The organism is Massilia sp. 01N410, assembly GCF_056399665.1.
In genome coordinates this window covers 112002-333219 of record NZ_JBFTRV010000003.1, presented here as the reverse complement: position 1 = coordinate 333219, position 221218 = coordinate 112002, and the positions used below count along the sequence as shown (strand labels likewise).

The following is a 221218-nucleotide window of genomic DNA, read 5'->3' as shown; positions in this document are numbered from 1 at the left end:
ACCTGGCGACCCACTGAGCAGCTACTGCGGGGCGGCCGATGTGCATCCAGACCCTGCTGCTGGCGCTGTTCGTCCCGCTGTTGGCCCTGATCCTGCTCGGTGCCGCCGCGAGCTGGCTGGCCGGGTCCTCGCTGATCGCGGTGCGGCGCCAGCAGGTCGGTCCGGCGCCATGGCCGCAGGCGCAGCCGGCCGCGCCGCGGTCCTGCTGCTGCACGGGATCGGGAGCGACCGCCGTTCGATGCTCGCGCGGGCGCGCTTCCTGCACGCGCAGGGTTATGCGGTGCTGCTTGTCGACCTGCCCGGCCAGGGCGCGGCCTCGCTGGTCCTGTGCCGCGATTGCCCGCCGGTCGATGCGGTGGTGCGCGAATCGATGTATCCGACCATCGAGGAAGCGATCGAGGACAGGCTGCGCATGCGCCTCGGCCCGTTCGGCAGGCCGCTCGCGAACCTCCTGCTGTGGCAACTGCCGCTGCGGCTGGACATCGCTCCGGCCCAGCTGCATCCGATCGCGCGCTTGCCCGGGCTGAAGGCGCCGGTGCTGATCGCCGCCGGCAGCGCCGACCGCCATACGACCCTGCCCGAAACCATGCGCCTGTTCGCCGCCGCGCGCGAGCCGAAATCGCTGTGGGTGGTGGAGGGTGCGGAACACGTCGACCTGCATGAATACGCGCCGGCCGAGTACGAGCGACGCATCGATGGCTTCCTTGCCCACCATCTGGCGGGGCAGGCGCTGGCCAGTCCCTGAACGCCACAACGCAAAACGCCGCAATCCTTTTGCAAAGATTGCGGCGTTTTGCGCCGGTATTCCGGGAGCCTTCTTGAAGGCCGGGTAGCATTTGGTGCCCACGGAGGGACTCGAACCCCCACACCTCGCGGCACATGGACCTGAACCATGCGCGTCTACCAATTCCGCCACGTGGGCATRTCAAACAACMGGTACAACAGTACAGCCAACAACAAGGTAGCTTTTGGTGCCCACGGAGGGACTCGAACCCCCACACCTCGCGGCACATGGACCTGAACCATGCGCGTCTACCAATTCCGCCACGTGGGCATAACAACCACCATGAATCCTGCAAGACCGGCTTTGGTGCCCACGGAGGGACTCGAACCCCCACACCTCGCGGCACATGGACCTGAACCATGCGCGTCTACCAATTCCGCCACGTGGGCCGGGTCTTGCAATCATCGCTCGACGTTGCCGTCGAATTCCGCTACGATATCAGGCTTTGCCGATTTGCGCTAGACCAACTTTCGTTTGGCTTTCGCGCCGACCGCATCCTTCGCAGCAGCTTCGCTTTCGGCTGTGCCGTTTGCGAAGAGAGCGAAAGTATAGCGGATGAATGGCAAAAGTCAAAGTCCCCTCGGCAGGATTCCGCAGCACGCTTGGAAGGGCGGCGTTAGGCGAATCCCCCGGTCCTCCGTTACACTACGCCTGTCAAGGTGTCAATCCAACCAATATTGCGCCGCTTGCAATGCAAGCGGCGCGTTACACAGGCTCAACAAGAATAGAAGACGATTTGAAGCACCCAACCTATACCATTCCAAGCCGCGAGGAGATTCTCGGCGTTTTCCGCGATGCCAAGGGGCCGCTCGACAGCGGCGCACTGGCACGTGCCCTGCAAGTCGATCCCGAAGCGGAAGGCGTGCTCACGCGCCGCTTGAATGCGATGGAGCGTGACGGCCAGATCCGCGCCAATCCCGCCGGCCAGTACGCACTGACGGACCATTCGAGCTTCATCTCCGGCCGCATCAGCGCCCACCGCGATGGCTTCGGCTTCGTGATCCCCGATGAACCCGGCGACGACCTCTTCCTGCCCGATAAGGAAATGCAGAAGGTCCTGCACGGCGACAAGGTGCTGGCGCGCGTGGTCGGCACCGACCGCCGCGGCCGCCCCGAAGGCACGATCGTCGAAGTCACCGAGCGCGCGAATACCCACATCATCGGCCGCCTGCTGCAGGAAAACGGTGTGTGGATCGTCGCCCCCGAAGACAAGCGCATCTCCCAGGATATCCTGGTGGACGGCTCGCCGGGCAAGGCGAAATCGGGACAGGTGGTCAGCGTCGAACTGGTCGAGCAGCCTTCGCGCTTCCGCCAGCCGATCGGCCGCGTGGTCGAGGTGCTGGGCGAGCTCGACGACCCCGGCATGGAGATCGAGATCGCGGTCCGCAAGTTCGGCGTGCCGCACGTGTTTTCGCCGGCCGCGCTGAAGCAGGCCAACAAGCTGCCGAACGAAGTGCGCGACAGCGACCTTCTAGAGCGGGTCGACCTGCGCGACGTGCCGCTGGTGACCATCGACGGCGAAGACGCGCGCGACTTCGACGACGCCGTCTACTGCGAACCGGTCAAGATCGGCGCTATCCGCGGCTACCGCCTGCTGGTGGCGATCGCCGACGTCAGCCACTACGTGCGGCCGGGCGACGGCCTCGACGGCGATGCGATCGAGCGCTCGACCTCGGTCTACTTCCCGCGCCGCGTGATCCCGATGCTCCCGGAGAAGCTGTCGAACGGCCTGTGCTCGCTGAATCCGGCCGTCGACCGCCTCTGCCTGGTGTGCGACATGGTCGTGACAAGCCAAGGCGAAGTCACGGCCTACCAGTTCTACCCGGCCGTGATGCACTCGGCGGCGCGCCTGACCTATAACGAGGTCGCCGCCATCCTCGGCAACACGAAAGGGCCGGAAGCCGGCCGCCGTCCCGGCATCGTGCCGCACCTGTTGAATTTGAACGAGGTGTTCCGCGCGCTGCTGCAGCAACGCCAGGCGCGCGGCGCGATCGACTTCGAGACCACCGAGACCTATATCGTCTGCAATGCGATGGGCAAGATCGAAAAGATCATCCCGCGCACCCGCAACGACGCGCACCGCCTCATCGAAGAGTGCATGCTGGCGGCAAACGTCTGCGCGGCCGACTTCCTGATCCGCCACGACCAGCCGAGCACCTTCCGCATCCACGCGGTGCCGACCGAGGAAAAGCTGAACCAGCTGCGCACCTTCCTGAAGCAGGTCGGCCTGAACCTGGGTGGCGGCAACAAGCCGGAAGCCCGCGACTACGCCGAGCTGATGCAGAAGATCAAGGAGCGTCCGGACGCGACCCTGCTGCAGACCATGCTGCTGCGCTCGATGCAGCAGGCGGTCTACAGCCCGGACAACGTCGGCCACTTCGGCCTGGCGTATGAGCACTATGCCCACTTTACCAGCCCGATCCGCCGCTATCCCGACCTGTTGACCCACCGCGCGATCAAGGCTGTCCTGCAGGGCAAGAGGTACGAGCCGACCGGCATCGACCTGTCCAAGCTGAACACCACGGTGTCGAACGCGACCCGCAAGCAGCAGGCCAAGGACAAGGCCGCCGGCACGCAGAAGGATCCGAAGGACCTGACGGTCTGGGACGCGCTGGGCGTGCACTGCTCGGCCAACGAGCGCCGTGCCGACGAAGCTTCGCGCGACGTCGAAAACTGGCTCAAGTGCTACTACATGAAGGACCGCCTGGGCGAGGAATTCACCGGTGTGATCTCGGGCGTGACCCCGTTCGGCATCTTCGTGCAGCTCGACGAGCTGTTCGTCGAGGGCTTGGTGCACGTGAGCGGCCTGGGCCAGGATTATTTCGAGTACGACGAAGCCCGCCACGAGCTGCGCGGCAAGAACAGCGGCCAGGTGTTCGCGCTGACCGGCCAGGTGACCGTGCAGGTGGCGCGCGTCGACCTCGAGGCGCGCAAGATCGACCTGGTGCTGGCCGAGACCAAGGCCGGAAAAGAGGTGCCGGCGCCGCTGGAGCGGGCCCGCAGCGCCGCGCTGGAAGCCCTGGAGCCGAAGCCGCCGCGCCGCAGGAAGGCAAAGCAAGCCGCGACCTCGGCAAGCGCAGGCGCGGTGCCGGCGTCACCGCAGCAGGTGCACGGCATGAAGGGCGATCCGCCGGTGCCGCCGGATTTCAGCGCCAGCGACGAGAGTGAGGACGACATCGTCTTCGTGCCGCCGACGCGCCGGAACGCCAGCCGCGCGCCGAAGAAAGCGGCTGACAAGCCGGTTGCGAAGCCGACTGCAAAGCCGGCCCCAAAGAAGGCCGCAGCAAAACAGAGCGCTCCCCGCAAGAGCGCCGCCAAGGCCCCCAAGGCCACGTCCAAAACCAGTAAAAAGAAGTAAGCATCAATGAAAAATAAAATGATTTTCGGCTTCCACGCGGTCACTTCGCGGCTGCGCCACGAAGCCCAATCGGTGGAAGAGATCTTCGTCGACGCCGGCCGCAACGACCGCCGCATGACCGACCTGATCGCCCACGCCAAGCAGCACGGTGTGCGCGTGATGCCGGTCGATGCCGAGCGCCTCGACAAGATCGTCGGTACCCGCCGCCACCAGGGCGTGATCGCCTTCGCCAGCCAGCTCTCGCTGGCGCGCAACCTGGACGAGCTGCTGGATGCGGTGGAAGGCCCGCCGCTGCTGCTGATCCTGGACGGCATCACCGACCCGCACAACCTGGGCGCCTGCCTGCGCGTGGCCGACGGCGTCGGTGCGCATGCCGTGATCGCGCCGAAGGACCGCTCGGTGGGCCTGAACGCCACCGCGGCCAAGGTCGCCAGCGGCGCTGCCGAAACCGTGCCCTACATCACCGTGACCAACCTGGCGCGCACCATGCGCGACCTGAAGGACCGCGGCGTCTGGCTGATCGGTACCTCGGACGACGCCGACAAGGGCCTGTACGAAGGCGACTTCACCGGCCCGACCGCGCTGGTCATGGGGTCGGAAGGCGAGGGCATGCGCCGCCTGACCCGCGAAACCTGCGACGTGCTGGTCAGCATCCCGATGTTCGGCTCGGTCGAGAGCCTGAACGTCTCGGTCGCCTCGGGCGTCTGCCTGTACGAGGCGCGCCGCCAGCGCCTGGCACTGGAAGCCAAGCAATAAGCGCACCCGTCGTTCCCGTTTCGCGGGAAGTCGTTTCCGGCAATGCCGGGAAGTCGTTTCCGGCAATGCCGGGAACGACGAGGCGGCTGGAATCACCCCGCCATCAGCAAACACCGCCTGGATAGGCTACCATTCGGCCTATGTTTTTTTCCAAGCTGCGCGAAGACATCCAGAGCATCATCGAACGTGACCCGGCCGCCCGCAACGGCTGGGAGGTGCTCACCTGCTACCCCGGCCTGCATGCGGTCGTCATGCACCGCTGGGCGCATGCCTGCTGGCAGGCCGGCCTGAAGTGGCTCGGCCGTTTCATCTCCTACATCGCCCGCATCATTACCGGTATCGAGATCCACCCCGGCGCCACCATCGGCCGCCGGGTCTTCATCGACCACGGCTTCGGCGTGGTGATCGGCGAAACCGCCGTGGTCGGCGACGACTGCACCATCTACCAGGGCGTCACGCTCGGCGGCACCACCCTGGTGGCCGGCACCAAGCGCCACCCGACGCTCGAGCGCGGGGTGATCGTCGGCGCCGGCGCCCAGGTGCTGGGTGCCTTCACGGTGGGCGAGTACGCGAAGATCGGCTCGAACGCGGTGGTGGTCAAGCCGGTGCCCGGCGGCGCCACCGCGGTCGGCAACCCGGCCCACATCGTGCGCAAGGAAGACCAGGTAAGGAGCGCGCAGATGTTCGCGGCCTATGGCGTCACCCCGAACGGCGACGATCCGCTGTCGAAGGCCCTGCGCAACCTGATCAACCACGTGGCCCAGCAGGACGAACAGATCGAGCGCCTGTGCTCGACCATCAAGGCGGCCGGCATTTCCTGCGCCGGCATTGCAGAGAACGACAAGCTCGACCAGGCGCAGTTGAATCGCCTGGTCGAATGAGCAACTGAAACTACTCAAATGAGCAGATGAGCAGATGAGCGAAAACAGCGACATCCCCGGCAGCTTCGACCCCGCATCCGATCTGGACCCCAACGAAATCCGCGTACTGGCCGTGCTTGCCGAGAAAGAAGCGCTCACGCCCGACAACTACCCGATGTCGCTGAACGCGGTGATGAACGGCTGTAACCAGCTGTCCAGCCGCGATCCGGTCATGCAGCTGTCCGAGGACGTGGTCCACGACACCCTGCAGCGCCTCATGCAGCGCAAGCTGGTGGGCAGCATGTCCCAGGCCGGCGCGCGCGTGGTCAAGTACGAGCACCGCATGCGCGTCAAGTGGTCGCTGGAGCAGGACAAGCTGGCCGTGCTGACCGTGCTGATGCTGCGCGGCCTGCAGACCGCCGGCGAAATCCGCACCCGCAGCGGCCGCCTGCACGAGTTCAAGTCGGTGGCCGAGGCGGAGAGCGCGCTGCAGTTCCTGATCGATAAATACCCGCCGCTGGTGGCGCGCCTGGAGCGTGCGCCCGGGACCAAGGAACCGCGCTACGGCCAGCTGCTGGGCGGCGAGATCGACGTCGCGCAAGCGGATGCGGGCGGCGCCCCGGCCTCATCCAGCGCGGCGTCCGGCGGCCGCATCGGCCAGCTGGAGCAGGAAGTGGCGGCGCTGCGCGGCGAGATCGACGAACTCAAGGCGCAGTTCGCCGCCTTCCGCCAGCAGTTCGAGTAAGGCCGGACCTTACGGCGCCGTTTCCTTCGCGGCCGGCGCCGGCTCCGCCGCCTGGGCCAGCTGCGCGGGTTCCGCCGGCGGCGCGAATTCCAGCTCGACGAGCGCGTCATTGCTCCAGCTGGTGTCGCCGATCGGCAGCTTGAAGCGCTTGCCTTCGATCTTCAGCGCCATGCTGCGCTCGCCGTCGCGCAGGGTGGCCGCGCTCAGCTTTGCCGGCGCGTCGTGCGACCAGGTGCGGTCGCCGCCCTTCGGCGTTTCGCCCTTGAACCACGAGCACCAGTCGGTGGTCAGCATGAAGCCGTTGATCAAGCCGTTCACCCAGAACGGAATCTCTTCCTTGGCGATCGCGATCTTGACCTGGCAATCGAGGCGGACGTCGCCCATCCGGTACCGGTTGTCGGCCAGTCCCGGGCTGCGCACCCAGGTCTGGAAGCGGGCCTGGCGCTTCTTGCGGTTGAGGACCATCTCGGCCTTGGCGTCATACGCCGCCTCGCTGCGCGGCACCGTAAAGCGCAGGTCCTGGTCGAGGCTCAGCGGAATCGAGAACTCGTCGGCGGCGATGCGCGCCACCAGCGGCTCGTCGCCCAGCACCTTGCCGCTGCGCGCCTCGACCTGGAAGCGCAGCTGCGGCACGTTCGGCGCCAGCGCGTGCAGTTCGTCGAACTTGTCCAGTCCGGCCACCACGGCGCGGTAGCTGTGCAGCTCGGGGTTCCTGATGGCGTTGACGTGGACGGTGCGCGTTTCGTCCTTGTCCGGTTCCGCCGCCCCGGCGGGGACGGCGGGGACGGCGGCGCAGGCCAGCATGGCGGGCAGCAGGAGGATGGCGGAACGCATCATCGCCTCAGCCCTCGTCGCGCCAGCGGCGCAGGCGGATCGCACCGAAGATCATGACCGCGCCGCACAGCGCACCGATCCAGGCCTGGGCGGTGGCGAGGGTCATCCACGAGGCTTCGAACAGGACCTGCACGTCCGGACCCTGGGCGTTCTGGTGCATGCCGGGCGGGATGCCGCCGGTGAAGCTGAACCAGATGCCGGGCACGATGCCGGTCAGCAGGCGGGCGACGATCTCCTGGGCCAGCGGCATGATGTTCAGCGGCGAGCCCGAGAAGTTCTCCAGCGTATAGCTGATCCACTTCACCAGCAGCAGGGCGATCAGCGGTACGCCCACGGCCCACAGGAAGGGCTTGGTCCTGGCCCAGCACGACACCAGCAGCAGCCAGCCGATGGTCGGCAGTGCCCACACCACGTAGACCGGCAGCAGGGCGGCCAGGCGCAGCGGCTGCAGGTAGAGGTCCGGCTGGGTGAGGATGGTGCCGCCCAGGTGGACGCCGCCGATCGCCATGGCGACGCAGCCGATCAGCAGCAGGGCCAGCGAGGCGACCACGGCGAAGGCGATCGAGATCACCGGCGCCACGCACAGTGCGGTGATGGCCTTCGACAGCACCGTCATGCCGTCCGATACCGGCAGCGACTTCCAGAACAGGATGCTGCGGTCGCGGCGCTCGTCGTACAGCGCGCCCAGGCAGTAGAAGAACACGACGAAGGTCAGGATCAGGAACAGCGGCGAGCCGGCGGCGATGTACATGCCGCTCGCGACTTTCGCGACCATCGCGCGCGACTCGGCCGGCATTGCCGCGGCGAAGGCGCCGCTGCTCACGGCCTGGCCGTTGACGTGGACGATGCCGGGCGCGCCGTGCACGGCCATCCCGTAGACCATGGTGCCGCCGACCAGCAGCACCAGCAGCGCGGAGACGATTGCAGGCGCCCAGAACATCGAGCCCTTGTGCTCCCAGAACTCGCGGCGGAGCAGCCATTTCATGGTCATGGTGTTCATGCGTAGCTTCCTTTCATGGTCGCGACGAACAGGTCGGCGACGCTGGGATTGCGGGTTTCGCCGAGGGCGGCGAGCTGCTGGCGCGAGGCGCTGCCCGGCGCGGCCGAATCGAACAGCATCACGGCCTTGCCGAACACGGTGCGGCGGTCGATCGGCGACAGGGCGTTGGCGGCGCTGATCTTGTCGTGCGAGACCATCACCTCGACATAGCGCTCGCCGATCTCTTCCATCGAGGCGGCCAGCACGATCCTGCCTTCGCGGATGAACATCAGGTCGGTCAGGATGTGCTCGACTTCCTCGACCTGGTGGGTGGTGATGACGATGGTCTTGTGCTCGTCAAAATAATCTTCCAGCAGGTTCTGGTAGAACTGCTTGCGGTAGAGAATGTCCAGGCCCAGGGTCGGTTCGTCCAGCACCAGCAGCTTGGCCTCGATCGCCATCACCAGGGCCAGGTGCAGTTGCACGATCATGCCCTTCGACATCTCCTTGACCTTCATCGACGGCTTCAGGGAAGTCGCGGCGATGTAGCGCTCGGCCTTGGCGCGGTTGAAGCGCGGGTGCACGCCTTGCACGAAGTCGATCGCATCCTTCACGCGCATCCAGCGCGGCAGGATGGCGACGTCGGCGATGAAGCAGACGTCCTGCATCAGGTCGTCGCGCTGGGTGCGTGGGTCGAAGCCCAGTACCGACAGCTCGCCGTCGAAGGGGATCAGGCCAAGGGCGGCCTTGAGGGTGGTGGTCTTGCCCGAACCGTTCGGGCCGATCAGGCCGACGATGCGGCCGGCGGGGATCTCGAAGTCGATGCCGTCGACGGCGACGCGCTTGCCGTAGCGCTTGGAGAGGCCGCGGGCGGAGAGGACGGCGTTCATGCCTGGCCTCCGTGCCCGCTGTTCAGCGGCTGGGCGCGCATCAAAAGCTCGACGTCCAGGCCGAGCAGGCGGATGCGCTCCAGCATCGCCGGCCATTCCTCGCGCAGGAAGCGCTCCCTTTCGCTTGCCAGCAGTTTTTCGCTGGCGCCTTCAGTGACATACATGCCGATCCCCCTTCTTTTTTCTACTAAGTTATCGTCGACCAGTTCCTGGTAAGCCTTCGAGACCGTGATCGGGTTCAGCTGGTACTCGGCGGCGATCTGCCGTACCGAGGGCAGCGGATCGCCGGCCTTGAGCACGCCGTCGAGCATCATCCCGATCACCCGGTCCTTCAATTGCCGATAAATCGGCGCATTGTCATTCCAGCCGATTGTCATTGCCGGCTCCTTGTTCTTGCGATGCAGCCTGGACATCCATGTCTGCCTCCTCGTTAATGGGGCACTACTTCGGTGAGGTATTGAAGTGGTGTTGTAGTGAAGTATAACACCTGTTCGCAACGCGTCAAGACAGAATTTGAACGATGTCGTTCAGTCCGGATCGGGGGGTTAGAGGGGCTGGCCGTCGAGGCCGTAGCGGGTGATGCGGCCGTGCGCATCGATCGCGATCCAGCCGCCGCGCGCCGGTTCGGCATCCAGTTCCCAGTCGGGCAGCACGTAGCGGCGCCGGCTGGTCGCCGGGTCTGTATGCAGGGCGGGGCGGTGGGTATGGCCGTGGATGATGATGTCGGCGCCGGTGGCGTCGTGCAGGGCGGACACCGCATCCGGCGTGACGTCCATGGTCTCGTAGGACTTCTCGCCATGGGCCTGGCGGCTGCCTTCACGCAGGCCGGCGATGATGGCCTTGCGCTGCGCCAGCGGCATGGCCAGGAACTGCTGCTGCCAGGCCGGGTCGCGCACCTGGGCGCGAAAAGCCATGTATTCGAGGTCGCCGGTGCACTGCGCATCGCCGTGGACCAGGGCAACTTTCTCGCCCTTGAAGCTGGCCACATGGGGTTCGGCCAGCAGGCTCAGGCCGGCGGCGCGGGCGAAGTCCCGGCCGACCAGGAAGTCGCGGTTGCCGGCCATCCAGTAAATCGCCACGCCGGCGTCGGACAGGGCGCGCAGCGCGTCGGCGACGCGCTGGTGGAAGGGCGAGGCGATGTCGTCGTCGCCGGCCCAGTATTCGAAAATGTCGCCGAGCAGGTAAAGCGATTCGGCGTGGGAGGCGTGCTCGGCCAGGAAGCGGAAAAAGGCTTCGGCCGTGTGCGGATGCGATTCCTGCAGGTGCAGGTCGGAAATGAAGAGCGCAAGCGTGCGCGCGGGACTGTTCATCGGATTAACGGTGGACGTGCCCCACGCGCCTTGCTTGAATAGACTACTTGATTAAACGATTTCGGCTTTCTCGATGATCACGGCTTCGGCCGGCACGTCCGAGTGCATGCCCGAGCGGCCGGTCTTGACGGTGTTGATCTGGTCAACCACGTCCTGGCCTTCGACGACCTTGCCGAACACGGCATAGCCCCAGCCGTCCTGGCCCGGGTAGTTCAGGAAGTCGTTGTTCTTGGTGTTGATGAAGAACTGGGCCGAGGCCGAGTGCGGGGCCATGGTGCGGGCCATCGCGATGGTGTACTTGTCGTTCTTCAGGCCGTTCTTGGCTTCGTTCTCGACGGTCTTGTCGGCCGGCTTCTGGCTCATGTTCGGCTCGAAACCGCCGCCCTGGATCATGAAGTCCTTGATCACGCGGTGGAAGATCGTGTTGGTGAAGTGACCCTGGTTGACGTATTCGACGAAGTTGGCAACGGTCTTCGGCGCTTTGGCGTCGTCGAGTTCGATCTTGATGTTGCCCTTGTTGGTGGTCATGAGTACGGTGGTCATGGTTTGTCCTGTGCCTTATTGTTAAGAGTTCCGTATTTTACTGCGCTTTGAGGATGGTCGCGGACTTGATCACGACCGGTGTCACCGGCACGTTCTCCATGCCGCGCACGTCGTCGACCAGCACGCCCTTGATCTTGTCGACGACTTCCTGTCCCTTCACGACCTTGCCGAACACCGTATAGCCGGAGCCGTTCATGTTCGGATAGTCAAGGCCGGGGTTGTCGACCACGTTGATGAAGAACTGCGAGGTGGCGGTGTCCGGGTTCGATTCGCGCGCCATCGCGACGGTATAGGCAGCGTTCGACAAGCCATTGTCCGATTCGTTCTTGACCGGCGGACGGGTCTTGCGGCCGTTCAGCTTGGCGTCCATGCCGCCGGTCTGGATCATGAAGCCGTCGATCACGCGGTGGAAGATCAGGTCCTTGTAGAATCCCGCCTTGACGTACTTGAGGAAGTTGTCGACCGTCTTCGGCGCTTTTTCCTGGTTCAGCTCCAGCACGATCTCGCCCATCGTGGTTTTCAGCGAGACCTGCGGGTCGGCCGCCCAGGCCGCCGTCGACAGCAGCAGGGCGCCGGCAGCGGCGGCCGCCATGCGGGCCAGCAAGCGGGTAGGGGACGGTTTCATGATGTGCATCGTGGCTTCCTCTCTGTGGGCAAACGCAAAGTGATGTCAAGACTTTTGCAGAAAAATAAACCTGTGGCATATGCGGCCAGACAGGATTTTATCAATGCTATACTTTGCGATGGACTGTTGATTTTATCAAAGTAACAGCGAAATCAAGTCCTGACGGTCGCGACTTGGGTCATCCCCGGCACGTTGCCTAGCTGCAAGTGCGTCCGAGCGTCAAGCTCCAACCATCCAGAACACCATCCGATGAGCCAACTAAAGATTTACAACACGCTCGCGCGTGACAAGCAGATATTCGTTCCCAAGCAACCCGGCAAGATCAACATGTACGTGTGCGGGATGACGGTCTACGATTACTGCCACGTCGGTCACGCCCGGATGATGATGGCTTTCGACGTCATCTACCGCTGGTTCAAGGCCTCGGGCTACGAGGTCAGGTATGTCCGCAACATCACCGACATCGACGACAAGATCATCAGGCGCGCCGTCGACAACGGCGAAACCATGTCCCAGCTGACCACCCGCTTCATCAAGGCGATGGACGAGGACACCGCCGCCCTCGGCATCCTGCCGCCGGACTTCGCGCCGCGCGCCACCGAGCACGTGCCGCACATGCTGGCGATTATCGAGAAGCTGGAAGAAAAGGGCCTGGCCTACCAGGGCGAGGACGGCGACGTCAACTACGCCGTGCGCGAATTCCCCGGCTACGGCAAGCTGTCCGGCAAGTCGCTGGACGACCTGCGCGCCGGCGAGCGCGTCGACGTCAATACCGGCAAGCGCGATCCGCTCGACTTCGTGCTGTGGAAGGCCGGTAAGGAATCCGAACCGGCGGAAGCCAAGTGGGATTCGAAATGGGGCATCGGCCGCCCGGGCTGGCACATCGAATGCTCGGCCATGTCCTGCGCGCTGCTGGGCGAACATTTCGACATCCACGGCGGCGGCGCCGACCTGCAGTTCCCGCACCACGAGAACGAGATCGCCCAGTCGGAAGGCGCTTTTGGCCCGCCGATGGCGAACTACTGGGTCCACAACGGCTTCGTGCGCGTCGATAACGAGAAGATGTCCAAGTCGCTGGGCAATTTCTTCACGATCCGCGACGTGCTCAAGAAATACGATGCCGAAGTGATCCGCTTCTTCATCCTGCGCGCCCACTACCGCAGCCCGCTGAATTACTCGGACGTCCACATCGACGACGCCAGGGGCGCGCTGACCCGCCTGTACACGGCCCTGGCGGACGTGGACCTCGGCGGCGAGAAGGTCGAGGTCGACTGGGAAGAGGCGCATGCGCTCCGTTTCCGCGAAGCGATGGACGACGATTTCAATACCCCGCTGGCGGTAGCCGAGCTGTTCGACCTGGCTTCGGAAGTGAATCGCAGCAAATCGGTCAAGGATGCGCGCCAGCTGAAGGCACTGGCCTCCGTGCTCGGTCTGCTCGAACGCTCGCCCCAGGAATTCCTGCGCGCCGGCACCCCGGGCGAAGGCGGCATGGATGAAGCCGTGATCATGGAGGCCATCGCCCGCCGCGCCGCCGCCAAGAAGGCGCGCAACTTCCTTGATGCCGACGCCATCCGCGCCGAGCTGACGGCCGCCGGCATCGTGCTCGAAGACAAGCCCGACGGCACGACCAACTGGCGCCGCGCCTGAGCGGCACGATCCGGAATGGCACTTTCCAAGGACCTCATGGGCTCGGCATCGACATTGCCCGACGTCCCGCCTTACTGGGCGGAGGCGAAGGCCGAGCTCATGCAGCGGGACCGCATCATGAACAAGCTGATCCCGCAGTTCGGCGACATGCACCTGCGCGGCCATCCGGACCCGTTCACGACCCTGGCCCGCTCGATCGTCGGCCAGCAGGTCACGGTCAAGGCCGCGGAAGGCGCCTGGCTCAAGCTGCGCGAACTGTGTCCGAAGATGACGCCCGCCCAGGTGATCAAGGCCGGCTTTGATCCCTTGTCCGCCTGCGGACTCTCGAAACGCAAGACCGAATACATCCTCGACCTGGCCGACCATTTCAAGGCCAAGCGGGTCCATGCCGACCTGTGGTCGCAGATGGATGACGAGGCGGTGATCGCCGAGCTGGTCCGTATCCGCGGCATCACCCGCTGGACAGCGGAGATGTTTTTGATATTTAATCTGCTCAGGCCGAACGTCCTACCGCTCGACGACGCCGGCCTGATCCAGGGCATCAGCCAGAATTATTTTTCGGGCGAACCCGTATCGCGCAGCGATGCGCGCGAAGTGGCGGCCAACTGGGAACCCTGGCGGACCGTTGCCACTTGGTATTTATGGCGCAGTTTGGACCCGATTTCCGGATAATTTCCGGTTAGAATAGCGCCCTTGCCGCCGCAGCACCGGTCGATCCCGGTCGCGGCCACGAACAACCCGGAGGTACAATGAGTAAAACAACTTTCCTCAGTTTTGAACAGCCGATCGCCGAGCTCGATTCCAAAATTGAAGAGCTGCGTTTCGTGCAGGACGATTCGGCTGTCGACATCTCGGAAGAGATCGACCGCCTGGCCAAGAAGAGCCAGCAACTGACGAAAGACATCTACGCCAAGCTGACGCCATGGCAGGTTTCCCAGATCGCGCGCCACCCGCAGCGTCCGTATACGATGGACTACGTGAACGCGATCTTCACCGATTTCCATGAGCTGCACGGCGACCGTACCTTCGCGGACGACCAGTCCATCATCGGCGGCCTGGCCCGTTTCAACGGCCAGGCCTGCATGGTGATCGGCCACCAGAAGGGCCGCGACACCAAGGAACGCGCGATGCGCAACTTCGGCATGCCGCGTCCGGAAGGCTATCGCAAGGCGATGCGCCTGATGAAGCTGGCCGAGAAATTCAACCTGCCGATCTTCACCTTCGTCGACACGCCGGGCGCCTTCCCGGGCATCGACGCCGAAGAGCGCGGCCAGTCCGAAGCGATCGGCCATAACCTGTACGTCATGGCCGAGCTGAAAGTGCCGCTGATCGCCACCATCATCGGCGAAGGCGGTTCGGGCGGCGCGCTGGCGATCGCCGTCGGCGACGCCGTGCTGATGCTGCAGTACGCGACCTATTCGGTGATCTCGCCGGAAGGCTGCGCCTCGATCCTGTGGAAAACCTCCGAGCGCGCGGCCGACGCCGCCGACGCCCTCGGCCTGACCGCCCACCGCCTGAAGGCCATCGGCCTGATCGACAAAATCGTCAGCGAACCGCTGGGCGGCGCCCATCGCGACCCGGCCGCCATGGCCCAGGGCCTGAAGCGCGCGCTGGCCGACACCCTGCGCCAGTTCCAGGGCATGAAGACCAAGGATCTGCTGGAAGCCCGTCACGCGAAGCTGATGGCTTACGGTAAATTCAAGGAAACCCTGCCGCGCGAAGAGTGAGCTCCCGTAAGAACGGACCGGACGACGACGCCGGTCCGGCCGCCCTTGCCGCGGCATCCTTTGCGCAGGCTTTCGCTCAGTTACGCGATGAGCTGCGTGCAGAACATTCCCCATCCTCCATCGCGGTCGCCCTCAGCGGCGGCCTCGATTCCATGGTCCTGCTGCATCTGGCGCACCAAGCCGCCAGTGCCGCCGGCCTGCCGCTGTTCGCCTTCCACGTCCACCACGGCCTGAGCCCGAACGCCGATGCCTGGCGCGCGCATTGCGCGGACGCGGCGGCAGCGCTGGGCGTGCCTTTCGACCATCGCGACGTCATGGTAGAGAAGGGCAGGAGCGGGCTGGAAGCAGCGGCCCGCAAACGGCGCTACGCGGCGCTGGGCGAGATGTGCCGCGCCCATGGCGTCGACCTGCTGCTGACCGCCCACCATCTCGACGACCAGGCCGAGACCGTGCTGCTGCAATTGATGCGCGGCTCCGGCCCGGCCGGCCTGTCCGGCATGGATGCATCCAACCGCGCACCAGGCCTGCTCGGCGACGAGCGCCTGGTGATGGCGCGTCCGCTGCTGGCGGTGGCGCGCGCCGAACTGGAAGCGTTTGCCGCGGCGCAGCAGATCGCCTGGGTCGAGGACGAATCCAACAGCGATCCGCGCTACGCCCGCAACGCGCTGCGCCACCAGGTGATGCCGGTGCTGGCCCAGGCCTTCCCGGGCTTCCAGCGCCGCATCGCCCGCAGCGGCGCCCATGCGCAGTCCGCCCAGCGCCTGCTGGACGAGCTGGCCGGGCAGGACCTGGCGGCCTGCCTGGTGGGCGAGGGCCTCGACCTGGCGCGCCTGCGCAACTTCAGCCGCGACCGCGTCAACAACCTGCTGCGCCACTGGTTCTCGGTGCGCCGCCTGGGCATGCCCTCGACCGCCTGGCTGGAGCAGATGGTGGGGCAGCTGCTGTCGGCGCGCGAGGATGCCCAACCGCTGGTGTCGCATCCGGAAGTCGATGCGCGCCGCTACCGCGACCGTCTCTACCTGGTGCCGAAGCAGAAGGATCTGGCCGGCCTGCGCGATCCCGACGACGAAGGCATCATCGTCAAGCATGCCCAGGCCTTCCGCTGGAACGGCGAGCCCAGCATCGCCTTCCCGGACTACGGCGGGGTGCTGCATTTCGATGTGGCCGATACTGGGCTCCAGCCGGACTGGCTGCGCGGCCGCCCGCTGGAGATCGACTTCCGCAAGGGCGGCGAGCGCCTGAAGCTGGCGCCGAACCGTCCGACCCGCGGCCTGAAGCAACTGTTCCAGGCGGCCAATGTGCCGGTGTGGGAGCGTTCGCGCCTGCCGATCGTCAGCACCGGCTTCGACCTGCTGTTCGCCGCCGGGCTGGGGATGGATTGCCGGCACGTCGAACAAGGGGAAGGGCGCATCGCCCTGCGCTGGCAAGCCCTGTGAAGGTGGGCGGAAAGCGCTAATATGCACTTTCTGCATTACCTTATTCCAATAAGGTATAGATTTCGCATTACCACGTATTGTGATTCTGCACCGCAGCATGTAGAGTTTAAGACCCCTTCTATTTTTACAAGCGGAAATCCCCACTGTCATGGCTTTAATAGTCCACAAATACGGCGGCACGTCGATGGGATCGACGGACCGCATCAAGAACGTCGCTGCGCGCGTCGCCAAATGGCACGACGCCGGCCACCAGATCGTCGTCGTCCCCTCCGCCATGTCGGGCGAAACCAATCGCCTGATCGGCCTGGCAAAAGAGATCATGGCGCAGCCGGATCCGCGCGAGCTAGACATGATCGCCTCGACCGGCGAGCAAGTGTCCGTCGGCCTGCTGGCGATGGCGCTGCTGGCACGCGGCAAGGATGCGGTCTCGTACACCGGCTGGCAGGTGGGCATCAAGACCGATTCCGCCTTCACCAAGGCGCGCATCCAGTCGATCGACGACTCGCGCGTGCGCGGCGACCTCGAGGCCGGCAAGATCGTGATCATCACCGGCTTCCAGGGTGTGGACGACGAAGGCAATATCTCGACCCTGGGCCGCGGCGGCTCGGACACCTCGGCGGTGGCGATCGCGGCCGCGATGAAGGCCGACGAGTGCCTGATCTACACCGACGTCGACGGCGTCTACACCACCGACCCGCGCGTGGTGGACGAGGCGCGCCGCCTGCACAAGATCACCTTCGAGGAGATGCTGGAACTGGCCTCGCTGGGCTCGAAAGTGCTGCAGACCCGCTCCGTGGAATTCGCCGGCAACTACCGCGTCCCGACCCGCGTGCTGTCGTCGCTGACCGATCCCCTGATGCCGCTCGAAGAAGAAGCCAGCTCGGGCACCCTGATTTCGTTTGAGGAAGAAAACAACATGGAACAAGCCGTCATCTCCGGCATCGCCTTCCACCGCGATGAAGCCAAAATCACCGTCCTGGGCGTCCCGGACAAGCCGGGCGTCGCTTACCACATCCTCGGCCCCGTCTCGGACGCGAACATCGAGGTCGACATGATCATACAGAACGTGTCGGTAGACGGTAAAACGGACTTCACCTTCACGGTCTCGCGCAACGACTACCAGCGCGCCCTGGGCGTCCTCGAAGCGAACAAGGAAGAACTGGGCTTCACCCGCCTGCTGGGCGATGCGAAAGTGTCGAAGGTCTCGGCGGTCGGCGTCGGCATGCGCAGCCACGTCGGCGTCGCCTCGCAGATGTTCCGCACCCTGGCGGAAGAGGGCATCAACATCATGATGATCTCGACCTCCGAGATCAAGATTTCGGTCCTGATCGACGAGAAATACATGGAGCTGGCGGTACGCGCCCTGCATAAAGCGTTTGACTTGGAGAAAGCTTAACTTTTTCAAAAAAATTGGCCGTGCTTCCTTGACCAAATGAAGTGTGGCCATTAATATGCGTGCACTCAGCGACAACGAGCAACACTGTTAAGAGCTGACTGGAGGCGTGGCCGAGTGGCCGAAGGCACTTCCCTGCTAAGGAAGCATACGGGCTTAAACCTGTATCGTGGGTTCGAATCCCACCGCCTCCGCCAGAGATTCAAACAAAAAAGCGACCGCCAGGTCGCTTTTTTGTTTTCCGCGGCAGAACAGGCGAGCAGGGCGCCTGCGCGCCCTGCGGGTGGGATTCGAAGCCGCGCGCATGCTTGCGCGCGGGCGGCCTGCGGAATGTAGGCGAATCCCACCGYCTCCGCCAGAGATTCAAACAAAAAAGCGACCGCCAGGTCGCTTTTTCGTTTTCCGCGGCATACACGCCGCCCTGCACACCGACTCATGCAGCCGCGCGGCCCCGTGACGCCGGCCGCATGCAACCATGGACAAGCAGGCCGGCCGCGGCGGCCGTCACGGCGGCAAGCATGAAGGCGTGCGCAAATCCGGCGCCGAAGCCGGCGCGGACCAGGGATTCGAGGGCGGGAGCCGGCAGGCCCTTGGCGGCGCCGACAGCGTGCCCGAGGTCGCCGGCCACCAGCCGTTCGACCATGGCGGGCGCCACAGGCAGGCCGAGCCGCGGCAGGCCTTCCAGCAGCAGGCCGCGTACGCCGCTGGCCAGCACCGATCCGAGGCTTGCGAAGCCGAGGAGGATGCCGCAGAAGCGCGAGGTCGTGCTGATTCCCGATGCCATGCCGGCGCGCTCGGCCGGCACCGCACCCATGATGGCCTTCTGCGTTTCGCCGTTGAGCAGGCCGCCGCCGGCCCCCAGTATCGCCATCCCGACGGCGTCGAGGACGCCCGCGCCGGTCGTGCGTGCCGAGTACGCCATGACCAGGTTGCCGGCGCCGACGACCAGCAGTCCGAGCGTCAGGATCCGGTAAGCGGGCATGGACGCCGCGAGCCAGCGCCCCACCTGGGGAAACACCAGCATCGACAGTGCGAACGGCAGCATGCGTACGGCCGCCGCGAGCGGCAGCGCGCCGCGCGCGTTCTGCAGATAGAGGGGCAAAAGGGAGGCCATGACCTGTGCCGACGCCGCATACGCCAGCATCGCGACGATGCCCCCGATGAAGCGGCGGTTGCGGAACAGCGCCAGATCCAGCATCGGCGCCGACGTCCGGCGTTCGACGCCGACGAACAGCGCGAACAGGCTGGCGCCGGCCAGGCAGCGCAGCAGCACCGGGGCGCTGGTCCAGCCTTCCGCCGGGCCGCCGATCAAGGCCCAGGTAAACGCAAACATCGCTGCCGAGAACAGCAGGACGCCCGGGAAGTCGACGCTGCGCCGTTCCGGGTTGCGCGATTCGGGCACCCAGCGCAGCACGGCGAGCGCCAGCCCCGCGCACACCGGCAGGTTGATCAGGAAGGCCCAGCGCCAGCCCAGCGCATGGCTGATGACGCCGCCGACGAGAGGCGACAGCACCATCGTCAATCCCATGATGGCGCCCCACACCGCCCATACCCGGGCGCGGTCCGCCTCGCCGTGGAAGGCGTGGCCGATCACCGCCAGGGAAGGGGCGAGCAAGAATGCCGCACCCACGCCCTGCGCCGCGCGCGCGAGGTAGAGGCCCTGCGCGGTGGAGACCACGGCGCAGGCCAGCGAAGCAATCGCGAACCCCGTCAGGCCTGTAAGCAGCACGAGCTTGCGTCCGCAACGGTCGGCAATCGCACCGGCCGGCAGGAGCAGGGCTGCAAAGCACAGCAGGTAGGTGCTGACGACCCATTCGATGTCGGCAAAGGTGGCGTTCAGGTCCCTTGCGATGGCTGGGAGGACCATGCCGACCAGGTTGGTGTCGAGGACAGTCACGGCGCAGCCCAGCGATGCGGTCAACAGCAGTGCCGTGGAAGAAGCACGGGCGCGGCTCACCGGTAGATCGAGGGCGAGTTGTCGAGAGGGCATAGCGATGGGCTCCGTTTGCTTGGGTCAATCGCCATTACAACCGAGGATTCAATTAGCTTCAATCACGCAAAAAGATGAAATAATTCGCTAATACCGAATACTGAAAGCTGGAAGCGCATATGGACCTGCGACACCTCCGATATTTCGTGGTCGTGGCTGAGGAGCTGCATTTCGCGCGCGCCGCCGAGCGGCTTGGCATCGCGCCGTCGACGCTGACGGTACAGATCCAGGAGGTCGAAAGGGTGCTCGACGCAAGGCTGCTGCTGCGGACCAAGCGCAGCGTGAGCCTGACGGCGGCCGGCCAGCTGTTTCTCGAGCAAGCGCGCGCCAGCCTTGCGCAATTCGACCGGGCGCTGAACGTCGGGCGGCGCGCCGGCCGCGGCGAGCTCGGCTGGATAAAACTGGGTTATGTCGGCTCGGCCGTGTTTGCCGGCATCCTGCAGCAGCAAATGCTGCGCTTTTGCGCGGCATGGCCGGAAGTCCAGCTGGAAGCGAAAGAAGTGCCGATGGGGCGGCTGCCCGACCTGGTCGCGGGCGGGCAGGTCGACATCGGCTTCGTGCGCCTGCCGATCGCGCTGCCGGACGAACTCGGCGTCCATGTCCTGCAGCGTAACCGGTTCTGCGTGGCCCTGCCTGCTGATCACCGGCTTGCCGCGGCGGTGTCGCCGATCCTGCCGCAGCAGCTGGCCGACGAGAGCTTCGTCGTGCCCGAACAGGAGCTGGGCACGCGCGAGGTGGGACGGCGCGGCGGATTCAGCCCCAGGATCGTCGCCACGCCCGGCAGCCTGGTGGCGGTGCTGGCCGAAGTCTCGATGCGCACCGGTGTCGCGGTGGTGCCGGACGTGCTGGTCACGACCGTCCTGTTGCCCGACGTCGTGTTCAAGCCGCTCGCCGGAGACGCGATTACCTCCGATCTGGCGGCCGTGTTCCGCCGCAATGAGCGCGCTCCGGCCGTGAAGAACATGATCCGGCAGCTCGCGCAAGCCGCATTGCCGGACGGTTGATTCCGGCATGCGTCTCCGAGCCGCCCACCGCGCGCACGCTCGTGCGCGGGCGGTCTGCAATCGGGAGGATGATTCGTCATATCCCATCAAGTCCTGAAATCAGCCGCCATGCAAACGAAACCAAGGACCAGACGAAACAATGCCTCGACCTCCCAACTGGACCTGCCCTTCGTCCAGCCCGAAACCCTGCGCAACCTGGGCTATTACCTCGGCATCTGCAAGGCCTTCGCCGCCTACCACAAGCGCTGGCCGACGCCCGGGTCGACCCGCGAGGAATTCCGCGCCGCGCGCGTGCCGGAGTACGACGGCACGCGGCTCGAGCGCGAGCTGCGTTTTCCCGGCCCGGCACTCGAAGCCGACCCCGCCTACCAGGCGCTGCGCGAGCGCTGCCTGGCCGACGATCCCCACGCTGAAGTAAGCATATCGGCGCTGCATCCAGGCTACCGCGAAACCCTGCAGGACGAAGATGTCGCCACACTCTTCGACACCATCACACTGCCAGGCAACGCCGGCCCGGGCGCGGTCCGCTACGCCACCGGACTACCGGCGCATGCTCACGACGAACTGAGCTTGCGCCTCGGCGCGGCAGTGCGCGCGCAGGCGCTTGCCCTTGCCGCACTCGATCCCGACGATCCCATGGTGCGCGCAAAAGCCTTCTCCGTGCGCGTGCGGGCGACGGGCGAGCTGACGAGCTTCATGGAGCGCATCGGCATGCCGCTTCCGCCGCCGCCCGAAGGGCTGGCCGACCATTACCTTCTCGAGGCCGACGACCAGGGGCGCCTCACCATCCGCTACCAGCTGCGGGAGGGCAGCCGCTACGCGGGCCGCTTCGACGTCCAGCGGCTGACCGGACAACTCGCATCGGCCTACGCCGCCAGCCCGGAGCTCGCCCGCCTGCGCAATACCTGAGCGAATGGGCCGGCGCCATCCGCCTATCGACGTTTCCTGGTCCGGCCCGCGGACGGCGTCACATCCGCGCCGCCGAACAGGTCGGGCTGGACCGGCGTCGCGGACGGTACGGGCGCGGCGGGCGCCGGCGGAGCAGGGGACGGAGGCTCGGCCGGGCCGGCGGTATCGAAAGGATCGATCGCGGCCGCCAGGCCGTTCGCATACGCCAGCACCTGGTCGAGGATGTCAACTTTGGCGGCATCGAGGGGCTCGCCCGCCTGGCCCAGCCTGCGCCGGCAATCGGCGACCGCGGCCCGGACCATCGAGACCGTGCGGCTGCCGGGATAGCCCGAGATCAGCTTGTCGAAGCGGTGCTCTTCCCACTTGTCCTGCTCCCGCTGGGACAGGAAGGCCGGATAGTGGCGCGCCTTGTAGCGCAGGAAGAGGGCGGTCAGCCTGGGATCGCTGAACTCCGGCCTGACCGACGCCAGGTTGGCCGGATCCAGGGTCAACAGCTGGTCGAGGGTGCGGCGGTCGTTGCCGATGAAGCCCGCGTACAGGGCCTCTTCGGGATCGCCGTCGAAGGATGGCGGCGTAAACGCCACCTGCAGCAGCCGGGGCAGGTCGACCGCCTGCAGCACCTCCCGCATGTCGGGGACGTTCGCCAGCGCCGCATCGAGATCGATGCTCAGCTCGGCCGCCCGCTCCGGCGACAGGAGATCCAGCTTCCTGAACACGGCCGGCGACTTGTTCGCGGCGATGCAGTGGATGGGCATGCGGCTGAAGCCCGCGGGCTGGTCTTCCTGCCTGGTGAACAGGCGCCTGCGCAGGGTCTCGGCGTCGATGTCGAGCAGCTGGCGCGGATCCCCGGCCAGGTCCCAGGCGATGACTTCGTTCCTGTTGGTGGGGTGGGCCGCGACCGGCATCATGATCCTGACCCCGGCGGTTTCCGGCGAGCCGCGTCCGACATGGAGGAAGGGCGCCTGCCGTTCCGGGTCCATTTCCTGTAGCGCCAAGGCCTTGTCGCGCATCGAGAAGCAATGCGCGTACAGCGCCGGCTGCCGCTGCCGGATCAGCCGTGCGAGCCCGATGGTGGCGCCGACGTCGGACAGCGCATCGTGCGCCAGTTCGTGCGGCAGGCCGTTCGCCTTGCTGAGGCGCGCCAGCTTGAACGACGGCTTGCCCTGGTCGTCGCGCGGCCACTCCAGCGTGTCGGGGCGCAGGGCGTGGACGGCGCGCACCAGCCCGATCAGGTCCCACCTGCCGCATCCATCCTTCCATTCGCGGGCATAAGGATCGATGAGGTTCCGCCAGAACATGAAGCGCGTGATCTCGTCGTCGAAGGCGATCGAGTTGTAGCCGAAAGAAATCGTTCCCGGCATCGTCATCTGGCGGCGGACTTCCGCCACGAACTGCAGTTCCGGGAGGCCCGCTTCCTCGCACAACTGCGGCGTGATGCCGGTGATGACGCAGGCATCGGGGTCGGGCAGCAGGTCCGGATAAGGCTTGCAGTACAGGGTCATCGGCTTGCCGATGAGCTTCAGTTCCATATCGGTGCGAACGCAGGCGAACTGCATCGGCCGGTCACGGCTCGGATCCAGGCCCGTCGTTTCGTAATCGAAGACCAGCAAACTGTTCATTGGGCCTCTCATGGAAGTGGACACCATGCCAACATGATACGCGCGATGCAAAAATGTGAGCATCATGACAAATCCGCGCGTATCGGCAGCGGGGCAAGTGTTGCATTTTGTCCCGAACTGCTTCACCTCAAGAAAGACCCTATGCTTTCGAATTTCCGTATCGGTTCGCGCCTGGCGATCGGCTTCAGCATCACGATCGCCATCATGTTGCTGATGTCGCTGATCGGCATTAACCGCATCCGTCACACCAGCGCGCTCACCGACCAGATCGTCAAGCAGCGCTATGTGGCGGTTGAGCAGACCAACGTCATGCGCAGCTACGCCAACCGCGGCGCGCAGGCCTTGCGCAATGCCATGCTGGCAACCGACCCGGCGCAATCGGCCAAGTTCTTCGACGCCGTGCTCGATGCCGACCGCGTCGGCAGCGAAGCCGCCGGCAAGCTCGGCCAGCTGATGAGTTCGGACGAAGAAAGGAAGCTGCTCGGCGACCAGGGCAGTGCCTTCGCGGCCTTCACCGCCAAGCGCGCGCTAGCCATCGACCAGTTCAACAAGGGCGATCGCGCAGCCGCCATCGACTTCCTGTTCGCCACCGTGATCCCGCTGCAAAACGCCTATTTCGGCCGTCTCGACGCCTTGCTCAAGCACGAAACCGAACGCGTGGACCGGCTGGGCCAGGAGGCCTCCGAAGCGTCGCACGACGCCACCGTTCTCATGCTGGCGCTGCTGGCCCTGGCGACGGTCGTCTCGGCCCTTGCCGGCTACCTGATCACGAAGTCGGTCACCAGGCCGATCGGCGAAGCGGTGGCGCTCGCCGAAACCGTCGCCCAGGGCGACCTGACGATGAGGATCGAGGTCACGCGCGGCGACGAAACCGGACGCCTGATGGAGGCGCTCAAGACCATGGTGGCCAGCCTCACGCACACCGTGAGCGCGGTCCGTTCGAGCACCGACACCATCGCGACGGCTTCGGCGCAGATCGCCGCCGGCAACCTGAACCTGTCCTCGCGTACCGAAGCGCAGGCCGGCAGCCTCGAAGAAACCGCCTCGTCGATGGAAGGATTGACCTCGATCGTCAAGACCAACGCCGACAACGCGCGCCAGGCAAGACAGTTCGTCGTGTCGGCCGCCGACCACGCCAGCCGGGGCGGCGAGGTGGTCACCGAGGTGGTCTCGACCATGGGGGCGATCAAGCAAAGCTCGGCCAAGATCGTCGAGATCATCGGCGTGATCGACAGCATCGCCTTCCAGACCAATATCCTCGCGCTCAACGCCGCGGTGGAAGCGGCGCGTGCCGGCGAACAGGGCCGCGGCTTCGCCGTAGTGGCGGCCGAGGTGCGCAACCTGGCGCAGCGCTCGGCCGGCGCGGCCAAGGAGATCAAGGCGCTGATCGAGGACTCGGTCGCCAAGGTCGACGCCGGCGGCCGCCTGGTCGACCAGGCCGGCAGCACGATGAGCGACATCGTCGGCTCGGTGAACAAGGTGGCCGCGCTGATGAACGAATTCGCCGCCGCCAGCGCGGAGCAGAGCACGGGCATCGAGCAGGTCAACATTGCCATCGTCGAGATGGATCAATCCACCCAGCAGAACGCCGCGCTGGTCGAGGAGGCCGCGGCGGCGGCGGCGAGCCTGGAAGAGGAGGCGCATCACCTGTCGGACGCCGTCGGCGTGTTCAAACTGCACGCGGGGTCGTTGGATCGCCTGCCGCCGCGCCGGCCAGCCTTAAGCATGTGAAGCCGGCCACGCCGGATACCAGCGAGGCGACCAGGATCGCCATCTTCGACCCGTTGACGATGCCGGCCTCGCCCGTGAAGGCGAGATTGGTGATGAAGATCGACATGGTGAAGCCGATCCCGCCCAGCAGGCCGGCGCCGAGCACGTGGCGCCAGGCCAGGCCGGGCGGCAGGCGGCACAGCCCGAGCGACACGGCGGCGAAGCTCGCCAGCACGATCCCGACCGGTTTTCCGGCGCCCAGGCCGAGGACGATGCCCAGGCTGTTGGACGTCATCAGTCCCTGCACCCAGTCCGCGCCGATCGTCACGCCCGTGTTTGCCAGGGCGAAGACCGGCAGGATCAGGAAGGCCACCGGCTTGTGCAGCAGGTGTTCGAGCCGGTGCGATGGCGAAGTCTCGTCGTCGCTCCTGGCGGAATACGGGATCGCAAAGGCCAGCAGGACGCCGGCGATGGTCGCGTGCACGCCGGACTTCAGCATGCAGAACCACATCAGGACACCGCCCAGCAGATAGGGCGCCAGGGCCATCACGCGTCCCATCCGGTTCAGCAGCACCAGCAGGACGAACACCGCCAGCGCCGCGGCCAGCCAGCCGAGCGAGACTTCCGCCGTATAGAAGAGAGCGATCACGACGATGGCCCCGAGGTCGTCCATGACCGCCAGGGCCGTAAGGAAGATCTTCAGCGAGGCCGGCACGCGGCTGCCCAGCAGGGCCAGCACGCCGAGGGCGAAGGCGATGTCGGTGGCCATCGGGATGCCGAGCCCCGCCTGCGTCGGCGTGCCGTGGTTCAGGCCGAAATGGATGAGCGCCGGGACGACGATCCCGCCGGCCGCCGCCACGATGGGGAGCAGGGCGTTCTTCAGCTCGGACAGTTCGCCGTTGTACAGCTCGCGTTCCAGTTCGAGCCCGATCAGCAGGAAGAACACCGCCATCAAGGCGTCGTTGACCCAGTTTTCCACCGTCAGGCCGGCCAAGGGCTGCTGCCAGAAATGCAGGTATTGCCCGCCCAGCGGCGAGTTCGCAAGCAGGAGGGAGACGAGGGTGCAGAGGATCAGGACGGTGCCGCCGGCTTTTCCGGATGCGGCAAATTCTTGGAAAGTATTCGAGAGGAAGCGGGTCATATGGGCGTGATTTGACCGCGTGGCGGCCCGACCAGCGCGAATCCTGTCGTACCGGGCGGTACGATCACCCAGCCGCTATTATAGCCGGGTGTGGAATGTGCGACGCCGCCTTTCCCATTTTGCATGTCGGGATGATATGATGCTCAGAATCATTATTTTGTTTTTTTGCATCTGTCCCCCGTAATGGAATCACAGCAATTTCTCTTTGGCGAATGGGTGGTCGACCCCTCGACCAACAGCATTCACCAATCGGGGGAACGCCGGCAGATGGAGCCGCGGGCCATGGAAGTGCTCGTGGTGCTGTGCAAGGCGGCCGGCAAGATCGTCAGCGCCGATGAACTGCTGGCGCAATGCTGGCGCACCGACGTCTACGGCGACAATCCCGTCCACAAGATCCTCGCCCAGCTGCGGCGCCTGCTCGGCGACACCGCCAGTGCGCCCAGCTACATCGAAACCGTGCGCAAGCGCGGCTACCGCACCCTGGCCCCGGTCAGCTTCGGCAAATCGGGGCAGGGGACGGCCGGCAGGTGGGCGGACCGGACCCCGTTCCGCGGGCTGGCCGCCTTCGATGAAACGCATGCCCAGGTCTTCTTCGGCCGCGACGAGGCCATCCGCCGGCTCCTGAAGTCGGTGGACGCCCAGATCGGGGCGGGGCTGGCGCTGCAGCTGGTGCTCGGGCCCAGCGGCTCGGGCAAGTCCTCGCTGGTCCGCGCCGGCCTGTTCCCGGCGCTGGCGCCGGCGCTGCGCGGCGGCGAAGCGGCCCTGCTGTCCACCACCGTCTTCGATCTCGCCGAGCAGGGCGAGCAGAGCCTGCTGGTCGCCCTGGCCGGCGCCATGCTCGACCTGCAGGCCGGCGATGACGGCGTGTTCCCCGGCGACAGCGCGATGTCCCTCGCGGCGCGCCTCGAACACGACCGTGAAGGCGTGCTGCGCCAGATGACGCAAGCCCTGGCCGCGGGGCAGAGAGACTACGGCCAGCTGCGCTTCGGCATCTTCATCGACCATGCCGAGGCCCTGTTCGCGCCGGGCCGCTGTACGGACGCGGAACGCGACGCGCTGCTGGGCACCATCGAAGCCGTGGCCCGCAGCGGCGCGGCCCTGCTGGTGATCGGCTGCCGCAACGATTTTTATCCGCACATCGCCCGCCATCCTTTGCTGATGGACGGGAAGCCGCATGGCGCCCACTTCGACCTGGCGCCGCCGACGTTCGCCGAGATCGCCCAGATCATCCGCCTGCCGGTGGCCGCCGCCGGACTCTCCTTCGGCACCGATCCGCAGAGCCAGGCGCGCCTGGACGACGTGCTGTGCGAAAGCGCCGCCGCCAGCCCGGACGCCTTGCCGCTGCTGCAGTACTGCCTGCAGGAGCTGTATGCCCTGCGCAGCGACAGCGGCGAGCTGGGTTTCGACGCCTTCCGCCAGCTCGGCGGCGTCGAGGGCGCGATCGCCCAGCGCGCCGAGCAGGTGGTCGCCCGCTTCGACGAGGCGCAAAAGGCCGCGCTGGAGCGCGTCATGTCGCTGGTGGTGGTCATCGCCGCCAACGAGGAGACCGTGACCAGCCGCCGGGCGCCGTGGTCGGCGCTGCGCGGCGAGGCCGAGCGCCGGGTGGTCGACGCCCTGGTCGAATCGCGCCTGTTCGTCAGCGAGCTGCTGGGCGAGGTGCCCGGTTTCGGCATCGCCCACGAAGCCATCCTGCGGCGCTGGCCGCGCATGCGCGAATGGATCGAGGTCCACAAGAGCGCCTTGCTGGAGCATGCGCGGCTGGCCAACCAGGCCGCGCGCTGGGTGCGCGAAGGGCGCAGCGCCGAGCTGCTGCTGCCGCGCGGTAAACAACTGGAAGCGGCGCGGACGTTGCAGGAGTCCGGCCAGTTCGCGCTGAGCGAAGACCAGGCGCAGTTGATCCGCCTGTCGCTGCACCGCGCACGCAGGGGCGAGCGCCTGCGGCTGATGGCCATGGGCAGCATCGTCGTGCTTGCGCTGCTGGCGCTGGCGCTGGGCATCAGCGCCACCGCCTCGCGCAAGCTGGCCGAGCAGCGCCGCCTCGAGGCCGAAGGCCTGATGGGCTATATGCTGGGCGACTTCGCGGACAAGCTGCGCCCTCTCGGCCGCCTCGACCTGCTCGACGGCGTCAGCACCAAGGCCCTCGACTACCTCGGCGCCAGGGGCGAACAGGAGTCGAGCATGACCGCGCTGGCGCAGCGCGCGCAGGCGCTGCAGGTCATCGCCGAAGTGCGCCGCGCGCGCGGCGATTCCAAAGGCGCGGTGCAGGCGCTGGACGCGGGCCAGCGCATTCTCATGGAACAGCATGGCCGCGCGCCGGCGAACGTCGAGGTGCTCAAGAACCTGGGTGTGAATGCGTATTGGCTTGGGCAGGTGGCGAAGGACCGCAGCGACTTCGACAAGGCTGCCGCGCACTGGCAGGACTACCGCCGCTTCAGCGACGACCTGAGCCGCCTCGAGCCCGGCAACGTGACGTGGTGGATGGAGCAGTCCTACGCCCACAACAATCTCGGCTCGCTGGCGGTTTCGGGTGGCGATCCCCAGACCGCGGCGCGTGAATTCGAACAGTCGATCGCCCTCAAGCGCCGTGTGCTCGAGCGCCAGCCGAACGACCGGCCGCTGTTGAAAGAGCTGGCGGGAAGCGTTTCGTGGCTGGGCGCCGCCAGACAGGCGCTGGGCGAGTTGAGTGCCGCGGGCGCACTGTATGAAGAGGAGATGGCGATCGTCCAGCGGCTGCGGGCAATGGCGCCGGGCGAGGCGCTGTGGGCCAGGAGCGAGGCCTGGGCGCTCCAGCACCGGGCCGCCAACCGCCTGGCACAGGGTCAGGACGAGGCGGCGCTGCACGACTACCGGGCCGCGCGCCTGCTGATGGCAGGACTTGCGAAGGCGGACGAGAAGAATCTCGGCTGGCAGGCCGAAGCCGGTGGGCTGGAATTGCAGGAGCTGGTCATCATGGCGCGCACCGAAGGCAGCGCCCGCGCCGTCGCCGCGATGCGGGATCTGCATGCGCGCATGGCCGGCCTGGCGGCAAGGGATCCGAAAAACGCCACCTGGGCGCGAACGGCGGGCCTGACCCAGGCCTGGCTGGCGGAACTGCTGCTGCAGGACGGCCGGGCCGGGCCCGCACGCGAAGAAATCCAGGCTGCGTTGGCGCGGCTGCGTGAACTCCACGCCGCCAACAAGGCAAACAAGACCCTGGGCCAGGCCCTGATCCGGGCCTTGCTGGTGTCGGCCGACGTCGACAATGCCGCGGGCGACGGCGCCGCGGCGCGCACGGCCTGCCGTGGCGTCGTCGACATGCTGGGGCCGGACGCGCCGTCCTCGCGCGACTACTATGTGCTCGAGCCCTGGGTCAGGGCCAACTACTGTCTCGGCCAGGACGGTCCCGCCGGGCAGGCGGCCGGGCGCCTCAAGAGCTTCGGCTTCGCCGACCGCGGCTATCTGCAATTCCTGTCTTTACAAAGCAAAACGAAAGGGAAGTCATGAAGACGGCTACACCACAACGCAGCGTCACGATCGCGATCTGCGGCCGCAGCGCGGACGACGCCCAAGTCAGGTACAGCTACTGGTCGCCGGTCGACGGCGTCACGCGCACCGCCACGTCGAGGTGCCACCTGGACCAGACGCGCGCGACCAACACGCTGTTCCTGCTGGATTACCAGTCCAGCCTGAACGGCTGGACGATCACCGGCGTCGAGCCGAATCCGGCCGGCGCACCGGCGCTGGAAACCATCCCCGGCCCGGCCGGGCAGTCGGTGATGACGCTGTTCCCGAGCCTGCCCGTCGCCGAGACCTTCAAGTTCTTCATCGTGTACACGAACACCCTGACGGGCGCGGTGGTCCGTTTCGATCCGCAGGAAGACAACACCCCGGTCCCGCCATGATGCACTGAGCTTCGCTCTTCCAGCATGAAATACGGGCCGCGCATTGTCGTGGCCCGTGTCTTTTTTAATCTTTGAAATCAAACGCTTAGCATCCGGAAGGAAACCGGAAGGTATCTGCACGGCGATTCCCCTACAGTTCGTCCGCCGTCAATCAAGCAAGGGGAAACAGCATGACATCGACCACCGACCGGCCGCCGCACAGCGGGGACGAGCGCAAGCGCCAGCGCCAGGCCTGGAGCCTGAAATCCGCCGAGGGCGGCTGGCCTTACTTCGCTTCCACCGCATTGGTCGCGGTCCCGGGCGGCAACCGGCCGATGGACGAGATCGTGATCGGCAACCAGGTGCTGACCGCCGTCCGGCATGGCGTGGAATGGGAATGGTCGGCCCGCGAAGTGCAGTTCAGCGCCGGCTCGCCGCCGAATACCACCGGCGTCGGCAACGTGATGTTCTACATCGAGTACGGCGGCCAGCAGCCGGGCCAGCGCCGCCAGGCCATGGTGGCGTCGCCCAACCAGCTGTTCCTGCTGGCTGGCGGCGGCATCCTGAAGCGGGCCGACCAGCTGGTGCCGGGGACCGACTGCCTGGTCGATCCGCAAGGGCGGGCGGTGCCGGTCGCGCGCATTCACAGCGGCAGCTATTTCGGCGCCGTGCACCATATCGCGACCGAGGTGCCGGACTATGGGGAATTCCGCGGCAGCCTGGACAAGCACTTCATCATCGTCAACGGCGTCGTCTGCGGCGACTTCGCGCTCCAGCGCTACCAGCATGCCGAGTCGATGCAGCCTCACCTGGCGTCCAGCGCCGACCATCCGGCGGTCGGCACCGCGGCCTACCGATCCCGCCACGCCACGGTGTGCCGCTCGGCTTTCGGCGCCGCCGTCGACCTGGACGCCGGTCCGGTCGTGCATCCGGAGTTCGTGCCCGACATCGAGTCGGCCACCGTCATCCCGCCGCGCGCGGCGACGCTGTTCACGCCCAGGCAGGAGGCGCGGCTGCTCGAGCCGGACGTGCCGGCGCGGCCGATGTCGGACGCCACCAACCGCTGGATGGCGGCCTACTACTCGCGTCTTTACGCGACCTTCTGTCCCGGCATCCGCTTTCACGTCGACTGGACCAGCCAGCGTCCGAACGTGTTCGCGTTCACCGAATACGGCCAGAAGACCGTCGTCATTGGCGGTGGACTCCTGCGCCTGGAAGCCCTGTACGACGGCGCGATGGCGGTGGCGCTGGCCTTCGGCGCCGCCTGTCTGGCGGACCAGGGCGGCTCGCGGCCGCTCGATAAACCGCCGGGAACCGGGCGCGCACTGTACGAAGGCATCGCCGTGGTCGCCGGCAGTGCGCTCCAGGGCGGCAACGCCTGGCGCGAGACCATGCAGGCCGGGACGCGCCAGCTGGGCGAACTGGTCGCGGCGCTGATTGGCAAGCAGGACCGGCCGGCCGACGTCGAGTCACTGGAATGCCTGCTGGAGGCGATGCGCGCCGCCGTCGAGGGCGAGGAACTGCCGCGCTGCGTCGGCGGGCCGACGCCCGGCGGCCTGCAGGTGGTGTCGGCCAGCTACGACGGCGCTAGCGGACAGCTGAACATCTCCTTCAGCGACGCGGTGCATCCGCACGGTGCCGGCAATCCGCACAACTACCGCATCCATCCGGCGGCGGCGGTGCGGGCGGTGCAGGTCCATCCGCGGCGCCCGGCGGCGGTCGCCCTCGTGGTCGACCTCGCGCCCGGCGAGTACACGCTCGAGGTGAGCAACGTGCGGGCGGCGGACGGTTCCACGCTCGATCCACTGGCCGCTTCGGCGCCGGTGGAGGCGGGCTGAATCAGCTTGCGGCCGGGCGCTTCAGCAGCGCTTCGGACAGCATCTCGAACAGGGTGCGCGCCGCCGGCGCCATGCTGTGATTGCGCTTGCTGATCAGGCCCAGGGTGCGCTTGATTTCCGGATTCACCAGCGGCACGCCGACGATGCCCTCCAGCCGCTCCGGCAGCACGGACAGGCCGGGCACCGCGGCCACGCCCATGCCCGCTTCGACCAGGGCCAGCACGCCGGACACGTGGTTGACCTCGCAGAAGATGAGGGGGTGCTTTTCCACGCCGGCCAGCGCGGCGTCGATCACGCTGCGGTTGCCGCTCGACTTGGCGACCGAGATATAGCGTTCGTCGACGGTCTCCTTCCAGCTCAGCACCTTGCGCGTCGCCAGCGGATGGTCGCGCCGCATCGCCAGCACATAGCTCTCCACGTAGATCGGGTCGAACACGATCTCCGGGTTCTCGGCGCCGGCGAAGTTGATGCCGAAGTCGGCCTCACCGTTCAGCACCAGGTTCAGCACGTCCTGCGCGCTCTCGTCGTGCACGCGCACGCGGATGCGCGGGAAGCGCGCGCTGAAGCGTTTCAGTACCTCCGGCAGGAAATGCCAGACGGCGGTCGGCACGCAGGCGAGGGTAACGGTGCCGGTGCGGTGGGCCGCGAGGTCGGCGACGCCCAGCACCGCGTCTTCGAGGTCGTCGAGCGCGGTGCGCACGTTCACCAGGAAGGTCTGGCCCACATTGGTCAGGCGCACGCGGCGGGTGGTGCGCTCGAACAGCTTCACGCCCAGGCTGTCCTCCAGCTTGTCGATGCGGCGGCTGAGCGCCGATTGCGACAGGAACAGGTCGTCCGCGGCCTGGCGAAAGCTGCCGCGCTCGGCCACGGCAACGAAGGCCTGCAAGTCGTGGAGTTCGTAATTGATGCGCATGGCGCAAGAATACGCTGGAAAATTGCAATTATCAAATGAACCCGTATGAAGCATGATTGGCGCAATAAGCAATAAGCAATAAGCAATAAGCAACCAGCCTCGCCAAGAAGGCTTTTCATACGGAGACAAAGTGCGTCAATCATGCATCCTTGCGGCCCTGCTCGTGTCGAGCGGCGCCTGCCTGGCCCAGAGCAGCGTCGAGCTGTACGGCATCGCCGACCTCGGCCTGCGCGCCACCAGCGGCCTGAGCGCCAAGAACACGCCCGCCACGCCGGGCACGGCGACCGCCGTCAGCAGCGGCGTCGACAACACCAGCCGCTGGGGCTTCAAGGGCCAGGAATCGCTGGGCGGCGGCTGGAAAGCCCTGTTCCGGCTCGAAGGCGGCATCAATGCCGATACCGGCACCTCGGCCAAGAGCGACCGCATGTTCGACCGCCTGGCCTGGGCCGGCCTCGATTCCCCCTACGGCACGCTGGCACTGGGACGCCAGACCAACCTCCTGTCCGATGCGCTCATTCCCGTCGACCCGCTCGGCAAGCGCGACGCTTCCTTCAACCCGAACATCAACATCGCGGGCCTGAGCAATACCGCCTTCGGTACCCACGCCTTCGGGCGCCAGTATGGTCCCAGCGGCTACGCGGACAACTTCTACCGCCTCGACAACACGGTCAAGTACACCGGCAACCTCGGCCCCTGGCAGGCACGCGCCGCATATTCCTTCGGCGAGGTGCCGGGCGACGCGGCGGCATCGTCGAGCCACGGCGTGGCCCTGGCCTACCAGCGCCCGGACTGGGTCGTCTCCGGCGCGACGACGCAATTCCGCAGCCGCGAGGGCATGCCGCTCGACGCCTGGAGCGTTGGCGCGGCGCTCAAGCAGGGCGCCTGGCAGTTCAAGGCCAACGCCGCCCGCAACGAGGCCGTGACGGGCCCGGACAAGAGCGTGCACCAGCGCGTGCTGTCCGCGGGCCTGAGCCGCGCCATGGGACAGCACCTGCTCGTCACCACCGCCTGGTACGCCGTGCGGCGCGAAGCCAGCGGCCTGCCCGACGACGGCTTCGACCGCGGCTTCCTGTTCGTCGAAGAGACCCTGGCGCCGCGCACCACCGCCTACCTCGAAGCCGATTACACGGTCTGGCGCGGCGACGCCGCGGGCCTGACCGCTTCCCGTCCCAACGACCGCCACGGCACCGGCCTGACGCTGGGCCTCATGCAGAAGTTTTAACCAATAACCGATACAAGGAGACCGCCATGCGATCACATCACCTGAAAAACACCGCGATGACGGCACTGGCCGCGCTTGCACTGGTCGCCACTTCCACCAACGCCGCCCACGCCACCGATCTCCACGTCGTCAGCTCGGGCGGTTTCGCCCAGGCCTACAAGGACCTGGCCGCGCCTTACGAGCGCGCCAGCGGCGACCACCTGGTCTCGGCATGGGGCCCTTCGATGGGCGCGACGAAGAACGCGATCCCGGCGCGGCTGGAGCGCGGCGAGCCGATCGACGTCGTCATCATGGTCGGCGACGCCCTCGACAAGCTGATGGCCGAAGGCCGCCTCGAACCGGGCAGCAAGGTCGTCCTCGCCAACTCGCCGATCGCCTGCGCGGTCCGCCACGGCGCCGCCAGGCCGGACATCGGCAGCGTCGACGCCCTGCGCGCCGCCTTCCTGGCCGCGCCCCGGGTGGCCTATTCGGACAGCGCGAGCGGCGAATACATCCGGCGCCAGCTGCTCGACAAGCTCGGCATCCGCAAGCAGATGGAGGGCAGGGCGGCCCAGATTCCGGCGACCCCGGTCGGCGAGATCATCGCCCACGGCGAGGCCGATTTCGGCTGCCAGCAGCGCAGCGAACTGAAACCCGTGCAGGGCATCGACATCGTCGGCCTGCTGCCGCAGGAAGTGCAGCTGAAGACGGAATTCTCCGGCGCCGTGGTGCGCGGCAGCCGCCATCCGGACGCCGCCCGGGCCCTGCTGCGCTTCCTCGCCGCGCCGTCGAACGCCGGCGCCATCGAGGCGACCGGGCTGGAACCGGCCGCCGCGGCCCACTGATCAACCTTCTGCGGAGCTCATCATGTCCATCGATTCCACCGTCAACGCGCACCATGCGGCGCCGGCCGCATCCCCGCCGGCGCGCGCCCCGTCCAGGCTCGGCGCCGTCATCCGGGTCACGAGCGGGAATTTCATCGAGATGTACGATTTCTTCCTGTTCGGCTTCTACGCGCACCAGATCGCCAAGGCCTTCTTCCCGAGCACCAGCGAGTACGCCGCGCTGATGATGACCTTCGCCACCTTCGGCGCCGGCTTCTTCATGCGTCCGCTGGGCGCCATCGTCCTGGGCAGCTATATCGACCGCATCGGCCGCCGCAAGGGCCTGGTGCTGACGCTCGGGATCATGGCGTCCGGCACGGCGCTGATCGCCTTCGTGCCCGGCTATGCCACCATCGGCCTGCTGGCGCCGCTGCTGGTGCTGATCGGCCGCCTGCTGCAGGGCTTCTCCGCGGGCGTCGAACTGGGCGGCGTGTCGGTCTACCTGTCCGAGATGGCGACGCCCGGCAACAAGGGCTTCTACGTCAGCTGGCAGTCGGCCAGCCAGCAGGTGGCCGTGATCTTCGCCGCCGCGCTGGGCTATGGCCTCAACAACGCCATGCCGAAGGACGTCATCGCCGACTGGGGCTGGCGCATTCCCTTCTTCATCGGCTGCTCGATCATCCCGGTGGTCTTCTATATCCGCCGCTCGCTGCAGGAGACCGAAGCCTACCTGGCGCAAAAGTCGCACCCGACCTTCCGCCAGATGATGCGCACCATCGCCTGGAACTGGCCGCTGGTCGCCGCCGGCACCATGCTGGTGGTGATGACGACGGTCGCCTTCTACCTGATCACCGTGTACACGCCGACCTTCGGCAAGAGCGTGCTCCACCTGAGCACCGCGGACAGCCTGCTGGTGACCCTGTGCGTCGGCCTGTCGAATTTCATCTGGCTGCCGGTCATGGGCGCGCTCTCCGACCGTATCGGCCGCTGGCCGGTGATGGCGGTCTGCTCGGCGCTGGCGGCACTGACGGCCTATCCGGCGCTGTCCTGGCTGATCGCCCATCCGAGCTTCGGCAACATGGTGATGGTCGAGCTGTGGCTGTCCTTCCTGTACGGCAGCTATAACGGCGCCACCATCGCCGCGCTCACCGAGATCATCCCGGTCCAGGTGCGCACCACCGGCTTTTCGCTGGCCTACAGCCTGGCGACGGCGCTGTTCGGCGGCCTGACGCCGCTGGTGTCGACCTGGCTGATCGAAGCCACCGGCGACAAGGCGGCACCCGGCTACTGGATGGCGCTCGCCGGCGCGATCAGCCTGGTCGCCACCTTCCTCGTGTACCGCGGCATCATCAAGGAGCGGGCCCTGCCTCGCTCCTGATCCGCGCCTGACTCCTTGCTGGCGGCGCTGTCGGACCCGCGCAGCCCTGAAGCGATCACACCCCCAGATAGCGCGCCAGCGTGTCCGGTTCGGCCAGCAGCCCGGCCGAGCCGCCGCGCGCCACCACCTGGCCCTTTTCCAGCACCACCGCGGAATCGGTATGCGAGAGCACCGCATGGTAGTTGCGGTCGACGATCAGGGTGCTGATGCCGGTCTTGCCGATCTCCGCGATCACGCGCCAGATCTCCGCCACGATCAGCGGGGCCAGGCCTTCGGTCGCCTCGTCGAGGATCATCAGGTCCGGATTCGTCATCAGCGCGCGGCCGATCGACAGCATCTGCTGCTCGCCGCCGGACAGCTGGTGGCCGCCGTGGCCGAGACGCTCGGCCAGGCGCGGGAAGATGTCCAGCACGCGCTCGTAAGTCCAGTCATTGCGCCCGCCGGGGCCGCGGCGCGCCGTCATCACCAGGTTCTCGCGCACCGACAGGTTGGGGAAGATGCCGCGCCCTTCGGGCACGTAGCCGATGCCGAGCCGCGCCATGCGTTCCGGCGCGTTGCCCGTTACCTCGCGCCCGCGCCAGCTCACCGTGCCGGACGCCGCCGGCACATAGCCCATCAGCGAGCGGATCAGGGTGGTCTTGCCCATGCCGTTACGGCCGAGCAGGCCGACCGCGGTGCCCGGCGCGATCTCGAGGTCGACCCCCTGCAGGATGTGGCTGTCGCCGTAATAGGTGTTCAGTGCGCTAATCTGGAGCAAGGCAAACCTCTCGGTGTCGGGGCGTGGACGTTTCAGGCATGGGCGTCGCCCAGGTAGGCGCGCTGCACCTCGGGGCTGGAGCGCACGTCGGCGGGCGAGCCGCTGGCGATCACGGCGCCGTTGACCATCACCGTGATGCGGTCGGCCACGCGGAATACCGCATCCATGTCGTGCTCGACCAGCAGGATGGCGTGGCCGGGGCGCAGGCGCTCCAGCATGGCCAGCATGCGTTCGCTCTCCTCGGCGCCCATGCCGGCCAGCGGCTCGTCGAGCAGCAGCACCTGGGGCGCGGTGGCGAGGCACATGGCGATTTCGAGCTGGCGCTTCTTCCCGTGGCTCATGCTGCCGGCGTTCAGGTGGAGGGCGTCGGACAGGCCGGTGGCGTCCAGCGCGGCGCGCGCCTCCTCGAGGCTGGCGCGGCAGGACTGGGCACCCTGCCACAGGCTCCAGGGCTTCTGGCGCGCGGCCTGGGCCGCGAGCCGGCAGTTCTCCAGCACCGACAGGGCCGGGAAGATCGTGGTGCGCTGGTAGCTGCGGCCCACGCCCGAGCGCGCGCGGCGCGGCTGCGACAGCCCGGTGATGTCCCTGCCGTCGAGGCGGATCTGGCCGGAGGACAGCGGGATTTCGCCGGACAGCAGGTTGATCAGGGTCGACTTGCCGGCGCCGTTGGTGCCGATCACCGCGTGCACCTGGCCGCAGTGCAGGTCGATCGAGACGCCGTCGACGGCGACCAGGCCGCCGAAGCGGCGCGTCAGGCCGCTGGCCTGCATCAGGGGAGTGGCGCTCATGCTCTGGTCGCTCATGGGCGGCCCCGCTTGAGGGAGAAGCGCCGGCCGATGCCGACCAGCCCCTTCGGCAACAGGGCGACGAAGGCGATCATGGTCAGGCCGAGGGTCAGTTGCCAGCGTCCGGCGATGGCCGGGCCGAGCAGCGCTTCGGACGAATAGAATTCCTTGAGCAGCACGAAGGCGGCGGCGCCGATCACGGCCCCGCGCAGCGAGCCCAGGCCGCCGAGGATGATCATCATCAGCACCGCGCCAGACTCGTGCCAGGACAGCAGTTCCGGGTTGACCACGCCGTTCTTCGAGACGTAGAGGAAGCCCGCCACGCCCGCCAGCGCGCCCGCCAGCACGAAGGCGGCCAGCTTGTAGCGGTAGGTCTGGAAGCCGGCCGCGCGCATGCGCTGCTCGTTGATGCGGATGCCCGCCAGCGCATGCCCGAAGCGCGAGCGCAGCACCAGCGCGAGGAAGGCGTAGCACAGCACCAGCAGGCCGAGGGCGGCGAAGTAGAGGTGGAGCGGCTGTTCGAAGTCGGCCAGCACCGTGTCGCCGGCCTTGAGCACCGGGCGCATCATCAGGTACATGCCGTCGCTGCCGCCGCCGATCGGGGTGTCGTGGAACACGAAGTAGGCCATCTGGGCGAAGGCCAGGGTCACCATGATGAAATAGACTTCGCGCGTGCGCAGGCTGAGCGCGCCGACCAGCAGCGCATACGCGGCCGCGGCCAGCATCGACAGTCCGAGCAGCAGCAGCGGCGAACCAGCCTCGTACTGGGGCGCGGCCAGCGCGGTGGCGTAGGCGCCGATGCCGAAGAAGGCCGCGTGCCCGAGGCTGACCAGGCCGGTGGTGCCGGCCAGCAGTTCGAGGCTGAGGGCGAAGATCGCGTAGATGACGATCTTCATCACCAGTTCCTGGTAATAGGTCTCGAGCACCAGCGGCGCGAAGGCCAGGACGACGGCGACGGCGGCCGGCGCCAGCCAGTCGCCGCGCCAGCGCGCACGCGGTGCGACGGCGCCTGCCGCGAGGGGGACGGAAGAATGCATCTCAAAATCCTTTGTTTCTCAGGCCCTGGGGGCGCCAGATCAGGATGACCGCCATCAGCACATAGACGCCGATGCCCGACAGTTGCGCGAAGAAGACCTTGCCGAAGGTGTCGACGAAGCCGACCAGCAGCGCCGCCAGCAGGGCGCCGGAAATCGAGCCGATGCCGCCGATGACCACCACCACGAAGCACATGATCAGCACGCCGCCGCCCATGCCCGGATAGACCGAGGCGGCGGGCGCCGCGATCATGCCGGCCAGGGCGGCCAGCGCCACGCCGCCGGCGAACACCGCGCGGTACAGCAGGCGGATATTGATCCCGAGGCCGCGGGTCATGTCGCGGTTGCTGGCGCCGGCGCGCACCATCATGCCCAGGCGCGTGCGGTTGACCACCCAGTACAGCGCGAAGGCGACCGCCAGGCAGGCCGCCGAGGCGAACAGGTTATAGGCCGGATACGTCATCATGCCGCCCAGCGAGACGCCGCCGGCCAGCCAGGATGGCGCCTGCACCCCGTGCACCTCGTTGCCGACCAGGATGCTGCGCAGCTCTTCGAACACCAGGATGAGCGCATAGGTCATCAGCACCTGCTGCAGGTGGTCGCGCCCGTACAGGAAGCTGAAGAAGACCCATTCGAGCACGAAGCCGAAGGCGGCCGCCATCAGCATGCCCGCCACCAGCATGGTGATGAAATGGTCGCCGAACATCGGCGCCAGCAGGTAGGCCAGGTAGGCCCCGATCATGTAGAAGCTGCCATGGGCGAGATTGATCACGCCCATGATGCCGAAGATCAGGGTCAGCCCGCTCGCGACCAGGAACAGCAGCAAGCCGTACTGGATCGCGTTCAGGCACTGGACCAGGAAGGTCGGGAAATCCATCAGAACGGACGGCAGCCGCGCGCCGGATCGGCCAGCGCCTTGATGGCCACGCCCTTGACCACGTTGTCGCCGCCGACCACCTGGCGCAGGTAGATGTCCTGGACCGGGTTGTTGGCCGCCGACAGCGTGAACTTGCCGCGCGGGCTGTCGATCGTGGCGGTGTGCATGGCCTTCAGCAGGGCATCGCGCTTGCCGTCGATGTCGCCGCCGACGCTCTTCAGGCCCGTCGCCAGCAGCTGGGCGGCGTCGTAGCCCTGCACAGCGTAGACGTCGGCGTCGAGGTTATAGGCCTTGGTGAAGGCGGCGCGGAAGGCGTTGTCGCGCGGCGTGTTCAGCTTGTCCGCATAGTGCAGGGTCGTGTACAGGCCCTGGGCGGCGGCGCCCTGGGCTTCGAGGGTGCCGTCGGTCAGGAAGCCGGCGCCGTACAGCGGAATGGTCTTGTTCAGGCCCGCGGCCACGTAGTCCTTGACGAATTTCACGGCACCGCCGCCGGCGAAGAACACATAGACGGCGTCCGGCTTGTCGGCGGCGATCTGGGTCAGCAGGGCCTGGAACTCGACGTTCGGGAAGGGCAGGGTCAGGTTACCGGTTACCTTGCCGCCGCCTTTTTCGAAGGCTTCGGTGAAGCCCTTCACGGATTCCTGGCCCGCCGCATAGTTCCAGGTGACCGTCACGACCTTCTTGTGCCCGCGCTCGGCCGCCACCTTGCCCATCGCGAAAGCCGGCTGCCAGTTGCTGAACGAGGTGCGGAAGATGTTCGGACCGCACATCGGCCCGGTGATCACGTCGGCGCCGGCGTTCGGCACGATCAGGATGGTCTTGCTTTCCTTGGCCGCCTTGGCCATCGTCGCCGCCACGCCCGAGTGCACGGTGCCGACCAGCACGTCGACCTTGTCGCGCTTGATCAGCTTGTTGACGTTGTCGCTGGCCTTGGCCGGATCCGACTCGTCGTCGACCTTGAAGTACTGGACTTCGCGGCCTCCCAGCTTGCCGCCCTGTTCGGCGACGTGCAGCTTGAATCCGTTCTCGATCATGGTGCCGAGATTGGCGTAGGTGCCGGTGGCCGGCAGCATGAAGCCGACCTTGATCGGGGCATTGTTCTGGGCGCCGGCAAGACCGGCGGCGAACAGGGCGACCGCGGCGGCGGTGGTGCGCAGAGTGGCTGGAAGGTGCATGAAGTGTCTCCTGGTTGTTATGGGGCGATCAGGCGGTGCCGATCATGAACCGGGTGGCTTCGTCGATGAGCTTCCCGGGTTGGTCACGATGAGGCGAGTGACCGCAATCCGGCAGCACGAGCAGGCGCGTCTGCGGCGCCAGTCTCGCGATGCCGTGGATCTGTTCCAGCGTGCCGTATTCGTCGTCCTCGCCCTGGACCGCAAGGATGGGCGCGTCGATGGCAGCCAGGTGTTCGCGGATGTCCCAGGCGCGGAAGGCCGGGTCCAGCCAGATGTCGTTCCAGCCCCAGAAGGCCGAGTCGATGTCGTCGTGGTAGCGCGCCAGGCGCTCGCGCAGGCCGCCCTGCAGGTAGGCCGCGCGGGCCTCGGCGATGGATGCCACCGACAGCTCCTCGACCATGATGTGGGGCGCGGCCACCACCAGGCCGCTGACCGGGAAGCGCGCCGCATGCAGCAGGGCGATCGAGCCGCCGTCGCTGTGGCCGAACAGCCATGGGCGCTCGATGCCCAGTTCGGCCAGCAGCGCGGGCAATACCTGCCAGGCCTGGCGGTGCATGAAGTCGACAGTCCAGCGCTCCTCGTGCGGGCGCGGCGTCGAGCGGCCGTAGCCCTTGCGCGAGTACACCAGGCCGCGCAGGCCGCAGGCAGCACAGAAGCGCTCCGGAAAATCCTTCCACAGCGCGATCGAGCCAAGGCCCTCGTGCAGGAACACGACCGTCGGGTGCGCCGATTCGGCCGCGCCGACCCACTGGTATTCGAGGCTCAGCGGGATGCCGTCCAGGTCCAGCCTGGCGAAAGCGGACATGGCAGCCTCAGACCGCGCTGCGCAGGCGGTAGCGCTGGATCTTGCCGGTCGCCGTCTTCGGCAGGTCGGCCACGAACACCAGCTCGCGCGGATACTTGTGCGGCGCCAGCCGTCCCTTGACGAAGGCCTTCAGCTCGTCGGCCAGCAGATCGTCGGGCTGGCGGTCCTTGCCCAGCACGACGTAGGCGGCGGTCTTGGTCAGGCCGTCGGCATCCTGCTTGCCGACCACGGCGCACTCGAGCACCGCCGGGTGGGCCGTGAGCGCGGCCTCGACCTCGATCGGCGACACGTACTGGCCGCTGACCTTCAGCATGTCGTCGCTGCGGCCCGCATACACCAGGCGGCCGTCGGACTCCATGATGTACTTGTCGCCGCTCTTGAGCCATTCGCCCTGGAAGGTGGCGCGGCTCTTTTCGCGGTTCGACCAGTAGAGCAGGGCGGCGCTGGGGCCGCGCACGTACAGGTCGCCGATCTCGCCCGACGCCACCGGGCGGTCGTCGTCGCCGCGCAGCTCGACCTCGTAGCCGGGCACCGGGAATCCGGAGCTGCCGTAGCGGACGTCGCCGGCGCGGTTCGAGACGAAGATGTGCAGCATCTCGGTCGATCCCAGGCCATCCAGGATGTCGCAGCCGAAGTGGTCGCGGAAAGCCTGGCCGACTTCGCGCGGCAGCGCCTCGCCGGCCGAGGTGCAGACCCGCAGCGCCACCTGTTCGCGCGGCGGCGGGTCGGCCGAAGCCAGCATCGCCACGTACAGGGTCGGCACGCCGCCGAAGATGGTCGCGCGGTGACGGGTCAGGCGCGCGAACACGGCCTGCGGGGTCGGGCGCTCCGCCATCAGCACCACGGTGGCGCCGACGCTGAGCGGGAAGGTCAGGGCGTTGCCGAGGCCATAGGCGAAGAACAGCTTGGCGGCGGAAAAGACGATGTCCTCGCTGTTGATGCCGAGGATGGGCTTGGCGTACAGCTCCGCGGTCCAGAACAGGTTGGCGTGCGAATGCACCGCGCCTTTCGGGCGGCCGGTCGAGCCGGACGAGTACAGCCAGAAGGCGAAGTCGTCGGCGCAGGTGTCGGCGTGGGCGTCGGCGGCCAGCGGGGCAATGTCGAGCAGGGCGTCCATGTGCGGCAGGGAGGCGTCGACGACGTCGCCGGCGGCGATCAGTTCGGGCTTGCCGCGGGCCGCGGCGAGGGCTTCGCGCACGCAGGGCAGCAGGGCCGCGCTGGCGACGATGGCCTTGGCGCGGCTGTGGTCGATCATATAGGCATAGTCGGCGGCCGGCAGCAGGGTGTTGACCGGCACCGGGATCACGCCGGCGAACATGGCGCCCAGCAGCGCCACCGGCAGGTCCACCGTGTCCTGCATCACCAGCAGCACGCGCTGCTCCGGCTGGATGCCGCGCGCCAGCAGGCTTGCTGCGAAGCTGCGCACGCGGCGGTCGAGTTCGCCGTAACTGAGGCTGCCGCGGTCGTCGATGAAGGCGGTCTTTTCGGCGCGGTCGGCGTTGAGGGCCAGGATGTGCCGTGCGAAGTTGAACTGCTGCGGCAAGGTGATGCTGTGATGGTCCATCATGTCTCCTTTGCCGGGATCGCGCCGTCCACGCGTCCCGTTTTATATATGCGCCGCCTAGTCCAGACGAAGCTGGACCGCCTCGCGCGTCGTCAAGGCCAGGGCCGAGGGCGAACCCTGCACGGCGCTGCGGCGGTGGTAGAAGGCCAGGCCGCGCAGGCCGCCCAGTTCCTCGCCGCCGCCGGCCCGGCCGGGACCGCCGTGGATCGAGGCCGGCATCACGTTGCCGTGGCCGGTCTGGGTCTTGCCCACGTCCGGCGTCACCAGGTGCACCCGGCCGTGGGAAGCCGCCAGCAGCGGCGCGGCCGCGGCCAGCCAGGATTCGTCCTCGCCGAACACGGAGGTCACCAGCGAACCCAGGCCGCGGTGGCTGAGCGCCAGCGCATGCGCGGCGTCGCGGTAGCCCAGCAGGGTCGAGACCGGGCCGAAGACTTCGTGTTCGTGCACCAGGCGCGCGGCATCGCCGTCCGGCAGGCCGAGCAGGGTCGGCGCCACGCAGGCGGCCACCGCCGGGTCGGCGTCGACCAGGACTCGATTGCGGCCGTCGTGCAGAACCCGCGCCTCGCCGGCGAGGGTGGCGATCCCGTTCCGGACGCTGTCGAACTGTTCGCGGCTGACCAGGGAGCCCATCCTTACTTCGGGATTGCGCGGATTGCCCACGCTGACCTGGGCCAGGCGCGCGCCCACCGCCTCGGCCACGGCGTCGAACAGGCGGGCCGGCACCAGCGCGCGGCGGATCGCGGTGCAGCGCTGGCCGCTCTTGGTCGTCATCTCGCGCACCAGTTCCTTGACGTAGAGTTCGAAGGCGGGCGAGCCTGGCTGGGCGCTCTCGGCCAGGATGGAGGAATTCAGGCTGTCGGCCTCGATGTTCAGGCGTATCGAGTGGCGCACCACGCCGGCGTGGGAACGGATCAAGGCGGCGGTGTCGGCGGAGCCCGTGAAGGACAGCACGTCGAAGGCTTCGAGGGCGTCCAGCAGGCCGCTTGATGAACCGCACACGATCGACAGCGCGCCCGGCGGCAGCACGCCGGCCTCGATCACGTCCGCCACCATGCGCTGGGTCAGCCAGGCGGTGACGGTGGCCGGCTTGATCACCACCGGCACGCCGGACAGCAAGGCCGGCGCCGCCTTTTCCCACAAGCCCCAGGCCGGGAAATTGAAGGCATTGATGAACAGGGCCAGGCCGCGCACGGGCGCCAGGATGTGCTGGGACTGGAAGGAGCCGTCGCTGGCGAGGGCGGCGGCCGAGCCGTCGAGCAGCAGGCGGGCATCGCCCAGCGAGGTGCCCAGCTTGGCGTAGTAGTTCAGGGTGAAGGCCGCGCCTTCGATGTCGACCGCCGAATCGGCCTGGGTGGTGCCGGAATTGGCCTGGGCGATCGCATAATACTCGTCGCGGTTCGCCTGCAGCACCTTGAGCACCTCGCCCAGCATGGCGGCGCGCTGGCCGTAGCTCATCGCCTGCAGCGCCGCGCGTCCGCTGTCGCGGGCGAAGGCGAAGCCCTGTTCGAGTCCTTCGGCGCGGCCGCCGGTGGCGGCCAGCGCTTCGCCGGTGACCGGATCGCGGAGCAGGTGGACGGCGTCGGCCGCATCCTGGCGTACGCCGCCCAGGTAGTTGTGCAGGAAGATCGTCATATCGTCTTTTTAAGCAGTGGCAGTGGCGGGCGTGAATTCGATCGCGCCCTGCGGCAGCAGGTAAAGGACGAGGGCGCGGCCTTGCGTGACCGTCGGCGCGTGCGCGCTGCCGGCTTCGTACACGCACCAGCCGGCGGGGCGGCCGTCGAAGCAGGCGTCCGGAGTGAGCGGCATGATCAGGTCGATCTCGCCGTTCGGATGCACGTGATGCGGGCCGGCGATGTCCTGCATGTCGACCACGTCGACGCTGAAGCCGTGGGTGGCCGGCGTCGCCTTCAGCACGCGGCCGTAGCGGATGCCGCCGCCTTCGCGCTTGCACAGCCAGCCTTCGCGCACGCCGGTCATGCAGGCGTCGGCGATCTTTTCATAGAGCTCGCTGCCGGCGCCGTGCTGGGCGTTGAGATGGGATTCGAGTGCGGAACCGAGCGGGATACCGTCGATTTCCTCGGTCACCCGGGTGATCAATTGCTGGAAAGCGGAAACGTCCATTCAAAACCCCTGAGCTGATATGGCGAATCAAGCGGGAAAGATCGGAGATATAGTGCGTTCGAAAAGAGTGTAGGTGTATTATGTTGCATGAGTCAAGCCTTGTTTGAGGTATATTTCATGTGCCGTCTTGCCGCATGCAGTGGTGAGATAATTGGCGGATAGTCCCGAAGGGGCAGTACTTTTGATGGAATTCAGAATGACAGCACCGCAGCTCAGCACAGACGGTTTATCCCAAGAAGAAAAAGACCCATTCCTGATCGCGCTCGGCGAGCGGGTGCGCGCCCTGCGTTCGCGCCGCGGCCTCACGCGCAAGGCGCTGGCCCGGCTGGCCGACGTGTCCGAGCGCCACCTGGCGAACGTCGAGTCGGGCGTCGGCAATGCCTCGATCCAGTTCCTGCGCCAGATCACCTCCGTCCTCAATTGCACGCTGGCCGAAATGATCGGCGACGAGACCGCGACCTCGCCCGAATGGCTGATGATCCGCGAGATCCTGCGTGGCCGCACCGACGAGGAGCTGGCCAGGGCGCGCGCCGCGCTGGCCGGCCTGTTCGATGCTCCCACCAGCGAAACGGTGCGCCGGCAGCGGATCGCCCTGATCGGCCTGCGCGGGGCGGGCAAGTCCAGCCTGGGCCGCATGCTGGCCGACTACTGGATGGTGCCCTTCGTGGAACTGGGGCGCGAAGTCGAGGTGCTGGCCGGCTGCGGCATCGCCGAGATCCATGCGCTGTACGGCCCCAGCGCCTACCGCCGCTACGAGCGCCGGGCCCTCGAAGACATCATCCAGCGCCACCCGCGCGCCGTGATCGCCACCCCGGGCGGCATCGTGTCCGATCCGGCCACCTACAAGCTGCTGCTGTCGCACTGCTATACGGTGTGGGTGCAGGCGGCGCCGAAGGACCACATGGCGCGCGTGCTGGCCCAGGGCGACACCCGCCCGATGAGCGGCAACCGCGAAGCCATGGAGGACCTCAAAAGCATCCTCGAGAGCCGCGCCGCCTTCTATTCCAAGGCCGACTTCAGCTTCGACACCAGCGACATGACCCTCGAGACCGCCTACGTGGGCCTGCTGGAGCAGCTGCGCGACAACGTGGCGCTGTAGGGCGCTTCTCTTCTGAAAACGGGCGCCGGCACGATGCCGGCGCTTTTTTTTGCGCGGTCGGATGCAGGTTTTTTCTTGACGCCCCAATTGACATGCAATATAGTGCTTTAAACGGAAGATGAATGCACCATATTTCACCAGGGGACCATCTCATGAGCACCGCACCGCAGATCGATTATTCAACCTCGCCGGACCGTTACAAGCACTGGAGCCTGGCAGTCGATGGCGAGATCGCCACGCTGACCATGCTCATCGACGAGGACGGCGGCCTGAAGGAAGGCTATAAACTGAAGCTCAATTCTTATGACCTCGGGGTCGACATCGAATTGCACGACGCGGTGCAGCGGATCCGCTTCGAACACCCGACGGTGCGCACGGTGGTGGTGACGAGCGGCCGCGACCGCATCTTCTGCTCGGGCGCCAACATCTTCATGCTCGGCAAATCGAGCCACCCCTGGAAGGTCAACTTCTGCAAATTCACCAACGAGACCCGCAACGGCCTCGAAGACTCCAGCCGCCACGACGGCCTGAAGTTCGTGGCGGCCGTGAACGGCGCCTGCGCGGGCGGGGGCTACGAACTGGCGGCGGCATGCGACGAGATCATCCTGGTGGACGACCGCTCGTCCTCGGTGAGCCTGCCGGAAGTGCCGCTGCTCGGCGTGCTGCCCGGTACCGGCGGCCTGACCCGTCTGACCGACAAGCGCAAGGTGAGGCACGACCTGGCCGACATCTTCTGCACCACCTCGGAAGGCGTGCGCGGCCAGAAGGCCAAGGACTGGAAGCTGGTCGACGAAGTGGCCAAGCCGGCGCAGTTCGCCGACACCGTGCGCCGCCGCGCGCTGGCGCTGGCCGAGGGCAGCCTGCGTCCGGCCCAGGCCACCGGCGTCAAGCTGGTCCCGCTCGAGAAGACGGCCGGCCCGGACACGATCGACTACGCCTACGTGAGCATCAACATCGACCGCGCGGCCCGCAACGCCACCTTGACGGTACGCGCGCCCCAGGCCGCCCAGCCCCAGGATGCCGCCGGCATCGAGGCCGCGGGTGTCAACTGGTGGCCGCTGCGCATGGCGCGCGAACTCGACGACGCCATCCTGCACCTGCGCATCAATGAACTGGAGGTCGGCACCTGGATCCTCAAGACCGCCGGCGACGCCCGGACGATGCTGTCGATCGACGCCACCCTGGCCGCGCATGCCGGCCACTGGCTGGTGCGCGAGACGGTCGGCCTGATGCGCCGCACCTTCGCCCGCCTGGACGTGTCCTCGCGTTCCCTGTTCGCCTTCATCGAGGAAGGCTCCTGCTTTGCCGGCTCGCTGCTGGAGCTGGCGCTGGCGGCCGACCGCATCTACATGCTGGCGCTGCCGGACGATCCCGAACGCGCGCCGAAGATCGCCGTCAGCGAAATGAATTTCGGCCGCCTGCCGATGGTCACGGCGCAATCGCGCGTCGCCCGCCGTTTCTATGAAGATGCGGCCGCTATCGACGCCGTGCGCGCCACCGCCGGCCGCCTGCTGGATGCCGGCGAGGCCGCGGCACTCGGCCTGGTGACCTTCGACACCGACGATATCGACTGGCCGGACGAGACCCGCCTGGCGCTGGAAGAGCGCGCCAGCATGTCGCCGGATGCCCTGACCGGCATGGAAGCCAACCTGCGCTTCAACGGCCGCGAGACCATGGAGACCCGCGTGTTCGGGCGCCTGAGCGCGTGGCAGAACTGGATCTTCATCCGTCCCAACGCCGTCGGCGAGCTGGGCGCCCTCAAGGTCTACGGCACGGGCAACAAGGCCCAGTTCGATTTCAAGCGCGTCTGACGCAGTTCTCCACACTATCAAGGAAACCACCGTGAGCTCGATTAACTACAACGACAAGATCCCGAACAACGTCAACCTCTCCGAAGACAAGACGCTGCAGCGCGCGCTCGAACACTGGCAACCCAACTACCTGCAGTGGTGGAACGACATGGGCCCGGACGGCTCGACCAATATGGACGTCTACCTGCGCACCGCGGTCAGCACCACGCCGGACGGCTGGGCCCATTTCGGCCACGTCAAGATGCCGGACTACCGCTGGGGCATCTTCCTGGCCCAGGCCGAGAACGACCGCAAGATCAACTTCGGCGAAGAGAAGGGCCGCGCCGCCTGGCAGGACGTGCCGGGCGAGCACCGTGCCAACCTGCGCCGCATCATCGTCACCCAGGGCGACACCGAGCCGGCCTCGGTCGAGCAGCAGCGCCACCTGGGCCTGACCGCGCCCTCGCAGTACGACATGCGCAACCTGTTCCAGATTAACGTGGAAGAGGGCCGCCACCTGTGGGCCATGGTCTACCTGCTGCACAAGTACTTCGGCCGCGACGGCCGCGAGGAGGCCGAAGCCCTCCTGCAGCGCAACTCCGGCGACCAGGACAACCCGCGCATCCTCGAAGCCTTCAACGAGGAGACCCCGGACTGGCTGGCCTTCTACATGTTCACCTACTTCACCGACCGCGACGGCAAGTTCCAGCTGAACGCGCTGGCCGAATCGGGCTTCGATCCGCTGTCGCGCACCTGCCGCTTCATGCTGACGGAAGAGGCCCACCACATGTTCGTGGGTGAATCCGGGGTGGCCCGCGTGATCCAGCGCACCGTGGACCTGATGCGCCAGCACGGCGTGGAAGACCCGGAGCAGGTGCGCGCTCTGGGCGTGATCGACCTGCAGACCATCCAGCGCTACCTGAACTTCCACTTCAGCGTGACGGTCGACCTGTTCGGCGCCGACCAGTCCTCGAACGCCGCGACCTTCTACAGCTCGGGCCTGAAGGGCCGCTACGAAGAGACCAGGCGCGACGACGACCACCTGCTGAAGAACCGGCAGTACCGCATCCTCGAAGTGGCGAACGGCGCGCTGGCGGAACGCGAGGTCCCGATGCTGAATTCCCTCAACGAAGTGCTGCGCGACGACTTCATCCGCGATTCGATCGCCGGCATCGGCCGCTGGAACCGCATCATCGAGAAGGCCGGCCTGCCGTTCCGCCTGAGCGCGCCGAACAAGGCCTTCAACCGCCACATCGGCGGCTTCGCCGGCCACCGCATCTCGCCGGACGGGCGCGTGCTGTCGGACGTCGAATGGGCCGCCAACGAACGCAACTGGCTGCCGAGCGAGGAAGACCGTGCCTATGTGGCCTCGTTGATGGGCCGCGTGATCGAACCCGGCAAGATGGCCAACTGGATCGCGCCGCCGCCGGTCGGCATCAACAAGCAGCCGATCGACTTCGAGTACGTGCGTTTCAACTAAGTGAATCAAGCCGCCGCCATGAATGCTCCAGAACCGATCTTCCTGGTGCGCCAGCACCTGATCGACCCCGAAGTCTGCATTCGCTGCAATACCTGCGAAGAGACCTGTCCGATCGACGCCATCACCCACGACAGCCGCAACTACGTGGTCGATGCCGACATCTGCAACCATTGCGGCAACTGCGTCTCGCCATGCCCGACCGGCGCGATCGACCACTGGCATATGGTGCCGCGCGGCGCCGCTTATCCGCTGAGCGAGCAGCTCGGCTGGGACGAGCTGCCGCCGCAGCAGGAGCATGCCGAGGCCGTGATCGAGGAGACGGTCGCGTCGCCGGAAGCCGGCGGCGACACGGTGCAGACCAATGCGGCGCTGTCGGTGTCGTCGCCGATGCCGCCGTGGTCGGCAGCCCATCCCTACGCCCACCTGTACACGGCGAAGAACCCGGCGCAGGCGACGGTGGCCGGCAACTACCGGCTGACGGCGCCGGACGCGGCCAGCGACGTGCACCATATCGTGCTCGACTTCGGCACCGAGGCCTTCCCCATCCTCGAGGGCCAGTCGATCGGCATCATCCCGCCGGGCCTCGACGAGAACGGCAAGCCGCACTACATGCGCATGTATTCGGTGGCCAGCCCGCGCGGCGGCGAGCGTGACGGCTACAACAACCTGGCGCTGACGGTGAAGCGGGTGGTGGAAGACCACGCCGGCCAGCCGGTGCGCGGGGTCGCCTCCAATTACCTGTGCGACCTGCCGAAGGGCGCCACGGTGCAGGTGGCCGGTCCCTTCGGGGTGAACTACCTGATGCCGAACCATGCGGGTTCGAACGTGCTGATGATCTGCACCGGCACCGGCTCCGCGCCGATGCGGGCGATGACCGAGCACCGGCGCCGGATGGTTGCCGCCGGCAAGCCGCACGACGGCAAGCTGATGCTATTCTTCGGCGCCCGCAATCCGGCCGAACTGCCATATTTTGGCCCGCTCCTGAAACTGCCGGCCGACTTCATCGACATGCACCTGGCCTTCTCGCGCCTGCCGGACCAGCCGAAAGCCTATGTGCAGGACAAGATCCGCGCGGCTGGGTCCTCGGTGGCCGAACTGCTGGCCGGCGACACCTATCTCTACATCTGCGGCCTGAAAGGCATGGAGACCGGGGTGCTGGAAGCCCTGGGCGAAGTCTGCACGGCGGCCGGCATGGATTGGCCGGGCCTGCAGGCGCGCATGGTCAACGAAGGGCGTTTCCATGTCGAGACCTATTGAGGCAGGGCAGCCGGTTGGCGTGATCGGCGCCGGCACCATGGGCGCCGGCATCGCCCAGGTGGCGGCAAGCGCCGGCCACCCGGTGCGCCTGCTGGACCTGCGCGCCGGCGCGGCCGCCGAGGCGGTGGCGCGGATCGGCGCCTCTCTCGCAGGCCAGGTGGCGAAGGGCCGCATGGCCGAAGCCGAACGCACGATGCTACTGGCGCGCATCGTGCCGGTGGCCGGCAGCGCCGAGCTGGATGGGGCAGCGCTGGTGATCGAAGCGATCGCCGAAGACCTGGGCGCGAAACGGGCGCTGTTGCGCGAGCTGGAGCAGCGGGTCTCTCCCGATGCGATCCTGGCGTCGAACACGTCCTCGCTGTCGATCACCGCGCTCGCCAACGGCATGCGCCATCCCGGGCGGCTGGTCGGCATGCATTTCTTCAATCCGGTGCCGGCCATGAAGCTGGTGGAAGTCGTCTCCGGCGCGGAAACCGCCGCCGGCGTGGCCGCCAGCGTGTTCGAGACCGCCCGGCGCTGGGGCAAGACGCCGGTGCACGCGAAGTCCACGCCCGGCTTCATCGTCAACCGCATCGCGCGTCCCTACTATGCGGAAGCGCTGGCACTGCTGCAGGAGCATGCGGCGACGCCGGCCGAGATCGACCTGCTGGCGCGCGGCGCCGGCTTCCGGATGGGGCCCTGCGAGCTGATGGACCTGATCGGTCACGACATCAACTATGCGGTCACGCTGTCGGTGTTCGACGCGAACTACGGCGACCGGCGCTATCTGCCTTCGCTGGTGCAGAAGGCGCTGGTCGACGGCGGGAGGCTTGGACGCAAGAGCGGCAAGGGCTTCTACGATGGCGTGCCGGATCACGCCCCGCCCGCGCCTCGCGAGACCGTCGCGCTGGCGCAAGCGGTGGAGCTGGCGGGCCGGGGCGGGCAGGTCGGGAGCCTGGCGGCGCGGCTGGACCGGGCCGGCATCGCTTTCACGCGCACCCCGGACAGCGGCTGGAACGGCCTGCGCATCGGCGGCGTCGCCATGCACATTACCGACGGTCGCAGCGCCGCCCAGGTGGCGGCCGGGCGCGGCGAGCGGCACACCGGCGTGCTCGACTGGATGCCTGGAGAAGGCGAGGGCGCGCTGGCGCTGGCCTTCGCACCCGGCGTCGGGCCGGCGGCGCGCGCCGATGTCGCCCGCGTGCTGGGCGCCTGCGGCTGGCAGGCGATCGCCATGCGCGACGTGCCCGGCCTGCTGGTGGCGCGCACCGTCGCCATGCTGGTCAACGAGGGCGCGGACGCGGTCTGGCAGGGCGTCTGCGATGCCGCCTCCGCCGACCTGGCCATGAAGCTGGGCACCAACTACCCGGCCGGACCTTTCGAATGGCTGGAGCGCCTTGGCGTCGATCAGGTCGTGACCCTGCTCGACCATCTGTTCGAGGCCTATCGCAGCGAGCGTTACCGGGTGAGTCCCCTGCTGCGGCAGCGCTACTGGACGCAAAGGATTCCCGCATGAACCACGACATCGGCACCCACAACTTCCGCGTCACCCTCGACCCCGACGGCGTCGCCCACCTCGTTTTCGGTCCCGAAGGCGCGATGCCGGTCGTGGATGCGGCCGGCCACGCGGCCCTGGCCACGATCTGGGCCGAGCTCGATGCCGATCCCGCCGTGAAGGCCATCCTGGTGCGCAGCGAAGGCAAGGGCTTCTGCGCCGGCGGCGAGCTGGCGATGGTGGAAGAGATGCTGGCATCGGAAGCGGTGCGTGCGCGCGTGATGCACGAGGCGCGCGAGCTGGTGCGCGGCATGATCGCCTGCGGCAAGCCGATCGTCTCGGCGATCAACGGCGCGGCGGTCGGCGCCGGCCTGGCGGTGGCGCTGCTGGCCGATGTTTCGGTCGCCTCGCGCAAGGCCAGGCTGATCGACGGCCACACCAGGCTGGGCGTCGCCGCCGGCGACCACGCCGTGCTGATCTGGCCCCTGCTGTGCGGCCTGGCGAAGGCCAAGTACTACCTGCTGCTGTGCGAAACCCTGAGCGGCGAGGAAGCCGAGCGGATCGGCCTGGTCAGCCGCGCAACCGACCCGGAACTGGTCGACGAAGAAGCGCTCGCGATCGCGCGCAAGCTGGCGGCGGGCAGCCCGTCGGCGCTGGCCGGCACCAAGCGCGCGCTGAACGGCTGGCTGCACGCGGCCTGGCCGGCCTTCGAAGCTTCGCTGGCGGCGGAATTCATGGGCTTTGCCGGCGCCGACGCGCGCGAGGGCGTGGCCGCCATCAAGGAAAAGCGTGCGCCGCTGTTCGGCGGGGAGCCGGCATGAAGTTCGCCGAACTCGCCGCCGCCGGGCGCTTCGTTCTCGGCCCGGTCACGCTGGACAGCTGCGAGGTCGTGGACTTCGCGTCCAGCTTCGACGACCAGTGGTTTCATACCGACCCGGAGGCTGCGGCCCATGGTCCCTTCGGCGGCCTGATCGCCAGCGGCTGGCATACCTGCGGGCTGGCGATGCGTTTGGTGTCGCGCGAGCTGCTGGCCGGTTCCGAGTCCTTCGCTTCTCCCGGGCTGAACTATCTGCGCTGGCCGCATCCGGTGCGGCCTGGCGACCGGCTGATGCTGGAAGTGAATGTCATCGAGGCGCGGCGATCGGCTTCGCGGCCGCAGTTGGGGATCCTGCGCTGGCAGTGGGTGATGCGCAATGGCGATGGCGATGGCGATGTGGTGCTGGACCTGGAGGCCACCAGCATGTTCAAGCTTGACGATTGAGTAGCGGCTTGAGCAGCTCGAAGTCGATCGGCTTTGTCAGGTGATGGTCGAAACCGGCCTCGAAGGCCCGGTCGCGGTCTTTCTGCTGTCCCCAGCCGGTGGTGGCGATGAGCGTGCGCGATCTACCGCCCGGAAGTTGCCGCAAGCGCCGCGCCAGCTCATAGCCGGTCATGTCGGGCAGGCCGATGTCGAGCAGGGCCAGCACCGGATCGGCGGTGCCGACCAGGTCGAGGGCCTGCGCGCCCGAATGCGCGACCACGACTTCGCAGGCGAACAGCTCGAGTGCCATGGCCAGCGTCTCGGCGGCGTCCTGATTGTCGTCGACCACCATGACGCGCACCCGCGTGGGTAGCACATCGGCGGAAGGCGCCTCGTCCGGGCAGGCGACGCCGGCCGCCAGCGGCAGGGACACGATGAAGGTGCTGCCTTGATGGGGGCCGTCGCTCTCGGCGCGGATGCGCCCGCCGTGAAGCTCCACGATGCCGCGCACCAGGGCCAGGCCGATACCCAGGCCGCCCTTGGCCCTTTCCAGGGCCGGCTCGAGCTGCGAGAACATGTCGAACACGGTGTCGAGCGCCGGGGAGGGAATGCCGATGCCATTGTCGCGCACGCGTATCTCCGCCGTTTCGCCGGCGCAGCGCAGGTGCAGTTCGATATCGCCGCCGTCCGGCGTATACTTCGCTGCATTCGTCAACAGGTTCACGACCACCTGGGCGAGCCTGGTCGCATCGCCGTCGACCATGACCGGCCCCTCATCGACGAACAGACGCAGGGTGTGGCGCGCGGCCCGCATGGTCTCGTTCATGTCCTGCGCAGCACTGCGCACCAGCGCGGACACCTCGACCGGCGCGCGGCGAAGCTGCATACGGCCTTGCGTGATCCGCGAGATTTCCATCAGATCGTCGACGAGCCGCGTCAGATGGCGCAGCTGCCGGTCGAAGACCTGCAGCAGCCGGTCGTCGGCAGCCTGGCCGAACTTCAGCTTGAGCACATCGAGGGCGCTGCGCATCGGCGCCAGCGGATTGCGCAACTCATGCGACAGGGTCGCGAGGAATTCGTCCTTGCGGCGATCCGCCGCGGACAGTTGCACGTTCAACTTCTTCAATTCAGCTTCGGCGGCCTCGGCGGCCTTGCGCGCCAATAAAAGCTCGCGCTCATAGGCGCGCCGGTCGGATGCCTTGAACAAGGCCCAATGATCGACGATCCGGCCGCCGTCCTGCTGCCTCACGATGTTGAGCAGCATGGGCATACGCACCTGATTCCGATTGCGCAGGTCGACCTGTATCTCGGCAACCGAACCCTGCGCCTGCAGGATGGGTTGGCAATGCGTGTTGAAGAACAGGCGCGCCCCGACGGGTAACAGGTCCCGCATGCGGACTTTTCCGACCAGCTCGTCCCGCTCGTAGCCCAGCCATGCGCAGGCGGCGCCGTTCGCCTTCAGGATCAGTCCGTCTGCCGCCGTCACCAGCAATGCGCAGGCAGCGTGCTCGAACGAGGTTTCGCTGCCGGGAGACTGGTCGTCCACGCTGTCAGCGCAGGACGTGCGCGAGGAAGTTGTCAATCGCCCGCGAACTTTCGGTCGGGGCGCTCATGTGCGGACAATGGCCGACGTTGTCGATGATGTGCAGGGTGCTCGAAGGCAGGTTCCGGTGCAGGAACTCGCCCACCGAGCGTGGCGCCACCATGTCGTCGGTGCACTGCAGGATCAGGGCCGGCACGGTCGACAGGGGCACATCCTTGCGGTGATCGGACAGGAAGGTCACGCCGGCGAAATGCCTGGCGATCTCGGGGTCGTTGCGGCAGAAGCTGTTGGTCAGCTCTTCGCGCAGCTCCGGCCGATCGGGCACGCCCATGATCGCCGGCGCCAGGTTGCTCGACCAGCCGAGGAAGTTGGCTTCCATCGTTTCCAGGAGTTCGTCGATGTCCTCACGGCTGAACCCGCCCACGTAGTCGCCGTCGTCGATATAGCAAGGCGACGGTCCGACCATGACCTGGGCGCTGAATTTATGCGGCGCCTTGATCGTGGCGAGCAGCCCGATCATCGTGCTGACCGAATGGCCGACGAACACCACCGGGCCAGTGGCGAATTCGTCGATGATTTCGAGCAGGTCGTCGGCATAGCCGTGCAGGGTGCCGTACTTGTCGCGGCAGTAGGCCGCCAGATCGGAGCCCCCGCTGCCCACGAGGTCGAACGAGATAGTGCGGAAACGTTCGCCATAGGCGGGAGCGAGGAAACGCCACATGGTCTGGTCGCAGCCAAAACCGTGGGCGAACACCATGGTGGTCGAGCCGCTGCCAGAGATACGAACGTTGTTGCGTACCTGCACCGAGGACATTGTCTACTTTCCTTTCGTAAAATTAACAATTAGCATTGTACTCTTTTAATGCACCGCCACCCGTTCACGTGTCCAGGGAACGGTTATGCCAGTTGGCTCCCGCGACCAGGCTATACCAGCCCGACCCCTTGGTCGACCGACAACTCCGCAATCACCCCCCGCAACCACTGGTTCCCCGGCTCCTTGTGATACTTCGCATGCCAGAACAGGTTGACGTCGAAGTTGGGAAAGGGCACCGGATGCGGCAAATAGCGCAGCTTGAAAGGCGCCATTCCTTCGCGGACGTAACGCTCGGGCACGGTGGCGATCAGGTCGGTGTTCGACAGGATGTGGCCCAGTGCGACGAAGTGCGGCACGCTCAGCCGGACATTGCGTTTCACGCCGCGCTTCTCGATCACTTCGTCGACGATCGCGTGGCCGGTCCCGCCGGCCACCACGACGATGTGCTGGGCCTCTTCGAAGTCCTGCAGGGTCAGCGCTTCCTTGTCCAGCGCATGCCCCTCGCGGAAGATGCACACGTAACGCTGGCGGAACAGGTGGCGGGTGAAGAAGCCGGCCTTCAGCTGCGGCAGCAGGCCGATGGCAATGTCGACCCGGCCCGATTCCAGTTCGTCGCTCAGGTTGACGGCGGCGTTGCGCACGGTGCTGATGGTCACGCCGGGCGCGATCCCGGCCAGCTTGCGCATCAGGCGCGGCAGGAAGTGGATCTCGCCCAGATCCGTCATGGCGATCGTGAACTTGCGCACGCTGGCCATCGGGTCGAATTCCAGCTGGCGCTCCAGCGTGTCGCGGATCGTCGTCAGGGCGAAATCGATCGGCTCGGCCAGCTGCACCGCATACGGCGTCGGCTCCATGCCGCGCGCGGTCCGCAGGAATAGTTCGTCTCCCATCATCTTGCGCAGCCGGCTCAGCGCGTTGCTGACCGCCGGCTGGGTCAGGCCGAGGTTCTCGGCCACCGCCGACACCCGCCTTTCCTTGTAGAGCTGCTGGAAAACCACCAGCAGGTTGAGATCGACATCATGAAGATTGAGCATGCGATATTCACCAAATCTATTTTGCGCATTCACGGGATTTTGTATTTTTATTTTACTGGCATTCCTATAATCAAACCCAAGAACGAGATATAAGTTTTTGGAGACTGCATGAAGCTGCATATCAGGCCGCTCGACCAGACCATCGACGTCGCCCCGGGAACCAACCTGCTGGCGGCCCTGCGCGAGCACGGCGTACCGATTTCCTACAGCTGCACCGCCGGCCGTTGCGGCACCTGCCGCTGCAAGGTGATCGACGGCCGCATCGACGGCGCCAATGCCGATGGCGGGCAGACCGTCCTGGCCTGCACCAGCGTCGTCAACGGCGACTGCAGCATCGAGATTCCCGAGCCGGACGAGATCATCCTGCATCCGGCCAGGGTCCTGAAAGCGACCGTGACGGCGCTGGACCGCCTGACCCACGACATCGTGCGCCTGCGCCTGCGCGCTGCGAAGCCGCTCGAGTACTCGCCGGGCCAGTACGCGACCCTGCAGTTCACGCCCGAACACGTGCGCCCCTATTCGATGGCCGGCCTGCCGGGCGACGGCGAACTGGAATTCCACATCCGCCTGGTCAAGGACGGCATGGTGAGCGGTTACGTCGACCGCGAGCTGAAGCTCGGCGACGCCGTCCGCGTCAGCGGTCCGCTCGGCACCTCCTACCTGCGCAGGAAGCACGAAGGACCGATGCTGTGCGTGGCCGGCGGTACCGGCCTGGCGCCGGTGCTGGCCATCGTGCGCGGCGCCCTCGAAGCGGGCATGCGCAACGACATCCACGTGTATTTCGGCGTGCGCAGCGCCCGCGACGTCTACTGCACCGAGCTGCTGTCCGGCCTCGCCGAGCGCCATCGCAACCTGAAGGTGCACGTGGTGGTCACGGAAGGCCAGGCCGGCGCCGGCCGGCGCAGCGGCATCGTTACCGAGGCCGTGGCCCGCGACTGGACTTCGCTGTCCGGCTGGCGCGCCTACCTGTGCGGCGCGCCGCCGATGGTGGACGCGGCGACCCTGGTGGCGCGCGAACGCGGCATCGACACCGATCACATCTACGCCGACGCGTTCTACGCGAAAGCAGCCTGAATCCGAGGAGACCATATGGACATGCAAGCCAAGGCCGGCGTGAAGCAGGAACGCGCCGACTTCTACCGCCGCATCAGCGGCCATAACCTGACCCCCTTGTGGGAAGTGCTCGGCGCCCTGGTGCCGAAGTCGCCCAGGACCCCGGTGGCGCCTGCGCTGTGGCGCTATGCCGAGGTGCGCGAGCAGGTCATGGAAGCCGGCCGCCTGATCACGGCCGAAGAGGCGGAACGGCGCGTGCTGATCCTCGAGAATCCGGCGATGCGCGGCAATTCCTCGATCACGCAATCGCTGTACGCCGGCCTGCAGCTGATCATGCCGGGCGAAGTGGCGCCGGCCCACCGCCACACCCAGTCCGCCCTGCGCCTGGTGCTGGACGGCGAGGGCGCCTACACGGCGGTCGACGGCGAGCGCACCACCATGCGCCGCGGCGACTTCATCATCACCCCGTCCTGGACCTGGCACGACCATGGCAACCTGGGTACGGAGCCAGTGGTGTGGCTGGACGGCCTCGACATCCCGACCCTGCGCTTCTTCGACGCCGGCTTCGCCGAGCATGGCAGCGAGGCCACCCAGCAGACTTCGCGTCCGGAAGGCGATGCGCTGGCGCGCTACGGCCACAACATGCTGCCGGTGGACCTGAAGCAGGAAGCGGCCGATCCGACCAAGGTCTTCGTCTATCCCTTCTCCCAGACGAAGGAGGCGCTGGAAGGCATCGCCCGCACCGCGCCGGACCCCCACTTCGGCCACAAGCTTCGCTACGTGAACCCGGCCACCGGCGCATCGCCGATGCCGACCATCGGCGCCTTTGCCCAGCTGCTGCCGGCCGGCTTCGAGACCGCGCCCTACCGCAGCACCGACGCCACCGTCTACGTCTGCCTGGAAGGCGAGGCCAGCGCGCAGGTTGGCGACGAGACCTATACCTTCGGTCCGAACGACGTGTTCGTGGTGCCGTCCTGGCACACGCTGACATTGAAAGCCGGCGAACAGACCATCCTGTTCAGCTTCTCGGACCGACCGATGCAGCAGGCGATCGGCCTGTGGCGCGAAGAAAAAATGCAGTAACCCTCATCAGGAGAACCCCATGAAATACGCAGTAGCCCCGGCCCCCGTCTACACCCTGCCGATCGCCGGCAGCGACGAGCAGTTCCCGATCAACCGCATCTTCTGCGTCGGCCGCAACTACGCGGCGCATGCGCGCGAGATGGGCCGCGATCCGGACCGCGAACCGCCGTTCTTCTTCATGAAGCCGGCCAACGCCACCGTGGTTGCCGGCAGCGAGGAAGTGACGATTCCGTATCCGCCGAAGACCGCCAACTTCCACCACGAGATCGAGCTGGTGGTCGCCATCGCCAAGGGCGGCGCCAACATCCCGGTCGAGCGGGCACTGGAGCACGTCTACGGTTACGCGGTCGGCCTCGACATGACCCGCCGCGACGTCCAGCTGGAAGCGCGCGACAAGGGCCGTCCCTGGGAATTCGGCAAATCCTTCGCGCAGTCGGCGCCGATCGGCACCATCCACAAGGCCAGCGAAGTCGGCCACGTGCGCGAAGGCGAGATCGCGCTGACCGTGAACGGCGAATCGCGCCAGCGTTCGGACGTCTCCAAGCTGATCTGGTCGGTGGCGGAATCGATCGCCTACCTGTCGGAGTACGAAACCCTGGAGCCGGGCGACATCATCATGACCGGCACCCCGGAAGGCGTGAACGCGGTCAAGCCGGGCGACCTGATGGTCGGCAGCGTGGCCGGCCTGGGCGAGATCCGCGTGCGCGTGGCAGGCTGAAACAGGAGGCGGTCATGGCAGTGTGGGAGTCGAAGGAAAGCAGCAGCCGGATCCCGTTCGCGGTGTACACCGACGAGCAGCTCCACCAGCGCGAGCTGGAAAGGCTGTTCTACCGCGGCCACTGGTGCTACGTGGGACTCGAAGCCGAGATCCCCAAGGTGGGCGATTTCAAGCGCACCGTGATCGGCGAGCGTTCGGTGATCATGGTGCGTGGCGAGGACGGCGTCCACGTGGTCGAGAACGTGTGCGCCCACCGCGGCATGCAGTTCTGCCGCGAGCGCCACGGCAACAGGAAGGAGTTCGTCTGTCCTTACCACCAGTGGAACTACCGGCTGAACGGCGACCTGCAGGGCGTGCCCTTCCGCCGCGGCGTCAAGCAGGAAGGCAAGATCCAGGGCGGCATGCCCAAGGAATTCAAGCCCGAGGAACACGGCCTGACCCGGTTGAAGGTCGCCACCCGTGGCGGCGTGGTGTTCGCCTCCTTCGACCACGAGGTGGAATCGCTGGAAGACTTCCTCGGCCCCGAGATCACGCGCTACTTCGACCGCCTGTTCAACGGCCGCCAGCTGAAGATCCTCGGCTACAACCGCCAGCGCATCCCGGGCAACTGGAAGCTGATGCAGGAGAACATCAAGGACCCCTACCATCCGGGCCTGCTGCACACCTGGTTCGTCACCTACGGCCTGTGGCGCGCGGATAACAAGTCCCAGCTGGTGATGGACGAGCGCCACCGCCACGCGGCGATGATCTCGACCCGCGGCAGCGGCACCGGCAGCAAGGCCGATGTCACCTCCGGCATCACCAGCTTCAAGGAGAGCATGCAGATCGAGGACAAGCGCCTGCTCGACATCGTCCCCGAGGAATGGTGGGGAGGTCCGACGGCGGTGATGATGACGGTATTCCCGAGCGTGATCTTCCAGCAGCAGGTGAACAGCGTCTCCACCCGCCACATCCAGCCGGACGGCAAGGGCTCCTTCGACTTCGTCTGGACCCACTTCGGCTTCGAGGACGACAGCGAGGAGATGACCGAGCGCCGCCTGATCCAGGCCAACCTGTTCGGACCGGCCGGCTTCGTCTCGGCCGACGACGGTGAGGTCATCGAGCTGTCGCAGTACGGCTTCGAGCAGAAGCCCTTCCACCGCGCAGTGGCGGAACTCGGCGGCTACGGCGTCGAGAACACCGACCACATGGTCACCGAGACCCTGATCCGCGGGATGTACGAGTACTGGCGCACGGTGATGGAGGATTGAACGATGAACAGCAACGATGAGCTGCAGATCTACCTGGCGCTGGCCCGGCTGAACGCCGATTACGCGGCCGCCGTCGACGCCGCCGACTGGGAGCGCTGGGTGGACTTCTTCGTCGACGACTGCGAGTACAAGGTGCAGCCGCGCGAGAACTTCGAACGCGGCTTCCCGCTGTGCACCCTGGCCCTGCTGAGCAAGGGGATGCTGAGGGACCGCGTCTACGGCATCCGCGAGACCCTGTTCCACGACCCGTACTACCAGCGCCACACGGTCGGCCTGCCGCGCATCCTGCGTGTGGACGGCGACCTGGTCGAGGCGGAGGCGAACTACGCTGTCTTCCGCACCAAGCTGAGCCAGGAGACCACGGTATTCAACGTCGGCCGCTATATCGACCGCGTGCGCGTCACCCCGCATGGGCTGAAGTTCGAGTCCCGCGTGTGCGTCTACGACACCGAGATGATCCCGAACTCCTTGATCTATCCAATCTAAGCAAAAGGCAGCAAACATGGCAAACAACTGGCTTGACATCAGTGCCCTCGACGAGGTGCCCGAAGACGACGTGCTGGGCGTCGACACCGGCGGCAAGGACGTCGCCCTGTACAAGGTCGAAGGGCAGGTCTACGCGACCGACAACCTCTGCACCCACGGACACGCCCGCCTGTGCGACGGCTTCCTCGACGGCTTCGAGATCGAATGCCCGCTCCACCAGGGCAAGTTCGACATCCGCAACGGCAGCCCGACCTGCCAGCCGGTCACCGAGGCGGTGCGCACCTACCCGGTGAGGATCGAGAACGGCAGGGTGTTCGTCGACCTCGGCTGACCCGCCGCACACAACACGGACCGCGGCCAAGACCGCGGCCATCCACGACAATCAACAGGAGACACCATGTCCAGTACCGCGCAAGTCGACGTACAGCAGCTGATCGATACGGGGCGCTTCACGCGCTACCAGTTCCTGATCGCCTTCCTCTGTTTCATCATCATCGCCATCGACGGTTTCGATACGGCGATCATCGGCTTCATCGCCCCGTCGCTGCGCGGCGAGTGGCACCTCACCCCGCAGCACCTGGCGCCGCTGCTGTCCGCCGGCCTGGTCGGCCTGGCCTTCGGCTCCTTCCTGGCCGGCCCGCTGGGCGACCGCATCGGCCGCAAGACCATCCTGGTGCTGTCGGTGCTGTTCTTCGGTATCTGGAGCCTGGCCTCGGCCTATACCGACTCCCTGATGACGCTGACCATCTTCCGCTTCCTGACCGGACTGGGACTGGGCGGCGCCATGCCGAACGCGATCACCCTGACCTCCGAATACTCGCCGCAGCGCAGCAAGTCGACCGTGGTCACCATCATGTTCTGCGGTTTCACCCTCGGCTCCGGCCTGGGCGGCGTGCTGGCCGCCCACCTGATTCCGGAATACGGCTGGCGCAGCGTGCTGCTGGTGGGCGGCTACCTGCCGATCGCCTGCGCGGTACTGTTCTATTTCCTGCTGCCGGAATCGGTGCGCTTCCTGGTGCTGCGCAAACCCGGCAGCCCGCAGATCGCCGCTACCCTGCGCCGCATCGCGCCGGGCGCAAGGCTAGCCGGCGCACGCTTCTTCATTCCGGAAGCGCCGGCCGCCAAGGGACGTTCGCCGGTCGCCCAGCTGTTCGCATCGCCGCTGGCCTTCGGCACGCTGGCGCTGTGGGCCGCCTTCTTCATGAGCCTCCTGATCGTCTACCTGCTGACCAACTGGCTGCCGACCCTGTTCAAGGACGCCGGCTTCCCGATCGCCAAGGCGGCCCTGGTGTCGGCCATGTACCAGGTGGGCGGCACCGTCGGCGCCATCGTCATCGGCCGCCTGATGGACCGCTTCAATCCCTACCGCGTGCTGGCTCTGTCCTACCTGTGCGCGATCGCCTTCATCGCCCTGATCGGCTTCCAGTACACCGACCTGGTGCTGCTGAACATCGGCGTGGCCGGCGTGGGCTTCTGCATCAGCGGTTCGCAGATCGGCGCCAACGCCCTGGCCGCGGCCTTCTACCCGACCAGCAACCGCGTCACCGGCGTCAGCTGGGCGCTGGGCGTGGGCCGCTGCGGCGCCATCCTCGGATCGTTGATGGGCGGCGCGCTGCTCGGCGCGGGCCTGGGCTTCTCGGCCATCATCCTGCTGCTCGCCATTCCGGCGCTGCTGGCATCGCTGTCGGTGTTCGCGATGTTCGTCCGCTATCCGCTGGGCGGTGCCGGCGGCGCGGCGGCAGGCAGCAAGGGCGCCGCTGCGGCATCCACGCCGGCATCGACCTGATCTTTCGTACTTTTCGCAGCAAAGGCTTCGCATGAAACTCTACAGCTTCTTCAACAGTTCCACCTCCTTCCGCGTGCGCATCGCGCTGGCGCTGAAGGGCTTGAGCTACGACTACGCCGGCGTCAACTTGCGCGGCGGCGAGCAGGGCCAGCCGGCCTACCGCGAGCTGAGCCCGGCCGGCATCGTGCCGGTGCTGGTCGACGGCGAGCTCACGCTGACCCAGTCGCTGGCGATCATCGACTACCTCGACCACCGCTATCCCGAGCCGCGCCTGCTGCCCGAGGAGCCGGTGCTGCGCGCCCGCGTGCTGGAAGTCGCCCAGACCATCGCCTGCGAGATCCACCCGATCGACAACATCCGCGTGCTGAAGTACCTGACCGGCACGCTGGGCGTGAGCGAGGAGGCCAAGTCGGCCTGGTACGCGCACTGGGTCGACGAGGGCCTGGGCGCGGTGGAGCGCCTGCTGGCCAAGCTTCCGGCGACGGCCTACTGCTTCGGCGACACGCCGACCCTGGCCGACTGCTGCCTGGTGCCCCAGGTGGCGAATGCCATGCGCATGGGCTGCGACCTGTCGCGCTTCACGCGCGTGCTGGCCGTCTACGAGCACTGCATGCGGCAGCCGGCCTTCATCGCGGCGGCGCCGCAGAACCAGCCGGACTACGTGGGTTGAGCCAGGAGACACAATGAAGAACCATGCAGCCCTCCGGCGCGGCGCCCTCACGTCCGTCGCTTTTGCGGCCGCCCTGTGCGCAGGCGCGGCATCCGCCCAGACCAATATCACCGTCTACGGCATCGTCGATGCCGCCTTCGCCCGCACCGACAACGTCGACGCGGCCGGCCATTCGATGACCAAGATGGCTTCCCTGACCGGCAGCGTGCCCTCGCGCCTGGGCTTTCGCGGTGCGGAAGACCTGGGCAACGGCCTGTCGGCCATCTTCACCCTCGAGAACGGGCTGAATCCCGACGCCGGCACGGCCAGCCAGGGCGGCCGCCTGTTCGGGCGCCAGGCCTGGGTCGGCCTCAAGGGGAGCTGGGGCACGCTGCAGCTGGGACGGGTGCCGAACATGACTTTCTATTCGATGCTGAAGACCGATGTGCTGGGCCCGAACCTGTTCTCGATCAGCAGTATCGACGCCTATATCCCGAACGCCCGCAGCGACAACGCCATCGCCTACATGGGCACCTTCAAGCGGGTGACGCTGGGCGCCACCTACAGCACCGGGCGCGACGCCTCGTCCGCGGGCGGCCCGGCGGCGACCAATTGCGCGGGCGAAGTCGCCGGCGATGCGCGCGCCTGCCGCCAGTACACCGGCCTGCTGGGCTATGACGCCGACACCTGGGGCGCGACCGCCTCCTACGACAAGCTGTACGGGAACAAGGGCGCGGCCTTCGGCCTCACCAGCAGCGCCAACTACGACCGCCGCACGACCCTCAACGGCTACGTCATGCTGGGCAAGACCAAGGTGGGCGGCGGCGTCCTGGACCGCAAGACCTTCGCCGCTACCGGCGTCATCGAATCGGATCTCTACTACCTCGGCCTCAGCCAGCCGGTCGGCCCCCAGCTGACCCTCGACGCCCAGGTGGCGAGGAAGAACGTCAAGGGTTCGCCGGACGACACCACGATGGTGGTGGCGCGCCTGAGCTATGCGCTGTCCAGGCGCAGCGCGGTGTATGCGGCAGCCGGCCGCATGGACAATCACGGGCAGGCGGCGCTGGCCCTCGACTCCGGCGGCACGGTGGCGCCGGGCAGGGCGCAGAACGGCCTGATGGCCGGGATCCGTCACGCCTTCTGAGGTCTGCAATCTGCGCTTGACCTCGACTTTGCTTGAGGTTCTACACTCCGTTCGTCGTCGTATAGGATGGAGTGGAAACATGGCAAAGCAGGGTCGGGGAAAAGTCGTCGTGATCACCGAGGCGGACGGGGAGGCCGGCGCGGCATGCGCACGCGGCCTGGCGGAGGAGGGCGCGCTGCTGGTGCTCGGGGCGCGCGACCGCGAGCGCCTCGAAGAACTGGCGGGTGAACTGCGCTGGGACGGCGCATCGGTCTTGGCATTACAGGCGGACGGCGCCGACTACGTTCAAGTGAAAAACCTGGTCGCCCATGCGGTGCGCGGGCATGGCCGGGTCGACGTGGTCATCAACAGCCCGCGCGCGACGGCCATCGGCGATGGTTTTGGCGTCGACTGGACCCGGGTCGCGGACGAGCAGATCCAAGCCTACCTGCACGCCGTGGTGGCGGCGAATGCGCAGATGGCGCGGCAGGGCGCCGGCCACATCGTCAACGTCGCGCCGCTCTTCGTGCCGCGGCTCGACGGCCTGCATGGCGTGGCCCATGGCACCGTGTTCCGTTCGCTGGCGCAGGCGCTGGCGGAAATCAGCGAGGGCCTGCAGAAGGGGAGCGATGGCTATCCCTTGCGGGCCACGCTGGTGAGCACGGAAGCGCCCCTGCTGCCCGCGCCGGGCGACCCGGCGAACGCGGAGCATTCCCTGGCGCAGTCGGTTGCCCGCGCCGTATGCTTCGCGGTCGGCCAGTCCGCAGAGGGCCACGTCGAGCGGCTGTGCATCCGCCACACCATGGCGGTCAATCGGGCGGCGGGGTCTCGACCACCGGATCGGCGCGTCCCTGCATCGTCGTCGCGGTGGGAGGCTCGGTGCTGAAGACCAGCACCTCGTTGGCGCCCGCTTTCAGCCAGGAGGCCGGCAGGTAGAGGGTCTGCTGCGGACCGATGTGCCAGTAGCGGCCCAGGTGGTGGCCGTTGACCCAGACCTGGCCCTTGCCCCAGCCGCGGGTGTCGAGGAAGCTGTCCACCGGCTGGTCGAGCTTTAAGGTGCCCCTCCAGAAGCCCGGTCCCGCCGGATCTCCGCCCGCCTGGCCCGGCGCGCTTGCGGCCAGGCGTTTCAGCGCCGCGGCGTCCAGCGGCAGCGGATAGACCGTCCAGTCTTCGAGCTCCTGCTTGTCCAGTTTCACACCGCGGACGATGCCCTTGCTGTCCTCCACCAGTTTCGCGCCGAAGCCGATGCGGCCCATGGCCTCGACCAGCAGGTCGAGCCGGGTACCGGCGGGCAGGTCCACCGCCAGCGCCTTGTCGCCGCGTCGGCGGTCGAGCCGGCCGATGACACGGCCGTCGGCCAGCACGGTGGCCTGGTCGCGCAGCTCGTCCAGCACCAGCTGTCCCTTGATCGGCGCCGCCAGGCGCTTGCGGTAGAGGATGTAGCCGTAGTTCTGGCCGAATTCCTCCATCGCCCGCACCCAGCGTGCGGGCTGGCCCTTCGAGAGGGTGTCCAGGCTGTCCAGCAGGCTGCCGGCGGACGCCAGCGGAAAGGCGGCCAGGGCCTGCGGTGCCGGTGCCGCCGGTACCGGCGGCAGCGTCTCCTTCACATGCCTGGCGATGACTTCGCGCAGGGCCTGGTACTTGGGCGTCGGGCGGCCGGCTTCGTCCAGCGCGGCGTCGTAGTCGTAGCTGGTGGTGTCGGGCTGGTAGGGCTCGGTGCTTGAATAGTTGGCGCCGGCCAGCCAGCCGAAGCTGGTGCCGCCGTGGAACATGTAGAGGTTGAAGGACACCCCCTGCGACAGCATCCAGTCCACCGTGCGCGCGGCTTCTTCCAGGCTCTGGCTGTGGTGCGGTCCGCCCCAGTGGTCGAACCAGCCGGCCCAGTATTCGCCGGCCATGCGCGGCCCGGCCGGTCGCCATGCCGACAGCGCTTCGATCGAGCCCTTGGCATCGTCCAGCCCACCGCCGAAGTTGACGACGGCCGCCGCCCCGGGCAGGGTGCCGCCCTCGAACAGGCGGGCGGCGCCGCCGTCCGAGGTGAACAGCGGGGCGTCGAATCCGGCCGCGCGCATCTGTTCCCGGGTGGCGCGCAGGTAGTCGTGGTCGCGGCCGAAGGAACCGTATTCGTTTTCCAGTTGCAGCATCAGGATGGGGCCGCCGCGGCTGCTCTGCAGGTCGGCCACTTCCCGGGCGAGGCGCTTGAAGTAGCGGGCGCTGGCGGCCAGGTAGCGCGCATCCATGGAACGCACGCGCAGGCCCGGCGTGCGCAGGAGCCAGGCCGGGAAGCCGCCGAAGTCCACCTCGGCGCACACGTAAGGCCCCGGCCGCAGCACCACGTTCAGGCCTTCCTCGGCCGCCGTCTTGATGAAGGTGCGCAGGTCGTTCTGGCCGGAGAAGTCCCATTGCCCCGGCTCCGGCTCGTGCTGCGACCAGAAGGCGTAAGTCGTCACGGTGTTCAGCCCCATCGCGCGCGCCATGCGCAGCCGCTCGCGCCAGGCGGCGCGCGGGATGCGCGGGTAATGCATCTCGCCGGAGCGGATGACATAGGGCTTGCCGTCGAGTTTGAACTGGGCGCCGTCGATGGCGAAGTGGGGTGGGCGCGCCGGGGCGGCGCTCGCGGCGGCCGCCAGGGTGCTCGTCATGGCCAGGGCCAGCAGGGCTGCCTGTAGTGTCTTCGAAAGTGTCAAGCCGAGGTCTCCGGTATTTTTCTGTTCGTAAGTTATGGCGCGTTAAATGTATGGTGAAAAAACTTACGCGTCAACAAAACGAAAGAAAAATCCGTACCGGCTGCCTATATTTGGCTGAAATGCCTTTCGATATGGGCGAAATCTCGGCGAGATACTTTCGATTCATCAATCCCGTTCGAGGATGCGCGGCCCCGGACCTTCGCGCCCCAGCACGTCTTCCGGATTGCGCAGCGGGCAATCCTTCAGCGACAGGCAGCCGCAGCCGATACACCCGTTCAATTCGCTGCGCAGGCGCTGCAGCCGCGTGATGCGCTCGTCGAGCGCCGCCCGCCACTTCGAGCCGACGCTCTTCCATTGCGCGGCAGTGATCTTCTGGCCCGGCTGGTAGGGCCCCAGCGCCTGCTGGATCTCGTCCAGCGGAATGCCGGCGCGCTGGGCCACCTTGATGATGGCGATGTAGCGCAGGACGTCGGGCGTGTAGCGGCGCTGGTTGCCGGAACTGCGCACGCTGCTGATCAGGCCCTTGGCTTCGTAGAAGTGCAGGGTGGAGACGGCGACGCCGCTGCGCTCGGCGACTTCGCCGACGCTCAGCCGGCGGACGGTGGCGGGAATGGCTTTGTTCATGGCGCTTGACCTCAAGGTAACTTGAGGAATTATAAAGCGAATACGAACAACAGAAGCCGTGACTGGCGGGAGAAGAAGGTATGAAACGTGAAGAAGAATGGATGGCCGGGGCGATCGACGCCGATGCCGTGATCGTCGGCGCGGGCCCGGTCGGCCTGTTCCAGGTGTTCGAGCTCGGGCTGCTGGAGGTGAAGGCGCATGTGATCGATTCCCTGCCTTATCCGGGCGGCCAGTGCATGGAGCTGTACCCGGACAAGCCGATCTACGACATCCCGGCCGCGCCCGTGCTCACCGGCCGCGAGCTGACCGACAATCTGTTGAAGCAGATCGCACCCTTCGAGCCGGCCTTCCACCTCGGCCAGGAGGTGCGCCTGGTCCGCAAGCGCGAGGATGGTCGCTTCGACCTCGAGACCTCGGCCGGCACCCGCTTCGTCACCAAAACGATCTTCATCGCCGCCGGCGTCGGTGCCTTCCAGCCGAGGAAGCTCAAGGTGGGCGGCATCGACAAATTCGAGGACAGCCAGCTGTTCTACCGCGTCCGCGAGCCGGCCCGTTTCCACGGCAGGCAACTGGTGGTCTGCGGCGGCGGGGATTCGGCGCTGGACTGGGCCCTGGACCTGGTCGGCAAGGCCGGGTCGGTGGTGCTGGTGCACCGCCGCGACAGCTTCCGCGCCGCGCCGGCCTCGATCGCGAAGATGAAGGCGCTGTGCGAGGCCCACGAGATGCAGTTCGTCTCGGGCCAGGTGGCGGGCTTCGGCGAAGAAGATGGCAGGCTGACCGAGCTGAAGGTGCTGGGCAGCGACGGCGTCACGCGCCGCCTGCCGGCCGAGATGGTGCTGGTGTTCTTCGGCCTGCTGCCCATGCTGGGACCGATCGCCGAATGGGGGCTGGACATGGAGATGCGCCAGCTGAAGGTGACGACAACCGAGACCTTCGAGACCAGCGTGCCGGGCATCTTCGCGGTCGGCGACATCAATACCTATCCGGGCAAGAAGAAGCTGATCCTGTCGGGCTTTCATGAGGCCGCGCTGGCGGCCTTCGGCGCGGCGCCCTACATCTTCCCGGACAAGAAGGTGCACATGCTGTACACGACCACCTCGCCGAAGATTCACAAGCTGCTGGGTGTCGAGAGTCCGGTCATGGATTAAGACCGCCGTTTCGACCGTCCGCTAGCGGACCTGAAAGCAGCCATATGCAATCCTAAGGAGAACACATGTTCGTAGTACTCTATCGGTGGCGAATCCATGAGGGACGTGAAGACGAATTCGTCGACGCCTGGTCACGTAAGTCTGAAATCTATCTGAAGGAGCTGGGCTCGCTCGGATCGCGCTTACACCGGGGCAGCGATGGCTTATGGTATAGCTACGCTCAATGGCCTTCCGAACACGCCCGTAAAGAAGCATTCGCGAATGGTGCCGCCGACGTCGACGCAGACGCGCGCATGGAACGAGCGATCGCGGAGCGCTTCCCGCCGGTCATTCTGGAGGTGCGGGCGGATTTCCTGCAAATCCATCCATGGAAAACGGCGTGATTCACGCCAAAGGCTCGGCCGATGGTCTTGGGTTGCTGAGTGTACTCTTGGGTGGTTTCGCCATGTTCGCAGACTGCGCATCCGTCATGAGCGGCGCCAAGCTGCGCAGGCGCAGCGAGATCAGCAGCGCCGCCGCCAGCAGGCTCCCGAGCAGCATGACGACGCCGCCCCAGCCGCCGTGCTCCCAGAGGAAGCCGCACAGCCAGCCGACCACGCTGGAGCCGAGGTAGTAGAAGCACAGGTAGAGCGCCGAGGCCAGTGCCTGCTGGGTGCGGGCGCGGCGGCCCACCCAGCTGCTGGCGATCGAGTGCGAGGCGAAGAAGCCGAAGGTGAAGATGGCCATGCCGGCGACGATCAGCACCAGGTTGTGCGCCATGGTCAGCAGCAGGCCGGCGAACATGGTCCCCATCACGGACCACAGCACGTGGCGGCGGCCCAGGCGGTCGGCGCGGCGGCCGGCCCAGACCGAGCTGAAGATGCCGAGCAGGTAGAGCAGGGAGATCGCGCCGACCACGCTCTGGCGCAGGCCGTAGGGCGCGCCCAGCAGGCGGAAGCCGATGAAGTTGTAGGCGCTCACGAAGCAGCCCATCAGCAGGAAGGACAGGGCGAACAGCCAGGGCAGGCCGTCGTCGCCGAAGTGGCGGCGCAGGCCGTGCAGGGTCATCGCCAGGCCGCCCGAGGAGGGCTTGAAATTGCGCGAGGCGGGCAGGCTGCGCCAGAATTCCCAGGCCGCCAGCAGGCCGGCCACGCCCATCGTCGCCAGCGCCACGCGCCAGGACAGGAAGTCGGACAGGGTCGAGGCCAGCATCCGGCCCAGCATGCCGCCGAAGGCATTGCCGCTGATGAGGAGGCCCATCGAGACGCCCAGCGAGGCCGGTTCGATCTCTTCGCTGAGGTAGGCCATCGCCACCGCCGGCATGCCGCCCAGCGCCAGGCCGAGCAGGGTGCGCGCCACCAGCAGCTCGGCATAGCTGCGCGCGAATGCCGACAGCACCGTCATCGCGGCGGCCACCACCAGCGCCACCACCATCAGGTTCTTGCGGCCGACGCGGTCGGAGATGACGGAAGAGCACAGCAGCGAGAAGGCCAGCGCCGCGGTCGCCATCGACAGCGACAGGCTGCTCTGCGCCGGCGTGAGCGCGAAATCGTGGGCCAGCAGCGGCATCAGCGGCTGCACGCAGTAGAGCAGGGCGAAGCAGGAGAAGCCGCCGAAGAACAGGGCGCGGTTGGTGCGGCGGTAGGCGGGGACGGCGGTGGGGCTGGACATGGGGCTAGGCGTGAGGCTTTGATACTCCATCCTAGGATTGTGCGAGCCATCTGTCCAATATATATTTGTGGCTCTACTTATCGCTTAAACAGATAACATGGAACTTCGGCATCTGCGTTACTTCGTCGCCGTGGCGGAAGAACTGAGCTTTACGCGCGCCGCCGAGCGCCTGCACATCGGCCAGCCGCCGCTGAGCCAGCAGATCCAGGCGCTGGAAGCCGAGATCGGCGCCAGGCTGCTGGAGCGGAACAAACGGCGCGTGCTGCTGACCGAAGCCGGCCGGCTGTTCCTGGCGGACGCGCGGCGCATGCTGGCGCTGGCCGAGCAGGCCAAGGAAACCGCCCATCGCGCCCACATGGGCGAAGCGGGCGAGCTGCGGGTCGGCTTCACCTTCTCGACGCCGTTCACGCCGCTGTTCGCCAAGGTCGTGCGGCGCTACCGCCAGGCCTATCCGCGCGTGCTGCTGAGCTTCCAGGAGATGACGACGCTGCACCAGCTGGCCAGGATCGAGGCGCGCGAACTGGACGTCGGCTTCGTGCGCCCGGCCTCGATGCAGCTGCCGCACAAGGTGGCGCTGACCAAGCTGCGCAGCGATCCGCTGCGGCTGGTGCTGCCGACCGATTCGCCGCTGGCGCGGCAGGAAAGCATCGCCGTGAAGGACCTGGCCGGCCAGGCCTTCGTCGTGTTCCCCAAGGATGCCGGCACCGGCATCTACCACCAGATCTTCGAGCTGTGCCGCGCCGCCGGCTTCACGCCCCACATCGCGATGGAGGCGGGCGAGCCCTCGACCATCATCGGCCTGGTGGCGGCCGGCTGCGGCATCTCGGTGCTGCCCGGTTCCTTCGAAGGCATCCACATGGAGGGCGTGGTCTACCGCCCGCTGGCCGATCCGGAAGCCACCACCTCGATGCTGCTGGCCCGCCACACCGAGGGCGGCGGACCGCTGGCGGAAGCCTTCGTGGCGCTGGCCCGGGCGGCGGCCGAAGAACACTAACGCCCGGCGCGGTCCGCGAACAGCTTGGCCACCACCGTGCGGATCCACACGTTCGGCTCGTCCTTGTGGAATTTGCGGTGCCAGTACTGCTTCAGGTCGAACTGCGGGATTTCCAGCGGCGGCTGGATCAGGCGGATGCTGGCGATGCGCGCGAAGGATTCGCCGACCGCATACGGCACCGTCACCAGGAGGTCGGTGGAGGCGATGATGAAGGGGATCGACATGAAGTGCGGCGTCGACAGGACCACCCGCCGTTCGATCTTGTGCTTGGCCAGCAGCTGCTCGAAGATCTCCTGGCTGCGCCCCTCCGCGCGAATGACCGCATGGCCGATGCGCAGGAAGTCCGCCATCGAGATCCGCTCGCCCTTGATCCGGTGCCGCGCGTTGAGCAGGCTGATGAAGTTGTGGGTGAACAGGCGCTGCTGGAAGAAGTTGCGCGCCTTCAGGTCCGGAAAATAGCCGAGCGCGAGGTCGATCTCGCCGGATTCCAGACCCGCCGCGATCTCTTCCGGCGGCAGGGTGACCGAGCGCACCGTGGCATGCGGCGCGTGGGCCTGCAGGTAGGCCAGCAGTTTCGGCAGGAAGGTCATCTCGCCGATGTCCGACAATGCAAAGTTGAAGCGGCGCGTGGTTTCGGCCGGCTCGAAGCGGGTGCTGGCCAGCACCTCGGTCTTCACCCTGCCCAGGATCTCGCGCGTCGGCCCCAGCAGGGCGGTGGCGCGCGGTGTCGGCGACATGCCGTGCGAGCCGCGCACGAACAGCGGATCGCCGAGCGCCACGCGCAGCTTGTTGAGGGCGATGCTGACCTTGGGCTGGCTCCAGCCGAGGCGCTGCGCGGCGCGGCTGACGCTGCGCTCCTCGGCGATGGCCAGCACCACCGGCAGCAGGTTGAGGTCGAATCCGGCGTCCGTGCTCATATCTAAATATCGAATAAACGTTATTCTCTGAATTGTCTTGAGATATAACACAAGCGGCCTATGATTGCATGCACTACAACGACAGGAGACATGCATGAACAGGTTCACGCCAGGGTTTTGCTTGATCGTGGCATTGCTTGCCGGCGGCGCCGCCCACGCCCAGGACGACACGATCCGGATCGGCGTCATCACCTCGCTCAGCGGTCCGGCCGCCGAGAGCGGCGCGCAGATGAAGGCCGGGATCGACACCTGGCTGCGCCTGAACGGCGACAAGGTGGCCGGCAAGCGCATCGAAGTCATCTACAAGGACGATACCGGCACCCAGCCGGACATCGCCAAGCGCCTGGCGAACGAGCTGGTCACGCGCGACCACGTGGACGTGCTGGCCGGCTTCGTGTTCACGCCGAATGCGATGGCCGCCGCCGGCGTCGCCGACCAGAGCAAGACGCCGATGGTGGTGATGAACGCGGCGGCATCGAGCCTGACCGCGCGCTCGCCCTACGTGACGCGGGTCTCCTACACGATCGCGCAGTCGGCCAAGCCGCTGGCGGAATGGGCCTACCGCACCGGCGCGCGCCGCGTGTTCACCGTGGTGGCCGACTACGCGCCGGGCATCGATGCCGAGACCTGGTTCAACAAGACCTTCACTGCCCTGGGCGGCAAGATCGTCGGCTCGGTGCGCATGCCGCTGGGCAGCGTCGACTACGGCGCCTTCGTCCAGCGCGTCAAGGACGAGAAGCCGGACGCCATCCACGTCTTCCTGCCGAACGGCCAGCCGATGGTGGCCTTCACCAAGGCCTACCGCGAGAAGGGCCTGGACAAGGCGAACATCCGCTTCCTGGGCGGCGAGGGCTGGGGTGACGAGGACGTGCTGAAGGCGGGCGGCGATTCCCTGGTCGGCATCTATTCGTCCGGCTTCTATTCCTATACCCGGCCGGGCGCCGACAATGCCAGCTTCGTCGACGCCTTCGGCAAGACCGTGGGCGGGCGCATGCAGCCGAGCTTCCTGGCGGCGTCTTCCTACGACGGCATGGCGTTGATCGCCAAGACGCTCGCCAGGACCGGCGGCAAAGCGGGCGGCGCGGCCTTCATGCAGGCGCTCAAGGGCTATACCAGCAGCAGCCCGCGCGGCACGGTGACCATCGATCCGGCCACCCGCGACATCGTCCAGACCATCTATATCCGCCGCATCGACAAGCGCGACGGCAGGCTGGTGGCCACCGAGATCGACCGCTTCGACGCGGTCAAGGACCCGGCCAAGTAAGCCGCGCATTCATAAGGAGATTATCCATGTTCCCGCTCGATCAATGGTATGTCGCCGGGTTTTCCTGGGAATTGAAGGACCGGCCGGTGGCCAGGACCCTGCTGAACCGGAACGTCGTGATGTTCCGTACCGGCGAAGGCGTGGCCGCCGCGCTGGAAGACCGCTGCTGCCACAAGTCGCTGCCGCTGTCCTGCGGCACGGTCGAGAAGCGCGGCGTGCGCTGCGGCTACCACGGCCTGCTGTTCGCGCCGGACGGCGCCTGCCTGGAGGTGCCCGGCCAGGAGCGCATCCCGACCAAGGCGAAGGTGAAGTCGTATGTGCTGAGCGAGAAGGACAGCATCTTGTGGATCTGGATGCCGCGCGAAGAAGGCGGCCAGCCGACCCACGAGGCACCGGACTACTGGGTGCACCGCGATCCGCGCTACACCTTCAAGGGCGACGTCTTCCACTACGACGCGCCCTACCAGCTGATCCACGATAACCTGCTGGACCTCAGCCACCTCGGCTACGTGCACTTGAAGACCATCGGCGGCAACGCGGCGGTCCACATGAACGCCGAGCTGAAGGTGGAGGCCAGCGGCGACCAGGTCAGGGTGCTGCGCTACATGCCGGAGTCGGCGCCGCCGCCGACCTACCTCGACGCCTGGCCCTTCAAGGGCAAGATCGACCGCTGGCAGGAAGTGGAGTTCAACGTGAGCCACCTGAACATCTGGACCGGCGGCGCCGACGCCGGCACCGAGGACATGCGGGACCCGCAGCGCGGCGGCTTCCACATGCGCGGCTTTCATGCGATCACGCCGGAAACCGACACCACTGCCCACTATATGTGGACCATGGCGTCCAACAGCCACCCGGAACGGCCGGACGTCAGCGGCGTCGTGTTCGACCAGACCGCGCTGACTTTCGAGGAGGACAAGGTGGTGATCGAAGCCCAGTACCGCAACATGCTGCGCCATCCCGGCGCGCCGCAGGTCGACATCCACGTCGACGTTGGCCCGAACCGCGCGCGGCGGGTGATCGAACGGCTGGCAAGGGCCTGACTGGCAAACTGCTCAGGCTTTTGCGTCGAGGTTGCGCAGCACGCGCGCATTGAGGCTGGCCAGCGTTTCCAGCTCGGCCGGCGTGAAGCCGGCGAAGGCGGCGGTGGTGGCGGCGGAGACCTCGGGCAGAAGGCGCTCGATCATCGCGCGGCCTTCCTCGCTCAGCGTAATCATCACCGCGCGGCGGTCGCCCGGCTTGGGGCCGCGCCGGACCAGGGACTTGGCCGCCAGCTCGTCGCAGACGCGCGTCAGGTTGGCGGGCTTCTCGTTGCAGGCTTCGCTCAGCTCCGAGGCGGTCGAGGTTTCGTCGACGCTGCCGTAGAGGATGGCCAGCACCATATAGTGCGTGTCGCCCAGCTCGTACTGCCGCAGCGCCGCGTTGCTCCTGTCGCGCAGGTTCTTCTGCAGATGGTAGGCCATCCGGACCAACAGCATCTTCTCGAACGGGAATCCCGGGACGCGGGCCTGGACTCGCCGCAGCCGCTGTTCGGTCGGGCCAAAATCGCTCATTGCATTCCTTGCAGCTTTTGAAAGTGCCGATTATCGCACTGACGCGGCCGAAAGAGTGCGTTCAGGCAGGCTTCAGGGCGCCTTGTGCAGTTCGGGCCAGTTCGGGTAGACGTATTGCGCTTCGGTCAGCGGGTAAGTGCCGTCGGCCCTGGCTTGTGCCAGCTCGGCCTGCACGCGGGCGCGGACCGGATCGTTGGCGGCGACATTGCTGGTGGACGCGCAGCCGGTCAGGGCGGCGAGGAGGACGACAGGGATCAGGGGTTTCAGGTTCATGATGTTCACCTTATTGAAGGAGGACCAGTGGAAAAGCTTCGGTACAGGATATATTTTAGTACTGGATAGTTCATTTGTGAAGTAAATCGACGTAAGTATAAATACGGATGCGTCCGCATGAGCACGAATGCTCATGCGGAGCGGGTAGATGGTCTGAATGAGGACGCTACGCCGAGGCGGGCAGCCTGGCAAGCGCAGAAGGGCATGGCCGCATGCCAAGATTGACATGCGGCCATGAGAGAGGGAGGAAGAATTACTGGCAGCTGAAGTTGGCGGCGTCGTCGACGCTGCCGCTGCCCTTGTAGCGCGCGACCTTCGGATAGGCGCACAGCGGACGGGTGCGCGAGGCCGACCAGTTGGCGGGCAGGTCGGCATTCGCGCCGCCGGCATTCCCGCTGCCGCGGGCCGCTGCCGCCACCGTGTCCGGCGCCTGGCCTTTCTCGACCCAGGCGACGAGCGGCGTCAGCATGTCGAACTGGTCGGTGGCCGGGCCGCCGGAACAGTGGTTCATGCCGGGCACCCGGAAGAAGCGCGCGAAGTTCGCGGCGTCGCCGCCGTTGGCCGTGCGCAGCGCCTCATACCAGGACGTGGTGTCGTCGCTCGAGAAGATCGGGTCGCTGGTGCCGTGGTAGACCAGCATCTTGGCGCCGCGGTTCTTCAGGGCGGCCAGGTTGGATGGATTCGGCGGCGTCATGAAGGACAGCGCGTTCTCCGTGTAGATGCCATTGGTCGCGTTGATCTTCGCCAGCATCGTGTCCAGGCTGCCGTTCAGCACGAAGCTGCGGCCGTCGAAGGTGGCGGGGTCTTCCGGCGGCACCTGCCAGATCAGGCCGACCGCGCCGGCATCGCGGTCGATCGGGGAGCTGAACTTCCAGCTCGCCCAGCCGTTGGTCGCCAGCCCGGCATCCCAGGGGAAGCTGGTGTAGATCTGCTTGCCGCTCTCGGTCTTGGCGCCGGCGAACAGGGCGGCGATGCCGCTCTTCTGGGCCGTGGTCAGGCAGGTGCCGTCGCGCGCGCCGGCGCAGGTCGGCACGTCGCGGTTGATGTCGAAGGCGGCCTGGCAGGCCTTGGTATCCTGCACCAGGCCGTCGGCGGCACCATCGAGGGCGTCGCACTTGCCCAGCACCGCATTCGACACCAGCGCCCGTTCGGCCTGGGTGAAGCCGGTGCCGAGGTCGCCCGGCGTGGAGGCCAGCGCGGCATAGGTCTTGGCGCCGGCGATGTTGGCGATCGCCGCCAGCGGCAGGCGGAAGCCGGGGTCGCCGACCAGGAAGCCGTCGTACTGGTCGGCATAGCGCGCCGCCGCCACCATGGTATGGCGGCCGCCGTTCGAGCACCCGCCAATATAGGAACGGTCCGGCGCCTTGCCGTAGGCGGCCTTGATCACGGCCTTGGCCATCGGCGTCAGCTTGCCGACCGCCTGGTAACCGTAGTCGAGCCGCGCCTGCGGATCGATGCCGAAGAAGGGCGTCGGTGCGCCGTGGCCGGCGTCCGAGCTGATCACGGCAAAGCCCTGGTTCAGCGCATTGTCCAGCGGTCCGCCGCCGCCCACCGGTCCAAGCGCGCTGACGACGCTGCCGTCGACGCCGCCGTTGGCCTGGTAGAAGAAGCGGCCGTTCCAGTTGAGCGGCAGGCGCATCTCGAAGCCGATCGCATAGCTCTTGCCGTCGACCGTGCTGGTACGGCGCAGCATCTCGCCCAGCACCTGGCAGTGGGCGGGCACCGGCTTGCCGCCCACGCTGATGGTGCCGGCGGCGATCGCATTGACCGCGCTGATGGTGGTGTCGGGATAGGTCAACTTTGCCGCCAGGTCGGCGCAGCCGGCCATGCTGGCGCCGGTGGCGGCGCCCAGTTGCGGCAGGGTCTGGGCCGGCGGGGTGTCGCCGGCGGCGGGCGGGCTGTCGTTGTCGCTGCAGGCCGCAAGCAGCAGGGCGGCAAGCGCCGCGGCAAGGGTTGTGGTGGTGGGGTGTCGCATGTACATACGTGTCTACTCCTCTGCAAGGTGACAGATCGAATACAAAACGTCGGGACGAACGGGACCCGCGCGGCCTGTCTGGAGGCCGCGGGGATTACTGCGATGGCGGGAAATTAGAGCTTAGTCGGGCATGACGTCCTTGAGGACGCCGATCGGTTCGTTGACCAGTTTGCCGTTGACCTTCTTGACTTCGCGGATGTACATGTTCTGCACGATGTCGCGGGTTTTCGGATCGATGCTGATCGGTCCGCGCGGGCTGTTCCACTTCATGCCGGACAGGGTCTTGACGGCGGCGTCGCCGGTGACCTTGCCGTTCAGCCTGCGGATGGTCTCGTAGATCATGCCCATGGTGTCGTAGGCGGCCACGGTGACGAAGGTCGGCGCCGGGCGGTTCGGGTTGGCCGCCGCATAGGCCTTCAGGAAGGACTTGTTGGCCTCGTTGTCGAGCGCGGTCGAGTAGTTCAGCACCGTCACCGCGCCCAGCGCGCGGTCGCCCAGGGCTTCCAGGGTCGGGCTGTCGCTGGTCATGTCGCCGACGCCCAGGAACTTGATGCCGGCCTTGTCCAGGCCCTTGTCGCTGTAGGCCTTCAGCATGCCGACGCCGTCTTCGACGCCGGGGGCGAAGAAGAATACCGCCTCCGGTTTCTGGTCCTTGATGCGCTGGACGAAGGGCGAGTAGTCCGGATTAGCCAGCGGCACCCGCGCCGAGCCGACGATCTTGCCGCCGCCCTCGGTGAAACCCTTGGTGAAGCGGGCCTCGGCGTCGATGCCGGTGCTGTAGTCGGACACCAGCGAATACACCTTGCCGATCTTGTTCTTCGCGGTCCAGTCGCCGAAGGGTTCGGTCATCTGCTGCATGGTCATCGAGGTGCGCAGCATATAGGGCGACTTGGCCGTGATGCCGGTGGTGACGGCGTTCATGACGATCATCGGCACCTTGCCCTGGGTGGCGACCGGTGCGACGGCCAGCGCGCTCGGGGTCAGCGAAAAGCCGATCAGGAAGCTGACCTTCTCGCGGCCGATCAGCTCCTGCGCGGCGCGCTTCGACAGCTCGACGTTGCTGCCGCCGTCGTCGCGGTAGAGGATCTCGATCTTCTTGCCGGCCACCTTGTCGCCGTACTGCTGCATATAGGTCTTGATGCCGTCCTCGAAGGGCTTGCCGATCTGGACGAAGGGGCCGGTCAGGGCCGCGATCACGCCGATCTTGATGGTGTCGCCCTCCTGGGCATAGGCGGACGTGCCGGCGAAGGGTAGAAAGGCCAGTCCTATGCATGCCAGTGTCTTCAGTTTCATGCTGTCTCCTCGTTGTAATGAGTGCTGCCTGTTGTTGTAAGTCTTGGCTGTACGCCTTATTCCGCGACGATGGTCTGCTCCTCGCTGCCGTCGTACATCGCCTCCACCAGGGCGGCGCGGCGCTGCAGGACGGCGGCCTGGTTGATCGAACCCTTGTCGGTCTGCTCGCGGTGATCGATCGAGGGCGGTTCGGCCAGCAGCAGCAGGCGGTCGACCCGTTTCGACGAACCGCTGGCGTCGCGATTCAGCTCGCGCAGCAGTTTCTGGAAGAAACCGCGCACCGGCGCGCTCGCCAGCACCTCGGCCGCCGATACGTCCGCACCGAGGCCCGACAGTTCGCGGCAGTGCTCCAGGCGCGGGAACACCATCAGGCCGATGACGGGGCGGTTCAGGCCCGTTACCACCGCGTCCTGCACATAGGGCGCGCCCATGCTGACCACGCGGGCCCGCAGCGGCCCGACGCTCACGAAAGTGCCGGTGCTGAGCTTGAAGTCCTCGGCGATGCGGCCGTCGAACATGAAGCCGAGTTCCGGCCGGCTCTCGTCGAAGAAGCGCAGGGCGTCGCCGGTGCAGTAGTAGCCGTCTTCGTCGAAGGCTTCGGCCGTCAGGTGGGGCGCGCGCCAGTAGCCCGGCGTCACGTGCGGGCCGTGGAAGCGCGCTTCCAGCTTGTCGCCGACGGGCACCAGCTTGACCTTGCAGCCCGGCGCCGGCACGCCGACATAGCCGGCGCGCACGATCGGCCCGGTGCCGAAGGTGCAGGACGGCGAGGTCTCGGTCATGCCCAGGCCCGTCATGATGCGGATCGATTCGCCGCAGCAGGCGATCGCCACCTTGTCGAGGCGCTCCCATGCCGCTTGCGACAGGCCGGCGCCGGCGCAGAAGAACAGCTTCACGCGCGAGAAGAAGTTGGCGGCCAGTTCGGCATCGGTTTCCAGCGCCTCGGTCAGCATCTCCCAGCCGGCCGGGATGTTGAAGTAGACGGTCGGCGCGATCTCGCGCAAGTTGCGGAGCGTGACGCCGAAGTCGCGCGGGGTCGGGCGGGCATCGTCGATGTAGAGCGTGCCGCCGTTGTACAGCACGATGCCGACGTTGTGGCTGCCGCCGAAGGTATGGTTCCAGGGCAGCCAGTCGAGCAGAACCGGCGGCTCCTTGCCGAAGAAGGGGAAGGTCTGCAGCAGCATCTGCTGGTTACTGGTCAGCATGCCGTGGGTCGTGATCACGGCCTTCGGCTTCTTGGTCGAGCCGGAGGTGAACAGGAACTTGGCGATGGTCGCCGGGCCCACGTCAAGGTTGCGGGCGTCGACGGTGGTCGGTACCGTCTCCAGCAGCGCGGAGAAGCGGGTGGCGGCGTGGCCCGGCACCTCGCCGTCGCACAGGATCAGTTCCGCGTCGGCCGGCATCACGGCCTGGATGGCGCGCGCGAAGGCCGTGCCGTTGCAGGCGAAGATGGCGCCCGGCGTCAGCTGGGCGATCAGGTCTGCCAGCTTGGCCGGGTCGGTGGCGACCAGCGAATAGGCCGGCGACAGCGGCGCATACGGAATCCCGGCGTACATCGCGCCGAGCGCCAGCTGGAAGTGCTCGAGGTCGTTGCCGGACAGGATGGCCAGCGGGCGTTCCGCCGACAAGCCGCGGTCGAGCAGGGCCTGGCCGATGCGGCGCACGCGCTGCAGCACCTCCGCATAGGACAGGCGGATCCATTCGCCGTCCGCGCCGCGGCGCGCCACCAGGGTGCGCTCGGGATGCCGGCGCGCGCCCTCGACCAGGCGGTCGGTGAAGCGCAGCGGGAAATCCTGCAGCGGCGTGATCGCATCGACGTGCCAGATGCCGTCCACCTGGTAAGCGCCGATCTCGGGGTTGCCGAGTTCGATCTCGCGCCGCTTCGCAGCGCCCGTTTGTTGGTCCAACTCGCGGCCCAATTCGCGGTCCAATTCGCTGCCGCCGCCATCGAAGCCATTCGTCGATCGGGTCATGGCAGCTCGCTCAGATCGGGTAGTGGCGGTGGCCGGTCTGCACCGTGATCCAGCGCAGGTCGGTGAACTCGGCGATCGCCGCCTTGCCGCCGAAGCGCCCGTAGCCGCTGCCTTTCACGCCGCCGAAGGGCATCTGGGCTTCGTCGTGCACGGTCGGGCCGTTGATGTGGCAGATGCCCGATTCGATGCGCTGGGCCACCGCCATCGCGCGGCCGATGTCGCGCGAGAACACGCTCGACGACAGGCCATATTCGCTGTCGTTGGCCAGGCGGATCGCTTCCTCGTCGCTGTCGAAGCGCAGCACCGAGACGATCGGGCCGAAGGATTCTTCCTGGTAGACCAGCATCTCGGGCGTGACGCCGTCGACGATGGCCGGCTGCATGATGTTGCCGTCCACGCCGGGATCAAGCTGGGTGACCCTGGCGCCGCGTGCGCGCGCATCCTGCAGCATGGCGTCCACGCGCACCGCGGCGCTTGGGTCGATCATGCCGGCCAGCGGGGCGTCGCTGCGGGCCGCCTTCAGGCCGGCGGTCTTGGCGGCCAGCTTTTCGACGAACCGGTCGGCCACCTTGCGGTCGACCAGGATGCGGTCGGCCGACATGCAGATCTGGCCCTGGTTGAAGAAAGCGGAGAAGGCGGCCGCCTCGACTGCTTCGTCGAGGTCGGCGTCGTCCAGCACCACCACCGGGTTCTTGCCGCCCAGTTCCAGCAGCACCGGCTTGAGGTGCTTGGCGGCCTGCTGGGCGATGATGCGGCCGACCTTGGTCGAACCGGTAAAGTTCACGCGGCGCACGGCCGGATGGGCGATCAGGCGCTCGACCACCTGTGGCGCATCCTGGGGCGCATTGCTGATGACGTTGACGACGCCCGGCGGGAAACCGGCGTCGATGAAGACCTGGCCGATCAGGCGGTGCAGGGCGGGGCAGAGCTCCGACGACTTCAGCACCACCGTGTTGCCGCAGGCGAGAGGCATCGCCAGCGCGCGCGTGCCGAGGATGATCGGCGCGTTCCACGGCGCGATGCCGACCACCACGCCGCAGGCCTGGCGCACGCCCATCGCCAGCGAGCCGGGGACGTCGGAGGGAATGACTTCGCCGCCGATCTGGGTCGTCATCGAAGCCGCTTCGCGCAGCATGTTGGCGGCCAGGGTCACGTTGAACTGGTACCACATCGGCGCGCCGCCGGCCTCAAGCACGGCGGTCTCGACGAAGCGGCCGCGCAGCGCCTCCATGGCGTCGGCGGCCTTCAGCAGCAGGGCGCGGCGGGCGCCGGGGGCCATCGCCGACCAGGCCGGGAAGGCCGCGCGCGCGGCCTCGACGGCGGCGTCGGCGTCTTCCAGGGTGGCGGCGGCGGCGCGGGTCGCGACGTCGCCGGTGGCGGGGTCATGGCGCTCGAAAGTGGCGCCGTTGGACGCGGCGCGGGCTTCGCCGCCGCACAGCAGATCTGCGTTGAACATATGAGGTCTCCTCATTGTGACTGGATGAAAATTATTATTATTGTTGTTGTGCTGATTCTCGCTCAGCTGCGCTTATAAGTCTGCAGGCCCGGCTTGATCGTCTTATCGTCCAGGAACTGCTTGAGGCCTTCCTTGCGGCCTTTTTCCGGGTCGCGGTAGTTCGACTGGTCGGTCTTGGCGTACAGGTAGTCCTCGTTCTGGTCCCAGCTCAGTTCGCGGCAGCGCTTGAAGCCGATCTTCGCGTAGCGCAGCACCACCGGGTTCTTTTCCAGCAGCTTGCCGGCCAGTTCGATCACGGCTTCGCGCAGCTGTTCCTTCGGCACGCTCTTGTTGATCAGGCCCATCGCGGCCGCTTCCTTGCCGGTGAAGGTGTCGCCGGTCATGATGTAGTGGAGGGCCTGGCGGTGGCCCATGGTGTCGGCCACGGCCTTGCTGACCAGGTTGCCCGGCGGGATGCCCCAGTTGACTTCGGACAGGCCGAACACGGCGTCGTCGGCGGCGATCGCCAGGTCGCAGGCCACCAGCGGCGAGAAGGCGCCGCCGAAGCACCAGCCGTTGACCATCGCGATGGTCGCCTTGCTGTACATGCGCAGCAGTTTCCACTGCCACTGCGAGCAATCGCGGCGCATGCGCTCCTGCATGATTTCCGGCTTGCCGTCGGTCTCGCGGAAGTACTCCTTGAGGTCCATGCCGGCGGTCCAGGCTTCGCCGGCGCCGGTCAGCACGATCACCTGGGCGTCGTCGTCCAGCTCCAGCGTCTCGAGCACGTCGATCATCTCGCGGTTCAGGGTCGGGCTCATGGCGTTGCGCTTTTCCGGGCGGTTCAGGGTGATCCAGCCGATCCCGTTGTCGACGTCGACCTTGACGGTCTGCCAGCGCGCTTCGTATTTGGACATACAATGTCTCCTCAGTGGTTTGTTTAGTATCAGGCTACCTGATATGTGCCTTATACTATACGCAGCTCTTTTCCCTGACAAGCATCTTTTATGGCAATCGAAAAAAAATCTTCGCCAGCGGCCATGCCGGCAAAACCGACCGGGCTGGCCTACCTGGCCGGACGCCTCGACCACGTCCTCAACCAGCGCCTGCGCGAAAGCCTGGCGCCCTACGGCCTGTCGGTGCCGCAGTACACCGCGCTGTCGGTGTTCCGCGCGTACGGCTCGCTGTCCAACGCCCAGCTGGCGACGCGCACCATGATCTCGCCGCAGTCGGCCAACGAGATGGTCAAGCAGATGGAAGGGAAGGGCTGGATCGAGCGCAGGCCGGACCCGGCCCACGGACGCATCATCCAGATCAGCCTGACGGCGTCCGGCGAAGAGGTCCTGCGCGACTGCGACGCGCTGGTGGTGGAAGTGGAAAACATCATGACCGCCGGCCTCGGGAAGGAAGAACGCGCGCAGCTGCAGGCGCAGCTGCGCGCGGCGGTGCACGCGCTCAGCGTGCAGGGGCTTTAATTCGTTCGCCGCCCCGTGTGGCGGTTCACTTGCCCGGATCCTTCTGGTTCGGGAATTTGTCGAACTCGACGTTGTACGGCTGGCCGTTCAGCTTCTCGACCTTGCGCACGTAGACGTTCTGCACGATGTCGCGGGTGGCCGGGTCGATCGCGATCGGGCCGCGCGGGCTCTCGAACTTCATCCCCTTCAGCACCGCCATGGCCTTGTCGCCATCGATCTTCCCGCCCAGCTTCTGGCTGACCTCGTAGATCGCATGCATGCCGTCATAGGCGCCCACCGCCATGAAATTGGGGCGGCCGCCGTTCGGATTGGCCTGCGCGAAGCTCTTCAGGAAGGCATCGTTCTCGGGCGACTTGTGGGCCGCCGAGTAGTGGAAGGTGGTGATCACGCCCAGGGTGGCGTCGCCGATCGCCGGCAGCACGTGGTCGTCGGTCAGGTCGCCGGTGGCGATCACCTTGATGCCAGCTTCCGCCAGGCCGCGCTCGCGGTAGCCCTTCATGAAGGCGATGCTCTGTTCGCCGGCCGGCACGAACACGAACACCGCGTCCGGCCTGGCGTCCTTGATGCGCTGGATGAAGGGCGCGAACTCCGGATTCTTCAGCGGCACGCGGATCGCCTCGACCACCTTGCCGCCATTTTTCTGCAGGCGCTCGCTGAAGGCCTTCTCGGCATCGATGCCGGGGCCGTAGTCGGCCACCACGGTGGCGACGTTCTTGATGCCGTTCTTCACCGCCCAGTCGCCCATCGGCGCCGAGATCTGCGGCAAGGTCATCGAGAAGCGCGCGATGTAATCCGACTTGGTGGTGATGACGGACGTGGCCGCGTTCATGACGATCATCGGCTTCTTCGCCTGCTGGGCGATCGGCGCCACCGCCAGCGCTTCCGGCGTCAGGCCGAAGCCGGCCAGGAAATCGACCTTGTCGCGGACCACCAGTTCCTGCGCCAGGCGCTTCGCGATTTCAGGCGAGGGGCCGGTGGTGTCCTTGTAGATCACCTGGATCTTCTTGCCGGCGACCGTGTCGCCATGCTGGGCCATCCAGGCCTTGATGCCGCCTTCCATCTGTTTGCCGTAGTCGGCGAAGGGCCCGGAAAAGGCGGCGATCACGCCCACCTTGATGGTGTCCTGGGCTTGCGCGGGCAGGGCGCCCAGGGTGCTCATGGCGGCCAGCGTGGCGATTGCGGTTGCGAGGGTCCTGCGCTTCATGCATGTCTCCTTTGGGAAGTGTTGTCTTGTTGCACGTATCTTGTTGACATTATCAGGCTACCGAACATAGTATTTATTTAGCGTTCGATAAGCAACAACTTGTTCGATAATCGAACGCAGATAATTAATCCTAGGAGACACAATGAAGAACATCATCTGCAGCGCAGTGGCGCTGACCTGCGGCCTCGCCGCTTCCGCCGCCGGCGCACAGACCAATGTCACGATCTACGGTATCGTCGATAGCGGCGTGGCCTACATGACCAATGTTAACGCCGCCGGCGACAACATGTTCAAGATGCCTTCGCTGACCAGCTCCTTCCCGTCGCGTATCGGCTTCCGTGGCACCGAAGACCTCGGCAACGGCCTGCAGGCCTTCTTCGTACTGGAAAACGGTCTGGCGATGGACACCGGCACCCAGCAGCAGGGCGGACGCCTGTTCGGCCGCCAGGCCAACGTCGGCCTGAAGGGATCGTGGGGCGCCATCACGCTGGGCCGCCAGCTGAACATGACCTATATCTCGCAGCTCAAGTCCGACGTGCTGGGACCGCACCTGTTCGCGGTCGGCAGCATCGACGCCTACCTGCCGAATGCGCGCAGCGACAATGCGATCGGCTACATGGGCAACTTCAACGGTTTCGTGGTGGGCGCCACCTGGAGTTTCGGGCGCGATGCCTCCGCCGCCGGCGGACCGGCCGCCACCAACTGCGCGGGCGAGGTCGCGGGCAATTCGAGGGCCTGCCGCCAGTACACGACCCTGGTGGGCTACGAGGTCAAGGACTGGGGCGTGAATTCCTCCTACGACCGCATGTATGGCAATACCGGCGCCGCCGGCGGCCTGACCAGCAGCGACAACACCGATGTCCGCACCACCCTCAACGGCTACGTGATGCTGGGCGCGACCAAGATCGGCGCCGGCCTGATCGACCGCGACACACACGCCGCCACCGGCCACACCGAGTCCGACCTCTACTACATCGGCCTCAGCCACCCGATCGGCGCCTACGTCATCGACGCCCAGGTCGCCCGCCGCGACACCAAGAACTCCAGCTCGGACGTCAACATGCTGGTGGCGCGCCTGACCTACAACCTCTCCAAGCGCACCGCCTGGTACGCCTCGATCGGCCGCATGGCCAACAAGGGCACGTCCGCAGTGGCGCTGGATGCCGGCGGCACCGTAGGCGCCGGCCTGGGCCAGAACGGTGTCATGACCGGCCTGCGCCATACTTTCTAATCAGGGCAGGAGCACCGACAGCTCCTGCGCGCCGCGCAGGAGCACCGGCAGGAACTCCTGCTTCATCCGTTCCACGGTGACGCGCGCGGCCTGGGCGCCGACGTTGAGGGCCGCCAGCACCTGGCCCGAGGCGCCGCGCACCGGCACCGCGATCGAGCGCAGCCCCAGTTCGAGCTCCTCGTCGATCAGCGCGTAACCGTCCTGGCGCACGCCGGCCAGCAGCTCGCGCAGGCGCTTCTGGTTCACCACCGTGTGCTCGGTCATCGGGCGCAGCTTGACGCGCGCGAAGTAGGCGTCCAGCTCGTCCGGCCGCAGGTGGGCCAGCATCACCCGTCCCAGCGAGGTGCAGTAGGCCGGCAGGCGGCTGCCGGTGTTGAGCGCCACCGACATCACGCGCGAGGCCGCCGAGCGCGCCACGTACAGCACTTCGCCATCCTCGAGCACCGCCAGCGAACTCGATTCGCCCAGCTCGCGGGTGATGTTGTTCAGGTAGGGCTGGCTGGAGACCGTGAGCGGCGTCGACGACAGGTAGGAGTAGCCGAGCGTGAGCACCTTGGGGCGCAGCGAGAAGTTGTTCAGCTCCGCGTCCACGTAACCCAGCTGCTGCAGGGTGTACAGGCAGCGGCGCACGGCGGCGCGCGGGATCCCGGTCTTCTGGCTGATCTGGGCGATGGTCTGGGGCTTGCGCGAATCGCTGAAGGCGCGCACCACCGCCAGGCCGCGCGCCAGCGAGGTCATGAAGCTGGGGTCGGTCAGGGCGTCGATCTGCTCGGCAATGGTGGGCTCGCGCTCTTCCGGCGCTGCGGCGGGTTCTGCCGGTTCGGCGGGCTGCGTGGTCTTGGTGGTCGTTTTTGTCATGGCGGCGATTGTAAAACAGGGGCGGGTGGGTTTTCGCGTCCGGTTGGTGTTTTTTCTTGACCTTCCGGCCAGCCAGCCGATACACTTGGTTGGACGGTAATCGATCATGTGTGCGATTATCGAACAACGGAGCTGGGATTTCAAGTACACGATTTCAAGTGCGTCGGCAGATCCGGCGCACGGACAAGGTGGAAACATGATTGATAAAACATTCGAATCGCTGGAGAGGGCGGTCGCCGATATCCACGACGGCGCGACGGTGATGATCGGCGGCTTCGGCAACGCCGGCATGCCCTCCAGCCTGATCGACGCGCTGATCGCGCAGGGCGCGCGCGACCTCACGATCGTCAACAACAATGCCGGCAACGGCGAAACCGGGCTGGCGGCGCTGCTGAAAGCCAGGCGGGTACGCAAGATCATCTGCTCGTTCCCGCGCCAGGCCGACTCGCATCACTTCGACGCGCTGTACCGGGCCGGCGAGATCGAGCTCGAACTGACGCCCCAGGGCAACCTGGCCGAGCGCATCCGCGCGGCCGGCGCCGGCATCGGCGGCTTCTTCACCCCGACCGGCTACGGCACCCTGCTGGCGGAAGGCAAGGAGACCCGCGTCATCGACGGCCGCAACTATGTGCTGGAGTCGCCCATCCACGCCGACTTCGCGCTGATCAAGGCGCTGCGCGGCGACCGCTGGGGCAATCTGGTGTACCGCAAGACCGCGCGCAACTTCGGCCCCGTCATGGCGATGGCGGCCAAGACCACCATCGCCCAGGTGAGCGAGATCGTCGAACTCGGCGAACTCGATCCGGAAGTCATCGTCACGCCGGGCATCTTCGTCCAGCGCGTGGTGAAGGAGGCAGCATGAGCATGAACCGTTATACCCGCGACCAGATCGCCGCGCGCGTGGCCCAGGACATCCACGACGGCGCCTACGTCAACCTCGGCATCGGCCTGCCGACCAAGGTCGCCAACTACCTGCCGGCCGACCGCGAAGTGCTGCTGCACAGCGAGAACGGCGTGCTTGGCATGGGTCCGGCCCCGGCGCCCGGCGAGGAAGACGAAGACCTGATCAACGCCGGCAAGCAGCCGGTGACCCTGCTGACCGGTGGCGCGTACTTCCACCATGCGGACTCGTTCGCGATGATGCGCGGCGGCCACCTCGACATCTGCGTGCTGGGCGCCTTCCAGGTATCGGAGAAGGGCGACCTGGCCAACTGGCATACCGGCGCGCCGGACGCGATCCCGGCGGTGGGCGGGGCGATGGACCTGGCGATCGGCGCCAAGCAGGTCTTCGTCATGATGGACCACCAGACCAAGACCGGCGAAAGCAAGATCGTGCGCAACTGCAGCTATCCGCTGACCGGCGTCGCCTGCGTCAACCGCATCTATACCGACTTGGCCGTGCTCGACGTCACCCCGCAGGGCCTGGCCGTGCGCGAGATGGCACCCGGCCTGACGTTCGAGGAACTGCAGGCCGTTACCGACGCCCCGCTTCTGCAGAATAACCAATGAGGAACACCATGGAAGATGCATTCATTGTCGATGCGATCCGCACCCCGATCGGCCGCTACGGCGGCGCGCTGAAGGACGTGCGTGCCGACGACCTCGGCGCCATCCCGCTGCGCGAACTCGTGAAGCGCAATCCCGGCGTGGACTGGAGCCAGGTCGACGACGTGATCTTCGGCTGCGCCAACCAGGCCGGCGAGGACAACCGCAATGTGGCCCGCATGTCGGCGCTGCTGGCCGGCCTGCCGCAAGAAGTACCCGGCACCACCGTGAACCGCCTGTGCGGCTCCGGAATGGATGCGGTGGGCATCGCCGCGCGCGCCATCCGCGCCGGCGAAGCGCGCCTGATGATCGCCGGCGGCGTCGAATCGATGAGCCGCGCGCCCTTCGTCATGGGCAAGGCCGACAGCGCCTTCTCGCGCAACGCCCAGATCTACGACACCACCATCGGCTGGCGCTTCCCGAACAAGCTGATGAAGCAGCTGTACGGCACCGATTCGATGCCGGAGACGGCCGAGAACGTGGCGGTCGACTACAAGGTGTCGCGCGAAGACCAGGACCGCTTCGCCCTGGCCAGCCAGCAGAAGGTGGCGCGCGCCCAGCGCGAGGGTCTGTTCGACGAGGAAATCGTGCCGGTCACGATTAACCAGAAGAAGGGCGACCCCGTCGTCTTCGCCCGCGACGAGCATCCGCGCGAAACCAGCCTGGAAGCCCTGGCCAAACTGAAGGGCGTGGTGCATGCCGAGGGCAGCGTCACCGCCGGCAATGCCTCGGGCGTGAACGACGGCGCCTGCGCGCTGCTGCTGGCGAATGCCGACGCCGTCAAGCAATTCGGCCTGACCCCGCGCGCCCGCATCGTCGGCATGGCCACCGCCGGCGTGGCGCCGCGCGTGATGGGCATGGGCCCGGCACCGGCGTCGAAGAAGCTGCTGGAGCGCCTCGGCATGACGATCGACCAGATCGATATCATCGAGCTGAACGAAGCCTTCGCCTCGCAGGCGCTGGCGGTGCTGCGCGAACTGGGCGTGCGCGACGACGACCCGCGCGTGAACCCCTACGGCGGCGGCATCGCCCTCGGCCACCCGCTCGGCATGAGCGGCGCGCGCCTGGTGACCACCGCGCTCTACCAGTTGCAGCGCACCGGCGGCCGCTATGCGCTGTGCACCATGTGCATCGGCGTGGGGCAGGGTATCGCGATGGTGATCGAACGGGTATAAACGAGTATCAAAAAGAAGAGTAGCTGGAGACAAGCATGAACAAGCGATACGAGACAGACGGGAGGCAGCCATGATCGGGAATATGATCGGCGTGCTGTTCGACGGGATAGCCTATGGCAGCCTGTTGTTCCTGATTAGCGTCGGCCTTTCGGTGACGATGGGCATGATGAACTTCATTAACCTGGCCCACGGGGCCTTCGCCATGATCGGCGGCTATGTCTGCGTGACCTTGCTGTCCCGGCTCGGGCTGCCCTTCCTGGCGACCCTGCCGCTGGCCTTCCTGGCCGCCGCCATCGTCGGCCTGGTGCTGGAACGGACACTGTACCGCCGCCTGTACAAGGCCAGCCACCTCGACCAGGTGCTGTTCTCGATCGGCCTGACCTTCATGGCGGTGGCCGGCGCCACCTGGCTGTTCGGCCCGACCCAGCAGCCGGTCAACCTGCCGGACTGGCTGCGCGGCCAGGTCCACGTGCTGGGCCTCGACCTCGGCGTCTACCGCCTGTTCCTGATCGGCGTGGTGGTGCTGGTGACCACCGCGCTGGTGCTGCTGATCGAGCGCACCCGTTTCGGCGCCCAGATCCGCGCCTCGGTCGACAACCAGACCGCCGCGGCGGGCCTGGGCATCAACGTCAGCCGCGTGTTCAGCCTGACCTTCGCCCTCGGTTCGGGCCTGGCCGGCCTTGGCGGCGGCCTGGGCATCGACGTGCTGGGCCTCGACCCGAGCTTCCCGGTCAAGTACATGGTCTACTTCCTGCTGGTGGTGGCCGTCGGCGGCGCCGGTTCGATCAAGGGTCCGCTGATCGCCGCCCTGATCCTCGGCGTGTTCGACGTCGCCGGCAAGTACTACGTGCCGGAAGTCGGCGCCTTCGTCATCTACACGCTGATGGTGGTGCTGCTGATCCTCTTCCCCTTCGGCCTCGTCAGGAGGAAAGCATGAGCGCACCCATCGATACCAAGCTGGCGTCTTCCGCCAAGCCGGCCGCCCCGGCATCGCCGGCCGCCGCACCGATCCAGGCGCGCCTGCCCAACGACCGCTGGAAGCCGCTCGAAATCGCGTTCTGGCTGCTGCCGGTGGCGTCCTGGTTCCTGTTCCCGAACCACCTGGTGCTGGTCAGCCAGATCATGATCGTCGGCCTGTTCGCGCTCTCGCTCGACCTGGTGCTGGGCTATGCGGGCATGGTCTCGCTCGGCCATGCGGCCTTCTTCGGCCTCGGCGCCTACACCGCCGGCCTGCTGTCGGTGCACGGCTGGGGCGAACCGGTGTCCGGCCTGTTCGCCGCCGCCGTGGTGGCCGGCGTGGCCGGCTTCATCGTCAGCTTCCTGGTGGTGCGCGGCCAGGACCTGGCGCGCCTGATGGTCACCCTCGGCATCGGCCTGATGCTGTTCGAGGCCGCCAACAAGGCGGCCTTCATCACCGGCGGCGTCGACGGCCTGTCCGGCATGGTCGTGAAGCCGCTGTTCGGCAGCTTCGAGTTCGACCTCTACGGCAAGACCGCCTTCTGGTACAGCCTGGGCGTGCTGTTCCTGCTGTTCGTGCTGCTGCGCCGGATCGTCAACTCGCCCTTCGGCCTGTCGCTGCGCGGCATCCGCGAAGGCGGCCGCCGCATGCCGGCGATCGGCGCAAACGTCGAGCGCCGCCTGAAGGTCGCCTTCACCATCGGCGCCGCGATCGCCGGCGTGGCAGGGGCGCTGCTGGCCCAGACCACCCAGTTCGTCGGCCTCGACTCGCTCGGCTTCCCGCGTTCGGCCGAACTGCTGATCATGCTGGTGCTGGGCGGTACCGGCCGCCTGTACGGCGCGCTGGTGGGAGCGGCCGTGTTCATGGTCGCCCAGGACTACATCTCCGGCCTGGATCCCGCCTACTGGCAGTTCTATATCGGCCTGCTGCTGGTGCTGATCGTGCTGTTCGCACGCGGCGGCATCCTGGGCGGCCTGGAAAAGCTGGCCCAGCGTTTCAAGCCGGCCGCGCGCAAGGAGCAAGCATGAGAGACATGAGCACCAACGACCGCACCCTGCGCACCGAAGCGCTGTCCAAGCAATGGGGCGCTTTCAAGGCGAATACCGACGTCTCGCTGACCTTCGCGCCGGGCGCGCGCCATGCGCTGATCGGCCCGAACGGTGCCGGCAAGACCACCTTCATCAACCTGCTGACCGGCGCCCTGCTGCCGACCGCCGGCCGCGTGTGGCTGGGCGGGCACGACATCACGACCCTGCCGCAGCACGAGCGCGTCAAGCTGGGCATGACCCGCACCTTCCAGATCAATACCCTGTTCGCCGGCATGACCGTGCTGGAATCGGTAGCGCTGGCGATCTGCGAGCGCCGCGGCCTGCAGAAGGTCTGGTGGAAGACGGTCGAGAAGCATGCCGACGTGGTCGAGGAGGCGATGGCCCTGCTGGCCACGCTGAAGCTGACCGACGAAGCCAACAGCATTACCAGCAGCATGGCCTACGGCAAGCAGCGCCTGGTCGAGATCGCGCTGGCGCTGGCGACCAAGCCGGCCATCCTGCTGCTGGACGAACCGGCGGCCGGCATCCCGCAGGCCGAGAGCCGCGAGCTGTTCGAGGTGATCGCCCAGCTGCCGCGCGACGTCACCATCCTGTTCATCGAACACGATATGGGGCTGGTGTTCCGCTTCGCCGAGCGCATCACGGTGCTGGTGGGCGGCAGCGTGCTGACCGAAGGCACACCGGCGGAAATCGCGGCCGACCCGCGCGTCAAGGAAGTCTATCTGGGGGAGGCCGAACATGCCTGAACTGCTTGCATTCGACCGGGTGAGCGCCGGCTACGGCGAATCCATCGTGCTGGAAGACGTCTCGTTCTCGATGGAGGAGGGCGCCAGCCTGGCCCTGCTGGGCCGCAACGGCGTCGGCAAGACCAGCCTGCTGGTCACGCTGATGGGCCTGACCCGCATGCACAAGGGCGCGGTGCGCTGGGCCGGTAAGGACCTGGCGCGCATGCCGACCCACCAGCGTTCGCGCTCCGGCCTCGGCTGGGTGCCGCAGGAGCGCCATATGTTCCCGTCGCTGACGGTGGAGGAACACCTGACGGTGGTGGAACGTCCGGGTCCCTGGAACCTGCAGCGCGTCTACGAGATCTTCCCGCGCCTGCGCGAGCGGCGCGCGAATATGGGCAACCAGCTCTCGGGCGGCGAGCAGCAGATGGTGGCGATCGCGCGCGCGCTGATGACCAACCCGCGCATCCTGCTGCTCGACGAGCCGATGGAAGGCCTGGCGCCGATCATCGTGCAGGAACTGGTGCGCGTGATCCGGCGCCTGATCGCCGACGAAGGCATGTCGGTGATCGTGGTCGAGCAGCATGCGCGCCTGGCGCTGTCGCTGACCGAGCGCGCCATGGTGCTGGACCGCGGCCGCATCGTCCACGAATCCGACAGCGCCAGCCTGCTGGCCGATGGCGACAAGCTCGACCGCCTGGTGGCCGTCGCTTAGGTACAGAAAACATTCAAACAATATAAACAGGAGATAAACCGATGAATCGAATGAACCCCACCCGCCGCACCATCGTCCTCGGCGCCGCCATGCTGGCCGCCGGCCTGTCCGCAGGCAGCGTCCACGCCGCCGAGCCGCTGAAAGTCGGCCTGATCGTGCCGATGTCGGGTCCCTTCGCCTCCACCGGCCGCCAGGTCGACGCCGCCGTCAAGCTGTTCATGCAGCAGAACGGCGACACCGTGGCCGGCCGCAAGATCGAAGTCATCCTGAAGGACGACGGCGGCGTCTCGCCCGACGTCACCAAGCGCCTGGCCCAGGAACTGGTGGCGCGCGACAAGGTGCAGGTGCTGGCCGGCTTCGGCCTGACCCCGCTGGCCTTCGCCGCGGCGCCGATCGCGACCCAGGCCAGGGTGCCGATGATCGTCATGAACGCCGCCACCTCGGTGATCCCGCAGCGCTCGCCCTACATCGTGCGCACCGGCTTCACCCTGCCGCAGGTGACCGCGCCGCTGGCCCAGTGGGCGGCCAAGAACAAGATCAAGTCGGTGGTGACCTTCGTGGCCGACTACGGCCCCGGCATCGACGCCGAGAAGGTCTTCGTCAAGGACTTCACCCAGGCCGGCGGCAAGGTCCTCGCCTCGCTGCGCGCGCCGCTGCGCAACCCGGACTACGCGCCCTTCCTGGCGCGCGTGAAGGACGCCAGGCCGGACGCCGTGTTCGTGTTCGTGCCGTCCGGCGAGGGCGCGGCCGTGCTGAAGCAGTTCACCGACCGCGGCCTGGCCGCCGCCGGCATCCGCCTGATCGCCACCGGCGACGTGCTCGACGACGACCTGATGCCCTCGATCGGCAATGCCGCCCTGGGCGTGGTCAGCAGCCACCACTATTCGGCCGCCCATCCCTCGCCGGAAAACCAGGCCTTCGTCGCCGCCTTCACCAAGGCCAACAAGGACATGCGCCCGAACTTCCACGCGGTCGGCGCCTACGACGGCATGCAGCTGCTGTACGCGGCCCTGAAGAAAACCGGCGGCAACAGCGACGGCGCCAAACTGCTGGAAGCGATGAAGGGCATGTCCTGGACCAGCGTGCGCGGCCCGGTCAGCATCGACCCGGCGACCCGCGACATCGTGCAGACCGTCTACATCCGCAAGGCCGAGCAGCTGAACGGCGGGGTGTACAACGTCGAGTTCGACAAGGTCGAGAAGTTCAAGGATCCGGGCGTGGACTAACCCCAGCCGTCGTGCCGGGCAATGCCCGGTCTGACGCTTGCGAAAGCACTATCCTTCGTCCCCGCCGGTGCGGGGACGACGGGGATTCAAGGGCGCCCGGCTCTGCTCATTATTCCCATTCACCAGCTTTTCCAGCAGCGCCATGAACTGCGCCTGCTCCGGCGGCGACAGTGGCGCCAGCAGGCGCTGGCGCAGGCGCAGGGCGCCGGCTTCCAGCGCATCCAGCAGGCGCGCGCCCTCGGGCGTGATGGTCAGCGCCCGCTGGCGCCGGTTGTGCGGGATCACCTTGCGCTCCAGCAAGCCTTTCTCTTCGAGCCGGGCGCAGACCGTCGCCCCGGTCGAGGTGTCGATGGCGGCCAGCCCGGCCAGCGATACCTGGTCGATGCCCGGCTGTTCCGCCAGGCGGCTCAGGATCGCGTACTGCACCGGCGTCAGTTCGGACCCCAGTTCGTCGTAAAAAATCGACACCGCGATCTGCTGGGCGCGCCGTAACAGGTGGCCTGGATGTTCGTAGAGGTCGAGCGGTGCGGCGTCAATGGCGCGTGCGGTATTGGTCGGCATGTTTCCCGTCAGTATTGGTGCGGCGCACCATAAAAATATTCGTCATCGTAGTTTACTTCGTCGTCCAAACGCGTGATACTTTTCTTACATTCAGTGTACTGAATATAGCCAACAAATAGGAGACAAAGATGTTCCCGAAAAACGCCTGGTACGTGGCCTGCACGCCGGATGAAATCGATGGCAAGCCGCTCGGCCGCCAGATCTGCGGCGAGAAAATCGTGTTTTATCGCGGCAAGGAAGGCAAGGTCGCCGCGGTCGAGGATTTCTGCCCGCACCGCGGCGCGCCGCTGTCGCTGGGCTTCGTCCGCGACGGCAACCTGGTGTGCGGCTACCACGGCCTGGAAATGGGCTGCGAGGGCAAGGCGATCAGCATGCCGGGCCAGCGCGTGCGCGGCTTCCCCTGCATCCGCAGCTACGCGGTCGAGGAACGCTACGGCTTCATCTGGGTCTGGCCGGGCGAGAAGGACAAGGCCGATCCCGCCACCATCCACCACCTGGAATGGGCCGACAATCCCGAATGGGCCTACGGCGGCGGCCTGTATCACATCAACTGCGATTACCGCCTGATGGTCGATAACCTGATGGACCTGACCCACGAGACCTATGTGCACGCGTCCAGCATCGGCCAGAAGGAAATCGACGAGGCGCCGGTGAACACCAAGGTCGAGGGCGAGCAGGTGGTGACCAGCCGCTTCATGGAGAACATCATCGCGCCGCCGTTCTGGCAGGCGGCCCTGCGCGGCAACGGCCTGGCCGACGACGTGCCGGTCGACCGTTGGCAGATCTGCCGCTTCAGCGCGCCCAGCCACGTGATGATCGAGGTCGGTGTCGCGCACGCGGGCAAGGGCGGTTATCACGCCGACGCGGCGCACAAGGCATCCAGCATCGTGGTCGACTTCATCACCCCGGAAACCGAGACCTCCCACTGGTACTTCTGGGGCATGGCGCGCAACTTCAAGCCGCAGGACGAAGAGCTCACCCGCACCATCCGCGAAGGCCAGGGCAAGATCTTCGGCGAGGACCGCGAGATGCTGGAACTGCAGCAGCAGAACATCCTGCGCCATCCCGAGCGCAAGCTGCTGATGCTGAACATCGACGCCGGCGGCGTGCAGTCGCGCCGCATCATCGACCAGTGGCTGGCGCGCGAGCACGCCGGCCAGGTGGCAGGGGAGGCGGCGGCATGACGACCTTCGACGTGCGCGTGGCGCGCAAGGCCAGCGAGGCCGACGGCATCTGCAGCTATGAACTGGTGCGCCTGGACGGCGCGCCGCTGCCGCCCTTCGAGGCCGGCGCCCACATCGACGTACACCTGGGCGACAAGCTGGTGCGCCAGTACTCGCTGTGCAATCCGCCCGGCGAGACCCACCGCTACCAGATCGGCGTGCTGCGCGACGCCAATTCGCGCGGCGGCTCCCAGGCCATGCACGACCACATCGACACCGGCTCGAAGCTGACCATCAGCGCGCCGAAGAACCACTTCCCGCTGGTCGAGGCACGACGCACGCTGCTGTTCGCGGGCGGGATCGGCATCACGCCGATCCTGGCGATGGCCGAGGCCCTGGCCGCCAAGGGTGCCGCCTTCGAGATGCACTACAGCGCGCGCTCGCCGGAACGCGCCGCCTTCAGGGAGCGCCTCGCGGCATCCCACCTGGCGGGCCAGGTGCACTTCCACTACGACAGCGGCGACGACGCCCAGAAACTGGACCTGGCGGCGCTGCTGGCGAATCCGGATGCGGGCACCCACCTGTACGTGTGCGGCCCGCAGGGCTTCATCGACCACGTGCTGGGCGCTGCCCGCGGCCTTGGCTGGCCGCCGGCCCAGCTGCATGTCGAGTACTTCAGCGCGGCAGCGGTGGACACCGGCGGCGACCAGGCTTTCGAAGTGAAACTGGCCTCGAACGGCAGGATCGTGACGGTACCGGCCGGCACCACGGTGCTGAAAGCGCTGGAAGCCGAGGGCATCGAGATCGCGTATTCCTGCGAGGAGGGAGTGTGCGGCACCTGCCTGACACGGGTGCTGGAGGGCGTGCCGGAGCACCGCGACATGTACCTGACCGAGGAGGAGCAGGCGGCGAACGACCAGTTCACGCCTTGTTGTTCGCGGGCGAAGACACCTATGTTGGTGCTGGATTTGTAAAGCGCTTACCGGCGTCCCCGCCTGCGCGGGGATGACGGATCAGAGCGTGCCGATGAACCCCGCAACCGCCTGATTGAACCCCTCCGGCTGCTCCACCGCACTCAAATGCGACGCCTCCTTCAGCACCGTGAGCGACGCCCCCGGAATCCCTTCCGCCAAAGCCTGCGCCATGGCCACCGGCGTACCCTGGTCCAGCTCACCGGCGATCACCAGCGCCGGCACGCCGATCTGGCCGAGGCGCGCGGTGGTGTCGACCTTCCCGACCGCGTCGCAGCAGCCGGCATAGCCCACCGCATCGGTCGTCACCAGGCGGCGGCGGAAGCGGGCCACCGTGCCGGCCTTCTGCGCGCGAAAAGCTTCGTGGAAGTAGCGCGCCATGACGGCGTCGGCGATCGCTTCGATGCCGCGTTCGCGCACGGTGACAATGCGCTGTTCCCAGACTTCGCGCGCGGCTTGCGGATAGCCGCTGGTGGTGTTCGCCAGCACCAGCGCGCGCACCAGGGAAGGGTGGCGCAGGGCCAGCTCCTGGCCCACCATGCCGCCCATCGACAGCCCGACCCAGACCACCGGCCCGGTATCGAGTTCGCGCAGCAGGCGGGCGGCGTCGTCGGCCAGTTCGGCCATCGAGTACAGGCCGTCGATGGCGTCCGAGCTGCCGTGGCCGCGATGGTCGTAGGCGATCACGCGGCAGTCCTGCGCGAGGACGTTGGCGAGGCCGTCCCACATGTCCAGGTCGCAGCCCAGCGCATGGCTCAGTACAACGGTGTGGCGCGGCGCCTTGCCGCTGCGTGGCTCGCGCACGCTGTAGTGGAGGGCGGGCGTGCTCGTGGTGCGGCCTTCGCGGCCGGTGCCGGAATGCGAGACCGCGCCGGGAGCGGACGGCTCCAGCACGTAGCCGATCTGGTCCGCCACTTCGCGCAGGATCGCGATTGCGTGCGTGAAGCCGGTATTGGCGGCGGGGACGCCGGCGTAGATGGCCGACTGCATCAGGATTTCCTTGATCTCGTCGGGCGTCAGGCGGCTGCCGGCCTCGCCCAGCAGGGCGGCGCGCACGTGCAGGTCGTATTCCTCCCAGCGGCCGAGCGCCACCGTGATCGACAGGACGATCGCGCGGCGGGTCTTGTGGTCCAGGCCGGGGCGGCCCCAGATCTCGTTCCAGGCGAAGCGCGTGATCAGGTTCTGGAATTCGGCATTGAAGCTGGTCGCGTTGTTCAGGGAACGGTCGACCCAGGCGTCGCCGAGGACGTTGCGGCGGTTCTGCAGGCCGCGTTCGAAATCGTGGTCAAGCGGATCGAAACTCATCGGTGTGGCTCATTCATGAAATGGGTGGGTGGCTGCCAGCCTGTCCATGGACAGGCGCAGGCCATGCAGCTGGGCTTCGGCCAGGCGGCGCGCCGGTTCGGCGGCGGCCACCGGATCGAAGAGGCGCGCCAGCCGGGCGGGATCGACGTGAGCGGCCAGTTGCGGATCGGCGGCGACGGCATCCCGCACCAGCTGGTCGAGACCCTGGGGGCCGGTGGCGGCGCGCTTGCTCAGGTCTTCGAGCAGCGCATGCGCCTTCGGCCGGCCGATGGCGCCGGCCAGATAGCTCGATACCGCCTCGGCGAATACCAGGCCGTGCAGGGCGTCGATATTGTGCAGCATGCGCTCGCGGTCGACCGCCAGGCCGGCAAAGGCTTCGTTCAGTGCCCCGAGGGCGCCGTGGACGGACAGGAAGATCGGCGGCCATTCGGCCAGTTCGGCCTGCCAGTTGCCGAGGCCCCGTTCGTGCTGCTGGTCCATGCAGGCCAGCAGGGCCGCCGCATGCTGGGGCGTGCGGCGCGCAGCGGCCAGCGCGATCATGGTGGACACCGGATTGCGCTTGTGCGGCATGGCCGAGGAGCCGCCGCGGCCATTCCCGGACGGCTCGGCCAGTTCGCCGACCTCGCCCTGGGCCATCAGGCCGAGGTCGGTGGCCAGCTTGCCCAGGCTGCCGCCCAGCACCGCCACTTCGAGGCCCAGGCGCACCCACTCGTCGCGCTGGGTGTGCCAGGCGGCGTCCGCCACCCGCAGGCGCAGGTCGGCGGCTACCCGCAGCGCCACCGCCGGGCCATGCTCGCCCATCACGGCCAGGGTGCCGACGGCGCCGCCCAGTTGCAGCTGGAGGCCGCGCGCGGCCGCCTCGCGCATCCGCTCGCGTGCGCGCACGAGCGGCGCCAGCCAGCCGGTGGCCTTGAAGCCCAGGCTGGTCACCTGGGCCGGCTGCATCAGCGTGCGCGCCAGCACCGGCGTGGACAGGTGGTCTTCGGCCAGCTTCAGCAGGTGGCCGGAGAGCTCGTGCAGGCCCTCGTCGAGCAGGCGCAGGGCGTCGCGCGTCACCAGCACCAGGCCGGTGTCGATCACATCCTGGCTGGTGCTGCCCCAGTGCACGTGGCGCGCCGCTTCCTCGTCGTACAGCGCCACGGTTTTCTGCAGCTCCTTCACCAGCGGGATCGCCAGGCTGCCGGCGCGGCGGCCGGCGCGGACCAGGGCCGGGATGTCGTAGAGTTGCGCCTTGCAGACGCTGCCGATGGCGCTGGCGGCGGCCTGCGGAATCAGGCCCTCTGCCGCCTGGGCGCGCGCCAGCGCGCCCTCGAAGTCGAGCATGGCCTGCACCACCGCCGCGTCGTCGAAGGCGGCTTCCATGTCGGGCGTGGTCAGAAAACTGTCGAAGATCGATACACTCACTGGCGCTCCCGTCGCTTGGCTGTCATGCCCGCATCATCATACATAATCGAAGAAGGCGGTTTCCTTCTCGCCCTGCATCCAGATGTCCCAGTGGTACTGGCCGTCGCCGGTCTTGCGGGCGAGGAGGGTGGCGCGGCGCGCTTCCGGCACCTGGTTCAGGATCGCGGATTGGGACAGGCCGGCGGCGTCCTCGAGGAAAACGGCGGTGAACTGGTGCTTGACCAGGCCGCGCGCGAACACGGTGATGTAGGCCAGCGGTTCGCCCGCCGCGGCATCCAGCGGCGCGGCGATGCGCATGCTGAATTCGCCGTCGGCGCCGCTCGGCACGCGGCGGAAGCCGGGGATCATGTGTTCGGCTTCGAGGGCGGCGGCATCCGGCGTCCAGGCTTCGATCTGGGCGTCGTTGATCGGGTTGCCGTCGCCGTCGTAGATGATGCCGCCGACCAGCACGGTGGGGCCGCTGGTCTTCAGGTTGGCCGGCGTGCAGGCGTCGGCGGCCCACTGCCAGGCTTCGTGGGAGAACGGGCCGATGGTCTGGGAAGTCGTGATCTTGCTCATGTGTTGTCTCCTTACAGGCCCATCGGGGTGGCGTCGCGTCCGCGCAGGACGATATCGAATTCGTAGCCGAGCATCTCGGCGCCGACCGTGTGTTCGAGGCTGAAGCGCGAGATCAGGCGCTGGCGCGCGGCTTCGTCCGGCACGCTCTGGAAGATCGGGTCGTAGTCGAACAGCGGGTCGCTCGGGAAGTACATCTGGGTCACCAGGCGCTGTGCGTACACGTTGCCGAACAGCGAGAAGTGGATGTGGGCCGGACGCCAGGCCTTGTCGTGGTTGCCCCAGGGGTAGGGGCCGGGCTTGATGGTGACGAAGCGGTAGCGGCCGTCGTCGTCGGTCAGCATCTTGCCGAGGCCGTGGAAGTTCGGATCCAGCGGCGCCGCGTGCTGGTCCTTGCTGTGCCAGTAGCGGCCGGCCGAATTCGCCTGCCAGACTTCGACCAGGGAGTTGCGTACCGGCTTGCCGTCCTCGTCGACCACGCGGCCGGTGACCACGATCTTCTCGCCCAGCGGCTCGCCCTGGCCGTGGGCGGTCAGGTCGGTGTCGTTCGGCAGCAGGATGTGGGGGCCGGCGACGATATTGCGCGTGACGGGCGCCGGGGCCTCGATGCGCAGGTTGGGCTGCAGCGGGCCGCGCTTGACGGTCGATTTATAGGCGGGATAGACGAGTTCCGGATAGACGCCCGGCTCGATGGCATCGAATTTCACAGCGAGTCTCCTTGGGAGGGGTTGTTGTGCAAACGATGGTAGGGAAGGACGGCGGCAGCGACAAGCCGGCAAAGTGCTGCAGCGTTCACTATGCGCGCACTTTGTGCGATACTCGCACAAAACCCCTGCCAATTTGCACATGAGCGAAAAACCTGACGCGCCGCTGGAGCGGGATCTCGTCGGCGGCCTCGAAAAAGGCCTGAAGGTGATCGAGGCCTTCGACCAGGAGCGTTCGCGCCTGTCGATCGCCGAGGTGGCCGTGGCCACCGGCCTGACGCGGGCGGCGGCGCGCCGCTACCTGATCACGCTGACCCACCTGGGCTATATGCGGCACGAGAACAAGCTGTTCTCGCTGACCCCGGCGGTGCTGCGCCTCGGCCAGTCCTACCTGCATTCGGCGCGCCTGCCGCGCATCGCCCAGCCGCCGCTGTACCGGCTCGCGTATTCGCTGGGCGAGGCGGCCTCGGTCGGGGTGCTCGACCACGACCAGCTGGTCTGCGTGGCGGCGGTCAGCGCCGGACGCCTGGTCTCGGCCACCCTGCAGCCGGGCACCCGGGTGCCGGCCTATTGCACGGCCAACGGGCGCATGCTGCTGGCCTCCCTGCCGCAGGCCGACATCGAACGTTTCCTGGCCCAGGCCACGCCCGAGCAGATCACCCAGTACACGATCGTGGACAAGGAACGCCTGGCGCTCGAGATCGCGCGCGCCCGGGCGCAAGGCTATGCCCTGGTCGACCAGGAGCTGGAACTGGGCCTGCGCACGATCTCGGTCCCGCTGCGGAATTTCCGCGGCGACGTGGTGGCGGCCATGAACGTGAGCGTGCACGCGGGCCGGCTGCCGGTGGAGCAGATGGTGGAGCGTTGTTTGCCGGCGATGATCAAGACGCAGGTGGAGTTGGGGGCGATGTTGTAGCTTACCCCGTCGTGCCCGCGTGATCTCCACGTCGTCCCCGCGCCGGCGGGGACCCAAGTTTGGCGCATACCTGTAGCGTTTGAACTTGCAGGTGCTCACGCAAACTTGGATCCCCGCCTTCGCGGGGACGACGGTTCATTCGTCCGCCTGCGTCCGCTGCCGATACTCCTTCGGCGTCACCCCCACCAGCTTCTTGAACAGCCGGCTGAAGTAAGCCGGGTCCTGGAACCCCAGCTCATAGGCGATGCCGGCCACGCTGGCCGGCACATAGGTCAGCTTGCGGCAGGCCTCCAGCATCAGGCGCTCCTGGGTCATCTCGAAGGCCGTCTTGCCGGCGATTTTCAGGCACAGGCGATTCAGGCGCACCGGCGCCACGCGCAGCGCGTCGGCGTATTGCGGCACCCGCCATTGCTCCTTGTAGCGGCGCTCGATTTCGGTGCGGAAGCGGCTGAACAGCTCGAAGTCCTTGCGGCCCGAGCTTTCGGCGATGCGCCGTTCGGCCTGCACCCGCGCCAGCGTCAAGAGCACGCAGCGCGACAGCCAGTCGAGCATCAGGGTATGGCCCTGGCGCGGCCAGGCCGCTTCCGCGATCAGGTTGCGCAGCAGCGCCTCGATGCGCTCGCGCGCTTCCGGCAGCGGTCCGAGCCCGATGGCGAGCGGCTCCACGAACAATGAGGTGAACAGGTTGCCGTCCTCGCCGGCGGCGGCGAACAGCATGTTCTGGTCGATTGTCAGGACGTAGCCATAGGTCTCTTCGGAGAATTCAAAACCGTGGGCCAGAGAGGGATGGATGGTGAGGGCGACCGGGCCGTCGAGTTCGCGGACCTCGTCGCCGAGGGTGGCTCTTACGCGTCCGCCGAATAAAAAAAGTACCTGGAACAGGCCGGCGTGGGTGTGAATGCCGATATGCCAGTCGTAGCCGCGGCTGCGCGTCTCGATCAGTTCGACGTGCACGCCCTCGGCATCGACGCCCCTTGTGAGCTCGCCGTAGAGGGCGAATTGCGGGATGGCGGCGGACGGCTGGGTGAGGGCGGCAGGCATGGCGAAGACCGGGGCGGTCGGAGTCGAATGGAAAAATAGTACAAGTTTTTTCCAGTTTCATCCATTCATATCGGCCCGCCGCCGCACTAGGATGATGTCAACCAGAACACATAAACGGAGACATCACCATGCGTACCCAAGTCGCCATCATCGGCGCCGGCCCCGCCGGCCTTCTGCTTTCCCACCTGCTGCACCTGAACGGCATCGAGTCCGTCGTGCTCGAATCGCGCAGCCGCGCCGAGATCGAAGCCACCATCCGCGCCGGCGTGCTCGAACAGGGCAGCATGGACATCCTGAGCGACGCCGGCGTCGGCGAGCGCATGCACCGCGAAGGCGCGCTGCACCACGGGATCGAACTGGCCTTCGGCGGCCGCCGCCACCGCATCGACCTGCACGGCCTGACCGGCAAGGCGATCACCGTCTATCCCCAGCACGAAGTCATCATCGACCTGGTCGCGGCCCGCCTGGCCGCCGGCGGCGAACTGCTGTTCGAGACCAGCCAGGTCGAGATCGCCGGCATCGACGGCGAGCGGCCGGCGGTGAGTTTCATGCACGGCGGCGAGGCGCGCCGCATCGAGGCCGACTTCGTGATCGGCTGCGACGGCTTCCACGGCGTGTCGCGCCCGATGATCCCGGCGACGGTCCGCCGGGATTTCCAGCGCACCTATCCCTTCGGCTGGTTCGGCATCCTGGTCGAATCGGCGCCCTCGTCGGAAGAACTGATCTACGCCCGCCACGAACGCGGCTTCGCCCTGGTCAGCACCCGTTCGCCGACCGTGCAGCGCCTGTACTTCCAGTGCGACCCGCGCGACCACGTCGACAACTGGTCGGACGACCGCATCTGGGCCGAGCTGCATGCGCGCCTGGAGAGCGACGACGGCTGGAAGCTCAAGGAAGGCCGGATCTTCCAGAAGGGGATCATCGGCATGCGCAGCTTCGTGTGCGCGCCGATGCGCTCGGGCCGCCTGTTCCTGGCCGGCGACGCCGCCCACATCGTGCCGCCGACCGGCGCCAAGGGCATGAACCTGGCGATCTCCGACGTCAAGCTGCTGTCGCGCGCCCTCGACAGCTTCTACCGCGGCGCCGGCGAGGAAGGCCTGGAGCGCTATTCGAGCGAGGCCCTCAAGCGGATCTGGCGCGCCGAATTCTTCTCGTGGTGGATGACGCGCCTGCTGCACACCTTCGAGGATGCATCGCCCTTCGACCGCGAAGTGCAGCTGGCGGAGCTCGAGAACGTGGTGGCCTCGCGCGCCCTCAGCACCGCACTTGCCGAGAACTACGTCGGCGCCTTCTGAAGCGGACCTGCAGCGCCGCGGCCCACCCGTGGCGCATATTGCGATACAGTAGAGCCATCAGGCATACGATATAAAACGCGGCCGGCCACCGGCGGGACCGCCCGAAGGAGACACATATGCAGAAAGACGTCCGAGCGGTCGACGTCCAGGACTTCCTCAACCGCCACCGGTTCTCCGGCTTCCAGTGGACCATCTTCGCGATCTGCTTCCTGATCGTGCTGCTGGACGGCTTCGACACCGCCGCGATCGGCTTCATCGCCCCATCCCTGCTCAAGGAATGGGGTCTCAGCAAGGCGGCGCTGGCGCCGGTGCTCAGCGCGGCCCTGTTCGGACTGGCCGCCGGCGGCCTGACCGCCGGTCCCTGCGCCGACCGCTTCGGCCGCAAGACCGTGCTGGTGGCGGCGGTGGCCCTGTTCGGCGCCGCCTGCACCTGGTCGGCCTTTGCGGCCGACCTGACCCAGCTCACCATCCTGCGCTTCGTGACCGGCCTCGGGCTGGGCGCCGCGATGCCGAACGCGGTCACCCTGATGAGCGAGTACTGCCCGGACCAGCGCCGCGCGACCCTGACCAATGCGATGTTCTGCGGCTTCCCGCTGGGCGCGGCGCTGGGCGGCTTCCTGGCTGCCTGGATGATTCCGCAGTGGGGCTGGCGCAGCGTGCTGCTGCTGGGCGGCGCGGTGCCGGTCGTGCTGGCGGCCGTCATGCTGGCGCGCCTGCCGGAATCGGTGCGCTATATGGTCGCCAGGCGTTATCCCGCCGCGCACATCCGCGCCGCGTTGCAGCGCATCTCGCCGGCGGCAGCGCAGGCGGCCTCGTTCAGCATGGCCGAGAAGGCAGCGCCGTCCGTCGCCGGCAGCGGCCTGCGCGTCATCCTGTCGCGTCCCTTCATCATCGGCACAGTGATGATCTGGCTGGCCTACTTCATGGGCCTGGTGATCTTCTATTCCCTCATCAACTGGATGCCGATCCTGTTCAAGGAAGCCGGCCTGGATGCGCGCACGGCCACGCTGGCGGCCTCGCTGTTCCCGCTCGGCGGTGTCGGCGCCATCTTCCTCGGCTGGCTGATGGACCGCTTCAGCGCCAACCGCGTGATCGCGCTGTGCTTCAGCCTGAGCGCGCTGAGCATCTACGCGATCGGCCTGTCGGCCGGCAGCACCGGCCTGCTGATGGCGGTGGTCTTCCTCGCCGGCACCCTGATGAATACGGCCCAGTCCTCGCTGCCGGCGCTGGCGGTGGCCTTTTATCCTACCCAGGGCCGGGCCACCGGCGTCGCCTGGATGATGGGCGTGGGCCGCTTCGGCGGCGTCGCCGGCTCCTTCCTGGTGGCCGAACTGTCGCGCCGCCAGGTCGGCTTCGAAGGCATCTTCGCGACGATCGCGGTGGCCGGCGTGGTGGCCACGCTGGCGCTGCTGGTCAAGCACTGGGGCGAGCCGCAGCGGCCCGAATCGGCCGGCTCGGCCGAATCTTCCGGATCGGCCGCGGCGCGCAGCTCCGCGGGCGCCGGGCATTGAGCGGCGTGGGGCGCAGCCGCGCGGCCCGCGCCTTCCTCGGCGCGAGCCTGGTGCTGATCGCCTTCAACCTGCGCCCGCTGTTCTCCAGCGCCTCGGCCCTGCTGCCGGAACTGAAGAGCGAGCTGCAGCTGTCGGCCTTCGGCGCGGGCGTGCTGACCACGCTTCCGGTGGTGTGCCTGGGGCTGTTCTCGCCCTTGGCGCCGCGGCTGGCGCGCCGGATCGGCGCCGAAAGGACCATGCTGGGCGTGCTCCTGCTGCTGGCCCTGGGCACGGCGCTGCGCGGACTGGCGCCGCTGCCGGCGCTGTTCTTCGGCACCGCCCTGGCCGGCGCCAGCATCGCCGTCGCCAACGTGCTGCTGCCGGGACTGGTCAAGCGCGACTTCCCGCGCCGGAGCGCGCTGATGACCGGGCTGTACACGATGGCGCTGTGCGGCGGTGCCGCCAGCGCTGCCGGCCTGACCCTGCCCATCGAAAGGCTGCTGGACGGTTCGATCCACGGCGCGCTGGCCGCGTGGGCGCTGCCGGCGGCCGTCGTCGCCCTCGTCTGGCTGCCGCAGCTCGGGCAGGGGGCGCAGCGGCCGGCGGGCGGCGGCGCCCATATCAAGGGACTGTGGCGCGACCGGCTCGCGTGGAACGTCACCCTGTTCATGGGCTTCCAGTCCGCGCTGGCCTACAGCGTGTTCGGTTGGCTGGTGCCGATCCTGCGCGAGCGCGGGCTCGATCCCGTCCTCGCCGGCAGCGTGGTCTCGATGTCGGTCATGGTCCAGGCAATGTCCTGCCTGGCGGTGCCGCACATCGCCGTGCGCGGCAAGGACCAGCGCCTGATCAACCTGGCGCTGTCCGCGATCGCGGTGGTCGCGCTGATCGGCCTGCTGTTCGCGCCACTGTCCACGGTCTGGCTGTGGGCGGTGCTGCAGGGCGTCGGCCAGGGCGGCCTGATCGCCGCGGCCATGACCGTCATCGTGCTGCGTTCGGGCGATCCCCAGGTGGCGGCGCAGCTATCCAGCATGGCGCAATGCGTAGGCTACCTGCTGGCGGCGAGCGGGCCGCTGGTGGTGGGGCTGATCCGCGGCCAGACCGGCGGCTTCGGCTGGTGCGCCCTGCTGTTCGTGGTGCTGGGGGCGATCGCCGGCTTCAACGGCTGGCGTGCCGGGCGGGCGGCGCAGGTGGGGGCGGCGCGGGTGTAAGGGTAGCGGCCTGTCCAAGGACAGGGGCGCAAGCGGCTGCGGGCTTCTATCATCGAAGCAGGGCCCGTCGCCCGACCTCCCTCCACACGACACTTTCAGGATCCGCCATGTATTCCAAATCCGCACCCGCCATTCCCACCGGTCGCGCCGACCGCCGTCCCGCCATCGCCTACTGGTGTTTTCTGCTGTTGTTATGTTCCGCCTACCTGCAGGGCGGGATCGAGAAGGCCCTGGATTTTCCGGCGGCGGTCGCCGAGATGCATCACTTCGGCCTGTCGCCCGCCGCGCCGCTCGCCTTCCTCACCATCCTCGGTGAGCTTGGCGGGGCGCTGCTGATCCTTTGCGGGTTCCGACGCTGGCTGGGCGCCGCCTACCTGGCACTGTTCACCTTGGCGGCCAACCTGCTGGCCAACCGCTTCTGGGAACTGGCCGGGGCCGCCCGCACGATGTCCGAGAACGGCTTCTTCGAACACCTCGGCCTGGCCGGCGCCTTCATGATCGTCGCGTATATCGATGTGCGCGAGCGGAAGGCGGCGGCCAGGGGTTGACGCCGGGAGCTGGGATCAGCCGCGCAGGAAGGCCAGCAGCTCGGCGTTGAGCCGGTCCTTGTGGGTGGACGGCAGGCCGTGGCCGGCACCCTCGTAGACCGACAGGCGGCCCTGCGGCAGCAGTTCGACGGCGCGGCGGGCGGTGGTGGCCAGCGGCACGATCTGGTCGTCGTCGCCGTGGATCACCAGGGTCGGCACCGTCATCTTCTTCAGGTCTTCGGTGAAGTCGGATTCCGAGAACTGCTTGATGCAGGCGTAGGCGCTCTTCAGGCTGCACTGCAGGCCCTGGATCAGGAAGGACTGGCGCATGCCTTCCGAGACCTTGGCGCCCGGGCGGTTGAAGCCGAAGAAGGGCATGGTCAGGTCGAGGAAGAACTGGGCGCGGTCGTTCCTGACGCCGTCGCGGATGCCGTCGAAGACCGACATCGGCACGCCGTCCGGATTGTTCGGCGAAGCCATCATCTGCGGAGTGACGGCGCCGACCAGCACCGCCCTGGCGACGCGGCCGGTGCCGTGGCGGCCGATGTAGCGGGCGACTTCGCCGCCGCCGGTCGAGTGGCCGACCAGGGTGGCGCCGGTGATGTCCAGGGTGTCCAGCAGGGTGGCCAGGTCGTCGGCATAGGTGTCCATGTCGTTGCCGTGCCATGCCTTGCTGGAGCGGCCGTGGCCGCGGCGGTCGTGGGCGATCACGCGGTAGCCGTGTTCGGCCAGGTACATCATCTGGTCTTCCCAGGCATCGCCGGACAGCGGCCAGCCGTGGCTGAACACCACGGGAATACCGTGGCCCCAGTCGGTGAAGTGGATGATGGTGCCGTCACGCGCGGTGACGGTATCGATGGTGCGGTTGGCGCTCATGTCTGCTTCCTTTCAGGAGGTGGATGATGCCGCTGCTGTGCGGCCCTCCTGTATTGTGGATGGCGCGCCCACGCCGGCCTAGCTATACGAAGGGATACACCGGCGCTCCTTGGCCCGCTCTCACAGGCTGATGTAGCCGCGCTTGAGGGCGAGCGTGACCGCGTGGGTGCGGTCGCTGGCGCCCAGCTTGACCAGGATGGTGCTCATGTGGGTCTTCACCGTCGGTTCGCTGATGCCGAGCGCTTCTCCGATCACGCGGTTGGTGTTGCCGTCGGCGGCCAGGCGCAGCACGTCGAGCTCGCGCGGCGACAGCGCGTCGGCCCGATGGTGGCTGTCGACGTCGCGCTGGGCCAGCGGGGCGATCACGCTGGCGCCCTTGTAGACGTTGCGGACCGCCTGGGCCAGGGCGGTGCCGGGTGCGTCCTTCAGCAGGTAGGCGGCGGCGCCGGCCTTCAGCGCCGCCACCACGCGCGCGTCGCCGCTAAAGGTGGTCAGCACGACGATGCGCGCGTCCGGATGCAGGGCGCGGATGCCGATGATGGCTTCGAGCCCGTCCTTTACCGGCATCTGCAGGTCGACCAGGGAGACGTCGGGACGGTGGCGGGCAAAGTCGGCGATCGCCTCGGCGCCGTTGGCGGCGGTGCTGACGATCTCGATGTCGCCCTCGGCCAGCAGGGCGGCGGCGATCCCCTCGCGCATCATCGGGTGGTCGTCGGCCACCATCACGCGGATCGGTGTTGTAACTGGAGTGTGCATAGCCTTCGGATATTACACCGGAAGCCGCAGGCGGAAGCAGGCGCCCCGTGGCGCGCAGGGCTCGTACCAGATATGGCCGCCGTGGGCGCGCGCGATCGACAGGCTGATCGACAGGCCCATGCCGTTGCCGCTGCTGCCGCGTTTGGTGCTGAACATGCTGGTGAACAGGCGCTCGCGGTGGGCGGGGGCGATGCCCGGACCGTTGTCGCTCACCGCCAGTTCGACCGCATGGCCGCCGCGGGCGACGGTCTCGATGCGGATGCGGCGCGCTCCATCCAGCCCCGCGGCGGCGTGGGCCTCGGCGGCGTTGACGACCAGGTTGGTGAGCACCTGCTGCAGCTGGACGCGGTTGGCCTCGATGCTGCGTTCGCCCAGGCCGAGCACGAGATCGAGCTCGATGCCGTGCTTGCGCAGCAGCCGGCGCAGCAACTGCGCCGTTTCGCGCACGGCGCGGTCGAGCACCACGCTGTCGGTTTCCATGTCCATGCCGGCCGCCAGGCGCTGCAGGCCGCGCACGATATTCCCGGCCTGCCGGCCGGCGGCGCCGATCAGGGCCAGGGAATCGAGGGCCCGCTCGACGTCCGGCTGGGCGCGGCGCAGCCATTTGGCGGCGGCCGCCGCGTGCAGGGCGACGGCCGCCAGCGGCTGGTTGAGTTCATGCGCGACCGACTGGCCCAGATCGCAGCCGCCGTCCGTTTCCTGCGCGGCTTCGTTCCACTTCGCCCGCAAGGCTTCGAGATGCCCGAGCGCGCCCCAGCGCCGGCAGGCCAGCAGCGTCTGCTGGCGATACTGGTGGGCGGCCGAGTCCAGGCCGCAGTCCTCGGCCAGTCCAGCGGCCTGCTCGCTGGCGAGGACGGCGAGCCAGTGCAGTTTCGCGCCGGTGGCGAGTGCCGCGGCCCGTTCGAAGCCCCGTAGCGCGCCGAGCGGCTGGCCGCGGCGGCGCTCGATGGCGGCATCCGCCAGTGCCGCCATCGCACCATGGCTGGCCCGGCAGCGCGTGTCGAGCGCCGTCAGCGCATCGCTGTGGCGGCGCAGCGCGTCGAGCGTGAACGGGTCGCCGCAGCGGGACAGGGCGAGGACGGCGAACACGTGGTAGACCAGCAGGTCGCCGGGCGCGCTCAAGGGACCGCTCAGGGCTCCGGCTTCTTCCACTGCGCGCAGCGCCAGCGCATGCTCGCCCGCATACCACGCCGCCTGGAGCCGGGTCAGCCAGTGGCCGAAGCGGCTTTCCTGGCTTGGTGCGCGCAGCGTGCAGAGGCGCTCGAGGATGGCGCCGCCCTGGTGCGACAGGAGGCCGCGCAGCAGGCTGGCGCGGGATTCGAGTTCCTGGACCGCGGCATCGGCGGCCTGGCCGGCCAGCGCCTGGCGGCAGGCCATGTCGAGGTGGTGGGCCAGCGCGGGCACCGGCATGCCGGAAACGAGCCCGGCGCCGTACAGATAGCTGCCGGCGGCCGCGGCCAGGGACTGGCCATGGCAAAGGCCGGCGAGCACGGCGGCGGCGCGTGCCAAGCCCTCGTTCGCCGGCGTCAGCAGCGCCGCATGCACCGCATGCGCCAGGCCGGCGTGGCCGTCGTCCCTGCGTGCAGCGCACTGGAGGCCTGCGCGGGCCAGTTCCAGCGCCGCCTCGCCGCCGCCGTAACGGGCATGGGCGAGGGCGCCGAGCGTCACCAGGGCCAAGGCGGTGGCGCTGCCGGCGCCGCGCAGCAGCGCATGCTCGACTTCGGAAGCGATCGCGGGATGGGGCGCGCCGGCCGCCGTCAGCGCCTGCAGCAGGAAGGCGGGATCCTGGGCGCCTTGCTGCTGCGCCGCCGGCAGATCGAGCCAGCGTGCCGGCGTGAGCCGGCGGATCCGCTCCCAGGCCTGGGAGCAGGCGATCTCGCCAACATTGCCCCCGCGCGGCCTGCGTTCCGGCACCGCAACGGGGATGCCGGAGGTGCCGCTGTCCGGCAGCGCCAGGACCGGCATCCGTAGCCGGGACAGGCCGGCGAACGATAGAGGGAACGGGGCGGTTTTCTGGGCCAGGTTCATGGGAGCTTTCCTTGTTGCGGTTCGCCCCATTATCCGGCCAGTCGGCCCTTAGTCCTTCATACGATAGTCGTAGTCAGAACGCGAAGCAGCTGCAGCCGAAGGCGCCCCAGAAGCCCTGGAAGTCCGACACCGGCACGTTCGAGCGGCGCGCCCGGTCGTGACCGTGGCCGTGCACGCCGCATGGACCCTGGCACTGGTGGGCCAGCGCGGCCGCCGGCTGGGGCGCCGCGCGGCGCCAGTGGCCGGCCACCTTGTTCACCGGCGACCACTCCGGCAGCACCGGGATCGGCGGCGGCGCCAGCGGCGTGAACTCGGCCTGGCCGAACACGACCTTGCCGCCGACGATGGTCAGCACCGATTCCAGGCCCTTGATCTCGTCTTCCGGCACGCGGAAGAAGTCGCGGGACAGCACCGCCAGGTCGGCCAGCATGCCCTCGCGGATGCGGCCCTTCTTGCCCTGTTCGCTGGAGAACCAGGCGCTGCCATTGGTCCAGAGTTCGAGGGCGGTCTCGCGCGGCAGGCGCTGGCCGGCGTCGTACAGGCGCAGTCCGCCGACGGTGCGGCCGGACACCAGCCAGTACAGCGCGGTCCAGGGGTTGTAGCTGGCCACGCGGGTGGCGTCGGTGCCGGCGCCGACCGGCACGCCCATCTCCAGCATGCGCGCCACCGGCGGCGTGGCCTTGGCGGCTTCCGCGCCATAGCGTTCGACGAAGAACTCGCCCTGGAAAGCCATGCGGTGCTGGATCGCGATGCCGCCGCCGAGGGCCTTCACGCGTTCGATGTTGCGCGGGCTGATGGTCTCGGCATGGTCGAAGAACCAGGACAGGCCGTCGAAGGGGATCTCGCGGTCGACCTTCTCGAACACGTCCAGCATGCGCGAGATCGACTCGTCGTAGGTCGCGTGCAGGCGGAAGGGCCAGCGGCTGGCCACCAGGTGGCGCACGACCTTTTCCAGCTCGTCCTCCATGCCCGGCGGCAGGTCCGGACGCGGCTGCAGGAAGTCCTCGAAGTCGGCCGCCGAAAACACCAGCATCTCGCCGGCGCCGTTGTGGCGGTAGAAGTCGCTGCCGTCGCCCGGCTTGACCATGCCGGTCCATTGTTCGAAATCCTGCAGCTCCTTGCCCTTGTTCTGGGTGAACAGGTTGTAGGCGATGCGGATGGTCAGCTGGTTCTCCTTCGCCAGCTCGTCGATGACGGCATAGTCTTCCGGGTAGTTCTGGAAGCCGCCGCCGGCATCGATGGCGCTGGTCACGCCCAGGCGGTTCAGTTCGCGCATGAACTGGCGGGTCGAGTTCACCTGCAGGTCGTGCGGCAGGGCCGGGCCCTTGGCCAGGGTCGCGTACAGGATCATGGCGTTGGGGCGGGCGATCAGCATGCCGGTCGGATTGCCCTGGGCGTCTCGCACGATCTCGCCGCCCGGCGGATTCGGCGTGTTGCGGTCGTAGCCGACCGCGCGCAGGGCCGCGCGGTTCAGGAGTGCGCGGTCGTACAGGTGCAGCACGAATACCGGCGTGTCCGGCGCCGCGGCATTGATCTCCTCGATGGTCGGCATGCGCTTTTCGGCGAACTGGAATTCGTTCCAGCCGCCCACCACGCGCACCCACTGCGGATTCGGGGTGCGGTCGGCCTGCTCCTTCAGCATGCGCAGGGCGTCGGCCAGGGAGGGCACGCCTTCCCAGCGTAGTTCGAGGTTGTAGTTCAGGCCACCGCGGATCAGGTGCAGGTGGGAGTCGTTCAGCCCCGGGATGACGGTGCGGCCGTTCAGGTCGATCACCTGGCTGTCCGGCGCGCGGTGGCGCATCACTTCGTCGGTATCGCCGACGGCGAGGAATTTGCCGTCCTGGATCGCGACCGCGCTGGCCTGGGGATTCTGGCGGTCGACGGTGTGGAAGCAGCCGTTGAAGAGGATGAGGGGGGCGCTTGATTGCATGAATGCTCCGTGGTTAAAAGGGATGCAGCAGGCCGCGCCGCTGGGCGACGCTGGCCGCCTCGGTGCGCGAGGTGACGTTCAGCTTGGTCAGGATATTGTTGATGTGGTACTTCACGGTGCCGACGCCGATGCCGGCATCGCGGGCGATCAGCTTGTTGCTCTTGCCGGCGCTGAGGTGGGCCAGGATGTCGAGTTCGCGCCGCGACAGCGGGCTGGTATGGATGCGCGCGGCCAGCTTTTCGGCCAGGCGCGGCGGCAGGTAGCGGCCCTGCCTGACCACGTGGCGCACGCAGTCGACGATCTCCTCGAAACCCGACTGCTTCAGCAGGTAGCCGGAAGCGCCGGCGGCCAGGCCGCGGTGCACGTCCTCGTCGCCTTCGTAGGTGGTGAGGATCACGATCTTCGCGTCCGGATGGCGGGCACGTACCCGTGCGATCGCCTCCAGGCCGCCGCCCGGCATGTTGAGGTCGACCAGCAGCACGTCGGGCCGCAGGCGCTCGTACTGCTCGACAGCGCCGTCGGCGTCGGTGGCCTGGCCGAGCAGGACCAGTTCCGGTTCGGCCTCGATCAGGGTGGCGATACCGGCGAGGATGAGCGGGTGGTCATCCGCGATGACCAGGGAGATCGTTGAGTTGTCCATGTGGGTGCTCCGGCTGTGGCAGGCGGGTGCCTGCGCGCTGGCGCAGGCCGCCCCATTCTCGGGCGCGGGCGGCCTGCGGTCCAGCTATACCAAAGGATAGGTCAGGCCTTGATGAAGGCGAGCAGGTCGGCGTTGAGGCGATGCTTGTGGGTGGTCGGCAGGCCGTGCGGCGCACCTTCGTAGACCAGCAGGGTCGACCGCTTCACCAGCTTCGCCGCCGCGCGCGCCGAGGCGTCGATCGGCACGATCTGGTCGTCGTCGCCGTGCACGATCAGGGTCGGCACGTCGATCTTCCTCAGGTCGGCGCTGAAGTCGGTCTCCGAGAACTGCTTGATGCAGTCGTAGGCATTCTTCAGGCCGCACTGCATGCCCTGGGCCCGGAAGGTGTCGCGCACGCCCTGCGAGACCTTGGCGCCCGGACGGTTGTAGCCGTAGAAGGGCAGGGTCAGGTCCATGAAGAACTGCGCGCGGTCGTCCACCACCGACTTGCGGATGCCGTCGAATACTTCCATCGGCAGGCCGTTCGGGTTGGTGGCGGACTTCACCATCTGCGGCGGCACCGCGCCGACCAGCACCGCCTTCGCCACGCGCTTGCTGCCGTGGCGGGCAAGGTAGCGGGTCACTTCGCCGCCGCCGGTCGAGTGGCCGACCAGCACCGCGTTCTTCAGGTCGAGGTGGTTCAGCAGGGCCGCCAGGTCGTCCGCATAGTGGTCCATGTCGTTGCCGCCCCAGGGCTGGCTGGACAGGCCGTGGCCGCGGCGGTCGTGGGCGATCACGCGGTAGCCGTGGGCGGCGAGGAAGAACATCTGGTCTTCCCAGGCGTCGCCCTGCAGCGGCCAGCCGTGGCTGAACACGACCGGCTGGCCGCTGCCCCAGTCCTTGTAGTGGATCACGCTGCCGTCGGCGACGGTCAGGAAGTGCCCGGCACCGGCGCCGGCCGGCGCGGCGGCCGGCTTGCCCGTGGCCGCGGCGGCTGCGGCGGCGGTGGAGAGCGCGGCGCCGGCCGCAGCGGCGGTGGCGGCGCCGGCCAGCAGCGAGCGGCGTGCCAGGGAAGGTTTGTCGTTCATGGTCGTCCTTTCGGTTTGTCATGGTAAGGATGACCAGTCTAGGGACCGCAAGCCCCGCCGGCCCCGGCTGAAAGATCGGGTGCGGGCCGAACTGGCCGAATGGGAGGGGCAGGGCGGACGCGGCGGCCCTAGGATGCATGGACTCGCGGTGGCCTGGGACGCGTCCGTCCCAGCACCGCGCCCGATGGGAGACATGCATGAACGATCGAAGCCGCAGCCAGTGCCAGGGTATGGCGCTGGGATTCTTTGCAGGGTATGTCGATACCCTCGGGTTTCTGGCGCTGTTCGGCCTGTTCACCGCCCACGTGACCGGCAACTTCATCCTGATCGGCGCCGCGCTGGCGGATCCCTCGCGCAGTTCCGTCCTCCTCAAGTTCCTGGCCTTCCCGGCCTTCATCGCCGGGGTGGCGCTGGCGCGCCTGCTGGTGGTGGCGGCCGAACGGCGTGGCGTCGCGGCATTGCGGCCGGCGCTGGCGATGGAGCTGCTGTTCCTGCTCGGCTTCATGGGCTGCGGCCTGGCGGCGTCGCCGGTCGGCGGCGAAGCCGGTCCGCTGGCGATGGCCGCCGGCCTGCTGGGCGCCGCCGCAATGGGCGCGCACAGCGCCACCAGCCGGCTGCTGCTGGGCCACCTGGCGCCCACCTCGATGATGACCGGGAACGTGACCCAGGTCGTGATCGACCTGGTCGACCTGTTGCGCGGCGCCGACGACCCCGGCGTCAAGGAGCGGCTGGTGAAATTCGTGTGGCCGCTGGCCGCCTTCGCCATCGGCTGCGTCGCCGCGGCATTCGGATTCCACTGGTTCGGCTTCGCCGCGCTGGCGCTGCCCGTCCTGATCCTGCTCGCCCTGCTGGCGGCCGAAAAGCCGTCGCAAGTAGGAGCCTCCCTGCGGCAACCCGCCGCATAATCTCAACCTGAAAGCACGACATGCGCAATCCAAAACTCGAAGTACTGACCCCCGATAACTGCCAGCTGATCTTCATCGACCAGCAGCCGCAGATGGCCTTCGGCGTGCAGTCGATCGACCGCCAGGCCCTGAAGAACAACACGGTCGGCCTGGCCAAGGCCGCCAAGGCCTTCAACATCCCGACCACCATCACCACGGTCGAGACCCAGGCGTTTTCCGGCCCGACCTACCCGGAACTGCTGGACGTTTTCCCGGGCAAGGAAATCCTGGAGCGCAGCTCGATGAACTCCTGGGACGACCAGAAAGTGCGCGACGCGCTGGCCGCCAACGGCCGCAGGAAGGTGATCGTCTCCGGCCTGTGGACCGAAGTCTGCAACACCACTTTCGCCCTGTGCGCCATGCTGGAAGGCGACTATGAGATCTATATGGTGGCCGACGCTTCCGGCGGTACCTCGAAGGATGCCCACGACTTCGCGATGCAGCGCATGATCCAGGCCGGCGTGGTCCCGGTCACCTGGCAGCAGGTGCTGCTGGAGTGGCAGCGTGACTGGGCCCATCGCGATACGTATAATGAAGTGATGGCCATCGTGCGCGAGCACTCGGGCGCCTACGGCATGGGCGTCGACTACGCCTACACCATGGTGCACAAGGCGCCGCAACGCACCGCCGGCAGCCATGAGGTGCTGGCGCCCGTGCCCGCGCGCTAACCAGCGCATGCCTGCCGCTCAACCGGAGAAACCATGAAGATCTATGTCGTCTCGCTGGCGGCCGGCATCCTCGTCGGCCTGATCTACGCCCTGCTGCAGGTACGCTCGCCGGCGCCGCCCGCCATCGCCCTGGTCGGCCTGCTGGGCATGCTGATCGGCGAGCAGGCCGGCCCCGTCATCAAGCGCATGGTGGCCGGCGAGCCGGTCACCGCGGCCTGGCTGCGGACCGAATGCGTGGCCCGCATCACCGGGGTTCCAGCCGTCGCCGCCAAGGCACAGGCCGCGGATGAGCGTGTCTCCTGAAACCCCCGCAACCATCGGCGCCGCCGGCGACGAGCCGGCGCCGATGGTCTACGTGGTCGACGACGACGACACCGTCCGCGACTCGGTCCTGAACCTGCTGCGCGCCGAAGGCTTCGAGGCGCGCGGCTTTGCTTCGGGGCCGGACTTCGTGGGCGAGGTCCGGGCCGAGGCGCCGTCCTGCCTGGTCTGCGACATGCACATGCCCGAACTGGACGGCCTGGAAGTGGCGGCCGAGCTGGCGCGCCTGGGCGCCGACATTCCCGTGATCTTCATGACCGGCTTCGGTACGATTCCGATGTCGGTGCGCGCCATGAAGGCGGGCGCCGTCGAATTCCTCACCAAGCCGGTGGTGCCCGACGAACTGTTGCAGGCGGTGCGCGACGCCCTGGCCGCGGATGCCCGCCGGCTGGACGAGCGCCGCGAGCTGGCCGGCCTGCGCCGGCGCCACGCCAGCCTGACCCCGCGCGAACGCCAGACCATGCAGCTGGTGATCGGCGGACTGCTGAACAAGCAGATCGCCGGCGAGCTGGGCGTCAGCGAGATCATGGCCAAGACCCACAGGCGCAAGGTCATGGAAAAGATGGCGGCGCGCTCGTTGCCCGACCTCGTGCGCCAGGCGGAACGGCTGCAGATCGTCAAGACCCGCAGCCGCTAGCCTCTCCCGTTTCCCGTCTCAGAATGCGTGGCGCATCCCCAGCGCCGTCCCCGACGCGGTGGCTCCGGCGCCGCCATCGAGCCCATTGATCGCGAAGTCGTAGACGCCGTGCGCGTCGTTGCGCAGCCGGGTGTGGAAGACGAACAGGCTGGTGCGCTTCGACAGCGCCAGGTCGTAGCCCAGGGTCGCATGCACGGCGCCGGTCGCGCTGCCGGCGCGGATGAACCCCACCTTTTCCGTCGTGCCGCCCTTGCCGTCGCCGGCTTTCGCGATCGCCAGCTGCAGTCCGTGCGGGCCGAACTGCTTCGTCAGCGACAGGAAGCCCGACACGCGTTCGAGCGTGCCGCCGGCGGTCTCGTAGCGCAGCCATTCGACGGCGCCCGCCAGGCGCAGCGTGCCGAGGCGGTAGGCGGCGGCCAGTTTGCTGGCGCGGTCCTCGAGTCCTGGACCGCGGTAGGCATGGTGGCGTTCGTGCGCCAGCGCGGCAACCAGCCCGCCGCTTTCGTAGATCAGCGCGCCCGAGCTCAGTGATGGCTTCGCGCCGCTGGCCGGTCTTTCCTCGTTCAGGCCGTGCGCAAGACGCAAGCTCAGCCCATGCCAGGCCGGGCTCCAGTAATGCACGCTGTTCTGCTGGCGGCGGTCGAAGGAGCTGGTATCGCTGGCGTTGTTTGCGGTGGCGGCCGAGCCGTTGCCCATGATGCTCATGTAGCCGGCCGTGGTCGGATAGAAGGGATCCAGGCCCGACGTCGCGGAATTGTAGGGCGTGGTCCAGTTACCGCCGAACAGCATGCCCCAGTTGCCCGCCAGGCCGACGCGGGTGTCGCGCGCGGCGATGGCGCCGGCGCCGGTATCGGGCGAGAGCGTGCCTTCGACCTGGAACACCAGGCGCAGGCCGTCCCCCAGGTCCTCGCCGCCGCGCACGCCGAGCACCGAGCGGTAATTCGACAGCCGGCTGGTGGACGCGCCGCCGCTGGTGCGCAGGTCCTCCATCGCGAGGTTCAGGCGGCCGTAGGGCTGGACCGCTTCGGCATGGGCACAGGCGGGCGCTGCCAGCAGGCCGAGGACGGCGCCGCGGAATATCGTTTGTTTCATCTTGTTCGCTGGTTGATCGCAGAAAGGCCGATCTTAGCGGCGGGGATGGGCGCTGAACCCCATCCTTTGGCAAGGCGGGCCCGCCATCGACGCCGATCGAAAAAATCGATGCAAGACCCGCAAATAACTCGTTTTTCTTCCTCCCCGGCGCTCTCCATAATCCTTCCATTCCCCATTCATCGAAAGGAAAGATCATGGAAACGACCAAACTCTATCCGGCCGGACGCGCACTCGCCGGCATCCTCTTCCTGGTGTCCGGCATCGGCAAGGTGCTGGGTTTCGTTGGCGTGGCGGCGTGGATGAATGGCGCCGGGATCCCGGCGGCCGGCCTGCTGCTGGTGCTGACCATCCTGCTCGAAGTGGGCGGCGGACTGGCCCTGGTGACCGGCATCCATGCGCGGCTGGCGGCGATCGCACTGGCGCTGTTCCTGGTGCCGGTCACACTGGTCTTCCACGGCTTCCGGCATGCCGATGCCGCAGAGTTCCAGAACCAGCTGAACCACTTCCTGAAAAACCTGGCGATCCTGGGCGGCATGCTGATCGTGATCGGCGCCGAGAAGCGGCGCCGTGCGGCGGCGCAGGCGAACACGCCGCTGCCGCAGGGGCGCACCGCCTGAACCGCCGCACCGTCCCCGTCCCGGCAATAAGGCAGGGGACGGTGCCGCCCCCGACTGTTATCGTAAAAAGGCCTGCGCGCACAAGCGCCGCCACGAACCCACGAAAGAACCGAGTCATGACGAATCCAAGGCCCCTGAATCGCCGCACTGTCCTCGCCGCCGCGCTTGCCGCCGGCATCTTCGCCGCCATGCCGGCGCAAGCCCGCGAGCAGGCCGACCTCATTCTCACCAACGGCAAGGTCGCGACCATGGCCCGCGAGGGCGAGTTCGTGCAGGCCGTCGCCGTCAAGGACGGCAAGGTACTGGCGGCCGGCAGCAACGCCGCGGTGCTGAAACTGAAGGGCGCCAACACCCGGCTGATCGACGCCGGCGGCCGCACGGTGATCCCGGGCCTGAACGACTCCCACTTGCACGTGATCCGCGAGGGTCTCAACTACAATATGGAGCTGCGCTGGGACGGCGTCACCTCGCTCAAACGCGCCCTCGAGATGCTGAAAGAGCAGGCCGCGCGCACTCCGGACGGCGAATGGGTGAAGGTGGTCGGCGGCTGGAACGAATACCAGTTCGAGGAAAAGCGCCTGCCGACGCTGGAGGAAATCAATGCCGCGGTGCCGGACAAGCCGGTCTTCATCCTCTACCTCTACGGCCTGGGCTTCCTCAACAAGAAGGGCATCGACACCCTCGGCTACGACAGGAACACGAAGTACAAGGACGGCGAGGTCGAACTGGGCGTCGACGGCAAGCCGACCGGCAGGCTGATCGCCAAGCCGAATGCCCTGATCCTGTACTCGACCCTGGCGAAAACCAATAAGCTGAGCCGGGACGACCAGCTCAACTCGACCTTGCAGTATTACCGCGAACTGAATCGCCTGGGTTTGACCAGCGCCATCGATGCCGGCGGCGGCTTCCAGAATTATCCCGATGACTACGGTGTGACGCTGGAACTTGCACGCGCCGGCAAGCTGACGGTGCGCACCTCGTATTACCTGTTCGCCCAGCGCGCCGGCAAGGAGCTGGAAGACTTCCAGCGCTGGCTGACGATGACCCATCCGAAGCAGAACGACCACATGTTCTACCCGAACGGCTTCTCGGCCGAGGGCGGCGGCGAGAACCTGGTGGCGAGCGCCGCCGACTTCGAGAACTTCCTCGAGCCGCGTCCCGAACTTCCGCAGGCGATGGAGAGCGAACTGGAACCGGTGGTGAGCCTGCTGGTGAAGAACCGCTGGCCCTTCCGACTGCATGCGACTTACGGCGAAAGCATCGACCGCGACCTGGCCGTCATCGAAAAGGTGAATGCCCGGACGCCGCTGAACGGCCTGCGCTTCATCGTCGACCATGGCGAGACCATCAGCGACAGCCAGCTGGCCCGCATCAAGAAGCTGGGCGGCGGCGTGGCGGTGCAGGACCGCATGCACTTCCAGGGCGAGACCTACTGGAAGCGTTACGGCGAACAGGCGCGCCAGATGCCGCCGATCCGCAGGATGCTCGAACTCGGGGTGCCGGTCGGCCTCGGCACCGACGGCACGCGCGTGTCCAGCTACAACCCCTGGCCCTCGCTGTACTGGGCCGTGACCGGCAAGACCGCCGGCGGCCTGCAGATCTGGAAGATTGAAGACCGCCTGAGCCGCTACCAGGCCTTGAAACTGATGACGACCGGCTCGGCCTGGATGAGCGGCGAAGAAAAGATCAAGGGCAGCATCAAGCGCGGCCAATACGCCGACTTCGTGGTCCTGCCCGAGGATTACTTCACCATCGACGCCGAGAAGATCAAGCGGCTGGAGAGCGTGCTGACGGTCGTGAACGGCAAGGTGGTCTACGGCGCAGGGGCCTACGCGCCGCTGGCGCCGCAGCTGCCGGCGGTCTCGCCGGCCTGGAGTCCGGTAGCCGTCCACGGCGGCTACCAGCAGCGCTGAGCGCGGGCAGGGGACAACTTCGATGGGCAAGGGCAGGCTGGAAGCCTTCAGCGATGGCGTCATCGCCATCATCATCACGATCATGGTGCTCGGGCTGGAAGTGCCGCACGAGGGCACGCTGGCCGCCTTCGAGCACATGGCGCCGGTGCTGCTGGGCTATGTGCTGAGCTTCGTCCACGTCGGCATCTACTGGAACAACCATCACCACCTGTTCCAGGCGGTGCGCGACATCGACGGCACGGTGCTGTGGCTGAACCTGCACTTCCTGTTCTGGCTGTCGCTGCTGCCCTTCGTTACGCACTGGATGGGCGCGAGCGGCTTCGCGACCGCCCCCGTATCCGTCTACGGCGTGGTGCTGTTCATGTGCGCGGTGGCGTATGTGCTGCTGGTGCATCGCCTGGCCAGCCGGCGCGGCGGCAACCGCAGGCTGGCGCTGGCGATCGGCGCCGACCGCAAGGGCTGGATCTCGTTGCTGCTGTATGCCTGCGGGATCGGCCTCGGCTGCGTGCAGGCCTGGATGGGGCTGGCCGTCTACGTGATCGTCGCCCTGATCTGGTTCATCCCGGACCGCCGCATCGAACGCCATGTGGGTGAAGCGCCTGACGCCGAAGCCGGTTTGAAGTGAGATTGGCGGGTTGTTGCAGTCCATCCAGGGTCTGCTCTGGAAGATGCGGGCCGCCGCGCGGCGCCTGGGCGAGGACGATCGCAAGCCGATCGACGAAGCCCTGGACAGCGCCGGCCAGGTGCTGGCGGAAGGGCGGGACCGGGTTGCCGGACTGCGCGGCGAAAGCGTGATGCAGGCGGCTTCGACGTGCGCGCGCGGCAAGCCATCCACCCTCGACGGCGCCGTATGCGATGCGGTGTTCGCGATTGCGCGCGAAGCCATCTGGAACGCCTTCGTGCACGCCCGGCCGCACAAAGTGACGGTGACGCTGGCGTATGGCCGGCGCGAGCTGGTGTCGAACCAAGGCCAGGGGACCACCTGGACACTGCGCGTACCCGTCGGGCCCGCCGGCATCGCGGCCGCCACCAAGGCAGCCAGCGCCGCCTGACGCCGGTCAACCGGGTCTACCCTTGATTCTTCGATAAGTCTGCCGTTAACACCGGCATGACCTCGATTTCTTCCCTCTCGTCCATCGCCAGGCAACAGCCTGCCGCCGCCTATGCGGCCGTCCCGCCTGCCTCCGGCGCCCCCGCCTCGGCCGCCAGGCCGGGACCCTCGAGCATCGTGCAACTGAGCCCGGAAGGCCTGGCCGCCGCCAGGGCGCAGGCAGGCGCCGCCACGCCCGCGGCCCGCCTCGCGGATATTGGTGCGGCCCTGCTGTCGGGCTTCAGGACCGGCGCGGCGCTACCTGTGGCCAGCGAACAGCTGCCCGGCCAGGCCGACAACCGCTTCACCCTGAGTATCGTGACGGACAGCGGCAAACGCGTGGAGCTGGGCCTGGCCAGCCGCGGCGACCGGCTGAGCGTCCGTGTCGATGCGGACGAAGGCCTGAGCATCGACGAACGCGACGCCCTGGCCGGGCTGGCGCAGGGCTTCCAGGATGTCATCGGCGGCATGGACCGCGACCATCCGCAGATCCGTCTCGACGGACTGGCGCAGTTCGACAGCCGCTTCCTGCGCTCGGTCGACCTGCATGCCGAGCTGACGCCGCCGGGACCCGCCGCGGAGACGCAGAAGCTCGACGTCCATCTCGACGCCGGCCAGCGCAAGGTCGCCATCGACGGCCCGGCCGGCAAGATCGACGTCGCGGTCGACATGAGCAAGCTGGAGACCCTCGGCACCCGCAAGCAGCAGGCCAGGGCGATCGACAGCTACCTGAAGCAGTTCGACGAGGCAGCCGCCCGCGGCCATGCGGACTCCAGGCTGATCGGCATGTTCAAGGATGCCTTCGCGAGCATGAGCGCCACCTCGGCCAGCGACGAACTGGACGAGACCGGGATCACGCTGGGCAGGCCCCGGGCCTGGTCGGCGCAAGACCGCGCGCTGCTGACCGGCCTGGCCGACTTCAGCGCCAACGTGACCCAGGCCCCGGGGTGGAGCAATCCCGCGCGGCGCGACGAAGCCGACGGCTTCCAGTACGAGGTTTCGCAGGCGTCGCGCACCGGCGGCAGGTCGCGCGCCGAGCGCTCGCTGGAGCAGGTGCAGAAGTCGCATCTGCGGGCCCAGTTCCACGTCGGTCTCGAGGGCGAGGGGCAGGCGAAGCCCGGCGCCAGGCTGCCGGCGCAGAACTACGACTACCACGAGATCGACGATGCCGCAAGCAGCGCGCTGCGGCTGGCGTACAAGGATGGACAGTTGCGCCAGGCCAGCCTTGAGCAGTCGCTCAGCCAGTCCGAACGCATCCGCAAATACGTCCTCGGCAAGCTGAAGTCGGACCGGACGCTGCCCGCGCACACGCAGGTCACGCGCGACCTGCTTGCTTCGCTCGCGCACTGAGCGGGGAGATCTACCTGGCGGGGACCAGCGCCGCCGGGCTTGTCGTCAGCCCTGGACCTGCCGGTCGCGCAGGAATCTGGCGGGCGTGCTTCCGTAGCGGCGCTGGAAGGCCTTTGCCAATTGCTGGGGATTCGGATAGCCGCAGGTGTTGGCGATGATCTTTGCGGACAGTCCCGACGACAACAGCCCATGCGCGTGTTGCAGGCGCAAGCTCTCGACGAAGCGCGCCGGAGGCTGGCCGAGGCAGGCATTGAACTTCCGTTGGAAATTCCGCGGGGACATCATCGCCCGCGCCGCCAGGGATTCGACGCTCATAGGCTGCGACAGGTGGGCCTTGATCCAGCCGATCAGCTCGGAAAAGTCGTTGTCCGCCTTCTTGAGCGCGGCAACCACGCCGCTGACCTGGGGCTGATAGCCGGGCCGCCGCGTCTCCAGCACCAGACGCCGCGCGATTTCGTTGGCGACGCTCTCGCCCAGGTCGCGGGCGACCATCTGCAGGGTCATGTCGATGCCGGTGCTGACGCCGGCGGACGTCCACAGCCGCCCGTGTTCGATATAGATCGCATCGGCGACGACGCTGATGCCGGGTATTTCGCGGGCCAGGCTGGCGCATGCCGACCAATGGGCCGTGACACGTGCCCCGTCAAGCACGCCGAGCCGGCCCAAGGCCTCGGTTGCCGGCGCGCTGCTCGAGCCGAAACGCCGGCAGGCGGATATCGCGCGCAGCGCCCACTCGCGCATGGCCGGTTGTTCGAAGGCGTCCGCCGCGGCATGGTCTCCGCTGCCGGTAAATATGACCGTGTCGACGCTGTCCGGGTCGAGGGTGGAAATCGAATCGGTCGAAATGGTAATCGCCGACATACTTTCAATCGGCCCACCCGTCGGTGAAAGGATATGGATGCCGTAGACCGGATGCCCTGCGACGTTATTGGCAGCGGCAAACACCGCCGCGGAACCGGTGATGTTGAGAATCTGGGCACCCTCGAAGACCAGGAGGGCGATGGTTCTGGGCGACTGCATGGTTTGATTTGATTTCCCCGGCGACATGGCGCAATTTGACCAGAGTTTGTCGTTTTTGACCATCGCAAAGGAAGGGTAGACTTCAACGCTCAATCATTTCACGAAGCATGATGAAAACAATCGGCATCGCTCTTACCATTCTCGGTACGGCCCTTTTCGCTGGCGCGCCGGCCCGCGCCGCGGACTGGTACGCCCCCCAGGAACCATTTGCGGTTTACGGCAATACCTATTACGTCGGCACCGGCGGCATCAGCGCGGTTCTGATTACGTCTCCGGCCGGTCATGTCCTTATCGATGTCGGCGGTCCGCTGGCGCCCGACCAGGTCGTAAAACACATCCGGAAACTGGGATTCAAGGTCGCGGACATCCGCTACATCCTGAATTCGCACGCCCACACCGACCACGCGGGCGGCATTGCCAGGCTGCAGACACTGAGCGGCGCCACGGTATTGGCGAGCCCGGCGTCGTTGAATGTGCTGTCGAGCGGCCGGCCGGACAAGACCGACCCGCAGATCGCAAATCTGGTTCCGTTGGCGCCTGTCGCCAACATACGCGTCCTCCATGACGGCGAGGTGGTCCGGCTCGGCCCGATCGCCGTCACCGCACACTTCACACCCGGGCATACCAGGGGCGGCACCAGCTGGACCTGGCAATCCAGGGAAAATGGACGGGTCGCCAATATGGTGTATGCGGACAGCCTGTACGCGTTCTCCGGCGACGGCATTCCCTTCAGCGCCAACCCTGGCTACCCGAATGCGAAAGCGGACGTCGAAGGATCCATTGCCGCCGTCGAGTCCCTCGACTGTGACGTACTCGTGTCCGCCCACCCGGAACTGGGCGGTTTATGGGAGCGAAAGGCAAAACAGCCTGCGCTCGGGAACGCCGCCTTTATCGATAGGGACGCCTGCCGCGGCTATGCCGCCAGGTCCCGGGCCCGGCTTGCACAAACGCTCGCCGATGATGCCGCTGCGGCGGAAGCCGGCAAGGCAGCAAGGTGACAGGCATGCACGGCGAAGCGCCAGGCCCGGATCTGTCGGCGATAGCGGACTACATCATGCCGGACATTCCCGAGCAAAGAGCGGATCTCGGCTTCGTGTTCGGGACGCGGCAGGGCGTCGAGGAATTCTGTCTGACGGCGCATTCGCTCTGGCAGCGCAAGATGTTCGACAGGCTCCTGATTTCCGGAGGTGCGACGCGTGGGCAAGCTGAAACCGAGGCCGACGTGATCGCCGAAAGCCTGCTTCGGATGGGCGTCCCCCGGGACGTGATGATCCTGGAGAAGTCGGCGACGAATACGGGCGAGAACGTCATTTTCTCGCGCAATAAGCTCGCCGAGACCATGGCGCTGGACGACATCAAAAGCGTTCTCGTGATCGGCAAGATCTGTTCTCTACGGCGTTACCTGATGACCCTGGAACGCCATTGGCCCGGTCTCGTGCTGTCCGCCGCACCCGTCAATTTTTTCGGAGTCGACAAGACGCACTGGCACACGCATGCGGACTTCCGTGCGCGGGTGCTCGCCGAATTCGAAAAAGTACCGGATTACCTGCGCCGCGACTTCCTGCGCGAACTTGCATCGCAAAGCCAGTGAAAGAATGATCGACATGCTGAAAAAGAATTCCACCATCGCAGTGATTGCCCCGGCCGGCATTCCGGACATGGAACAGGTTCAAATGGGGATGGCCCTGCTGCGCGACTGGGGTTACCAGGTCCGCGAGGGCAGGCATCTGCGCGAGCGCTTCCGCTATAACGCCGGCACTGCCGCACAAAGGACCGAGGATTTGCTGTGGGCGCTGTCCGACCCGGAGATCGACGCAGTATGGCTGGCCCGCGGCGGCTTCGGTTGCATCCACTGCCTTGCGTGGCTACCCGATACGCTTCCGAAGGACAGGATGGTGATCGGCTTTTCCGATGCGACCTCCCTGTTCGGCGCCTTGCATCGCAAGGGCCACGTCAGGCTGGTTCACGGCCCGACCCTGGAAAACCTCGCCACCGCGATCGACGATCTCAGCCGGCAAAGCCTGCGGGCATTGCTGACCGGGGAACCCAGGGTGCCGCTTATCGGTACGCACATCTGGGGGCCTGCGCACGAGATCAGCGCGCCTGTCATCGGCGGCAATTTGACGGTGTTCGCCAGTATCGCCGGGACCGCATCGGCCATGAATGCCAAAGGCGCGATCGTGGTGCTGGAAGACGTCACCGAACTCGCCTTCCGAATGGACAGGTCGGTTTGCCAGCTGCTCGCCAGCGGATTCTTTGACGGCGTCAAGGCGATCGCGTTCGGGGAATTCGTCAGGTGTCCGGTACCGCCGGGCAGCGATTTCACCGTCCAGGAAGTGTTGACGGATCTGCTCAAGCCCCTGGGCGTTCCGATCATTGCGGGACTGGGCGTCGGCCATGGCGAACGCAATCTTTCGTGGCGCATCGGAGAGCGCGGGACCCTGCGCGACGGCAGCATCAGCCTTGAAAAGACATCATGAAAACTTTTGTATCGCGACTCCTCACGGGCCTGATTGCCGGCGTCCTGCTTGCCGCTTGCGCCAGCGGCCCGCGTATCGACCGATCGCTGTCCACGCCCGACCAGCGCAGCCGCGTGAAGTACCTGGTCCTGCATTACACGGTTACCGACACCCCGCAATCGATCCGTATATTTACCCACCAGGCCGGGGTCGAAGCCAGCATCCATTACCTGCTCAGTAACGATCCGGAGCCGGTCATTTACGGCATCGTGGATGAAAGCCGGGCCGCCTACCAGGCGGGATCGGATTCGAGCTGGAAGCAGGACCGTAACCTGAACAATATCTCGATCGGCATCGAGATCGTGAATGCCGGCTGGGTCGACGGACCGCAAGGACGCACCTGGGCACCCTATCCGCAACAGCAGATCGAGACACTGATCCCGCTGGTCAAGGACATCATGGCGCGCCACCACATCGCGCCGGAAAACGTGCTGGGCCACGCCGACGTCGCTCCCCAGCGCAAGCAGGATCCCGGTGCCCTGTTCCCGTGGCGGCGCCTGGCCGCGGCGGGCATCGTGCCGTGGCCGGACCCGGCCGTGGTCGCGCTCAAGCGCGTCGAGTACGAATCGGCCTTGCCCGATATGGCGTGGTTCCAGCGCAGGCTGGCGGCAATCGGCTACGTCGTGCCGCAGGATGGGCTGGCGAGCCGGGAAACGCGCAATGTCCTGATTGCCTTCCAGACCCGTTATCGGCCGTCGAAGATCGACGGCGAGCCGGATGCGGAAACCGCCGCGCTGCTGGATAGCCCGATGCATGTCGCGGCGATCGGGTATCGGTGAGCCGGCGCCCCGATATGTCCAGGCAACTGTCTTGATTACAAAATGGTAATGTGTGAATGAGCGCACAGTCCAGGCGAAGGGAGAAGCCTAGCTTGTGTCACTGGGATTAACACACGGAGAAATCACCATGAAAACCAGCCTGAAACTTGCCTTGGCCCCTGTCGTCTTTGCGTTCGTTGCTGCTTCTGCCCATGCCGGTTGCGGTAAAGGTGCCGTCGCCGGCGCCGTCGTTGGTCATATGGCCGGCAAACATGGCGCAGCCGGCGCCGCCGCCGGCTGCGCGATCGGTCACCATTCCGCGAAGAAGAAGCAGGCCGCTGCCAGCGCCGCCTCGAACACGCCGGCGCCGGCGCCGGCAAACGGCGCGGCTGGAACGTCCAAGTAAACTACCTCCATATTGGCCGGGTGACCGAAGACATTCGCCGCCCGGCCATCCAGCTTCAGCCTTGTTATGCAAGACGTCGGACAGGTTCTGGAAAAGCATATGCGCGAGATCTGGATCGCGCGCGCTGCCATCGTGGTCACGGCGGCGCTCAATGCTTTTCTCATCAATGATTTGACCATATTCCCCGGGTGGCTGGCTTCCGTCGTCGAACTGGCGCTGCTCATTCCGCTATCGGTTGCCACTGCATGGAACCACAGCGAAATGCGTCGCGCGACCAGTGAGCATCATTGGACCTTGATTCATCATCGGCGACGAAAAATCCGCCGTGCCGCAATCGTACTCACCTTGATCATCACGCTCATCAATTTCCAAGCGCTGTTCGGCGTGATGAGAGCGCTTCTATACGGCGCAAAAGGAACGACAGGACAAAGCCTCCTGATCGATGCGCTGAACATCTGGCTGACGAATATCGTCGTGTTTGCACTCTGGTTCTGGAACATCGACCGTGGCGGCCCCGCAGCGCGCGGCTTGAGCAGGCAGCCTGTTGCAGACTTCATGTTCCCGCAGATGAATGCGGAATGCCCAGGGCACGAGCGGTGGACGCCAGGTTTCTTCGACTACGTTTTCGTGTCGTTCACCAACGCAACGGCGTTCTCACCAACGGATACGCTACCGCTCAGCGTACGCGCCAAACTGCTCTTCATGGTGGAATCGACCGCGTCATTGTTGACTGTTGGCCTGGTGGCCGCACGCGCTGTCAACATTCTTTCGTAAGTTCCTTGCCGGCTGAATAATGGCGATTCAAGCGGCCCGCCACGCAATGCTAGAATGTGCGGCTTTCATCCCCCATCTGCCCATGAACTATCAAAACCGCCAGTGGATTTACGTCAAGCGACCGGAGGGACGGGTCGGCGACGAACACTATGAATTGCGTGAACACGAGATCGATGACGTGCTGTCGACCAATGAAGTCCTGGTCCGTGTCCGCTATGTCAGCGTCGATCCCTACATGCGCATTCAGCAAGCGGAACGCAATACCTACGATCTGCCGCACCCGCTGGGCATCGTACAGCGCGCCGGTACGGTCGGGCAGGTCGTCGCTTCGAAGAGCGCCGGTTTCGCCGCCGGCGACTGGGTGTTGAGCTACAGCGGCTGGCAGCTTTACGACAAATGCCACCAGAACGAGCTGACCAGGCTCGATCCGGAGGCTGCGCCGGTGACGGCGGCGCTGGGTGCGCTCGGGATGCCTGGGCGCACGGCCTGGTTTGGCCTGATGGAGGCGGGCAGGCCGCGCCCTGGAGACACGCTGGTGGTGTCCGGCGCCGCCGGCGCGGTGGGGTCCCTCGTCGCACAGTTCGGCAAGCGTGCCGGGTGTCGCGTCGTCGGTATCGCGGGCGGGGCCTCGAAATGTGCCTTCCTCACCGACACCTTGGGACTGGATGCCGCCGTCGACTACCGTGCTTATCCGACCCTCGATGGCCTGCGCGCGGCCATCGACGCCGCCACCGGCGGGGTCGACATCTATTTCGACAATGTGGGCGGGATGGTCACTGACGCCGTGATTCCGCTGATCAAGCTACGGGCCCGCATTATCATTTGCGGAGCAATTGCTCAGTACGACGGTGGGCTCGATGCACCGGACCTGGCGCCCCGCTTCCTGCAGCACATGCTGTTCAAGCGCGCGAGCATCCAAGGCATCCTGGCGCGCGACTTCACGGCGCGCATGGGCGAAATGCAGGCGGTGGTCGCGCCCTGGATCAAAGCCGGGGACATCGTCACGCAGGAGACCTTTGTCGACGGTTTCGAGCAATTGCCGAGGGCGCTCAACAGCTTGTTCGAAGGACGAAATCTCGGCAAGCTGCTGGTTCGGGTGTAAGACCCGCTGGGGGACAGGACGCGCAGTGCGATACGCCGTCCCGGTGCATTCGTGCAATTCGAGATGACGGTTATACTGGGTTACGATCTTCAAGTTTCGGCAACCTATGTCCAATGTGCTCCCACCACCGTCGGAACGCAACCGTCGCGTCGCGCACGCGCTAGCGGTGGCGGGGGTGTTGATCGTCGCGGTGACGCTCGTGCTGTCCGGCTTGCTGTTCTCCAGCTATCGCAGCACGATCCAGCGCGAACAGACCAATCTACGCAACCTGGCATCGGCCTTCGCCGCACAAACCCATTATGCGACCCTGGCGCTGGACATGACGCTGGCACGGGACGCCGAACGGGTCCTGCACGGCCATGACGCCGTGGCGGGCACGCTCGCCGGCGCCATACGCGATGACATGCCGTCTCGCGTGTATGTGCTGGGGCCGGACGGCCAGGTGCGCGCGGCGAGTACCACAGTCGGCCCGGCGGGGCCACTCTGGATGCGGCGCATGGCGCCGAACCAGGGCCCGCAGATCGGCATCGTGGAGTCCGGCCAGGACAAGGGGCATGACATCATCACGCTGGCGCGCGCCCTTCCCGCGAACGGGAGCGTGGCCGGCGGGGCCATCGGTATCGAGACCGGTGCCGCCTATTTTGAACGCATTTTCGATGCCGCCGACCTGGGCGCCGGCGGCTCGGTCACCTTGCTGCGGCGCGACGGCACGATGCTGGTGCGTAGCCCTGCGTTGCCGAAATCCATTGGCAAATCCTTTCTGAACACGCCACTGTTCCAGGTCCAGCTGCCACACAGTCCGGTTGGCGCGTTCGAGGCGATCAGTCCGGTCGACGGCAGGCACCGCCTGTATGGCTACTGCGTGGTCGCCGACTATCCGCTGGTGATCATCACGGGCCGTGACGTGGCCGACACGCTGAGCCTCTGGATGGGCTGGCTGTGGGTGGCGCTGCTGGCCTGGACCTTGTTGTCGGCAGTGCTGTTGCTGTTAGCCTGGCGTATCGGCCGCGAGGCCTCGCGCCAGGCGGCGCTGATCGGGCGCCTGAGGACCAGCGAAAGCCGCTTGCAGCACAGCTACCGTTACCTGTCCGCCATTCTCGACGCCCTCGCCACGCCGCTCTGGGTGGTCGACGCGCAACGCCGCATCGTCTTGTCCAACAAGGCATTCCAGCACTTTACCGGCCACGACGGGCAGGTACTGGCCGGATCCGAGGAGGCCGCGGTGCTCGATCCGGAAAGCGCCGCTTCGCGCGAACGGATGTACGCGGCGACCGCGCAGGACGGTGTGCACGCGCTCGAAGTCGAAGTGCGCGATGGCGCCGGCGAGGCGCGTACCATGATCCAGCTCACCGCGCGCCTGGAAAGCGAAAGCCATGCGGCGCAGATCGTCAACAGCCTCACCGACATCACGGAACGCAAGCAGGTCGAGTTGCGGCTGGCCTATCTGTCCGACCACGATCCACTGACCGGGCTGGCCAACCATGACCAGCTGCGGCGTGTCCTCGCCGAGGCGATCCAGGCTGCGTCGGCGCGCGGCGAACAGGTCGCCGTGCTGCTGGTTGCGCTGGAGCGCCTGCAGGAGGTGGCCGACTTGCTGGGCCATGATGCCGGCGACGAGGCGGTACGCGAGATCGCCAGGCGCCTGCAAGACCTGGTGCCGCACACCCTGTGTACGTCGCGCGTCAAACCCAATGAGTTCGGCCTGGTATTGCCGGCCTCGGCGGGACTAGGGACAGTCGATGCGACCGCGTTCAAGCTGTATGACTTGCTGGCGGAGCCGGTGCAGGTGGGCGGGCGCGAGTTCCATCTGGCGCCGGTCGTCGGGATCGCGCTCTACCCGCAGGATGCCAGCTCGGTCAACGAATTGTTGCGCTTGGCGGATATCGCCAAACATCGTGCCCGCAGCGAGAGCGGCGAGCCGGTGCATTTTCATTCCGCATCCACCCATACCCAGCTCAACGAGCGCTTGTCGATCGAAGAGCAGTTGCGTCATGCACTGGCGCGCGGAGAATTGACCGCGATGTACCAGCCGAAGGTCGAGATCGAGACTGGACGCATTGTCGGTTTCGAAGTCCTGCTGCGTTGGGAAAATCCGGTACTCGGCAGCGTCTCTCCGGCGCGCTTCATCCCGATCGCCGAACAGACGGGATTGATCGTGCAGATCGGAGACTGGGTCATGGGCGCCGCATGCACACAGGCCAGCACCTGGCTGCGCGAGCACGGAATCCGGACCAGGATCGCCGTCAACCTGTCGATGCGCCAGTTCTACCACCGCGACCTGTTGCGCTCGATTCGCGATGCACTGGCCAGTTCCGGCCTGGCGCCGGATGCGCTCGAACTGGAAATCACCGAAAGCATCGCCATGAGCCGCGCCGACCTGGTCGAACCCCTGTTGGCCAGCATCCGCGAGCTCGGCGTCGAGCTCTCGATCGACGATTTCGGCACCGGATACTCGAGTCTCGCCTACCTGAAGCGCTTCCCGGTGCAACGCCTGAAGATCGATCGTGCCTTCGTGCGCGATCTCGGGCGCGATGCCGACAGCGCGGCAATCGTGCGTTCGATCGTGGGCCTCGGTCATGGCCTGCAGATGCGCATCGTGGCCGAAGGCGTGGAAACGGCATCCCAGCTTGCCATGTTGCGCGAGTTCGGTTGCGACGAGTACCAGGGCTTCCTGTTTTCGCGCCCACTCGACGCGAAGGCTGCGCTGGCTTTGCTGACAGCGACGGATACGGCGCCGCGGGAGCAATGAGGGGCCAATTCCCAGCCGAAAGATCACGCAAGCGCCTGTCGCGCAACCACAAGTTACGGAATGCGAGCTAGAATAACCTTACCATTATGCAAAATAACTAAGTCCACTTAGCAAGATGAACAGATTGACGTCGGCCGCAATAAAGCATCTCGGAGAAGTGGGCATCACCGTGTTTGCTTTCCTCGGTCTCAACTGGATCAACGAACTGGTATTCATTCAGCTCCAGCAAAGCAACGGGATCAACTGGGTGTTCATCCCGGCCGGCATCCGCCTGCTTTCAACCCTGCTCTTTGGGCTTGCCGGCTTCGAAGGCCTGCTGCTGGCGGGCGTCTATCTCAACTTCTTCCATTTCGAGTTCGATAGCGATTTTCGTGCATGGAGCGGGGCGGTAGCGGGCGCACTGGGACCTTATCTCGCCGCTTTGCTGGTCAAGCATTGGTTCGACCTGGAGCCGCGTCTCAAGGGCCTGACAGCGCATCGGCTGCTTTTTACCGGCATCCTGTGCGGGCTCATGAGTCCTGTGTTTCACCACACCTTCATGTGGGTTCTCACCGGCCTCGTGGACTGGACTGCGCTGACTGCGATGATTATCGGCGACACGATCGGCATACTTATCGTGCTGTGCCTGGCAAAGGTCGCCATTGCGCTTGCCGATCGTTATGTCCCGGCTTCGAAGCTCATTCGGCGCTGGAACTCGCTGGGCCGCTCTGAAACGCAATGATTTCTCAAGCGCAGCACCCTCGATTCTCTTGAGCGGGTGGACACTTGACCGTCCCATACGAGCAGTACACACAGCAGTCGCCGGCCTTTGGCCTCAGCACGACTTTGCATCGACTGCATTCGTAAAAGAACTGGCAGGCGTTAGTCGGCATCGACTCCGGTTGCACGTAGCCACACCGGGGGCAGGTCAATACTGATTCCAGGACAACGGCAGTCATGTATATCTCTCCTTTCAACTAGGCTTTCGCTCTCGATCCCGGGTTGCCCGATGGACCCGCTATCGTTCAGCGCCGTCATCCGAATTGCGCCGTGAAAAGGAGGATTTTTCCACCATGCGCCATCGAAGACTCCTCTATTGGATCTTTACGGGATCGAGAGGCGGTCCGTTTCGGGAAAACGATAATTGTGGTTTTGGATTAACAAAACCCTTAAGCCGCGATATGAAACTCATATTTTCATAAAATTAGTTAGCGCTACAAGGGCAGCGCCGTTTCATACTTCACCTCCCGCAGCGCCACGCTGGTATTCACCTGCGACACCCCGTTCAGCTTGACCAGCACGTTGTGCAGGAAGTCGTGATAGGCATCCATGTCCGCGACCACGACCTTGACCAGGTAGTCCGAGCTGCCGGTGGTCTCGTAGCACTCCACCACTTCCGGCCGCAGGCGCATGGCCTGCTCGAACTGTTCGACCACGCCCTCGGCATGGCGCAGCAGCGACACGTGCAGCAGGCAGACCACGGCCAGGCCCAGCTTGCGGCGGTCGAGGAGGGCGGTGTAGCGCACGATGTAGCCCTTGTCCTCCAGCTCCTTCTGGCGCCGCCAGCAGGGGCTGGCCGACATGCCGATCTTCTCGGCCAGCTCGTTCGACGAGATCCTGCCATCCTTCTGCAGCTCGGCGAGAATTTTCATGGATGCTGCATCGATCGAATGATCTTTCATGTTTTTTGGGGGAATCAGACAAGATCTTGCAATTCTAGTCCCGAAACATGAACAGATAGAAAACATCTTTCTCGGTGCGCGGTCTATCCTAGTTATATGAACGACATGACGCTCCCCGCGACCGTCGGGCTGGCAGACCCCGACTACGCACTCGACGACAACCTGACCCGCGAGCGCGGCCGGGTCTTCCTGACCGGCACCCAGGCCCTGGTCCGCCTGCTGTGCATGCAGAAGCGCTTCGACGAAGCCCAGGGCCTCACGACGGCCGGCTTCGTCAGCGGCTACCGCGGCTCGCCGCTGGGCGCCGTCGACCAGGAACTGTGGCGCGCGAAGAAGCTGCTGCAGGCGCACCAGGTCGAATTCCTGCCCGCGATTAACGAGGAGCTGGGCGCCACCGCCGTGATGGGATCGCAGCAGGTCGAGGCCAATCCGACCCGCAAGGTCGATGGCGTGTTCGGCATGTGGTACGGTAAAGGGCCCGGTGTCGACCGCGCCGGCGACGCCCTCAAGCATGGCCACGTCTATGGTTCGTCGCCGCATGGCGGCGTTCTGGCCATCCTGGGCGACGACCACGGCTGCGTGTCCTCGTCGATGCCGCACCAGAGCGAGCAGGCGCTGATCGCCTGGGGCATGCCGGTGATTAATCCGGCCAACATCCAGGAATACCTGGAGTTCGGCCTGTACGGCTGGGCACTGTCGCGCTATACGGGCGCATGGTGCGGCTTCAAGGCGATCTCGGAAACGGTGGAGGGCGGCGCGGTGGTCGAGCTGCCGGCCATGCCTCGCTTCGTCACGCCCACCGATTACGTGCCGCCGCCGGACGGCCTGCACAACCGCTGGCCGGACCTGCCGGGACTGGCGCTGGAACAGCGCGTGGCGGCCAAGCTGGAAGCGGTGCAGGCGTTTGCGCGCGCGAACTCGATCGACCGCCTGGTGGTGCCGGCGCCCGGCGCCCGCGTCGGCATCATCGGCGCCGGCAAGGCCTATCTCGACCTGGTCGAGGCGCTGGAACGCATGGAGCTGTCCGTCGAGCGGCTGGCGGAACTGGGCGTGCGGCTGTACAAGCCGGGCCTGACCTATCCGCTCGAAGCGAGCCGCCTGTCCAGCTTTGCCGAGGGCCTGGACGAGATCCTGGTGGTCGAAGAGAAGGGCCCGGTGATCGAGCAGCAGGTCAAGAACCTGTTCTACAACCTGGCGCCCGAACAGCGGCCGGCGGTGGTCGGTAAGACCGACCGCGACGGCGCGCCGATGCTGTCCGCGCTGGGCGAGCTGCGTCCTTCGCGCATCGCGCCGGTGCTCGTGCGCTGGTTGGGCACGCGCTTCCCGGCGCTGGAACTGAACCGCTTCCTCCCGGACTTCTGCGCCGCCGAACTGCCTTTCAATCCCGCCGACGGCGTGCGCCGCACGCCCTATTTCTGCTCGGGCTGCCCGCACAATACCTCGACCCGCGTGCCGGAAGGCAGCCGCGCCCTGGCCGGCATCGGCTGCCATTTCATGGCGACCTGGATGAAGCGCGACACCTACTACCTCTCGCAGATGGGCGGCGAGGGCATCAGCTGGGCCGGCACCTCGCGCTTCGTGGCGGAGAAGCACATCTTCCAGAACCTGGGCGACGGCACCTTCTACCATTCGGGCTCGCTGGCGATCCGCCAGAGCGTGGCGGCCGGCGTCAACATCACCTACAAGATCCTCTACAACGATGCGGTGGCGATGACCGGCGGCCAGCCGGTGGACGGCACCCTGTCGGTGCCGCAGATCCTGCAGCAGGTGATCAGCGAGGGCGTCAAGAAGGCCGTGGTGGTGACTGACTACCCGGACAACTACGACGGTGTGACGCTGCCGGAAGGCGTGACCGTGCACCATCGCGGCGAACTCGATGCGATCCAGCGCCAGCTGCGCGAGATTCCCGGCGTGACGGTGCTGGTGTACGACCAGACCTGCGCCGCCGAGAAGCGCCGCCGCCGCAAGAAAAACAAGCCGGACAATATCGTGTTCCCGGACCCGGCGCGGCGCATGGTCATCAACCCGGCCGTCTGCGAAGGCTGCGGCGATTGCGGCGTGCAGTCGAACTGCCTGTCGATCCTGCCGCTGGAGACGGAACTGGGGCGCAAGCGCCAGATCGAGCAGTCGTCCTGCAACAAGGATTATTCCTGCGTCGAGGGTTTCTGCCCGAGCTTTGTCTCGGTGCTGGGCGGATCGCTGCGCAAGCCGGCCGGCCAGAAGCTCTCGCTGGCCGACCTGGAACGTGCGCTGGCGGCGTATCCGGAGCCGAGCGGCCCGGCGCTGGCCAAGCCTTTCGAGATCCTGGTGGCCGGCGTCGGCGGCACCGGCGTCGTCACCGTGGGCGCCCTGATCACGATGGCGGCCCACCTGGAAGGCAAGGGCGCCTCCACCCTGGACTTCATGGGCTTTGCGCAGAAGGGCGGCGCGGTGCTGTCCCACGTGCGGGTGGCATCAAGCCCGGAGCGCCTGCACCAGGTCCGCATCGACCTGCGCCAGGCCGACGCGGTGTTCGCCTGCGACCTCGTGGTGGCGGGCATGCCGGACGGCCTGGCCGTCATCCGTCACGGCCACACCAGGGTGGTGGCCAACGAATACGAGATCCCGACCGCCGACTTCACCCGCGACCGCGATGCCCAGGTCGACCGCGAAGGCCTGCTGGCCAGGCTGGGCGCGGCGGCCGGCGACGAGAACATGCTGCGCCTGAATGCCCAGGCGACGGCTTCGCGCTTCCTCGGCGATCCGGTCGGCAGCAACGTCCTGCTGATGGGCTATGCCTGGCAGCAGGGCCTGGTGCCGGTGGGTCTGCCGGCGCTGATGCGGGCAATCGAACTGAACGGCGTGGCGGTGGACATGAACAAGCGCGCCTTCACCCTCGGCCGCCTGCTGGCCGCCGATCCGCAGGCGCTCGATCGCTTGGGGCAGCCGGCCCAGGTGATCCAGTTCGCGGCGCCGAAATCGCTGGAGGAAATCGTTGCCTTCCGCACCGACTGGCTGGCCGGCTACCAGGACGAAGGCTACGCCTGGCTGTACCGGGAGGCGGTGGCCGCCGTCGAGCAGCGCGAGCTGGCCGTGGAGGGCAGCGGCTCGCGCAGGCAGCTCGCCAAGACGGTGGCGCGCAACCTGTTCAAGGTGATGGCCTACAAGGACGAATACGAAGTGGCGCGCCTGCACAGCGACCCGGCCTTCCGCGAGCAGATCGCCAGCCAGTTCGACGGCGACTACAAGCTGGCCTTCCACCTGGCGCCGCCGCTGCTGGCGCGCAAGAAGCCGGGCTCCGATGTGCCGGCCAAGATGACGTTCGGCGCCTGGCTGCTGCCGGCCTTTGCCGTGCTGGCCCACTTCAAGGGACTGCGCGGCACGGCCTTCGACCCCTTCGGCTACACCCGCGAGCGCAAGGAGGAACGCGCGCTGCGCAACCGCTACCTGGCGTTCGTGCGCGAGCTGTCCACCGGCCTGCGCGCCGACAACAAGGAAGCGGCGCTCAAGCTGGCGGCGCTGCCGGACCAGGTGCGCGGCTATGGCCACATCAAGCAGGCGGCCATGGGCAAACTGGAGGCGCAGTGGGCCGAGCTGTACCCGCGCTACCGCGACGGCCAGGTGGTGGAGCTGCGGCGTCAGGCCTGAGGTCTTTCACCTCGCAGCGCATCCCTTGCCCCGGCCAGCAGCTCGATCGGCATGGGAAACACGATGGTCGACGACTTGTCGCCCGCAATCGCGCCCAGGGTCTGCATATAGCGCAGCTGCATCGCGCCCGGCTGCTGGGCCAGCACGAAGGCGGCCTCCTTCAGTTTTTGCGAGGCCTGCAGCTCGCCTTCGGCGTGGATCACCTTGGCGCGCCGCTCGCGCTCGGCCTCGGCCTGGCGGGCGATGGCGCGCACCATCGATTCGTCGAGGTCGATGTGCTTGATCTCGACGTTCGAGACCTTGATGCCCCAGGCGTCGGTCTGGGCGTCGAGCACCTGCTGGATGTCGAGGTTCAGGCGCTCGCGCTCGGCCAACATCTCGTCCAGTTCGTGCTTCCCGAGCACCGAGCGCAGGGTGGTCTGGGCCAGCTGGCTGGTCGCTTCCAGGAAGTTGGCCACCTGGATGATCGCCTTTTCCGGATCGATCACCCGAAAATAGATTACCGCGTTCATCTTGACCGAGACGTTGTCGCGCGAGATCACGTCCTGGGTCGGCACGTCGAGCACGATGGTCCGCAGGTCGACGCGCACCATCTGCTGGAACAGCGGGATGAGGATGATCAGGCCGGGGCCTTTCACGCCCCAGAAGCGCCCGAGCTGGAACACGACGCCGCGTTCGTATTCGCGCAGCACCCGGATTGCCGAGGCCAGCAAGGGGAACAGCAGGACGATGAGGGCGGCGACGCCGATGCCGACGTTGAACATGATTTAGGCTCCTGGGGAAGGATCGACCGGGACGACATCCAATGTCAGGCCGCGCCGGCCCACGACCCTGACCGTCTGCGACAGGTTGAGCGGCAGGCCGCTGGCCGCCTGCCACAGTTCTCCTTCGATGCGGACCCACGCTGCGCGGCTGCCGCCATCCTCGGCGATGCGCTCGACCCTGGCGGTGGCGCCGATCAGGGTGGCGGCGCCGCTGGCCGGCGGACGCCTGCGGCTCGCCAGCGCGAGGCGGGCAGTGCCGATCAGCAGCAGGGCGCTGGCTACCCCGAGGGTGCCGATCAGGCCAGGCGGGATGCCGAAGCCGGGGACGTCGGTATCGACCAGCATCAGCGCGCCGGCGACGAAGGCGACGATGCCGCCGAGGCCGATCACGCCGAAGCTGGGCAGGAAGGCCTCGGCCAGCATCAGCATCAGGCCGAGCAGGACCAGCGCCAGGCCCGCATAGTTCACCGGCAGCAGCTGCAGGGCGTACAGCGCCAGCAGCAGGCAGATCGCGCCGATCACGCCCGGCGCCACGAAACCCGGATTCATGAATTCGAACACCAGGCCGTAGATTCCGATGGTCATCAGGAGCAGGGCCACACTCGGATGGGTGATCGCCGCCAGCAACTGGGTTCGCCAGTCCGGCGCGAACTCGGCCGGCACCACGTTTTTCGTATCGAGGCGGCGCGCCTGGCCCAGTACGGTGACGGTCCTGCCGTCGAGCTGGGCCAGCAGGCTCGGCAAGTCCGGCGCGACGATCTCGATCACGTGCTGCTTCAAGGCTTCCTCGGCGCTCAGGCTGACGGCTTCGCGCACGGCGCGCTCGGCCCAGTCGGCATTGCGGCCGCGCAACTGGGCCAGGCCGCGCAGATAGGCGGCGGCATCGTTGACCTGCTTGCGCGCCATTGCCGAACCTTCGGCCGCATCGTCGGGTTTCTTTTGCCCTTCTTCGGGCGGCGGCGGCTTGATGCCGATCTCGACCGGCGTCGCCGCGCCCAGGTTGGTGCCCGGCGCCATCGCCGCGACGTGGCTGGCGTAGAGGATGTAGGTGCCGGCGCTGGCGGCGCGGGCGCCGCTCGGGGCGACCCAGGCGACCACCGGCACCGGCGAACCCAGGATAGCCTTGATCACCGCGCGCATCGCGGTATCGAGGCCGCCCGGCGTGTCCATCCTGATGATTACGAGCTGCTGCCTGATGCTGGCGGCGCGGGCGATGCCATGTACCACGTAGTCGGCATTCGGCGGGCCGATCACGCCATCGACGGTCAGCACGCCGACGCCCGCGGCGCCACGTGCGGCGGGCGGCAGGGCCAGGACCAGCAGGACGGCCAGGGCCGCCATGGCCAGCAAGCGCATTCGACGAATCATCTTCGGACTCCACCGGCGCGGCAGCAGCTGAACCGGGCTGAGTTGACGAAAAACCCAAGTCGTATATACTGATTCTAGTCCATCGAACCATAGCAAGGAAGCGTCGCGCATGGTCGCCGTAGTTTTCACCAAATTTGCTCAGTGCCTTTTGTCTCGCGGACTCAGCGTGTTCCACGCGCGTCCCGTGCATCTGTCCACTCGAGATCTCGCCTGCCTCTCCTGAGCTCGGCGAGACCTGAACGCATCGCCGTTCAGCGTCTCCCGAGCATCCTCACACGAACTGCCTGACGAGCCGCTGCGCCTTCGCGCGCCGGGCATTCGCGCAGTCCATTCATTTCGTTGACGTCGGCCAGCGCCATGCCGGCCGGGGAGGGCTATTGCATGAACGCTCCGCACATCCAAAGAATCCTGCTGGTCGCCGACCACGGCCGGCAGCCATGCCGGCTGGTGCAGCGCGCCGGCCGGCTGGCGTTCCACCTGGTGCCGCATGCCGTCGAGCGCGTCGCGTTGCGCGAGACCGGTAACGCGGACCATGGCGGCGCGGCCGCGCGGGTGCTGCGCATCGCCGGCCAGAAGAAGGCGGACCTGATGCTGTTTGCCGCCAGCCCGCGGCACTTCCTGCTCGAGTGGCTGCTGCCCTCGTGCGCGGTGAAGGTGATGCGGCGCAGCCGCCTGCCGGTGCTGCTGGTGAAACCGGAAACCAGCGGGGAATACCGGAAGGTCGTGATCGCCACCGATTTTTCGCCGGAGTCGATCGCGGCGGCCAGGACCGCCTTCCAGCTCGCGCCCTCGGCCCACTTCATCTTCCTGCACGCCTACCGCCTGCCGGACGAGAACCTGATGCGGGAGCGGGAGCTGGAGCCGCGCCTGGTCTCGCTGTACCGCGAGCGGGCGCGCGTGGCGGCCCGGCAATATCTGCAGACCCTGGTCGACAGCTTCGCCGGCCACAGCGGCCTGTGCCTGTCCAGCGAGGTGCGCTATGGCCCGCCGCACCGGGTGGTGGACGACTTCGCGGAGGAAAGCGGCGCCGACCTGGTCGTGATCGGCCGGCGCTTCCGCCATGCGCGCGGATGGCCGGGGTTGTTCGACTCTGCCCTCAGGATGATCAGCCGGCCGCCCTGCGACCTGCTGGTCGGTACCGACGACGAAATCCGCATCTCCGGCCGCCGCCGCGCGCTGGAACGACTGGCAGAGGAGAAATGATGTGTCGACCTCCATCCTGCTTGCCTCCCTGTACCCCAATCCGCTTGCCCACGCCGCCCAGCGCGCGGCGATGCTGGCCCAGGCCCTGAACAGCCGGAGCATGGAATTCCTGTCCGTGATTCCGCCCGCCGAACAGGAGGGCGGCGACGTAAAGCACGTGTCCCTGGCGCGCTGCATGAACGACGTCAAGACAGCCTCCGCGAACGCGCTGATCCGCTTCGGCATGCGCTGCTCGGCCACCTTCGAATTCGGCAGCCTGTTCGAATCGACGATCCGGCGCGCCGGCCAGGCCGCGCCCGGACTGATCGCGATCGCGTGGCAGGCCCACCCCTGGTGGCCGGTGCTGCACAACTTCAACCTGATGCGCGACCTGTCGCGCAGCTGCCTGTGCCCGACCCTGCTGGTCCGCCAGGAAGCTCAGCGTCCCTACAGGCACGCGGTCTTCGCCAGCGACTTCTCCTGCGAGTCGCTGCAGACCCTGAGGGTGGCGGCGCGCCTGCTGCCCGGCGTGCGGATCACCATCGTCCATACCTATAAGGTCCCGGGCGAGGGCCATATGCGCACGGCGGGCGTCCGCGACGACGCCATCGACGCCTGCCGCCAGACCCTCGAACGCGAGGTGAAGACGGCCTACGCCAGAACCCTGGAAGAACTGAAGCCGGAAAGCTCGAAGCTGACCCTGGCCCTGCTGCCGCGCCCCACTGGGCTGTCGGTCACGAACTACGTGAACGCCGTCGGCGCCGACCTCGTCATCCTGTCCGGCAGCCAGCGCTGGCTGGTCGATGAATGGTGCTGGCAGTCCCGCGCCCGCGACCTGATCGGCAAGACCGCGAGCGACCTCTTGATGATCACCACCACAAGGAGAATATGAATGGAAAACATCGTCTACGGCATCTCCCTCATCGGCGTCTGCCTGCTGGCCGTGGCCTGGCAGGAATTCCGCAGCCTCAACCACCGCGACAGCCGGTTCATGGCCGGTGCCGGCGCCGTCATCGTGCTCGGCAGCGTCGCCGCCTCGATGTTTGTGTGAGCTATTGATCGCGCGGGAAGAACTCGCCCGGCGTCACGCCGGTGAACCAGCGGAAGGCGGCGATGAAGGCCGACATGCTGTCGTAGCCGCAGGCGACGGCAACGTCGGTGACGCGGTGGCCGCGTTCCAGCATGGGCAGGGCGGCCAGGATGCGCAGGCGCTGGCGCCAGGCGCGGAAGCTCAGGCCCGTCTGCTGCAGGAACAGGCGGCTCAGGGTCTTTTCCGAGACGCCGAGGCGCGCCGCGTGTTCGGACAGCGTGCGCGCGCTGTCCGGATGCGCTTCGAGCTCGCGGCAGATCTTGCGCAGGCGAGAGTCGCCGGGCCATGGCAGTGCCAGGCCGGCCTGCGGCGCGCGCGCCAACTGGTCGAGCAGGGCCGCCACCAGGCGGCCCTGCTCGCCGGCCTCGTCGTACTCGACCGGGTATTCGCTGAAGCCGCGGATCAACTCCCGCAGCAGGGGCGTGACCGTCACCACCCGGCATTCTCCGCCGGCATCGGCGATGGCCGCCGGATCGACGTACAGGCTGCGGATCTCCGTTCCCTCGAAGCGCTGCACGGCATGCGGCGCGCCGGCCGGCACCCATACGGCGTGCAGCGGCGGCGCCATGTAGCGCGCGCTGTCGGTGATCACTTCCAGCACGCCGCGCACGGCATACGAGAACTGGGCCCAGGGATGGCGGTGGCGCTGTCCGATCGCGCGGTTCGGCAGGCCGTGCAGGTTGCCGTAGACCGGCCGCGGCAGGGTCCGCAGGGCCTGCAATTCCTGGATGTCGGCCGATGAGATGTCCGTTTGTCGATGTTTCATATCCGATGTGCGCCAAACCTCCGCAATGCACTACGTTACATTACCTGCCTTCGATTCACAACGGGTACCGGGCTGCCCCTGAAAGAACAAGAATGATCGGAAGATTCACCCGAAAAAGCCGCGTGGCGGCACGCAATGGCCGGCCCTTCGCCGCCAACCCCCTGCTGGCCGAAAGCCTGCCGCGCTGGCGCTCCAGCGTGGTGCAATGCGTGCTGCTGTGCGCGTTCCTGGGCCTGGCCGGACGCGCCGTCTGGCTGCAGGTCTGGTCCGGTGAGTTCCTGCAGAAGCAGGGCGCCTACCGCTATGCGCGGACCCTCGACTTGCCGGGAACCCGCGGCCGCATCGTCGACCGCGCCGGCCACACCCTCGCGACCTCGGTGCCGGCGGTGACGGTGTGGGCGATTCCGGAAGACCTGCGGGAGGCCGAACCCGACACCCTGCGCCGCCTGGCCGGGGTGCTGCAGTTGCAAGAGGCGGAGATCGCCAAGCGCATCGCCACCGCAAAGAACTTCGTCTACCTGAAGAACCAGGTCGATCCCGCCGTCGCCCGCCAGCTCGGCGCCATGAAGATCCGCGGGATCGGTTTTACCGACGGCTTCCGCCGTGTTTATCCGCAGGGCGACATGGCAAGCCACGTGGTCGGCTTCGTCGGCCGCGAGGGCAGGGGACTCGAAGGCATCGAACTGGCCCACCAGACCCGGCTAGAGGGCGCGTCCGGGCACCGGCGCGTCATCAAGGATCGTCTCGGGAATATCGTCGAGGACGTCGGCACCGACCTCAGGCCGCAGCCGGGCAAGGATTCGGTGCTGTCGATCAGCAGCGTGGTCCAGTACGTCGCTTCGAAGCAGTTGAAGGAGGCGGTCGAGAAGTTCCAGGCCAAGGCCGGCGGCGCCATCGTGGTCGATGCGCATACCGGGGAAATCCTGGCGCTCGCCAATTACCCGAGCTACGATCCCAACGACGCCGGCGCGCTCAAGGGCCCGGCGCTGCGCAACCGCGCCATCACCGACATCTACGAACCCGGTTCGGTGCTCAAGCCCTTCACGGTGGCGCTGGCGATCGACCGCGGCAAGGTGAGCGCGGACACCATGATCGATACCGGGCCGGGACGCTACGTGATCAACGGCGCGCCGATTTCGGACACCAGCGCCCACGGCATCATCAGCGTCAGCGACGTGCTGCGCTATTCCTCGAACATCGGCACCGCCAAGCTGGCCCTGGGCCTGCCGGCGAAGGATATGTGGGAGATGTTCACCAGCCTCGGTTTCGGCCAGCAGCCGCAGCTGGGCTTTCCCGGCGCCGCGGCCGGACGGGTGCGGCCCTACCGCTCCTGGCGCCCGATCGAGCAGGCCACCATGAGCTACGGGAACGGCATCGCGGTCTCGCTGCTGCAACTGGCGCGCGCCTACACGATCTTCTCCAACGACGGCAAGGTGGTCCCGCTGACCCTGGAGAAGAGCACGGGAGCGCCGGGCGGCACCCGGGTGATCTCGCCGGCCACCGCGCGCACGATGCGCGAGATGCTGGAGAACGTGGTGGTGCAGGGCACCGCGAAGAACGGGCGCATTCCCGGCTACCGGGTCGGCGGCAAGACCGGCACCGCCTACAAGGCCGAGAACGGGCGCTATGTCTTCCCGCGCAAGTATATCGCCTCCTTCGTCGGCATCGTGCCGATGTCGGCGCCGCGCTTCATCGTGGCGGTGATGATCGACGAGCCTTCGGGGCGCTACCACTACGGCGGACAGGTGGCGGCGCCGGCCTTCGTGAACATCGCCTCGAACGTGCTGCAGGTGACCAATGTGGCGCCGGACGCCGCCATCGAGGACGTGCTGGCGGCGCCGGAGACATCGCCCGACGAGATCGAGGACTGAGAGCGGCTACATTTGCCTGAACAGGTGGGCGAACAGCGGGCTGACCTTCAGGCGGTCGCTGCGGCCGTGCAGGGCCAGGGTCAGCTTGCCCATCTCGTCGCGGCTGGCGCTGGCCACCTGCTTCATGTTGACGATGGCGCCGCGGCTGACCTGGCAGAACAGGGCCGGGTCGAGCTGGGACAGCAATTCCTTGAGCGGCAGGCGGATCAGGGCTTCGCTGTCGGCGGTGGCGACGGTCACGTACTTGTCCAGGGCCTGGAAGTAGACCACGTCCTGCACCGGGATCATGCGCACCACATTGCCGACCGCGGCGCGGATCACGCTCAGGCGCTCCGGCGCCGCGGCCTGGGGCAGCAGGGCGCGCATCTGCTCGACCAGGGCCGCCATGCCGCCGTCGTGGGCCGGTCCGCCGGCGCTGCCCAGGCGCTGGCGCAGACGTTCGACGGTGCGGCGCAGGCGCTCGTCGCTGACGGGTTTCAGCACATAGTCGGCGGCGGCCTGCTCGAAGGCCTTCAGCGCATAGTCGTCGTAGGCGGTCACGAACACGACCTCCGGGAAGGGCTGGGCGCCGTCCCACCGCTCGGCCAGCTCCTCGGCGGCTTCGAGGCCAGTCTGGCCGGGCATCTTGATGTCGAGGAAGAGCACGTCCGGACGCAGTTCCAGCGCCTGCTCGACCGCCGCCAGACCGTTCGGCGCGGGCCCGAGGATCTCGAGTCCGGGCCACAGGCGCTGCAGCGACTGGGCGAGGATGGCGGCGAGTATGGGTTCGTCTTCGGCGATCAGGGCGCGGACAGGGCGGGCTGCGGCGATCGATGCGGTCATGGAAACTCCAGGGGAAGGTGGATGCGGGCGACCGTGCCCTGGGGCGCGGCCGGGGAAAGTTCGATATTCGCGCGCGGGCCGTACAGCACCTGCAGGCGCTCGCGGGTGGTGGCGACGCCGACGCCGCATCCCTTGCGGGATGGGGCGCTGCCGAGGCCCAGGCCGGTGTCGCACACGCTGATCTCCAGCAGATCGCCGTTGCGCACGGCGGCGATCGTGACCGTGCCGCCGTCCACCTTCGGCTCCAGGCCGTGGACGATCGCGTTCTCCACCAGCGGCTGCAGCAGCATGGTCGGCAGGCGCACCGTGCGCAGCTCCTCCGGCAGGCTGCAGCGGTAGGCCAGGCGGGCGCCCATGCGTACCTGCATCAGGCCGAGATAGGCTTGCTGGGCGGTGAATTCCTGCTCCAGTGTGGTGGTCTCGTCACGCGACACGCTGAGGGTGGCGCGCAGGTACTGGATCAGCTGGTCCAGCATCTGGCCGGCGCGCTGCGGGTCGATGGCGATCAGGCCCTGCAGGTTGGCCAGGGTGTTGAACAGCATGTGCGGCTCGATCTGGGCCTGCAGCAGGCGCAGCTGGGCCTGCAGGGCCTGGCGCTCGACGGTCTCGGCGCGCGCATGGGCTTCGCTGCGTTCGAGCTTGATGCGGTCCATGCGTTCGCGGGCGACGACGATGCCGAGCAGGCCGAAGGAGCTGAGCATGGTGAACAGGACCATGCTGAAGCGCGGTACCGTGAAGTAGTGGGCGAGGTCGGGCATGTCGAGGCCGAGGATCAGGCTGCCGATGCTCAGGCCCAGGTAGTGCACGACCGGCGCCGCCGGCACCAGCAGGGCCAGCAGGACAAAGCGCCAGCGGCTGTGCCGCGCCGAGTCGCGCCAGAAAACCCGCCGCGCGCCCAGCACCACCACCAGGGCGACCATGCCGATGCAGAGCGAGACGACCAGTTCGGTGTACAGCTGATCCGGACGGCCCGCCGCCAGCGTCATCAGGACCGCTGCCCAGCCGCTGATGAGCACCGTGAGGCCGAAGATCCCGGCAAAGGCGAGCAGGGGGCGGCGTGGCGCCGGGCCCGGACCGGTCGTAGGAGAAAGAGTGCGCATCGGCTTTCCTGATTGCTAATATGCATCGAATTGTCGCCAGAGCGGGCGGCGCGGGCAAGCGCGAAATGACGAAGCCCGGTTTTGGCGGCGCGAAACTGGCCGCGGGAGGGGCGAAACGGCCCGATAATGCGCTCCATACCATCACAGGAAGGCAAGGCATGGAATTCCAGTTCCTCGGCACCTCATCCGGCACCCCGAGCAGGACCCGCAACGTGACGGCGCTGGCGCTGCGCTCGCTGGGCGGCGCGCGCGCGGCGCGCCACTGGTCGCTGGTCGATTGCGGCGAAGGCACCCAGCACCGCATCCTGCGCACCAGCTGGTCGCTGCACGAGCTGCGCGCCATCTTCATCACCCACATGCACGGCGACCACTGCTACGGCCTGCCCGGACTGCTGGCCAGCGCCGGCATGCTGAACCGGACCGCGCCGCTGGCCCTGGTCGGGCCGCCGCAGTTGCGGCCTTTCCTGGAGGGCGTGATGGCGACCACCGAGCTGGGCCTGCCGTTCGCGGTCGATTACGTCGACGTCACCCGGGGCGACGAGATCGACGTGCTGCCCGACCTGCGGGTGGTGGCGACGCCGCTGTCGCACCGCATGCCTTCATGGGCCTACAGCTTCACGGAGCGGGAGGTCGAGCGCAAGCTGGACACGGCCAAGCTGGAGGCGGGCGGGGTGGCGCGCGGCGCCGCCTGGGGCGAGCTGCAGCACGGCCGCCAGGTGGTGCTGGACGACGGCCGCGTCCTCGATCCGCGCGACTGGCTGCTGCCGGGCCGCAAGCCGAGGAAGCTGATCGTCGGCGGCGACAACGACAGTCCGGACCTGCTGGTCGATGAAGCGGTTGACGCCGAGGTGCTGATCCACGAGGCGACCTATACGGAAGAGGTCTTGCGGAAGGTCGGGCCGGGGCCCCAGCACAGTTCCGCGCGCATGACGGCGCTGGCAGCAAGCCGGGCCGGGGTGCCGAACCTGGTGCTGACCCATTTCAGCCCGCGCTACCAGCAAAGCAAGGAGGAGTCAACGCGAGGCGGGCTGACGATGGCCGACCTGGAGCGGGAAGCGCGGGAGGTGTATGAGGGCCGGCTCTTCCTGGCCAGCGATTTCGACCGCTTTGTGCTGGAGCGGAATGGGCGGCTTAGCTCAGTTCCTCGTGATGATGGTCGGCCACGCCACGTTTCCAGTAGCTAGACACCCGCATATGCTGTTTCGGCACACCCTTGTCGACGAGCACCTGGCGCACCCGCGCCATCAGGGAGGCTTCGCCGCCGCCCCAGGCGAAGCCGGCCTGCGCGGCCGGCAAACTCAGTTGCTCCAGCGCCGCCAGTAATTCCTCGTGCGTGGCAGCCCAGTGCAGCTCGAGCTTGGCCTGGCCGGCGAATATGCGGCGGTCGGCCTCGCTGGCCAGCACGAACACGAAGGCGCGGCTGCCTTCCGGCAATTCTTCCAGGCGGCGCGAGATCGCCGGCAGGGCGGTATCGTCGCCCACCAGCAGGTGCCAGCTCAGCTCCAGCGGGACGATCATCGAGCCGCGCGGTCCGCCGACCAGCAGGCGGTCGCCGATGCTTGCATTGCGCGCCCAGTCGGAAGCCTTGCCGTGGCCGTGGACGGCGAATTCGATCACCAGTTCCCGCGCTTCCCGGCTGAAGCGGCGTGGGGTATAGTCGCGCCGAACCTGTTCATCGTCCTCACCGAACATGAGCTTGACGTGATCGTCGAAGGAGAGCGAGCTGAAGTCGGCCAGCGCCTCGCCCGTGAAGGTGATGCCGAGGAAGCCGGGGGACAGGGTGTCGATGTTGCTGACTTCCAGTTCGCGCAGCTTGAGTTCGTGGCGTACGCGCTGAATCAGCGGCGCCGGATCCTGGGTGTGAACGTCAGTCATCCTCACTCCGAAAATTAGTTGATAATGTCATCCATTATGCCGAAACAAGTTGATCAAGTCAACCAACATGCGGGGCGTCCGGTCGACGACGTGCTCGAGACCATGCATGCGATCATGCATCTCTACCGCTCGGCCCAGCAGCGCAGCCTGCGCGATGGGCCCAACGACCTCGCCCACATGGAGGTGAAGGCGCTCGGCTTCTTCGCCCGCCATCCCGGCGCCACCCAGAGCGAACTGGTGGCGCATTCCGGCCGCGACAAGGCCCAGGTGGCGCGCCAGATCCGCGCGCTGCGCGAGCGCGGCCTGCTGGAAGTCCAGGCCGACGAGGCGGACCGCCGCAGTTCGCGTTTGAGCCTGTCCGCTGAAGGCCGCGCCGTGCACGCCGCCCTGCACAGCAATGACGGCCGGCTGAAGGAGCAGGCCTTGCAGGGCTTCACGGCAGGGGAGCAGGACGCGCTGCGGGACCTGCTGGCGCGGGTGCGCGCCAACCTGCGGGCGATGCCGGACTGAGCATTAGAGGGTGTAAATGAAAGCAATGCCCGCCTGAACCTCCCATTCTTTCTCCTTGCTATTTCGGCGCGGGCAGGAATTGCATCTCGAAGTCTACGCCGCTTATGTGGCGATTCGCTGGGGTGAGTTGGATCGGGCTGGCGCCACCTGTCTGGGTCACCACGAGCTCGCCGAACCCAAACGCCGGGCCCGGGGTGAAGGCAGCAGGTATCGGCGACACGGCAACGGTCAAGCTCTTGCCGAGCAGCGCGCCTTTAATCGTATACGGGACAATATAGAAGTTGGGGTCGGCTGCGTTGACGCTTCCTTCGAGGCCGACGGCCTCTACGGTGACTTTGTCGAACGGGAACTGCCCGGGGATCGCGACCGTCACCTTGGTATCGGCGCTGATTGAAAAGTGCGTCGAGGCGTGTGGCGTGGCCAGGTTCTTGGACCACCGGATGTTCCCGCTGATGCTAGCTTCATCCAGGACAAGCTTGGCGCTCACGTTGTAGTAGAAGGACCAGAACTCGGCATCGCCTTCGCCTGTCACCGAGGTGTTCACCGTGAGGACGAGATCACCGTTGTCGCGAATGGAAAGGCCGGTCGACGAGATGATCCACTGTCCCCAGGTCTCCTCCTCGAGGATGTTGGCCATGCTTGCGCTCGTCGCTGCCTGTAGCAGAACGCCAGAGATCCGATCGATCGTCACCTCAACGACAGCGTCGGTCTCCGACGTGTGTGCGCCTATGCCCAGGAAACCGGAGCTCCCCTCGGCGCGTTGCCTTTGCACAGCGATGCCGGAATAGATGAGCAACCAGACATTGGGCTCGGCGGTCAGGACCGAGACCTTTTGGGGCAACTGAACCTGAGCGCTGTCATTGACGTTCAGCTTGATGGTGTTTGTCATTTGCATTCCTCCTGCCGTTCGTTGAACTGAGCGTTTCCGTGCTTAGAACGTAAGGCGTGTTCAAAAGTTCAATTAGTCGAGCTCGGCCGGGATGCCGCGCCGAATCGCAGCCGCTCTGCCATCGCCGCCGACCTGGATGGGAAATGTTGTCTACACCCTTTTAGAAAAGATCGCCCTGCGCCTCCTCCTGGCGCTGGGTGTCGGACGGGTAGGTGATGTGCAGGCCATCCACGTGGGCGAAGGGCGTGAGCTTGTGCGGGCGCGGCGTTTGCGGACCGATGATTTCCTCGACCGGAATGCCGCGCACCAACAGCGCGTCGGCCACCAGCGAGCGGTGGCAGCGCCACGGCACGGCTTCGGCGCACATCAGGGCGCAACGCCGGTCTTGCGCCAGTTCGATGACGCTATCGAGGTTGCGCGCGAACTCCTCGGTCTGCATGTAGTCGGCGTAGCCGCGAAAGGAGGTGTTGCGCCAGCCGGCATTCGGCGAATCAGGACGCGGCCGCCTCAGCCCGCCCAGCCCGGCCAGGTAGCGGTATTCGATGCCGGCCGCGGCCAGCGATCCGGGCAACTGGTCCTGGCCGAACTGCGGGTTATGGCGCGACTTCGGCACCGTGCGGATATCGAGCACGCAGGCGATATGGTTGCGCTTCAGCAGCTCGACGAATTCCTCGATCGAGCGGTTCGAGTGGCCGATGGTGGAAACGGTCTGAGTCATCGCCGTACGTATCGATGTTGGGCCTTTCATTCTTGCACAGGCATCCGGCAGGCGGCGCCCGCACCGCTGGGAATCCGGCCGCCCGGCCCCATATGGCCTGCATGCCTACCTTCATCCGGCGCCTGGTCCTTGCCCCTGTCCTTGCCATTGCCCGCTATCTGGACGCCGCCAAACTCTTCGATTTTTTCGAGAATGCGACCCTGTTCAAGCGGCGCATGCGCGAGTCCGTTTTCATCAATTGCTGGCACCGCAACCAGGACGACAGCGCCGCCATGTGGGCGCTGTACGGCAAGTCGGGATGCGCGGTGGCGCTGACCAGCACGGTCGGCCAACTGGCGGACACCCTGCGCGGCGTGGACAACGAACACGATATCGCGATCGAGCGGGTCGAGTACGTCAAGCACTGGCGCGATCTCAAGCTGGATGTCTCGCCCGCCTATGCGCGCATCTTCGCCTACAAGACCAAGGCCTACTAGTACGAAAAGGAAGTGCGGGTCATTATCGATCGTACGGGGAGCGATCCGATTCCGGAGTCATTTAACTCCGGAATCGTAGTACCTATCGACCCGTCCAGGCTGCTGCGCAGCATCGTGATCGCGCCCGACGCACCGCCCTGGTTCGAACAGCTGATGCGCCAGTCGGCGCGGTTTTACGGCATCAGGGCGCCGGTGCGGCGCTCGAAGCTGGCGACGGATCCGATCTGAATCCCTCCGCGGAGCCGCTGCCGTCGTCGTGGTGGACGGGTGCGAGCCAGCAGGCCAGGAAAGACGGAATCGTGGCGACCATCACGAATACGAAATGGCTGACATTGCCCTTCCTCCAGCATCTTCGCCGCCAACGACCTGACCCCCTGCGGGGTCCGCCTGGCCCGTTCGGGACCTACGAGAACCCTGCCCGCTTCGAGGACCGTTGCGGCTTCGACCCCGAGAAAGAGGAGCGCCTGCCGGAGATGCTGGCCTGGCGCGACGTGCACCGCGGTTAGGCGATCGCTACGCGCTCACCACTTGCAGCCCTTGCCGGTGACGGCGCTGGCGGCCAGCGGGATCACGGCCAGCACGCCCAGGCCGGCGTAGGCGTTGCGGCAGTCGGCCGGCTTGGCGCGCTCGATCGCCTCGCCCAGCTTTTCGTCGCGGGTGGCGCGCATCGGACGTCCGCGGCCGTCGGCGCCGCGTGCGGCCTGCAGGTCGAAGCTGACGGCGGCGGCGCTTTGCGCCGGGGCGCTCTCCGCGGCCACGGCTTCATCCTGCGGCGCCAGCATGATGACGGGCGGCGGCTCGGCGGCCTTGGCTGCTTCAGACGCCGGCGCCGCGCGTTTTGCCTGGGCGGCGGCAGGACTCGCGGCGCTGGCGCGGAACGATTGCGGCGGCTGCGCCGGCTGCGCCGGCTGGATTGGCCGCGGCAAGGCCTCGGTGCGCGGCGGCGCCAAGCGCAGCAGGGTGAGCTGCATGCTCGCCACCGGCGCATCGTCGGGCGGCACCCGCGGCGCCATCTGCACGAGCCAGGCCAGCACCGCGGCATGCGCCAGCAGGCTGAGGCCCAGGCCGTAGGCCGTCCGTCGTGGAAGTGGAATGCTCATCCGGCCATTCTAGCGGCATGGGACCGCGCAAAATGCGCGGACTGTCACAGCGCCGGGACCGGCCCCGGACCTTTACCGCGTCCACGCCAGCCCGGCACCAGCAGGCCAGGCCCCAGCATCCAGGCCATCGACGGTTCGGGCACGGGCAGGGGGGGGCGTCGAGGTCCAGACGAAGGCATCGGCAATCAGATAGCCGGAGGCGGTGGCGTCGCTGTCGTTGCGGAAGCTGATGTCGAAGTTTTGCTGGCCGTCGAAGCGAAGCGGCTGACTTGGGTCGCTGGTGGACGCCTCCGAAGTCAGGCCTTTCGACCATTAGCTCACCCTGCCGTCCGCGAACGCCAGCTTGACCTTCATCTCGCTCCGGGCGCGCGCGTACTCGTGCAGGTCGATGTCGGTGACGCTGCCGCTGGCCTGGGCGCTGGAGCTGAGCATCACCCCGGTATGCGGCGAACAAGCAACTCGGCGGCAGCGCCGTGTCGCCGCTGGTGTGATGGGAATGTCATCAAATTGACACATTGGCTTCCTACAATGCGCGCATGCCATCCATCAAGCGCTTCTCCCTACTCGTTTCCTGCGCCGCCGCACTGGCTGGCGCTTCCTTCGATGCCGCCGCCGCCCCGGTCCGCGACACCCCGCCGCCCAAACTGGTGCTGGTAATGGTGATCGACGGCCTGCCTGCCGAGCAGCTGCAGCGCTACCGCGCCCAGTTCGCGCCGGACGGCGGCCTGCGCCGCCTGCTGGAGCAGGGCACCCAATTCACCAACGCCCACCAGGCCCACGGCGTGACGGTGACGGCGGTCGGCCACTCGGCGGTATTGAGCGGCGCCTATCCCTACCGCCACGGCATCATCGGCAACAACTGGATCGACGCCAGCGGCCGCCTGGTCTACTGCACCGAGGATGCGAATTACAAATACATCGGCGAAGAGACCGGCGAGCATGACGGCACCTCGCCGGCCAGGCTGCGCGTGGACACCCTCGGCGACCAGCTGCGCTACGCCTCGGGCAATCGCAGCAAGGTGGTGGCGGTGTCCGGCAAGGACCGCGGCGCCATCCTCCTGGCCGGCAAGACCGGCACCGCCTATATGTTCATGGACAAGACCGGCGACTTCGCGTCCAGCACCTATTACATGCAGCAGCACCCGGCCTGGGCCGAACGCTTCAACCAGGCCAAGCCCCAGGACCGCTATTACGCGAAGTCCTGGAAGCCGCTGCTTCCCGCCGGCGCCTACGTCGACGATGCGCCGGACCCCGAGCCGAGCCTGAAGAGCCCGAACCGCTTTCCCTTCACCTTCTACAGCGAGAGCGGCGAACCGGGCGCCGATTACTACACGCGCCTGAAGGCCAGCCCGGCCATCGACGAGCTGACCCTGGAATTCGCCCAGGCCGCGATCGAGGGCGAGCAGCTCGGCGGCAATGCCAGCGGCGCCACCGACCTGCTGGGCGTCAGCCTGTCCGGCCACGACTACGTGAACCACGCCTATGGCCCGGAAAGCCGGATGTCGCACGACCACCTGCAGCAGCTCGACCGCATGCTCGGCAAGTTCTTCCGCTACCTCGACCAGCGCGTCGGCAAGGACCAGGTGCTGGTGGTGCTGACCGCCGACCACGGTTTCGCGAATACCGCCGAGTTCTCCAGGAGCCGCCACATCGACGCCCGCCGCATCGACCAGAAGCCGCTCGTCGCCGGTCTCGAGGTCGAGCTGGGCAAGCGCTTCGGCATCGCCGGCCTGGTGAAGCATGCCTACGCGCCCGAGGTCTACCTCGACTATGACGCGATCGAGCGCCACAAGCTGCCGCGCTGGGAGGTCGAGGACGCCGCCGCCCGCTGGCTGCTGGGCCAGCCCGGCATCGCCGAAGTCTTCACCCGCAGCCAGCTGGAGCAGGGCGTGGCAGGCAAGTCGCGGCTGGCGCTTCTGATGCAGCGGGCCTGGAACCGCGAGCTGTCCGGCGACCTGGTGCTGGTGCCGACCGCCTACTCGTCGTTCGGCAGCGGCGACAGCGGCGCCACCCATGGCACGCCCTACGCCTATGACACCCAGGTGCCGCTGGTGCTGATGGGCCGCCCCTGGATCCGCAGCGGCGCCGCGCCGCAGTATGCCGAGGTGGTCGACATCGCGCCGACCCTGGCCCACCTGCTGCGCCTGCGTGCCCCGGCCGGCGCCGAGGGCAGGGTGCTGGACGAAGCACTGAAGTGAGATGGAAACGGGTCCGGCGTCCATGGCGGCTATACTGCACACAACGCCACCCCGGACCTATCTCAATTTCATGTACGCAGCCGTCGACCTGGGCTCCAACAGCTTCCGCCTTCACATCGGCGAACCGATCGCCGGCCAGATGCACATCGTGCGCACCGCGCGCGACCCGATCCGCCTGGCGGCCGGCCTGCAGCCCGACGGGGCGCTGAGCAGCGAGGCCATGGAAACGGCGGTGCGCAGCCTGCACGGCCTCGGCGCCATCCTGCGTCAGCACAAGCTGGACGCGGTGCGGGTGGTTGCCACCAACACCATGCGCGTGGCCACCAATGCCGAGGCCCTGCTGCCGCGCCTGGAAGCGGCGATCGGCCATCCGATCGAAGTGATCTCGGGCGAGGAGGAGGGCCGGCTGATCTACATGGGCGTGTCCTGCGCGCTCGGCCGGCCGGGCGAGCAGCGCCTGGTAATCGACGTCGGCGGCGGCTCGACCGAGGTGATCGCCGGCCGCGGCGACGAGATCCAGCTGGTCGAATCCTTCAGCATCGGCACCCATCCGCAGAGCGCCACCTATTTCCCCGGCGGGCGCATCGACGCCGCCTCCTTCGAAGCCGCCGTCAACGGTGCCCGTGCGCGCTTCGAGGACGCCGCCGCCCAGTACCGCGCCCACGGCTGGCAAGCCGTGCACGGCTCGTCCGGCACGATCCGCGCGATCAACGAGGTCATCACCCGCAACCGCCTCGGCGACGGCAGCATGTCCTTCGACAGCATGCTGGTGCTGCGCGACCGGCTGATCGAAGCCGGCCACGCCGACGCCTTCGACCTGCCCGGCATCAAGCGCGAGCGCGTGATCGTGATGGCCGGCGGCCTCAGCGTGCTGCTGGGCGCGATGGAGGAATTCGGGGTGCGCGCGATGAACGCCATCAATGCCGGCCTGCGCCTGGGCGTGCTGTCCGACCTCGACCTGCGCGCCCGCCGTAGCGACCGCCGCGACAGCGCGATCCAGGACTGCATGCGCCGCTTCGGCGTCGACGAGCAGCGCGCCCTGCGCACCGCCTCGATCGCGCGCCAGCTTTACGACAGGCTGGGTCCGGCCGACGATGCCACGCGCCGCCAGCTGCTGTGGAGCTGCATGCTGCACGAAGTGGGGCTGGCGATCTCCCACACCGGCGCCCACAAGCACGCCGCCTACATCGTCGAGCATGCCGACCTGCCGGGCTTCACCAACCGCGAGCAGCGCCTGCTGAGCACCATCGTGCTGGCCCAGAAGGGCAATCTGCGCAAGGTGAGGGAGGCGCTGGGCACACCCGACCTGGCGCGCGCGGTGCTGGCGATCCGGCTGGCGGCCGTGTTCATGCACGCGCGCGTGGACGCCGACGTCGACGGCCTGAAGCTGCGCATGAAGAACCGCATCGAGATCGATACGCCGCGCGGCTGGCTGAAGCAGCATCCGACGGTGGCGGCCTGGTTCGAGAAGGAAGTCGTGGCCTGGGGCGAGGTCGGGGTCGGCTTCCAGGTGGCGCAGGTCTAGAAGGTCGAACAGTTAAAGAAGCCGCGATGGCCGAAGCAGGTCGTTGTCGTCGGCGAAGTCCGGTAGCGCTCGATGGCGTGCTTGGTGTCCATCGTGAGGATACATGAGCGCCACTGCTCGGAGTCGCGCGTATTTCCCAGTCTTTCGCACGCCGGACCGTACACCGCGATCATCTCGTCCACTTCGCGCTGCTGTTGCGCGGCCCGGTCCGCTTGCGTTGTGCAGCCACCCAGCAGCAGCGCCAGCGTCAATGCCAATGTCGTACGCATGTCAAACCTCCTCTCGGCTTCCCGCGCACCAACGGTGGCACGACGGCGAACGTCAACGTTCACCGGTTAATTCCTTTTCGATGTTGTAAGGTTCTATGGGAAACGCATCGCGCGGCGATCAGGCCTCGGCGTCGCAGATCCGGTCGCGCCCCGCGGACTTCGCCTGATAGAGGCGCCGGTCGATGCGGTCGAGGAATACGTTCGGGTCGTCCTTGGGGCCGGGAACGATGGTGCCGACGCCCATGCTGACGGTCACCAGCCGCCCGACACCCGAGCGGGCATGTGGAATTTCCTTCTGCTTCAGCAGTTTGCGGCAGCGTTCCGCCTTGTCGAGGGCGGCTTGCTGGCCGGTCGCCGGCAGCAGCAGCACGAATTCTTCGCCGCCGAGGCGGGCGCACAATTCGCCCGGAAGCGAGGCGCCGGCTTCCATTGCCTGGGCCACGCGCCGCAGGCATTCATCGCCATGCACGTGGCCATAGTGATCGTTGTATTGCTTGAAATAATCGATGTCGATGATGACGAGCGACAGCGCTTCGCCGGTTTCGCAGGCTTTTGCCCATTCGACGGCATAGACGGTGTCGAACATGCGCCGGTTGGCGATGCCGGTCAGGCTGTCGCGGTAGGACAGGACCTCCAGCTCACGCTGTAGTTGAAGGATCTTGTCCTCGGCCTGCTTGCGTGCGGTGATGTCGAACATGAAGCCGACCAGGGAATCGACGCTGCCGTCCGGCCGGCGTACCACGTGCACCACGTCGCGGATCCAGACATGGTCGCCATGACGCGTCAGGGCCCGGTAGTCGGCCTCGTGGTCCACGCCCCGCTGCGACTGCGCCACACAGAAAGCGACTGTCTTTTCGCGATCCTCCTCGTGGATGCGATCGGCCCAATCGTTCACGGTCAGCCAGCTCGACGGGCTCCAGCCCAGCAGTTCCTCGATCTGGGGGCCTATGTAGGTGAAGCGCATCGTGGTCCAGTCGATGCGCCACGGGATGGCCTTGGTCGATTCCAGGAGCGTGCGATAGACGCCGGGATCGTCGCAGGCAAGCGCCTGGAAAGTCGGGAGGGTAGATGTCATCGGTAAATACGCTTGGCAGGTAAAGCATTGTGCACTATTTACGTGCCGGCCCGACACTATTTGCAAAAACAGTTTGACAACGGTTTCAGTGTGTTCTTTAATTTCTGTATTAGCAGAAACAAGAGAAAACCATGCTGAACAGCCCGACCGCGCAGAAATTCATCCTCCACTGGGGCGAGATGGGCACCCGCTGGGGCGTCAACCGCACCGTCGCCCAGATCCACGCGCTGCTGTTCCTGGCGGGGCGGCCGCTGACCGCCGACGACATCGTCGACACCCTGGGCGTGGCGCGCTCGAACGTCAGCAACAGCCTGAAGGAGCTGCAGAGCTGGAAGCTGGTGCGCGTGTCCCACGTGCTGGGCGACCGCCGCGACCACTTCACGGCCCTGCAGGACGTCTGGGAAATCTTCCGGGTCATCGTCGAGGAGCGCAAGCGCCGCGAGATCGACCCGACCCTGAGCGTGCTGCGAGAGTGCGCGATCGAAGGCACGCAGGACCCCGAACTCGACGCCGCCGCCCTGGCCCGCATGCAGACCACGCTCGACTTCCTCGAGATGCTCAGCGCCGGCTTCGACGATTACAGGCACCTGTCGCCGCAGACCCTGCAGCGCATGCTGAAAATGGGCGGCAAGGTCGCCCGCTTCCTCGGCCCCAACGACAAGGAGAGCACATGAAAGCCGCCACCGACATCCAGGCATCGCCGATCATCGTGTTCGACGAGACCAAGCGCACCGTGGTGGTGACCGGCGCCACCGGCTTCGTCGGCCGGCACCTGGTGGATGCGCTGCTGCGCGACGGCCACCAGGTGATCGCCCTGACCCGGCAGCCGGAGCAGGCCGTGCGCCTCTTCGGCGGCAGGGTGCGCTGCATCGCCTCGATGGACGGGCTGGACCCGGCGACCAGGGTCGAGGTGGTCGTCAACCTGGCCGGCGCCCGCATCCTCGGGCCGCGCTGGAGCGGCAAGCGCAAGGAAGCGCTGCGCCGCAGCCGCATCGGGCTCACCCGGGGCGTGGTCGACTGGATCGCGCGAGCGGAGCACAAGCCTTTCGTGTTCCTGTCGGCGTCCGCGATCGGCTACTACGGCATCCAGAAGATCGGCGACCAGACCGCGCTCGACGAGAGCGCGCCGCCGCTGCCGATGTTCATGTCGGACCTGTGCCGCGAATGGGAAGAGGCGGCGGGTGAAGCCGCGCGGTATGGCGTGCAGGTCGAGTGCATGCGCTTCGGCCTGGTGCTGGGCAAGGGCGGGGCGCTGCCGATGCTGCTGCTGCCGATCCGGCTGGGGCTGGGCGGCAGCCTGGGCGGCGGGCGCCAGTGGCTTTCGTGGATCCATGTGGACGACCTGGTGCGGGCCATCGCGCATCGCTGGCGGCAGGCCGCCAAGGCCGGCGGCGGGGAGGGGCGGCGCGGCGCCACCAATTTCACGGCGCCCGAGTGCGTGAGCCAGGCGGAGTTCAGCCGCATCGCGGCGCGCATCTGGCACCGCCCCGCGCTGATGCCGACGCCGGGCTGGCCGATGCGGCTGGCGCTGGGCGAGCAGGCCGACCTGCTGCTGGAGGGGCAGCGGGTGGTGCCCGCGCGGCTGGAGCGGGAAGGTTTCGTGTTCCGCTATCCCGGCCTGGCGCAGGCGCTGCAAAGCCTGAAGTGAGAGCGGTGGGCGAAAGATCTGCAACTAACCGACAGTGCAATCAAGACCCACGGCAAGCCGGGGCCTGAACGGCCCCGCCGGCGAACAAGGTGCTCAGCGCAGCTTCCCGACCAGGTCCGGCCCCACTGCCAGCCGCACGAAAGGCGCCGGATCCGCCTCGCCCTTGTGCGCAATCCAGAACACGCTGGCCTTGCGGATCTTCCACTCGTGCGGCTCGCCGCAAAAGATCAGCGAGGCCACCTGGCCCAGCAGCGGACTGTGGCCGACGATGACCACCGGCAGGCGCGCATTCGGCCAGCCGCTCGCTTCCAGGATGGTTTGCGGCGTCGAGTCGGTGTTGAGGGCGTCGACGGTCTGGAACTTGCGGCCCAGTCCCTCGGCGGTCTGCACGCAGCGGGTGGCGGGGCTGGACAGGATGCGGCACTGGGCCGGCAGCTGGCGGTCGAGCCAGGCGCCGACGCGCGAGGCGTGGCGCGCGCCCTTGGGCGTCAGCACGCGCAGCTGGTCGGCCGCCTCGTCCGGCTTGTGCGCTTCAGCCTCGGCGTGCCGCCACAGGATCAGTTCCATGTTCTGTCATCTCCAGGTTGAGTTCCTTGTCGTGCTGGTCGGCCGTGCCCATGCCCAGGGTCTCCATCAGCTGCTGCTGGGCGCTGTACGCTGCCTGGCTGCCGCGCGGCTTGCGGCGGCGGTAGTGGCCGTCGCTGCCGAGTTCCCAGGTGTTGACGTTGTCCTTCAGGTAGACCTGCAGGCCTTCGCGGATCACCCGTTTCTTGAGGGCCGGCGAGCGGACCGGGAAGGCGATTTCGACACGGCGGAACAGGTTGCGGTTCATCCAGTCGGCGCTGCTCAGGTAGACGTCGTGCTGCAGCTTGTTGCGGAAGTAGAAAATCCGGCTGTGCTCGAGGAAGCGGCCGACGATCGAACGCACCCGGATGTTCTCCGACAGGCCGGGCACGCCGGGCCGCAGCGAGCAGGCGCCGCGCACGATCAGGTCGATGCGCACGCCGTCGTTCGAGGCGTCATACAAGGCGCGGATCACCGACTCGTCGGTCAGGGAATTCATCTTGGCGATGATGCGCGCCGGCTTGCCTTCGCGCGCGATCGCGGCTTCCTGGCGGATCGCCTTCACGATTTCTTTCTGCAGCGAGAAGGGCGCCAGCCAGATGCTCGAGAGCTGGGTCGGGCGCGTCATGCTGGTGAGGTGGATGAAGACCTCGTTGACGTCGGCGGTGATGTCCTCGCTCGACGTCAGCAGGCCGAAGTCGGTGTAGTGCTTGGCCGTGGTCGGGTTGTAGTTGCCGGTGCCGAGGTGGGCGTAGCGGCGCAGGCCCTGCGGTTCGCGGCGCAGCACCAGGGCCAGCTTGGCGTGGGTCTTCAGGCCGACCACGCCGTAGACGACCTGGGCGCCGGCTTCTTCCAGGCGCTCGGCCCAGTTGATGTTGGCTTCCTCGTCGAAGCGCGCCATCAGCTCGACGATGACGGTGACTTCCTTGCCGCGCAGCGTGGCTGCGATCAGCGCGTCCATCAGCTCGGAATTTTCCCCGGCGCGGTAGATGGTCTGCTTGATCGCCACCACGTTGGGGTCGGCGGCCGCGCAGCGGATGAAGTCGATCACCGGTTCGAAGGACTGGAAGGGGTGGTGCAGCAGCACGTCCTGGCGGCCCAGCACGTTGAAGATGTCCTGGCGGTTGACCAGCTTGGCCGGAAAGCCCGGCACGAAGGGCGTGAATTTCAGTTCGGGCCGCGCATTGGTGTTGACGATCTCCAGCAGGCGGCCCATGTTGACCGGGCCGTCGACGGCGAACAGGCGCGAACGGTCGATCGAGAACTGGTCGAGCAGGAAGTCGGCCAGGTGCGGCGGACAGCCGCGGCCCACTTCCAGGCGCACCGCGAAGCCGTAGTTGCGGCTGTGTAGCTCGCTCTGCAGGGCCTGGCGCAGGTTCTTGACCTCTTCCTCGTCGACCCACAGGTCGCTGTTGCGGGTGACGCGGAACTGCGAATACGAGACCACTTCGCGCCCGGTGAACAGGTCGGCCATGTGGGCCTGGATCACCGAGGACAGCAGGCAGTAGGATGCGCCCGGCTTGTCGGACAGCTCGTCCGGCAGGCGGATCACGCGCGGCAGCACGCGCGGCGCCTTCATGATCGCGATACCGGTGCCGCGCCCGAAGGCGTCCTTGCCGGCCAGTTCGACAATGAAGTTCAGGCTCTTGTTGATCACGCGCGGGAAGGGGTGGGCCGGATCCAGTCCGATCGGCGTCAGCAGCGGACGCACTTCATTGTCGAAGTACTGCTTGACCCAGGCTTTCTGGGCGGCGTTGCGGTCGGAGCGGCGCAGCAGGTGGATGCCGTTCTCGGACAGGCGCGGCAGGATCTCGTCGTTCAGCAGCGCGTATTGGCGCGCGATGATCTTGCGGCATTCCTCGCTGACGCCGTCCAGGTTGACGCTGCCGCTGTCGTCGATGCCGGCCTGGTGGCGGTGCTGGGCCAGCAGGCTGGCGACCCGTACCTCGAAGAATTCGTCGAGGTTGCTGCTGACGATGCACAGGAAGCGCAGGCGCTCGAGCAGGGGCACCGAAGGATCCTCGGCCTGTGCCAGCACGCGCCGGTTGAATTCCAGCAGCGATATCTCCCGGTTCAGGAACAGGGCCGGGCTGTCGGCGATGGGCGCGACCAGCGCCTCATCCGGTTTTGACTTCATGTCCATTGGGCTCGAATATTTCACTCGTGGCAACGAAGTGTAGAGTCCGATTATGACAGGACCGTGACCTGCGCGGCGCGCGCCCTGCCGAGCGGTATCAGCCGGGCAGTGGGCGTTCCACTGGACAGTTCATGGCCAGCATGCGCTGCACCGGCGATGCGTCGCGCAGGCGCTCGCGCCACCATTTCAGGGCCGCGCCTTCCTCGCCGGTGCGCCAGGCGATGAACAGGGTCTCGTCCGGCCGCGGCTCCTCGACCTCCTTCTCGACCAGGCGGCCGGCCTCGATCGCCGGCCTGGCCCAGGCTTCGGGCAGGAAGCCGAAGCCGAGGCCGGCCAGCTGGAAGTCGTATTTGGTTTGCATGTCCGGCACGGTCAGGGTGTCCTGGCCGAACAGCAGGCCCACGGTGCGTGCCTGCAGCAGGCGTACCGAGTCCGCCACCGATACCGCGCGGTGCTCGCTCAGCTCGGCCTTGCCCAGGCGGTGGCGCACGGCGGCCAGCGGATGCGAGGGCGCCACCGCGAACACGAAGGAGAGCCTGCCGATCGGCTCGGCCGTGTAGCCGCCGCCGGACGGCCCTTCGCCGGCGGCGCCGGCCAGGAAGTCGACGCGGCGGTCGAGCAGGCTTTCCCAGGTGCCGGACAGGGCTTCCTTGACGATGCGCAGCCGGGTCTGGTCCGCCACTTCATAGAAGGCGCGGATATCCTCGTTCAGGCCGAGCGGCGACAGCGCCGAGTCGATGCCGATCGTGAATTCGGTCTCCCAGCCGGAGGCGACGCGGCGCACCCGGCTCTCCAGGTCGCCGGCCGCCTTCAGCAGGTAGCGGCCTTCCTTCAGCAGTTCCTCGCCGGCGGCCGTCAGCACCACGCGTGGGCCGAAGCGCTCGAACAGCTGCACGCCGAGGTCTTCCTCGAGCTTGGATACGGTATAGGAGATCGTCGAAGGTACGCGGAACAATTCCTTGGCGGCGGCGGAAAAGCTGCCGCGGCGGGCGATGGTGTCCACGGTGAGGAGGGCGTCGAGGCTGATTCTTAGCATGTAACTATTTTACAATAGGGCCATGCTCAAACAAATCGCCCCCGATCTCTGGCATATGGAACGCGGCTTCAGCGCCGCCGGCCTGCCGGTCTCGTCCCGCATGACGGTGGTCCGCTTCAGGGACGGCCGCCTGTGGCTCCATTCGCCGGTCCGCTTCGACGAGGCCGTGGCCGGGCAGTTGCGCAGTCTCGGCACGGTCGCCTTCATCGTCGCCCCGAACCGCGCGCATCACCTGTTCGCCAGGCACGCCCAAAGGATGTTCCCGCAGGCGGCCCTGTACGGCGCGCCCGGCCTGGCCGCCAAGCGCCCCGACCTGGCGGGCATGATCGAGCTGAAAGACACGGTCGAGCCGGAGTGGCAGCAGGATCTCGACCAGGTCTGCATCCGCGGCATGCCCTTCGTGAACGAGGTGGTGTGGTTCCACAAGGCCTCGGCCACGCTGATCATGACCGACGTCCTGCAGTGCTGGTGCGGCGAACTGGATTGGCGGACGGCGCTGTATGCGCGCCTGACCGGGGTCCGCGGCCACCTCGACGTGCCGCGCACGGTGCGCCTGGTCACGCGCGACCGCATGCTCGCCGCCGGCAGCGCCCGCGTGATCCTGCAGTGGCCTTTCACCCGCGTCATCACGGCGCACAACAGCGTCGTCGAGCAGGACGCCCACGCCGCCGTGGCGCGCGCCTTCCGCCGGTTCAAGGCCTGAGGCGTATGACGCCGGTAAATTGCTGGCTGAACCGCATGCCCAGGCGGCGGAAGAAGCCGACGCGGCGCTCGGTCAACTGTCCGAGTATGAAAAGGCAGGCGGCCAGTTCCGCATAAAAAAGTACCGGGGGCATGCCTGGAGATAAACGGTCGCCAAGTGGTTCGTGAAAGACGTAGATCGAGAACGAGAATCCGGCGAGGTAGCGGATCGGTTTCTCCATCTTTTTCATCCAGCCGAATGCCGGGGCAATTGCGGCGGCGGCCGCAAAATGGACGGTGACAAGCAGGCCAAGCAGGATGTCATAAACGAATTTGGTGGAGTAATGCAAGCGCCACGCTGGCGGGCAAACGGCGTAAAGCCAGGCGCGAAGCAAATCGGCCATATTGAACCAGAATAGCAGTCCGGCCATGCACAGGCTCGCGACATACCATGTCCATGCCCGCCGCTGACTCAGCGCCGGCATGCGGCGGTAAAGCCGGACGCCCATCAGCCATATCGGAAACAGGAGCAGGATTTTCGGACCCGCGATCAACATGGCCGCAGCCACCAGCCAGTTGCGATAGCGCTTCGGAGAATAAAGCCAGGCTGCAAAAATCACGTAATACCAGACTTCGTAATTCAGCGACCAGAATGGAGGATTCAGTGGCGCTTCCGTCCACCACAGGCCGGACTGCCCGAGGAAGACCATGTTCCTTAGCGTGGGCCAGAACGCATGCTCTCCCTTTTCAAGCGACAGCGCGAGCCCAAGCGCCAGCGCTGCCCAGGCGACTGGTACGATACGGGCGATACGGTGTTGCAGATAGATGGAAAGCGTGATGCCGGGACGCGAAGCGGCGTAGGCGATAACGTAACCGGAGAGCACAAAAAAGACGACAACGGCTTCGTGACCAGGAAACCTGATGGAGCTATCAGGATAAAACCGGGGCCAGGTGTGGAACAGGACCACGTTGACGGCCGCAATCAATCTGACCATATCGAGATAGACAGAAAATGCATGCGGAATTTTTTCAGGCGAAGCTGCGGCTGAGGATCCGGGCGCTGGCGACTTGCGGCGGCGAAACCAATGCTTGAACATGCTTCACTCTCTCTCGGTTAAAGAGCTTCCGGAATCCTCTATTTGCATGTAAATACATTGAACAAAATCACCGGTTTTGTCAAATAATTATTATTTTTTATTCAAGCAAAAGCCATGTACCCATCCTCCCGATCCCTGCGCGCTGCCAGCCTGGCCGCCGCCATCCTCGCCGCCGGCGCTCCCGCCACCCTCGTCCATGCCGCGGCCGCGCCGGCCTCCGCGGGTGAGCAGGCGGCCGCGCGCAAGGTCGACAGCATCGCCGCGAAGTTCTACGACACCCGCGCGCGCTTCGATCCGATGCTGTATGCCACCGCCAACGGCGACAGCCGCTACGACGACCAGCTCGGCATGGCGATCGATCCGAAGGTGATCAAGCGCTACCAGGCCGCGAACCACGGCTACCTGACGCAGTTGAAGGCCATCGACCGCACGCGCCTGTCGGACAAGGCCAGGCTGAACTACGACATCCTGGCCGCCGAGATCCAGGCCCAGCTCGACCTCGAACGCTTCCCGGAACACCTGCTGCCGCTGAACCACTTCGACAACCTGCCCAGCAACCTGGCCAACTACGCGAGCGGTACCGGTTCGCAGCCTCTGGAGACGCCGGCGCAATACCGCGCCTACCTGCGCCGCCTCGAGCAGCTGCCGGCCTGGATCGACCAGGCGATCGTCAACATGAAGGAGGGCATCCGTAACGGTGTGGTGCAGCCGAAGATCGTCACGACCCGCATGCTGCCGCAGTTCCAGCAGCTGCGCAGCAAGACGCCGGAGACCAGCGTGTTCTACTCGCCGGCCACGCGCTTCCCGGGCGCTTTTGCGGACAAGGACAAGCGCGAGCTGGGCGCCGGCTACCGCCAGGCTGCCGTCAGGATCGGCCAGGCGCTCGAGCGCCTGTGCGCCTTCCTCGAGAAGGACTACCTGCCGGCTGGCCGCAGCACGGCCGGCTATGGCGCGCTGCCGGACGGCGCCGCCTGGTACCAGGCCCGCATCAGGAACAACACCAACCTCGACCTGCCGCCGGCCCGGATCCATGAGCTGGGCCTGAAAGAAGTCGCGCGCATCCAGGGCGAGATGGCGAAGGTCGCGCCGAAGCTCGGCTACCAGGGCCCGCTGAAGGACTTCCCGCAATGGGTGGCGGCGCAGGCGAAATTCAAACCCTTTACCAGCGAGCAGCAGGTGCTGGAGCGCTACCGCCAGATCTACGGCCAGGTCGAGGCCAGGCTGCCGCAGTACTTCACCCTGCTGCCGAAGGCCAGGCTCGACATCCAGCTCGAACCCGAGCTGACCCGCGCCACCGCCTCCGACCATTACACGCCGGTGGCGGCGGACGGCTCGCATCCGGGCGTGTTCTGGGCCGTGGTGAACGATCCGAAGGACTACGACACGGTGGGCATGGCCACCTTGCTGCTTCACGAAGGCGTGCCTGGCCACCACTTCCACGCCGCGCTGCTGAAGGAATTGCCGCTGCCGGACTTCCGCAAGTTCTTTACCGAGCATCCGAGCGCGGCCGCCTATGCCGAGGGCTGGGCGCTGTACTGCGAGACTTTAGGCCGCGAGTTCGGCTTCTACGACGATCCCGCCTATTACTACGGCCACCTGAACGACGAACTACTGCGCGCGGTGCGCCTGGTGGTCGACACCGGCATGCACGCCCAGGGCTGGTCGCGCGAAAAGGCGATCGCCTATGCGATGGAAAACCTCGGCTACAACGAGGCCCAGGCCGCCAACCAGATCGAGCGCTACATGGTCTGGCCGGGCCAGGCCCTGGCCTACAAGATCGGCGCGCTGAAGATCCTGGAGCTGCGCGCGCGGGCGCAGCAGGCGCTGGGGCCGAAGTTCAGCTATGCGAAGTTCCACGAGGTCGTGCTGGGCGACGGCACCCTGCCGCTGCCCATCCTCGAAGCCCAGGTGCAGCGCTGGATCGACAGCGCCAGGTGATCAGGACGCCGCGTCCGCCGGCGCGGCCTGTTCGGCTTGTGGAGCGACCCGGCGCGCCACCGCATTGCCCAGCGGGCGCAGCGTAAAGCCCAGCACGAAGGCGCAGTTGGCCGAGCCCGGGAACAGGCCGGCCAGCGCCACCGCCAGCAGGGCGATCACGCCGAGGGCGGCCAGCCGGGTGCAGATGGCCACATAGGTGGCTTCATCCATCGGGTGGGCGCACAGCTGCGGATTGCGGTGGATGTGGCGCGCCACCAGCAGCGAGCCGCAGGCGATCAGGATCATCACACCGGAGTAGACGCCCTGCGCCAGCTGCGAGAAGAAATGGCCGTTGACGGCCGACGCGAAGGGCAGCAGGCTGGCGCCGCCCAGCATCAGGATGGTGCGCCACACCAGGCCGCCGTCGACATGCCGCACATGGCTGTAGACGCGGTGGTTGGCGACCCAGAAGATCCCCAGCACGATGAAGCTGACCAGCCAGGAATACAGGTTCGGCAGCAGCTCGACCAGGGCCTCGCGCAACTGGGCGTCGCTCGTCACCCGCAGGTGCTCGGGCAGGCGCAGGTCGATCACGAGCAGGGTCATGGCGACGGCGAAGATACCGTCGACCAGGGCTTCGATGCGGTGCTTGCTGAGCTGGAGGGTGGCGCCCGGCGTGGCGTGGTCCATGTACTGTCCCCGAGGATTGTTATTGTTGAACCGCCAATTCTCGCTTGGCCGCCTCGTCGACGCAAGCCCCCTTGCGGACGAAGCGGCCGGTGAACTTTTCCAGCACCAGGGCCAGGCCGAAGCAGAGCAGCAGCACCGGCAGGTAGACGCTGAAGGTCCAGGCCTGCTCCTTGCCCAGCATCGTACGGTACAGCCCGACCGCGGCCAGCACGACGAACATGTGGGACAGGTAGAGCTCGTAGCTCAGGCTGCCCATGCGCGCCAGCCAGCCCAGGCCAAGGCGCGGGGCCGGCGGATGCGCGTGGAAGGCCAGCAGCAGCGCCGCCGCGCCCAGCACCAGTCCGACCATACCGGACTTGAACAGGTGACGGTGCACCAGCTCGCCCCAGCCCAGGACCATCAGGATGCAGAAGCCGCCGAACAGGGCCAGCGCGCGGGCCTCGCGCGGCGTCGGCCGCCAGCGCCGGGTCAGCAGGGCCGCCAGCACGCCCCAGGCGATCGCCGCCATCCCGGGCAGGTAGGCCTTCTCCCGCCAGACTTCGTCCGCGACCGGCACCAGCGAGCGCAACGGGTTCAAGAGCAGCGCCCAAGCCAGCAGCAAGCCGACCAGCAGGCGCCGCGGCAGCCACAGGCACAGCAGCGGAAAGCCGAGATAGAACACTTCCTCGATCGACAGCGACCACAACACGTCCCAGCCGGCCGGCGCCCAACCGGTGCGGCCTTCGTACCAGTTGAAGGTGAAGCTCAGGCTCGATCCGAGCAGGCCGCCCACGCTCTGCCTGCCTTCGTCGGGGGCGAAGCCGGTCACGCCGGCCAGGGCCAGCGCCGCCAGCACGGCCAGGGTCAGGAACAGCAGCGGCAGGATGCGCAGCGCGCGGGCGCGGTAGAAGCGCCGCAGGTCGACCCGGCCGAGGCTCCCGTCGCGCTCGAGGATGCGGCCTGTAATCAGGAAGCCGGAGATGACGAAGAAGATGAACACCGCTTCGTAGCCGTTGAAGCTGACGGCGTTCAGCAGGCGCTTGGGCAGGTAGTCCTTCAGCAGGCTCGGGCCCAGCGGCAGGCGGAAGGGCAGGGCCAGGTGGTGCACGATCACGAGCAGGATGGCGAGGCCGCGCAGGCAGTCGATGCCGAAGTTGCGGGCCTGGAGGCCAGGAGTGGATTGCGGTGTCATACGGTCCTTGGGATGGCTGCGAGCTCCTGTTCCAGGGCGTCGAGGAAGACCTTGACCCGGGTAGGCAGGTAGCGCCGGGTCGGCATCACGGCCCACACCGACAGGTCTTCCATCCTAGCATCTTCCAGCGTCACGCTGAGCAGTTCGCCCTCGCTGAGTTGCCGGTGCACGTCCCAGTAGGCGAGCATTGCCAGGCCCAGCCCCTGCATGGCGGCAGTCCGCGCGGCATCCACATTGCTGGTCGTGACGCGCGCATTCACCCGCCTGCGCTGCAGCCCGCCGTCGACGATCAGCGGCCAGCGCGGAATGGCATGCAGGACGATGCATTGATGCGCGTCCAGGTCGGCAAGCCGGACGGGCATGCCGTGGCGCTGCAGGTAACGCGGCGAGGCGCAGATCACGCGCGGGTTGCCGACGATGCGCCTGGCCACGAGTTCCGAGTCCTCCAGCGTCGCCACGCGCAGCGCGAGGTCGAGGCCCTGGCCGACGATGTCGACGACGCGGTCGGACAGGTCGAGGTCGACGCGCAGTTCGGGATGCCGCTCCAGCAGCGCCGCCAGCACGGGCAGCACGATCGTCTGGCCGAAGACGCTCGGGGCGGTCAGCCTGAGTACGCCCGAGACGGCGGCCGACGAGGGGCGCAGTTCGCAGCGGGCGCTCTCTTCGGCATCCGCCATCGTGTTTGCAAACGGCAAAAAGGCCTCGCCCTCGGCGGTCAGCGAAATGGCGCGGGTCGTGCGGTGCAGCAGCCTGACGCCCAGCTCGTCTTCGAGCACGGCAAGGCGGCGCGACACCTGCATCGGGCCGATGCCGAGTTGCCGTCCCGCGGCGGACAAGCTGCCGGCGCTCACGGCGGCGAGAAAAATTCGAATATCCGGTATCTGCATCTTAACCTTTTTCGATAAGGCGCCTTCACGCGCGCCAGGCTGTTCGAATCGCGTTCCCGTTCATATCATGCGACTGTGATGCCGCAGTCGTGGCATGCCTTCTTCGAAAGCGAACAGACATGAATAATCATCAGACCGAGATTCTATCGAATTACGTTATGAAAGGCCGGACTTTGAGGAACAGGCTGGCCGTGGCGCCGATGACCAGGGTGACGGCGACCGGGGCCGGCGTCCCGACCCCGGCGATGCGCGACTACTACGCCAGGTTTGCCAGGGGCGGCTTCGGCCTGGTGATCACCGAAGGGTTGTACACCGACAAGGCATTCGCGCAGGGCTACCGGAACCAGCCCGGCATTGCCGACGACGTCCAGGCCCAGGCCTGGGCATCGATCACGAGCGAAATCCAGCGGCATGGTGCGCTGGTGTTCGCGCAGCTGATGCATGCGGGCGCCCTCAGCCAGGGCAATCCCTTCCGCAGCCATACCGTCGCGCCGTCCGCGGTGCAGCCCGCCGGAGAGCAGATGGCCTTCTACTTTGGCGAGGGGCGCTACCCGGTGCCGGCCGAAATCGGCGAACAGGAGATCGCCGAGGCCATCGATGGCTTCGTCCAGTCGGCGATCCGCGCGGTGCGCGTGTCCGGCTTCGACGGCATCGAGATCCATGGCGCGAACGGCTACCTGCTGGACCAGTTCCTGACGGCCCACACCAACTTGCGTACGGACCGCTGGGGCGGCAGCGTGGAGGGCAGGGTGCGCCTGCTGGAAGAGATCGTGAAAGCGGTGAAGGACGCGGTCGGCGGCGAGGTTCCCGTGGGCATCCGACTCTCGCAGGGCAAGGTCAACGACTTCACGGCCAAGTGGCCGGGCCGCGACGCCGATGCCGAGGTCATCTTCGGCACGCTGGCCCGTGCCGGCGCCGATTTCATCCATGTGACCGAATTCGAGGCCTGGCAGCCGGCGTTCGAAGGCGGCGGCGAGAGCCTGGTCGCCCTGGCGCGCCGCTTCGCACCGGGCGTGACCATCATCGCCAACGGTTCCCTGCACGGCATCGAGCGCGCGGAACACGTGCTGGGGCTGGGCGCGGACGTCGTTGCACTGGGCCGGGGCGCGCTGGCGAACCCGGACATGCCCCGCGTCTTCGAGCAAGGGCATGCGCCGCGGTCCTTCGACGGCGCCATCCTGGGGCCGATCGCCGACATCAAGGACTCCGAGCTCGCTTTCGGCGCCGGCGCTTGACGGAATTGAGCGGGACAGGCGTAGAATCGACACCTTCCCGAAGGAGTCCGCCACATGAAACGCTGGTTCCTGCTCGCCGCCTTCGCCGCGGCCGCCACCGCTTCGGCCCACCACGGCTGGAGCGAGTACGACACCGACAAACCGCTGCAGCTCAACGGCATCATCCAGGAAGCGGGCTATGTGCAGCCGCACGGCTGGATCCGTCTCAAGAGCGCCGGCAAGACCTGGCTGGTGGTGCTGGCGCCGCCGGGCCGCATGGAAAGCCACGGATTGCCCAAGGACAGGCTGGCCGCCGGCGCCAGCGCCAGCGTCTACGGGTATCCGCACCGCACCAGGCTTGATGAGATGCGCGCCGAACGCATCACCATCGGCGGCAAGACCACCGAGCTGCGCTGATGCCGCCCGGCGCCGGGCTCGACATTCCGGCCGGTGCTGCGGCCTGGACCGTCTGGCTGGCCGCCACGCCGCCGGCGGCGGCGATGCGCGCCAGCGCCTGGCTGTATCCCGGCATCGAAATCCTTCACATCATCGGCTTTACCGTGCTGGTCGGCGCGCTGGCGATGTTCGATCTGCGCGTGCTCGGCCTCGGCCGCGAGCTGCCGCTGCGCGCGCTGGCGCGCTACCTGCTGCCGTGGTCGGCGGGCGGCATGCTGGTGGTGCTGCCGAGCGGCCTGCTGCTGTTCGCCGCCGAGGCGCCCGACCTGGCCGCCAACCGGGTGTTCCTGCTGAAGCTGGTGCTGATCGCCGTGGCCGGCCTGAACGCGCTGGCCTTCCACCTCGGTCCCTGGCGCGTGGGCGACGGCTGGCCCGGCGGGGCGCCGCTGCGCGCGCGCCTGCACGCGGCGCTGTCGCTGCTGCTGTGGCTGGCGGTGATTGCCTGCGGCCGGCTGCTGGCCTATGTGTAGCATCGAAAATATCGATGATAGGCGGTGAAATAACTCGTTTTTTTTCCGCCGGCCGGGTGTCCATAATGGCTTCCATCGACAACCCGCACAGAAGGAGAACATCATGGAAACTAGCAAACTCTACCCCGTCGGCCGCGCCCTCGTCGGCTCCCTGTTCGTCGTGTCAGGCATCGGCAAGATCCTCGGCTTTGCGGGCGTGGCCGGCTGGATGGCCAGCATGGGCCTGCCGTTCGCCAGCCTGCTGCTGGCCGCCACCGTCGCCCTCGAAGTCGGCGGCGGCCTGGCCCTGGTGACGGGCTTCCAGGCGCGCTGGGCCAGCCTCGGACTGGCCCTGTTCCTGGTGCCGGTCACCTTGATCTTCCACGCTTTCTGGGGCGCCGGCGCGGCCGAGTTCCAGAACCAGCTGAACCACTTCCTGAAGAACGTGGCGATCCTGGGCGCGATGCTGGTGATCTTCGATATTGAACGCCAGCGCGTGCAGGCGAAGGCCGGCGTCGGCATCCTGCGCACCCACGCGGCCTGATCAGGTCCGCGCATCGCGTACAATCGATCGAAAACACGAAGGGGATCATCATGGAAGTGACGACGCACCGTGGCCAGGGACCGCTGCAGCAGGTCATCGAGATCGGGCCGCACCGGCTCCTGACGGACCTGCCGCCGGCACTCGGCGGCGAAGACAGCGGCCCGGAACCGCACGACCTGCTGGCCGCGGCGCTGGCGGCCTGCACCACCCTGACCGTCAGCCTGTACGCCAAGTGCAAAGGCTACGCACTGGACGAGGTGCGGGTCAGCATCAGGCACGGCCAGGAAGGCGAGGCCTACACCCTGCACCGCAGCATCCATTACGTCGGCGCCTTGAGCGAGGAAGAAAAGCAGCGCCTGACGGACATCGCCAACAAGTGCCCGGTCCACAAGACCCTGTCCGGGCAGATCCAGATCACCACGGAGGCAATCTAAATGGAACTCGACCAACATGACGCTGACAGCATGCTGGAAACCATCGTGGTGCCGCGCACCCACGACCTGGGCGGCGGTTTCGAAGTCAGGCGCGCGCTGCCGCACCGCGACCGCCGCATGGTCGGCCCCTTCGTCTTCCTCGACCAGATGGGCCCCCACGTGTTCGACGCCGGCACCGGCATCGACGTCCGTCCGCACCCGCACATCGGCCTGTCCACCGTGACCTATCTGCTGGAAGGCGAGATCTCGCACCGCGACAGCCTCGGCACGGTGCAGGACATCCGGCCCGGGGCGGTGAACTGGATGACGGCCGGGAAGGGCATCGTCCACTCGGAACGCACCGGTCCGCTGGTGCGCGCCCAGGGCTCGACCCTGCATGGCCTGCAGTGCTGGGTCGCGCTGCCGAAGGCGAAGGAAGAGAACGATCCGAGCTTTTCGCACATCGGCGCCGGCGAACTGCCGATCATCGACGGCGACGGCGCCAGTGCCCGCATCATCGCCGGCGAATACTTCGGCAAGCGCGCCCCGGTGCCGGTCGAATCGCCGCTGTTCTACGTCGACCTGGCCCTGCAGCCCGGCGCCCGCATCGGCATGCCGGCCGAATATGCGGAACAGGCGCTGTACGTGGTGGAAGGGACGCTCGACCTCGGCCGCGACGGCAGCTTCGGTCCCGGCCAGCTGCTGGTGCTGAAGCCCGGCGCGGCCGTGACCCTCGCCGCCGGCAATGGCGTCGGTGCGCGCGTGATGCTGCTGGGCGGCGAGCCGATGGATGGTCCGCGTTACCTGACCTGGAACTTCGTCTCCAGCTCGGCCGACCGCATCGAGCAGGCCAAGGAAGACTGGCGCGAGATGCGCTTCCCGAAGGTGCCGGGCGAGACCGAGTTCATTCCGCTGCCGGATCTGCCCGGGCGGCCGGTGCGCTATCCGTGAGCAGTCGCCGTCGTGCCCGCGCAGGCGGGGATGACCTTACGACAGCGGCGGCTTGAGCGCCGCCTGCACGGCACCAAGAATGCGTTCCGACAGCGCCGGATCCGCCACCGCGCGCGACAGCGTCAGCGCGCCGACCAGTGCGGCCAGCGCCACCAGGCCCTGGTCGTCGGCGGCGGGGCCGAGCTTGCAGTCCTCCAGCCGCTGCGCCATGTTCAGGGCCAGGCCGTCGGTGGTGGCGCTGGGCTGGCCGCGCAGGCCGAGTTCGGCGCACAGGCTGGGCAGGGGGCAGCCGGCGCCCGGATCGTCGCGGTGGCGCGGCGACAGGTAGCTCGCCAGGAAGGCGCGCAACCCCTCCGGCGACGGCGGATCCCGCCACGTTTCCCTGGCCTGCTCGACCGCCGCTTCGAGCGAGGCCTCGACCAGCGCTTCCTTCGACGCGAAGTGGGCATAGAAGCCGCCATGGGTCATGCCCAGCGCCTTCATCAGGGGCACCAGGCCGGTGCCGTCGATACCGTCGCGGCGGAAGCGGCGCGCGGCTTCGTCGAGGATGCGCCGGCGCGTCTCGGCCTTGTGGTTCTGCGAATAGCGCATGCGTGTGGTTTGGATTAGTTGCCGTACTGAAATTGTAAAACTTTTGACAGCATCAGGCAAACATTCGTCCATCAGCGTCAGTGGCGCCGCACGGCATGTTCCCGCAGATAGGCGGCGCAGTCCTCGGCGCTCAGCGGTTTGCTGTAATAAAAACCCTGGATCTGGTCGCAGCCGGCGGCGCGCAGGCCATCGAGCTGTTCCTGCAGCTCGACGCCCTCGGCGATCACTTCCAGGTGCAGGCTGTGGGCCATGGCGATGATGGCCTTCACCATCGCCATCGATTCCACGCTCTCGTGCATGTCCTGGACGAAGGAGCGGTCGATCTTCAGCTTGTCGACCGGCAGGCGCTTCAGGTAGCTGAGGCTCGAATAGCCGGTGCCGAAGTCGTCGATGCTGAGGCTCACGCCGAGTCCGCGCAGACGCGCCATCAGGTCGGCGCTGCGTTCCGGGTTCTGCACCGAGGTGCTCTCGGTGAGTTCCAGTTCCAGGTCGCCCGGCTGCAGTTCGGCATCGCGCACCACGGTGTCGACACAGCCGACGATGTCGGTGCGGTGGAACTGGCGCGCCGACAGGTTGACCGCCACCGGCACCCCGGGCAGGCCGGCTGCGCGCCAGGCCCGGCACTGGTCGGCGGCGCTTTTCAGCACCCATTCGCCGATCTCGACGATCAGCCCGGCCTCTTCGGCCACCGGAATGAATTCGACCGGCGAGATCAAGCCGTGGGTCGGGTGGCGCCAGCGCAGCAGCACTTCCAGTCCGGCCACCGAGCCGTCCTTCAGCGCGATCTTCGGCTGGTACAGCAGGAACAGCTCCTTGTGGTCGAGGGCGGCGCGCAGCTGGCTTTCCAGCGTCAGCTTGCGGTTGAAGGCCTGCTTGAGCTCTTCCGAGAAGTGCTGGATCTGGCCGCCGCCCAGCAGCTTGGCGCGGCGCATGGCGAGGGCGGCGTTGCCGAGCAGGGCGTCGGCATGGTCGCCGTCGTGGGGGAAGATCGCGTAGCCGATGCTGCAGGTGAGGGGAATCGCGCCGCCGCCCGGGTTCTTGAACTCGCGGTGCACCGCCTGGGCCAGCTGGCGCAGGCGGTCGCGCGCCACGCTGTCGTCGCCGAGGCCGGGCAGCAGCACCACGAATTCGTCGTTGCCGACCCGCGCCAGCAGGTCGCCGGGCCGCAGCACGCCCTGCAGGCTCCAGGTAACCGACACCAGCGCCTGGTCGCCGGCATGGTGGCCGAGGGCTTCGTTCAGGCGCTTGAACTTGTCGAGGTTGATCGAGGCCACCAGGGTCTGCGTGCCCTGGCTGCGCCAGTCGTCGAGGCCCTGGGCGATGATGCGCGCCAGCGCCTGGCGGTTCGACAGCCCGGTCAGCTGGTCGTGATTGAGCAGGAATTCGACCTGGCCGGCGGCCGCGCTCAGCTCGGGGTCGGCGCCGTCCTGCGGCACGTGCGCGTACAGGGCCTGGGCGGCGCTGGCGAGCTGGCGGTGGTGTATCAGCTGCTCGACCATGCGCGCGAGATCGCGCAGCAGGTCGAGATCGCCGGCGTTCAGTCGGCGCGGTTTGGTGTCGAGCACGCACAGGGTGCCGATCGGCATGCGCTCGACCGAGTACAGCGGTACCCCGACGTAGAAGCGCACATGCGGCTCGCCGGTCACCAGCGGATTGTCGCGAAAGCGCGGGTCTTTGGTCGCGTCGCCCACCACCAGCGGCTCGTGTTCGAGGATGGTGTGGCCGCAGAAGGAGATGTCGCGCGCGGTCTCGGTGGCTTCGAAGCCGCAGCGGGATTTGAACCACTGGACATCCTTGTCGACCAGCGACACCAGCGCGGTCGGCGCATTCAGCAGGCGCGCCGCCATGCGTGTGATGCGGTCGAAGGCTTCTTCGGGCGCGCTGCCCAGCAGGCGGGTGGCGTGCAGGGCGGTCAGGCGGCGTGCTTCGTCGACGGGGATGTCTGGAATTTGCATTCGGCCTCGCTTGGTGAATCGGGTGCTGTCGAGGCCATTCTGCCATGCGAACCGAACTGGAGCAGAGGCAAGGGTGCGCCATCTACACGATTGACTTTATCTTACGGGCCTGCTTGCGATAACATCCATAACGGTGCCCCGCACGCGGAGATGGAGACTGAGATGAAAGCGATCGTTACCGGCCATACGAAAGGCCTAGGCGCGGCACTGGCGCGCAACCTGCTGGCGCGCGGCGTACCGGTGCTGGGCCTGGCCCGCACCCGCTCCGACGAACTGGCGCAAAACTGGCCCGAGCTGTTCGAGGAGGTCGAACTCGACCTCGCCGACGGCCCCGCGCTGGTCGACTGGCTCGACGGCAAGGACCTGAGCGATTACCTGGACGGCACCGGCGCCGTACTGCTCCTCAACAATGCGGGAATGGTGAGTCCGGTCGGCCCTCTCGAAGCCCAGGATCCGCGCGCGGTGCTGCGCGCGGTGACCCTGAACGTGGCCACGCCGATGGCGCTGGCGGCGGCGGTGGTGCGCGCCAGCGACGGCGGCCAGAAGCGCATCATGCACATCTCCAGCGGCGCCGGGCGCCATGCCTATCCGGGCTGGAGCGTGTACTGCGCCACCAAGGCGGCCCTCGACCACCATGCGCGCGCGGTGCTGATGGACGCCGAGCAGGACGTCCAGATCTGCAGCCTGGCGCCGGGCGTGATCGACACCGGCATGCAGGCCGAGATCCGCGGCACCCCCGAAGACCGCTTCCCGATGCGCCAGCGCTTCGTCGACCTCAAGGAGACCGGGACCCTGCTCGACCCCGACGAATGCGCCGAGCAGCTGGTCGACTACCTGCTCGGCAAAAGCTTCGGCGACGAGGTCGTGGCCGACCTGCGTACGCTCGCCGTCAAAGCCTAGGCCGCCGGCGCCGGCGGAATCTGCAGGCCGCGCGCCACCGCCGGCCGCGCCACGAAGGCGGCCAGCACCCGCGCGACGTTCCTGAACTCGTCGAAGCCGACCAGCTCGCGCGCGCCGTAGAAACCGATCAGGTTGTTCACCCACGGGAAGGTGGCGATGTCGGCGATCGTGTACTCGTCGCCCATGATCCAGCTGCGGCCCTCCAGGTGCCGGTCCAGCACGCCGAGCAGGCGCTTCGATTCGGCCGCGTAGCGGTCGCGCGGGCGCTTGTCCTCGTAGTCCTTGCCGGCGAACTTGTGGAAGAAGCCGACCTGGCCGAACATCGGGCCGATGCCGCCCATCTGGAACATCAGCCACTGGATGGTCTGGTAACGCAGCGCCGGATCGCTTGGGAGCAGCTTGCCGGTCTTTTCGGCCAGGTAGAGCAGGATGGCGCCGGATTCCCAAAGCGGCAGCGGCTGGCCGCCCGGACCGTCGGGATCGAGGATGGCGGGAATCTTGTTGTTCGGGTTCAGCGACAGGAATTCCGGCGACAGCTGGTCGTTCTTGTCGAAGGCGACGCGATGCACCTCATAGGGCAGGCCGATCTCCTCCAGCATGATCGCGGCCTTCACCCCGTTCGGCGTCGGCAGCGAATACAGCTGCAGGCGCTCGGGATGTCGGGCGGGCCATTTGCGGGTGATTGGGAACTTGCTCAGGTCGGTCATTGTCGTCTCCCTCGGGGTGATTGGTCGGTATTGATTGTACTCAAGATACTTCTGCGGCGTGGGTGGGACTATCCATGAATGGATGAGCTCCTGCGCTATTACGAAGAAGAGTTGGGCCTGTTCGGACAGTTCGCGCGCGAATTCCGCGCCCGCTATCCGAAACCGGCCAGCGAGCTGCACCTGGCCGGCGAGACCTACGAAGACCCCAGCGTCGCCCGGCTGATCCAGTCGGTGGCCCTGATGAGCGCGCGGATCCGCAAACGCCTCGACGACGACTATCCCAAGTTTACCGAATCGCTGCTGGAAAGCCTGTATCCGCACTACCTGCGGCCCATGCCTTCGCATACCATCGTCCAGGTGGGCGGCCGCGGCGATGCCGAACGGCCCGATGCCCCGCTCCTGCTGCCGCGCGCGACCATGCTGCGCACCAGCGCCCGCGACGACAGCGTGTGCCAGTTCCGCACCGTCTACGACGTCCTGCTCGCGCCGCTGCGGGTGGCGCAGCTGGGCTTTGCGCCGCTGGCGACGAGCCCGCGCTCGTTGCGCCTGCCGCGCGGCGCCGCCAGTGCGATCGGCATCGTCATCGACACCCCGGGACCGCGCCCGCTGGCGGATATCCTGCCGCCGCGTCTGCGCCTGTTCGTCGACGGCGAAGCGTCCACGCGCGCGGCCCTGATCGACGCGCTGTTCCTGAAGGCCAGCTGCGCCTTCGTCCAGGCCGGCGGCGAGGCTGCCTGGCTGCCCTTGCCGGCAGTGCCGCTGGCGCTGGCCGGCTTCGACGAGGCCGACGCCATGATTCCCTTCCCGGCGCGCTCGCATCCGGCGCTGCGCCTGCTGAGCGAATACTTCTGCTATCCCGAGAAGTTCAGCTTCCTCGACCTCGACACCACGGCCCTGCGCACGCTGCTGCCGCCGCGCTGCACCGGGTTTACGCTGCACGTGGTGCTGAATGGCCTGGCCGCCGATTCGGACGCCGCGCGCCTGCTGGCCGGGATCGGGCCCGGCAACCTGCTGCCGGCCTGCACCCCGGTCATCAACCTGTTCCCGAAGGCCGGCGTGCCGCTGCAGCTGTCCTATACCAGCGCCGACTACCCGCTGCTGGCCGACGGTTTCCATGCGGCCGACTACGAGATCCACAGCGTCGACGCGGTGCGCCTGGTGCGCGAAGGCGCCGGCCCCGGCAGCGTGACCCATTTCGCGCCCCTGTACGCGGCCAACGGCGCCGAGGACCAGGAGAGCCGGACCCATTACTGGATCACGCGGCGCGACCATGCGGTGGCCGCCGTCAGCCCCGGCCACGAGATGCGCATCGCCCTGATCGACGCCGACTTCCGCACCACCCAAACGGAAGGTGCGCCGGGGTGCCGGACCACGCTCTCCACCATGCTGACCTGCACCAACCGCGACCTGCCGGCCCAGCTGCGCTACGGCGATTCCCAGGGCGACCTGCGCACCGACGAGCTGTCCAGCGTGGCGCCGATCCGCATGCTGCGCAAACCCAGTCCCAGCTACCGCTTCGGCACCACCAAGGGCGCGCACTGGCGCCTGATCTCCCACCTGTCCCTCAACCACGCGAGCCTGACGATGGCCGGCCTGGACGACTTCCGCAAGATGCTGGCCCTGTACGACCTGCCGCGCTCGCCGGCCGCGCAGCGCCTGATCGCCGGCATCCAGGGCCTCGAGCACGGCGCCGTGCGCGCCTGGGTCCGTACCGCGCCGGTCTCGACCCTGATGCCGGGCATCGGCATCCGCATGACAGTGGACGAGGAAGCCTTCACCGGCAGCAGCCTGTTCGTGTTCGCCAGGGTGCTCGACCATTATTTCGCCCTCAACGGGCAGCTCAACTGCTTCACCCGGCTGCAGGTGGTGTCGCGCCAGACCGGCCAGGAAATCCTTGCATGCGAACCCCGCCACAGCAGCCAGCCGCTGGGCTGATCGAACGCCTGCTGGCCGAGCCGCAGCGCTTCGAATTCTTCCAGGCGGTGCGGCTGCTGCTGCTGTGGCTGGGCGAGCAGGGCGTGCCGCCGCGGCGGGCGCTGGAACGCCACCTGCGCTTCCGCAACAGCCTGGCGCTCGGCTTCCCGGCCGGCCAGGTCGAGGCGATCGCGCCGGCGGGACTGGCGCCCGGCCTGCCGCCGCAATTCCACCTGACCCCGACTTTCATGGGCCTGCTGGGCGCCCACGGTGCGCTGCCGAGCCACGTCACCGAGCGCATCGCGGCCTGGGAATCGAGCCAGGCGGAGGTCCAGCTGGCGGAAGCGCCGCGCGCCTTCCTCGACATCTTCACCACCCGCATGCTTGCCCTGTTCTACGGCGCCTGGCGCAAATACCGGATCGAGCATGCCGTGTCCGGGCCGGAGGCCGGAGACGGCTTCCTGCCGCTGCTGCTGGCGCTGGCCGGCTTCGCACCCGGCGAGCCGCACCAACAGGTGGAGGACGCCACCCTGGCGCGCTATGCCGGCGTGCTCCGGCAGCGCCCGGCCTCCGGCGTGGTGCTGGCCAGGGTGCTGTCCCACCACTTCGGGGTGCCGCTCCGGCTGCAGGAGGGGATCGGCCACTGGGATGCGCTGGCCCCGGACGAGCAGAGCGTGCTGGGCGGCGAGGTGGGCAGCGCGGCGGGCAGGCCGGGCGCGGTGCTGGGCCAGGCCGCGGTGCTGGGCCGGCGCTGCTGGCGTCCCGACCTGCGCGTACGGGTGCGTATCGGCCCCTTGCGGCGCGCCGAGTTCGAGCGCTTCCTGCCGCACGCGCCGGGCGCCATGGCCCTGCGCACCATGCTCGGCCTGTTCGCCGCGCCGACCCTCGGCTACGAGGTGGTGCTGGTGCTGGCGCGCAGCGAACCGCGTCCCGTGCAACTGGCCGGCTGCCCGCAGCGCCTGGGCCGGGACAGCTTCCTGATCACCAGGCCGCCGGCCCGGGACCGCGCCGACATGGTCTACGGCATGCGGCCGATGGCGCCGCTGCCGGATACGCCCGCGGCATTCCCTTTCGAGGACATGGCGGACGGGGCTTGACCTTCCCATCGTGGGAAGGATTATCCTGTCGTTAAATGACAGGAGCAATCATGGAAACGATGGAATCGCCGGCCGAGCTGCAGCTCGCGGTACGCGGCATGACCTGCGCGTCCTGCGTGGCGCGCGTCGAGAAGGCCTTGAAGAAAGTCCCCGGCGTCGACGACGCCAGCGTCAACCTGGCCACCGAGCAGGCCACCGTGCACGGTGCGGGCCTGGATGCCGACGCCATCGTCGCCGCCGTGGCGCAGGCCGGCTACGAAGCGGCGCCCGTGCAGCGCGGCCAGCGCCATGTGCCCGAAGACGAGGGCAAGGCGGGGCTGCCGTCCTGGTGGCCGGTGGCCGCCGCCGCCGTCCTCAGCCTGCCGCTGGTGCTGCCGATGTTCGGCCAGCTGTTCAGCACCGACACCGCCCACAGCTGGATGCTGCCGGGCTGGATCCAGCTGCTGCTGGCGACCCCGGTCCAGTTCTGGCTGGGCGCGCGCTTCTACCGCGCCGGCTGGAAGGCGCTGCGGGCCGGTTCCGGCAATATGGACCTGCTGGTGGCGATCGGCACCTCGGCGGCCTATGCGCTGTCGGTCTATCAGCTGGTCACCGTTCCGGCCGGCGAGCGCATGCCCCACCTGTATTTCGAATCCTCGGCGGTGGTGATCAGCCTGGTGCTGCTCGGGAAGTGGCTGGAAGGCCGGGCCAAACGCCAGACCGTCGAGGCGATCCGCGCGCTGGAATCGCTGCGCCCCGATACCGCCCTGGTGCGGCGCGGCGGCCAGGACCTAGAGATCCCGCTGGAAGCGCTGCACGCCGGCGACGTGATGGTGGTGCGGCCCGGCGAGCGCGTGCCAGCCGACGGCCGCGTGCTCGAAGGCGGCAGCCACCTGGACGAATCCCTGCTTACCGGCGAGAGCCTGCCGGTGGCGCGGACCACGGGCGAGCCCGTGCTGGGCGGCGCCGTCAATGGCGAAGGACTGCTGCTGGTCGAGGCGACCAAGGTCGGTACCGACACCATGCTGGCCCACATCATCCGCATGGTCGAGGATGCGCAGGCGGTCAAGGCGCCGATCCAGCGCCTGGTCGACCGCGTCAGCGCCGTGTTCGTGCCGGCGGTGCTGCTGATCTCCCTGGTCACCTTGCTCGGCTGGGGCCTGGCCACGGGCGACTGGCAGCAGGCCCTGCTGAACGCGGTGGCGGTGCAGGTGATCGCCTGTCCCTGCGCGCTGGGCCTGGCGACGCCGACCGGGATCATGGTCGGCACCGGCGTGGCGGCGCGCCACGGCATCCTGATCAAGGACGCCCAGGCGCTGGAGACGGCCCACGCGGTGCGCACCGTGGTGTTCGACAAGACCGGCACCCTCACCGAAGGCAAGCCGCGGGTGGTGGCGGTCGAAGGCGGCGATGCGCTGCTGGAGCTGGCCTGGGCCGTCCAGCAGTACAGCGAGCACCCGCTGGCGAAGGCGGTGGCGCAGGCGGCCGAGGAACGCGGACTGCGTCTGCCGGCCGCCTTTGACGCCGGCGCCTTGCCGGGGCGCGGCGTGCGGGCGCGGGTCGGCGCCGCGAAGGTTTATCTCGGCAACCGCCGCCTGATGCAGGAGACCGGCGCCGGCATCGGCCTCTGGGAAGCTGCCGCGCGCCGCCACGAAGCGGATGGCCGTACCGTGTCCTGGCTGGCCGTGGAAGAGGGTGGAAAGGTGGATGTGCGCGGCCTGCTGGCCTTCGGCGACCGCCTGAAGCCGACCAGCGCAGCCGCCATCGCCCGCCTGAAGGCGATGGGCGTGGATGCCGTCATGCTCACCGGCGACAACCAGGGCGCGGCGGCGCTGGTGGCGCGCGAGCTGGGCCTGAGCCGCTACGTGGCCGAGGTGCTGCCGGCCGACAAGGCTGCCACCGTGCGCGCGCTGATGGCCGGTAATGGTGGCGGTGGCGGTGGCGATAAACGGGGCGGCAAGGTGGCGATGGTCGGCGACGGCATCAACGACGCCCCGGCCCTGGCCGCGGCCGACGTCGGCATCGCGATGGCCGGCGGCACCGACGTCGCCATGCACACGGCCGGCATCACCCTGATGCGCGGCGACCCGCTGCTGGTGGCGGACGCCATCGCGATCTCGTCCGCGACCTACCGCAAGATCCGCCAGAACCTGGGCTGGGCCTTCGTCTACAACGTGGTCGGGATCCCGGTCGCGGCGCTGGGCCTGCTCAATCCGATATTGGCCGGGGCGGCGATGGCCCTCAGCTCGGTCAGTGTGGTCACCAATGCCTTGCTGCTGCGGCGCTGGACGCCGGAGCAGCGTGAAGTAGCCGTAGCACCCGTTTCAAGTGTTTCAAACGTTTCAACCGTTTCAACCCAAGGAGAACCGACGATGTATCAACTGACTGTAGAAGACATGAGCTGCAAGCACTGCGTGGGCCGCGTGACCAAGGCCGTCCAGGAAGTCGACCAGGACGCCAGGGTCGACATCGACTTGCCGACCAAGAAGGTGAAGATCGACAGCAGGGCCGATCTGGACCGGATTGCGCAGGCGATCGACGCGGCCGGCTATCCGGTGAGCGCGCGCTCCTGATGCTTGCCGGCGCTGGCCCTTGAGCGAATGTCGCCCGATCGACCAGTGCGGCAGAAAATTGCCAGTTATGTAAAATTGGCGAGAATGCAAATTTCCCAACCAGCACACGAAAGGCGCGCACATGGCCAAGACCGACCTGTCGAACTACAACCTTGCCGAGCTCAAGGGTCTGCAATTCGATATCGAGAAAGAGATCAAGTCCCGCCAGAAGGATGAGGTGCGCAAGGCGCGCGAGCAGATCCTGGCGATTGCCCAGGACGTCGGCGTGCCGGTGTCGGACCTGATCGCGAAAGCCGGCGGCGCCAGGAAAGGCGGCAATGGCCAGCAGGGCGAGGCGCGCTTCCGCAACCCGGCCGACAAGTCGCAGACCTGGACCGGCCGCGGCCGCCAGCCGAAGTGGATTGCCGAGGCCCTGGCCGGCGGCAAGTCGCTGGACGATTTCCGGGCTTAATTTGAGGACGAGCCTGTCGTATCATACGGCCTTCGACAATGGATAGGTATTTATGAACTTCGAAGACGTAGCGGCAGCGGCCGGTAAGCTCCAGGCCGGCGGCACGCCGGTGACCATCGACGCGGTGCGCGACGCCATCGGCGGCGGCTCCGCCAGCGCCATCTCCCGCCATCTGGCCGACTGGCGCGCGGCCAACGAAACCCCGCCCGAGCCGCCGAAAGCCGAGCTGCCGCAGAACCTGGTCGCCGAACTGGCGCGCTGGGCCCAGCAGTTCGCCGAAGAGGCGGGCACCGGCACGCGCGCCGCGCTGGCCCGTCACGAGGAAGAACTGGAAGCCCTGCGCGAAGCCGGCGATGCCCTCGAGACCGAGCGCGGCGAGCTGCAGCAGCAGCTGGGCGAGCTCACGGCTGCCCGCGACGACGCCCTGGCCTCGGTGGCCGAGCGCGACGAGGAAATCGAGCGCCTCAACGCCGAGCTGCGCAATGCAAAGCAGGTGGCGATGGAGGCCCTGGTCGGCAAGGCCAAGGACCAGCTGGCGATCGAGGGCAAGGATGCCCAGCTGGCGGACCTGCGGACCCAGCTGGAGAAAGGCGTGGCGCAGAATGCGACGCTGTCGGATGCCCGCCTGGCTGCGGAGATGGAACTGGTCGGCGCCAAGACGGCGCGCGACAGCCTGGAAGCCGAAAACGCGGAGCTGCGCGCCCAGGTCGCGGCGCTGCGCAAGAAGGGCTAACCGGCTCCGGCGCCTCCCCGGCGGCCTGGCCGGAGGTGGCGGCCGAGCGCGTGATGAACTTCGCTACGATGCTGGCCAGGATCGCCAGGGTTCCAATAGTTGCCATCAAGGCCTCGAGCATGGCGTCCTCGCATCGTATCAATGGTGCAGAAGGGCGGGTGCGTATGTCTTCAGGAAGAATACCAGCGTGATGCAGGCGGTGGCGCATAGGGTCATCGCACGTATCACCCTGGCCGGCGCGCGCCGTCCGACGTGGGCGCCGCCGTAGCCGCCGATGACGGCGCCGGCCAGCATCGCCAGCGTCTCTGGCCAGCGCACCGCGCCGGCGGCGATGAAGGCCAGCACCGCCACCGTGTTCGCCGCGCTGACCAGCAGCGTGCGCGGGGCGTTCAGGCGCTTCAGGTCGCTGTTGTCGAGCAGTCCCCACACGGCGATCATCATGATCCCGACCGCCCCGCCAAAATACCCGCCGTAGACGCCCAGCGCGAACTGCACCGCCAGCACCGCATGCGGGTGGATGTGCCAGCGCGCCCGCAGGACTTCGCCGGCGCGCCGCCCGAAGGCCAGCGCCAGCGAGGCCACCAGCAGCAGCCAGGGCAGCACGAAGCTGAAGGCCGCGGACGAGGTCTTCAGCAGCAGGACCGCGCCCAGCAGGCCGCCGCACAGGGTCGCCGGCAGCAGGGAACGCAGCGGCACCGGGCCGACCGAGACCGCGCCGTCGCGGTAGGCCCAGGCGCTGGCCAGGCCGCCGGGGAAGAGGGCGACCGTGCTCGACGTGTTCGCCTGGACCGGAGGCACACCGGCCGCGATCAGTGCCGGCAGGCTGACGAAGGAGCCGCCGCCGGCCAGCGCATTCATCGCACCGGCCACGATTCCCGCGGAAAAGGTCAAGATCATCGCATTCATGCAAGGATCTTAGAGGCCGGGCGGCGCCTTCGCAATCTGGCAATACCAGGGGCAGCCTTCGGAAAATCCGAAGGCTAATGGCCGCTGTGGCCTCCGCCGCGCTTGACGGTCGCCACCGGTTCATCCGGTGCCGCCGGCGTGGCCGGCGCCCGCACCGTCTCCGGCGGCGCCCCCGTCCACTCCCGCGCCACCGTGCCCGCCGGATGCCGGTACCAGCCCGGATCGCGGTAGTCGCCGCGGGCCAGGCCTTCGCGCACCTTGATCATGGTGAACATGCCGCCCATTTCGATCTCGCCGAAGGGACCTTTGCCATCCATCATCGGCAGCGTGTTCTCCGGCAGCGGCATGCGCATGCCGCCCATCGAGCCGCCTTTCTCGCCCATCACCATATAGCCGGGCACCAGGTCGTTGATCTTCCTGGCCACGCCGCGGTGGTCGACGCCGATCATGTTCGGCACCTGGTGGCCCATCGCGTTCATGGTGTGGTGGGATTTATGGCAGTGGAAGGCCCAGTCGCCGGGGGCGTCGGCATGGAACTCGATCGCGCGCATCTGGCCCACGCCGATGTCGACCGTGACTTCCGGCCAGCGCGCCGCCGGCGGAATCCAGCCGCCGTCCGTTCCGGTGATCTCGAAGCGGTGGCCGTGGATGTGGAAGGGGTGGTTGGTCATCGACAGGTTGCCGATGCGGATGCGCACGCGGTCGTCGCGTCGAACCACCATGGCATCGGTGCCGGGGAAGGCGCGGCTGTTGATGGTCCAGATATTAAAGTCGAGCATGGTGTTCACGTTCGGCGTGTAGCCGCCCGGCTCGATGTCGTAGGCGTTCAGCAGGAACACGAAGTCGCGGTCCACCGCGTGCTGACGCGGGTCCTTCGGATGCGTGACCCAGGAACCCATCATGCCCATCCCGATCTGCGCCATCTCGTCGGCGTGCGGGTGGTACATGAAGGTGCCGGCATAGCGCGCCACGAATTCATACACATAGGTCTTGCCCGGCGCGATGGCAGGCTGGCTCAGGCCCGCCACGCCGTCCATTCCGTTCGGCAGGAACTGGCCGTGCCAGTGGATGCTGGTCGCTTCCGGCAGTTTATTGGTGACGAAGATGCGCACGCGGTCGCCCTCGACCACTTCGATGGTCGGCCCCGGGCTCTGGCCGTTGTAGCCCCACAGATTCGCTTTCATGCCGGGTGCGATCTCGCGCACTACCGGCTCGGCTACCAGGTGGAACTCCTTGACGCCGTCCTTCATGCGCCAGGGCAGGGTCCAGCCGTTCAGGGTGACGACCGGGTTGTAGGGACGCCCGTTCGGCGGGCTAAGGGGCGGCGCGGTGCCGGCCGAACTCTGTTGCGGGGCTTCGGGGATGGCGGCGGCTGCGGCCTTGCTGACCAGCGATGCGCCGACCATGGCGGCGCCGGCGCCGCTGAGGAAATTCCTGCGGGATGTCATTCTGCGTGTTCCTTGACGTGATCCTTGTGATCCTTGTGATCCTGTTGTTCGAGCCGCATGCCGAGCGAGGCTTCGAGCGTCGCATGGGCGGTCCAGAACTCCTTCAATGCCTCGATATAGGCCGAGACCGCGTTCGCCTGTTCGCGCGAATCGACCAGCAGCTCGCGGGTCGACAGCAGCATGCCGTTGTAGCGCAACAGGACTTCCTTCGAGATCCGCTTGCGCAGCGGGATCACGGTATCGCGGTAATGCGCGGCGACGTCGTAGGCGCTGCGGTAGTCGAGATAGCTCTCGCGGGCTTCGCTGCGCGCCGTGACGGCGGCCTGGGCGACGCGGTTCACCGCCTGCATGTAGACGCCCTCGGCCCGCGCCACCCGTGCGCCGCCCCAGTCGAACAACGGCAGTTCCAGCGTGAGCTCGTAGCCGCGCGCGCTCGGTGCGCCGGTCGTGGTTTCGTTCACGAAGCCGAGGTCGAGCACGTTGACGAAGCGGGTCGTCCTGGTCAGCCCGAGATTGGCGGCGGTGGCCTCGGCATCCAGCCTCGCGGCCTGCACGTCGAGGCGCTGGGACAGGGCGAGGCGCTCGACGTCGACCGGGCTGGCCGGCGCGGCGGGCAGTTCGGGCAGGTGCGCGGGCAGGCTGTACTGCGCGTCCTTGCCCCACAGGCCGAGCAGGCGGGTGAGCTTTTCGCGCGCCGCCACGGCCGTCTTGCCTGCGCGTGCCAGGGCGGCGCCGGTCTCGGCGTGGAAGAGCTGTTCGCGCGCCAGGTCGAGCTGGCTCATATTGCCCACCCTGGCCATGCGTCCGGCCAGTTCTGCGCTGGCCTCGGCCGCCGCATCGACCTGGCGCGCATACTCGAGCGCCTGGTTCGCCGCCACCGCCTCGACCCAGGCGATGCGGGTGTCGCGCGCATGCCGTTCGATCTCGCGCGCCACTTCCAGCTTGACCTGCTCGAAGCGCTGCGCCTCAAGGCGGGAGGCCAGCGGCAGGGTCAGCAGCCTGACCAGGCTGACGGTGAAGGTGCGCTCGATGGCGATATCGCCGGCGTTCGACACGTGCTTGAAGTCGAGCACCGGATTCGGCAGGCGGCCGGCCTGGGCCAGGTCGGCCTGGGCGATGCCGACCTTCCAGTAGCTCGCCTGCAGGCCGGGATTGGCCAGCACGGCCACCTTGACGGCATCGTCCATGCCGAGCGGCTTGCCCAGCATGGCCTGCACCGATTGCGCCAGTTCGCGGACGGCGGCATCGTCGCGCGCCAGGCGCGGTTCGGCCCCGATGTGGCTGTGCGCGGTGCCGGCCACGCTGCCGAAGCCGCCGTCCGGCGCCACCGTCGTGCAGCCGGCCAGGACGGCCAGCGCCAGCGGGGCGCCCAACAGTTTGAAACTCATGGTGTCTCCTTCGGCATCTTCATCTTGTCCATCTTGTCCATTTTGTCCATGCAGGGGCAGGATGCGCAGCAGGACATCTTGCCGCCGCCGGACTTGTTCCCGGAACCGCACTGCATGGCTTCGCCTTCCTTGCCGCCGGCCGGCTTGCACATTGCCGGCGCGGCGGGGCTCTGCATTCCCTGCATGCCCTGCATGGCCGCGTGGTCGTGCCCGCCGCCGTGGCCGCCCATGCCTTTCATGGTCAGCGACATCGAATTGGTGGCGGCCACGGCGTCGTTGGCGCGGGTCCAGTTGCGGTCCGGGCTGGTCTCGGGCGCCGCCTCGGGCTGGTGGCCTAGGACGGACTGGTATTGAGTGGCCGGCACGGCGGCCTGGGGATCGGCAGCGGCGGCCGCGGCCTGCCGGGCGTGAGCGTGGACGCCGGCCATGGCCAGCAGCAGGCAGGCGCAAGCGCGTGCCAGGGATGATTGGTGTTTCATGCGAACCTCGTCGAAATGCGTGATGACAGCCGTCGGCCCACAGGGCGACGGCGCGTGAAATCAGGCGACGAAGCTAGTGGGAGGCCGTTCGAGGAGGACCGGATCGACGCTCGGCAGGTGGCAGGCGCGGAAGGGAATCAGCATGGTGCTGGGTGGGGCCAGCGCCGGCGATGCGAGCAGGCTGGGCGCCATCGCGGCGCCCACGCAGCAGGCGGCGCAAGTGCCGCACTTGCCTTTTTCATGGCCGGCCACTGCCTTGTGGTCGTGATGCTGGCCATCCATCGACCCCTGCGCCAGCTGCTGGTGGCAGGGCGGCTGCTGCACCGGCGCGGCGGGCAGGCGCATGCTTGCCGAAGCGAATGCCTGGAAGGGCAGCGCCAGCAGCAGGTAACACACGAGCAGCAGTCGAAGGATGGATTTCACGCGGCCATTCTAGCACGCGTGCCTGGCACCGCGGTGCTGCACGGCTGACGTTGCGAGGCCATGGGCGTTCCGGATAAGGTGGTAGCATTGTGCCAACGCCATCGTCGACGGAGGCAACCCAATGAGTCCAGCGGCCCTGTCAGCCCATCGCCGCACGCAGCGCGCCCGATTCGAAATAGATATGCCGGATCGAGGGATACAGCGCCGTCACCGCGTTTTCCAGGCGCTCGATCGCCGCCTCCACTTCGTCGATCCGCATGCCGCGCCGGAACTGCACCGCGGCCGTCAGCAGCACCTCGTCCGGCCCCAGCTGCATGCTCTGCAGGGCGCTCACGCTCTCGATCGCCGGGTCCTGCTCGAACACGCCGCGCACCTTGCGGGTGGCGTCCGCGCCGATGCTTTCGCCGACCAGCAGCGCCCCGGTCTCGCGCGCCAGCGTGAAGGCGGCGCCTACCAGCAGCAGGCCGATCAGCACCGAGGCGGCCGGATCGAAGTAAGGCTTGTCGAAGACCTGGCCGAGCACGATGCCGAGGGCCGCGATGGCCAGGCCGATCAGGGCTGCCGAATCCTCGATGAAGACGGTGAACACGGAAGCGTCTTTACTCGCGCGCATGGTCTGCCACAGCGAGGTGCCGGGTTTCCTTCGCTTGTTGAGGGCCTTGCGCGAGACGTTCCAGCTATAGCCTTCGAACAGCGCCGAGACGCCCAGCACCACATAGTTCCAGGTCGGATCCCGCAGCGGTTCCGGATGGCGCAGCGCATCGATGCCGTGGTAGATCGAGAGCCCGCCGCCCAGCGAGAACACGGACAGGGCCACGATCAGGGCCCAGAAGTACAGCTCCTTGCCGTAGCCGAAGGGATGCTTGGCGTCGGGTGGCTTGGCGCTGTTGCGCTCGCCGATCAGCAGCAGCAGCTCGTTGCCTGTGTCCACCGCCGAGTGGATGCCTTCGGCCAGCATCGCCGCGCTGCCGGTGATGCCGGCCACGATGAACTTGCTGACGGCGATGCCGAGGTTGGCGGCGATGGCCGCGTAGATCACTTTCAGCGAGCCGCTTTTCTTTTCTTCTTCGTCCTGCCCGGTGCTCATGTCCTGGTCCTGTGCCTTGTATTTGCCTGGGGCCAGTGTAGCCAATCCGGCAGCATCGGCTTGCACGGCTGCATGCGCCCGCTGGAGGCAGGGGCATGAGCGTCCGTAACCTGCGCCAGCTGTTCGCACCGAAATCGGTGGCCCTGGTCGGCGCCACCGAGCGTCCCGGCAGCGTCGGCGCCACCATGCTGCGCAACCTGCGGGAGGGCGGCTTCAAGGGCACGCTGTACCCGGTCAATCCGAAGTACGACAGCATCGCCGGCCTGCGCGCCTGGCCCGACGTGGCCAGCCTGCCCGCCGCGCCCGACCTCGCCATCGTCTGCACGCCGCCGCACACCGTGCCCGGCATCGTCAAGGCGCTGGGCGAACTCGGTACCCGCGCCGCCATCGTCATGAGCGCCGGCGTCGCGACCGGACGCGATGCCCGCGGACGCAGCCTGCGGCAGGCCATGCTGGACGCCGCCAATCCCTACCTGCTGCGCATCCTCGGCGCCAACAGCGCCGGCCTGCTGGCGCCGGGCATCGGCCTGAACGCCAGCATCGCCGCCGGCGGCGCGGCGCCCGGACGGATCGCCTTCGTCTCCGAATCCGGCGCCCTGATGACCGGGGTGCTGGACTGGGCGCGCACGCGCGGGATCGGCTTTTCCAGCTTCGTTTCGCTGGGCGAGTCGGCCGACGTCGACTTCGGCGACGTGCTGGACTACCTGGCCAGCGACCCCGGCACCAGCGCCATCCTGCTGCACATCGAGAGCCTGCGCTATGCACGCAAGTTCATGTCGGCGGCGCGGGCGGCGGCGCGCAGCAAGCCGACCGTGGTGCTGAAGGCCGGGCGCTCGCTGGAGGCGGCGAGCGCCGGCGCCTGCCTGTCCGGCGTGCTGGCGACACCCGACGACGTCTACGGCGCCGCCATCCGCCGCGCCGGCATGCTGCGGGTGTACACCACCGAGCAGCTGTTCGCGGCGGTCGAGACCCTGGCGCGCGCCAAGCCCCTGTACGGCGACCGCCTCGCCATCATCGGCAACGGCGCCGGCCCGGTGGTGCTGGCCCTGGACGCGCTGCAGTACGGCGGCGGCCATGCCGCCGTGCTGTCGGAAGCCACGGTGGCCAGGCTGCGCGAGCTGGTGCCGGAATGGCGCGGCAGCGGTCCGCTGAACCTGCGCGGCGACGCCCCGCCCGAGCGCTACCGCGACGTCATCGAGGTGCTGCTGCACGATCCGGGCGCCAACGCGGTGCTGATGATCCATGCGCCGAACGCCGTGGTCGAGCCGGCCGACGTGGCGCGCGCGGTGGCGCCGCTGGCCAGGAGTTCATCGCGCAATGTGCTGGGCTGCTGGCTGGGCGTGCAGTCGGTGCTGGAGGCGCGCACCATCGCCGCCGACGCCGGCATGCCGGCCTACCGCACGCCCGAGGACGCGGTCAACGGCTTCCTGCAGATCGTGCACTACCGCGAGAGCCAGAACCTCTTGATGCAGGTGCCGGCCTCGGTCGGCGACGGCGATCCGGACCGCGAGCGCGCGCGCCGCCTGGTGCGCGAGTCGCTCGACAAGGGCCGCTACATGCTGGCCGACCCGGACACCAAGGCCATCCTCGCGGCCTACGGCATCCCGGTGGTGCCGACCCGCGCCGCCGCCACGCCCGCGGACGCGGTGCGCGCCGCCGGCGAGATCGGCTATCCGGTGGCGGTCAAGATCCTGTCGCCGGACGTGGCGCAGAAGAGCGACGTCGGCGGCGTCACCCTCGACCTCGACAGCGGCGAGGCGGTGCTGGCGGCGGCCGAACGGATGCGCCGGCGCCTGTCGGAGCTGCAGCCGGGCGCGCGTCTGGAAGGCTTCATCGTGCAGGCGATGGCGCGTAATCCGGAAGCCCACGAGCTGATCGTGGGCGCCGCCACCGACCCGGTGTTCGGTCCGGTGATCCTGTTCGGCCAGGGCGGCATGGCGGTGGAGGCAGCGGCCGACCACGCGGTGGCGCTGCCGCCGCTGAACACCGTGCTGGCCCAGGAACTGGTGGCGCGCACCCGGATCGCGCGCCTGCTCGAGGGCTACCGCAACCATCCGAAGGCGAACATGGAGGCGATCGAGGCGGTGCTGGTCCAGGTCTCGCGCCTGGTGGCCGACGTGCCGGAGATCGTGGAGCTCGACATCAACCCGCTGCTGGCCGACAGCCGCGGCGCGATGGTGCTGGATGCCCGCATGCGGATCGGCATGGCGGACCGCTCCGGCTCCACCCTCGACCGCCTGGCGATCCGCCCCTATCCGGCCGAGCTGGAAGAAGTCGTGCCATGGGATGGCGGCACCGTCCTGCTGCGCCCGATCCGCCCGGAGGACGGCCCGGCCCACGTCGAATTCTTCAATGCGCTGACGCCCGACGACGTCCGCTACCGCATGTTCGTGCGCGTGCGCGAGCTGCAGCCCGCCCAGCTGGCGCGCTTCACGCAGATCGACTACGACCGGGAGATGGCCTTCATCGCCACCCGTCCCGGTCCGGACGGGCATGACGAAACCCTGGGCGTGGGCAGGGTGGTGGCGGACCCGGACAATGTCAGCGCGGAGTTCGCGGTGACGGTGCGCTCCGACCTGAAGGGCAAGGGCCTGGGCCGCATGCTGATGGATAAGCTGATCGCCTACTGCCGCGCGCGCGGCACCCGCGAGATCGTCGGCGAGGCGCTGCCGCAGAATGCGCCGGTGATCGGGCTGGTGAAGAAGCTCGGCTTCACGGTGGGACCGGTGGACGAGGACGAGGGCGTGCGCAAGTTCTGGCTGGAGCTGCGATGAAAGGAGAAACCCGGATGAGGCGATACCTGTGCCTGCTGGCGGCCGCGCTGGCCCTGGCCAAGCCCTGTTGGGCGCAAACCGACGCGCCCCTGAAGGAGAGCCCGGGCGCTTTCGCGAAATCGGGCTACAGGACCGTGGCCGAAGCGCTGGCCGGGCTCAAGGCACGGCCCGGCGCCATTGTCCAGGTGACGCAGCCGGACGGCTGGACCGTCATCACCCTGCCCGAACCCGAGTATGAACTGTGGTCCTTCACGCCGCCCGGCCACTACGCGTACCCGGCCGCGGTCCGGCGCGCCATCAAGCAGGCCGACGGCCGGGTCTATGTCGAGATGAGCGCGCTGTGCGAGGCCGACAAGGCGCCCTGCGACCGGCTGGTGCGCGAGTTCCAGCAGCTCAACCAGAAAATGCGCGAGGATATCCAGCGCTCGACCGGCCAGATCGGTGGCAGGTGATCAGCGCGCCTGCGCCCGCGCCGCATCCACCCGCCTGAACAGCTCCGCATTCAGCTTGCGCGAGTGGCCCGGCATGTGCTTGCGGGTGCGCTCGATTTCCTCCAGTTCCGGCTCCGCCACCTGGGGCTTGCCATTGGCGAGCGCCCAGATCGCCAGTTCGGCGCGCGCTTCCAGGCTGCCGAAGCGGTGGGCGGCGGCGGCGAATTGCGCGCCCGCTTCATCCTGGCGGCCGGCGGCGGCATAGGCCTGGCCCAGCAGGATGCCGACCTGTTCGGTGCGGAAGCCCGGCTGCTCGGCCACCAGCGCTTCCAGCAGGGCGATGCTGCCCTGCACATTGCCGCCGGCCAGGCGGGCGCGGGCGGCGCCCAGGCGCAGTTCGGCGTCGCGTGCAAAGGGGCCCTGCAGGCAGGCGTCGTACTGCTCGGAGGCCTTTGCCGCCTGGCCGGTTTCCAGCAGGGCCTGCGCCAGGCGCATCTGGTTGTGCGCGGTCGGGGTCAGCTCGAAGGCGCGCTGGGCGTCGCGCACCTCGCGGCCCGGATCCAGGCTGGCCTGCAGGGCGCGGCCGGCGCGCGCCGCCGACTGGTCGAAGCGCGAGGAGGGCAGGAACACGGCGAAGAAATACACGATGCTGCCCAGCAGGGGGAAGAGGAAGAGCACGAGCAGCCAGTACATCTCGCGATGATTCCGTACCGCGTGGATCGCGAAGAAGATGGCGACGATGATGTGGATGCCGATTCCGAAGATTTGCATGGCTGAGCAATTTGTTGACGAGGTCGATAGGATAGCCGAAGTCGGGCCCGGATCCTCAGCGGCTCAGCTCCGACATGATCTTCTCGGCCAGGAAGTCGCAGGGCGGACGCTTCGATGTCGTGCTGCGCGCCAGGATCAGCTCGAGCGGGTCGATTTCGGGCAGCCCCTGGGCCTGGCCGAGCAGGCTCAAATGCGCCGGCACCGCGCAGCGCGCCAGCGGCGCCACCGCCAGTCCCGCCTCGACCATGCTGAGCAGGCCCATGAGGCTGGGGCTCTCGTAGGAAGTCCGGTAGGGGATCTTCGCCCGCTCCAGGCTGCGGACCGCGTTCTCGCGCGCCACGCTGCCGGGCAGGAAGACGGCGATCGGCAGCGGATCCTCCTTCCAGATCTCGCGCGCGCCGGGCGAGGCCGCCCACACCATTGGCTCGTAGCGGATGAATTTTCCGGACAGGCCTTTGACGCGCGTGGCGCAGACCAGGTCGACCGAGCCGTTCTTCACCATCGGCGCCAGCGCCACGCTGGGCAGGCCCACCACCTGGATCTGCACCTTCGGATAGGTGGCGGAGAACTTCTTGAGGATGGACGGCAGCAGCGAGGACGCGTAGTCGTCGGGCACGCCGATGACGACGCGGCCCGTGATGTCCGGCCTTACGACCGCGGCCCAGGCTTCGTCGCGCAGGGCCAGCATGCGCCGCGCGAAGCTCAGCAGGACCTCGCCGTCCTGGGTCGGCGTGACGCTGCGCGGCCCGCGTACGAACAGCGGCTTGCCGATCGCCGTCTCCAGCGAGCGGATCTGCATGCTCACCGCCGATTGCGAGCGGTGCACGACTTCCGCCGCGCGGCTGATGTTGCCGGTATCGGCCACCGCCACCATCATGGTGAGTACGTCGAGGTCGAGTGTTTTCATCGCTATCAGAAAAATTGATCGTTACGATCAGTATTATGCGATTTTCTTGGACTGCCGTGTGGTGCATAGTACTGGAAAGGAGTTAGACCATGAACGCACGAACCGACCTGCCCAGCCTTTCCATCCCCGAGGTGTACTTCGCCACCCTCCGCTCCGGCATCCGCATGCCCTATGTGGCGAGCGGTTCCGGAGAGCCGCTGCTGTTCGTGCACGGATCGCTGTGCGACTACCGCTACTGGAATGCCCAGACGGCGGTGCTGGCCAAGGACTTCCTCTGCGTGTCCGTCAGCCTGAGCCACTACTGGCCGGCCAACGTCGACGCTGACGACAACGAAGGCGAATTCGGCTGGCGCCGGCACGTGGATCAGGTCGCCGAGTTCATCTCCGGCATGAATCTCGGTCCAGTCCACCTGGTCGGCCACTCGCGCGGCGGCTGCGTCGCCTTCCACCTGGCACGCGAATATCCGCAGCTGGTGAAGACGCTGACGCTTGCCGATCCGGGCGGTCCCTTGCAAATCGAGGGCAAGCCCGAGGCGGCGATGCCGCCGGCGACCCTGCAGCTGCGCGAGAAGGTCGCGGACCTGGTCAACCATGGCGAGATCGAGGCCGGCCTGGAGATGTTCGTGGATTCGGTCAGCATGCCCGGCATCTGGCGCCGGAGTTCATCGAACTTTCGCACCATGGCGGCCGACAATGCGTCGACCCTGCCGAAGCAGTTCCGCGACCCCTTGCCCGCCTATACGCGCGCCGAAGCGGGCGAGCTGCGATGCAGAACCCTCTTGATCGCCGGAGAACGCAGCCCGCGCATGTACCGCGATAACGTGGACAGCCTCGTCGAGTGGATCCCGCAGGCGGAAAAGCAGAGCATCGCCGGCGCCTCGCATGGGATGAACGTGACGCATCCGGCGTCCTTCAATCGCCTGATCCGCGCATTCGCCAGCGCCTGACAAACCCACCATGGCGGCGTTGCATTCGTCTCGCCGTACTAAGGTACTGTCTTCGACGATGCGCCTTGCCCTGGTGGCTTTGTCAGGCGCTGGTAGCGTCGTCTAGTCCAGCCACGGATGCGCCGCCAGCCAGCGTCCCAGCTCGTTGTCGTTCGCGCACTGCAGCTTGCTGAAGATGTTGGCTCGGTGGGTCTCCACCGAGCGCGGGCCGCAGGGCGGCACCAGGATGCGGGCGATCTCCTTGTTCGGCTGGCCCAGTCCCACCAGGCGCGCCACCTCGCGTTCGCGCGGCGTCAGCTCCGCCCACATGCGCAGCGCCTGGGCGCGGGCCCTGGCCTGGGCGATGGCGGCCGGCAGCTTCTCCAATAGCTGCTGGGTGTCCGGCTTCTCCACCCAGTCGTAGGCGCCGCGCCGGACCGCTTCCAGCGCGGTCGGGATGTCGCCGTGGGCGGACAGGAACAGGGTCACCAGCGGGCTGTGTTCGGCGAGCAGGCGCTCGAACACGGCCAGTCCGCTCATCCCCGTCATGCGCAGGTCGAGGATTACGCAGCCGGGCTGGCGCATGTCGACGGCGTCGAGGAAGGCTTCGCCGGACTCGAAGGCCTGCACAGCCAGTCCCTGGGAAAACAGCAGCAGGAGCAGGGAACGGCGCAGGGCTTCGTCGTCGTCGACGACGTAGAGCGTGAGAGGCATGTCTTTCATGATACGGTGGGCAGCGTGAAGGAAAAGGCGGCGCCGCCGCCGGGCCGGTTGTCGACGGTCATGGAACCGCCGTGGGCTTCGACGATGGTGCGGCAGATGTTCAGGCCGAGGCCGAGACCGTCGGCGCGGGTGGTGAAGAAGGGCGCGAACACCTGTTCGAGCTGTTCGGGCGGGATCCCCGGCCCGCGGTCGGCGACGGTGATGCGCAGGAGCGGGCCCTCGCGCCGGCAGCCCAGCTCGATGCTACGGCGCGCGGGCGGGGGGCGTTGCGGCTGCTCCTGCATCGCGTGCAGGGCATTGTGGACCAGGTTGACCAGCACCTGCTCGAGCAGCACCCGGTCGCCGCGCAGCTGGGCGTCGGTGTCTTCCAGCATCAGGCGCAGGCTGACGCCATCGCGCTGCAGCTCGGGCCTGAGCAGGATCTCCGCGTGGGCGATGACGCTCTCCATGGTCAGGATCTCGTAATGCGCCCGCTGCGGATTGATGAAGGCGCGCACCCGCTTGACGATCTCGCTGGCGCGCTTCGACTGGCCGACGATCTCGTCGAGCGCGCCGGCCAGCATCTCCTTCGATGAGTGCTGGGCGGCGAGCGCACGCGCCGCGGCGGCGAAATTCGACAGCGCCATCAGCGGCTGGTTGAGTTCATGCGCCAGCGTGGACGCCATCTCGCCGACGCTCGCCAGGCGCGCGCTGCGCTGCAGGCGCAGTTCCTGGTCGCGCTGGCGGGCTTCGGCCTGCTTCTGGGCGGTGATGTCGACCACGGAGCTCATCCAGCCGCGGTGCACGCCCTGGGCGTCGACCAGCGGGGCGGTGTAGACCATGGTGATCACGTCGTGGCCATCCTTGTGGCGGATGCGCGATTCGAAGCCGTGCGGCGCGGCGCGTCCCTGCAGCGCCTCGTCGCTGTCGCTGGCGTGCTTTTCCAGGTCGTCCGGGTGCCAGTAGGGGTAGGGCGGGCGGCGTCCCAGCAGTTCCCCGGCGCTGTAGCCGACCATCGCGCACAGCGCCGGATTCACGTAGATGATCTTGCCCTCCGGGTCGCGCGCCCGCATGCCGACCAGCAGCGAGTCCTCCATCGCCTTGCGGAAGGCGTGGGCTTCTTCAAGGTCGCGGGTGCGCTCCTCGACCCGGTGCTCCAGCTCGAGCCTGGCCGAACGCTGCTCGACGAAGCGCCTTTCGCGCAGGCGCCAGTACAGGAGGCCGAGCAGCAGCAGGGCGACGGCCAGGGCGCTGAGCGCGAGCGCACCCTGGCGCGCCTGCGTCACTTCCTTCATGTCGGTGGTGACGGTAAGGGTCCAGCCGAGTTCCGGCAGCGGGGTGTCGAGCGCGAGCAGCTTCACACGGCGTCCCTGGACGCTGGTGCGCAGGACGAAGCCGGGCGTGTCGGGCCGCGGCTCGATCTTCCATGGCAGCGCATCGAAGCGCGCGCGGCCGCCGTACTGGCCGTGTTCCGTCACCCAGCGCGTATCTGGAGCGGACAGCGGCCGGATGCTGCGGAACAGCCAGTCCGGCACGGCGCTGAGGAAGACGATGCCGCGGCTGTCCCTGAGCACCACCGGATCGGCGCCGCGCATCCAGGCGGCCTGCAACGGCTCCAGGCTGATCTTGACCACCATGACGCCGGTCACCGCGCCCTGCGCCAGCACCGGTTCGGCGATGAAGAGGCCGGACTGGCCGGTGGTGAGGCCGAGGCCGTAAAACAGGCCGCGCCGGCCCTGCACGGCGTCCTCGAAATAGGGGCGCCGGCGGTAGGACTCGCCGACGAAGCTGGACGGCAGGTTCCAGTTGCTGGCGGCCAGCGTCAGTCCTTCGCGGTCGACCAGGTAGAGGGCGGCGGCGCCGGTGGTGGATTGCAGGTCGGCGAAGTAATCGTTGACGCGCGCCCGCAGGGCCGCGTCGCGCGGGGTGCGCAGCAGCTGCTGCACGTCCGGATGGCGGGCGGCGGCATGCGGGAGGAAGTTGTGCTTTTCGACCAGGCCGCGCAGGCCCAGGGCGTTGGCGGCGGCGGCCTGGCGCAGGGCTTCGGTCTTGGACTGCAGCTCGTGCTGTTCGGCCAGGCTGCCCGAGACCACGATCAGGATCAGGGCGAGCGCGGCGGCGAGCAGCCTGCGCCAGTGGCGTGTGATGGACATCGTCGAACGATAGCAGTTGCGGCCGGGCTTTGGAATGCTTCTCCGTAGTTTTACGGAGGAGGGGGCGCCGGGATTGCGGATGCGTGCGCCGCCGGCGGCCGCGATAGTGGAGCCCTTGTAAAAGGAGACAACAATGAACACTGTCACAACAAAGACGGCCCTCGACGGCCGCAGCGATGCCGCCGAGCGCATCTCCGGCAAGCGCCTGCGCGCCATCTTCGTCGGTTCGGCCGGCAACCTGGTCGAGTGGTTCGACTTCTACTGCTACTCCGCCTTCGCCCTTTATTTCGCCAGTTCCTTCTTCCCGAAGCAGGACCCGACCGCGCAGATGATGTCGACCGCCGGCATCTTCGCCCTCGGCTTCTTCGTGCGTCCGATCGGCGGCATCCTGTTCGGCCACATCGGCGACCGCCTCGGCCGCAAGAAAGCCCTCATGACCTCGGTGCTGCTGATGTGCTTCGGCTCGCTGATGATCGCCTGCGCACCCACCTATGCGACGGCCGGCATCCTGTCGCCCTGCATCCTGCTGCTGGCGCGCCTGCTGCAAGGCCTGAGCCTGGGCGGCGAGTACGGCGCCAGCGCCACCTATCTGTCTGAAATGGCGGACTCCAGGCACCGCGGCTTCTACAGCAGCTTCCAGTACGTGACCCTGATCGGCGGCCAGTTGCTGGCCCTGCTGCTCCTGCTGGTGCTGCAGCGTTACCTGCTCGACGCCGAGCAGCTGCGCGCCTGGGGCTGGCGCATCCCCTTCCTTGCCGGCGCCTGCCTGGCCCTGCTGGCCCTGCGCATGCGTCACGACATGCCGGAGACCGCGTCCTTCGAAGCCGCGCGCAAGAAATCCAAGGCCATGGGCGGCCTGAAGCAGCTGGCCCAGCATCCGCGCGAAGTCCTGCTGGTGGTCGGCCTGACTATGGGCGGCACCCTGGCCTTCTACGTCTACACCACCTATATGCAGAAATTCCTGCGCCTGTCGGTGGGCCTGACGGATGCGCAGACCACCGCCGTCTCGGCCGCCTCTCTGCTGTTCGCGATGTGCCTGCAGCCGCTCTACGGCGCGCTGTCGGACCGCATCGGCCGCCGTCCGCTGCTGGTGGGCTTCGCCCTGCTCGGCACCCTGTTCACGGTGCCGCTGCTGACCGCCATCCGCAACGCCAGCGGCCCGTGGGAAGCCTTCATCCTGATCGCCTGCGCCTGGATCATCGTGACCGGCTACACCTCGATCAACGCCCTGGTGAAGGCCGAGCTGTTCCCGGCCACCATCCGCGCCACCGGCGTCGGCGTGCCGTATGCCTTCGCGGTATCGGTGTTCGGCGGCACCGCCGAGTACCTGGCCCTGTGGTTCAAGTCGGAGCAGATGGAAAGCGGTTTCTACTGGTACGCCACCGCCGTCATCGCCTGCACCCTGGTGGTCTGCTTCTTCATGCGCGACACGGCCGCGCATTCGAAGATCGACGCCGAGACCCGCGGCCAGTAATCTTCCAGGCGCCGCCCATCAGCGGCGCGCATCAACGCCGCGCATCAGCGGCGGAAACGCACATCTTCCTGCACGACCGGCGCATCGCCCTTGGCCGAAGCGCCATGCTTCGGCTTCTTCGGCTTCTTCGGTTTCTTGACGATCTGGCCGCCGGCATCCGTCTCCGGCACCCGGTGGTCGGGGGAGAAGCCGGGTTCCTCGCGGCGCTCGAGCGTCTGCCTGGTCAGCTGCTCGATCGCCGCCAGCTGCTGCACCTCGTCGGCACACACCAGTGACACCGCCTCGCCCGAGGCGCCGGCGCGGCCCGTGCGGCCGCTGCGGTGGACGTAATCCTCGGCCACGATCGGCAGGTCGACGTTCACCACCACCGGCAGTTCGTCGATGTCGATGCCGCGCGCGGCGACGTCCGTCGCCACCAGGATCTTCACCTCGCCGGCCTTGAAACGCTCCAGCGCACGCAGGCGCGCCGGTTGCGGCTTGTCGCCGTGGATCGAGTCGGCGCTGAAGCCCTTTGCCTCCAGCAGCTCGACCAGCTGGTCGACGCCCTTGCGGGTCTTGACGAACACCAGGGCTTGCGGCCAGGCGTGGCGCTTCAGCAGATGCAGGAAGAGCTCGGGCTTCCTCTTCTTGTCGACCGGGACGATCCATTGGCGGATCGCCTTGACCGTCGTGTTGCGCGGGCTGGCTTCGATGCTGACCGGATCGCGCAGCAGTTTCGTGGCGAGGGCGCGGATCGGATCGGAGAAGGTGGCCGAGAACAGCAGGGTCTGGCGGCGCTTGGGCAGCAGGGCCAGCAGCTGGTCGATGTCGCGCGAAAAGCCGAGATCCAGCATGCGGTCGGCCTCGTCCAGCACCAGGGTCTGCACCTGGTTGAAGCGCAGGGCGTTCTGGCGCTGCAGGTCGAGCAGGCGGCCCGGCGTGGCCACCAGCAGGTCGACGCCCTTGCGCAGGCGCATCATCTGCGGATTGATGCTGACGCCGCCGTAGGCGACCATGGTCCGCAGCGGCAAGCCTTCGCCATACGCGCGCACGCTCTGGTGGACCTGTTCGGCCAGTTCGCGGGTCGGCACCAGCACCAGGGCTCTTGCCGAGTTGCTGTTCACCTGCATGCCGTCCATGACCAGGCGCTGCAGCAGGGGCAGGGCGAAGCCGGCGGTCTTGCCGGTGCCGGTCTGGGCGGCGGCCATCACGTCGCGGCCGGCCAGCACGGCGGGAATCGCCTGCGACTGGACCGGGGTCGGCGAATTGTACGAAAGGGCGGACAGGGTGCGGACGATCTGGTCGATCAGGCCGAGCGAAGCGAACGACATATTGTTCTTGGTGGTAAGGGAAAAGGCCACAGTGTACCGTGCCGCCGGGGAGGGCGGCAGGAAAGGACGGCGGATGGCCGGCTCAGGCCGAGACCCGGACGGTGTCCGACAGGTCGACGGTCGGCTTGACCGGGTCGCGGCGGTCCTGGCAGGCGACCGCCATCAGGCAGACCAGGAGTACCAGGCTCCAGCGCAGCGGGTGATTACGCATAATGCCCCCTTCACCTTCATGCGGGCATCCTAGCGCGCTGCGGCCGCGAGCGGCGCTCCGCTGAAACGGTCAGAAGCGGTAGTTGACGCTGGCGCGCACGACCGGATAGACCTTGAAGCCGTCGACGTCATCCTTCAGGCGCAGGCGCTCGGCGGCGACGTCCCTGGCGACGAGGGTGCAGATGGCGGCCAGACTGGAGCAGCCCCAGTTGCCCAGGGTGACGTTAGGATTGCCCTGGAAGAAGGCGCCGAGGTCGGCGTTGAAGCTCCAGTGGCTGCCGTTGCCGGCGGCGAGCGCATTACCCCAGCCGATGCCAAGGTAGGGCGCGGCCTTGCGGTACTCGATGCGGCCCTTGACGATGCCGATGTCGGCCGCGGAATAGCTGTTGCCGTTCAGCGAATAGGCGCCGAACTGGTCGGTCCGGGCGGTGGCGTCGAAGCGGTTGCCGTTGTACACCAGGCCGCCGGTCAGGTGGAAGGGGCTGCCGTCGCGCACATACCAGTCGAACAGGATGTCGAAGGTCTGCAGCTTGCCCTTGATCGCGTAGTCGACCTGGTTGGTGGTCCGGTCGAAGTCGTGCTGGAAGTAATTGGCGCCGAAGCGGCCGTTCAGGTTGGACTCCATCGGGACGACCAGGTGGAAACCGGCGCCGGTGGTGCCGAGGTCGGCGGTGATGCCGACCTGCGCCTGGGCGGCGCCGGCGAACAGGAGGGCGCCTGCCAGGGGAGCGTATTTCAGGAACATTGCTTACTCTCAGGAATCGAAATTGGAAAGCGGCATTGTATCGGTAACGGATGTAAGCAGGTGTTGCAACCGACTGAAACGCAACATTTCGTTTGATAAACTGGACACATTCCTAAAACAGAGAGAGGTGAACATGAAATCCATCATCTTCGGCGTGGCGCTGTGCGCCGCCGCTTTCCCGGCTCTGGCCCAGACCAATGTCAGCATCAGCGTCGGCCAGCCCGGCTTCTACGGCCGCGTCGACCTCGGCGACTTCGCGCCCCAGCCGGTGCTGTACGCGCCGCAGCCGGTGATCATCCGCCAGGTGCCGCACTACGTCGCCGAGCCGGTCTACCTGCGCGTGCCGCCGGGCCACCGCAAGCACTGGGCCAAGTTCTGCGGCCGCTACGACGCCTGCGGCCGTCCGGTCCTGTTCGTGCGTGACGAGTGGTACACCAACACCTATGTGCCGCGCTACCGCGAGCACTACCGCGGCGGTGGCTATCGCCAGCCGGTGCGCGTGGTCGAGCGCGTCGAGTACCGTGATGTCGATCGCGGTCACGGCGGCGGCCGCTGGGAAGAGCACGGCCGCGGCCACGGCGAGGGCCACGGACGCGGTCACGGCGAAGGTCGCGGTGAAGGCCGCGGCCACGGCGAAGGCCACGGCCACGGCCGCGGTCACGACTGACGAACTCATCGTCAGTACGCGCTCGCCAGCGCCAATTCCGTCCGCGTAGTAAACTGCCCTTGTTAGCCCGACAAGCTCGGGTGCTACGAGGGAGGCAGTTTTGCACAGCGAGATCGTGATCGTGGGAGGTGGCGCGGGCGGGCTGGAGCTGGCCTGCAAACTGGGGCGCAAGCTGGGTCCGACGAAGGTGATGCTGGTGGACAGCCGGCTCTACCATGTCTGGAAGCCCTCGCTGCACGAGGTGGCGGCCGGCACCCTGGACATCCACCAGGAGGGCCTGTCCTACCAGATGCTGGCACACGACCGCGGCTTCACCTTCGTCTACGGCGCCATGACGGCGCTCGATTCCGCCCGCAAGACCATCGGCGTGGGGCCGGTCACCGCCGCCAGCGATGGCGAAGTGATCTTCCCGGCGCGCACCATTTCCTACCAATCGCTGGTGATTGCCGTGGGCAGCACCTCCAACTATTTCGGCGTGCCCGGCGCGCGCGAGCACACGATTTCCCTGAACGCCACCGAAGACGCCGAGCGCTTCCGCCTGCGCCTGCTACGCCTGCTCGCCCAGGCTGCCGAGGCGAAGGGGGAGGGCGGGGCGAACCCGGGCGTGGCGGTCGCCAAGGCGGTCGGTTCCGGCACCTTCGCGTCCGGCGTGGCGGCGGCGGACGCGGGCGGAGCCGCTGCGCAGGCGGCCACTGCCGAAGCCGCACTGAGCGGGAATGGCGGCGCCAGCATCGTGGCGGACACCGGCCTGGTGCCGCGCCGGCCCGCCAGCGGTCTGGACATCGTGATCATCGGCGGCGGCGCCACCGGGGTGGAACTGGCCGCCGAGCTGCGCGAGGCCTCCGGCGCCTACGCGGCCTACGGCTTCAACCGCCTGCAGGTGCAGCGCGACGTGCGCATCACCCTGCTGGAAGGCGCGCCGCGCATCCTGGCGCCGCTGCCGGAGCGGGTGTCGGCCTCGGCCACCCGCCTGCTCGACGAGCGCACGATCCGCGTGGTCACGAACTGCCGGGTGACGCAGATCGACGCCCACCAGGTCATCGACAAGGACGGCAACGTCTATCCCTCCGACATCTGCGTATGGGCCGCGGGGATCCGTGCGCCGGAATTCCTGGGCTCGCTGGGCCTGCCGGTCACCAAGGGCGGCGCGATCGAGGTCGACGACCACCTGCGCGTCAAGGGCGTGGCAGGAGTGTATGCGCTGGGCGACTGCGCCGCCTGCACGGACGGCAGCGGCAAGCCGGTGCCGCCGCGCGCCCAGGCTGCCCACCAGCAGGCCGATTACCTGTTGAAGGACTTCGTGAACATGGCCTCCGGCCAGCCGCCGCAGAAGAGCCCCTATGTCTACAAGGATTACGGCTCGCTGGTCTCGATCGGCCACCGGACCACGGTCGGCAACCTGATGGGTTCGCTGCGCGCAAGCTGGTTCGTGGAGGGATTTTTGGCGCGCATCATGTATTTGAGTTTGCACCTGATGCATCACCAGGCGATTCTCGGGTCGATGCGGACGGGAGTGCTGGCGGTTGCGCGGTTTTTGATTCGGCGGACGACGCCGATCGTCAAGCTGCACTGAAGATCGGCCCGCTGCCGGCGTTGATCAGCTTTTCGGCAGAATCATCGTCAGCATCGCCCCACCTTCCGGCCCCTGCCCGAGCGTCAGCGTCCCTCCCAGCAGCCGCGCACGTTCGCGCAGTAAACGCAGCCCATGGCAGCTCAGCGGATTGGACGCATCGGGTGCCGGTCCGACGCCGTTGTCGCGCACCGTCAGCATGGCCTGGTCGCCGTCGTCGTCCAGGATCACTTCGACTTCGGTGGCCTGGGCGTGGGTGGCGACGTTGCGCAAGCCTTCCTCGGCGCAGCGCAGCAGGGTCACGCCCTGGGGGCGCGAATACTCGGGATCTTCGTCGGGCAGGCTGGCGCGCGCCTTGATGCCGTTGTCCTGGCCCCATTCCGCGACCAGTTCGGCGATCGCAGCCTTGGGGCCGAGGAACTCGAGCTTGTCGTTCCACAGCGCCAGCTGCATCTTGCGGTTGGTCTCGATGATGTTGTTGAGCAACTGCTTCATCTGCGCGGCACGGTCGCGCTGCGGCTGTTCCTTGAGATGCGAGGACAGCAAGCCGAGGTGCATGGTCAGCGCCGTCATCGACGAGCCCAGGCTGTCATGCAGGCGGCGTGCAAGCTGGCGTCGTTCCTCGTCCCAGCACGCGGTGAGATGCCCGAGCAGCTCGGTAAGGTCCGCGACGCGCAAGTCCTGATCGCCATCCCGGGATTGAAAAGGTGGCTGAGGTGCCGAAGCTTTCATAAAGCAACCAATTAATGTTTCCCAAAATGATACAACAGCTTGGCCGCCAGCGGCGCGCAAGAATGCCAGTGTGTGTTTCCGTACAGTCCGATCGAACCGCCTGCGCGAAGCTGTTGCTACTGGCTGTACGGCAGCCTTCCATCATGAGGGGAACACAATGAGCAACAAATCGAATGCCACCACGAATTCCGCTGCGAAAAACGCCGCGATCCATGCCGCCAACCTCACCGGCCAGGACGCCATCGCCCTGCTGGTCGCCGACCACCGTGAAGTGTCCGACATGTTCAAGCAGTACGAAGAACTGGGCGACCGCGCCAAGGCCAGCAAGCAGAAGCTGACCGAAAAAATCTGCAATGCCCTGATCGCCCACACCCAGATCGAGGAAGAGATCTTTTATCCGGCCGTGCGCGAACAGATCAAGGATTCCGAGGACATGATCGACGAGGCCGTGGTCGAGCACCAGGCCGCCAAAGACCTGATCAAGCAGCTCAAGGAAATGGATCCTGACGAAGACCTGTACGACGCCAAGGTCAAGGTGCTGGGCGAAGAAATCGAGCACCACGTCAAGGAAGAGGAAGAGGAAATGTTCAAGCAGGCCAAGAAGAGCGGCCTCGACCTGATGGCGCTGGGCCAGGAAATGGCGCAGCGCAAGCAGGAAATCCTGTCGACCCTGTAGTCCAAAGCGCTGAACAAGGCCCTCAGGGCAAGACGATGCCACGCCGCCATGAGGGTTTTGTCCGGCGCTTTTATGCGTTGGCCGGGGCCGTATCGCCCTGGCTCGCCGGCTCCGCCAGCCGCGCCAGCAGGGTGGCGAAATCGACCGGCTTGACCATGTGCAGGTCGAAGCCCGCCTCCAGCACGCGGCGCTGGTCTTCGGCCAGGCCGTAGCCGGTCAGGGCGATCAGGCGGATGCCGTGGGTGGCGGCATCCTTGCGCAGGCGGCGCGCCACCTCGTAGCCGTCGATGCCCGGCAGGCCGATGTCCACCAGGGCCACGTCGGGCAGCTCGGCGCCGGCCAGGCTCACGCCCTCCAGGCCGTCGCGCGCCTGCAGTACCGGGTAGCCGTAGGAAACCAGCATGGTCGCCATCATCTCGCGGCCGTCGTCATTGTCTTCGATCAGCAGAACGGTCGGCTTGTCGCTCACCGCCACCGTGCCGGCGGGCGGGTCCTCGGCCTGCTCCGGCTCGCTGCGCGGCAGGCGGATCTCGAACGTGGAGCCGGCGCCGGCGCCGGTACTGGCGGCGCTCACGCTGCCGCCATGCAGCTCGACCAGGCGGCGCACCAGCGACAGGCCGATCCCCAGCCCGCCCTGCGAGCGGTCGATCGAGATCGATCCCTGCACGAAGACGTCGAACACGTGCGGCAGCAGGTCCGGCGGAATGCCGACCCCGGAATCGCTCACCGTCAGCACCACTTCACCGTCCACCGTGTCGATGGCGATCCCGATGCTGCCGCCGCTGGGCGTGTATTTCAGCGCGTTGTCGATCAGGTTGGTGGCGATCTGCTCGAGCCGGGTCGGGTCGCCTTCGACCCAGCCGCCGCCGAGCCGGACGTCGAGCTGGTAGCCCGCGGTGCGGCCGGTGGCGCGGAAGGTGTCCAGGCAGCCCGACACCAGCGGGCCGAGGTCGATACGCTTTTTCGACAGCAGGATCTTGCCGGACATCGCACGCGACAGGTCGAGCAGGTCGTCGACGATGCGCGACAGGTGCTGGGTCTGGCGCTGGATGATCAGGCGCGCGCGCCCGCTCGACTCGGCGGCGGCGCCCGGCATGCCGAGCAGGGAAGAGGCGCTGCTGATGGCGGACAGCGGATTGCGCAGCTCATGGCCCAGCATCGCCAGGAATTCGTCCTTGGCGCTGCTCTTGCGTTCGGCGGCGCGCCGCTCTTCCATTTCGCGCACCAGGCGCTTGTTGGTGGCGGTCAGCTCGGTGGTTCGCTGGGACAGTTTTTCGGCCTGGCGCTTGAGCTGTTCGTTCTTGGTGGCCAGCGCCACGAACACCTGCACCTTGGCGCGCAGCACCTGCGGAATCACCGGGGTGAACAGGAAATCGGCGGCGCCGCGCTGGTAAGCCTTCAGGCGGTCGATCTCGTCGGCCAGGAAGGCGGTGACGAAGATGATCGGGATGTCGGCCGAACGGGGCCGCTGGTGGATCGCTTCCGCGGTCTCGAAGCCGTCCATGCCAGGCATGTTCACGTCCAGCAGGATGACGGCGAAGTCGTGGCGCAGCACCTCGCGCAGGGCATCCTGGCCCGACCGGGCCGACATTACTTCGTAGTTACTTTCCTCGGCCCATAGTTCGAGCAGGCTGGTCAGCGCCAACAGGCTAGCGGCATCGTCGTTGACGACGAGGATCTTCGGCTTTTCGGAGTTCGGCACGGCAGTCGGACTGGTGTCAATGCGTTGTATTCACAAACGTGGCAAAGGATAGCAGAGGATGCCCCATTGCAAAATAAATTCGCAATATTTGTTGCAATTAGTCATGATACCACGCAAAGAAAAAGGCAAAAAACTCAATCGTGCGCACCCCGGCAACACGGTTCGCTGCCGCACATACGCAGCGCGGAAGCCTGTGAGATAGTGGAAACGTGTCTGGTTCAACCGTGTCAATGGAAGACAGGCGCCAACTTGAAAGGACAGACATGAATATTCAAATCATCGTAAATGACACCCACCACGACAAATGTTTCCGCGAACTGGTCGACCAGCCGGTCACGGCCCTGCGCGGCATGACCCAGCAACAGGCCGACGCCCTGCGCGATGCGTTCGGCATCAACACCATCGCCGAACTGGCCGAACTGAAGGCCGTCAAGTGGGCCCGTGCGATCCGCACCATGGCCTCGGCCGAAGCCGAGCCGAGCGGCGAGAAAGCCAAGGAAACCCTGATTGACGATGCCGTCGAGATGACCTTCCCGGCCAGCGACCCGGTGTCCATCCAATCCAGCATCACCCGCATCGAAGTGGCGCCGGACAAGGTCGATGCCAGCTCGGACCACCAGGGTGCGGCCGCCATCGAGGCGCATAACCGTGAAACCATCGGCAAGCCTGCACTGGGGCCGGGCGGCGAGAAGACGGCCGGCGCGGCCTGATCCAATTGCTCAATTGAGCGGGCGCAGCTGGTGACGGCTGCGCCTTTTTTATGCCCGTCATTCCCGCTTTCGTGGGAAGTCATTTCCGGCAGTGACGGTGCCTGTTCAGGCCGTGGCTCAACGATGCTGCGCCAACTCCTGCGAAGCCGGTGCGGGCGCCGGCACCGCCGGCTTGACCGCCTGTGCCGCCTGGCGGGCTGCGCTGCCGTTCGCGCAGAAGCGGTTCTTGCCCGCGCGCTTGGCTTCGTAGAGGGCGTAGTCGGCGATGCTGATCAGGTCGGTGACGTGCTCGGCGTCGTCCGGATACATGCTGATGCCGATACTGGTCGACAGCTGCAGGGTCAGGTCGTTGATGAAGAAGGGCTCGGACAGGGCTTCGACCAGCTTGGCCGCCGGTCCCTGGGCGTCGGCCAGGCTGTGGATGTCGCCCAGCAGCACGATGAATTCGTCGCCGCCCAGGCGCGCCACCGTGTCTTCCTTGCGCGAGTTCGACAGCAGGCGCTGCGACACCATTTTCAGGATCTCGTCGCCGTAGGCGTGGCCGTAGGTGTCGTTGATCGCCTTGAAGCCGTCCAGGTCCAGGTACATGACCGCCGCCTTGTGGTGGTTGCGGTTGGCGTGCTGGAGGGCGGTTTCGATGCGGTCTTCCAGCAGGCGCCGGTTGGGCAGGCCGGTGAGGGCGTCGTGCAGCGCCAGCTCCTGCTGGGCGCGGCTGTACTGGGCCAGCTCCTTGTAGAGCAGGCGCACTTCGAGCATGTTGTGGATGCGCTTGTGCACTTCCAGCAGGTCGAAGGGTTTGCTGATGAAGTCGCGGGCGCCGGCTTCGAGGGCCGCGATCTTGAAGCTGGGCTGGGCCGTCAGGGCCAATACCGGCAGATAACCGCCTTGCTCGATCTCCTTGAGTCCCTTCATGACCTGGAAGCCGTTCAGGCCGGGCATTTGCAGGTCGAGCAGGATCAGGTCGTAGTTGTGTTCGCGATGCAATGGGCATACCTGCTCCGGCAGCATCGTGGAGCTGACATCGGTGTAGCCTTCTTCCCGCAATATCTCTTCCATCAGTTCGATATTGTCGGGCGAATCGTCTACGACCAGAATCTTGGCGTTCAGGATGTCTTGGCGGCTGGGCATGCTTACTCTCGTCAAATCGAGGCCAGGGGCCGGATAATCATGGTCCGAACCCACCTCTACTGCAACATTCCCTAGTCTAGCAAATGCCAGAGAATTTCTTGTAGGACAGCGCCGCGTGCGTGGGTAGGAACAACAACCGCACACTAGCGCAGGCGATTTTCCCCCACCGCTGGGGCCGCCACACGGTGGACCTGCGGCGCCGTCGGACCCACTACCGAGGCCACGGTGGCGATCAGTTCGCTCGGCTCGACCGGTTTAGAAATATGCGCCGAGAATCCCGCTTCCAGCGCGCGCAGCCGGTCTTCCGAGCGGGCGAAGGCGGTAAGGGCGATGGCCGGCACCTGGCTGCCCTGCTCGCGGGGCAGGTGGCGCACCCAGTCGAGCAGTTCGAAGCCGTCGACTTCGGGCATGCCGAGGTCGCTGATCAGGAGGTTGGGCACCGCTTCGCGGAAGCGCGCAAAAGCTTCGCGCGCGCTGGCGGCGATGTGCACGGTGGCGCCGCAATCGGTCAGGATGCGCTTGATCAGCTCGCGCGCATCGCGGTCGTCGTCGACCACCAGGGCGTCAACGCCGCTGAGGTCGCGCACCGTCATTTCCGGGGTGCTCGGGCTCGGCAGGATCATGGCGGCGCGCGCCGAGCGGCTGGGCGCGGACTGCTGCTTGGCCAGCGGCAGTTCGATCGTGAAGCTGGAGCCCTGGCCTTCGCCGGCGCTCTCGGCACGCACTGTGCCGCCGTGCTGCTCGATCAGGTGCTTGACGATCGCCAGGCCCAGGCCGAGGCCGCCGTGGCGGCGCGTCATGGAGGCGTCGGCCTGGCGGAAGCGTTCGAACACGTGGGTCAGGAATTCGGGCTTGATGCCGGCGCCGTTGTCGCGCACCGTGATGCTCACGCTCGCCTCGTTGCGGGCGAGGATCACCTCGACCAGGCCGTCGCGCGGGGTGAACTTGATCGCGTTCGACAGCAGGTTCCATACCACCTGCTGCAGGCGGGCGGGGTCGCCGGCGATCATGCCGGGATCGCCCGCGTAATGTTTCTCGATGCGGATGTTCTTGGCATCCGCGGCCGGGCGCACGGTCTCGATGGCGGCATCGATGATGCCGATCGGCGGCACCGCCTGCATGTCGAGCAGGACCTTGCCCGAGGTAATGCGGCTCATGTCGAGCAGGTCTTCGATCAGCTGGGCCTGGGCGCGCGCGTTGCGCTCGATGGTCTGCAGGCCTTTCGCCAGGTCGATCTGGTCGCGGCTCCCGCGGCGCAGCACCTGGGCCCAGCCCAGGATGGCCGACAGCGGGGTGCGCAGCTCGTGCGACAGGGTGGCCAGGAATTCGTCCTTCATCTGGCTGGTGCGCTCGGCCTCGGCGCGCGCCAGCCTTTCGTTCTCGAGCAGCACCTTGCGCTCCTCGGCGGCGCGCTGGGCCGCTTCGTACAGCCGGGCGTTGTCGATCGCCACCGCTGCCTGGGCGGCGATGCCGCGCACGATGCGCTCGGTGCGTTCGGTGAACACGCCCGTTTCCGGATGGCCGAAGAACATCGTGCCCAGCACCTCGCCGGAGTGCGCGATCACCGGCACGGCGAGGTAGCTGCGCACCGGCGGATGGCCGGCCGGCAGGCCGAAGGGCGCGGGGCCCTCGAAGCGCGGATCGTGGGAGACGTCGTCGGCGCGCATCACCTCGCGGATCTCCGGGTCGTGGGGCGACAGGCCCGGCCCGAACAGGGCGTTGGGACCGGATTCGCCGAAGGGCTCGAACTCCGTCGTGCTGGCGCCGGACACCGTGTACAGCGAGAAGATCTTGCCGTTCGCGCTGTCACTCCCGTGATACAGGAAGGCGCCATGGCGGGCGCCGGCGATGCCGGTCGCGGCGTCGGTGGCGGCCTGCAGCAGGGAGCGCAGTTCGCGCGTGGAGGCGAGGGCGCTGCCGGTGCTGTTCAGCAGTTCCAGCACGTGCGACTCGTCGCGCAGGGCCTGTTCGGCGCGCTTGACCTCGTCGACATCGGTATTCGTGCCGAACCAGCGCACCACCTTGCCGTGGCGGTCGCGCACCGGATTGACCCGGGTCAGGAACCAGCGGTACTTGCCGTCCGCGCCGCGGATCGGGTATTCCATCTCGAAGGGATCGCCGCTGCGCACGGTGGCCTGCCAGCGTTCCATCACGGCCGGCAGCACGCTCGGTTCGCAGGTCGATTGCCAGCCCCAGCCCACCACCTGGTCGGGCGTGGTGCCGGTGTAGTCGAACCAGCGTTCGTTGAACCAGACGATGGCGCCGTCGGCCTGGGCCATCCAGGCCAGCTGCGGGATGGTGTTGGCCAGCGCGCGCAGTACTTCCTCGCTCTGGCGCAGGGTGTCTTCGGCGCTCTTGCGGGCGCTGATGTCCTGGACCACGCCGGTCATGCCGAGCACGCCTTCGCGGCGGTTCGGCTCGGCGTAATCGGCGCGGCCGACCAGGGCCACCCAGCGGGTCTCCCTGCCGTCGCCGCCGTCGCCCAGCAGGCGGCATTCGAGTTCGACGTCGTTCTGGCCGGCGAAGGCCTGCAGCACGGCGCGGCGCACGCCTTCGCGGTCGTGCGGATCGAGGCGTGCGCGCAGTTCGGCCCAGGCCAGCGGGGTCTCGGCCGGCAGGCCGAAGATGGCGGCCGCGCGCTCGCCCAGCGACAGGCGGTCGCTGGCGGCATCCCAGCGCCAGTCGCCCAGGCGGCCGGCGGCCAGCGCCACCTGCAGGCGGCTGTTGCCCAGCAGGAGGGCCTGTTGGTCGGCCTTGCGGCGGTCGATGTCCTGGAAGTGGAGGGTCAGGCCGTCCGACGAGGGATGGGCGCGCACCTCGAACCAGCGCCCCAGGCCAGGATAGAAGAACTCCAGGACCGCCGTCTCGCGGTCATCCATCGCGCGGCGATAGAGGTTTTCCAGCTGGCTGCCGCGCAGTTCGGGGAAGGCTTCCCAGATGTCGCGGCCGACCAGGCCGGCGCGGGTGCGCTGCAGCGGTGCCAGCATTTCCAGCGCCCGCCCGTTGATATAGATGATGCGCCAGTCGTGGTCGACGGCGCAGAAGCCGTCGCTCAGGCACTCGAGCATGTTCTCCATGCGCTCGTTGGCACGGCGCAGCGCTTCCCTTGCCTGGCGCAGTTCCTCGCTCATCGTGCCTCCAGTGCTGCGCGCCGCCGGATCGGCGGTAGCGGGCTGTCGGTGCTGGCGGTGAAAGCGTTCAGGATCATCGGTCGTGGCTGTGGGCGCGTTCGAGGGGCTGCCGCGCGGGAAGCGCAGACGGTCCCGCCCTGCATCGATGGCAAGCCGTCCATGGATTCTAGCCCAGCCCTGGCGGTTTGATGCACACCGTTGCGCGCATCAGGAACGCGCCTGTTTCTGACCCGCGACCTTGTCCAGTGCGGCCTGGAGCTGGTCGAGTTCGTAAGGCTTCTGCAGCGACAGGTAAGGGAACTCGACGTGGCGCAGCAAGCTGTCGCCGTAGCCGGAAGCGAAGATCACCTGCATGGACGGCGCATCGACGACCGCCTTGCGCGCCAGTTCCACGCCCGACATGCCAGGCAGGCTGACGTCCGTAAACAGGATGTCGTAGCGGCCGGCCGCCAGATGGGTCAGGGCATCGTCCGGATGGCCGACGCCGTCCGCATGGTGGCCGAAGGCGCGCAGCATCTCGCAGATCAGGTATTGGGAGTCGACGTTGTCCTCGACCACCAGGATGCGCAGCGGACCGGCCGGCGCGCCCTGGTCGGCGGCGGCGCCGATCGCGGCCGGCGCCACCACGCACAGGATGCCCAGCACGGCGCCATCGTCGCCGCGCAGCGGTGTGAAATGGAGATCGTGGGTATCGGCTCCGGACGCGCCGGCGAAGCCGAAGCGACGGCCGGCGGCGACCGCGGCCTCGCCGCCCCAGGCGCGCTCGAGTTCGGCCGAGGCAGCCGCCAGCGGCGGCGGCATCACCGGCGGCACGTTGCCGCCCGGGACCTTTCCATAACTCGGGCCGGCGAAGGCGCCGTAGGACTCGTTGAACAGCACCGTCATGTCGCGGCCCCATACCAGCAGCGCCGGCAGCGGCAGGTTGAACAGCAGGTCGGCCGCCATGCGCAAGGGCCAGGGCCATTGCCGGGAGTCGCCCAGCCGGGTGGCGGACCAGTCGAAGGAGCTGGAGGAGGTCGCGGGCTGTCCAGTTGAGATCATGGCAAGGTGTAAATACTGTTATCGAAACGCAAAGAACGGAATGCTACACCAAATCGGCCACAGGGGGCGGCCCGCATGCGGGCAAAAAAAAGCCCGCTACGGGAGCGGGCTGAATCTATCCTTGGAGGAGAATAGAGGAGACAGGTGTAATAATGCTGCATCGCAAAAAAGAAATCCAATTTAGATTTGTAATGACCGTTATTGATAGTTTCAATAGCACGGCAGGGGCGGCCTGATCACCCTGTCCCAACGCACGCTTGGTGCACTCGGGAAAATGCTCTAGGATAGCAAGATGATTAAGAGTCTCCTGCTGTCGCCTGCATTGTCCGAAGGGCCGTCTTTACGGCCGGCCGCCATTTGTGCGCTCTCTTTCACCGCTGGCTTCGCCTCCTGACCCGGCCGATGCACCGTCCACCGAGCTCATCCGCGAATCACGGCCTGCGCCGCCTGGCCGGCTGGACGCTGCTGTGCGCGGCCGCCCTGTGCGGACAGCAGGCGCTGCTGCCGGCGGCGCGGGCCGACAACGCCGCCACCAGCCCGGTACTGGAACGGCGCGTCAAGGCCGCCTTCCTGTATAAATTTCTCGGCTATGCCGAATTTCCACCCGGCGCCTTCGCCGACGCCGCCAGCCCGGTCATGATCGGCGTGATCGGCGCCGACGAGCTGGCCGCCGAACTGGGACGCATCGTCAGCGGAAGGATCGTCGGCAATCGCCCGATTCTGGTCAGGGTGCTGCGCGAGTCCGAGCTCGGCACGCCGGTGCACTTGCTGTTCATCGCCGGCTACGACAGCGCCAGGGTGGGGCGCATGGTGCGCGCGGCCGGCAATGCGCTGCTGGTCGTGACCGAATGCGATGGTGGACTGCAGCTGGGCAGCGCCATCAATTTCCGCATCGTCGACGAACGGGTGCGCTTCGATGTCGCACTCGACGCCGCCGAACGTAACGGCATCAAACTCAGTTCCCGTCTGCTGACGGTGGCGAACCGGGTGCAGAAAGGAGCCCAGCAATGAGCTCGATGAAGCGCATCCGCAACACCGGTTCGGTACGCCGCAAACTCATCCTCATGGCGGTGTCGACCACGCTGGCCGCCCTGGTGGCGGCGTCGGTGGCGATGCTGCTGGTCGACCTGCGTGCCTTCCAGCGCTACTGGACCGACGACCTGATGACCCAGGCCGACATCATGGCGCGCGTGACGGCGCCGGCCCTGGCCTTCAACGACGACGAGACCGCGCGCCAGAACCTGGCGGTGCTGCGGGTGCGCCCGCAGATCCTGGCGGCCGCCATCTATACCAGTGGCGGCAGCCGCTTCGCCGGCTACGTGGCGCCGTCGGCCTCCGGCAGCGCGCTCAAGCTGCCGGAGCGCCCGCAGGCCTCGGGCTACCGCATCGAGGGCAGCGAGCTGGTGGTGTTCCGCAACATCGTCGAGAACGGCGACATGGTCGGCACCGTCTACCTGCGCGCGCGCTACGGTCTGTTCGACCGCCTGCTCAGCTATGGCGCCATCCTCGGCGCGGTGATGCTGGGCGCGCTGGCGATCGCCTGGCTGGTCGCCTCGCGCCTGCAGGAAGCCATCACCCGGCCGCTGGAGTCGGTCACCGACGTGGCGCGCCAGGTAATGCAGCAGCGCGACTTCAGCCTGCGCGTGCCCGGCAAGGAGAGCGGCGAGATCGGCGTGCTGATCGATGCCTTCAACGACATGCTGGCCGAGATCGGGCGCCGTTCGCACGCACTGCAGGAAGCCAACGCCACCCTGGAGCACGAGATGCAGGTGCGCGAACGCGCGGAGCAGGCCCTGATCGTGGCCGACCGCCGCAAGGACGAATTCCTGGCCACCCTCGCGCACGAGCTGCGCAATCCGCTGGCGCCGATCCGGACCGGCCTCGACATCCTGCGCCTGCGCAGCGGCGACGCCCAGGCCACCCAGCGTGCCACCGACATCATGGAACGCCAGCTGCGCCAGATGGTGCGCCTGGTGGACGACCTGCTGGACGTCTCGCGCATCAATACCGGCAAGTTCACGATCAAGTCCGGCCGCGTCGAGCTGAAGGCGATGGTCAACGACGCCCTCGAAGTGGTCCGTCCGTATATCGACCTGCATGGACACGAGCTGCAGATCGACCTGCCCGACCGCCCCGTATTCCTGAACGGCGACGCCACCCGCCTGGCCCAGATCCTGTCGAATCTGCTCAACAACGCCGCCAAGTACACCAACCGCGGCGGCCGCGTGAGCCTGCATGCCAGCGTCGAGGACCGCACCCTGACGCTGGTGGTGGCGGATACCGGCATCGGCATCGCACCCGAGATGCTGGATATCGTGTTCGAGATGTTCGTGCAGGTTGATTCGACCCTGGAACGCTCGACCGCCGGCCTGGGCGTCGGCCTGTCGCTGGCGCGCAAGCTGGTCGAACTGCACGGCGGCACGATCGAAGCGCACAGCGAAGGCCTCGGCCACGGCAGCCAGTTCGTGGTGCGCCTGCCGATTGTGGTCGATCCTGAGCTGCCGGCCAAGCCGACCCCGGCTTCCTTCATCAGCGCCGAGACCTACCGCATCCTGCTGGCCGACGACAACGTCGACTTCGTCAACAGCATCGGCGCGCTGCTGACGGCGATGGGCCACAGCGTGGTCATCACGCACAACGGCCCGGACGCGCTGGCCGCCGCCAAGCGCTTCTGCCCGGACTACGCCTTCCTCGACATCGGCCTGCCGCAGATGTCCGGCTACGACCTGGCGCGCGGTATCCGCGGCCTGTCCTGCGGCGCGATGACGGTGATGATCGCGGTGACCGGCTGGGGGCAGGAGAAGGACCGCCAGCTGGCCTTCGAGGCGGGCTTCGACCACCACATGGTCAAGCCGGTGCGCTTCGAGCAGATCGAGGAAATTCTCGGCAATCGCAGCCTGATCAAGAAGCTGCGCACATAAAAAGGCGCTGTTCGCGCCAAGTGTGGAATCTTTTCTGGAACACCTGGGGCCGCGCCTGGCACGCGACGCGCTGCTGGTGAACGATAGCCATGCGGCCGACCCGGCATTCGCGCGGGAGGCCGGATGCGAACCTGGCTGCTGCCTTTCCGCGGCGTCCCCAGCCCTTACCTGGACCATTACTTCGGCTGGCGCTGGGCGCTGGATGGCCAGCGTATTGCCCGCCTAGACGCATTTCCAAGTGCGGCGCCGGGCAGATTCAACACTTAATGCAAACAGCGCCATAAAAAAAGCGGAAGCGCTTGCGCGCCTCCGCTTCAATGCCGTGTAGACGGTCGCTGGAACTTACGCTGCCTGGTTCGCGGCCTGCTTGCGGCGGCGAGCCAGGAAGCCCAGGACGCCCAGGCCGGCGAGCATCATGCCGTAGGTTTCCGGTTCGGGAACCGGCGCCAGCATCACGGCGCCGCCGAACGACGCTGCCGTATTCGACACCATGTTGCCGCTCACCAGCAGGTAGTAGTCGCCCGCGGATAGGTTGCTGCTGGACACAGACCACACGTCCATGGCGCCCTTGTTCACCTGGGTACCGCTGGAGATCAGGGTATCCATGCCGGTGCCGCCGGTGCCGGTGCCGCCGCCGACGCGGAACAGCGACAGGCCGCTGATATCCAGGCCGGTAGCTGCCGTGCGGCTGATCGAGGAAACGATGGCATCGAAGTTCGAGCTGGTGGTGCCGGTGACCGAGAAGGTGAAGTGGTCGGCAAACATGGCGCCATTGTTGTTCATGGCGAGCGTGTCACCGAAGAAGCCACTACCATTGGTCAGGTCCAGAACCTGTGGGGTGGTGCCAATGGTGGGTGCGGCGGTGCCGCCACCGGTGGTTTGGGCCATGACGGCCGAGGAACCGAATGTTGCGGTTGCAAACACGATACCAGCGATCAGAGATTTTTTCATTTCTTACCTCGCAAAGATTCAGCCGCGTCCTGCAGCTTGGTTTTCAAGAATCGGGGAACTTCATCCTATCAAACCGTCGATAAAACGCGCCAAAAACCACCAATGTGTGCGCTTCTTCTCGGAAATGTGCACGTGTTCAATAATTTCTTACCGGATTCGGCAATTACCCGATTCTCATAGAGGAGGAGAGGCTATTTGCATTGACGAGCAGAAAAAATTATCAGGCTTGCCAAGTATTTGTAGGACTGAGCCTACTTGCAGACGCGCGCTACTCCTCGGCCGAGTTTGTTGCAGTTAGTGAATATTTATTGAACGCTCGGCAATGGAATTGCCCACGGGACTAGTCCTATGGCAGGGCTAAGTCACTGATCCATAAGGACAATACGGATGGGCAAAAGAAAAATGGCCCAGAAATCGCTTTCTGAGCCATTCGTCTTGAAATGTTGGTGCGGCTGGCAGGAATCGAACCCACGACCCCTTGGTTCGTAGCCAAGTACTCTATCCAGCTGAGCTACAGCCGCCCGATGCACGTATTATAGCGAAGTTTTGCCATTTGGCAAAGTGGCTGAAACGGCAAAAAAGCAGGGCAGGGGAAGGTCGGATTCGGCTGACAGTATGGTCGGGAAACGCAGGGTATTCCGTTAGCGGAAAAGAAAAATGGCCCAGAAAGATCAACTTTCTGAGCCATTCCTCAAGAATAACTGGTGCGGCTGGCAGGAATCGAACCCACGACCCCTTGGTTCGTAGCCAAGTACTCTATCCAGCTGAGCTACAGCCGCCCGAGGCACGCATTATAGCAGCGGCTTGGCGAATGGCCAAGTGCATGGCCGCGGTATCCATTCTCAGAGGAAGCCGAAGCGTTTTTTCGCCGCATTCGGGCGGTGCGGGTCGATCGCGTCGCCGATGCGCTTTTTCGCCAGGCGTTCCAGGAGCTTGTTGGTTCCCGCCCGCAGTTTCAGATCCATCTCTTCTTTATATAGAGGCACGACGGCGAAGAAGGCGATTTCCTTGTCTTCGTCGATCCCTAGCGTGTGGAATGCATCCGGCACGCTCACCGGCGGCAGCAGGATGCAGCCGTCGAATTGCACGTCCGGCGCATAGGGTTCCGCCGGATCGCCGTTCGGCATGGTGTGGCCCCAGCCCAGCCAGGTGCCGTACTTGTGAGGAAAGCGCGCCAGGCCCTTGATCAGCCTTAGCGGCCAGTACCAGGATTCGTCATTGAGGGATTCCTGGTCGAGTTTCCAGTCCGGCGGCAGCGTCACGATCAGTTCGGCAAAGCGGGGAGGGTCGATTTCCTGCGGCGTCGACATCGGCAGATCGCTCATGCCCGAGGTGACCAGCCGGACGAATGGATACGCGTCGGTGGGGCGGACGACATGGACGTCGATATGGACCGTGTCCGAGACCACTTCGTGGAATACGGACGCGATCGGTCCGAGATGCCGCTCGATGTGCCCGGAAATCTGCTCGAGGCACATCTCGCCCTCGGGCGGGCTCCAGGCGCCGGGCTCGGCGTGGCGAAGAATGGCGCTGCCGCCCAGAGAAAAGACTTTGCTGTCCTTGTTTTCGCTCACTGCCATTCCTTTGTCGGGCCCATGACTTGCCGCACAGCTTAGCGTGAAAGCTTGCGCCGAAAACGCCGGACAAAAGAAAAATGGCCCAGAAAGCAGAACTTTCTGAGCCATTCCTCAAGTATAAGTGGTGCGGCTGGCAGGAATCGAACCCACGACCCCTTGGTTCGTAGCCAAGTACTCTATCCAGCTGAGCTACAGCCGCCCAAGGCGCGCATTATAGCAGTGCGTTCTGGAATGGCCAAGTCCACCGTGGAGAATCGACGGCGACTCATGGCGTGCGCAGCTGTTTCAAGGACATGCGACCGATTTCCCCGTGAGGCTCGGAGCGCCAATGTCAATGCAAGCAGTCAAAAGAAAAATGGCCCAGAAAGCAGAACTTTCTGGGCCATTCCTCATGTATAAGTGGTGCGGCTGGCAGGAATCGAACCCACGACCCCTTGGTTCGTAGCCAAGTACTCTATCCAGCTGAGCTACAGCCGCCCGAGGCGCGAATTATAGCAGCGAGTTCCGGAATGGCCAAGTCCGCCGCGAAGAATCAGCGGCGGCTCATGGAGCCGGCGGCTGTTGCAAGGGCAGGAGCCCGATTTCCCGGCAGGCGCGGAGCGCGGCAATGTCAATGCAGGCAGCCAAAAGAAAAATGGCCCAGAAAGCAGAACTTTCTGAGCCATTCCTCATGCATAAGTGGTGCGGCTGGCAGGAATCGAACCCACGACCCCTTGGTTCGTAGCCAAGTACTCTATCCAGCTGAGCTACAGCCGCCCGAGTCGCTATTATAGCAGCGACATCCCGCAGGGGGAAGTCTTAATTTTTCTCAACATAAGAAGCGCTTCTGGTAGATTAAAGGCTGTTTCCGGAAAACCTCTTTATGTTCCGCTTCCTCCTCGCTTGCGTCCTGGCCTGCGTCGTCAGTCTGTCCGCCCAGGCCGGCGCACCGCGCAGCCTGCGCTTCGAACGACTTGGCCTGGAACAGGGCCTGTCGCAGGAATCGGTGAAGACGATCCTGCAGGACCGCGCCGGTTTCATGTGGTTCG

The 221218-nt window shown here is 67.1% G+C and carries 209 protein-coding genes and 9 tRNA genes (2 of these 218 only partly in view); 117 read left to right on the top strand and 101 right to left on the bottom strand.

Features of this window, described 5'->3' with window-relative positions; all coding sequences use genetic code 11:
- Together cueR and AC1DOP_RS06485 are read left to right on the top strand one after the other, a co-directional pair.
- Window positions 1-17 carry the final stretch of a Cu(I)-responsive transcriptional regulator gene (gene cueR, locus AC1DOP_RS06490; protein ID WP_441933903.1) on the top strand. The gene continues 373 nt to the left of window position 1, outside the view, so only the last 17 of its 390 coding nucleotides appear in the window; its start codon lies beyond the left edge, outside the window; the stop codon is at window positions 15-17.
- Window positions 18-169: 152 nt separating this feature from the next.
- Complete coding sequence (locus AC1DOP_RS06485) at window positions 170-745, top strand: alpha/beta hydrolase (RefSeq protein WP_477250507.1); 576 nt, start codon at window positions 170-172, stop codon at window positions 743-745.
- Between the two features lie 92 nt (window positions 746-837).
- Here AC1DOP_RS06485 and AC1DOP_RS06480 read toward each other — a convergent pair.
- From AC1DOP_RS06480 to AC1DOP_RS06470, 3 genes are all read right to left on the bottom strand, one after another.
- A tRNA-Leu gene (locus AC1DOP_RS06480) sits at window positions 838-922 on the bottom strand.
- Between the two features lie 47 nt (window positions 923-969).
- Window positions 970-1054: transfer RNA gene (locus tag AC1DOP_RS06475), tRNA-Leu, on the bottom strand.
- Window positions 1055-1088: 34 nt separating this feature from the next.
- Window positions 1089-1173 (bottom strand) — tRNA-Leu (locus AC1DOP_RS06470).
- 302 nt (window positions 1174-1475) lie between these two features.
- Here AC1DOP_RS06470 and rnr point away from each other — a divergent pair.
- The 4 genes from rnr (at window position 1476) to AC1DOP_RS06450 (ending at window position 6503) form a co-directional block, all read left to right on the top strand.
- Window positions 1476-4142 (top strand): ribonuclease R, encoded by a 2667-nt coding sequence (gene rnr / locus AC1DOP_RS06465; RefSeq protein WP_477250505.1) that lies wholly within the window; start codon window positions 1476-1478, stop codon window positions 4140-4142.
- A gap of 6 nt (window positions 4143-4148) precedes the next feature.
- Entirely contained in the window at window positions 4149-4898 is a 750-nt protein-coding gene (rlmB, locus tag AC1DOP_RS06460; protein WP_441933849.1) for a 23S rRNA (guanosine(2251)-2'-O)-methyltransferase RlmB, read from the top strand.
- Between the two features lie 140 nt (window positions 4899-5038).
- Entirely contained in the window at window positions 5039-5779 is a 741-nt protein-coding gene (gene cysE / locus AC1DOP_RS06455; RefSeq protein ID WP_441933847.1) for a serine O-acetyltransferase, read from the top strand.
- A gap of 34 nt (window positions 5780-5813) precedes the next feature.
- Window positions 5814-6503, top strand: a complete 690-nt coding sequence (locus AC1DOP_RS06450; RefSeq protein WP_441933845.1) for a YceH family protein — start codon at window positions 5814-5816, stop codon at window positions 6501-6503.
- Between the two features lie 9 nt (window positions 6504-6512).
- On the opposite strand, the gene AC1DOP_RS06445 is transcribed toward AC1DOP_RS06450, so the two are convergent.
- From AC1DOP_RS06445 to AC1DOP_RS06415, 7 genes are all read right to left on the bottom strand, one after another.
- On the bottom strand, window positions 6513-7340 hold the full coding sequence (locus AC1DOP_RS06445) for a hypothetical protein (RefSeq protein WP_477250502.1): 828 nt from the start codon (window positions 7338-7340) through the stop codon (window positions 6513-6515).
- A gap of 4 nt (window positions 7341-7344) precedes the next feature.
- The gene (locus AC1DOP_RS06440; protein ID WP_441933841.1) at window positions 7345-8337 is read right to left on the bottom strand and encodes a hypothetical protein; all 993 of its coding nucleotides are present in this window, start codon (window positions 8335-8337) and stop codon (window positions 7345-7347) included.
- Entirely contained in the window at window positions 8334-9206 is an 873-nt protein-coding gene (locus AC1DOP_RS06435; protein WP_441933839.1) for an ABC transporter ATP-binding protein, read from the bottom strand. The genes AC1DOP_RS06440 and AC1DOP_RS06435 overlap by 4 nt, the downstream gene beginning before the upstream one ends.
- The gene (locus AC1DOP_RS06430) at window positions 9203-9583 is read right to left on the bottom strand and encodes a GntR family transcriptional regulator (RefSeq protein WP_441933902.1); all 381 of its coding nucleotides are present in this window, start codon (window positions 9581-9583) and stop codon (window positions 9203-9205) included. Before AC1DOP_RS06430 ends, AC1DOP_RS06435 begins: the two co-directional genes overlap by 4 nt.
- A 168-nt stretch (window positions 9584-9751) precedes the next feature.
- Window positions 9752-10516 (bottom strand): UDP-2,3-diacylglucosamine diphosphatase, encoded by a 765-nt coding sequence (locus AC1DOP_RS06425; protein WP_477250500.1) that lies wholly within the window; start codon window positions 10514-10516, stop codon window positions 9752-9754.
- 51 nt (window positions 10517-10567) lie between these two features.
- Window positions 10568-11059: a peptidylprolyl isomerase gene (locus tag AC1DOP_RS06420; protein ID WP_441933835.1), complete on the bottom strand. Its 492-nt coding sequence runs from the start codon at window positions 11057-11059 to the stop codon at window positions 10568-10570.
- Between the two features lie 37 nt (window positions 11060-11096).
- Entirely contained in the window at window positions 11097-11693 is a 597-nt protein-coding gene (locus AC1DOP_RS06415; RefSeq protein WP_441933833.1) for a peptidylprolyl isomerase, read from the bottom strand.
- Between the two features lie 240 nt (window positions 11694-11933).
- Between AC1DOP_RS06415 and cysS the strand changes: the two genes are divergently transcribed.
- The 6 genes from cysS to AC1DOP_RS06385 all read left to right on the top strand — a co-directional run bounded on the left by cysS (window position 11934) and on the right by AC1DOP_RS06385 (window position 18084).
- Complete coding sequence (gene cysS, locus AC1DOP_RS06410; protein ID WP_477250497.1) at window positions 11934-13331, top strand: cysteine--tRNA ligase; 1398 nt, start codon at window positions 11934-11936, stop codon at window positions 13329-13331.
- A 15-nt stretch (window positions 13332-13346) separates the two neighbouring features.
- A complete protein-coding gene (locus AC1DOP_RS06405; protein ID WP_441933829.1) occupies window positions 13347-14003 on the top strand; it encodes a DNA-3-methyladenine glycosylase family protein in 657 nt (218 codons plus the stop codon).
- A gap of 77 nt (window positions 14004-14080) precedes the next feature.
- Window positions 14081-15058: an acetyl-CoA carboxylase carboxyltransferase subunit alpha gene (locus tag AC1DOP_RS06400; protein WP_441933827.1), complete on the top strand. Its 978-nt coding sequence runs from the start codon at window positions 14081-14083 to the stop codon at window positions 15056-15058.
- Window positions 15055-16494 (top strand): tRNA lysidine(34) synthetase TilS, encoded by a 1440-nt coding sequence (tilS, locus tag AC1DOP_RS06395; RefSeq protein WP_477250494.1) that lies wholly within the window; start codon window positions 15055-15057, stop codon window positions 16492-16494. The genes AC1DOP_RS06400 and tilS overlap by 4 nt, the downstream gene beginning before the upstream one ends.
- A 148-nt stretch (window positions 16495-16642) precedes the next feature.
- A complete protein-coding gene (locus tag AC1DOP_RS06390; RefSeq protein ID WP_477250492.1) occupies window positions 16643-17890 on the top strand; it encodes an aspartate kinase in 1248 nt (415 codons plus the stop codon).
- 100 nt (window positions 17891-17990) lie between these two features.
- Window positions 17991-18084: transfer RNA gene (locus tag AC1DOP_RS06385), tRNA-Ser, on the top strand.
- Window positions 18085-18320: 236 nt separating this feature from the next.
- Here the strand turns inward: AC1DOP_RS06385 and AC1DOP_RS06380 are convergent.
- On the bottom strand, window positions 18321-19877 hold the full coding sequence (locus tag AC1DOP_RS06380) for an MFS transporter (RefSeq protein ID WP_477250490.1): 1557 nt from the start codon (window positions 19875-19877) through the stop codon (window positions 18321-18323).
- A 119-nt stretch (window positions 19878-19996) separates the two neighbouring features.
- Between AC1DOP_RS06380 and AC1DOP_RS06375 the strand changes: the two genes are divergently transcribed.
- Complete coding sequence (locus tag AC1DOP_RS06375; protein ID WP_477250489.1) at window positions 19997-20881, top strand: LysR substrate-binding domain-containing protein; 885 nt, start codon at window positions 19997-19999, stop codon at window positions 20879-20881.
- Window positions 20882-20989: 108 nt separating this feature from the next.
- Entirely contained in the window at window positions 20990-21790 is an 801-nt protein-coding gene (locus tag AC1DOP_RS06370) for a hypothetical protein (RefSeq protein WP_441933818.1), read from the top strand.
- A gap of 23 nt (window positions 21791-21813) precedes the next feature.
- Here the strand turns inward: AC1DOP_RS06370 and sbcB are convergent, their stop codons facing one another.
- Window positions 21814-23409: an exodeoxyribonuclease I gene (gene sbcB / locus AC1DOP_RS06365; RefSeq protein ID WP_477250487.1), complete on the bottom strand. Its 1596-nt coding sequence runs from the start codon at window positions 23407-23409 to the stop codon at window positions 21814-21816.
- Between the two features lie 141 nt (window positions 23410-23550).
- Here sbcB and AC1DOP_RS06360 point away from each other — a divergent pair, with 141 nt between their 5' ends.
- On the top strand, window positions 23551-25140 hold the full coding sequence (locus AC1DOP_RS06360) for a methyl-accepting chemotaxis protein (RefSeq protein WP_477250485.1): 1590 nt from the start codon (window positions 23551-23553) through the stop codon (window positions 25138-25140).
- Here AC1DOP_RS06360 and nhaA read toward each other — a convergent pair.
- Window positions 25079-26260, bottom strand: a complete 1182-nt coding sequence (gene nhaA, locus AC1DOP_RS06355; protein WP_441933812.1) for a Na+/H+ antiporter NhaA — start codon at window positions 26258-26260, stop codon at window positions 25079-25081. The two genes, AC1DOP_RS06360 and nhaA, sit on opposite strands and share 62 nt — an antisense overlap.
- Before the next feature lie 183 nt (window positions 26261-26443).
- Between nhaA and AC1DOP_RS06350 the strand changes: the two genes are divergently transcribed.
- From AC1DOP_RS06350 to AC1DOP_RS06340, 3 genes are all read left to right on the top strand, one after another.
- The gene (locus AC1DOP_RS06350; RefSeq protein ID WP_477250483.1) at window positions 26444-29743 is read left to right on the top strand and encodes an nSTAND1 domain-containing NTPase; all 3300 of its coding nucleotides are present in this window, start codon (window positions 26444-26446) and stop codon (window positions 29741-29743) included.
- Window positions 29740-30141, top strand: coding sequence for a hypothetical protein (locus AC1DOP_RS06345; protein ID WP_477250481.1), 402 nt, complete (start codon window positions 29740-29742; stop codon window positions 30139-30141). Before AC1DOP_RS06350 ends, AC1DOP_RS06345 begins: the two co-directional genes overlap by 4 nt.
- Before the next feature lie 170 nt (window positions 30142-30311).
- A complete protein-coding gene (locus AC1DOP_RS06340) occupies window positions 30312-31958 on the top strand; it encodes a hypothetical protein (protein ID WP_441933806.1) in 1647 nt (548 codons plus the stop codon).
- 1 nt (window position 31959) lies between these two features.
- On the opposite strand, the gene AC1DOP_RS06335 is transcribed toward AC1DOP_RS06340, so the two are convergent.
- Entirely contained in the window at window positions 31960-32871 is a 912-nt protein-coding gene (locus tag AC1DOP_RS06335; RefSeq protein ID WP_441933804.1) for a LysR family transcriptional regulator, read from the bottom strand.
- Window positions 32872-33001: 130 nt separating this feature from the next.
- On the opposite strand from AC1DOP_RS06335, the gene AC1DOP_RS06330 reads away from it, so the two are divergent.
- The 3 genes from AC1DOP_RS06330 to tcuC all read left to right on the top strand — a co-directional run bounded on the left by AC1DOP_RS06330 (window position 33002) and on the right by tcuC (window position 36274).
- Window positions 33002-34093: a porin gene (locus AC1DOP_RS06330; RefSeq protein WP_477250478.1), complete on the top strand. Its 1092-nt coding sequence runs from the start codon at window positions 33002-33004 to the stop codon at window positions 34091-34093.
- A gap of 26 nt (window positions 34094-34119) precedes the next feature.
- Window positions 34120-34917 carry a substrate-binding domain-containing protein gene (locus tag AC1DOP_RS06325; protein WP_441933800.1) on the top strand — a complete coding sequence of 266 codons (798 nt, stop codon included), beginning with the start codon at window positions 34120-34122 and terminating at the stop codon, window positions 34915-34917.
- A gap of 139 nt (window positions 34918-35056) precedes the next feature.
- Entirely contained in the window at window positions 35057-36274 is a 1218-nt protein-coding gene (gene tcuC, locus AC1DOP_RS06320; protein WP_477250562.1) for a tricarballylate/proton symporter TcuC, read from the top strand.
- Window positions 36275-36329: 55 nt separating this feature from the next.
- Here tcuC and AC1DOP_RS06315 read toward each other — a convergent pair whose 3' ends face one another.
- From AC1DOP_RS06315 to AC1DOP_RS06275, 9 genes are read right to left on the bottom strand one after another with little or no spacing between them, the layout of a single operon-like run.
- On the bottom strand, window positions 36330-37031 hold the full coding sequence (locus tag AC1DOP_RS06315) for an ABC transporter ATP-binding protein (RefSeq protein WP_477250476.1): 702 nt from the start codon (window positions 37029-37031) through the stop codon (window positions 36330-36332).
- Window positions 37032-37063: 32 nt separating this feature from the next.
- Window positions 37064-37834, bottom strand: a complete 771-nt coding sequence (locus AC1DOP_RS06310; RefSeq protein WP_477250474.1) for an ABC transporter ATP-binding protein — start codon at window positions 37832-37834, stop codon at window positions 37064-37066.
- Window positions 37831-38853: a branched-chain amino acid ABC transporter permease gene (locus AC1DOP_RS06305; protein ID WP_441933794.1), complete on the bottom strand. Its 1023-nt coding sequence runs from the start codon at window positions 38851-38853 to the stop codon at window positions 37831-37833. Before AC1DOP_RS06305 ends, AC1DOP_RS06310 begins: the two co-directional genes overlap by 4 nt.
- 1 nt (window position 38854) lies before the next feature.
- A complete protein-coding gene (locus tag AC1DOP_RS06300; RefSeq protein ID WP_477250471.1) occupies window positions 38855-39727 on the bottom strand; it encodes a branched-chain amino acid ABC transporter permease in 873 nt (290 codons plus the stop codon).
- The gene (locus AC1DOP_RS06295) at window positions 39727-40902 is read right to left on the bottom strand and encodes an ABC transporter substrate-binding protein (RefSeq protein WP_477250469.1); all 1176 of its coding nucleotides are present in this window, start codon (window positions 40900-40902) and stop codon (window positions 39727-39729) included. The genes AC1DOP_RS06300 and AC1DOP_RS06295 overlap by 1 nt, the downstream gene beginning before the upstream one ends.
- A gap of 28 nt (window positions 40903-40930) precedes the next feature.
- The gene (locus AC1DOP_RS06290; protein WP_477250467.1) at window positions 40931-41707 is read right to left on the bottom strand and encodes an alpha/beta fold hydrolase; all 777 of its coding nucleotides are present in this window, start codon (window positions 41705-41707) and stop codon (window positions 40931-40933) included.
- Window positions 41708-41714: 7 nt separating this feature from the next.
- The gene (locus AC1DOP_RS06285) at window positions 41715-43274 is read right to left on the bottom strand and encodes a benzoate-CoA ligase family protein (protein ID WP_477250465.1); all 1560 of its coding nucleotides are present in this window, start codon (window positions 43272-43274) and stop codon (window positions 41715-41717) included.
- 54 nt (window positions 43275-43328) lie between these two features.
- A complete protein-coding gene (locus AC1DOP_RS06280; RefSeq protein ID WP_477250463.1) occupies window positions 43329-44903 on the bottom strand; it encodes a 3,4-dehydroadipyl-CoA semialdehyde dehydrogenase in 1575 nt (524 codons plus the stop codon).
- Between the two features lie 9 nt (window positions 44904-44912).
- Window positions 44913-45392, bottom strand: coding sequence for a DUF4863 family protein (locus AC1DOP_RS06275; RefSeq protein WP_477250461.1), 480 nt, complete (start codon window positions 45390-45392; stop codon window positions 44913-44915).
- A gap of 196 nt (window positions 45393-45588) precedes the next feature.
- On the opposite strand from AC1DOP_RS06275, the gene AC1DOP_RS06270 reads away from it, so the two are divergent.
- The 7 genes from AC1DOP_RS06270 to AC1DOP_RS06240 all read left to right on the top strand — a co-directional run bounded on the left by AC1DOP_RS06270 (window position 45589) and on the right by AC1DOP_RS06240 (window position 53753).
- Window positions 45589-46491, top strand: coding sequence for a helix-turn-helix transcriptional regulator (locus tag AC1DOP_RS06270; protein ID WP_477250459.1), 903 nt, complete (start codon window positions 45589-45591; stop codon window positions 46489-46491).
- A 152-nt stretch (window positions 46492-46643) separates the two neighbouring features.
- Window positions 46644-48302 carry a 2,3-epoxybenzoyl-CoA dihydrolase gene (boxC, locus tag AC1DOP_RS06265; protein WP_477250457.1) on the top strand — a complete coding sequence of 553 codons (1659 nt, stop codon included), beginning with the start codon at window positions 46644-46646 and terminating at the stop codon, window positions 48300-48302.
- Between the two features lie 31 nt (window positions 48303-48333).
- Entirely contained in the window at window positions 48334-49761 is a 1428-nt protein-coding gene (boxB, locus tag AC1DOP_RS06260) for a benzoyl-CoA 2,3-epoxidase subunit BoxB (protein WP_477250455.1), read from the top strand.
- An 18-nt stretch (window positions 49762-49779) separates the two neighbouring features.
- Window positions 49780-51018: a benzoyl-CoA 2,3-epoxidase subunit BoxA gene (boxA, locus tag AC1DOP_RS06255; RefSeq protein ID WP_477250453.1), complete on the top strand. Its 1239-nt coding sequence runs from the start codon at window positions 49780-49782 to the stop codon at window positions 51016-51018.
- On the top strand, window positions 51002-52513 hold the full coding sequence (locus AC1DOP_RS06250; RefSeq protein ID WP_477250451.1) for a 3-hydroxyacyl-CoA dehydrogenase: 1512 nt from the start codon (window positions 51002-51004) through the stop codon (window positions 52511-52513). The genes boxA and AC1DOP_RS06250 overlap by 17 nt, the downstream gene beginning before the upstream one ends.
- Entirely contained in the window at window positions 52510-53313 is an 804-nt protein-coding gene (locus AC1DOP_RS06245; RefSeq protein WP_441933772.1) for an enoyl-CoA hydratase/isomerase family protein, read from the top strand. The genes AC1DOP_RS06250 and AC1DOP_RS06245 overlap by 4 nt, the downstream gene beginning before the upstream one ends.
- On the top strand, window positions 53310-53753 hold the full coding sequence (locus AC1DOP_RS06240; protein WP_441933770.1) for a MaoC family dehydratase: 444 nt from the start codon (window positions 53310-53312) through the stop codon (window positions 53751-53753). Before AC1DOP_RS06245 ends, AC1DOP_RS06240 begins: the two co-directional genes overlap by 4 nt.
- Here AC1DOP_RS06240 and AC1DOP_RS06235 read toward each other — a convergent pair.
- The 3 genes from AC1DOP_RS06235 to AC1DOP_RS06225 form a co-directional block, all read right to left on the bottom strand.
- The gene (locus AC1DOP_RS06235) at window positions 53737-55278 is read right to left on the bottom strand and encodes a hybrid sensor histidine kinase/response regulator (protein WP_441933768.1); all 1542 of its coding nucleotides are present in this window, start codon (window positions 55276-55278) and stop codon (window positions 53737-53739) included. The two genes, AC1DOP_RS06240 and AC1DOP_RS06235, sit on opposite strands and share 17 nt — an antisense overlap.
- A 4-nt stretch (window positions 55279-55282) precedes the next feature.
- Entirely contained in the window at window positions 55283-56089 is an 807-nt protein-coding gene (locus AC1DOP_RS06230) for an alpha/beta fold hydrolase (protein WP_441933766.1), read from the bottom strand.
- 110 nt (window positions 56090-56199) lie between these two features.
- A complete protein-coding gene (locus tag AC1DOP_RS06225) occupies window positions 56200-57123 on the bottom strand; it encodes a LysR family transcriptional regulator (RefSeq protein ID WP_441933764.1) in 924 nt (307 codons plus the stop codon).
- A gap of 108 nt (window positions 57124-57231) precedes the next feature.
- Here AC1DOP_RS06225 and AC1DOP_RS06220 point away from each other — a divergent pair, with 108 nt between their 5' ends.
- The 10 genes from AC1DOP_RS06220 (at window position 57232) to AC1DOP_RS06175 (ending at window position 66157) form a co-directional block, all read left to right on the top strand.
- Window positions 57232-58197: a 2Fe-2S iron-sulfur cluster-binding protein gene (locus AC1DOP_RS06220; protein ID WP_441933762.1), complete on the top strand. Its 966-nt coding sequence runs from the start codon at window positions 57232-57234 to the stop codon at window positions 58195-58197.
- A 15-nt stretch (window positions 58198-58212) separates the two neighbouring features.
- The gene (gene gtdA, locus AC1DOP_RS06215) at window positions 58213-59259 is read left to right on the top strand and encodes a gentisate 1,2-dioxygenase (protein WP_441933760.1); all 1047 of its coding nucleotides are present in this window, start codon (window positions 58213-58215) and stop codon (window positions 59257-59259) included.
- 19 nt (window positions 59260-59278) lie between these two features.
- Entirely contained in the window at window positions 59279-59977 is a 699-nt protein-coding gene (locus AC1DOP_RS06210; RefSeq protein WP_441933758.1) for a fumarylacetoacetate hydrolase family protein, read from the top strand.
- 14 nt (window positions 59978-59991) lie between these two features.
- A complete protein-coding gene (locus AC1DOP_RS06205; protein WP_441933756.1) occupies window positions 59992-61227 on the top strand; it encodes an aromatic ring-hydroxylating dioxygenase subunit alpha in 1236 nt (411 codons plus the stop codon).
- Between the two features lie 3 nt (window positions 61228-61230).
- Window positions 61231-61713, top strand: a complete 483-nt coding sequence (locus AC1DOP_RS06200) for an aromatic-ring-hydroxylating dioxygenase subunit beta (RefSeq protein ID WP_441933754.1) — start codon at window positions 61231-61233, stop codon at window positions 61711-61713.
- A gap of 16 nt (window positions 61714-61729) precedes the next feature.
- Window positions 61730-62044 carry a non-heme iron oxygenase ferredoxin subunit gene (locus tag AC1DOP_RS06195; protein WP_441933753.1) on the top strand — a complete coding sequence of 105 codons (315 nt, stop codon included), beginning with the start codon at window positions 61730-61732 and terminating at the stop codon, window positions 62042-62044.
- 66 nt (window positions 62045-62110) lie between these two features.
- On the top strand, window positions 62111-63499 hold the full coding sequence (locus tag AC1DOP_RS06190) for an MFS transporter (protein ID WP_441933751.1): 1389 nt from the start codon (window positions 62111-62113) through the stop codon (window positions 63497-63499).
- A 31-nt stretch (window positions 63500-63530) separates the two neighbouring features.
- The gene (gene maiA, locus AC1DOP_RS06185) at window positions 63531-64169 is read left to right on the top strand and encodes a maleylacetoacetate isomerase (protein WP_441933749.1); all 639 of its coding nucleotides are present in this window, start codon (window positions 63531-63533) and stop codon (window positions 64167-64169) included.
- A 13-nt stretch (window positions 64170-64182) separates the two neighbouring features.
- Window positions 64183-65292 (top strand): porin, encoded by a 1110-nt coding sequence (locus AC1DOP_RS06180; protein WP_477250445.1) that lies wholly within the window; start codon window positions 64183-64185, stop codon window positions 65290-65292.
- 79 nt (window positions 65293-65371) lie between these two features.
- A complete protein-coding gene (locus AC1DOP_RS06175; protein ID WP_477250443.1) occupies window positions 65372-66157 on the top strand; it encodes an SDR family oxidoreductase in 786 nt (261 codons plus the stop codon).
- On the opposite strand, the gene AC1DOP_RS06170 is transcribed toward AC1DOP_RS06175, so the two are convergent.
- Both AC1DOP_RS06170 and soxR read right to left on the bottom strand, forming a co-directional pair.
- A complete protein-coding gene (locus tag AC1DOP_RS06170; protein ID WP_477250441.1) occupies window positions 66081-67958 on the bottom strand; it encodes a glycoside hydrolase family 35 protein in 1878 nt (625 codons plus the stop codon). The genes AC1DOP_RS06175 and AC1DOP_RS06170 overlap by 77 nt on opposite strands.
- Window positions 67959-68123: 165 nt before the next feature.
- Window positions 68124-68582, bottom strand: coding sequence for a redox-sensitive transcriptional activator SoxR (gene soxR / locus AC1DOP_RS06165; RefSeq protein ID WP_441933742.1), 459 nt, complete (start codon window positions 68580-68582; stop codon window positions 68124-68126).
- A gap of 80 nt (window positions 68583-68662) precedes the next feature.
- On the opposite strand from soxR, the gene AC1DOP_RS06160 reads away from it, so the two are divergent.
- Window positions 68663-69730, top strand: a complete 1068-nt coding sequence (locus tag AC1DOP_RS06160) for an NAD(P)/FAD-dependent oxidoreductase (protein WP_477250438.1) — start codon at window positions 68663-68665, stop codon at window positions 69728-69730.
- 65 nt (window positions 69731-69795) lie between these two features.
- Window positions 69796-70113, top strand: coding sequence for an antibiotic biosynthesis monooxygenase family protein (locus AC1DOP_RS06155; RefSeq protein WP_441933738.1), 318 nt, complete (start codon window positions 69796-69798; stop codon window positions 70111-70113).
- A 1-nt stretch (window position 70114) separates the two neighbouring features.
- On the opposite strand, the gene AC1DOP_RS06150 is transcribed toward AC1DOP_RS06155, so the two are convergent.
- The gene (locus AC1DOP_RS06150; protein WP_441933736.1) at window positions 70115-71380 is read right to left on the bottom strand and encodes an MFS transporter; all 1266 of its coding nucleotides are present in this window, start codon (window positions 71378-71380) and stop codon (window positions 70115-70117) included.
- 97 nt (window positions 71381-71477) lie between these two features.
- On the opposite strand from AC1DOP_RS06150, the gene AC1DOP_RS06145 reads away from it, so the two are divergent.
- Window positions 71478-72374 carry a LysR substrate-binding domain-containing protein gene (locus tag AC1DOP_RS06145; protein WP_477250435.1) on the top strand — a complete coding sequence of 299 codons (897 nt, stop codon included), beginning with the start codon at window positions 71478-71480 and terminating at the stop codon, window positions 72372-72374.
- On the opposite strand, the gene AC1DOP_RS06140 is transcribed toward AC1DOP_RS06145, so the two are convergent.
- A complete protein-coding gene (locus AC1DOP_RS06140; protein WP_477250433.1) occupies window positions 72371-73291 on the bottom strand; it encodes a LysR family transcriptional regulator in 921 nt (306 codons plus the stop codon). The two genes, AC1DOP_RS06145 and AC1DOP_RS06140, sit on opposite strands and share 4 nt — an antisense overlap.
- Window positions 73292-73385: 94 nt before the next feature.
- Here AC1DOP_RS06140 and AC1DOP_RS06135 point away from each other — a divergent pair, with 94 nt between their 5' ends.
- Both AC1DOP_RS06135 and AC1DOP_RS06130 read left to right on the top strand, forming a co-directional pair.
- Window positions 73386-74555: an ABC transporter substrate-binding protein gene (locus AC1DOP_RS06135; protein WP_477250431.1), complete on the top strand. Its 1170-nt coding sequence runs from the start codon at window positions 73386-73388 to the stop codon at window positions 74553-74555.
- Between the two features lie 26 nt (window positions 74556-74581).
- Window positions 74582-75595 (top strand): Rieske 2Fe-2S domain-containing protein, encoded by a 1014-nt coding sequence (locus tag AC1DOP_RS06130; protein ID WP_477250429.1) that lies wholly within the window; start codon window positions 74582-74584, stop codon window positions 75593-75595.
- A 12-nt stretch (window positions 75596-75607) separates the two neighbouring features.
- Here the strand turns inward: AC1DOP_RS06130 and AC1DOP_RS06125 are convergent, their stop codons facing one another.
- From AC1DOP_RS06125 to AC1DOP_RS06095, 7 genes are all read right to left on the bottom strand, one after another.
- Window positions 75608-76105, bottom strand: a complete 498-nt coding sequence (locus tag AC1DOP_RS06125; RefSeq protein ID WP_477250427.1) for a MarR family winged helix-turn-helix transcriptional regulator — start codon at window positions 76103-76105, stop codon at window positions 75608-75610.
- A gap of 72 nt (window positions 76106-76177) precedes the next feature.
- On the bottom strand, window positions 76178-76378 hold the full coding sequence (locus AC1DOP_RS06120) for a DUF4148 domain-containing protein (RefSeq protein ID WP_441933726.1): 201 nt from the start codon (window positions 76376-76378) through the stop codon (window positions 76178-76180).
- A 253-nt stretch (window positions 76379-76631) separates the two neighbouring features.
- Window positions 76632-78359: a tannase/feruloyl esterase family alpha/beta hydrolase gene (locus AC1DOP_RS06115; protein ID WP_477250425.1), complete on the bottom strand. Its 1728-nt coding sequence runs from the start codon at window positions 78357-78359 to the stop codon at window positions 76632-76634.
- Window positions 78360-78473: 114 nt separating this feature from the next.
- Complete coding sequence (locus tag AC1DOP_RS06110; RefSeq protein ID WP_477250423.1) at window positions 78474-79646, bottom strand: ABC transporter substrate-binding protein; 1173 nt, start codon at window positions 79644-79646, stop codon at window positions 78474-78476.
- 56 nt (window positions 79647-79702) lie between these two features.
- Window positions 79703-81616, bottom strand: coding sequence for a feruloyl-CoA synthase (locus tag AC1DOP_RS06105; RefSeq protein ID WP_477250421.1), 1914 nt, complete (start codon window positions 81614-81616; stop codon window positions 79703-79705).
- Window positions 81617-81626: 10 nt separating this feature from the next.
- Window positions 81627-83072: an aldehyde dehydrogenase gene (locus tag AC1DOP_RS06100; protein WP_441933720.1), complete on the bottom strand. Its 1446-nt coding sequence runs from the start codon at window positions 83070-83072 to the stop codon at window positions 81627-81629.
- A 62-nt stretch (window positions 83073-83134) separates the two neighbouring features.
- Window positions 83135-83968: a p-hydroxycinnamoyl CoA hydratase/lyase gene (locus tag AC1DOP_RS06095; protein WP_441933719.1), complete on the bottom strand. Its 834-nt coding sequence runs from the start codon at window positions 83966-83968 to the stop codon at window positions 83135-83137.
- Between the two features lie 96 nt (window positions 83969-84064).
- Between AC1DOP_RS06095 and AC1DOP_RS06090 the strand changes: the two genes are divergently transcribed.
- Window positions 84065-84526 carry a MarR family winged helix-turn-helix transcriptional regulator gene (locus AC1DOP_RS06090; RefSeq protein ID WP_477250560.1) on the top strand — a complete coding sequence of 154 codons (462 nt, stop codon included), beginning with the start codon at window positions 84065-84067 and terminating at the stop codon, window positions 84524-84526.
- A gap of 25 nt (window positions 84527-84551) precedes the next feature.
- Here the strand turns inward: AC1DOP_RS06090 and AC1DOP_RS06085 are convergent, their stop codons facing one another.
- Window positions 84552-85730: an ABC transporter substrate-binding protein gene (locus AC1DOP_RS06085; RefSeq protein WP_441933717.1), complete on the bottom strand. Its 1179-nt coding sequence runs from the start codon at window positions 85728-85730 to the stop codon at window positions 84552-84554.
- 142 nt (window positions 85731-85872) lie between these two features.
- On the opposite strand from AC1DOP_RS06085, the gene AC1DOP_RS06080 reads away from it, so the two are divergent.
- Window positions 85873-86961 carry a porin gene (locus tag AC1DOP_RS06080; protein WP_477250418.1) on the top strand — a complete coding sequence of 363 codons (1089 nt, stop codon included), beginning with the start codon at window positions 85873-85875 and terminating at the stop codon, window positions 86959-86961.
- Here AC1DOP_RS06080 and AC1DOP_RS06075 read toward each other — a convergent pair whose 3' ends face one another.
- Window positions 86962-87819 carry an IclR family transcriptional regulator domain-containing protein gene (locus AC1DOP_RS06075; RefSeq protein ID WP_441933713.1) on the bottom strand — a complete coding sequence of 286 codons (858 nt, stop codon included), beginning with the start codon at window positions 87817-87819 and terminating at the stop codon, window positions 86962-86964.
- A 196-nt stretch (window positions 87820-88015) separates the two neighbouring features.
- On the opposite strand from AC1DOP_RS06075, the gene AC1DOP_RS06070 reads away from it, so the two are divergent.
- The 8 genes from AC1DOP_RS06070 to AC1DOP_RS06035 all read left to right on the top strand — a co-directional run bounded on the left by AC1DOP_RS06070 (window position 88016) and on the right by AC1DOP_RS06035 (window position 95212).
- Complete coding sequence (locus tag AC1DOP_RS06070) at window positions 88016-88681, top strand: 3-oxoacid CoA-transferase subunit A (protein ID WP_441933711.1); 666 nt, start codon at window positions 88016-88018, stop codon at window positions 88679-88681.
- Between the two features lie 2 nt (window positions 88682-88683).
- Window positions 88684-89328: a CoA transferase subunit B gene (locus tag AC1DOP_RS06065; RefSeq protein WP_477250558.1), complete on the top strand. Its 645-nt coding sequence runs from the start codon at window positions 88684-88686 to the stop codon at window positions 89326-89328.
- Between the two features lie 8 nt (window positions 89329-89336).
- Entirely contained in the window at window positions 89337-90539 is a 1203-nt protein-coding gene (pcaF, locus tag AC1DOP_RS06060) for a 3-oxoadipyl-CoA thiolase (RefSeq protein ID WP_477250415.1), read from the top strand.
- A gap of 70 nt (window positions 90540-90609) precedes the next feature.
- Window positions 90610-91476 carry a branched-chain amino acid ABC transporter permease gene (locus AC1DOP_RS06055; RefSeq protein ID WP_441933707.1) on the top strand — a complete coding sequence of 289 codons (867 nt, stop codon included), beginning with the start codon at window positions 90610-90612 and terminating at the stop codon, window positions 91474-91476.
- Window positions 91473-92525 carry a branched-chain amino acid ABC transporter permease gene (locus AC1DOP_RS06050; RefSeq protein ID WP_441933705.1) on the top strand — a complete coding sequence of 351 codons (1053 nt, stop codon included), beginning with the start codon at window positions 91473-91475 and terminating at the stop codon, window positions 92523-92525. Before AC1DOP_RS06055 ends, AC1DOP_RS06050 begins: the two co-directional genes overlap by 4 nt.
- Window positions 92526-92530: 5 nt before the next feature.
- Window positions 92531-93292, top strand: a complete 762-nt coding sequence (locus AC1DOP_RS06045) for an ABC transporter ATP-binding protein (protein WP_441933892.1) — start codon at window positions 92531-92533, stop codon at window positions 93290-93292.
- The gene (locus AC1DOP_RS06040; protein ID WP_477250412.1) at window positions 93285-93986 is read left to right on the top strand and encodes an ABC transporter ATP-binding protein; all 702 of its coding nucleotides are present in this window, start codon (window positions 93285-93287) and stop codon (window positions 93984-93986) included. Before AC1DOP_RS06045 ends, AC1DOP_RS06040 begins: the two co-directional genes overlap by 8 nt.
- 50 nt (window positions 93987-94036) lie before the next feature.
- Window positions 94037-95212, top strand: a complete 1176-nt coding sequence (locus AC1DOP_RS06035; protein WP_477250556.1) for an ABC transporter substrate-binding protein — start codon at window positions 94037-94039, stop codon at window positions 95210-95212.
- A gap of 48 nt (window positions 95213-95260) precedes the next feature.
- Here the strand turns inward: AC1DOP_RS06035 and AC1DOP_RS06030 are convergent, their stop codons facing one another.
- Window positions 95261-95773 (bottom strand): MarR family winged helix-turn-helix transcriptional regulator, encoded by a 513-nt coding sequence (locus AC1DOP_RS06030; RefSeq protein ID WP_477250410.1) that lies wholly within the window; start codon window positions 95771-95773, stop codon window positions 95261-95263.
- A 128-nt stretch (window positions 95774-95901) separates the two neighbouring features.
- Here AC1DOP_RS06030 and AC1DOP_RS06025 point away from each other — a divergent pair, with 128 nt between their 5' ends.
- Together AC1DOP_RS06025 and AC1DOP_RS06020 are read left to right on the top strand one after the other, a co-directional pair.
- Window positions 95902-96957, top strand: a complete 1056-nt coding sequence (locus AC1DOP_RS06025) for an aromatic ring-hydroxylating dioxygenase subunit alpha (protein ID WP_441933699.1) — start codon at window positions 95902-95904, stop codon at window positions 96955-96957.
- The gene (locus tag AC1DOP_RS06020; protein WP_441933698.1) at window positions 96954-97910 is read left to right on the top strand and encodes a PDR/VanB family oxidoreductase; all 957 of its coding nucleotides are present in this window, start codon (window positions 96954-96956) and stop codon (window positions 97908-97910) included. The genes AC1DOP_RS06025 and AC1DOP_RS06020 overlap by 4 nt, the downstream gene beginning before the upstream one ends.
- A 39-nt stretch (window positions 97911-97949) precedes the next feature.
- Here the strand turns inward: AC1DOP_RS06020 and pcaCD are convergent, their stop codons facing one another.
- The 4 genes from pcaCD to pcaH are packed head-to-tail and all read right to left on the bottom strand — an operon-like array spanning window position 97950 to window position 101878.
- Entirely contained in the window at window positions 97950-99212 is a 1263-nt protein-coding gene (gene pcaCD, locus AC1DOP_RS06015) for a bifunctional 4-carboxymuconolactone decarboxylase/3-oxoadipate enol-lactonase PcaCD (RefSeq protein WP_441933696.1), read from the bottom strand.
- 9 nt (window positions 99213-99221) lie between these two features.
- Window positions 99222-100616: a 3-carboxy-cis,cis-muconate cycloisomerase gene (pcaB, locus tag AC1DOP_RS06010; protein WP_477250407.1), complete on the bottom strand. Its 1395-nt coding sequence runs from the start codon at window positions 100614-100616 to the stop codon at window positions 99222-99224.
- 36 nt (window positions 100617-100652) lie between these two features.
- Window positions 100653-101174, bottom strand: coding sequence for a peptidase associated/transthyretin-like domain-containing protein (locus AC1DOP_RS06005; protein WP_477250405.1), 522 nt, complete (start codon window positions 101172-101174; stop codon window positions 100653-100655).
- 11 nt (window positions 101175-101185) lie between these two features.
- A complete protein-coding gene (pcaH, locus tag AC1DOP_RS06000) occupies window positions 101186-101878 on the bottom strand; it encodes a protocatechuate 3,4-dioxygenase subunit beta (protein WP_477250403.1) in 693 nt (230 codons plus the stop codon).
- Between the two features lie 139 nt (window positions 101879-102017).
- Here pcaH and AC1DOP_RS05995 point away from each other — a divergent pair, with 139 nt between their 5' ends.
- Complete coding sequence (locus tag AC1DOP_RS05995) at window positions 102018-102791, top strand: IclR family transcriptional regulator domain-containing protein (RefSeq protein WP_477250401.1); 774 nt, start codon at window positions 102018-102020, stop codon at window positions 102789-102791.
- Between the two features lie 135 nt (window positions 102792-102926).
- On the opposite strand, the gene AC1DOP_RS05990 is transcribed toward AC1DOP_RS05995, so the two are convergent.
- A complete protein-coding gene (locus AC1DOP_RS05990) occupies window positions 102927-103832 on the bottom strand; it encodes a helix-turn-helix domain-containing protein (protein ID WP_477250399.1) in 906 nt (301 codons plus the stop codon).
- A gap of 128 nt (window positions 103833-103960) precedes the next feature.
- Here AC1DOP_RS05990 and AC1DOP_RS05985 point away from each other — a divergent pair, with 128 nt between their 5' ends.
- The 4 genes from AC1DOP_RS05985 to AC1DOP_RS05970 all read left to right on the top strand — a co-directional run bounded on the left by AC1DOP_RS05985 (window position 103961) and on the right by AC1DOP_RS05970 (window position 108373).
- Window positions 103961-105127, top strand: a complete 1167-nt coding sequence (locus AC1DOP_RS05985; protein ID WP_477250397.1) for a 4-hydroxybenzoate 3-monooxygenase — start codon at window positions 103961-103963, stop codon at window positions 105125-105127.
- 116 nt (window positions 105128-105243) lie between these two features.
- Window positions 105244-106638, top strand: a complete 1395-nt coding sequence (locus AC1DOP_RS05980) for an MFS transporter (RefSeq protein ID WP_477250395.1) — start codon at window positions 105244-105246, stop codon at window positions 106636-106638.
- A gap of 5 nt (window positions 106639-106643) precedes the next feature.
- The gene (locus AC1DOP_RS05975; protein WP_477250392.1) at window positions 106644-107825 is read left to right on the top strand and encodes a CynX/NimT family MFS transporter; all 1182 of its coding nucleotides are present in this window, start codon (window positions 106644-106646) and stop codon (window positions 107823-107825) included.
- A gap of 107 nt (window positions 107826-107932) precedes the next feature.
- Window positions 107933-108373 carry a DoxX family protein gene (locus AC1DOP_RS05970; protein WP_441933680.1) on the top strand — a complete coding sequence of 147 codons (441 nt, stop codon included), beginning with the start codon at window positions 107933-107935 and terminating at the stop codon, window positions 108371-108373.
- A 15-nt stretch (window positions 108374-108388) separates the two neighbouring features.
- Here the strand turns inward: AC1DOP_RS05970 and AC1DOP_RS05965 are convergent, their stop codons facing one another.
- From AC1DOP_RS05965 to AC1DOP_RS05940, 6 genes are all read right to left on the bottom strand, one after another.
- The gene (locus tag AC1DOP_RS05965) at window positions 108389-109228 is read right to left on the bottom strand and encodes an alpha/beta fold hydrolase (RefSeq protein WP_441933678.1); all 840 of its coding nucleotides are present in this window, start codon (window positions 109226-109228) and stop codon (window positions 108389-108391) included.
- A gap of 120 nt (window positions 109229-109348) precedes the next feature.
- A complete protein-coding gene (locus AC1DOP_RS05960) occupies window positions 109349-109984 on the bottom strand; it encodes a response regulator transcription factor (RefSeq protein ID WP_441933676.1) in 636 nt (211 codons plus the stop codon).
- Window positions 109985-109996: 12 nt separating this feature from the next.
- Window positions 109997-112012, bottom strand: a complete 2016-nt coding sequence (locus AC1DOP_RS05955; protein WP_477250389.1) for an ATP-binding protein — start codon at window positions 112010-112012, stop codon at window positions 109997-109999.
- Between the two features lie 73 nt (window positions 112013-112085).
- Complete coding sequence (locus tag AC1DOP_RS05950) at window positions 112086-113942, bottom strand: amidohydrolase (RefSeq protein WP_477250387.1); 1857 nt, start codon at window positions 113940-113942, stop codon at window positions 112086-112088.
- Between the two features lie 13 nt (window positions 113943-113955).
- Complete coding sequence (locus tag AC1DOP_RS05945) at window positions 113956-114582, bottom strand: response regulator (RefSeq protein WP_477250385.1); 627 nt, start codon at window positions 114580-114582, stop codon at window positions 113956-113958.
- 101 nt (window positions 114583-114683) lie between these two features.
- Entirely contained in the window at window positions 114684-115649 is a 966-nt protein-coding gene (locus AC1DOP_RS05940; protein ID WP_477250383.1) for an alpha/beta fold hydrolase, read from the bottom strand.
- A gap of 197 nt (window positions 115650-115846) precedes the next feature.
- Between AC1DOP_RS05940 and AC1DOP_RS05935 the strand changes: the two genes are divergently transcribed.
- The 4 genes from AC1DOP_RS05935 to AC1DOP_RS05920 are packed head-to-tail and all read left to right on the top strand — an operon-like array spanning window position 115847 to window position 118219.
- Window positions 115847-116554 carry a YoaK family protein gene (locus AC1DOP_RS05935; protein ID WP_477250381.1) on the top strand — a complete coding sequence of 236 codons (708 nt, stop codon included), beginning with the start codon at window positions 115847-115849 and terminating at the stop codon, window positions 116552-116554.
- Window positions 116555-116574: 20 nt separating this feature from the next.
- Window positions 116575-117261 carry a hydrolase gene (locus tag AC1DOP_RS05930; RefSeq protein ID WP_441933664.1) on the top strand — a complete coding sequence of 229 codons (687 nt, stop codon included), beginning with the start codon at window positions 116575-116577 and terminating at the stop codon, window positions 117259-117261.
- Window positions 117262-117294: 33 nt separating this feature from the next.
- Window positions 117295-117564 carry a XapX domain-containing protein gene (locus AC1DOP_RS05925; protein WP_441933663.1) on the top strand — a complete coding sequence of 90 codons (270 nt, stop codon included), beginning with the start codon at window positions 117295-117297 and terminating at the stop codon, window positions 117562-117564.
- Window positions 117554-118219 (top strand): response regulator transcription factor, encoded by a 666-nt coding sequence (locus AC1DOP_RS05920; RefSeq protein ID WP_441933661.1) that lies wholly within the window; start codon window positions 117554-117556, stop codon window positions 118217-118219. Before AC1DOP_RS05925 ends, AC1DOP_RS05920 begins: the two co-directional genes overlap by 11 nt.
- Before the next feature lie 18 nt (window positions 118220-118237).
- Here the strand turns inward: AC1DOP_RS05920 and AC1DOP_RS05915 are convergent, their stop codons facing one another.
- Window positions 118238-119311: a porin gene (locus AC1DOP_RS05915; protein WP_441933659.1), complete on the bottom strand. Its 1074-nt coding sequence runs from the start codon at window positions 119309-119311 to the stop codon at window positions 118238-118240.
- Window positions 119312-119505: 194 nt separating this feature from the next.
- On the opposite strand from AC1DOP_RS05915, the gene AC1DOP_RS05910 reads away from it, so the two are divergent.
- The 5 genes from AC1DOP_RS05910 (at window position 119506) to AC1DOP_RS05890 (ending at window position 124281) form a co-directional block, all read left to right on the top strand.
- The gene (locus tag AC1DOP_RS05910) at window positions 119506-119928 is read left to right on the top strand and encodes a DoxX family protein (RefSeq protein WP_477250378.1); all 423 of its coding nucleotides are present in this window, start codon (window positions 119506-119508) and stop codon (window positions 119926-119928) included.
- A gap of 116 nt (window positions 119929-120044) precedes the next feature.
- Window positions 120045-121841, top strand: a complete 1797-nt coding sequence (locus tag AC1DOP_RS05905) for an amidohydrolase (protein WP_477250375.1) — start codon at window positions 120045-120047, stop codon at window positions 121839-121841.
- 22 nt (window positions 121842-121863) lie between these two features.
- Entirely contained in the window at window positions 121864-122466 is a 603-nt protein-coding gene (locus AC1DOP_RS05900; RefSeq protein WP_477250373.1) for a TMEM175 family protein, read from the top strand.
- Window positions 122467-122476: 10 nt separating this feature from the next.
- Complete coding sequence (locus tag AC1DOP_RS05895; RefSeq protein WP_477250371.1) at window positions 122477-122893, top strand: sensor histidine kinase; 417 nt, start codon at window positions 122477-122479, stop codon at window positions 122891-122893.
- Between the two features lie 56 nt (window positions 122894-122949).
- Window positions 122950-124281, top strand: a complete 1332-nt coding sequence (locus AC1DOP_RS05890; protein ID WP_477250370.1) for a hypothetical protein — start codon at window positions 122950-122952, stop codon at window positions 124279-124281.
- 45 nt (window positions 124282-124326) lie between these two features.
- On the opposite strand, the gene AC1DOP_RS05885 is transcribed toward AC1DOP_RS05890, so the two are convergent.
- Window positions 124327-125394, bottom strand: coding sequence for a GlxA family transcriptional regulator (locus AC1DOP_RS05885; protein WP_477250368.1), 1068 nt, complete (start codon window positions 125392-125394; stop codon window positions 124327-124329).
- A 14-nt stretch (window positions 125395-125408) separates the two neighbouring features.
- Between AC1DOP_RS05885 and bla the strand changes: the two genes are divergently transcribed.
- From bla to AC1DOP_RS05840, 9 genes are all read left to right on the top strand, one after another.
- Window positions 125409-126299, top strand: coding sequence for a subclass B3 metallo-beta-lactamase (gene bla, locus AC1DOP_RS05880; protein WP_477250366.1), 891 nt, complete (start codon window positions 125409-125411; stop codon window positions 126297-126299).
- 5 nt (window positions 126300-126304) lie between these two features.
- Window positions 126305-126892 (top strand): YdcF family protein, encoded by a 588-nt coding sequence (locus AC1DOP_RS05875; RefSeq protein ID WP_441933644.1) that lies wholly within the window; start codon window positions 126305-126307, stop codon window positions 126890-126892.
- 4 nt (window positions 126893-126896) lie between these two features.
- Window positions 126897-127781 (top strand): S66 peptidase family protein, encoded by an 885-nt coding sequence (locus AC1DOP_RS05870; RefSeq protein WP_441933643.1) that lies wholly within the window; start codon window positions 126897-126899, stop codon window positions 127779-127781.
- On the top strand, window positions 127778-128599 hold the full coding sequence (locus AC1DOP_RS05865) for an N-acetylmuramoyl-L-alanine amidase (protein ID WP_441933641.1): 822 nt from the start codon (window positions 127778-127780) through the stop codon (window positions 128597-128599). The genes AC1DOP_RS05870 and AC1DOP_RS05865 overlap by 4 nt, the downstream gene beginning before the upstream one ends.
- A gap of 127 nt (window positions 128600-128726) precedes the next feature.
- Entirely contained in the window at window positions 128727-128984 is a 258-nt protein-coding gene (locus AC1DOP_RS05860; RefSeq protein ID WP_441933640.1) for a hypothetical protein, read from the top strand.
- A gap of 99 nt (window positions 128985-129083) precedes the next feature.
- A complete protein-coding gene (locus tag AC1DOP_RS05855; protein WP_441933638.1) occupies window positions 129084-129758 on the top strand; it encodes a hypothetical protein in 675 nt (224 codons plus the stop codon).
- An 82-nt stretch (window positions 129759-129840) separates the two neighbouring features.
- Complete coding sequence (locus AC1DOP_RS05850; RefSeq protein ID WP_441933636.1) at window positions 129841-130860, top strand: NADP-dependent oxidoreductase; 1020 nt, start codon at window positions 129841-129843, stop codon at window positions 130858-130860.
- 106 nt (window positions 130861-130966) lie between these two features.
- Window positions 130967-133609, top strand: a complete 2643-nt coding sequence (locus tag AC1DOP_RS05845) for a bifunctional diguanylate cyclase/phosphodiesterase (RefSeq protein ID WP_441933634.1) — start codon at window positions 130967-130969, stop codon at window positions 133607-133609.
- Between the two features lie 157 nt (window positions 133610-133766).
- Window positions 133767-134330 carry a hypothetical protein gene (locus AC1DOP_RS05840; RefSeq protein ID WP_477250361.1) on the top strand — a complete coding sequence of 188 codons (564 nt, stop codon included), beginning with the start codon at window positions 133767-133769 and terminating at the stop codon, window positions 134328-134330.
- 4 nt (window positions 134331-134334) lie between these two features.
- Here AC1DOP_RS05840 and AC1DOP_RS05835 read toward each other — a convergent pair whose 3' ends face one another.
- Window positions 134335-134547, bottom strand: coding sequence for a GDCCVxC domain-containing (seleno)protein (locus AC1DOP_RS05835; protein WP_477250358.1), 213 nt, complete (start codon window positions 134545-134547; stop codon window positions 134335-134337).
- A gap of 255 nt (window positions 134548-134802) precedes the next feature.
- The gene (locus AC1DOP_RS05830) at window positions 134803-135270 is read right to left on the bottom strand and encodes an Lrp/AsnC family transcriptional regulator (RefSeq protein ID WP_441933628.1); all 468 of its coding nucleotides are present in this window, start codon (window positions 135268-135270) and stop codon (window positions 134803-134805) included.
- A 105-nt stretch (window positions 135271-135375) separates the two neighbouring features.
- Between AC1DOP_RS05830 and AC1DOP_RS05825 the strand changes: the two genes are divergently transcribed.
- The gene (locus AC1DOP_RS05825; RefSeq protein ID WP_477250356.1) at window positions 135376-138897 is read left to right on the top strand and encodes an indolepyruvate ferredoxin oxidoreductase family protein; all 3522 of its coding nucleotides are present in this window, start codon (window positions 135376-135378) and stop codon (window positions 138895-138897) included.
- Here AC1DOP_RS05825 and AC1DOP_RS05820 read toward each other — a convergent pair.
- Together AC1DOP_RS05820 and AC1DOP_RS05815 are read right to left on the bottom strand one after the other, a co-directional pair.
- Complete coding sequence (locus tag AC1DOP_RS05820) at window positions 138888-139661, bottom strand: slipin family protein (RefSeq protein ID WP_477250354.1); 774 nt, start codon at window positions 139659-139661, stop codon at window positions 138888-138890. The two genes, AC1DOP_RS05825 and AC1DOP_RS05820, sit on opposite strands and share 10 nt — an antisense overlap.
- 3 nt (window positions 139662-139664) lie before the next feature.
- Window positions 139665-141029 (bottom strand): NfeD family protein, encoded by a 1365-nt coding sequence (locus AC1DOP_RS05815; protein WP_477250351.1) that lies wholly within the window; start codon window positions 141027-141029, stop codon window positions 139665-139667.
- A gap of 381 nt (window positions 141030-141410) precedes the next feature.
- Here AC1DOP_RS05815 and AC1DOP_RS05810 point away from each other — a divergent pair, with 381 nt between their 5' ends.
- Genes AC1DOP_RS05810 through AC1DOP_RS05800 form a run of 3 tightly spaced genes read left to right on the top strand, consistent with a single transcriptional unit; the run spans window position 141411 to window position 143262 of the window.
- Complete coding sequence (locus AC1DOP_RS05810) at window positions 141411-142232, top strand: universal stress protein (protein ID WP_477250349.1); 822 nt, start codon at window positions 141411-141413, stop codon at window positions 142230-142232.
- 1 nt (window position 142233) lies between these two features.
- Window positions 142234-143103 carry a hypothetical protein gene (locus AC1DOP_RS05805; RefSeq protein ID WP_477250347.1) on the top strand — a complete coding sequence of 290 codons (870 nt, stop codon included), beginning with the start codon at window positions 142234-142236 and terminating at the stop codon, window positions 143101-143103.
- The gene (locus AC1DOP_RS05800) at window positions 143104-143262 is read left to right on the top strand and encodes a hypothetical protein (protein WP_477250345.1); all 159 of its coding nucleotides are present in this window, start codon (window positions 143104-143106) and stop codon (window positions 143260-143262) included.
- A 1-nt stretch (window position 143263) separates the two neighbouring features.
- Here AC1DOP_RS05800 and AC1DOP_RS05795 read toward each other — a convergent pair whose 3' ends face one another.
- Window positions 143264-144067, bottom strand: a complete 804-nt coding sequence (locus AC1DOP_RS05795) for an AraC family transcriptional regulator (protein WP_477250343.1) — start codon at window positions 144065-144067, stop codon at window positions 143264-143266.
- A gap of 92 nt (window positions 144068-144159) precedes the next feature.
- On the opposite strand from AC1DOP_RS05795, the gene AC1DOP_RS05790 reads away from it, so the two are divergent.
- The gene (locus AC1DOP_RS05790) at window positions 144160-145938 is read left to right on the top strand and encodes a peptidoglycan D,D-transpeptidase FtsI family protein (protein WP_477250341.1); all 1779 of its coding nucleotides are present in this window, start codon (window positions 144160-144162) and stop codon (window positions 145936-145938) included.
- A 6-nt stretch (window positions 145939-145944) separates the two neighbouring features.
- On the opposite strand, the gene AC1DOP_RS05785 is transcribed toward AC1DOP_RS05790, so the two are convergent.
- On the bottom strand, window positions 145945-146760 hold the full coding sequence (locus tag AC1DOP_RS05785; RefSeq protein ID WP_477250339.1) for a LytR/AlgR family response regulator transcription factor: 816 nt from the start codon (window positions 146758-146760) through the stop codon (window positions 145945-145947).
- Entirely contained in the window at window positions 146757-147860 is a 1104-nt protein-coding gene (locus AC1DOP_RS05780; RefSeq protein WP_477250337.1) for a sensor histidine kinase, read from the bottom strand. The genes AC1DOP_RS05785 and AC1DOP_RS05780 overlap by 4 nt, the downstream gene beginning before the upstream one ends.
- Window positions 147861-148018: 158 nt before the next feature.
- On the opposite strand from AC1DOP_RS05780, the gene AC1DOP_RS05775 reads away from it, so the two are divergent.
- The gene (locus tag AC1DOP_RS05775) at window positions 148019-149044 is read left to right on the top strand and encodes a ribonuclease Z (protein WP_477250335.1); all 1026 of its coding nucleotides are present in this window, start codon (window positions 148019-148021) and stop codon (window positions 149042-149044) included.
- Here the strand turns inward: AC1DOP_RS05775 and AC1DOP_RS05770 are convergent.
- Window positions 148992-149735, bottom strand: a complete 744-nt coding sequence (locus tag AC1DOP_RS05770) for a siderophore-interacting protein (protein WP_477250333.1) — start codon at window positions 149733-149735, stop codon at window positions 148992-148994. The genes AC1DOP_RS05775 and AC1DOP_RS05770 overlap by 53 nt on opposite strands.
- Window positions 149736-149771: 36 nt before the next feature.
- Here AC1DOP_RS05770 and AC1DOP_RS05765 point away from each other — a divergent pair, with 36 nt between their 5' ends.
- Window positions 149772-150245, top strand: coding sequence for a MarR family winged helix-turn-helix transcriptional regulator (locus tag AC1DOP_RS05765; protein WP_441933605.1), 474 nt, complete (start codon window positions 149772-149774; stop codon window positions 150243-150245).
- A gap of 58 nt (window positions 150246-150303) precedes the next feature.
- On the opposite strand, the gene AC1DOP_RS05760 is transcribed toward AC1DOP_RS05765, so the two are convergent.
- Both AC1DOP_RS05760 and AC1DOP_RS05755 read right to left on the bottom strand, forming a co-directional pair.
- Window positions 150304-151134: a hypothetical protein gene (locus tag AC1DOP_RS05760; RefSeq protein ID WP_477250331.1), complete on the bottom strand. Its 831-nt coding sequence runs from the start codon at window positions 151132-151134 to the stop codon at window positions 150304-150306.
- Window positions 151135-151294: 160 nt separating this feature from the next.
- Window positions 151295-151852, bottom strand: a complete 558-nt coding sequence (locus AC1DOP_RS05755) for a DUF488 domain-containing protein (RefSeq protein ID WP_477250329.1) — start codon at window positions 151850-151852, stop codon at window positions 151295-151297.
- A 101-nt stretch (window positions 151853-151953) separates the two neighbouring features.
- Here AC1DOP_RS05755 and AC1DOP_RS05750 point away from each other — a divergent pair, with 101 nt between their 5' ends.
- The 3 genes from AC1DOP_RS05750 (at window position 151954) to AC1DOP_RS05740 (ending at window position 152834) form a co-directional block, all read left to right on the top strand.
- Window positions 151954-152328, top strand: a complete 375-nt coding sequence (locus AC1DOP_RS05750) for a hypothetical protein (protein ID WP_477250327.1) — start codon at window positions 151954-151956, stop codon at window positions 152326-152328.
- 12 nt (window positions 152329-152340) lie between these two features.
- A complete protein-coding gene (locus tag AC1DOP_RS05745; RefSeq protein ID WP_477250325.1) occupies window positions 152341-152556 on the top strand; it encodes a hypothetical protein in 216 nt (71 codons plus the stop codon).
- Window positions 152557-152627: 71 nt separating this feature from the next.
- Window positions 152628-152834 carry a hypothetical protein gene (locus tag AC1DOP_RS05740; RefSeq protein WP_477250323.1) on the top strand — a complete coding sequence of 69 codons (207 nt, stop codon included), beginning with the start codon at window positions 152628-152630 and terminating at the stop codon, window positions 152832-152834.
- Window positions 152835-152849: 15 nt separating this feature from the next.
- Here the strand turns inward: AC1DOP_RS05740 and AC1DOP_RS05735 are convergent, their stop codons facing one another.
- The gene (locus tag AC1DOP_RS05735; RefSeq protein WP_477250321.1) at window positions 152850-153428 is read right to left on the bottom strand and encodes a hypothetical protein; all 579 of its coding nucleotides are present in this window, start codon (window positions 153426-153428) and stop codon (window positions 152850-152852) included.
- A gap of 536 nt (window positions 153429-153964) precedes the next feature.
- Between AC1DOP_RS05735 and AC1DOP_RS05730 the strand changes: the two genes are divergently transcribed.
- Window positions 153965-155626 carry an alkaline phosphatase family protein gene (locus tag AC1DOP_RS05730; RefSeq protein ID WP_477250319.1) on the top strand — a complete coding sequence of 554 codons (1662 nt, stop codon included), beginning with the start codon at window positions 153965-153967 and terminating at the stop codon, window positions 155624-155626.
- A gap of 70 nt (window positions 155627-155696) precedes the next feature.
- Window positions 155697-157151: a Ppx/GppA phosphatase family protein gene (locus AC1DOP_RS05725; protein WP_441933591.1), complete on the top strand. Its 1455-nt coding sequence runs from the start codon at window positions 155697-155699 to the stop codon at window positions 157149-157151.
- Here the strand turns inward: AC1DOP_RS05725 and AC1DOP_RS05720 are convergent.
- Window positions 157148-157420: a hypothetical protein gene (locus AC1DOP_RS05720; RefSeq protein ID WP_441933589.1), complete on the bottom strand. Its 273-nt coding sequence runs from the start codon at window positions 157418-157420 to the stop codon at window positions 157148-157150. The genes AC1DOP_RS05725 and AC1DOP_RS05720 overlap by 4 nt on opposite strands.
- A 118-nt stretch (window positions 157421-157538) precedes the next feature.
- Window positions 157539-158495: a diguanylate cyclase domain-containing protein gene (locus AC1DOP_RS05715; protein WP_441933587.1), complete on the bottom strand. Its 957-nt coding sequence runs from the start codon at window positions 158493-158495 to the stop codon at window positions 157539-157541.
- Window positions 158496-158626: 131 nt separating this feature from the next.
- Between AC1DOP_RS05715 and AC1DOP_RS05710 the strand changes: the two genes are divergently transcribed.
- Both AC1DOP_RS05710 and AC1DOP_RS05705 read left to right on the top strand, forming a co-directional pair.
- On the top strand, window positions 158627-159169 hold the full coding sequence (locus AC1DOP_RS05710; RefSeq protein WP_477250316.1) for a GbsR/MarR family transcriptional regulator: 543 nt from the start codon (window positions 158627-158629) through the stop codon (window positions 159167-159169).
- Complete coding sequence (locus tag AC1DOP_RS05705) at window positions 159166-160143, top strand: TIGR01777 family oxidoreductase (RefSeq protein WP_477250314.1); 978 nt, start codon at window positions 159166-159168, stop codon at window positions 160141-160143. The genes AC1DOP_RS05710 and AC1DOP_RS05705 overlap by 4 nt, the downstream gene beginning before the upstream one ends.
- Before the next feature lie 93 nt (window positions 160144-160236).
- On the opposite strand, the gene AC1DOP_RS05700 is transcribed toward AC1DOP_RS05705, so the two are convergent.
- The 3 genes from AC1DOP_RS05700 to AC1DOP_RS05690 all read right to left on the bottom strand — a co-directional run bounded on the left by AC1DOP_RS05700 (window position 160237) and on the right by AC1DOP_RS05690 (window position 163880).
- Window positions 160237-160710, bottom strand: coding sequence for a SixA phosphatase family protein (locus AC1DOP_RS05700; protein ID WP_441933581.1), 474 nt, complete (start codon window positions 160708-160710; stop codon window positions 160237-160239).
- Window positions 160676-162850: a polyphosphate kinase 1 gene (ppk1, locus tag AC1DOP_RS05695; protein ID WP_441933580.1), complete on the bottom strand. Its 2175-nt coding sequence runs from the start codon at window positions 162848-162850 to the stop codon at window positions 160676-160678. The genes AC1DOP_RS05700 and ppk1 overlap by 35 nt, the downstream gene beginning before the upstream one ends.
- 91 nt (window positions 162851-162941) lie before the next feature.
- Window positions 162942-163880 (bottom strand): LysR substrate-binding domain-containing protein, encoded by a 939-nt coding sequence (locus tag AC1DOP_RS05690; RefSeq protein WP_477250311.1) that lies wholly within the window; start codon window positions 163878-163880, stop codon window positions 162942-162944.
- A 22-nt stretch (window positions 163881-163902) separates the two neighbouring features.
- Here AC1DOP_RS05690 and AC1DOP_RS05685 point away from each other — a divergent pair, with 22 nt between their 5' ends.
- Entirely contained in the window at window positions 163903-164583 is a 681-nt protein-coding gene (locus AC1DOP_RS05685) for a DUF4336 domain-containing protein (RefSeq protein WP_441933577.1), read from the top strand.
- Here AC1DOP_RS05685 and AC1DOP_RS05680 read toward each other — a convergent pair.
- Complete coding sequence (locus AC1DOP_RS05680; RefSeq protein WP_477250310.1) at window positions 164573-165658, bottom strand: acyltransferase family protein; 1086 nt, start codon at window positions 165656-165658, stop codon at window positions 164573-164575. The genes AC1DOP_RS05685 and AC1DOP_RS05680 overlap by 11 nt on opposite strands.
- Before the next feature lie 114 nt (window positions 165659-165772).
- On the opposite strand from AC1DOP_RS05680, the gene AC1DOP_RS05675 reads away from it, so the two are divergent.
- Window positions 165773-167596 (top strand): DUF885 domain-containing protein, encoded by a 1824-nt coding sequence (locus tag AC1DOP_RS05675; RefSeq protein WP_441933573.1) that lies wholly within the window; start codon window positions 165773-165775, stop codon window positions 167594-167596.
- Here AC1DOP_RS05675 and AC1DOP_RS05670 read toward each other — a convergent pair whose 3' ends face one another.
- The 3 genes from AC1DOP_RS05670 to AC1DOP_RS05660 are packed head-to-tail and all read right to left on the bottom strand — an operon-like array spanning window position 167597 to window position 170323.
- Window positions 167597-168265: a TMEM175 family protein gene (locus AC1DOP_RS05670; protein WP_441933571.1), complete on the bottom strand. Its 669-nt coding sequence runs from the start codon at window positions 168263-168265 to the stop codon at window positions 167597-167599.
- Window positions 168266-168284: 19 nt separating this feature from the next.
- Window positions 168285-169436: an acyltransferase family protein gene (locus AC1DOP_RS05665; RefSeq protein ID WP_477250307.1), complete on the bottom strand. Its 1152-nt coding sequence runs from the start codon at window positions 169434-169436 to the stop codon at window positions 168285-168287.
- Window positions 169433-170323 carry a LysR family transcriptional regulator gene (locus AC1DOP_RS05660; RefSeq protein ID WP_441933567.1) on the bottom strand — a complete coding sequence of 297 codons (891 nt, stop codon included), beginning with the start codon at window positions 170321-170323 and terminating at the stop codon, window positions 169433-169435. Before AC1DOP_RS05660 ends, AC1DOP_RS05665 begins: the two co-directional genes overlap by 4 nt.
- Window positions 170324-170481: 158 nt before the next feature.
- Between AC1DOP_RS05660 and AC1DOP_RS05655 the strand changes: the two genes are divergently transcribed.
- From AC1DOP_RS05655 to AC1DOP_RS05630, 6 genes are all read left to right on the top strand, one after another.
- On the top strand, window positions 170482-171558 hold the full coding sequence (locus AC1DOP_RS05655) for an NADH:flavin oxidoreductase (protein ID WP_441933565.1): 1077 nt from the start codon (window positions 170482-170484) through the stop codon (window positions 171556-171558).
- Between the two features lie 54 nt (window positions 171559-171612).
- Complete coding sequence (locus tag AC1DOP_RS05650) at window positions 171613-171954, top strand: DUF6152 family protein (protein WP_441933563.1); 342 nt, start codon at window positions 171613-171615, stop codon at window positions 171952-171954.
- Window positions 171954-172463: a DUF6644 family protein gene (locus AC1DOP_RS05645; protein ID WP_441933562.1), complete on the top strand. Its 510-nt coding sequence runs from the start codon at window positions 171954-171956 to the stop codon at window positions 172461-172463. The genes AC1DOP_RS05650 and AC1DOP_RS05645 overlap by 1 nt, the downstream gene beginning before the upstream one ends.
- A 103-nt stretch (window positions 172464-172566) precedes the next feature.
- A complete protein-coding gene (locus AC1DOP_RS05640; RefSeq protein WP_441933561.1) occupies window positions 172567-172986 on the top strand; it encodes a DoxX family protein in 420 nt (139 codons plus the stop codon).
- A gap of 50 nt (window positions 172987-173036) precedes the next feature.
- Complete coding sequence (locus AC1DOP_RS05635) at window positions 173037-173420, top strand: OsmC family protein (RefSeq protein WP_477250304.1); 384 nt, start codon at window positions 173037-173039, stop codon at window positions 173418-173420.
- Window positions 173421-174350, top strand: coding sequence for a pirin family protein (locus tag AC1DOP_RS05630; protein ID WP_477250301.1), 930 nt, complete (start codon window positions 173421-173423; stop codon window positions 174348-174350).
- A gap of 36 nt (window positions 174351-174386) precedes the next feature.
- Here AC1DOP_RS05630 and AC1DOP_RS05625 read toward each other — a convergent pair whose 3' ends face one another.
- Window positions 174387-174941: a TetR/AcrR family transcriptional regulator gene (locus AC1DOP_RS05625; protein ID WP_477250299.1), complete on the bottom strand. Its 555-nt coding sequence runs from the start codon at window positions 174939-174941 to the stop codon at window positions 174387-174389.
- 77 nt (window positions 174942-175018) lie between these two features.
- Entirely contained in the window at window positions 175019-176896 is a 1878-nt protein-coding gene (locus AC1DOP_RS05620) for a putative bifunctional diguanylate cyclase/phosphodiesterase (RefSeq protein WP_477250297.1), read from the bottom strand.
- Window positions 176897-177058: 162 nt separating this feature from the next.
- Between AC1DOP_RS05620 and AC1DOP_RS05615 the strand changes: the two genes are divergently transcribed.
- Entirely contained in the window at window positions 177059-177796 is a 738-nt protein-coding gene (locus AC1DOP_RS05615; RefSeq protein WP_477250295.1) for an SDR family oxidoreductase, read from the top strand.
- Here AC1DOP_RS05615 and AC1DOP_RS05610 read toward each other — a convergent pair.
- Entirely contained in the window at window positions 177793-178503 is a 711-nt protein-coding gene (locus AC1DOP_RS05610; RefSeq protein WP_441933552.1) for a glutathione S-transferase N-terminal domain-containing protein, read from the bottom strand. The genes AC1DOP_RS05615 and AC1DOP_RS05610 overlap by 4 nt on opposite strands.
- 78 nt (window positions 178504-178581) lie before the next feature.
- On the opposite strand from AC1DOP_RS05610, the gene tssF reads away from it, so the two are divergent.
- The 5 genes from tssF to AC1DOP_RS05585 all read left to right on the top strand — a co-directional run bounded on the left by tssF (window position 178582) and on the right by AC1DOP_RS05585 (window position 185250).
- Window positions 178582-180438 (top strand): type VI secretion system baseplate subunit TssF, encoded by a 1857-nt coding sequence (tssF, locus tag AC1DOP_RS05605; RefSeq protein ID WP_477250293.1) that lies wholly within the window; start codon window positions 178582-178584, stop codon window positions 180436-180438.
- Complete coding sequence (tssG, locus tag AC1DOP_RS05600; RefSeq protein ID WP_477250291.1) at window positions 180402-181514, top strand: type VI secretion system baseplate subunit TssG; 1113 nt, start codon at window positions 180402-180404, stop codon at window positions 181512-181514. The genes tssF and tssG overlap by 37 nt, the downstream gene beginning before the upstream one ends.
- Window positions 181515-181564: 50 nt before the next feature.
- Window positions 181565-184066: a heavy metal translocating P-type ATPase gene (locus tag AC1DOP_RS05595; RefSeq protein WP_477250289.1), complete on the top strand. Its 2502-nt coding sequence runs from the start codon at window positions 181565-181567 to the stop codon at window positions 184064-184066.
- A gap of 121 nt (window positions 184067-184187) precedes the next feature.
- On the top strand, window positions 184188-184517 hold the full coding sequence (locus AC1DOP_RS05590; RefSeq protein ID WP_441933545.1) for an H-NS histone family protein: 330 nt from the start codon (window positions 184188-184190) through the stop codon (window positions 184515-184517).
- A 52-nt stretch (window positions 184518-184569) separates the two neighbouring features.
- Window positions 184570-185250: a DNA-binding protein gene (locus AC1DOP_RS05585; RefSeq protein ID WP_477250287.1), complete on the top strand. Its 681-nt coding sequence runs from the start codon at window positions 184570-184572 to the stop codon at window positions 185248-185250.
- A gap of 138 nt (window positions 185251-185388) precedes the next feature.
- Here the strand turns inward: AC1DOP_RS05585 and AC1DOP_RS05580 are convergent, their stop codons facing one another.
- The 6 genes from AC1DOP_RS05580 to AC1DOP_RS05555 all read right to left on the bottom strand — a co-directional run bounded on the left by AC1DOP_RS05580 (window position 185389) and on the right by AC1DOP_RS05555 (window position 190981).
- The gene (locus tag AC1DOP_RS05580) at window positions 185389-186156 is read right to left on the bottom strand and encodes a sulfite exporter TauE/SafE family protein (RefSeq protein WP_477250285.1); all 768 of its coding nucleotides are present in this window, start codon (window positions 186154-186156) and stop codon (window positions 185389-185391) included.
- Between the two features lie 74 nt (window positions 186157-186230).
- Complete coding sequence (locus tag AC1DOP_RS05575) at window positions 186231-187604, bottom strand: multicopper oxidase family protein (protein ID WP_441933538.1); 1374 nt, start codon at window positions 187602-187604, stop codon at window positions 186231-186233.
- On the bottom strand, window positions 187601-188992 hold the full coding sequence (locus AC1DOP_RS05570) for a TolC family protein (protein WP_477250283.1): 1392 nt from the start codon (window positions 188990-188992) through the stop codon (window positions 187601-187603). The genes AC1DOP_RS05575 and AC1DOP_RS05570 overlap by 4 nt, the downstream gene beginning before the upstream one ends.
- A complete protein-coding gene (locus AC1DOP_RS05565; protein ID WP_477250281.1) occupies window positions 188989-189471 on the bottom strand; it encodes a hypothetical protein in 483 nt (160 codons plus the stop codon). The genes AC1DOP_RS05570 and AC1DOP_RS05565 overlap by 4 nt, the downstream gene beginning before the upstream one ends.
- 60 nt (window positions 189472-189531) lie before the next feature.
- The gene (locus AC1DOP_RS05560) at window positions 189532-189894 is read right to left on the bottom strand and encodes a hypothetical protein (RefSeq protein WP_477250279.1); all 363 of its coding nucleotides are present in this window, start codon (window positions 189892-189894) and stop codon (window positions 189532-189534) included.
- A gap of 139 nt (window positions 189895-190033) precedes the next feature.
- On the bottom strand, window positions 190034-190981 hold the full coding sequence (locus AC1DOP_RS05555; RefSeq protein WP_477250277.1) for a cation diffusion facilitator family transporter: 948 nt from the start codon (window positions 190979-190981) through the stop codon (window positions 190034-190036).
- Window positions 190982-191076: 95 nt separating this feature from the next.
- Here AC1DOP_RS05555 and AC1DOP_RS05550 point away from each other — a divergent pair, with 95 nt between their 5' ends.
- Window positions 191077-193755, top strand: coding sequence for a bifunctional acetate--CoA ligase family protein/GNAT family N-acetyltransferase (locus tag AC1DOP_RS05550; RefSeq protein ID WP_477250274.1), 2679 nt, complete (start codon window positions 191077-191079; stop codon window positions 193753-193755).
- A gap of 14 nt (window positions 193756-193769) precedes the next feature.
- Complete coding sequence (locus AC1DOP_RS05545; RefSeq protein ID WP_441933527.1) at window positions 193770-194207, top strand: hypothetical protein; 438 nt, start codon at window positions 193770-193772, stop codon at window positions 194205-194207.
- Here AC1DOP_RS05545 and AC1DOP_RS05540 read toward each other — a convergent pair whose 3' ends face one another.
- Both AC1DOP_RS05540 and AC1DOP_RS05535 read right to left on the bottom strand, forming a co-directional pair.
- Window positions 194208-194957: a PLDc N-terminal domain-containing protein gene (locus AC1DOP_RS05540; protein ID WP_477250272.1), complete on the bottom strand. Its 750-nt coding sequence runs from the start codon at window positions 194955-194957 to the stop codon at window positions 194208-194210.
- Window positions 194958-195012: 55 nt separating this feature from the next.
- Window positions 195013-195864 (bottom strand): LysR substrate-binding domain-containing protein, encoded by an 852-nt coding sequence (locus AC1DOP_RS05535; RefSeq protein ID WP_477250270.1) that lies wholly within the window; start codon window positions 195862-195864, stop codon window positions 195013-195015.
- Between the two features lie 89 nt (window positions 195865-195953).
- On the opposite strand from AC1DOP_RS05535, the gene AC1DOP_RS05530 reads away from it, so the two are divergent.
- Window positions 195954-196811 carry an alpha/beta fold hydrolase gene (locus tag AC1DOP_RS05530; RefSeq protein ID WP_477250268.1) on the top strand — a complete coding sequence of 286 codons (858 nt, stop codon included), beginning with the start codon at window positions 195954-195956 and terminating at the stop codon, window positions 196809-196811.
- A 102-nt stretch (window positions 196812-196913) separates the two neighbouring features.
- Here the strand turns inward: AC1DOP_RS05530 and AC1DOP_RS05525 are convergent, their stop codons facing one another.
- Together AC1DOP_RS05525 and AC1DOP_RS05520 are read right to left on the bottom strand one after the other, a co-directional pair.
- Complete coding sequence (locus AC1DOP_RS05525; RefSeq protein WP_477250266.1) at window positions 196914-197513, bottom strand: response regulator transcription factor; 600 nt, start codon at window positions 197511-197513, stop codon at window positions 196914-196916.
- On the bottom strand, window positions 197510-199645 hold the full coding sequence (locus AC1DOP_RS05520) for a sensor histidine kinase (RefSeq protein ID WP_477250263.1): 2136 nt from the start codon (window positions 199643-199645) through the stop codon (window positions 197510-197512). The genes AC1DOP_RS05525 and AC1DOP_RS05520 overlap by 4 nt, the downstream gene beginning before the upstream one ends.
- A 133-nt stretch (window positions 199646-199778) precedes the next feature.
- On the opposite strand from AC1DOP_RS05520, the gene AC1DOP_RS05515 reads away from it, so the two are divergent.
- Window positions 199779-201119, top strand: a complete 1341-nt coding sequence (locus AC1DOP_RS05515) for an MFS transporter (protein WP_477250261.1) — start codon at window positions 199779-199781, stop codon at window positions 201117-201119.
- Between the two features lie 44 nt (window positions 201120-201163).
- Here AC1DOP_RS05515 and AC1DOP_RS05510 read toward each other — a convergent pair whose 3' ends face one another.
- The 3 genes from AC1DOP_RS05510 to AC1DOP_RS05500 all read right to left on the bottom strand — a co-directional run bounded on the left by AC1DOP_RS05510 (window position 201164) and on the right by AC1DOP_RS05500 (window position 203384).
- Window positions 201164-202429, bottom strand: a complete 1266-nt coding sequence (locus AC1DOP_RS05510) for an RNA helicase RhlE1 (RefSeq protein WP_441933515.1) — start codon at window positions 202427-202429, stop codon at window positions 201164-201166.
- Window positions 202430-202511: 82 nt separating this feature from the next.
- Window positions 202512-202640: a hypothetical protein gene (locus AC1DOP_RS05505; protein WP_441933513.1), complete on the bottom strand. Its 129-nt coding sequence runs from the start codon at window positions 202638-202640 to the stop codon at window positions 202512-202514.
- A gap of 69 nt (window positions 202641-202709) precedes the next feature.
- Window positions 202710-203384 (bottom strand): hypothetical protein, encoded by a 675-nt coding sequence (locus AC1DOP_RS05500; RefSeq protein WP_441933511.1) that lies wholly within the window; start codon window positions 203382-203384, stop codon window positions 202710-202712.
- A gap of 133 nt (window positions 203385-203517) precedes the next feature.
- Between AC1DOP_RS05500 and AC1DOP_RS05495 the strand changes: the two genes are divergently transcribed.
- Window positions 203518-204051 (top strand): hypothetical protein, encoded by a 534-nt coding sequence (locus tag AC1DOP_RS05495; protein WP_441933509.1) that lies wholly within the window; start codon window positions 203518-203520, stop codon window positions 204049-204051.
- A 100-nt stretch (window positions 204052-204151) separates the two neighbouring features.
- Window positions 204152-205624 (top strand): NAD(P)/FAD-dependent oxidoreductase, encoded by a 1473-nt coding sequence (locus AC1DOP_RS05490; protein ID WP_477250258.1) that lies wholly within the window; start codon window positions 204152-204154, stop codon window positions 205622-205624.
- Window positions 205625-205648: 24 nt separating this feature from the next.
- Here the strand turns inward: AC1DOP_RS05490 and AC1DOP_RS05485 are convergent, their stop codons facing one another.
- On the bottom strand, window positions 205649-206299 hold the full coding sequence (locus tag AC1DOP_RS05485) for a sensor histidine kinase (RefSeq protein ID WP_441933505.1): 651 nt from the start codon (window positions 206297-206299) through the stop codon (window positions 205649-205651).
- Between the two features lie 211 nt (window positions 206300-206510).
- Here AC1DOP_RS05485 and AC1DOP_RS05480 point away from each other — a divergent pair, with 211 nt between their 5' ends.
- The gene (locus AC1DOP_RS05480; RefSeq protein ID WP_477250255.1) at window positions 206511-207029 is read left to right on the top strand and encodes a hemerythrin domain-containing protein; all 519 of its coding nucleotides are present in this window, start codon (window positions 206511-206513) and stop codon (window positions 207027-207029) included.
- A gap of 70 nt (window positions 207030-207099) precedes the next feature.
- On the opposite strand, the gene AC1DOP_RS05475 is transcribed toward AC1DOP_RS05480, so the two are convergent.
- Window positions 207100-208731 (bottom strand): response regulator, encoded by a 1632-nt coding sequence (locus AC1DOP_RS05475; protein WP_477250253.1) that lies wholly within the window; start codon window positions 208729-208731, stop codon window positions 207100-207102.
- A gap of 263 nt (window positions 208732-208994) precedes the next feature.
- On the opposite strand from AC1DOP_RS05475, the gene AC1DOP_RS05470 reads away from it, so the two are divergent.
- On the top strand, window positions 208995-209441 hold the full coding sequence (locus AC1DOP_RS05470) for a hypothetical protein (RefSeq protein ID WP_441933500.1): 447 nt from the start codon (window positions 208995-208997) through the stop codon (window positions 209439-209441).
- Window positions 209442-209558: 117 nt separating this feature from the next.
- On the opposite strand, the gene AC1DOP_RS05465 is transcribed toward AC1DOP_RS05470, so the two are convergent.
- From AC1DOP_RS05465 to AC1DOP_RS05455, 3 genes are all read right to left on the bottom strand, one after another.
- Window positions 209559-210569: a GGDEF domain-containing response regulator gene (locus AC1DOP_RS05465; protein ID WP_441933498.1), complete on the bottom strand. Its 1011-nt coding sequence runs from the start codon at window positions 210567-210569 to the stop codon at window positions 209559-209561.
- A 143-nt stretch (window positions 210570-210712) separates the two neighbouring features.
- On the bottom strand, window positions 210713-213700 hold the full coding sequence (locus tag AC1DOP_RS05460; protein ID WP_477250251.1) for an ATP-binding protein: 2988 nt from the start codon (window positions 213698-213700) through the stop codon (window positions 210713-210715).
- Window positions 213701-213907: 207 nt separating this feature from the next.
- Window positions 213908-214741, bottom strand: a complete 834-nt coding sequence (locus AC1DOP_RS05455; RefSeq protein WP_441933495.1) for a response regulator — start codon at window positions 214739-214741, stop codon at window positions 213908-213910.
- A gap of 402 nt (window positions 214742-215143) precedes the next feature.
- Between AC1DOP_RS05455 and AC1DOP_RS05450 the strand changes: the two genes are divergently transcribed.
- On the top strand, window positions 215144-215752 hold the full coding sequence (locus AC1DOP_RS05450; protein WP_477250248.1) for a TOL_0243 family YfiR-like periplasmic protein: 609 nt from the start codon (window positions 215144-215146) through the stop codon (window positions 215750-215752).
- A complete protein-coding gene (locus AC1DOP_RS05445) occupies window positions 215749-217662 on the top strand; it encodes a sensor histidine kinase, YfiR-like protein-associated (protein ID WP_477250246.1) in 1914 nt (637 codons plus the stop codon). Before AC1DOP_RS05450 ends, AC1DOP_RS05445 begins: the two co-directional genes overlap by 4 nt.
- Window positions 217663-218004: 342 nt before the next feature.
- On the opposite strand, the gene AC1DOP_RS05440 is transcribed toward AC1DOP_RS05445, so the two are convergent.
- The 7 genes from AC1DOP_RS05440 to AC1DOP_RS05410 form a co-directional block, all read right to left on the bottom strand.
- On the bottom strand, window positions 218005-218550 hold the full coding sequence (locus tag AC1DOP_RS05440) for an FxDxF family PEP-CTERM protein (protein ID WP_441933488.1): 546 nt from the start codon (window positions 218548-218550) through the stop codon (window positions 218005-218007).
- Between the two features lie 507 nt (window positions 218551-219057).
- Window positions 219058-219134, bottom strand: a tRNA-Arg gene (locus AC1DOP_RS05435).
- Window positions 219135-219315: 181 nt separating this feature from the next.
- Window positions 219316-219392: transfer RNA gene (locus AC1DOP_RS05430), tRNA-Arg, on the bottom strand.
- A 63-nt stretch (window positions 219393-219455) separates the two neighbouring features.
- The gene (locus AC1DOP_RS05425) at window positions 219456-220187 is read right to left on the bottom strand and encodes a suppressor of fused domain protein (RefSeq protein WP_477250244.1); all 732 of its coding nucleotides are present in this window, start codon (window positions 220185-220187) and stop codon (window positions 219456-219458) included.
- Between the two features lie 125 nt (window positions 220188-220312).
- Window positions 220313-220389, bottom strand: a tRNA-Arg gene (locus AC1DOP_RS05420).
- 201 nt (window positions 220390-220590) lie between these two features.
- A tRNA-Arg gene (locus AC1DOP_RS05415) sits at window positions 220591-220667 on the bottom strand.
- Window positions 220668-220869: 202 nt separating this feature from the next.
- Window positions 220870-220946, bottom strand: a tRNA-Arg gene (locus tag AC1DOP_RS05410).
- Between the two features lie 106 nt (window positions 220947-221052).
- On the opposite strand from AC1DOP_RS05410, the gene AC1DOP_RS05405 reads away from it, so the two are divergent.
- A protein-coding gene (locus AC1DOP_RS05405) for a two-component regulator propeller domain-containing protein (protein WP_441933484.1) crosses the window boundary here: on the top strand, window positions 221053-221218 show its beginning. 3668 nt of this gene lie beyond the right edge of the window; the window shows 166 of its 3834 coding nt (coding positions 1-166); its start codon is at window positions 221053-221055; its stop codon lies beyond the right edge, outside the window.

Excerpts from the sequence above, each read along its gene's own strand:
- AC1DOP_RS06420 (WP_441933835.1), bottom strand. The coding sequence starts at position 11,059 with ATGACCACCGTACTCATGACCACCAACAAGGGCAACATCAAGATCGAA.
- AC1DOP_RS05980 (WP_477250395.1), top strand. The coding sequence starts at position 105,244 with ATGCAGAAAGACGTCCGAGCGGTCGACGTCCAGGACTTCCTCAACCGC.
- AC1DOP_RS05770 (WP_477250333.1), bottom strand. The coding sequence starts at position 149,735 with ATGACTGACGTTCACACCCAGGATCCGGCGCCGCTGATTCAGCGCGTA.
- AC1DOP_RS05855 (WP_441933638.1), top strand. The coding sequence starts at position 129,084 with ATGCGCGAGATCTGGATCGCGCGCGCTGCCATCGTGGTCACGGCGGCG.
- AC1DOP_RS05965 (WP_441933678.1), bottom strand. The coding sequence starts at position 109,228 with ATGAGCGCCAACCGCACCATCGATACCGTCACCGCGCGTGACGGCACC.
- AC1DOP_RS05800 (WP_477250345.1), top strand. The coding sequence starts at position 143,104 with ATGGAAAACATCGTCTACGGCATCTCCCTCATCGGCGTCTGCCTGCTG.
- ppk1 (WP_441933580.1), bottom strand. The coding sequence starts at position 162,850 with ATGGACATGAAGTCAAAACCGGATGAGGCGCTGGTCGCGCCCATCGCC.
- AC1DOP_RS05950 (WP_477250387.1), bottom strand. The coding sequence starts at position 113,942 with ATGCAATCAAGCGCCCCCCTCATCCTCTTCAACGGCTGCTTCCACACC.
- AC1DOP_RS06210 (WP_441933758.1), top strand. The coding sequence starts at position 59,279 with ATGAAATACGCAGTAGCCCCGGCCCCCGTCTACACCCTGCCGATCGCC.
- AC1DOP_RS06070 (WP_441933711.1), top strand. The coding sequence starts at position 88,016 with ATGATTGATAAAACATTCGAATCGCTGGAGAGGGCGGTCGCCGATATC.
- AC1DOP_RS05620 (WP_477250297.1), bottom strand. The coding sequence starts at position 176,896 with ATGCAAATTCCAGACATCCCCGTCGACGAAGCACGCCGCCTGACCGCC.
- AC1DOP_RS06335 (WP_441933804.1), bottom strand. The coding sequence starts at position 32,871 with ATGCGCATCAATTACGAACTCCACGACTTGCAGGCCTTCGTTGCCGTG.
- AC1DOP_RS06390 (WP_477250492.1), top strand. The coding sequence starts at position 16,643 with ATGGCTTTAATAGTCCACAAATACGGCGGCACGTCGATGGGATCGACG.
- AC1DOP_RS06310 (WP_477250474.1), bottom strand. The coding sequence starts at position 37,834 with ATGAGCGACCAGAGCATGAGCGCCACTCCCCTGATGCAGGCCAGCGGC.
- AC1DOP_RS06415 (WP_441933833.1), bottom strand. The coding sequence starts at position 11,693 with ATGCACATCATGAAACCGTCCCCTACCCGCTTGCTGGCCCGCATGGCG.
- AC1DOP_RS06450 (WP_441933845.1), top strand. The coding sequence starts at position 5,814 with ATGAGCGAAAACAGCGACATCCCCGGCAGCTTCGACCCCGCATCCGAT.
- AC1DOP_RS05450 (WP_477250248.1), top strand. The coding sequence starts at position 215,144 with ATGCACCGTCCACCGAGCTCATCCGCGAATCACGGCCTGCGCCGCCTG.
- tcuC (WP_477250562.1), top strand. The coding sequence starts at position 35,057 with ATGTACGATTTCTTCCTGTTCGGCTTCTACGCGCACCAGATCGCCAAG.
- AC1DOP_RS05510 (WP_441933515.1), bottom strand. The coding sequence starts at position 202,429 with ATGTCGTTCGCTTCGCTCGGCCTGATCGACCAGATCGTCCGCACCCTG.
- AC1DOP_RS06240 (WP_441933770.1), top strand. The coding sequence starts at position 53,310 with ATGAAGTTCGCCGAACTCGCCGCCGCCGGGCGCTTCGTTCTCGGCCCG.
- AC1DOP_RS05635 (WP_477250304.1), top strand. The coding sequence starts at position 173,037 with ATGGAAGTGACGACGCACCGTGGCCAGGGACCGCTGCAGCAGGTCATC.
- AC1DOP_RS06360 (WP_477250485.1), top strand. The coding sequence starts at position 23,551 with ATGCTTTCGAATTTCCGTATCGGTTCGCGCCTGGCGATCGGCTTCAGC.
- AC1DOP_RS05495 (WP_441933509.1), top strand. The coding sequence starts at position 203,518 with ATGAAATCCATCATCTTCGGCGTGGCGCTGTGCGCCGCCGCTTTCCCG.
- AC1DOP_RS05525 (WP_477250266.1), bottom strand. The coding sequence starts at position 197,513 with ATGAAAGACATGCCTCTCACGCTCTACGTCGTCGACGACGACGAAGCC.
- AC1DOP_RS06345 (WP_477250481.1), top strand. The coding sequence starts at position 29,740 with ATGAAGACGGCTACACCACAACGCAGCGTCACGATCGCGATCTGCGGC.
- AC1DOP_RS06375 (WP_477250489.1), top strand. The coding sequence starts at position 19,997 with ATGGACCTGCGACACCTCCGATATTTCGTGGTCGTGGCTGAGGAGCTG.
- pcaF (WP_477250415.1), top strand. The coding sequence starts at position 89,337 with ATGGAAGATGCATTCATTGTCGATGCGATCCGCACCCCGATCGGCCGC.
- AC1DOP_RS06370 (WP_441933818.1), top strand. The coding sequence starts at position 20,990 with ATGCAAACGAAACCAAGGACCAGACGAAACAATGCCTCGACCTCCCAA.
- AC1DOP_RS05590 (WP_441933545.1), top strand. The coding sequence starts at position 184,188 with ATGGCCAAGACCGACCTGTCGAACTACAACCTTGCCGAGCTCAAGGGT.
- AC1DOP_RS05990 (WP_477250399.1), bottom strand. The coding sequence starts at position 103,832 with ATGCCTGCCGCCCTCACCCAGCCGTCCGCCGCCATCCCGCAATTCGCC.
- AC1DOP_RS06125 (WP_477250427.1), bottom strand. The coding sequence starts at position 76,105 with ATGAGCGATTTTGGCCCGACCGAACAGCGGCTGCGGCGAGTCCAGGCC.
- AC1DOP_RS06350 (WP_477250483.1), top strand. The coding sequence starts at position 26,444 with ATGGAATCACAGCAATTTCTCTTTGGCGAATGGGTGGTCGACCCCTCG.
- AC1DOP_RS05655 (WP_441933565.1), top strand. The coding sequence starts at position 170,482 with ATGAAAGGCCGGACTTTGAGGAACAGGCTGGCCGTGGCGCCGATGACC.
- AC1DOP_RS06305 (WP_441933794.1), bottom strand. The coding sequence starts at position 38,853 with ATGCATTCTTCCGTCCCCCTCGCGGCAGGCGCCGTCGCACCGCGTGCG.
- AC1DOP_RS05970 (WP_441933680.1), top strand. The coding sequence starts at position 107,933 with ATGTATTCCAAATCCGCACCCGCCATTCCCACCGGTCGCGCCGACCGC.
- pcaCD (WP_441933696.1), bottom strand. The coding sequence starts at position 99,212 with ATGAGTTTCGATCCGCTTGACCACGATTTCGAACGCGGCCTGCAGAAC.
- AC1DOP_RS05700 (WP_441933581.1), bottom strand. The coding sequence starts at position 160,710 with ATGGAACTGATCCTGTGGCGGCACGCCGAGGCTGAAGCGCACAAGCCG.
- AC1DOP_RS06075 (WP_441933713.1), bottom strand. The coding sequence starts at position 87,819 with ATGACAAAAACGACCACCAAGACCACGCAGCCCGCCGAACCGGCAGAA.
- AC1DOP_RS06325 (WP_441933800.1), top strand. The coding sequence starts at position 34,120 with ATGCGATCACATCACCTGAAAAACACCGCGATGACGGCACTGGCCGCG.
- AC1DOP_RS05630 (WP_477250301.1), top strand. The coding sequence starts at position 173,421 with ATGGAACTCGACCAACATGACGCTGACAGCATGCTGGAAACCATCGTG.
- AC1DOP_RS06440 (WP_441933841.1), bottom strand. The coding sequence starts at position 8,337 with ATGAACACCATGACCATGAAATGGCTGCTCCGCCGCGAGTTCTGGGAG.
- AC1DOP_RS05780 (WP_477250337.1), bottom strand. The coding sequence starts at position 147,860 with ATGCGCACTCTTTCTCCTACGACCGGTCCGGGCCCGGCGCCACGCCGC.
- AC1DOP_RS06425 (WP_477250500.1), bottom strand. The coding sequence starts at position 10,516 with ATGAACAGTCCCGCGCGCACGCTTGCGCTCTTCATTTCCGACCTGCAC.
- AC1DOP_RS05810 (WP_477250349.1), top strand. The coding sequence starts at position 141,411 with ATGAACGCTCCGCACATCCAAAGAATCCTGCTGGTCGCCGACCACGGC.
- AC1DOP_RS05825 (WP_477250356.1), top strand. The coding sequence starts at position 135,376 with ATGACGCTCCCCGCGACCGTCGGGCTGGCAGACCCCGACTACGCACTC.
- cysE (WP_441933847.1), top strand. The coding sequence starts at position 5,039 with ATGTTTTTTTCCAAGCTGCGCGAAGACATCCAGAGCATCATCGAACGT.
- AC1DOP_RS06175 (WP_477250443.1), top strand. The coding sequence starts at position 65,372 with ATGGCAAAGCAGGGTCGGGGAAAAGTCGTCGTGATCACCGAGGCGGAC.
- AC1DOP_RS05685 (WP_441933577.1), top strand. The coding sequence starts at position 163,903 with ATGCTCAAACAAATCGCCCCCGATCTCTGGCATATGGAACGCGGCTTC.
- AC1DOP_RS05910 (WP_477250378.1), top strand. The coding sequence starts at position 119,506 with ATGGAAACGACCAAACTCTATCCGGCCGGACGCGCACTCGCCGGCATC.
- AC1DOP_RS06030 (WP_477250410.1), bottom strand. The coding sequence starts at position 95,773 with ATGCCGACCAATACCGCACGCGCCATTGACGCCGCACCGCTCGACCTC.
- AC1DOP_RS05960 (WP_441933676.1), bottom strand. The coding sequence starts at position 109,984 with ATGCACACTCCAGTTACAACACCGATCCGCGTGATGGTGGCCGACGAC.
- sbcB (WP_477250487.1), bottom strand. The coding sequence starts at position 23,409 with ATGAACAGTTTGCTGGTCTTCGATTACGAAACGACGGGCCTGGATCCG.
- cysS (WP_477250497.1), top strand. The coding sequence starts at position 11,934 with ATGAGCCAACTAAAGATTTACAACACGCTCGCGCGTGACAAGCAGATA.
- AC1DOP_RS05615 (WP_477250295.1), top strand. The coding sequence starts at position 177,059 with ATGAAAGCGATCGTTACCGGCCATACGAAAGGCCTAGGCGCGGCACTG.
- AC1DOP_RS05555 (WP_477250277.1), bottom strand. The coding sequence starts at position 190,981 with ATGAGCACCGGGCAGGACGAAGAAGAAAAGAAAAGCGGCTCGCTGAAA.
- AC1DOP_RS05665 (WP_477250307.1), bottom strand. The coding sequence starts at position 169,436 with ATGACACCGCAATCCACTCCTGGCCTCCAGGCCCGCAACTTCGGCATC.
- tssF (WP_477250293.1), top strand. The coding sequence starts at position 178,582 with ATGGATGAGCTCCTGCGCTATTACGAAGAAGAGTTGGGCCTGTTCGGA.
- AC1DOP_RS05995 (WP_477250401.1), top strand. The coding sequence starts at position 102,018 with ATGAGCGAAAAACCTGACGCGCCGCTGGAGCGGGATCTCGTCGGCGGC.
- AC1DOP_RS06045 (WP_441933892.1), top strand. The coding sequence starts at position 92,531 with ATGAGCACCAACGACCGCACCCTGCGCACCGAAGCGCTGTCCAAGCAA.
- AC1DOP_RS05720 (WP_441933589.1), bottom strand. The coding sequence starts at position 157,420 with ATGCGTACGACATTGGCATTGACGCTGGCGCTGCTGCTGGGTGGCTGC.
- soxR (WP_441933742.1), bottom strand. The coding sequence starts at position 68,582 with ATGAACAAAGCCATTCCCGCCACCGTCCGCCGGCTGAGCGTCGGCGAA.
- AC1DOP_RS06285 (WP_477250465.1), bottom strand. The coding sequence starts at position 43,274 with ATGATGGACCATCACAGCATCACCTTGCCGCAGCAGTTCAACTTCGCA.
- rnr (WP_477250505.1), top strand. The coding sequence starts at position 1,476 with ATGCAAGCGGCGCGTTACACAGGCTCAACAAGAATAGAAGACGATTTG.
- AC1DOP_RS05940 (WP_477250383.1), bottom strand. The coding sequence starts at position 115,649 with ATGAACGACAAACCTTCCCTGGCACGCCGCTCGCTGCTGGCCGGCGCC.
- nhaA (WP_441933812.1), bottom strand. The coding sequence starts at position 26,260 with ATGACCCGCTTCCTCTCGAATACTTTCCAAGAATTTGCCGCATCCGGA.
- AC1DOP_RS05925 (WP_441933663.1), top strand. The coding sequence starts at position 117,295 with ATGAAGATCTATGTCGTCTCGCTGGCGGCCGGCATCCTCGTCGGCCTG.
- AC1DOP_RS06115 (WP_477250425.1), bottom strand. The coding sequence starts at position 78,359 with ATGTACATGCGACACCCCACCACCACAACCCTTGCCGCGGCGCTTGCC.
- AC1DOP_RS05830 (WP_441933628.1), bottom strand. The coding sequence starts at position 135,270 with ATGAAAGATCATTCGATCGATGCAGCATCCATGAAAATTCTCGCCGAG.
- AC1DOP_RS06485 (WP_477250507.1), top strand. The coding sequence starts at position 170 with ATGGCCGCAGGCGCAGCCGGCCGCGCCGCGGTCCTGCTGCTGCACGGG.
- AC1DOP_RS06155 (WP_441933738.1), top strand. The coding sequence starts at position 69,796 with ATGTTCGTAGTACTCTATCGGTGGCGAATCCATGAGGGACGTGAAGAC.
- AC1DOP_RS05735 (WP_477250321.1), bottom strand. The coding sequence starts at position 153,428 with ATGAGCATTCCACTTCCACGACGGACGGCCTACGGCCTGGGCCTCAGC.
- AC1DOP_RS06290 (WP_477250467.1), bottom strand. The coding sequence starts at position 41,707 with ATGTCCGCTTTCGCCAGGCTGGACCTGGACGGCATCCCGCTGAGCCTC.
- AC1DOP_RS05760 (WP_477250331.1), bottom strand. The coding sequence starts at position 151,134 with ATGACAAACACCATCAAGCTGAACGTCAATGACAGCGCTCAGGTTCAG.
- AC1DOP_RS05765 (WP_441933605.1), top strand. The coding sequence starts at position 149,772 with ATGCCGAAACAAGTTGATCAAGTCAACCAACATGCGGGGCGTCCGGTC.
- AC1DOP_RS06195 (WP_441933753.1), top strand. The coding sequence starts at position 61,730 with ATGGCAAACAACTGGCTTGACATCAGTGCCCTCGACGAGGTGCCCGAA.
- AC1DOP_RS06300 (WP_477250471.1), bottom strand. The coding sequence starts at position 39,727 with ATGGATTTCCCGACCTTCCTGGTCCAGTGCCTGAACGCGATCCAGTAC.
- AC1DOP_RS06005 (WP_477250405.1), bottom strand. The coding sequence starts at position 101,174 with ATGAGCAAGATCACGACTTCCCAGACCATCGGCCCGTTCTCCCACGAA.
- AC1DOP_RS05625 (WP_477250299.1), bottom strand. The coding sequence starts at position 174,941 with ATGCGCTATTCGCAGAACCACAAGGCCGAGACGCGCCGGCGCATCCTC.
- AC1DOP_RS06295 (WP_477250469.1), bottom strand. The coding sequence starts at position 40,902 with ATGCACCTTCCAGCCACTCTGCGCACCACCGCCGCCGCGGTCGCCCTG.
- maiA (WP_441933749.1), top strand. The coding sequence starts at position 63,531 with ATGAAACTCTACAGCTTCTTCAACAGTTCCACCTCCTTCCGCGTGCGC.
- AC1DOP_RS05675 (WP_441933573.1), top strand. The coding sequence starts at position 165,773 with ATGTACCCATCCTCCCGATCCCTGCGCGCTGCCAGCCTGGCCGCCGCC.
- AC1DOP_RS06405 (WP_441933829.1), top strand. The coding sequence starts at position 13,347 with ATGGCACTTTCCAAGGACCTCATGGGCTCGGCATCGACATTGCCCGAC.
- AC1DOP_RS05595 (WP_477250289.1), top strand. The coding sequence starts at position 181,565 with ATGGAAACGATGGAATCGCCGGCCGAGCTGCAGCTCGCGGTACGCGGC.
- AC1DOP_RS06085 (WP_441933717.1), bottom strand. The coding sequence starts at position 85,730 with ATGAAGCGCAGGACCCTCGCAACCGCAATCGCCACGCTGGCCGCCATG.
- AC1DOP_RS06435 (WP_441933839.1), bottom strand. The coding sequence starts at position 9,206 with ATGAACGCCGTCCTCTCCGCCCGCGGCCTCTCCAAGCGCTACGGCAAG.
- AC1DOP_RS06050 (WP_441933705.1), top strand. The coding sequence starts at position 91,473 with ATGAGCGCACCCATCGATACCAAGCTGGCGTCTTCCGCCAAGCCGGCC.
- AC1DOP_RS05480 (WP_477250255.1), top strand. The coding sequence starts at position 206,511 with ATGAGCAACAAATCGAATGCCACCACGAATTCCGCTGCGAAAAACGCC.
- AC1DOP_RS05905 (WP_477250375.1), top strand. The coding sequence starts at position 120,045 with ATGACGAATCCAAGGCCCCTGAATCGCCGCACTGTCCTCGCCGCCGCG.
- AC1DOP_RS06040 (WP_477250412.1), top strand. The coding sequence starts at position 93,285 with ATGCCTGAACTGCTTGCATTCGACCGGGTGAGCGCCGGCTACGGCGAA.
- AC1DOP_RS06020 (WP_441933698.1), top strand. The coding sequence starts at position 96,954 with ATGACGACCTTCGACGTGCGCGTGGCGCGCAAGGCCAGCGAGGCCGAC.
- AC1DOP_RS05875 (WP_441933644.1), top strand. The coding sequence starts at position 126,305 with ATGCACGGCGAAGCGCCAGGCCCGGATCTGTCGGCGATAGCGGACTAC.
- AC1DOP_RS05795 (WP_477250343.1), bottom strand. The coding sequence starts at position 144,067 with ATGAAACATCGACAAACGGACATCTCATCGGCCGACATCCAGGAATTG.
- AC1DOP_RS06025 (WP_441933699.1), top strand. The coding sequence starts at position 95,902 with ATGTTCCCGAAAAACGCCTGGTACGTGGCCTGCACGCCGGATGAAATC.
- AC1DOP_RS05515 (WP_477250261.1), top strand. The coding sequence starts at position 199,779 with ATGAACACTGTCACAACAAAGACGGCCCTCGACGGCCGCAGCGATGCC.
- AC1DOP_RS05715 (WP_441933587.1), bottom strand. The coding sequence starts at position 158,495 with ATGACATCTACCCTCCCGACTTTCCAGGCGCTTGCCTGCGACGATCCC.
- AC1DOP_RS05775 (WP_477250335.1), top strand. The coding sequence starts at position 148,019 with ATGGAATTCCAGTTCCTCGGCACCTCATCCGGCACCCCGAGCAGGACC.
- AC1DOP_RS05930 (WP_441933664.1), top strand. The coding sequence starts at position 116,575 with ATGCGCAATCCAAAACTCGAAGTACTGACCCCCGATAACTGCCAGCTG.
- AC1DOP_RS05870 (WP_441933643.1), top strand. The coding sequence starts at position 126,897 with ATGATCGACATGCTGAAAAAGAATTCCACCATCGCAGTGATTGCCCCG.
- AC1DOP_RS05580 (WP_477250285.1), bottom strand. The coding sequence starts at position 186,156 with ATGAATGCGATGATCTTGACCTTTTCCGCGGGAATCGTGGCCGGTGCG.
- AC1DOP_RS05955 (WP_477250389.1), bottom strand. The coding sequence starts at position 112,012 with ATGAACCTGGCCCAGAAAACCGCCCCGTTCCCTCTATCGTTCGCCGGC.
- AC1DOP_RS06400 (WP_441933827.1), top strand. The coding sequence starts at position 14,081 with ATGAGTAAAACAACTTTCCTCAGTTTTGAACAGCCGATCGCCGAGCTC.
- AC1DOP_RS05545 (WP_441933527.1), top strand. The coding sequence starts at position 193,770 with ATGAGGCGATACCTGTGCCTGCTGGCGGCCGCGCTGGCCCTGGCCAAG.
- AC1DOP_RS06245 (WP_441933772.1), top strand. The coding sequence starts at position 52,510 with ATGAACCACGACATCGGCACCCACAACTTCCGCGTCACCCTCGACCCC.
- AC1DOP_RS05505 (WP_441933513.1), bottom strand. The coding sequence starts at position 202,640 with ATGCGTAATCACCCGCTGCGCTGGAGCCTGGTACTCCTGGTCTGCCTG.
- AC1DOP_RS06205 (WP_441933756.1), top strand. The coding sequence starts at position 59,992 with ATGGCAGTGTGGGAGTCGAAGGAAAGCAGCAGCCGGATCCCGTTCGCG.
- AC1DOP_RS05570 (WP_477250283.1), bottom strand. The coding sequence starts at position 188,992 with ATGAGTTTCAAACTGTTGGGCGCCCCGCTGGCGCTGGCCGTCCTGGCC.
- AC1DOP_RS06140 (WP_477250433.1), bottom strand. The coding sequence starts at position 73,291 with ATGAGCACGGACGCCGGATTCGACCTCAACCTGCTGCCGGTGGTGCTG.
- AC1DOP_RS05575 (WP_441933538.1), bottom strand. The coding sequence starts at position 187,604 with ATGACATCCCGCAGGAATTTCCTCAGCGGCGCCGGCGCCGCCATGGTC.
- AC1DOP_RS05985 (WP_477250397.1), top strand. The coding sequence starts at position 103,961 with ATGCGTACCCAAGTCGCCATCATCGGCGCCGGCCCCGCCGGCCTTCTG.
- AC1DOP_RS06150 (WP_441933736.1), bottom strand. The coding sequence starts at position 71,380 with ATGTCCAGCCCCACCGCCGTCCCCGCCTACCGCCGCACCAACCGCGCC.
- AC1DOP_RS05815 (WP_477250351.1), bottom strand. The coding sequence starts at position 141,029 with ATGATTCGTCGAATGCGCTTGCTGGCCATGGCGGCCCTGGCCGTCCTG.
- AC1DOP_RS05535 (WP_477250270.1), bottom strand. The coding sequence starts at position 195,864 with ATGAAAACACTCGACCTCGACGTACTCACCATGATGGTGGCGGTGGCC.
- AC1DOP_RS05890 (WP_477250370.1), top strand. The coding sequence starts at position 122,950 with ATGACCTCGATTTCTTCCCTCTCGTCCATCGCCAGGCAACAGCCTGCC.
- AC1DOP_RS06200 (WP_441933754.1), top strand. The coding sequence starts at position 61,231 with ATGAACAGCAACGATGAGCTGCAGATCTACCTGGCGCTGGCCCGGCTG.
- AC1DOP_RS05945 (WP_477250385.1), bottom strand. The coding sequence starts at position 114,582 with ATGGACAACTCAACGATCTCCCTGGTCATCGCGGATGACCACCCGCTC.
- AC1DOP_RS05680 (WP_477250310.1), bottom strand. The coding sequence starts at position 165,658 with ATGTTCAAGCATTGGTTTCGCCGCCGCAAGTCGCCAGCGCCCGGATCC.
- AC1DOP_RS05520 (WP_477250263.1), bottom strand. The coding sequence starts at position 199,645 with ATGTCCATCACACGCCACTGGCGCAGGCTGCTCGCCGCCGCGCTCGCC.
- AC1DOP_RS05900 (WP_477250373.1), top strand. The coding sequence starts at position 121,864 with ATGGGCAAGGGCAGGCTGGAAGCCTTCAGCGATGGCGTCATCGCCATC.
- AC1DOP_RS06120 (WP_441933726.1), bottom strand. The coding sequence starts at position 76,378 with ATGAACCTGAAACCCCTGATCCCTGTCGTCCTCCTCGCCGCCCTGACC.
- AC1DOP_RS05750 (WP_477250327.1), top strand. The coding sequence starts at position 151,954 with ATGCCTACCTTCATCCGGCGCCTGGTCCTTGCCCCTGTCCTTGCCATT.
- AC1DOP_RS06275 (WP_477250461.1), bottom strand. The coding sequence starts at position 45,392 with ATGGACGTTTCCGCTTTCCAGCAATTGATCACCCGGGTGACCGAGGAA.
- AC1DOP_RS06280 (WP_477250463.1), bottom strand. The coding sequence starts at position 44,903 with ATGACGATCTTCCTGCACAACTACCTGGGCGGCGTACGCCAGGATGCG.
- rlmB (WP_441933849.1), top strand. The coding sequence starts at position 4,149 with ATGAAAAATAAAATGATTTTCGGCTTCCACGCGGTCACTTCGCGGCTG.
- AC1DOP_RS05440 (WP_441933488.1), bottom strand. The coding sequence starts at position 218,550 with ATGGCCCAAACCACCGGTGGCGGCACCGCCGCACCCACCATTGGCACC.
- AC1DOP_RS06340 (WP_441933806.1), top strand. The coding sequence starts at position 30,312 with ATGACATCGACCACCGACCGGCCGCCGCACAGCGGGGACGAGCGCAAG.
- AC1DOP_RS05835 (WP_477250358.1), bottom strand. The coding sequence starts at position 134,547 with ATGACTGCCGTTGTCCTGGAATCAGTATTGACCTGCCCCCGGTGTGGC.
- AC1DOP_RS06270 (WP_477250459.1), top strand. The coding sequence starts at position 45,589 with ATGACAGCACCGCAGCTCAGCACAGACGGTTTATCCCAAGAAGAAAAA.
- AC1DOP_RS05565 (WP_477250281.1), bottom strand. The coding sequence starts at position 189,471 with ATGAAACACCAATCATCCCTGGCACGCGCTTGCGCCTGCCTGCTGCTG.
- AC1DOP_RS05585 (WP_477250287.1), top strand. The coding sequence starts at position 184,570 with ATGAACTTCGAAGACGTAGCGGCAGCGGCCGGTAAGCTCCAGGCCGGC.
- AC1DOP_RS06065 (WP_477250558.1), top strand. The coding sequence starts at position 88,684 with ATGAACCGTTATACCCGCGACCAGATCGCCGCGCGCGTGGCCCAGGAC.
- AC1DOP_RS06190 (WP_441933751.1), top strand. The coding sequence starts at position 62,111 with ATGTCCAGTACCGCGCAAGTCGACGTACAGCAGCTGATCGATACGGGG.
- AC1DOP_RS06100 (WP_441933720.1), bottom strand. The coding sequence starts at position 83,072 with ATGTTCAACGCAGATCTGCTGTGCGGCGGCGAAGCCCGCGCCGCGTCC.
- AC1DOP_RS06055 (WP_441933707.1), top strand. The coding sequence starts at position 90,610 with ATGATCGGGAATATGATCGGCGTGCTGTTCGACGGGATAGCCTATGGC.
- AC1DOP_RS05690 (WP_477250311.1), bottom strand. The coding sequence starts at position 163,880 with ATGCTAAGAATCAGCCTCGACGCCCTCCTCACCGTGGACACCATCGCC.
- AC1DOP_RS06430 (WP_441933902.1), bottom strand. The coding sequence starts at position 9,583 with ATGACAATCGGCTGGAATGACAATGCGCCGATTTATCGGCAATTGAAG.
- AC1DOP_RS05540 (WP_477250272.1), bottom strand. The coding sequence starts at position 194,957 with ATGCAAATCTTCGGAATCGGCATCCACATCATCGTCGCCATCTTCTTC.
- AC1DOP_RS05470 (WP_441933500.1), top strand. The coding sequence starts at position 208,995 with ATGAATATTCAAATCATCGTAAATGACACCCACCACGACAAATGTTTC.
- AC1DOP_RS05935 (WP_477250381.1), top strand. The coding sequence starts at position 115,847 with ATGAACGATCGAAGCCGCAGCCAGTGCCAGGGTATGGCGCTGGGATTC.
- gtdA (WP_441933760.1), top strand. The coding sequence starts at position 58,213 with ATGGACATGCAAGCCAAGGCCGGCGTGAAGCAGGAACGCGCCGACTTC.
- AC1DOP_RS05915 (WP_441933659.1), bottom strand. The coding sequence starts at position 119,311 with ATGAAACAAACGATATTCCGCGGCGCCGTCCTCGGCCTGCTGGCAGCG.
- AC1DOP_RS05785 (WP_477250339.1), bottom strand. The coding sequence starts at position 146,760 with ATGACCGCATCGATCGCCGCAGCCCGCCCTGTCCGCGCCCTGATCGCC.
- boxA (WP_477250453.1), top strand. The coding sequence starts at position 49,780 with ATGAATGCTCCAGAACCGATCTTCCTGGTGCGCCAGCACCTGATCGAC.
- AC1DOP_RS06110 (WP_477250423.1), bottom strand. The coding sequence starts at position 79,646 with ATGAAACTGAAGACACTGGCATGCATAGGACTGGCCTTTCTACCCTTC.
- AC1DOP_RS05460 (WP_477250251.1), bottom strand. The coding sequence starts at position 213,700 with ATGAGCGAGGAACTGCGCCAGGCAAGGGAAGCGCTGCGCCGTGCCAAC.
- AC1DOP_RS05660 (WP_441933567.1), bottom strand. The coding sequence starts at position 170,323 with ATGCAGATACCGGATATTCGAATTTTTCTCGCCGCCGTGAGCGCCGGC.
- AC1DOP_RS06380 (WP_477250490.1), bottom strand. The coding sequence starts at position 19,877 with ATGCCCTCTCGACAACTCGCCCTCGATCTACCGGTGAGCCGCGCCCGT.
- AC1DOP_RS05530 (WP_477250268.1), top strand. The coding sequence starts at position 195,954 with ATGAACGCACGAACCGACCTGCCCAGCCTTTCCATCCCCGAGGTGTAC.
- AC1DOP_RS05860 (WP_441933640.1), top strand. The coding sequence starts at position 128,727 with ATGAAAACCAGCCTGAAACTTGCCTTGGCCCCTGTCGTCTTTGCGTTC.
- AC1DOP_RS05610 (WP_441933552.1), bottom strand. The coding sequence starts at position 178,503 with ATGACCGACCTGAGCAAGTTCCCAATCACCCGCAAATGGCCCGCCCGA.
- AC1DOP_RS06145 (WP_477250435.1), top strand. The coding sequence starts at position 71,478 with ATGGAACTTCGGCATCTGCGTTACTTCGTCGCCGTGGCGGAAGAACTG.
- AC1DOP_RS05845 (WP_441933634.1), top strand. The coding sequence starts at position 130,967 with ATGTCCAATGTGCTCCCACCACCGTCGGAACGCAACCGTCGCGTCGCG.
- AC1DOP_RS05730 (WP_477250319.1), top strand. The coding sequence starts at position 153,965 with ATGCCATCCATCAAGCGCTTCTCCCTACTCGTTTCCTGCGCCGCCGCA.
- AC1DOP_RS05755 (WP_477250329.1), bottom strand. The coding sequence starts at position 151,852 with ATGACTCAGACCGTTTCCACCATCGGCCACTCGAACCGCTCGATCGAG.
- boxC (WP_477250457.1), top strand. The coding sequence starts at position 46,644 with ATGAGCACCGCACCGCAGATCGATTATTCAACCTCGCCGGACCGTTAC.
- AC1DOP_RS06230 (WP_441933766.1), bottom strand. The coding sequence starts at position 56,089 with ATGTCCTCGGTGCAGGTACGCAACAACGTTCGTATCTCTGGCAGCGGC.
- AC1DOP_RS06080 (WP_477250418.1), top strand. The coding sequence starts at position 85,873 with ATGAAGAACATCATCTGCAGCGCAGTGGCGCTGACCTGCGGCCTCGCC.
- AC1DOP_RS05500 (WP_441933511.1), bottom strand. The coding sequence starts at position 203,384 with ATGTTCCTGAAATACGCTCCCCTGGCAGGCGCCCTCCTGTTCGCCGGC.
- AC1DOP_RS06445 (WP_477250502.1), bottom strand. The coding sequence starts at position 7,340 with ATGATGCGTTCCGCCATCCTCCTGCTGCCCGCCATGCTGGCCTGCGCC.
- AC1DOP_RS06160 (WP_477250438.1), top strand. The coding sequence starts at position 68,663 with ATGAAACGTGAAGAAGAATGGATGGCCGGGGCGATCGACGCCGATGCC.
- AC1DOP_RS05710 (WP_477250316.1), top strand. The coding sequence starts at position 158,627 with ATGCTGAACAGCCCGACCGCGCAGAAATTCATCCTCCACTGGGGCGAG.
- AC1DOP_RS05465 (WP_441933498.1), bottom strand. The coding sequence starts at position 210,569 with ATGCCCAGCCGCCAAGACATCCTGAACGCCAAGATTCTGGTCGTAGAC.
- tssG (WP_477250291.1), top strand. The coding sequence starts at position 180,402 with ATGCGAACCCCGCCACAGCAGCCAGCCGCTGGGCTGATCGAACGCCTG.
- AC1DOP_RS06225 (WP_441933764.1), bottom strand. The coding sequence starts at position 57,123 with ATGCTCAATCTTCATGATGTCGATCTCAACCTGCTGGTGGTTTTCCAG.
- AC1DOP_RS05445 (WP_477250246.1), top strand. The coding sequence starts at position 215,749 with ATGAGCTCGATGAAGCGCATCCGCAACACCGGTTCGGTACGCCGCAAA.
- AC1DOP_RS05550 (WP_477250274.1), top strand. The coding sequence starts at position 191,077 with ATGAGCGTCCGTAACCTGCGCCAGCTGTTCGCACCGAAATCGGTGGCC.
- AC1DOP_RS05820 (WP_477250354.1), bottom strand. The coding sequence starts at position 139,661 with ATGTTCAACGTCGGCATCGGCGTCGCCGCCCTCATCGTCCTGCTGTTC.
- AC1DOP_RS06095 (WP_441933719.1), bottom strand. The coding sequence starts at position 83,968 with ATGTCCAAATACGAAGCGCGCTGGCAGACCGTCAAGGTCGACGTCGAC.
- AC1DOP_RS06250 (WP_477250451.1), top strand. The coding sequence starts at position 51,002 with ATGTCGAGACCTATTGAGGCAGGGCAGCCGGTTGGCGTGATCGGCGCC.
- AC1DOP_RS06135 (WP_477250431.1), top strand. The coding sequence starts at position 73,386 with ATGAACAGGTTCACGCCAGGGTTTTGCTTGATCGTGGCATTGCTTGCC.
- AC1DOP_RS05865 (WP_441933641.1), top strand. The coding sequence starts at position 127,778 with ATGAAAACTTTTGTATCGCGACTCCTCACGGGCCTGATTGCCGGCGTC.
- AC1DOP_RS05850 (WP_441933636.1), top strand. The coding sequence starts at position 129,841 with ATGAACTATCAAAACCGCCAGTGGATTTACGTCAAGCGACCGGAGGGA.
- AC1DOP_RS05790 (WP_477250341.1), top strand. The coding sequence starts at position 144,160 with ATGATCGGAAGATTCACCCGAAAAAGCCGCGTGGCGGCACGCAATGGC.
- AC1DOP_RS05725 (WP_441933591.1), top strand. The coding sequence starts at position 155,697 with ATGTACGCAGCCGTCGACCTGGGCTCCAACAGCTTCCGCCTTCACATC.
- AC1DOP_RS05670 (WP_441933571.1), bottom strand. The coding sequence starts at position 168,265 with ATGGACCACGCCACGCCGGGCGCCACCCTCCAGCTCAGCAAGCACCGC.
- AC1DOP_RS05705 (WP_477250314.1), top strand. The coding sequence starts at position 159,166 with ATGAAAGCCGCCACCGACATCCAGGCATCGCCGATCATCGTGTTCGAC.
- AC1DOP_RS06035 (WP_477250556.1), top strand. The coding sequence starts at position 94,037 with ATGAACCCCACCCGCCGCACCATCGTCCTCGGCGCCGCCATGCTGGCC.
- AC1DOP_RS06180 (WP_477250445.1), top strand. The coding sequence starts at position 64,183 with ATGAAGAACCATGCAGCCCTCCGGCGCGGCGCCCTCACGTCCGTCGCT.
- AC1DOP_RS06105 (WP_477250421.1), bottom strand. The coding sequence starts at position 81,616 with ATGACCCGATCGACGAATGGCTTCGATGGCGGCGGCAGCGAATTGGAC.
- bla (WP_477250366.1), top strand. The coding sequence starts at position 125,409 with ATGATGAAAACAATCGGCATCGCTCTTACCATTCTCGGTACGGCCCTT.
- AC1DOP_RS05650 (WP_441933563.1), top strand. The coding sequence starts at position 171,613 with ATGAAACGCTGGTTCCTGCTCGCCGCCTTCGCCGCGGCCGCCACCGCT.
- AC1DOP_RS05455 (WP_441933495.1), bottom strand. The coding sequence starts at position 214,741 with ATGATCTCAACTGGACAGCCCGCGACCTCCTCCAGCTCCTTCGACTGG.
- AC1DOP_RS06220 (WP_441933762.1), top strand. The coding sequence starts at position 57,232 with ATGAAGCTGCATATCAGGCCGCTCGACCAGACCATCGACGTCGCCCCG.
- AC1DOP_RS06130 (WP_477250429.1), top strand. The coding sequence starts at position 74,582 with ATGTTCCCGCTCGATCAATGGTATGTCGCCGGGTTTTCCTGGGAATTG.
- AC1DOP_RS05640 (WP_441933561.1), top strand. The coding sequence starts at position 172,567 with ATGGAAACTAGCAAACTCTACCCCGTCGGCCGCGCCCTCGTCGGCTCC.
- AC1DOP_RS05645 (WP_441933562.1), top strand. The coding sequence starts at position 171,954 with ATGCCGCCCGGCGCCGGGCTCGACATTCCGGCCGGTGCTGCGGCCTGG.